The organism is Sphingomonas sp. P4_G2 (assembly GCF_056401155.1).
Window position 1 is genome coordinate 571,719 of sequence record NZ_JBFUJY010000001.1, and the last position, 224,835, is coordinate 796,553.

General features: G+C 65.0%; 208 protein-coding genes, 3 tRNA genes and 1 pseudogene (2 of these 212 running past the window's edge). 86 read left to right on the forward strand and 126 right to left on the reverse strand.

The window, feature by feature from the left end; genetic code table 11:
* The 5 genes from AC1DRD_RS02555 to AC1DRD_RS02575 all read left to right on the forward strand — a co-directional run.
* Positions 1-15: the 3' portion of a PhzF family phenazine biosynthesis protein gene (locus AC1DRD_RS02555; RefSeq protein WP_478040105.1), read on the forward strand. 852 nt of this gene lie to the left of the window's left edge; the window shows 15 of its 867 coding nt (coding positions 853-867); its start codon lies off the left edge, out of view; the stop codon is at positions 13-15.
* Between the two features lie 273 nt (positions 16-288).
* Entirely contained in the window at positions 289-1,437 is a 1,149-nt protein-coding gene (locus tag AC1DRD_RS02560; protein WP_478040107.1) for a fumarylacetoacetate hydrolase family protein, read from the forward strand.
* On the forward strand, positions 1,437-2,213 hold the full coding sequence (xylB, locus tag AC1DRD_RS02565) for a D-xylose 1-dehydrogenase (protein WP_478040109.1): 777 nt from the start codon (positions 1,437-1,439) through the stop codon (positions 2,211-2,213). The genes AC1DRD_RS02560 and xylB overlap by 1 nt, the downstream gene beginning before the upstream one ends.
* Complete coding sequence (locus tag AC1DRD_RS02570; RefSeq protein ID WP_478040111.1) at positions 2,210-3,073, forward strand: SMP-30/gluconolactonase/LRE family protein; 864 nt, start codon at positions 2,210-2,212, stop codon at positions 3,071-3,073. Before xylB ends, AC1DRD_RS02570 begins: the two co-directional genes overlap by 4 nt.
* A 25-nt stretch (positions 3,074-3,098) precedes the next feature.
* Entirely contained in the window at positions 3,099-4,502 is a 1,404-nt protein-coding gene (locus tag AC1DRD_RS02575; protein WP_478040113.1) for a sugar porter family MFS transporter, read from the forward strand.
* A 72-nt stretch (positions 4,503-4,574) separates the two neighbouring features.
* On the opposite strand, the gene AC1DRD_RS02580 is transcribed toward AC1DRD_RS02575, so the two are convergent.
* Genes AC1DRD_RS02580 through AC1DRD_RS02595 form a run of 4 tightly spaced genes read right to left on the reverse strand, consistent with a single transcriptional unit; the run spans position 4,575 to position 13,535 of the window.
* Positions 4,575-7,484, reverse strand: coding sequence for a glycoside hydrolase family 31 protein (locus tag AC1DRD_RS02580; RefSeq protein WP_478040115.1), 2,910 nt, complete (start codon positions 7,482-7,484; stop codon positions 4,575-4,577).
* Complete coding sequence (locus AC1DRD_RS02585) at positions 7,481-9,094, reverse strand: DUF5597 domain-containing protein (RefSeq protein WP_478040117.1); 1,614 nt, start codon at positions 9,092-9,094, stop codon at positions 7,481-7,483. The genes AC1DRD_RS02580 and AC1DRD_RS02585 overlap by 4 nt, the downstream gene beginning before the upstream one ends.
* Positions 9,091-11,535 carry a glycoside hydrolase family 3 protein gene (locus AC1DRD_RS02590; protein ID WP_478040118.1) on the reverse strand — a complete coding sequence of 815 codons (2,445 nt, stop codon included), beginning with the start codon at positions 11,533-11,535 and terminating at the stop codon, positions 9,091-9,093. Before AC1DRD_RS02590 ends, AC1DRD_RS02585 begins: the two co-directional genes overlap by 4 nt.
* A 35-nt stretch (positions 11,536-11,570) precedes the next feature.
* Positions 11,571-13,535 (reverse strand): hypothetical protein, encoded by a 1,965-nt coding sequence (locus AC1DRD_RS02595; protein WP_478040120.1) that lies wholly within the window; start codon positions 13,533-13,535, stop codon positions 11,571-11,573.
* 146 nt (positions 13,536-13,681) lie between these two features.
* On the opposite strand from AC1DRD_RS02595, the gene AC1DRD_RS02600 reads away from it, so the two are divergent.
* Positions 13,682-14,746 (forward strand): LacI family DNA-binding transcriptional regulator, encoded by a 1,065-nt coding sequence (locus AC1DRD_RS02600; RefSeq protein ID WP_478040603.1) that lies wholly within the window; start codon positions 13,682-13,684, stop codon positions 14,744-14,746.
* Positions 14,747-14,758: 12 nt separating this feature from the next.
* Here AC1DRD_RS02600 and AC1DRD_RS02605 read toward each other — a convergent pair whose 3' ends face one another.
* The gene (locus AC1DRD_RS02605; protein WP_478040122.1) at positions 14,759-16,648 is read right to left on the reverse strand and encodes a sialate O-acetylesterase; all 1,890 of its coding nucleotides are present in this window, start codon (positions 16,646-16,648) and stop codon (positions 14,759-14,761) included.
* 14 nt (positions 16,649-16,662) lie between these two features.
* Positions 16,663-17,679, reverse strand: a complete 1,017-nt coding sequence (locus AC1DRD_RS02610; protein WP_478040124.1) for a cupin-like domain-containing protein — start codon at positions 17,677-17,679, stop codon at positions 16,663-16,665.
* A gap of 317 nt (positions 17,680-17,996) precedes the next feature.
* Between AC1DRD_RS02610 and AC1DRD_RS02615 the strand changes: the two genes are divergently transcribed.
* The 6 genes from AC1DRD_RS02615 (at position 17,997) to AC1DRD_RS02640 (ending at position 27,917) form a co-directional block, all read left to right on the forward strand.
* Positions 17,997-21,077, forward strand: coding sequence for a TonB-dependent receptor (locus AC1DRD_RS02615; protein ID WP_478027834.1), 3,081 nt, complete (start codon positions 17,997-17,999; stop codon positions 21,075-21,077).
* A 93-nt stretch (positions 21,078-21,170) separates the two neighbouring features.
* Complete coding sequence (locus AC1DRD_RS02620) at positions 21,171-22,676, forward strand: tryptophan halogenase family protein (RefSeq protein WP_478040126.1); 1,506 nt, start codon at positions 21,171-21,173, stop codon at positions 22,674-22,676.
* A complete protein-coding gene (locus AC1DRD_RS02625; RefSeq protein ID WP_478040128.1) occupies positions 22,673-24,193 on the forward strand; it encodes a tryptophan halogenase family protein in 1,521 nt (506 codons plus the stop codon). The genes AC1DRD_RS02620 and AC1DRD_RS02625 overlap by 4 nt, the downstream gene beginning before the upstream one ends.
* A gap of 13 nt (positions 24,194-24,206) precedes the next feature.
* Positions 24,207-24,860 carry a hypothetical protein gene (locus tag AC1DRD_RS02630; protein ID WP_478040129.1) on the forward strand — a complete coding sequence of 218 codons (654 nt, stop codon included), beginning with the start codon at positions 24,207-24,209 and terminating at the stop codon, positions 24,858-24,860.
* Between the two features lie 21 nt (positions 24,861-24,881).
* Positions 24,882-25,724, forward strand: a complete 843-nt coding sequence (locus AC1DRD_RS02635) for an aldose 1-epimerase (RefSeq protein ID WP_478040131.1) — start codon at positions 24,882-24,884, stop codon at positions 25,722-25,724.
* 3 nt (positions 25,725-25,727) lie between these two features.
* The gene (locus tag AC1DRD_RS02640; protein WP_478040133.1) at positions 25,728-27,917 is read left to right on the forward strand and encodes a WD40/YVTN/BNR-like repeat-containing protein; all 2,190 of its coding nucleotides are present in this window, start codon (positions 25,728-25,730) and stop codon (positions 27,915-27,917) included.
* On the opposite strand, the gene AC1DRD_RS02645 is transcribed toward AC1DRD_RS02640, so the two are convergent.
* Positions 27,918-29,210 (reverse strand): L-fuconate dehydratase, encoded by a 1,293-nt coding sequence (locus AC1DRD_RS02645; protein ID WP_478040135.1) that lies wholly within the window; start codon positions 29,208-29,210, stop codon positions 27,918-27,920.
* Between the two features lie 137 nt (positions 29,211-29,347).
* Between AC1DRD_RS02645 and AC1DRD_RS02650 the strand changes: the two genes are divergently transcribed.
* Positions 29,348-29,716, forward strand: coding sequence for an L-rhamnose mutarotase (locus tag AC1DRD_RS02650; RefSeq protein WP_478040137.1), 369 nt, complete (start codon positions 29,348-29,350; stop codon positions 29,714-29,716).
* Positions 29,713-30,708 carry an aldo/keto reductase gene (locus tag AC1DRD_RS02655; RefSeq protein WP_478040139.1) on the forward strand — a complete coding sequence of 332 codons (996 nt, stop codon included), beginning with the start codon at positions 29,713-29,715 and terminating at the stop codon, positions 30,706-30,708. The genes AC1DRD_RS02650 and AC1DRD_RS02655 overlap by 4 nt, the downstream gene beginning before the upstream one ends.
* 34 nt (positions 30,709-30,742) lie before the next feature.
* On the opposite strand, the gene AC1DRD_RS02660 is transcribed toward AC1DRD_RS02655, so the two are convergent.
* Positions 30,743-31,528: an IclR family transcriptional regulator gene (locus AC1DRD_RS02660; protein WP_478040140.1), complete on the reverse strand. Its 786-nt coding sequence runs from the start codon at positions 31,526-31,528 to the stop codon at positions 30,743-30,745.
* Between the two features lie 173 nt (positions 31,529-31,701).
* Here AC1DRD_RS02660 and fucP point away from each other — a divergent pair, with 173 nt between their 5' ends.
* Both fucP and AC1DRD_RS02670 read left to right on the forward strand, forming a co-directional pair.
* On the forward strand, positions 31,702-32,967 hold the full coding sequence (gene fucP, locus AC1DRD_RS02665; RefSeq protein ID WP_478040142.1) for an L-fucose:H+ symporter permease: 1,266 nt from the start codon (positions 31,702-31,704) through the stop codon (positions 32,965-32,967).
* Entirely contained in the window at positions 32,964-33,773 is an 810-nt protein-coding gene (locus AC1DRD_RS02670; RefSeq protein WP_478040143.1) for an amidohydrolase family protein, read from the forward strand. Before fucP ends, AC1DRD_RS02670 begins: the two co-directional genes overlap by 4 nt.
* A 1-nt stretch (position 33,774) precedes the next feature.
* On the opposite strand, the gene AC1DRD_RS02675 is transcribed toward AC1DRD_RS02670, so the two are convergent.
* From AC1DRD_RS02675 to AC1DRD_RS02710, 8 genes are all read right to left on the reverse strand, one after another.
* Positions 33,775-34,710 carry a hypothetical protein gene (locus tag AC1DRD_RS02675; protein WP_478040145.1) on the reverse strand — a complete coding sequence of 312 codons (936 nt, stop codon included), beginning with the start codon at positions 34,708-34,710 and terminating at the stop codon, positions 33,775-33,777.
* 55 nt (positions 34,711-34,765) lie between these two features.
* Positions 34,766-36,265 (reverse strand): MBOAT family O-acyltransferase, encoded by a 1,500-nt coding sequence (locus AC1DRD_RS02680; protein WP_478040604.1) that lies wholly within the window; start codon positions 36,263-36,265, stop codon positions 34,766-34,768.
* Positions 36,266-36,310: 45 nt separating this feature from the next.
* On the reverse strand, positions 36,311-38,011 hold the full coding sequence (locus AC1DRD_RS02685) for a carbamoyltransferase family protein (protein WP_478040147.1): 1,701 nt from the start codon (positions 38,009-38,011) through the stop codon (positions 36,311-36,313).
* Complete coding sequence (locus AC1DRD_RS02690; protein WP_478027859.1) at positions 38,008-38,262, reverse strand: acyl carrier protein; 255 nt, start codon at positions 38,260-38,262, stop codon at positions 38,008-38,010. Before AC1DRD_RS02690 ends, AC1DRD_RS02685 begins: the two co-directional genes overlap by 4 nt.
* Positions 38,259-40,463 (reverse strand): cytochrome P450, encoded by a 2,205-nt coding sequence (locus AC1DRD_RS02695; protein ID WP_478040148.1) that lies wholly within the window; start codon positions 40,461-40,463, stop codon positions 38,259-38,261. The genes AC1DRD_RS02690 and AC1DRD_RS02695 overlap by 4 nt, the downstream gene beginning before the upstream one ends.
* The gene (locus AC1DRD_RS02700; RefSeq protein WP_478040150.1) at positions 40,463-42,112 is read right to left on the reverse strand and encodes an AMP-binding protein; all 1,650 of its coding nucleotides are present in this window, start codon (positions 42,110-42,112) and stop codon (positions 40,463-40,465) included. Before AC1DRD_RS02700 ends, AC1DRD_RS02695 begins: the two co-directional genes overlap by 1 nt.
* Positions 42,109-43,761, reverse strand: coding sequence for a B12-binding domain-containing radical SAM protein (locus AC1DRD_RS02705; RefSeq protein ID WP_478040151.1), 1,653 nt, complete (start codon positions 43,759-43,761; stop codon positions 42,109-42,111). The genes AC1DRD_RS02700 and AC1DRD_RS02705 overlap by 4 nt, the downstream gene beginning before the upstream one ends.
* 450 nt (positions 43,762-44,211) lie before the next feature.
* A tRNA-Glu gene (locus AC1DRD_RS02710) sits at positions 44,212-44,287 on the reverse strand.
* Between the two features lie 245 nt (positions 44,288-44,532).
* Here AC1DRD_RS02710 and AC1DRD_RS02715 point away from each other — a divergent pair.
* Complete coding sequence (locus AC1DRD_RS02715; protein WP_157082372.1) at positions 44,533-44,679, forward strand: lmo0937 family membrane protein; 147 nt, start codon at positions 44,533-44,535, stop codon at positions 44,677-44,679.
* 339 nt (positions 44,680-45,018) lie between these two features.
* Positions 45,019-45,300 carry a hypothetical protein gene (locus AC1DRD_RS02720; RefSeq protein WP_478027868.1) on the forward strand — a complete coding sequence of 94 codons (282 nt, stop codon included), beginning with the start codon at positions 45,019-45,021 and terminating at the stop codon, positions 45,298-45,300.
* 51 nt (positions 45,301-45,351) lie between these two features.
* On the opposite strand, the gene AC1DRD_RS02725 is transcribed toward AC1DRD_RS02720, so the two are convergent.
* The gene (locus AC1DRD_RS02725; RefSeq protein WP_478027870.1) at positions 45,352-45,768 is read right to left on the reverse strand and encodes a response regulator; all 417 of its coding nucleotides are present in this window, start codon (positions 45,766-45,768) and stop codon (positions 45,352-45,354) included.
* Between the two features lie 272 nt (positions 45,769-46,040).
* Positions 46,041-46,307 carry a hypothetical protein gene (locus AC1DRD_RS02730; RefSeq protein WP_478027872.1) on the reverse strand — a complete coding sequence of 89 codons (267 nt, stop codon included), beginning with the start codon at positions 46,305-46,307 and terminating at the stop codon, positions 46,041-46,043.
* A 14-nt stretch (positions 46,308-46,321) separates the two neighbouring features.
* On the opposite strand from AC1DRD_RS02730, the gene AC1DRD_RS02735 reads away from it, so the two are divergent.
* The 4 genes from AC1DRD_RS02735 (at position 46,322) to AC1DRD_RS02750 (ending at position 49,511) form a co-directional block, all read left to right on the forward strand.
* Positions 46,322-47,476 (forward strand): winged helix-turn-helix domain-containing protein, encoded by a 1,155-nt coding sequence (locus AC1DRD_RS02735; protein WP_478040153.1) that lies wholly within the window; start codon positions 46,322-46,324, stop codon positions 47,474-47,476.
* Between the two features lie 557 nt (positions 47,477-48,033).
* Positions 48,034-48,258 carry a hypothetical protein gene (locus AC1DRD_RS02740; RefSeq protein ID WP_478040155.1) on the forward strand — a complete coding sequence of 75 codons (225 nt, stop codon included), beginning with the start codon at positions 48,034-48,036 and terminating at the stop codon, positions 48,256-48,258.
* A 128-nt stretch (positions 48,259-48,386) separates the two neighbouring features.
* Positions 48,387-48,689, forward strand: coding sequence for a hypothetical protein (locus AC1DRD_RS02745; RefSeq protein WP_478040156.1), 303 nt, complete (start codon positions 48,387-48,389; stop codon positions 48,687-48,689).
* Positions 48,690-48,812: 123 nt separating this feature from the next.
* The gene (locus AC1DRD_RS02750) at positions 48,813-49,511 is read left to right on the forward strand and encodes a hypothetical protein (RefSeq protein WP_478027877.1); all 699 of its coding nucleotides are present in this window, start codon (positions 48,813-48,815) and stop codon (positions 49,509-49,511) included.
* Between the two features lie 24 nt (positions 49,512-49,535).
* Here the strand turns inward: AC1DRD_RS02750 and AC1DRD_RS02755 are convergent, their stop codons facing one another.
* Positions 49,536-50,186: a TetR/AcrR family transcriptional regulator gene (locus tag AC1DRD_RS02755; RefSeq protein ID WP_478027878.1), complete on the reverse strand. Its 651-nt coding sequence runs from the start codon at positions 50,184-50,186 to the stop codon at positions 49,536-49,538.
* 109 nt (positions 50,187-50,295) lie between these two features.
* On the opposite strand from AC1DRD_RS02755, the gene AC1DRD_RS02760 reads away from it, so the two are divergent.
* Positions 50,296-50,961, forward strand: a complete 666-nt coding sequence (locus tag AC1DRD_RS02760) for an O-methyltransferase (RefSeq protein ID WP_478040158.1) — start codon at positions 50,296-50,298, stop codon at positions 50,959-50,961.
* A 72-nt stretch (positions 50,962-51,033) separates the two neighbouring features.
* Here AC1DRD_RS02760 and AC1DRD_RS02765 read toward each other — a convergent pair whose 3' ends face one another.
* The 5 genes from AC1DRD_RS02765 to AC1DRD_RS02785 form a co-directional block, all read right to left on the reverse strand.
* Positions 51,034-51,876, reverse strand: a complete 843-nt coding sequence (locus AC1DRD_RS02765) for a DUF485 domain-containing protein (protein ID WP_478027880.1) — start codon at positions 51,874-51,876, stop codon at positions 51,034-51,036.
* A gap of 235 nt (positions 51,877-52,111) precedes the next feature.
* Complete coding sequence (locus tag AC1DRD_RS02770; RefSeq protein ID WP_478027881.1) at positions 52,112-53,437, reverse strand: c-type cytochrome; 1,326 nt, start codon at positions 53,435-53,437, stop codon at positions 52,112-52,114.
* Positions 53,438-53,439: 2 nt separating this feature from the next.
* Entirely contained in the window at positions 53,440-55,629 is a 2,190-nt protein-coding gene (locus tag AC1DRD_RS02775) for a xanthine dehydrogenase family protein molybdopterin-binding subunit (protein ID WP_478040159.1), read from the reverse strand.
* On the reverse strand, positions 55,613-56,065 hold the full coding sequence (locus tag AC1DRD_RS02780; protein WP_478027884.1) for a (2Fe-2S)-binding protein: 453 nt from the start codon (positions 56,063-56,065) through the stop codon (positions 55,613-55,615). Before AC1DRD_RS02780 ends, AC1DRD_RS02775 begins: the two co-directional genes overlap by 17 nt.
* A 384-nt stretch (positions 56,066-56,449) precedes the next feature.
* Entirely contained in the window at positions 56,450-57,823 is a 1,374-nt protein-coding gene (locus AC1DRD_RS02785) for a class II 3-deoxy-7-phosphoheptulonate synthase (protein WP_478027885.1), read from the reverse strand.
* Between the two features lie 250 nt (positions 57,824-58,073).
* On the opposite strand from AC1DRD_RS02785, the gene AC1DRD_RS02790 reads away from it, so the two are divergent.
* Complete coding sequence (locus AC1DRD_RS02790; RefSeq protein WP_478040161.1) at positions 58,074-58,658, forward strand: alpha-ketoglutarate-dependent dioxygenase AlkB; 585 nt, start codon at positions 58,074-58,076, stop codon at positions 58,656-58,658.
* A 76-nt stretch (positions 58,659-58,734) separates the two neighbouring features.
* Positions 58,735-59,373 carry a DUF2490 domain-containing protein gene (locus AC1DRD_RS02795; protein WP_478040163.1) on the forward strand — a complete coding sequence of 213 codons (639 nt, stop codon included), beginning with the start codon at positions 58,735-58,737 and terminating at the stop codon, positions 59,371-59,373.
* 27 nt (positions 59,374-59,400) lie between these two features.
* On the opposite strand, the gene AC1DRD_RS02800 is transcribed toward AC1DRD_RS02795, so the two are convergent.
* On the reverse strand, positions 59,401-59,781 hold the full coding sequence (locus tag AC1DRD_RS02800) for a winged helix-turn-helix transcriptional regulator (RefSeq protein WP_478040165.1): 381 nt from the start codon (positions 59,779-59,781) through the stop codon (positions 59,401-59,403).
* Between the two features lie 87 nt (positions 59,782-59,868).
* On the opposite strand from AC1DRD_RS02800, the gene AC1DRD_RS02805 reads away from it, so the two are divergent.
* Positions 59,869-60,603, forward strand: a complete 735-nt coding sequence (locus AC1DRD_RS02805) for an SDR family NAD(P)-dependent oxidoreductase (protein WP_478027891.1) — start codon at positions 59,869-59,871, stop codon at positions 60,601-60,603.
* Positions 60,604-60,699: 96 nt separating this feature from the next.
* Here the strand turns inward: AC1DRD_RS02805 and AC1DRD_RS02810 are convergent, their stop codons facing one another.
* Positions 60,700-62,208, reverse strand: coding sequence for an alpha/beta hydrolase (locus AC1DRD_RS02810; protein ID WP_478040167.1), 1,509 nt, complete (start codon positions 62,206-62,208; stop codon positions 60,700-60,702).
* 86 nt (positions 62,209-62,294) lie between these two features.
* Between AC1DRD_RS02810 and AC1DRD_RS02815 the strand changes: the two genes are divergently transcribed.
* Positions 62,295-62,807, forward strand: a complete 513-nt coding sequence (locus tag AC1DRD_RS02815) for a MarR family winged helix-turn-helix transcriptional regulator (protein ID WP_478040169.1) — start codon at positions 62,295-62,297, stop codon at positions 62,805-62,807.
* Between the two features lie 91 nt (positions 62,808-62,898).
* Here AC1DRD_RS02815 and AC1DRD_RS02820 read toward each other — a convergent pair whose 3' ends face one another.
* Positions 62,899-64,326 (reverse strand): 8'-apo-carotenoid 13,14-cleaving dioxygenase, encoded by a 1,428-nt coding sequence (locus AC1DRD_RS02820; RefSeq protein ID WP_478040171.1) that lies wholly within the window; start codon positions 64,324-64,326, stop codon positions 62,899-62,901.
* Between the two features lie 95 nt (positions 64,327-64,421).
* On the opposite strand from AC1DRD_RS02820, the gene AC1DRD_RS02825 reads away from it, so the two are divergent.
* Complete coding sequence (locus AC1DRD_RS02825; RefSeq protein WP_478027899.1) at positions 64,422-65,003, forward strand: TetR/AcrR family transcriptional regulator; 582 nt, start codon at positions 64,422-64,424, stop codon at positions 65,001-65,003.
* Positions 65,000-65,890, forward strand: coding sequence for an alpha/beta fold hydrolase (locus AC1DRD_RS02830; protein WP_478027901.1), 891 nt, complete (start codon positions 65,000-65,002; stop codon positions 65,888-65,890). Before AC1DRD_RS02825 ends, AC1DRD_RS02830 begins: the two co-directional genes overlap by 4 nt.
* A 15-nt stretch (positions 65,891-65,905) precedes the next feature.
* Here AC1DRD_RS02830 and rfbB read toward each other — a convergent pair whose 3' ends face one another.
* Both rfbB and rfbA read right to left on the reverse strand, forming a co-directional pair.
* Positions 65,906-66,964, reverse strand: a complete 1,059-nt coding sequence (rfbB, locus tag AC1DRD_RS02835) for a dTDP-glucose 4,6-dehydratase (protein ID WP_478040173.1) — start codon at positions 66,962-66,964, stop codon at positions 65,906-65,908.
* Positions 66,958-67,833, reverse strand: a complete 876-nt coding sequence (gene rfbA / locus AC1DRD_RS02840; protein WP_478040175.1) for a glucose-1-phosphate thymidylyltransferase RfbA — start codon at positions 67,831-67,833, stop codon at positions 66,958-66,960. The genes rfbB and rfbA overlap by 7 nt, the downstream gene beginning before the upstream one ends.
* A 320-nt stretch (positions 67,834-68,153) precedes the next feature.
* Between rfbA and AC1DRD_RS02845 the strand changes: the two genes are divergently transcribed.
* Genes AC1DRD_RS02845 through AC1DRD_RS02865 form a run of 5 tightly spaced genes read left to right on the forward strand, consistent with a single transcriptional unit; the run spans position 68,154 to position 73,150 of the window.
* Positions 68,154-68,564: a GtrA family protein gene (locus AC1DRD_RS02845; RefSeq protein ID WP_478040177.1), complete on the forward strand. Its 411-nt coding sequence runs from the start codon at positions 68,154-68,156 to the stop codon at positions 68,562-68,564.
* On the forward strand, positions 68,561-70,105 hold the full coding sequence (locus tag AC1DRD_RS02850; RefSeq protein ID WP_478040179.1) for a hypothetical protein: 1,545 nt from the start codon (positions 68,561-68,563) through the stop codon (positions 70,103-70,105). The genes AC1DRD_RS02845 and AC1DRD_RS02850 overlap by 4 nt, the downstream gene beginning before the upstream one ends.
* The gene (locus tag AC1DRD_RS02855) at positions 70,102-71,217 is read left to right on the forward strand and encodes a DegT/DnrJ/EryC1/StrS family aminotransferase (RefSeq protein WP_478040181.1); all 1,116 of its coding nucleotides are present in this window, start codon (positions 70,102-70,104) and stop codon (positions 71,215-71,217) included. The genes AC1DRD_RS02850 and AC1DRD_RS02855 overlap by 4 nt, the downstream gene beginning before the upstream one ends.
* A complete protein-coding gene (locus tag AC1DRD_RS02860) occupies positions 71,214-72,200 on the forward strand; it encodes a glycosyltransferase family 2 protein (protein ID WP_478027912.1) in 987 nt (328 codons plus the stop codon). Before AC1DRD_RS02855 ends, AC1DRD_RS02860 begins: the two co-directional genes overlap by 4 nt.
* Entirely contained in the window at positions 72,197-73,150 is a 954-nt protein-coding gene (locus tag AC1DRD_RS02865) for a WxcM-like domain-containing protein (protein WP_478040182.1), read from the forward strand. The genes AC1DRD_RS02860 and AC1DRD_RS02865 overlap by 4 nt, the downstream gene beginning before the upstream one ends.
* 4 nt (positions 73,151-73,154) lie before the next feature.
* On the opposite strand, the gene AC1DRD_RS02870 is transcribed toward AC1DRD_RS02865, so the two are convergent.
* From AC1DRD_RS02870 to AC1DRD_RS02890, 5 genes are all read right to left on the reverse strand, one after another.
* Positions 73,155-74,090, reverse strand: coding sequence for a D-2-hydroxyacid dehydrogenase (locus tag AC1DRD_RS02870; protein WP_478040183.1), 936 nt, complete (start codon positions 74,088-74,090; stop codon positions 73,155-73,157).
* Between the two features lie 4 nt (positions 74,091-74,094).
* A complete protein-coding gene (locus AC1DRD_RS02875; RefSeq protein ID WP_478040184.1) occupies positions 74,095-74,556 on the reverse strand; it encodes a TM2 domain-containing protein in 462 nt (153 codons plus the stop codon).
* 56 nt (positions 74,557-74,612) lie between these two features.
* Positions 74,613-76,049: a cysteine--tRNA ligase gene (cysS, locus tag AC1DRD_RS02880; protein ID WP_478040186.1), complete on the reverse strand. Its 1,437-nt coding sequence runs from the start codon at positions 76,047-76,049 to the stop codon at positions 74,613-74,615.
* Between the two features lie 173 nt (positions 76,050-76,222).
* Complete coding sequence (locus AC1DRD_RS02885; RefSeq protein ID WP_478040187.1) at positions 76,223-77,041, reverse strand: hypothetical protein; 819 nt, start codon at positions 77,039-77,041, stop codon at positions 76,223-76,225.
* 153 nt (positions 77,042-77,194) lie between these two features.
* The gene (locus AC1DRD_RS02890) at positions 77,195-77,857 is read right to left on the reverse strand and encodes a TetR/AcrR family transcriptional regulator (protein ID WP_478040189.1); all 663 of its coding nucleotides are present in this window, start codon (positions 77,855-77,857) and stop codon (positions 77,195-77,197) included.
* Positions 77,858-77,953: 96 nt separating this feature from the next.
* Between AC1DRD_RS02890 and AC1DRD_RS02895 the strand changes: the two genes are divergently transcribed.
* From AC1DRD_RS02895 to AC1DRD_RS02910, 4 genes are all read left to right on the forward strand, one after another.
* Positions 77,954-79,123 carry an efflux RND transporter periplasmic adaptor subunit gene (locus AC1DRD_RS02895; RefSeq protein ID WP_478040190.1) on the forward strand — a complete coding sequence of 390 codons (1,170 nt, stop codon included), beginning with the start codon at positions 77,954-77,956 and terminating at the stop codon, positions 79,121-79,123.
* Between the two features lie 6 nt (positions 79,124-79,129).
* A complete protein-coding gene (locus AC1DRD_RS02900; RefSeq protein WP_478040192.1) occupies positions 79,130-82,297 on the forward strand; it encodes an efflux RND transporter permease subunit in 3,168 nt (1,055 codons plus the stop codon).
* 3 nt (positions 82,298-82,300) lie between these two features.
* Positions 82,301-83,728 (forward strand): efflux transporter outer membrane subunit, encoded by a 1,428-nt coding sequence (locus AC1DRD_RS02905; RefSeq protein ID WP_478040194.1) that lies wholly within the window; start codon positions 82,301-82,303, stop codon positions 83,726-83,728.
* Positions 83,729-83,800: 72 nt separating this feature from the next.
* Entirely contained in the window at positions 83,801-84,067 is a 267-nt protein-coding gene (locus AC1DRD_RS02910; RefSeq protein WP_066807197.1) for a hypothetical protein, read from the forward strand.
* Positions 84,068-84,165: 98 nt separating this feature from the next.
* Here AC1DRD_RS02910 and AC1DRD_RS02915 read toward each other — a convergent pair whose 3' ends face one another.
* The 3 genes from AC1DRD_RS02915 to AC1DRD_RS02925 all read right to left on the reverse strand — a co-directional run bounded on the left by AC1DRD_RS02915 (position 84,166) and on the right by AC1DRD_RS02925 (position 87,196).
* Positions 84,166-85,086, reverse strand: a complete 921-nt coding sequence (locus AC1DRD_RS02915) for a peptidase associated/transthyretin-like domain-containing protein (RefSeq protein ID WP_478040195.1) — start codon at positions 85,084-85,086, stop codon at positions 84,166-84,168.
* 87 nt (positions 85,087-85,173) lie between these two features.
* Positions 85,174-86,475, reverse strand: a complete 1,302-nt coding sequence (locus AC1DRD_RS02920) for a sensor histidine kinase (RefSeq protein WP_478040197.1) — start codon at positions 86,473-86,475, stop codon at positions 85,174-85,176.
* The gene (locus AC1DRD_RS02925) at positions 86,459-87,196 is read right to left on the reverse strand and encodes a response regulator (RefSeq protein ID WP_478040199.1); all 738 of its coding nucleotides are present in this window, start codon (positions 87,194-87,196) and stop codon (positions 86,459-86,461) included. The genes AC1DRD_RS02920 and AC1DRD_RS02925 overlap by 17 nt, the downstream gene beginning before the upstream one ends.
* A 195-nt stretch (positions 87,197-87,391) precedes the next feature.
* Here AC1DRD_RS02925 and rpsU point away from each other — a divergent pair, with 195 nt between their 5' ends.
* The 4 genes from rpsU to AC1DRD_RS02945 all read left to right on the forward strand — a co-directional run bounded on the left by rpsU (position 87,392) and on the right by AC1DRD_RS02945 (position 89,598).
* Positions 87,392-87,598, forward strand: a complete 207-nt coding sequence (gene rpsU / locus AC1DRD_RS02930) for a 30S ribosomal protein S21 (RefSeq protein ID WP_056428702.1) — start codon at positions 87,392-87,394, stop codon at positions 87,596-87,598.
* Between the two features lie 112 nt (positions 87,599-87,710).
* Positions 87,711-88,355, forward strand: coding sequence for an FKBP-type peptidyl-prolyl cis-trans isomerase (locus AC1DRD_RS02935; RefSeq protein ID WP_478040201.1), 645 nt, complete (start codon positions 87,711-87,713; stop codon positions 88,353-88,355).
* Between the two features lie 11 nt (positions 88,356-88,366).
* A complete protein-coding gene (locus AC1DRD_RS02940) occupies positions 88,367-89,044 on the forward strand; it encodes an FKBP-type peptidyl-prolyl cis-trans isomerase (protein ID WP_478040203.1) in 678 nt (225 codons plus the stop codon).
* Positions 89,045-89,055: 11 nt separating this feature from the next.
* Entirely contained in the window at positions 89,056-89,598 is a 543-nt protein-coding gene (locus AC1DRD_RS02945) for an FKBP-type peptidyl-prolyl cis-trans isomerase (RefSeq protein WP_478040205.1), read from the forward strand.
* 73 nt (positions 89,599-89,671) lie between these two features.
* On the opposite strand, the gene AC1DRD_RS02950 is transcribed toward AC1DRD_RS02945, so the two are convergent.
* Positions 89,672-90,868 (reverse strand): MFS transporter, encoded by a 1,197-nt coding sequence (locus AC1DRD_RS02950; protein WP_478040207.1) that lies wholly within the window; start codon positions 90,866-90,868, stop codon positions 89,672-89,674.
* Positions 90,869-91,075: 207 nt separating this feature from the next.
* Here AC1DRD_RS02950 and AC1DRD_RS02955 point away from each other — a divergent pair, with 207 nt between their 5' ends.
* The 4 genes from AC1DRD_RS02955 to AC1DRD_RS02970 are packed head-to-tail and all read left to right on the forward strand — an operon-like array spanning position 91,076 to position 94,038.
* Positions 91,076-92,557: a cytochrome ubiquinol oxidase subunit I gene (locus AC1DRD_RS02955; RefSeq protein ID WP_478040209.1), complete on the forward strand. Its 1,482-nt coding sequence runs from the start codon at positions 91,076-91,078 to the stop codon at positions 92,555-92,557.
* Complete coding sequence (gene cydB, locus AC1DRD_RS02960) at positions 92,554-93,564, forward strand: cytochrome d ubiquinol oxidase subunit II (RefSeq protein WP_478040211.1); 1,011 nt, start codon at positions 92,554-92,556, stop codon at positions 93,562-93,564. Before AC1DRD_RS02955 ends, cydB begins: the two co-directional genes overlap by 4 nt.
* Complete coding sequence (locus AC1DRD_RS02965) at positions 93,564-93,683, forward strand: DUF2474 family protein (protein WP_478040213.1); 120 nt, start codon at positions 93,564-93,566, stop codon at positions 93,681-93,683. Before cydB ends, AC1DRD_RS02965 begins: the two co-directional genes overlap by 1 nt.
* Before the next feature lie 49 nt (positions 93,684-93,732).
* Positions 93,733-94,038 (forward strand): DUF6916 family protein, encoded by a 306-nt coding sequence (locus tag AC1DRD_RS02970; RefSeq protein ID WP_478027949.1) that lies wholly within the window; start codon positions 93,733-93,735, stop codon positions 94,036-94,038.
* On the opposite strand, the gene AC1DRD_RS02975 is transcribed toward AC1DRD_RS02970, so the two are convergent.
* The 4 genes from AC1DRD_RS02975 to AC1DRD_RS02990 are packed head-to-tail and all read right to left on the reverse strand — an operon-like array spanning position 94,031 to position 96,268.
* Positions 94,031-94,561 carry a GNAT family N-acetyltransferase gene (locus tag AC1DRD_RS02975; protein ID WP_478040215.1) on the reverse strand — a complete coding sequence of 177 codons (531 nt, stop codon included), beginning with the start codon at positions 94,559-94,561 and terminating at the stop codon, positions 94,031-94,033. The genes AC1DRD_RS02970 and AC1DRD_RS02975 overlap by 8 nt on opposite strands.
* 11 nt (positions 94,562-94,572) lie before the next feature.
* Complete coding sequence (locus AC1DRD_RS02980; protein ID WP_478040217.1) at positions 94,573-95,106, reverse strand: phage tail protein; 534 nt, start codon at positions 95,104-95,106, stop codon at positions 94,573-94,575.
* Between the two features lie 29 nt (positions 95,107-95,135).
* Positions 95,136-95,693, reverse strand: coding sequence for a phage tail protein (locus tag AC1DRD_RS02985; RefSeq protein ID WP_478040218.1), 558 nt, complete (start codon positions 95,691-95,693; stop codon positions 95,136-95,138).
* 35 nt (positions 95,694-95,728) lie between these two features.
* Positions 95,729-96,268 (reverse strand): phage tail protein, encoded by a 540-nt coding sequence (locus tag AC1DRD_RS02990; RefSeq protein ID WP_478040220.1) that lies wholly within the window; start codon positions 96,266-96,268, stop codon positions 95,729-95,731.
* Positions 96,269-96,552: 284 nt separating this feature from the next.
* Between AC1DRD_RS02990 and AC1DRD_RS02995 the strand changes: the two genes are divergently transcribed.
* Positions 96,553-96,720: a hypothetical protein gene (locus AC1DRD_RS02995; protein ID WP_478040221.1), complete on the forward strand. Its 168-nt coding sequence runs from the start codon at positions 96,553-96,555 to the stop codon at positions 96,718-96,720.
* 12 nt (positions 96,721-96,732) lie between these two features.
* On the opposite strand, the gene AC1DRD_RS03000 is transcribed toward AC1DRD_RS02995, so the two are convergent.
* The 5 genes from AC1DRD_RS03000 to AC1DRD_RS03020 all read right to left on the reverse strand — a co-directional run bounded on the left by AC1DRD_RS03000 (position 96,733) and on the right by AC1DRD_RS03020 (position 102,018).
* Positions 96,733-98,640, reverse strand: coding sequence for an asparagine synthase-related protein (locus tag AC1DRD_RS03000; RefSeq protein WP_478040223.1), 1,908 nt, complete (start codon positions 98,638-98,640; stop codon positions 96,733-96,735).
* Between the two features lie 48 nt (positions 98,641-98,688).
* A complete protein-coding gene (locus AC1DRD_RS03005) occupies positions 98,689-98,955 on the reverse strand; it encodes a PqqD family peptide modification chaperone (RefSeq protein ID WP_478040225.1) in 267 nt (88 codons plus the stop codon).
* Between the two features lie 5 nt (positions 98,956-98,960).
* A complete protein-coding gene (locus AC1DRD_RS03010) occupies positions 98,961-99,851 on the reverse strand; it encodes a sulfotransferase domain-containing protein (RefSeq protein ID WP_478040227.1) in 891 nt (296 codons plus the stop codon).
* Positions 99,848-100,771, reverse strand: a complete 924-nt coding sequence (locus tag AC1DRD_RS03015; RefSeq protein ID WP_478040229.1) for a hypothetical protein — start codon at positions 100,769-100,771, stop codon at positions 99,848-99,850. Before AC1DRD_RS03015 ends, AC1DRD_RS03010 begins: the two co-directional genes overlap by 4 nt.
* A 92-nt stretch (positions 100,772-100,863) precedes the next feature.
* Positions 100,864-102,018, reverse strand: coding sequence for a sulfotransferase (locus tag AC1DRD_RS03020; protein WP_478040230.1), 1,155 nt, complete (start codon positions 102,016-102,018; stop codon positions 100,864-100,866).
* Positions 102,019-102,162: 144 nt separating this feature from the next.
* Here AC1DRD_RS03020 and AC1DRD_RS03025 point away from each other — a divergent pair, with 144 nt between their 5' ends.
* Together AC1DRD_RS03025 and AC1DRD_RS03030 are read left to right on the forward strand one after the other, a co-directional pair.
* Complete coding sequence (locus tag AC1DRD_RS03025) at positions 102,163-102,729, forward strand: aspartyl/asparaginyl beta-hydroxylase domain-containing protein (protein ID WP_478040232.1); 567 nt, start codon at positions 102,163-102,165, stop codon at positions 102,727-102,729.
* Positions 102,726-103,529 (forward strand): FkbM family methyltransferase, encoded by an 804-nt coding sequence (locus AC1DRD_RS03030; protein WP_478040233.1) that lies wholly within the window; start codon positions 102,726-102,728, stop codon positions 103,527-103,529. Before AC1DRD_RS03025 ends, AC1DRD_RS03030 begins: the two co-directional genes overlap by 4 nt.
* A gap of 3 nt (positions 103,530-103,532) precedes the next feature.
* Here AC1DRD_RS03030 and AC1DRD_RS03035 read toward each other — a convergent pair whose 3' ends face one another.
* Positions 103,533-104,531 carry an NAD-dependent epimerase/dehydratase family protein gene (locus AC1DRD_RS03035; protein WP_478027968.1) on the reverse strand — a complete coding sequence of 333 codons (999 nt, stop codon included), beginning with the start codon at positions 104,529-104,531 and terminating at the stop codon, positions 103,533-103,535.
* Between the two features lie 10 nt (positions 104,532-104,541).
* Positions 104,542-105,789, reverse strand: a complete 1,248-nt coding sequence (locus AC1DRD_RS03040; protein WP_478027970.1) for a nucleotide sugar dehydrogenase — start codon at positions 105,787-105,789, stop codon at positions 104,542-104,544.
* Positions 105,790-105,921: 132 nt separating this feature from the next.
* Between AC1DRD_RS03040 and AC1DRD_RS03045 the strand changes: the two genes are divergently transcribed.
* Together AC1DRD_RS03045 and AC1DRD_RS03050 are read left to right on the forward strand one after the other, a co-directional pair.
* Positions 105,922-106,860: a M48 family metalloprotease gene (locus AC1DRD_RS03045; RefSeq protein ID WP_478040235.1), complete on the forward strand. Its 939-nt coding sequence runs from the start codon at positions 105,922-105,924 to the stop codon at positions 106,858-106,860.
* Between the two features lie 92 nt (positions 106,861-106,952).
* The gene (locus AC1DRD_RS03050) at positions 106,953-108,251 is read left to right on the forward strand and encodes a sugar transferase (RefSeq protein WP_478027972.1); all 1,299 of its coding nucleotides are present in this window, start codon (positions 106,953-106,955) and stop codon (positions 108,249-108,251) included.
* 22 nt (positions 108,252-108,273) lie between these two features.
* On the opposite strand, the gene wecC is transcribed toward AC1DRD_RS03050, so the two are convergent.
* Together wecC and wecB are read right to left on the reverse strand one after the other, a co-directional pair.
* On the reverse strand, positions 108,274-109,527 hold the full coding sequence (wecC, locus tag AC1DRD_RS03055; protein ID WP_478040605.1) for a UDP-N-acetyl-D-mannosamine dehydrogenase: 1,254 nt from the start codon (positions 109,525-109,527) through the stop codon (positions 108,274-108,276).
* A complete protein-coding gene (gene wecB, locus AC1DRD_RS03060) occupies positions 109,514-110,647 on the reverse strand; it encodes a non-hydrolyzing UDP-N-acetylglucosamine 2-epimerase (RefSeq protein WP_478027974.1) in 1,134 nt (377 codons plus the stop codon). Before wecB ends, wecC begins: the two co-directional genes overlap by 14 nt.
* A 365-nt stretch (positions 110,648-111,012) precedes the next feature.
* Between wecB and AC1DRD_RS03065 the strand changes: the two genes are divergently transcribed.
* Positions 111,013-111,264 (forward strand): hypothetical protein, encoded by a 252-nt coding sequence (locus AC1DRD_RS03065; protein WP_478027976.1) that lies wholly within the window; start codon positions 111,013-111,015, stop codon positions 111,262-111,264.
* A gap of 207 nt (positions 111,265-111,471) precedes the next feature.
* Positions 111,472-112,170 carry a class I SAM-dependent methyltransferase gene (locus tag AC1DRD_RS03070; protein WP_478040237.1) on the forward strand — a complete coding sequence of 233 codons (699 nt, stop codon included), beginning with the start codon at positions 111,472-111,474 and terminating at the stop codon, positions 112,168-112,170.
* Positions 112,171-112,203: 33 nt separating this feature from the next.
* Here AC1DRD_RS03070 and AC1DRD_RS03075 read toward each other — a convergent pair whose 3' ends face one another.
* The 4 genes from AC1DRD_RS03075 to AC1DRD_RS03090 all read right to left on the reverse strand — a co-directional run bounded on the left by AC1DRD_RS03075 (position 112,204) and on the right by AC1DRD_RS03090 (position 117,875).
* Positions 112,204-113,451, reverse strand: coding sequence for a hypothetical protein (locus tag AC1DRD_RS03075; protein WP_478027980.1), 1,248 nt, complete (start codon positions 113,449-113,451; stop codon positions 112,204-112,206).
* Positions 113,452-113,470: 19 nt separating this feature from the next.
* Positions 113,471-115,699 carry a GumC family protein gene (locus AC1DRD_RS03080; RefSeq protein WP_478027981.1) on the reverse strand — a complete coding sequence of 743 codons (2,229 nt, stop codon included), beginning with the start codon at positions 115,697-115,699 and terminating at the stop codon, positions 113,471-113,473.
* Positions 115,700-115,708: 9 nt separating this feature from the next.
* The gene (locus tag AC1DRD_RS03085; protein ID WP_478027983.1) at positions 115,709-116,335 is read right to left on the reverse strand and encodes a polysaccharide biosynthesis/export family protein; all 627 of its coding nucleotides are present in this window, start codon (positions 116,333-116,335) and stop codon (positions 115,709-115,711) included.
* 67 nt (positions 116,336-116,402) lie between these two features.
* The gene (locus tag AC1DRD_RS03090; RefSeq protein WP_478040239.1) at positions 116,403-117,875 is read right to left on the reverse strand and encodes an O-antigen ligase family protein; all 1,473 of its coding nucleotides are present in this window, start codon (positions 117,873-117,875) and stop codon (positions 116,403-116,405) included.
* Between the two features lie 187 nt (positions 117,876-118,062).
* On the opposite strand from AC1DRD_RS03090, the gene gmd reads away from it, so the two are divergent.
* From gmd to AC1DRD_RS03105, 3 genes are read left to right on the forward strand one after another with little or no spacing between them, the layout of a single operon-like run.
* Positions 118,063-119,127 carry a GDP-mannose 4,6-dehydratase gene (gene gmd, locus AC1DRD_RS03095; protein ID WP_478027986.1) on the forward strand — a complete coding sequence of 355 codons (1,065 nt, stop codon included), beginning with the start codon at positions 118,063-118,065 and terminating at the stop codon, positions 119,125-119,127.
* The gene (locus tag AC1DRD_RS03100) at positions 119,127-120,239 is read left to right on the forward strand and encodes a glycosyltransferase family 4 protein (RefSeq protein ID WP_478027987.1); all 1,113 of its coding nucleotides are present in this window, start codon (positions 119,127-119,129) and stop codon (positions 120,237-120,239) included. The genes gmd and AC1DRD_RS03100 overlap by 1 nt, the downstream gene beginning before the upstream one ends.
* On the forward strand, positions 120,236-121,195 hold the full coding sequence (locus AC1DRD_RS03105; RefSeq protein ID WP_478027989.1) for a GDP-mannose 4,6-dehydratase: 960 nt from the start codon (positions 120,236-120,238) through the stop codon (positions 121,193-121,195). The genes AC1DRD_RS03100 and AC1DRD_RS03105 overlap by 4 nt, the downstream gene beginning before the upstream one ends.
* Here the strand turns inward: AC1DRD_RS03105 and AC1DRD_RS03110 are convergent.
* The 16 genes from AC1DRD_RS03110 to AC1DRD_RS03185 all read right to left on the reverse strand — a co-directional run bounded on the left by AC1DRD_RS03110 (position 121,176) and on the right by AC1DRD_RS03185 (position 141,744).
* Complete coding sequence (locus AC1DRD_RS03110; protein ID WP_478027990.1) at positions 121,176-121,916, reverse strand: class I SAM-dependent methyltransferase; 741 nt, start codon at positions 121,914-121,916, stop codon at positions 121,176-121,178. The genes AC1DRD_RS03105 and AC1DRD_RS03110 overlap by 20 nt on opposite strands.
* Complete coding sequence (locus AC1DRD_RS03115) at positions 121,913-123,040, reverse strand: glycosyltransferase (RefSeq protein WP_478027991.1); 1,128 nt, start codon at positions 123,038-123,040, stop codon at positions 121,913-121,915. The genes AC1DRD_RS03110 and AC1DRD_RS03115 overlap by 4 nt, the downstream gene beginning before the upstream one ends.
* An 11-nt stretch (positions 123,041-123,051) precedes the next feature.
* Positions 123,052-124,968 (reverse strand): asparagine synthase (glutamine-hydrolyzing), encoded by a 1,917-nt coding sequence (gene asnB / locus AC1DRD_RS03120; RefSeq protein WP_478027993.1) that lies wholly within the window; start codon positions 124,966-124,968, stop codon positions 123,052-123,054.
* Positions 124,969-124,978: 10 nt separating this feature from the next.
* A complete protein-coding gene (locus AC1DRD_RS03125) occupies positions 124,979-125,950 on the reverse strand; it encodes an FkbM family methyltransferase (protein WP_478027994.1) in 972 nt (323 codons plus the stop codon).
* On the reverse strand, positions 125,947-127,293 hold the full coding sequence (locus tag AC1DRD_RS03130; protein WP_478027995.1) for an oligosaccharide flippase family protein: 1,347 nt from the start codon (positions 127,291-127,293) through the stop codon (positions 125,947-125,949). Before AC1DRD_RS03130 ends, AC1DRD_RS03125 begins: the two co-directional genes overlap by 4 nt.
* A complete protein-coding gene (locus AC1DRD_RS03135; RefSeq protein WP_478027996.1) occupies positions 127,290-128,489 on the reverse strand; it encodes a glycosyltransferase family 4 protein in 1,200 nt (399 codons plus the stop codon). Before AC1DRD_RS03135 ends, AC1DRD_RS03130 begins: the two co-directional genes overlap by 4 nt.
* Positions 128,490-128,497: 8 nt before the next feature.
* Complete coding sequence (locus AC1DRD_RS03140) at positions 128,498-129,265, reverse strand: FkbM family methyltransferase (RefSeq protein ID WP_478027998.1); 768 nt, start codon at positions 129,263-129,265, stop codon at positions 128,498-128,500.
* Complete coding sequence (locus AC1DRD_RS03145; RefSeq protein WP_478027999.1) at positions 129,262-130,434, reverse strand: glycosyltransferase; 1,173 nt, start codon at positions 130,432-130,434, stop codon at positions 129,262-129,264. The genes AC1DRD_RS03140 and AC1DRD_RS03145 overlap by 4 nt, the downstream gene beginning before the upstream one ends.
* Positions 130,422-131,345: a glycosyltransferase family 2 protein gene (locus AC1DRD_RS03150; RefSeq protein ID WP_478028000.1), complete on the reverse strand. Its 924-nt coding sequence runs from the start codon at positions 131,343-131,345 to the stop codon at positions 130,422-130,424. The genes AC1DRD_RS03145 and AC1DRD_RS03150 overlap by 13 nt, the downstream gene beginning before the upstream one ends.
* An 8-nt stretch (positions 131,346-131,353) precedes the next feature.
* Complete coding sequence (locus AC1DRD_RS03155; RefSeq protein ID WP_478028002.1) at positions 131,354-133,450, reverse strand: bi-domain-containing oxidoreductase; 2,097 nt, start codon at positions 133,448-133,450, stop codon at positions 131,354-131,356.
* Positions 133,447-135,102: a heparinase II/III domain-containing protein gene (locus AC1DRD_RS03160; protein ID WP_478028004.1), complete on the reverse strand. Its 1,656-nt coding sequence runs from the start codon at positions 135,100-135,102 to the stop codon at positions 133,447-133,449. The genes AC1DRD_RS03155 and AC1DRD_RS03160 overlap by 4 nt, the downstream gene beginning before the upstream one ends.
* On the reverse strand, positions 135,099-136,316 hold the full coding sequence (locus AC1DRD_RS03165; RefSeq protein WP_478040241.1) for a glycosyltransferase family 4 protein: 1,218 nt from the start codon (positions 136,314-136,316) through the stop codon (positions 135,099-135,101). The genes AC1DRD_RS03160 and AC1DRD_RS03165 overlap by 4 nt, the downstream gene beginning before the upstream one ends.
* A gap of 41 nt (positions 136,317-136,357) precedes the next feature.
* Positions 136,358-138,175, reverse strand: a complete 1,818-nt coding sequence (gene asnB / locus AC1DRD_RS03170) for an asparagine synthase (glutamine-hydrolyzing) (RefSeq protein WP_478028007.1) — start codon at positions 138,173-138,175, stop codon at positions 136,358-136,360.
* 9 nt (positions 138,176-138,184) lie between these two features.
* Positions 138,185-139,768 carry a hypothetical protein gene (locus AC1DRD_RS03175; RefSeq protein WP_478028008.1) on the reverse strand — a complete coding sequence of 528 codons (1,584 nt, stop codon included), beginning with the start codon at positions 139,766-139,768 and terminating at the stop codon, positions 138,185-138,187.
* Complete coding sequence (locus tag AC1DRD_RS03180; protein WP_478040243.1) at positions 139,720-140,520, reverse strand: FkbM family methyltransferase; 801 nt, start codon at positions 140,518-140,520, stop codon at positions 139,720-139,722. The genes AC1DRD_RS03175 and AC1DRD_RS03180 overlap by 49 nt, the downstream gene beginning before the upstream one ends.
* 150 nt (positions 140,521-140,670) lie before the next feature.
* Entirely contained in the window at positions 140,671-141,744 is a 1,074-nt protein-coding gene (locus tag AC1DRD_RS03185; RefSeq protein WP_478028011.1) for a CgeB family protein, read from the reverse strand.
* Between the two features lie 239 nt (positions 141,745-141,983).
* On the opposite strand from AC1DRD_RS03185, the gene AC1DRD_RS03190 reads away from it, so the two are divergent.
* Genes AC1DRD_RS03190 through galU form a run of 3 tightly spaced genes read left to right on the forward strand, consistent with a single transcriptional unit; the run spans position 141,984 to position 144,832 of the window.
* Positions 141,984-142,766, forward strand: coding sequence for a metallophosphoesterase family protein (locus tag AC1DRD_RS03190; RefSeq protein WP_478040245.1), 783 nt, complete (start codon positions 141,984-141,986; stop codon positions 142,764-142,766).
* The gene (locus tag AC1DRD_RS03195) at positions 142,763-143,968 is read left to right on the forward strand and encodes a nucleotidyltransferase domain-containing protein (protein WP_478040247.1); all 1,206 of its coding nucleotides are present in this window, start codon (positions 142,763-142,765) and stop codon (positions 143,966-143,968) included. The genes AC1DRD_RS03190 and AC1DRD_RS03195 overlap by 4 nt, the downstream gene beginning before the upstream one ends.
* Entirely contained in the window at positions 143,969-144,832 is an 864-nt protein-coding gene (gene galU, locus AC1DRD_RS03200; protein ID WP_478040249.1) for a UTP--glucose-1-phosphate uridylyltransferase GalU, read from the forward strand.
* A 1-nt stretch (position 144,833) separates the two neighbouring features.
* On the opposite strand, the gene AC1DRD_RS03205 is transcribed toward galU, so the two are convergent.
* Genes AC1DRD_RS03205 through dut form a run of 3 tightly spaced genes read right to left on the reverse strand, consistent with a single transcriptional unit; the run spans position 144,834 to position 146,459 of the window.
* Complete coding sequence (locus AC1DRD_RS03205) at positions 144,834-145,607, reverse strand: HesA/MoeB/ThiF family protein (protein ID WP_478040251.1); 774 nt, start codon at positions 145,605-145,607, stop codon at positions 144,834-144,836.
* Positions 145,604-146,002 (reverse strand): hypothetical protein, encoded by a 399-nt coding sequence (locus AC1DRD_RS03210; protein ID WP_478028019.1) that lies wholly within the window; start codon positions 146,000-146,002, stop codon positions 145,604-145,606. The genes AC1DRD_RS03205 and AC1DRD_RS03210 overlap by 4 nt, the downstream gene beginning before the upstream one ends.
* A gap of 10 nt (positions 146,003-146,012) precedes the next feature.
* A complete protein-coding gene (gene dut / locus AC1DRD_RS03215) occupies positions 146,013-146,459 on the reverse strand; it encodes a dUTP diphosphatase (protein WP_478040253.1) in 447 nt (148 codons plus the stop codon).
* A 135-nt stretch (positions 146,460-146,594) separates the two neighbouring features.
* Here dut and AC1DRD_RS03220 point away from each other — a divergent pair, with 135 nt between their 5' ends.
* Positions 146,595-147,071, forward strand: a complete 477-nt coding sequence (locus AC1DRD_RS03220) for a GNAT family N-acetyltransferase (RefSeq protein ID WP_478040255.1) — start codon at positions 146,595-146,597, stop codon at positions 147,069-147,071.
* Here AC1DRD_RS03220 and AC1DRD_RS03225 read toward each other — a convergent pair.
* The 4 genes and pseudogenes from AC1DRD_RS03225 to AC1DRD_RS03240 form a co-directional block, all read right to left on the reverse strand.
* Positions 147,068-148,350: pseudogene (locus AC1DRD_RS03225) on the reverse strand (bifunctional phosphopantothenoylcysteine decarboxylase/phosphopantothenate synthase). The gene AC1DRD_RS03220 and the pseudogene AC1DRD_RS03225 sit on opposite strands and share 4 nt — an antisense overlap.
* Positions 148,347-149,471: a hypothetical protein gene (locus tag AC1DRD_RS03230; RefSeq protein ID WP_478040257.1), complete on the reverse strand. Its 1,125-nt coding sequence runs from the start codon at positions 149,469-149,471 to the stop codon at positions 148,347-148,349. Before AC1DRD_RS03230 ends, AC1DRD_RS03225 begins: the two are co-directional and overlap by 4 nt.
* Positions 149,450-150,988 carry a 2-polyprenylphenol 6-hydroxylase gene (ubiB, locus tag AC1DRD_RS03235; RefSeq protein ID WP_478040259.1) on the reverse strand — a complete coding sequence of 513 codons (1,539 nt, stop codon included), beginning with the start codon at positions 150,986-150,988 and terminating at the stop codon, positions 149,450-149,452. Before ubiB ends, AC1DRD_RS03230 begins: the two co-directional genes overlap by 22 nt.
* Before the next feature lie 121 nt (positions 150,989-151,109).
* On the reverse strand, positions 151,110-151,841 hold the full coding sequence (locus AC1DRD_RS03240) for a class I SAM-dependent methyltransferase (RefSeq protein WP_478040261.1): 732 nt from the start codon (positions 151,839-151,841) through the stop codon (positions 151,110-151,112).
* 92 nt (positions 151,842-151,933) lie between these two features.
* Between AC1DRD_RS03240 and mutM the strand changes: the two genes are divergently transcribed.
* The 3 genes from mutM (at position 151,934) to dnaA (ending at position 154,971) form a co-directional block, all read left to right on the forward strand.
* Positions 151,934-152,746 carry a bifunctional DNA-formamidopyrimidine glycosylase/DNA-(apurinic or apyrimidinic site) lyase gene (gene mutM, locus AC1DRD_RS03245; protein WP_478040263.1) on the forward strand — a complete coding sequence of 271 codons (813 nt, stop codon included), beginning with the start codon at positions 151,934-151,936 and terminating at the stop codon, positions 152,744-152,746.
* 128 nt (positions 152,747-152,874) lie between these two features.
* Positions 152,875-153,135, forward strand: a complete 261-nt coding sequence (rpsT, locus tag AC1DRD_RS03250) for a 30S ribosomal protein S20 (RefSeq protein WP_066813132.1) — start codon at positions 152,875-152,877, stop codon at positions 153,133-153,135.
* Positions 153,136-153,618: 483 nt separating this feature from the next.
* Positions 153,619-154,971: a chromosomal replication initiator protein DnaA gene (gene dnaA / locus AC1DRD_RS03255; protein ID WP_478040265.1), complete on the forward strand. Its 1,353-nt coding sequence runs from the start codon at positions 153,619-153,621 to the stop codon at positions 154,969-154,971.
* Positions 154,972-155,143: 172 nt separating this feature from the next.
* Here dnaA and AC1DRD_RS03260 read toward each other — a convergent pair whose 3' ends face one another.
* From AC1DRD_RS03260 to ubiA, 3 genes are all read right to left on the reverse strand, one after another.
* Positions 155,144-155,926, reverse strand: coding sequence for a 3'(2'),5'-bisphosphate nucleotidase CysQ (locus tag AC1DRD_RS03260; protein ID WP_478040266.1), 783 nt, complete (start codon positions 155,924-155,926; stop codon positions 155,144-155,146).
* Positions 155,919-157,265, reverse strand: a complete 1,347-nt coding sequence (locus AC1DRD_RS03265; RefSeq protein ID WP_478040268.1) for a TldD/PmbA family protein — start codon at positions 157,263-157,265, stop codon at positions 155,919-155,921. The genes AC1DRD_RS03260 and AC1DRD_RS03265 overlap by 8 nt, the downstream gene beginning before the upstream one ends.
* Before the next feature lie 78 nt (positions 157,266-157,343).
* Entirely contained in the window at positions 157,344-158,267 is a 924-nt protein-coding gene (gene ubiA, locus AC1DRD_RS03270) for a 4-hydroxybenzoate octaprenyltransferase (protein ID WP_478040270.1), read from the reverse strand.
* A 114-nt stretch (positions 158,268-158,381) separates the two neighbouring features.
* Here ubiA and AC1DRD_RS03275 point away from each other — a divergent pair, with 114 nt between their 5' ends.
* The 5 genes from AC1DRD_RS03275 to AC1DRD_RS03295 all read left to right on the forward strand — a co-directional run bounded on the left by AC1DRD_RS03275 (position 158,382) and on the right by AC1DRD_RS03295 (position 161,517).
* Positions 158,382-158,819, forward strand: a complete 438-nt coding sequence (locus AC1DRD_RS03275; protein WP_478028036.1) for a DUF2147 domain-containing protein — start codon at positions 158,382-158,384, stop codon at positions 158,817-158,819.
* Between the two features lie 26 nt (positions 158,820-158,845).
* Positions 158,846-158,998, forward strand: coding sequence for a hypothetical protein (locus tag AC1DRD_RS03280; protein WP_478028038.1), 153 nt, complete (start codon positions 158,846-158,848; stop codon positions 158,996-158,998).
* A gap of 75 nt (positions 158,999-159,073) precedes the next feature.
* Positions 159,074-159,823, forward strand: coding sequence for a 16S rRNA (uracil(1498)-N(3))-methyltransferase (locus AC1DRD_RS03285; RefSeq protein WP_478040271.1), 750 nt, complete (start codon positions 159,074-159,076; stop codon positions 159,821-159,823).
* 57 nt (positions 159,824-159,880) lie between these two features.
* Entirely contained in the window at positions 159,881-161,254 is a 1,374-nt protein-coding gene (locus AC1DRD_RS03290) for a glutamate--cysteine ligase (protein WP_478040273.1), read from the forward strand.
* Positions 161,254-161,517 (forward strand): hypothetical protein, encoded by a 264-nt coding sequence (locus AC1DRD_RS03295; RefSeq protein WP_478028043.1) that lies wholly within the window; start codon positions 161,254-161,256, stop codon positions 161,515-161,517. Before AC1DRD_RS03290 ends, AC1DRD_RS03295 begins: the two co-directional genes overlap by 1 nt.
* Here AC1DRD_RS03295 and AC1DRD_RS03300 read toward each other — a convergent pair.
* Together AC1DRD_RS03300 and AC1DRD_RS03305 are read right to left on the reverse strand one after the other, a co-directional pair.
* Positions 161,498-162,814, reverse strand: coding sequence for a methyltransferase family protein (locus AC1DRD_RS03300; RefSeq protein WP_478028045.1), 1,317 nt, complete (start codon positions 162,812-162,814; stop codon positions 161,498-161,500). The two genes, AC1DRD_RS03295 and AC1DRD_RS03300, sit on opposite strands and share 20 nt — an antisense overlap.
* A 163-nt stretch (positions 162,815-162,977) precedes the next feature.
* On the reverse strand, positions 162,978-164,504 hold the full coding sequence (locus tag AC1DRD_RS03305; protein WP_478040275.1) for a hypothetical protein: 1,527 nt from the start codon (positions 164,502-164,504) through the stop codon (positions 162,978-162,980).
* Between the two features lie 212 nt (positions 164,505-164,716).
* On the opposite strand from AC1DRD_RS03305, the gene AC1DRD_RS03310 reads away from it, so the two are divergent.
* Positions 164,717-164,790 (forward strand) — tRNA-Gly (locus AC1DRD_RS03310).
* 59 nt (positions 164,791-164,849) lie between these two features.
* Here the strand turns inward: AC1DRD_RS03310 and AC1DRD_RS03315 are convergent.
* The 12 genes from AC1DRD_RS03315 to AC1DRD_RS03370 all read right to left on the reverse strand — a co-directional run bounded on the left by AC1DRD_RS03315 (position 164,850) and on the right by AC1DRD_RS03370 (position 177,502).
* The gene (locus AC1DRD_RS03315) at positions 164,850-166,508 is read right to left on the reverse strand and encodes a thiamine pyrophosphate-binding protein (RefSeq protein WP_478040277.1); all 1,659 of its coding nucleotides are present in this window, start codon (positions 166,506-166,508) and stop codon (positions 164,850-164,852) included.
* Positions 166,505-167,938 carry an NAD-dependent succinate-semialdehyde dehydrogenase gene (locus AC1DRD_RS03320; RefSeq protein ID WP_478040279.1) on the reverse strand — a complete coding sequence of 478 codons (1,434 nt, stop codon included), beginning with the start codon at positions 167,936-167,938 and terminating at the stop codon, positions 166,505-166,507. Before AC1DRD_RS03320 ends, AC1DRD_RS03315 begins: the two co-directional genes overlap by 4 nt.
* 88 nt (positions 167,939-168,026) lie before the next feature.
* Positions 168,027-169,034, reverse strand: a complete 1,008-nt coding sequence (locus AC1DRD_RS03325; protein ID WP_478040281.1) for an AI-2E family transporter — start codon at positions 169,032-169,034, stop codon at positions 168,027-168,029.
* 47 nt (positions 169,035-169,081) lie between these two features.
* Positions 169,082-169,444 carry an adenosylmethionine decarboxylase gene (gene speD, locus AC1DRD_RS03330; RefSeq protein ID WP_478040283.1) on the reverse strand — a complete coding sequence of 121 codons (363 nt, stop codon included), beginning with the start codon at positions 169,442-169,444 and terminating at the stop codon, positions 169,082-169,084.
* Positions 169,445-169,725: 281 nt separating this feature from the next.
* Positions 169,726-171,342: an FAD-dependent oxidoreductase gene (locus AC1DRD_RS03335; RefSeq protein WP_478040285.1), complete on the reverse strand. Its 1,617-nt coding sequence runs from the start codon at positions 171,340-171,342 to the stop codon at positions 169,726-169,728.
* Between the two features lies 1 nt (position 171,343).
* Positions 171,344-172,876, reverse strand: coding sequence for a polyamine aminopropyltransferase (locus AC1DRD_RS03340; protein WP_478040287.1), 1,533 nt, complete (start codon positions 172,874-172,876; stop codon positions 171,344-171,346).
* A gap of 140 nt (positions 172,877-173,016) precedes the next feature.
* Positions 173,017-173,226, reverse strand: coding sequence for a DUF350 domain-containing protein (locus AC1DRD_RS03345; RefSeq protein WP_478028056.1), 210 nt, complete (start codon positions 173,224-173,226; stop codon positions 173,017-173,019).
* A gap of 15 nt (positions 173,227-173,241) precedes the next feature.
* Positions 173,242-173,388: a hypothetical protein gene (locus AC1DRD_RS03350; RefSeq protein ID WP_478028058.1), complete on the reverse strand. Its 147-nt coding sequence runs from the start codon at positions 173,386-173,388 to the stop codon at positions 173,242-173,244.
* Positions 173,388-174,806, reverse strand: a complete 1,419-nt coding sequence (locus tag AC1DRD_RS03355) for a DUF4178 domain-containing protein (protein ID WP_478040289.1) — start codon at positions 174,804-174,806, stop codon at positions 173,388-173,390. Before AC1DRD_RS03355 ends, AC1DRD_RS03350 begins: the two co-directional genes overlap by 1 nt.
* Entirely contained in the window at positions 174,803-175,477 is a 675-nt protein-coding gene (locus tag AC1DRD_RS03360; protein ID WP_478040291.1) for a DUF4178 domain-containing protein, read from the reverse strand. The genes AC1DRD_RS03355 and AC1DRD_RS03360 overlap by 4 nt, the downstream gene beginning before the upstream one ends.
* Before the next feature lie 9 nt (positions 175,478-175,486).
* Positions 175,487-176,497, reverse strand: coding sequence for an SPFH domain-containing protein (locus AC1DRD_RS03365; protein ID WP_478028062.1), 1,011 nt, complete (start codon positions 176,495-176,497; stop codon positions 175,487-175,489).
* 177 nt (positions 176,498-176,674) lie between these two features.
* Positions 176,675-177,502 (reverse strand): hypothetical protein, encoded by an 828-nt coding sequence (locus tag AC1DRD_RS03370; protein WP_478028063.1) that lies wholly within the window; start codon positions 177,500-177,502, stop codon positions 176,675-176,677.
* 187 nt (positions 177,503-177,689) lie between these two features.
* On the opposite strand from AC1DRD_RS03370, the gene AC1DRD_RS03375 reads away from it, so the two are divergent.
* Complete coding sequence (locus AC1DRD_RS03375; protein ID WP_478040293.1) at positions 177,690-178,172, forward strand: DUF4136 domain-containing protein; 483 nt, start codon at positions 177,690-177,692, stop codon at positions 178,170-178,172.
* Positions 178,173-178,178: 6 nt separating this feature from the next.
* On the opposite strand, the gene AC1DRD_RS03380 is transcribed toward AC1DRD_RS03375, so the two are convergent.
* From AC1DRD_RS03380 to AC1DRD_RS03400, 5 genes are all read right to left on the reverse strand, one after another.
* Positions 178,179-180,350, reverse strand: a complete 2,172-nt coding sequence (locus AC1DRD_RS03380) for a CHASE2 domain-containing protein (RefSeq protein ID WP_478040295.1) — start codon at positions 180,348-180,350, stop codon at positions 178,179-178,181.
* 4 nt (positions 180,351-180,354) lie between these two features.
* Positions 180,355-181,665, reverse strand: a complete 1,311-nt coding sequence (locus AC1DRD_RS03385; protein ID WP_478040297.1) for a FecR family protein — start codon at positions 181,663-181,665, stop codon at positions 180,355-180,357.
* Entirely contained in the window at positions 181,662-182,450 is a 789-nt protein-coding gene (locus AC1DRD_RS03390; RefSeq protein ID WP_478028068.1) for a response regulator transcription factor, read from the reverse strand. The genes AC1DRD_RS03385 and AC1DRD_RS03390 overlap by 4 nt, the downstream gene beginning before the upstream one ends.
* A gap of 232 nt (positions 182,451-182,682) precedes the next feature.
* Entirely contained in the window at positions 182,683-183,123 is a 441-nt protein-coding gene (locus AC1DRD_RS03395; protein ID WP_478040298.1) for a response regulator, read from the reverse strand.
* Positions 183,124-183,458: 335 nt separating this feature from the next.
* Positions 183,459-183,544 (reverse strand) — tRNA-Tyr (locus AC1DRD_RS03400).
* A 206-nt stretch (positions 183,545-183,750) separates the two neighbouring features.
* On the opposite strand from AC1DRD_RS03400, the gene AC1DRD_RS03405 reads away from it, so the two are divergent.
* From AC1DRD_RS03405 to AC1DRD_RS03415, 3 genes are all read left to right on the forward strand, one after another.
* Entirely contained in the window at positions 183,751-185,352 is a 1,602-nt protein-coding gene (locus AC1DRD_RS03405; protein ID WP_478040300.1) for a M20/M25/M40 family metallo-hydrolase, read from the forward strand.
* Between the two features lie 90 nt (positions 185,353-185,442).
* Entirely contained in the window at positions 185,443-186,195 is a 753-nt protein-coding gene (gene rlmB / locus AC1DRD_RS03410) for a 23S rRNA (guanosine(2251)-2'-O)-methyltransferase RlmB (protein WP_478040302.1), read from the forward strand.
* Between the two features lie 14 nt (positions 186,196-186,209).
* A complete protein-coding gene (locus AC1DRD_RS03415) occupies positions 186,210-186,986 on the forward strand; it encodes a hypothetical protein (RefSeq protein WP_478040304.1) in 777 nt (258 codons plus the stop codon).
* A gap of 151 nt (positions 186,987-187,137) precedes the next feature.
* On the opposite strand, the gene AC1DRD_RS03420 is transcribed toward AC1DRD_RS03415, so the two are convergent.
* On the reverse strand, positions 187,138-187,455 hold the full coding sequence (locus AC1DRD_RS03420) for a 2Fe-2S iron-sulfur cluster-binding protein (RefSeq protein WP_066810432.1): 318 nt from the start codon (positions 187,453-187,455) through the stop codon (positions 187,138-187,140).
* 75 nt (positions 187,456-187,530) lie between these two features.
* Between AC1DRD_RS03420 and AC1DRD_RS03425 the strand changes: the two genes are divergently transcribed.
* A complete protein-coding gene (locus tag AC1DRD_RS03425; RefSeq protein WP_478040306.1) occupies positions 187,531-188,154 on the forward strand; it encodes a DNA-3-methyladenine glycosylase family protein in 624 nt (207 codons plus the stop codon).
* 52 nt (positions 188,155-188,206) lie between these two features.
* Positions 188,207-188,716: a hypothetical protein gene (locus AC1DRD_RS03430; RefSeq protein WP_478040308.1), complete on the forward strand. Its 510-nt coding sequence runs from the start codon at positions 188,207-188,209 to the stop codon at positions 188,714-188,716.
* A gap of 46 nt (positions 188,717-188,762) precedes the next feature.
* Here the strand turns inward: AC1DRD_RS03430 and AC1DRD_RS03435 are convergent, their stop codons facing one another.
* The gene (locus AC1DRD_RS03435) at positions 188,763-189,185 is read right to left on the reverse strand and encodes a DUF2147 domain-containing protein (protein ID WP_478040310.1); all 423 of its coding nucleotides are present in this window, start codon (positions 189,183-189,185) and stop codon (positions 188,763-188,765) included.
* Positions 189,186-189,332: 147 nt separating this feature from the next.
* Here AC1DRD_RS03435 and mtnP point away from each other — a divergent pair, with 147 nt between their 5' ends.
* Positions 189,333-190,205, forward strand: a complete 873-nt coding sequence (gene mtnP / locus AC1DRD_RS03440) for an S-methyl-5'-thioadenosine phosphorylase (RefSeq protein ID WP_478040312.1) — start codon at positions 189,333-189,335, stop codon at positions 190,203-190,205.
* Positions 190,206-190,258: 53 nt separating this feature from the next.
* A complete protein-coding gene (locus AC1DRD_RS03445) occupies positions 190,259-191,596 on the forward strand; it encodes an Nramp family divalent metal transporter (protein ID WP_478040314.1) in 1,338 nt (445 codons plus the stop codon).
* 28 nt (positions 191,597-191,624) lie between these two features.
* On the opposite strand, the gene AC1DRD_RS03450 is transcribed toward AC1DRD_RS03445, so the two are convergent.
* The 3 genes from AC1DRD_RS03450 to AC1DRD_RS03460 are packed head-to-tail and all read right to left on the reverse strand — an operon-like array spanning position 191,625 to position 193,895.
* Positions 191,625-192,131, reverse strand: coding sequence for a hypothetical protein (locus AC1DRD_RS03450; RefSeq protein WP_478028087.1), 507 nt, complete (start codon positions 192,129-192,131; stop codon positions 191,625-191,627).
* 59 nt (positions 192,132-192,190) lie between these two features.
* Complete coding sequence (locus AC1DRD_RS03455; protein ID WP_478040316.1) at positions 192,191-192,628, reverse strand: hypothetical protein; 438 nt, start codon at positions 192,626-192,628, stop codon at positions 192,191-192,193.
* Positions 192,629-192,674: 46 nt separating this feature from the next.
* Positions 192,675-193,895 (reverse strand): Yip1 family protein, encoded by a 1,221-nt coding sequence (locus tag AC1DRD_RS03460; protein ID WP_478040317.1) that lies wholly within the window; start codon positions 193,893-193,895, stop codon positions 192,675-192,677.
* 178 nt (positions 193,896-194,073) lie between these two features.
* Between AC1DRD_RS03460 and hslV the strand changes: the two genes are divergently transcribed.
* Both hslV and hslU read left to right on the forward strand, forming a co-directional pair.
* Positions 194,074-194,643, forward strand: coding sequence for an ATP-dependent protease subunit HslV (gene hslV, locus AC1DRD_RS03465; protein WP_478028092.1), 570 nt, complete (start codon positions 194,074-194,076; stop codon positions 194,641-194,643).
* Between the two features lie 120 nt (positions 194,644-194,763).
* Positions 194,764-196,062 (forward strand): ATP-dependent protease ATPase subunit HslU, encoded by a 1,299-nt coding sequence (gene hslU, locus AC1DRD_RS03470; protein WP_478040318.1) that lies wholly within the window; start codon positions 194,764-194,766, stop codon positions 196,060-196,062.
* 187 nt (positions 196,063-196,249) lie between these two features.
* On the opposite strand, the gene AC1DRD_RS03475 is transcribed toward hslU, so the two are convergent.
* The 10 genes from AC1DRD_RS03475 to AC1DRD_RS03520 form a co-directional block, all read right to left on the reverse strand.
* A complete protein-coding gene (locus AC1DRD_RS03475; protein WP_478040319.1) occupies positions 196,250-196,642 on the reverse strand; it encodes a DUF6491 family protein in 393 nt (130 codons plus the stop codon).
* 4 nt (positions 196,643-196,646) lie between these two features.
* Positions 196,647-197,069 carry a hypothetical protein gene (locus AC1DRD_RS03480; protein WP_478040320.1) on the reverse strand — a complete coding sequence of 141 codons (423 nt, stop codon included), beginning with the start codon at positions 197,067-197,069 and terminating at the stop codon, positions 196,647-196,649.
* Positions 197,070-197,111: 42 nt separating this feature from the next.
* On the reverse strand, positions 197,112-197,846 hold the full coding sequence (gene gloB / locus AC1DRD_RS03485; RefSeq protein WP_478040321.1) for a hydroxyacylglutathione hydrolase: 735 nt from the start codon (positions 197,844-197,846) through the stop codon (positions 197,112-197,114).
* Positions 197,843-198,895 (reverse strand): NAD(P)H-dependent flavin oxidoreductase, encoded by a 1,053-nt coding sequence (locus AC1DRD_RS03490; RefSeq protein WP_478040322.1) that lies wholly within the window; start codon positions 198,893-198,895, stop codon positions 197,843-197,845. The genes gloB and AC1DRD_RS03490 overlap by 4 nt, the downstream gene beginning before the upstream one ends.
* A gap of 4 nt (positions 198,896-198,899) precedes the next feature.
* The gene (locus AC1DRD_RS03495) at positions 198,900-199,349 is read right to left on the reverse strand and encodes a VOC family protein (RefSeq protein ID WP_478040323.1); all 450 of its coding nucleotides are present in this window, start codon (positions 199,347-199,349) and stop codon (positions 198,900-198,902) included.
* A 256-nt stretch (positions 199,350-199,605) separates the two neighbouring features.
* Complete coding sequence (locus tag AC1DRD_RS03500) at positions 199,606-200,400, reverse strand: tetratricopeptide repeat protein (protein WP_478040324.1); 795 nt, start codon at positions 200,398-200,400, stop codon at positions 199,606-199,608.
* Positions 200,397-201,119 (reverse strand): alpha/beta hydrolase, encoded by a 723-nt coding sequence (locus AC1DRD_RS03505; protein ID WP_478040325.1) that lies wholly within the window; start codon positions 201,117-201,119, stop codon positions 200,397-200,399. Before AC1DRD_RS03505 ends, AC1DRD_RS03500 begins: the two co-directional genes overlap by 4 nt.
* A 239-nt stretch (positions 201,120-201,358) precedes the next feature.
* Entirely contained in the window at positions 201,359-202,264 is a 906-nt protein-coding gene (locus AC1DRD_RS03510; protein ID WP_478040326.1) for an alpha/beta fold hydrolase, read from the reverse strand.
* Between the two features lie 3 nt (positions 202,265-202,267).
* Positions 202,268-202,471 (reverse strand): helix-turn-helix transcriptional regulator, encoded by a 204-nt coding sequence (locus AC1DRD_RS03515; protein ID WP_066592615.1) that lies wholly within the window; start codon positions 202,469-202,471, stop codon positions 202,268-202,270.
* Positions 202,468-202,872, reverse strand: coding sequence for a hypothetical protein (locus AC1DRD_RS03520; RefSeq protein ID WP_478040327.1), 405 nt, complete (start codon positions 202,870-202,872; stop codon positions 202,468-202,470). The genes AC1DRD_RS03515 and AC1DRD_RS03520 overlap by 4 nt, the downstream gene beginning before the upstream one ends.
* Positions 202,873-203,447: 575 nt before the next feature.
* On the opposite strand from AC1DRD_RS03520, the gene AC1DRD_RS03525 reads away from it, so the two are divergent.
* Positions 203,448-203,894, forward strand: a complete 447-nt coding sequence (locus AC1DRD_RS03525; RefSeq protein WP_478028110.1) for a hypothetical protein — start codon at positions 203,448-203,450, stop codon at positions 203,892-203,894.
* A 93-nt stretch (positions 203,895-203,987) separates the two neighbouring features.
* Here the strand turns inward: AC1DRD_RS03525 and AC1DRD_RS03530 are convergent, their stop codons facing one another.
* Positions 203,988-205,388: a UDP-N-acetylmuramate--L-alanine ligase gene (locus tag AC1DRD_RS03530; RefSeq protein ID WP_478040328.1), complete on the reverse strand. Its 1,401-nt coding sequence runs from the start codon at positions 205,386-205,388 to the stop codon at positions 203,988-203,990.
* 56 nt (positions 205,389-205,444) lie between these two features.
* On the opposite strand from AC1DRD_RS03530, the gene AC1DRD_RS03535 reads away from it, so the two are divergent.
* The gene (locus AC1DRD_RS03535; protein ID WP_478028114.1) at positions 205,445-206,281 is read left to right on the forward strand and encodes an LD-carboxypeptidase; all 837 of its coding nucleotides are present in this window, start codon (positions 205,445-205,447) and stop codon (positions 206,279-206,281) included.
* A gap of 96 nt (positions 206,282-206,377) precedes the next feature.
* Positions 206,378-206,842, forward strand: coding sequence for a hypothetical protein (locus tag AC1DRD_RS03540; RefSeq protein ID WP_478028116.1), 465 nt, complete (start codon positions 206,378-206,380; stop codon positions 206,840-206,842).
* Positions 206,843-207,144: 302 nt separating this feature from the next.
* On the opposite strand, the gene AC1DRD_RS03545 is transcribed toward AC1DRD_RS03540, so the two are convergent.
* Positions 207,145-207,489 (reverse strand): hypothetical protein, encoded by a 345-nt coding sequence (locus AC1DRD_RS03545; protein ID WP_478040329.1) that lies wholly within the window; start codon positions 207,487-207,489, stop codon positions 207,145-207,147.
* Between the two features lie 321 nt (positions 207,490-207,810).
* Between AC1DRD_RS03545 and thrS the strand changes: the two genes are divergently transcribed.
* A complete protein-coding gene (gene thrS, locus AC1DRD_RS03550) occupies positions 207,811-209,838 on the forward strand; it encodes a threonine--tRNA ligase (RefSeq protein ID WP_478040606.1) in 2,028 nt (675 codons plus the stop codon).
* Between the two features lie 39 nt (positions 209,839-209,877).
* On the opposite strand, the gene AC1DRD_RS03555 is transcribed toward thrS, so the two are convergent.
* A complete protein-coding gene (locus AC1DRD_RS03555) occupies positions 209,878-210,693 on the reverse strand; it encodes a TorF family putative porin (RefSeq protein WP_478040330.1) in 816 nt (271 codons plus the stop codon).
* 289 nt (positions 210,694-210,982) lie between these two features.
* Between AC1DRD_RS03555 and infC the strand changes: the two genes are divergently transcribed.
* Positions 210,983-211,513, forward strand: coding sequence for a translation initiation factor IF-3 (gene infC, locus AC1DRD_RS03560; protein ID WP_066808683.1), 531 nt, complete (start codon positions 210,983-210,985; stop codon positions 211,511-211,513).
* A 240-nt stretch (positions 211,514-211,753) separates the two neighbouring features.
* On the opposite strand, the gene AC1DRD_RS03565 is transcribed toward infC, so the two are convergent.
* The 6 genes from AC1DRD_RS03565 to AC1DRD_RS03590 all read right to left on the reverse strand — a co-directional run bounded on the left by AC1DRD_RS03565 (position 211,754) and on the right by AC1DRD_RS03590 (position 218,341).
* Positions 211,754-212,986: an adenosylmethionine--8-amino-7-oxononanoate transaminase gene (locus tag AC1DRD_RS03565; RefSeq protein WP_478040331.1), complete on the reverse strand. Its 1,233-nt coding sequence runs from the start codon at positions 212,984-212,986 to the stop codon at positions 211,754-211,756.
* Complete coding sequence (gene bioD, locus AC1DRD_RS03570; RefSeq protein ID WP_478040332.1) at positions 212,983-213,606, reverse strand: dethiobiotin synthase; 624 nt, start codon at positions 213,604-213,606, stop codon at positions 212,983-212,985. The genes AC1DRD_RS03565 and bioD overlap by 4 nt, the downstream gene beginning before the upstream one ends.
* Positions 213,603-214,754 carry an 8-amino-7-oxononanoate synthase gene (locus AC1DRD_RS03575; RefSeq protein WP_478040333.1) on the reverse strand — a complete coding sequence of 384 codons (1,152 nt, stop codon included), beginning with the start codon at positions 214,752-214,754 and terminating at the stop codon, positions 213,603-213,605. The genes bioD and AC1DRD_RS03575 overlap by 4 nt, the downstream gene beginning before the upstream one ends.
* A complete protein-coding gene (locus tag AC1DRD_RS03580; RefSeq protein WP_478040334.1) occupies positions 214,751-215,131 on the reverse strand; it encodes a VOC family protein in 381 nt (126 codons plus the stop codon). Before AC1DRD_RS03580 ends, AC1DRD_RS03575 begins: the two co-directional genes overlap by 4 nt.
* A 14-nt stretch (positions 215,132-215,145) precedes the next feature.
* The gene (locus AC1DRD_RS03585; RefSeq protein WP_478028128.1) at positions 215,146-217,893 is read right to left on the reverse strand and encodes a [protein-PII] uridylyltransferase; all 2,748 of its coding nucleotides are present in this window, start codon (positions 217,891-217,893) and stop codon (positions 215,146-215,148) included.
* 100 nt (positions 217,894-217,993) lie between these two features.
* Positions 217,994-218,341 carry a helix-turn-helix domain-containing protein gene (locus AC1DRD_RS03590; RefSeq protein ID WP_478028130.1) on the reverse strand — a complete coding sequence of 116 codons (348 nt, stop codon included), beginning with the start codon at positions 218,339-218,341 and terminating at the stop codon, positions 217,994-217,996.
* 183 nt (positions 218,342-218,524) lie between these two features.
* Between AC1DRD_RS03590 and AC1DRD_RS03595 the strand changes: the two genes are divergently transcribed.
* Positions 218,525-219,493 carry a hypothetical protein gene (locus AC1DRD_RS03595; protein ID WP_478040335.1) on the forward strand — a complete coding sequence of 323 codons (969 nt, stop codon included), beginning with the start codon at positions 218,525-218,527 and terminating at the stop codon, positions 219,491-219,493.
* Positions 219,494-219,505: 12 nt separating this feature from the next.
* On the opposite strand, the gene AC1DRD_RS03600 is transcribed toward AC1DRD_RS03595, so the two are convergent.
* Positions 219,506-219,841 (reverse strand): helix-turn-helix domain-containing protein, encoded by a 336-nt coding sequence (locus AC1DRD_RS03600; protein WP_478040336.1) that lies wholly within the window; start codon positions 219,839-219,841, stop codon positions 219,506-219,508.
* Positions 219,842-219,939: 98 nt separating this feature from the next.
* Positions 219,940-222,519 (reverse strand): DNA mismatch repair protein MutS, encoded by a 2,580-nt coding sequence (gene mutS, locus AC1DRD_RS03605; protein ID WP_478040607.1) that lies wholly within the window; start codon positions 222,517-222,519, stop codon positions 219,940-219,942.
* Between the two features lie 210 nt (positions 222,520-222,729).
* Between mutS and AC1DRD_RS03610 the strand changes: the two genes are divergently transcribed.
* A protein-coding gene (locus AC1DRD_RS03610; RefSeq protein ID WP_478040337.1) for an NADP-dependent malic enzyme crosses the window boundary here: on the forward strand, positions 222,730-224,835 show its 5' portion. Its footprint extends 153 nt past the window's final position; 2,106 of the gene's 2,259 nt are visible here — the first part of the coding sequence; the start codon lies at positions 222,730-222,732; its stop codon lies off the right edge, out of view.

The following is a 224,835-nucleotide window of genomic DNA, read 5'->3' on the forward strand; positions in this document are numbered from 1 at the left end:
GAAGTGCTGCCGTGATCGTGCGCCGCTGGAGCGGACGCGTGCCACGCGACAAAGCGGATGCCTTCCGCGACCATATCGGCACGCATCACGAGCTGAGTGGCAAGGCAAGCCAATAGCCGATGACCAATGGCGGCCATGGCCAAATCACTAAGTCAGCAACGCCAGCCGAACAATCTTGCGAGGCCGGCACTCCAACCACCATAATGTCGCAATGGCGATGCACAGGCTTGACATACCGCCCTTCCCGGTAAAGGTAGCGTTACCAAAGTAACGAGGGGATGGCTGGACATGGCCGGCTGGGAAACGTTTTCCGCCGAATTTTTGCCTGCGGACTGGCGGCAAGGTCGCTTTGTCGGCCGCGTGGCGCGTGCCGATGGGCCGAGTCCGGTGCTCGTCGTCGGCGGCATTGCGTATGACATGGCACGCGTGGCGCCGACCGTCTCCGACCTTTTGGCACGGCGTCTGTTCGATCCCGCGGGCGGCGAGCGGCTCGGCGCGATCGAGACGCTCGACTGGCTGAGCCCGATCGACTTGCAGTGCGTCAAGGCAGCCGGCGTGACCTTCGCGGTGTCGACGCTCGAGCGCGTGATCGAAGAGCGCGCGCGTGGCGATGCCGGGGCAGCGGCGGCGATCCGCGATCGTCTTTCCGCGCATGTCGGCGGCGATCTGCGCGCGGTAGTGCCGGGATCGCCCGAGGCCGCCACGCTCAAGGATAAATTGATTGCCGACGGCATGTGGTCGCAATATCTCGAAGTCGCGATCGGTCCCGATGCGGAGATCTTCACCAAGGCGCCGGTGCTGTCGGCGGTTGGCTTCGGCGCGATGATCGGCGTGCGCTCTGATTCGACCTGGAACAATCCCGAGCCTGAAATCGTGCTGGTGGTCGATGCCGGTGGCGAGGTAGTCGGCGCGACGTTGGGCAACGATGTCAATTTGCGCGATTTCGAAGGTCGCTCGGCGCTGCTGCTGGGCAAGGCCAAGGACAATAATGCAGCGTGCGCGATCGGCCCGCTGATCCGCCTGTTCGATGGTGATTTCACGCTCGACGACGTGCGCGCCGCGGCCGTCGACCTGACGATCGAGGGCATGGACGGCTATCGCCTGACCGGGTCGAGCAGCATGGCACAGATCAGCCGTGACCCCGCCGACTTGGTGCGCCAGGCTATGAGCGAGCACCATTATCCCGACGGTTTCGCCCTGTTTCTGGGCACGATGTTCGCGCCGACCCAGGATCGCGATGCGCCAGGCCGCGGCTTCACCCACAAGGAGGGCGATATCGTCACGATTTCGAGCGAAAGGCTGGGGACGTTGGTCAACAAGGTCACCAGCGCAAAGGCGGCGCCGGCATGGTCGTTCGGGATCGGCGATCTGATGCGCAACCTCGCCGCGCGCGGGCTATTGACGCCGCAACCGGTGCTCGCGGAGGCCGCGAACTGATGCTGCAGGCCGCCATCAATAGCGCCCGCGCGAGCTATCCCAGCCTCGCCGACAAGCGCGTGCTGATCACCGGCGGCGCGAGCGGGATCGGCGAAGGCCTGGTCGAAGCGTTTGCCGCCCAGGGTTCGCGGGTCGCCTTTGTCGACGTGCAGGACGATGCGGCGCGCGCGCTGGTCGAGCGGCTCGGCGGGTCCGATGCCGTGCTCTACAGCCGCTGCGACCTGACCGATGTCGATGGGCTCAAGGCGTGCTTCGCGGCGATCGAGGAACAGCTCGGCGGCGTCGACGTCCTGATCAACAACGCCGCCAATGACGACCGCCACAAGATCGACGAGATCACCCCGGCCTATTGGGACGACCGGATGGCGGTGAACCTGCGCCACCAATTCTTCGCCAGCCAGGCGGTCATCCCGGCGATGCGTCGTGCTGGCGGCGGGGCGATCGTCAATTTCGGGTCGATCAGCTGGCATCTCGCTCTGCCCGATCTGCTGCTCTACCAAACCGCCAAGGCGGCGATCGAAGGGCTGACGCGGTCGATGGCGCGGGACCTTGGCCGCGACGGCATCCGCGTCAACGCGGTCATTCCGGGCAATGTGCAGACGCCGCGCCAGGAACGCTGGTATACGCCCGAGGCCGAGGCCGAACTGGTCGCCGCGCAATGCCTCGACGGACGCATCCAGCCCGCCGATGTCGCGGCGCTGGTGCTGTTCCTCGCTTCCGACGATGCCCGGATGTGCACGGGCCACGAATATTTCGTCGACGCGGGCTGGCGGTGACCGGAACGCCCGAGGTCGTCGCCCCGGTCGGGGCAATGCTGGGCGAGGGGCCGGTATGGATCGGGGACGCGCTCTGGTTCGTCGATATCAAGGCGCCGTGCATCTACCGCCTCGGCGGTGATGGCGAAGTCACGCGCTGGGCCGCGCCGGTGCCGATCGGCTGGGTAATGCCGGCCGCCGGCGGCGGGCTGGTCGCGGGACTCAAGACCGGCATCCATCGCTTCGACCCGACCGATGGCAGCTTCTCGGCACGGATCGAAGTCGAACCCGGGCTGCCGGACAATCGGCTCAACGACGCGGTGGTCGGTCCCGACGGTTCCTTATGGTTCGGGTCGATGGACGATAGCGAGGCGCAAGCGTCGGGCCGCTTCTACCGCCTGTCGGGCGGACAGGTCTCGGATACCGGGCTGCGGGCCGCGATCGTGACCAATGGCCCGGCCATTTCGCCCGACGGCGCCACGCTCTACGTTACCGACACGTTCGCGGGAACAATCGCTCAGGCGGATATCAACGACGACGGTTCATTGGGCCCGTTGCGCCCGTTCGTCACCATCGACAAGAGCCACGGCTATCCCGACGGCCCGACCGTCGATGCGGACGGGTGCGTGTGGACCGGCTTGTTCGGCGGCTGGAGCGCGCGGCGTTACGACCCCGCAGGCGCGCTGATCGACACCGTGCGCTTTCCGGTCGCCAATGTGACCAAGATCGCGTTCGGCGGTGCCGACCTGCGGACTGCCTATGCGACCACCGCGAAGCTCGCGCTCGACGCCGCCGCGCTCGACGCGCAGCCGCTGGCGGGGCACCTCTTCGCGTTCGACGCCGGAGTCGCTGGCGTGCCGGTCAACGCCATATCATCATGACAAAAAACGATAACGGGAGAGCAGAATGAACGGGGGAGCGACACGGGCCAATAGCGGCCTCATCGCCATGATCGTCGCGGTGGCGACGATCGGCGGATTGTTGTTCGGCTATGACAGTGGCGCGGTGAACGGCACTCAGCCGGGGCTCAAGGCGGCATTCGGCCTGAGCGAGAGCGGGCTCGGCTTCACCGTCGGGTCGCTGCTGATCGGCTGCTTCATCGGCGCGTTCTTCGCCGGTACGCTCGCCGACCGGATGGGCCGCCGCAACGTGATGCGGATCGCGGCATTGCTGTTCCTGGGCGGAGCGCTGGTCCAGGGCTTTGCCCATCTCCAGCCGATCTTCGTGACCGCGCGGATCATCGGCGGCATGGCGGTGGGCGCGGCGAGCGTCCTCTCGCCCGCCTACATCTCCGAAGTCGCGCCGGCCAATATCCGCGGGCGGATGACGACGGTGCAGCAGATCATGATCATCTCGGGCCTGACCGCGGCGTTCGTGGTCAATTACTATCTCGCCGCCGCCGCCGGCGCGTCGACCGAAAAGCTCGGCGGGCTCGAGGCGTGGCGCTGGATGTACCTGATGCAGGCCATCCCGGCGGCGGTCTTTCTGGCCGCCTTGTTCCTGATCCCGGAGAGCCCGCGCTATCTGGTGTCGAAGGGCCGCGAGGGCGAGGCGGAAGTCGTTCTCACCAGGCTGTTCGGTGCCGATACCGCCGCGACCAAGCTCGCCGAGATCCGCGGCAGCTTCAGCGCCGATCACCGGCCGCAGCTGCGCGACATACTGGATCCTGTGAAGGGCGGCATTCGTCCGGTGGTCTGGGCCGGATTGCTGCTCGCGGTGTTCCAGCAACTCGTCGGGATCAACGTGATCTTCTATTACGGCTCGACCCTGTGGCAACTCGCCGGCTTCACCGAGAATGACTCGCTGCTGATCAATATCGTGTCGGGCGTGGTGTCGATCGGCGCGTGCCTGGTCACCGTCGCCTTGGTCGACCGGATCGGGCGCAAGCCGCTGTTGCTGATCGGCTCGGCGGGAATGGCGGTGACGTTGTTCGGCCTCGTCTATGCATTCAGCCAGGGCTCGCTCGACGCCGCCGGCAAACTCCAGCTGTCGCCGGAACTGGGCACCATCGCGGTCGTCGCCGCCAATCTCTATGTGATCTTCTTCAACCTGAGTTGGGGGCCGGTCATGTGGGTGATGCTGGGCGAGATGTTCCCCAACCAGATCCGCGGCTCCGCGCTGGCGGTGTGCGGCTTCGCGCAATGGTTCGCGAACTATCTCGTCGCGCAGAGCTTCCCGGTCATGGCCGCCAAGCTGGGGCTCGCGACCAGCTACACTTTCTACGCGGTGTGCGCGGTGATCAGCTTCTTCCTGGTCCAGAAGTTCATCCACGAGACCAAGGGCAAGGAACTCGAGGAAATGACCGGCTGACGATCGCGCCGTTCAAAGAAAAAGGGCGTGGGAGGCGATCGCTTCCCACGCCCTTTCTGTAATGGCGCGTGATCAGCGGCGGATCGTTACCGGCCGGCCGTCATAGGTTACGCTGCGCGCCGGGTTGGCACCGAAGTCGGGCGCCGCGGCTGCGCGCGGCCCATAGAAGCGCACCGAGATCGACCGCTTCGCCGCCATCCCGTCATAGCCGCCGGTCCGCGCGCCGATCGTCAGCGTGCCGCTCTTATCGTCCCAACGGATCGGGATGCGGGCATATTTGCCCTTGGCATAGCCATCACTCAGGCCGTCATCCTCGTAGAGCGAATAGCTTCCGTTCGCACCGGTGAAGACCTGGAGCACGATCGGCCCGCCGGGCTGTTCGCTGGTCGTCTGTACGTCGGGACCGGTCGGGACGATCGCGCCCGCCCGGACGAACAGCGGCATGCGCTCGTACGGCGCCGCCGCGGTGATCGACTGGCCGCCGGCATAATAAGTACCGCGGTTGAAGTCGTACCAGCCGGTCCCGGCGGGCAGGTAGACCTGGCGGCTGCGTGCCTTGAATTCGGAGACCGGGGCGACGAGGAACGACGGACCGAACATATATTCGTCGTTGATCCCCCAGGTGCGCCGGTCGGCGCCGAAATCCATCACCAGCCCGCGCATGATGCTGCCGTCGGCGAACCAGGTGTCCGCCGCGCTGGTGTAGATATACGGCATCAGGCGGTAGCGGAGCTTGTCGTACCAGATCATCGACGCCTGCATCGCCGGATCCTTGGCCGAGATCTCGTAGATCTCACGATACGGGAATTCGCCGTGACTGCGGAACAGCGGCGAAAAGGCGCCGAACTGGAACCAGCGCAGGTTGAGCTCGCGCCATTCGGGCTGATCGGCGGGACGCTGCTGCGTATAGCGGTCCTCGACCGCGAAGCCGCCGATATCCTGGCTCCAATTGGGCAGCCCCGACATCGACAGATTGACCCCGGCCGAGATCTGGTCGCGCAGATTGTCCCAGCGCGCCGCGACGTCGCCCGACCAGACCGCCGCACTCGCCCGCTGGATGCCGCCGAACGCCGAGCGCGTCAGGATGAACGGCCGCCGTCCCGGCTCGACGCGGCGCAGATTGTCGGCGACGCCCTCGACATGGACGAGCGGATAAGTGTTGAACTCCGCGGCGCCCGGCCCGCGCACGGTCGGGCCCATCTGGAAGGCGCGTTCCTCGATCGACAAATTGGAATGCCAGTCGGGCTCGTCCGAATCGAGCCACCAGCCGTCAAACCCCTTCGACACCAGTTTCTCGTTGACCTGGTTGAAGAACAGGTCGCGGGCACCCTTGGTGTAGGGATTGTAGAAGGTGTTGGCATAGCCCGGGCCGACCCAGTCCTTCTGCCCCGCCTCGAGCGGGCGGCGGTAGAGATAGCCCTTGGCGTCGAGCGCCTTGCCGTTGGCGGTGGTCGGATAGAATTTCCCCCACACCGAGATCATGATGTGCGCGTCGAGGCCGTGGACGTCATCGACCATTTTCTTGGCATCGGGGAAGCGGCTCGTATCGAAATCGTGGCTGCCCCATTGGTCGTCGACCCAATAGCGCCAGTCGAGCACGATATTGTCGAGCGGGATGCCGCGCTTGCGATATTCGCGCACCACGCCGACCAACTGGTCCTGTGTCTCGTAGCGTTGGCGGCTCTGCCAGAAGCCATAGGCCCATTTGGGCATCAGCGTGGCCTTGCCGGTGAGCGCGCGATAGCCCGCGATCGCGCCATCGACGCTGCCGCGGCCGCCGATGAAATAGTAATCCACGTCCTTGGCGACGTCCGACGTCATCCACAGCGAATGGCGATCGGCGGCGGGCAAGGGATCGTTGTGGACCAATCCGATATAGCCGGCGTTCGGATCCCACTCGACCCGGATCGCGACGGATTTGCCGGCGGTCATCGGCAGGTCGAAATTGTGGAACCACGGATTCCAGTTCTGCCGCCAGTGCGACATCACCAATTTCCCGTCGGCATAGACCTTCATGTAGCTCGACGCGTAGAGCCGGAACTTGTGCATGCCGCTCTTGTCGGCCGTGACGTTGCCGGTCCAGACGACCCGCTGCTCCTGGGTGTTGACCCCGGCGGTGTTCTGCCCACTCTCGCCCGAGGCCTTGGTCGCCGCCTTGGCCGCGGCCGGCCATTTCTTCTGGTCGCGGATAAATTGATAGTCGATCGTCGCTTCCTGGCGGCTGACCGCCAGCTTGCCGCCGAGATAATAATCGGCCTTCCAGCCCGGCTTGCCGGCGCTCGTCACCTTGAGGGCATCGTCGCCGACCAAAGCATAAGGCCGCGGATTGCCGAACCGGGTGATTCCGTCATTGTCCCAGAGCAGGCCGTAGCCGCGCGTCGAGACCACGAACGGGATGGCGATGTCCATATTGTGCTGGGCGAGTTCGACGTCCTCGCCATTGTAATTCATTTGCCGGTTCTGGTGCTGGCCGAGCCCGTAAAAGCCCTCATCGGTGCCGCGGTTGAATTGCTGGCTGGCCGAAAAATAGGGCTTGCCCTCGACCGATACCGGCCGGAACGCCGTACGCGGCGCCTCGGCGAGTAGCGGCTTACCCGTGGCGTCGAGAAAGCTGACCGAGCCATCGGCCAGGCGGATGCGCGCGCTGGCCTTGGGCAGCTTGAGCGAGACATAGCCGTTGGCCTTGGTGACGATCGGATCGCCGTCGGCCTTGGCGATCACCATCAAGCTGTCGGGTACGTCGTCGAAATCGGTTCCGGGCACCGCGGTCACCCGGAAGCTCGCGTCGCCATAAGCGAGCACGCGAACGCGCTTTGCCGGGCCGGACAGCGGCGTGACCACCACGCCGTGGTCGATCTTCGCTACCGATCCATCCGCCGCGGGTGCCTCCGCGGCCGTGTCAGCCGCTAGCGCCGCTACACCCCCGGCACCCGCCAGCGCGATCGCCGCAGAGCCCAGCATCAACCATCGCATCGCCGTCATTTCCACGTCCCCATTGTCACTTTGAGCCACACCGGTGTGGCGGTGAAGTTAAGCCCGTAATCGGTCTGATCGCCGTTCCAGACGCGCTCGAACACCCAATTGCCCTGCGCATCGAAATGACCTTCCTCGACCCGCAGCATCATGCCGTTGCCGCCGCTGGCATCATCGACGCGCAGTCGGACATCGGATCCGGTCAATAGGAATTGATCGGGGCCGAGCTGGGCAACCAGCGCGCCGCCCACCGGCTTGCCTTTGGTTGGCCTAGGGTCGATCTTGATCCAGGTCGCGTCGCGTTCGGCGAACTGCCACTGATCATATTGAACGGTGATTTTCCATCGGCCGAAGGTCATCGTCTGGTCGGCGGCGTCGTCCATCTTGGCCGCGCCCCAGACCGGATGCTCGAACGCGATGCGCGCCCAGCTGCGGGCCGCGGGCGCGAGCAGGCGATATTTGGCCGCAAAGGCATCGATCGTCGCGTCGTCGAGTTCCTTGGCGCCAAGCGGATAATTGACATAGCCGGTGTCGTCGAAGCCGAACGGCGAGAAGCCGATCGCGCCCTTGCCCAGCACCGGCCACAGGAAGCGTGCATATTCGGCGGCGTTGCCGGTTTCGGGCACCATCAGCGGATTGTCGGGCCGCGCATAAAGATCGAGATACTTGGCATAGGCCTTGGGGTCGCGATTGTAGATATCGGGCGCGACCAGGGCGATGTGCGGGGCGGCAGCGCGCCAAACGTCGATCACCGGCCAGTCCGGGCCGCCGCTGGCGCCGCCCGACACGGCCGGTCCGAACGGATCGCTCAGCGCAGCGTTGCAATACATCGGCAGGTTCTTGATCGCCTGGCCGGCGGCGGCGACTTCGTCAACATAGCGCGCGACGTACCAGGCGTTGAACGCGGTATCGGCGAGCTTGCCGAACGCCTGGGTCCAGGTCCCCGACTTGCCGGTCTTGGCGGCGAGCGGCTGCGGGATCGGCTGCGCGAACAGTTTCTGCGCCTCGGGCGAGAAATCGCGCGCCGAGCGATAACTGCCGCTCTCATTCTCGACCTGGACCATGATCACGCTGTTCTGCGGATCGTCCGCCTTCAGCCGCTGCATCAGCGCGGTGAACGCGCGTTTGTCGGCGTCGAGTGTGGTGCGGGCATGCGGGCTCAGCACATAATGCGCTTTGCCGTCGCTGGTCCGCATCCGGGGAAAGCGCGCATTGTCGCTCTTCACCCAAGCCGGAGCATAGCTCGGACCCGTGTTCTTCCACGCGCCGAACCATAGCAACACGACGCGGATATTGTGCTCGCGCGCGCCTTTCAGCAGCGCATCGAGATAGGAGAAGTCGAACTTGCCCTCGACCGGCTCGATCTGTTCCCAGGCGATCGGGATTTCGAGTGTATTGGCGTGCAGCCGCTCGAGCATCGGCCACACTTTGGGCAATTGGCTGGGGTAATTGCTCGAATTGTTCGCTTGCGCGCCCAGTATCAGATAGGGTGCGCCGTCGACGAACAGCGCCGAGCGCCCGTCCTTGGTAACGACGCGCGGCAATTCGCCCGCGGCGTGCGCCGGCAGCCCGAGCCCCGCCAGCAGCAATGGCAGGATGGAAATCAGGCGCCGGCTCATCGTGCCGCCGCCGGGCACACCGCGCCGCTGGGATCGGTCGCGAGGTGGATATCGGCGACCGACAGCGCGAACGGAGCGCTCGCGGTCAGCGACCACGGGGTCGTCACGCCGGTCATGTCGGCGCCCCGCTCGCGCAGGCATTTGAGGCCGATGCGCACCGTCCGCCATTGCGGCCCGGCGGCGAACAAAGTGGTCGCGTCGATCTTCGCGGCGCCGAAGCCGAGCGTTACCGGCCCCGACGGCGCAGCATCGACGCGATAGGTCATTTCGAGCACCAGCTCGGCATTGGTCTCGCGCGTTAGGTTAAGCGGCACGCCGTTTATCGCGATCGTCGCCTCACGTCCGGCCGGCCAGGTCAATCGCGCAGCACCTTCCTGGATATGCGGCCCGTCGACGGCCGCGCGCGTCACACCCGAGTCCGCCGCCCAGGCGTACGGCGCCGGGACCTTGCCCTTGGCGAAGAACAGGTTGGTATTGGCCAGTCCCGCATCGACGCCGGCCACTTCGCCGAGCACGCCGACCTTGCCCGGTTTGGCGTAGCTCAGCCCATAACCGAACGCGAACAGCGGGTCGTAGCCCGGTTGCCCGGTGTTGAGGGTGAACTGGCCCGCGGTCTTCGGCCAACTGTAGGACAGCCGGCCGGTGAAATCCTTGCGCGGCTTGCCGGCGCGCGTGCCGACGATGACGTCGGCGATCCCCGCGCCCTCGCTTCCGGGTAGCCAGGCGGCGACGAACGCGTCCGACTGGTTGAGTTCGGGATTCACCCAGAGCGGTCGGCCCGACAGGAACACCGACACGGTCGGGATGCCGGCCGCGCGGAGCTTCTTGAGCAAGGCCAGCGCCTCCTTGTCGCCCGGCTGGAACTCGAGCGTCCTGACGTCGCCGCGCATCTCGGCATAGGGCGTCTCGCCGAACACGACGATCGCGGCATCGGGCTTGTTGGCGAAGCTGCCGTCCGCCGACAGCGTCGCCGAGCCGCCGCCCGCCTTCATCGCCGCGGCGATGCCCGAATAGATTGACTGCGCATTGGGGAAATCGGCGTTGCTGTTGCCGTCGCCTTGCCAGCTCAAGGTCCAACCGCCCGACTGCATCGAGATCGAATCCGCGCCCGGGCCCGTAACGAGCACATTGGCGCTCGCCTTGAGCGGCAGCACGCCGTCATTCTTGAGCAGCACCAGGGTCTTGGCCACGGCTTCGCGGGCAAGCGCGCGATGCGCGGGCGAGCCAAGCACGTCGGCGCGCCCTTCCCATGGCCGCGCGGCGTCGAACAGGCCGAGCGCGAATTTGACGCGCAGGATACGGCGCACCGCATCGTCGATCCGGGTCATCGGGATCACGCCCGATTTCGCTTCCTTCAGCGTGTTGTCGAACAAGTCGCGCCAGCTGTCCGGCGCCATCGCCATGTCGAGCCCGGCGTTGAACGCGATCGCGCAGTCGGTGTTGCTGCAGCCGGGGACCTGGCCATGGCCGTTCCAGTCGCCAACGACGAATCCGGCAAAGCCCATCCGTCCTTTCAGGACATCGGTCAGCAACGATTTGTTGCCGTGCATCTTCTGCCCGTTCCAGCTCGAATAGGATGCCATCACGGTCATCGTGCCGGCGTTGATCGCGGGCGGATAGCCTTGCGCGTGGAGGCGGATCAGCGTCGCCTCGTCGATCTGGTCGTCGCCCTGGTCGACCCCGTCCTTGGTGCCGCCGTCGCCCAGGAAATGCTTGGCGCTCGCCGCGACATTGCCTAGCTGGATGCGGCCCTTGCCGGGGTTGCCCTGCAGTCCGCGGATCATCGCGCCGGCGTAACGCGCGGTGATCGAGGGGTTTTCCGAATAGCCTTCATAGGTGCGGCCCCAACGGTCGTCCTGCGGTACCGCCAGCGTCGGCCCGAACGCCCAGTCGATCCCCGTCGCGGCGGTCTCCTCGGCGGTCGCGCGACCGATCCGGGTCATCAGCGCGGGGTCGTTAGCAGCACCGAGACCGATATTGTGCGGAAACAGCGTCGCGCCGACGACGTTCGAATTGCCGTGAACCGCGTCGATGCCGAACATCAGCGGGATCGCGACATGGTCAGGCCGCGCTTCGTTCGCGACCGCGGCGAACGCCCTGGAGGTCGCGACCCACGGCGCCTGTGGCGAGCGATCGGGGCTGCCGAGGGGTGGCGAACTGCCGCCGGCGAGGATGCTGCCAAGCGGATATTTCCGGAGATCCTCGGGCTTGATCGAGCCGATATCGGCCTGGATCATCTGCCCGACCTTCTCCTCGATCGTCATCTTCGCCATCAGCGCGGTGATCTTCGCCTCGGTCGCGGGATTCACCAGGCCGCGGCTCTTCGCGGCCGGCCATAATGCCGGGTTGGCAATGCCTGGCGCGGCCGGCGTGCCAGCCACCGCGGTCGCGCCGATCATCGTCGCGGATAACAATGCCACCAACCCGATCCTTGCTCTCATCGTGATTTTCCCCACCGACTTTTCTTTCCTTGAAATCATCTGCTGGTCGCGATCGCCCGGAACGAATGCGGCGGCAGATCGAGTACGAAGCGCGTCCAGCCAGGCTGGACGTCCTTGCCGCCGGGCACCGGTGCGGCGGCGGCGATCGGCGTGTTGTCGGACAGCCCGACCGCTTTGACGCCCTCGCCCTTGACCACCAGCGCCGCCGTCGCCGGCTGGTCGCGGAAATTCTCCACGACATAGGATCCGTTGTCATAGGCAAAGAGTGCGACGTTAGCTGGCGCCGCGAGATGGGCGGGAAAGTCCTGCATCGTCATCGCGCGGATATGGTCGAGCGCCGCGGTCGGCAAATTGTAGAGGTCGCTGGGATTTTCGGGCGTCGCCAGCATCATCAGCGTGCCTTGCGAATATCTGTTCATCAGCAGGATCGGGAATCCCTTCTGCCCCGACACGCCGCGCACGACCGCCCAGCTGTCATTGGTGTAGAAGCGCAGATCGGGGAACAGGATCGGCCGTGCCGAACCGCCCGGATCGTCGAGCAGGCGGCCATTGCCCGCGCCGTATCCCTCGATGAAATGATCGACCGCGACGGTCCGTCCGGTCGGCGTCCATTCCGCGAGATCGGCGAAGCGCGTGCCGAGCGCGGACACGAAGCCCGAGGTGACGATCACCGTCGCGCCGCCTTTCAGGCTCGCTTGTACTTTCGCTACGATTCCCGGATCAGCCGCGGCAGCCTCGGTCAGCAGGATCGTCCGGGCGTCGGCGGGATAGGTCGGCGCCAGTTCGATCGGGATGCCGATATTGCCGAGATAATTATGCAGGAAGTCGTCGCCGCTCGACTGATATGGCTTGTAGCTCGCCACGCCGATCGGCTTGCCGAGCGACCCGAGCACCGAATCAACCGCGTCGAGCGACAGTCCCGCGGCGCGTGCCCAGCCGGCCGGCGCGCGCGATCCCGATTGTCGCCAGGCATGCATGGCGGCCGACCAGTTGAAGCTGGTCCCCATCGTGGCCCAGGGCCGCTCGCCCTCATCGGCGCCCGCGTCGGACGCCATCGGGCTCCAGTTGAACAACGTGATCTCCGGCGCCTTGGCGAGAACCGTGTCCCACAATTGCTCTGCATAGCGATCGAGATAACGCGTGCTGAACGTATCGACCCAGCCGCCGCCATTCGCGCCCGGACGGATGTTCGCGTAATAGCGATAGACCGAATAGCTCTCATATTGCTGGAGCAATTGGTCGGTGATCACCGGGTCGCGGGTCTCGGTTCCGGTATAGATGCCGTCGAACGCTTTGGCTTCCTGGTCGAGGTCGTAGCCCAACCCCTGAAAATGCTCGTACCAGTTCGGATATTTGATGATCATCCGGACCTTGGGATTCTCCGCCTTGGCCGGCCGCAGCACGAGATCGCGCGCGACGCCGCGCATCGTGTCGAGCCGATATTGCGTCCAGCTGCGCTTGCCCTTGGCGGCGATGTTGGCGTCGCTCTTCGAGGTGAAGAAGAAGAAGTCGTCCAGGATGACCTGATCGAAATGCCGCGCCGCGAGCCGCACCGCGCGCTCGCATTCGGCGCGGTCGTCACGATCCTCGTAATCGAACGTACCGAATTGTCCGTTCTTGCCGCCCGCCGCGAGCGTGATGCCGCCGGCCACCGCCACGCCCTTCTCGCGGAAATAGGACGACACCTTGGCCAGTTCGTCATCGGTCGCGAATTGGTGGTCGCGATAGGCCTCGATATAGACCTTGTCGAAATGGAGCTGGCCGGCGACGCGGGCATATTCGCGGTCGAACGTCGCGCGGTCGGCCAGCGCGCGAACATTGCCGACGACGACATAGATCGCGACCTTGAAGTTGCGATACGGGGCAGGGGAGGAGGCAGCGGCCGCCTGCAACAGCGGAGGTGCCGCGGCGGCCGGCGTCGTGGTCAGTCCTGCGATCGCGGCGAGCAAGACGGCACGCGCAATCGATCCAGAACGTCGCCGGCGGGCAATTTCAGGCACGCATGTCTCCCCTCGATGCCGGGTTGTTCCCGAGTTATTGTGAGCGCTACCATAAGAGTTGCGCCGATGGCAATCGGGTCGTGTCGGAATGTGGCGAAAGGATTTTGGCTGGGCTTGACGCGCAATGCTGCGCTACACGCACGCGGATGAACGGGGGAACACCACAGAAGCGCAAAGGCCGTGGCGGCGATGCACCGAGAATCGAAGACGTCGCCAAGCGGGCCGGCGTCTCACCGATGACGGTGTCGCGCGTGATCAACGGCGCGAGCCATGTCCGCCAGGCCGCACGCGACGCGGTCAACGAGGCGATCGCCGCCCTCAATTACGCCCCCAATCGCGCGGCGCGCAGCCTCGCCGGCGGCGGTCAGGTGCGTCTCGGGCTGCTCTACAGTAATCCCAGCGCTGCCTATCTCAGCGAGTTTCTGGTCGGCAGCCTCGATCAGGCGAGCCGCTCCGACGTCCAGTTGGTGGTCGAGAAATGTGACCGGGGAGAGGGCGAGGAGACCAGTGCGCGCCACCTGATCAGGAGCGGGATCGACGGCATCCTGCTGCCCCCGCCCCTGTGCGATTCGCAACCGCTGATCGATCTGCTCGCGGCGGAGAACGTGACCGCGGTCGCGGTCGCCACCGCCCGGCTGGCGGACGGGGTCTCGACTGTGTCGATCGACGATTTCGCCGCGGCCGAGGCGATGACGCGGCACATCGTCGCGCAGGGCCACCGGCGGATCGGGTTCATCATCGGCAATCCCGACCAGACCGCGAGCGCGCGGCGGCTCGACGGCTATAAATCGGCGCTGGCCGAGGCGGGGATCGCGATCGACGAAGCGCTGATCAAGCAGGGGCTGTTCACCTACCGCTCCGGGCTCGAGGCGAGCGAGGCGTTGCTCGATCTGCCCCAGCCGCCAACTGCCATCTTCGCCAGCAACGACGACATGGCGGCCGCCGCGGTCGCCGTCGCGCATCGCCGCGGGCTGGACGTGCCCGGAGACGTCAGCGTGTGCGGGTTTGACGACACTGCGCTTGCCACCGCGATCTGGCCCGAGTTGACCACCGTGCGCCAGCCGATCGCGGCGATGTCGCGCGCCGCGATCGAGATGCTCGTCGCCGAGGTCAATGCTCGTCGCCAGGGCAAGATGCCGGAACCGCGTCGGCTGGTGCTCGACTTCACGCTGGTCGAGCGGGAGTCGGATGGACACCTTGCAGTAAGTTAAGGCCAGTCGCCCCTACCGCCCGATTGGCAAGCGGAACCCCGTCGCCGGAAGTCCGTCCGGATTGTAGAGGTTCACGATCGGGCTCGCCTGCCATAGATAGCGGACTTCGCTCGACTTGCCGTCGTCCGGCACCAGTACGGTATCGCCGCTCGCGACCGCATCGGCATAACGGCATTGCCCGCCGGCGCCGCACAGTTCGAAGCCGATGACTTGGCCGCCACCGACCGTCACCAGCGGGCCATGCGCGAAGCGGATCGCGATCTTGCCATCGCGCCGCGCGACTGCGGTCGGAGCCGGTCCCCGCGCCTCGACCTTGTCCCCCAACGCGATGGCGCGCGCGCCGAGCGCTAGGCGATAGCCCACGTCCTGCTTGTTGGTCGGGTGGATGTCGGCGACCTGGCCGATATCGATCGCGCTGGCCATGCCGACCTTCGGGTCGGCATCGGCGACGCGGCGCTGGACGTCGCGCAATTGCGCCCAGACGTCATCGACCGGCCGCGAGGTCAGCGGTCCGAAGCCGGCAAGCTGGACCATCAGGAACGGCTGGGCGCCGAAGCGCTTGCGCCAGTCGGCGATCAGCAGCGGCATCAGCTCGGCATAGCCGGCGGCGTCGGCGACATTCGCCTCACCCTGATACCAGGCGAAACCCTTGACCGGATAACCATCCAATGGCGCGATCATGCCGTTGTAGAGTGTGGTCCGCCCGCTGCCGCCGAGCCAGGGCAATCCCGGTGGCATACCGATCGCCGCGAGCGCGTCGCCACGCGTGAACTGCCAGTCCTTGAGGGGAATGACCGTGCCGTCGTCGAGCGTCAGCGTGCGGGGCAGATCGCCCCACAATCCGCCGCCGCCACCGGTATCGATCGCCGCGACATCGATAACATTGTCACCGGCATGAAGCAGCCCGGACGCGACCGGATATCGGCGCTGCGTATCCCATCCCTGGAGCGCGCCGACCGTGGTTCCGTTGACGCGCGTCAGGTCGATATCGTCGACCGCGCCGATCGCCAGCTCGGCCTTGCCAGCCTGCGCGGCGGTGAGCGTCACATGGGCGCGATAATAACCAATGCCGTCGAAGCTCGCGAGCGCGGGGTCGCCCCAATTCTCCCAGGCCGCGGTCGAGGGTGCCGGACGCCATGCCGCATTGGCCGGTGCCGACACGCGCGCGCCGAGCCACTTTTCCACCGTGGCGCGCCATTGCAGCGATGCCGCCGCCGGGTCGCGCCCGTAGAGACCCAGCAAGTCGAGCGCCGGGCGATAGCGCGGCAGCGTCGCCAGTGATTCGCGGCTGATCCAGTCCTCGATCACCGACCCGCCCCAGGCCGAGGAGATCAGTCCGACCGCGATTCCCTGCCGCTGCTGGAGGTCGCGACCCATGAAATAGCAGGCCGCCGAGAAGTCAGCTGCGCTGGCCGGCGCCGAGACCTGCCAGCCGACCGGGGCGCCGAAGCCCGCTTGCGGCGTCGCGCTCGACTGGCGCGGCACGTTGAACAGGCGCAGCAAGGGATGTCCCGACTGCTGCACCTCGGTATCGGCATTGGTCACATGGCGCAGCGTGAATTCCATGTTCGACTGGCCCGAGCACAGCCAGACGTCGCCGACCATGACATCGCCGAGCGTCGCGTTTGCGCCGCCGCTCGCTGCGACGAGCGAATAGGGGCCGCCGGCGGGCCTGGCCGGCAGGATCGCGCGCCACGCGCCCTTGGCGTCGGCCGCCGCACGGACAGTCGCGCCTGCGAAGCTCAGCACGATTTCCGCCTTGGGCGCGGCATGGCCGTGCACCGCAATCGCACGATCACGCTGCAGCACCGCATGGTCGGTGAACGGCGCGTCGAACGTCACCTGTGCCGCGGCCGGCGCGGACGCCAACATGCCGAATGCCACGATCATCCACCGCATCATCTTCCCTCTCCTGATTATTTCGATTGCAGCACCGCGGCGATCACGCGGTGCAACTCACGCCGCATCTCGGGCGAGATCGGGCCCATTACCCCGCGTGCATGCTCGGGCAAGTGCGCCGCTTGTCCGGCATCGTCGGCGAAAATGAGATGGTCGAGCAGCGCGCGCCACGCCGCCCGCCGTGCCGGCGGCAGATCGCGGAACGCGAGCAAGGCATGCAGCATCGCCTGGACCGGCGCGGTCGGCACAGCGTGATCGCTCCACCAGTAATTGATCAGGATGCTGACCGGATCGAGCGACCGGACCGCATGCCACCACAGATAGGGAATGAAGATCGCGTCGCCCGGGCCGAGCTCGGCCGTCCGCGCCTGCTTTTCCGCTTCGGCGTAGAGCGGATAAAGATCGCGATCGGGCGCATCGACATCGACCATGCTGACCGGAGTGCCTGCCGGAGTCAGTTCGAATGGCCCGAGATAGAGATTCGCCGCCTGATCCGGCGGAAACAAGGTGAACCGCCGGCGGCCGGCGACGACGCAGGCGATATTGTCGTTCGAATCGTAATGCGTGGCGACCGAGATGGCGTTGCCGATCCAGATCCGCGCCGCCACCGACGGGTCGAGCAGCGCCATCGGATGCCGTTCGGCGAATCCGGGTAGCACCTCGCGTACCGGCGCCGATTGCATCGCGATCGCGAGCGGATGGGCTTGGTCCGCCTGGTGCACCAACTGGTCGAGCAGATCGGCGACGGTCGCGTCACGGCGCCCGAAGTTGAGGCCGGTCATGTCGCGCGTATAGAAGAAGCGGCCATTGATCGACGGGTGGCCGGCGATGCAGCTGGCAAGGCCGCCGCGATCGAACGCCTTCAGGAAAGCGACCAGCGCCGCCATACCGTCGCCGGCCGCCGCCACGACCGGCCAATCGCGCACCAGCCCGCGCAACACCACCGGCTCGGCCGTCGCGATCAGGTCGGCGAACCGTTCAGGCGCGCCGCTGTCGTCGCGGTCCAGCACGATCTCTCGAATGGCGGCCGTCACCCGTTCCGCCCGCCGCGACGCCGTTCGATGCTGCCGTCCATGGCCGACTCCTCCCCATCGCGTTGTTTAAAAAGGAAATGCCGATTCTGCTGTGCCGGCGCCAGAAACGCCTAGCAGCAAGGGTGGATAAAAAAAATTGGTAGCGCAAACATTTTTGGTTGAGGTAGCGTTATCACGGTGGTATTCACACAATCAGCCGAGGCACCAGACCACGGCGGCAGAAAGCACCCTGGGAGGTGCTCGTGGAGGGGAAACCGGATACTATCCGGCCTGTCGTTCACGCGCTTCCCTGGCCTGCGTTCAGGAAGGGAAGTTTAATGTTCCAGTCGAATATGCTCGAAGGCGCGACGCAGCCGACCGCCGATCGCCGCACCTTGCGCGGGGGCAGCTCGGTCCTCGCTTTGGCGTTCGCGGCGATGCTCGCCGTTCCGGCACACGCGCAAACTACTGCCAATGCCAGCGCGCCGGCGGATACGCCTGCGGCCGACAAGCCCGCCGACGGGCAGGCGACCAACGACCAATCGACGATCAACACCCAGAGCAAGGGCGATATCATCGTCACCGGCATTCGCGCGTCGGTGCAGAGCGCGACTCAGCGCAAGAAGAATTCGGAACAGATCATCGACTCGATCACCGCGACCGATATCGGCGCGCTGCCCGATCGCTCGGTGTCCGAGGCGCTGCAGCGTATCGCCGGCGTGACGCTTCAGCGCACCAACGAGAATCGCGACCCGGCGCGCCTGTCGTCCGAAGGCGGCGGCGTGTTCATTCGCGGACTTTCCTTCGTTCGTTCGGAACTCAACGGCCGTGACGTCTTCTCGGCGAATAACGGCCGCGGCCTGTCGTTCGAGGACGTCTCCTCCGACCTGCTCGCCGGCGTCGACGTCTACAAGAACCCCTCGGCCGAATTGGTCGAAGGCGGGATCGGCGGCATCATCAATCTGCGCACGCGCAAGCCGTTCGACGCGAAGGGCCTGGTCATCGCCTTTTCGGGCGACGCCAATTATGCCGATTTGCGCAAGAAGACCTTCTTCTCGGGCAATATCCTTGCCAGCGACCGCTGGCAGTCGCCGCTTGGCGAAATGGGCCTGCTGGTTTCCTACAGCCTCGGCAATGTCGGCAACCGCACCGACAGCATCAGCGGCGGGCGCTATGACCCCGAAAAGCTGACCTCTTCCCAAGGTGGGTTCGCCGCGGGCACCAATGTGTATGTTCCCGCCGGAATGGGGTTCCGCCGGGTCGACTGGCAGCAGCGCCGCACCGCCATCGACGCGGCGTTCCAGTGGAAACCGAGCGACACATTGCTCATCACTCTCGAGGGATTGATCGCCAAGGCGACGCCACAGGACATCGAAAATGCGGTCGGCGATTATGATACGCCTGACGTCAATAACACAGGCAACAACACCAACCTGAGCTATGGCCCGCAAGGCCAGTTGCAATCCGGTACGCTCGCCAACCGCAATCTCAACTTCGATACGCGCGCCGGCAAGCAGACCAAGAAGACGCAGGATTATTCGCTCAACCTGCGTTGGACTCCCAATGCCAATTGGGCGGTCAGCGCCGATGTCCAATATGTGAAGTCGACGGCCCAGGTTTACAGCATGACCGCCTTCACCCAGGTCGGCATCCCCTCGACGATCAAGTTCGACTTCAGCGGCGACGATCCCTCGATGACCATCGCGCCGACCGCGGGCGGCAGTTACAGCAACAAGAGCGCCTATTGGTGGGCGGCCGCAATGGATCACATCGAGGACAATGAGGCGCATGAATGGGCTGAGCGCGCCGACGTCGAATATACCTTTACCGACTCGCCGTTCCTCAAGTCATTTCGGCTTGGCGGCCGGGTCACCGACCGCAACGCGATCACGCGCCAGACCGGCTACAATTGGGCCTTGCTGTCGGCGCAATATTGGGGCGGCGGTACGCCGGTCACGCTGAACCAGACCGGCTTCGACGCGACGCATCAGAACGCTTTGCTGCCGCAGCAATCGAACCTCTTCAATTACAACAACTTCTTCCGTGGCAAGGTGCCGTCGGTCGGCGGATATTGGTTCCCCACCGCGGCGTTGGTCCAGAACGGCACCGCCAATGCCTATAATTATCTCAGCAATACCGAATCCGCCGGCTGGGGCTGGGTGCCGCTGACCGATAATTATGCGGCGGCGGCTCCCGGTGCCGACAATGTCAGCGGCGGCATCAACAACCAGACCGAGCGCACTTATGCCGGCTATGCTTTGCTGCGGTTCGGGCAGGACCAGGGCAGCGGCTTCCACTTCGACGGTAATGTCGGCGTGCGCATCGTCCGCACCGAAACCGGTGCGACGGGATCGGCGGTTCGCGTCGCCGGACCGACGCTCGCTTGCGATCCGAACGACCCTCAGGGCGTCAGCCCGGCGAATTGCGCCCTGATCAACCAGGCTCGGGCGTTTGCGGCGGGAAATATCGGAGGACTGACGCAAGCGTCGAGCGGGTCTTACACGGACGTGCTGCCCAGCCTCAACCTGCGCTTCTTCCTGACCGACCAGGTCCAGTTGCGCCTCGCCGCGGCCAAGGCGATTGTGCGGCCGACCTTCGCGCAACTCAATCCCTTCACGTCGCTCGGTTTCAGCTTCAATTCGGCCACCGGTGCTCCGAATGGCGTCGGAGTCGGCGGCAGGGTGACGCCGTTCACCGGCACGGCGGGCAACCCGGATCTCAAACCGACCCGGGCGAACCAGTTCGACGCCAGCCTCGAATGGTATTTTGGGAAATCGAACAGCCTGACCTTGGCGGCGTTCTACAAGGATATCAGTAACTACATCTTCGCCGGCGTCGCCTCGCAAACCTATACCAGCGGCGGTCAGACGCTCACCTTCGACGTGACGCGGCAGACCAACGGCGCGCATGGCAAGATCAAGGGTTTCGAGCTCGCTTACACGCAGTTCTTCGACGGACTGCCCGGCGCGCTCGGCGGCCTTGGCTTCCAGGGCAATTTGACCTTTGTCGACTCGAGCGGCGGCGCCAACACTGCCGTCAACGTGTTCGACGCCAACCAGACCACCAACGCCAAGATCTCCAACCTGCCGCTCGAAGGCCTGTCGAAATGGTCCTACAACGTCGCGGCGATCTACGAGAAATACGGCGTCTCGGCGCGACTCGCCTATAACTGGCGATCGCATTATCTGCTGACCACGTCGGCGGCGAATATCAATTATCCGGTCTGGTCGGAAGCCTACGGCCAGCTCGACGGATCGGTGCTCGTATCGTTGAACAAGCACATCAAGGTTGGTGTGCAGGGCACCAACCTGCTCAATTCGCGGACGTTCCTGGATGTCGGCGATACCAACCTCAGGCCGCGCTACAGCTGGACCGATACCGACCGGCGGTTCGCGTTCATCGTCCGCGGCTCGTTCTGAGCTTCCTTGCGAAGAAGCAACTAGAGGTCTCCGCATCCTTGCGGGGACCTCTTTCTTCGCCCATCAAGGGTAACCAGCCGGCGACAAGATGAAATGAACCAAGCGGCGCTCAGGAAGATCGTCATCGTCGGCGGGGGCTCCGCGGGATGGATGGCGGCCGCGACGTTCGCCCGGTTTCTTCCCCCGCCTGCCTGTGAGATCGTGCTGATCGAATCCGACGAGATCGGGATCATCGGCGTCGGCGAGGGCACGGTGCCCTTGATGACCCATTTCAACGGGCTGCTCGGGATCGACGAGCGCGATTTCGTCGCGGCCACCAACGGTTCGTTCAAGCTCGGCGTGGAGTTTCGCGACTGGGGCGATGTCGGCAATTCGCATTTCAACGGCTTCGGCGATTATGGCGACACGATCGAGGGGATCTCGCCGCACCATCACTGGCTCAAGCTCCATCGCCTGGGCGACCCGCGACCGATCGAGGATTGGTCAATGCCTTATGCCGCCGCCCGGCGGGGCCGCTTCGCTCCGGCCGAGACGCTGCCGGCCGAGGACGCGTTCTTCAAGCACGCCTATCATTTCGACGCCGGTCTCTATGCCCGCTTCCTGCGCACCCATTCGGAAGCGCGCGGCGTGCGCCGCCGTGAGGGCCGTATCACGGCAGTAAACCTCGATCCCGAGACCGGCTTCGTGCAAAGCGTAACGATGGCCGACGGCGAGGCGATCGACGGCGATTTCTTCATCGATTGCTCGGGTTTCGTCGGGCTGCTGATCGACAAGGCGCTCGGCATCGGCTTTCGCGACTGGTCGAGCTTGTTGCCCTGTGACCGCGCGGTCGCGGTGGGGTCCGAGCCGGTCGAGCACCTCACGCCGTTCACGCGCTCGACCGCCAAGACGGCGGGCTGGCAGTGGCGCATCCCGCTGCAGCATCGCACCGGCAACGGCCACGTCTATTGCAGCGATTTCATCTCCGATGACGAGGCGGTGGCGACGCTGCTCGACGGGCTCGACGCACCGGCTTTGGGCGAGCCGCGCCTGCTCAGGTTCAAGACCGGGCATCGCCAGCGTTTCTGGGAAAAGAACGTGGTCGCGGTCGGGCTCGCCGCCGGGTTCATGGAACCGCTCGAATCGACCAGTATCCAGCTGATCCAGACCGCGCTCGCGCGCGTGATCGAATTGCTTCCGGATCGTCGGTTCGATCCGGTGATGATCGAGGAATATAACCGCGTCACGCAAGCCGAATGGGAGCGGATCCGCGACTTCCTGATCCTGCATTACTGTCCGACCCGGCGGCCCGAGCCGTTCTGGCGGCATTGCGCGCAGCTGCCGATCCCCGACACGCTCGCTTACAAGATCGCAGTGTTCGAAAGTTGTGGTCGGGTCGCCTTGTTCTCCGAGGAATCATACCAGGAGCCCAGCTGGGTGGCGATCTTCCTGGGCAACAACATGCTCCCGCGTCGCTACGATCCGCTGGTCGACCGGCTGCCACTCGAGCACCTCCAGGGCGGCATGAACCAACGCGCGAACGCGATCGCACGCGCCGCCGAGCGTATGCCCGAGCAGCGGGCGTTCATCGCCAGCTGCTGCGCGGCGCAGGCAGCATGAGCGGCCCGCCCGGTCCGATCCGCTCGATCGTCATCGCCGGTGGCGGCACGGCGGGCTGGATGGCAGCCTCCGCTCTGTCGCTGGCGATGGGTGCGAGCGGCTGCACGATCACGCTGGTCGAATCCGAGGAGATCGGCACGGTCGGTGTCGGCGAGGCGACGATCCCACCGATCCGCCTGTTCAACGCCATGCTCGGGATCGACGAGAACGAGTTTGTCCGTGCGACCGGCGGCACGTTCAAGCTGGCGATCGAGTTCGTCGACTGGACGCGGCTGGGGCATCGGTATTTCCACCCGTTCGGGCGTTATGGCGACGATTTCGGCATGACCCCGTTCCACCAGCAGTGGCTGCGCTGCCGCGCCGCGGGGAACGAGATACCGCTCTCGGCTTTCTCGCTGACCGAGCAGGCGGCCTTGGCGGGCAAGTTCGACCGGCCGCCGGGATCACCCGGGGTCTTCTCGACCTTTTCGCACGCTTATCATTTCGACGCCTCGCTCTACGCGCGCTTCCTGCGGCGCTATGCGGAAGCGCGGGGAGTCACGCGGATCGAAGGCAAGATCGCCGACGTCGCGATCGGAGCCGAAAGCGGACTGATCGAGCGATTGACGCTCGACGACGGGCGTGAGGTCGCGGGCGAGCTGTTCATCGACTGCACCGGGTTCCGCGGGCTGCTGATCGGCCAGGCACTGGGCGAACCCTATGAGGATTGGAGCCGCTGGCTGCCGTGCAACCGCGCGCTGGCCTTGCCGAGCGAGCGGCTCGCCGATCTGCCACCCTTTACCCGGTCGACCGCGCGCAGCGCCGGCTGGCAATGGCGCATTCCGCTCCAGCACCGCACCGGCAACGGCCATGTCTATTGCAGCGATTTCATCTCCGACGACGAGGCCGCGCGCGTCCTGACCGAGGATATCGGCGCCGCCGCCACCGGCGATCCGCGTCCGTTGCGCTTCACCACTGGCCGCCGGCGCAACACCTGGGTCGGCAATTGCGTATCGCTCGGGCTCGCGTCGGGCTTTCTCGAGCCGCTCGAATCGACCAGCATTCACATGATCCAGACCGGCATCACCAAATTGCTCGCCTGGTTTCCCGATCGCGGGTTCGACCCCGTCAGTCGCGCCGAATATAACCGCCAGGTCGGCGCCGAATATGAGAGCGTGCGCGACTTCCTGGTGCTCCACTACAATCGCGTCGAGCGCGACGATTCGGAGTTCTGGCGGATGTGCCGCGCGATGGAGGTCCCCGACACGCTCGCCGCCAAGATCGACGCGTTCGAGCGGAACGGGCGGCTGCTCGAACGCGGCAAGGATTTGTTCGAGGCGCCGAGCTGGCTTGCCGTGCTGCTCGGGCAGGGCGTCACGCCGCGCGGTTATGATCCGATGACGCTCGCGGTGCCCGAGAACCAGGCGCGGCGCGTCCTTGAAGCGATGCGCAAGGTGATTGGCGACACCGTGACGCAAATGCCGACACATGCCGCGCATATCGATCGCCATTGCCGGATGCCGGCGGATCACGCGTGAAAGGAGACTGGAGATGAGGATCGCACTTCCACTTGCGGCGTTGCTCGCAATCGCTGCCCCCGCTCTTGCGCAGGATGCCGCGCCGGTCGACGGCAAGCCCGGCACCGACATCGTCTCCGCCGGCAAGATCGGCGACGTCCATGTGGTCGCCGAGACCACCTTGGCGAAAGGCCGCCTCGTGCTCCATGTCGTCGCGGTCAATCGCGGCAAGGCGGGCGCGCCGTTCGGGCCGGAAAACATCTCGCTCGCTACCGCCGACGGCAGCGCGATCGCGCTCCTTCCGCGCGAGAGACTACTCGCGGAGGCCGGCGCGCCCGGACCGGTGGCCGGCAGCAGCACCGCCTCGTCCGGCTATGCCGCGCCGACCCTGTCTACCAACGGCGCCGGTCAGCTCGACACAACCGGCTATACCGGCGGGATGGGTGGGATATCGTCGAGCGGCGTGCCCCAGGATACGCTCGATCGGACCCGGGCAGCGCCGTCCAAGGTCAACGTCGCCAAGCTCGATGAAGTATTGCTCAAGCCGGTCGAGGTGAAGCCGGGCGCGGTCGAGGGCGGACAGGTCGTCAGCGACAAGCTCAAACTGCGCGGCGACCGGGTCGTGGTGGTGACCGTGACTTTCGCCGGCGAAAATCACATCGTCCGCTTGCCCGCACCGAAGAATTAGGAAGAACTAGGAAGAATCGGCATGCGGGAACCGGCATTGCTTCGCGCGGGCCGTTGGGAAACGGGGCTGCTGCCCGAGCTGGGCGGCGCGATCGCCTATCTGACGCACAATGGCCGTGACGTGCTGCGGCGTGCGCCGGAGGGTGTCGATGATCCGCTCGCGACCGGGTGCTTCCCGCTCGTCCCCTATGCCAACCGCATCGCGCACGGGCGCTTCTTCTTCGCCGGCGAGGCGCATCGGCTGCCGCTCAATTTCGGCGACCACCCGCACAGCCTGCACGGCATCGGCTGGCAGTCGCCCTGGACGATGAGCATGGCTGGGGAGGCCGAGGCGGTGATGGAATTGCGGCATGCCGGCGGTGGCGGCTGGCCCTGGGCGTTCCGCGCCGAGCAGCGCCTGACACTGCACGATGACGGGCTGACCATCAGCTTGCTGCTCGCGAATGAGAGCGACCGGACGATGCCCGGCGGTCTTGGCCTTCATCCCTATTTCCCGCGCGACGCATCGACGCGGCTGACGATGGCCACGCAGCGGATGTGGGAGGGCGACGAGACGATGATCCCGACCCGGCCTGTCGCGGCCGACGCGTTCGGCGACTGGAGCGCGGGCGCGGGCTTTCCCGATCGCCTGATCGACAACAGTTTCGATGGCTGGACGGGTCAGGCGAGGATCGACGGCGCGGACGGCGTCACCCGGGTCAGCGCGATCGGCGCGCGGACCGTCCATCTCTACGCGCCGCCTGGTGAAACCTTCCTGTGCGTCGAACCGGTGTCGCATCTGCCCGATGCGCTCAACCAGGACTTCGCGATCGACACGCTGGATCCCGGCGAGACGCTCGCGCTGAAGATGCGTATCACGAGCTGAGCCATGGCGTTGCGACCGATCGTTCTCGGCGCCGCGCTGGCGCTTGCCTCGCTGGCGCCCGCTGCGGCGCGAGGGCCCGCTGCTCCCTATCGCTGGACCAACGTGACGGTGGGGGGAGGGGGCTTCGCGCCGGGGATCGTGTTCAGCCCGGTCGAGCGCGGGCTTGCCTATCTACGCACCGACATGGGCGGCGCGTATCGCTGGGAGGATCGCGCTGGCCACTGGTTGCCGCTGATGGACGGCTTCGCGCAAGGTAGCTTTTTCGGTGTCGAGAGCATCGCCCCGGACCCGGTCGACGCCAACCGCGTCTATGCCGCGGTCGGCATGTCCGCGCGTGACCCCGCGGCGATCCTGCGCTCTGACGATCGCGGCGGGCATTGGACGATCGTGCCGGTGCCGTTCCGCATGGGCGGCAATGAGCCGGGGCGCGGTCTCGGCGAGCGACTCGCGATCGATCCGCGTCACCCGAGCCGCCTGTTGTTCGGCTCGCGCCACGACGGATTGTGGCGGAGCGAGGATGCCGGCGCGCACTGGCGGCGAGACTCCGCCTTCCCCTATGCCGGTGCCGGCCCCGCCGCGCCCAGGGCGACGCATCCCGGCATCGCGTTCGTGCTGTTCGACCCCAAATCGCCGCGCATATTCGCCGGAATCGCCGATCCTGGTGAGGCCGGATTGCTCCAATCGGATGACGACGGCGCGCATTGGACGCGGCTCGCGGGTGGCCCCCCCGGACTGGCGCCGGTCAAGGCGGCACTCGACGGCGTCGGCCGGCTCTACGTCACCTGGGCCGACGGCATCGGCCCGAGCGGGGTGACGCGCGGCGAGATATGGGCCTTGGAGCGATCGGGCGCGTTCCACGACATCTCGCCCGATCGCGCCGCTGCCGCGCCGCCGGGCGGCTATATCGGCATCGCCGCCGATCGCGCGCGCGACGGTGTGGCCTATGCCTCGACCTTCAACCACTGGAAGCCGGGCGATACCTTATGGCGTACGGCCGATGGCGGCCGGCATTGGACCGATCTCGGTCCGCTCAGCCGTCGCGACACGCGCGCCACGCCGTTCCTCAACTGGGGCCGCCCGGAAGCCGCTCTCGGCCATTGGATGGCCGGGCTGGCGCTCGACCCGTTCGATCCCCGGCGGCTGGCCTATACGACGGGCGACACCGTCTATGTCACCAACGATGCCCCCAAGTCTGCCTTGCTCTGGGCGCCCTGGACCAAAGGCGTCGAGCAGACCGCGATCATTACGCTGACCAGCCCGACCGCCGGTGCATCGTTGGTCTCGGGCTTCGGCGATCTTGGCGGGTTCGTGCACCGCGATCTCGAGCGCTCGCCGCCGGGCATGTTCCTGTCGCCGCGCAACACCAATACCAATACGCTCGATTATGCCGGTCGCGCTGGGCTCGTGCTGGTGCGCAGCGGCAATGTCCACGAGGGACAGGAGATCGAGGCTGGCCTCGGCTGGAGCGACGATGGCGGCGCCAACTGGCATCCGCTGCGGACGCCATTGTGGAACGATGGGCATGGCCTGGAGGCGCAAGGCAAGGCGCCGATCACCGTCTCGGCCGACGGCCAGCGTTTCTTCGTCGCCGCCGAACGTCCGCTGCTGACGCGCGATCGCGGCAAGAGCTGGGTCGGGATCGCCGGGCTGCCCGGCAACCTCCGGATCGTTGCCGACAAGGTCGATGCCCGGCTCGCCTGGGCGGTCGACCCCGATACGCGCCGGATCTTCGCCAGCGTCGATGGCGGCGAGCATTTCGCGTCGATGGCGACACGGGGCCTGTGCACGGATTTGTCGCTGGCTCGTCCCCGCAACCGCGAAAGCCAGCCCGCCCTGGTCGCTTCGCCCTTTGCGCCGGGCGACCTGTTCCTGCTGTGCGGCACAGAGCTTTACCGCAGTCGCGACGGCGGCCCGACCTTCCAGCGGCTCGCGCCCGACCTCGACATCGCCTTGTTCGGCTTGGGGCTCGGCAGCTCGCCGGCGGATCCTGCTGTCTATGCCGTCGCCAGGCGAGCCGGAGAGACCGGCATCTGGCGATCGTCGGGTGGCGGCGCTCGCTGGGTTCGGATCGACGATGCCGGGCATCGCTGGGGCGGCCGCTTCCGCGTGATTTCGGGCGATCCCCGCCGCCGCGGCCGAGTCTATATCGGGACCGACGGACGGGGCATTCTTTATGGCGACCCCGCCGGCTGATCAGCCTGCTGCTTCAGCCTTGCGAAAGGTAAAGGCGGCGAGTGTCGCGGGCTGCATCTCGATCGAATAACCGGGCGCCTCGGGCACGCGATAGGCGCCGCCCGCCACCACGCACGGCTCCACGAAATGCTCGTGGAGGTGATCGACATATTCGGCGACGCGCCCCTCTTTCGTCCCCGAGAAGCAGAGATAATCGATCATCGCCAGATGCTGGACATATTCGCACAAGCCCACGCCGCCGGCATGCGGACAGACCGGCAGGTCGTATTTCGCCGCCATCAACAGCACTGCCAGCACTTCGTTGACGCCGCCCAGCCGGCACGCGTCGAGCTGTACCACATCGATCGCGCCGCGCATGATGAATTGCTTGAACAGGATACGGTTCTGGCACATCTCCCCGGTCGCGACCTTGACCGGCGCGATCCCTTCGCGAATGCGCCGGTGCCCCTCGATATCGTCGGGGCTGGTCGGTTCCTCGATGAACCAGGGGTTGGCGAAAGCAAGCTCGCGGACATGCGCGATCGCCTCCCCGACTTCCCACACCTGATTGGCGTCGATCATCAATTGGCGATCCGGTCCGATCGCCTCACGTGCCAGGGTCACGCGGCGGATGTCCTCCTCCAGCGAGCGCCCGACCTTGAGCTTGACGTGATTGAACCCCTCGGCGACCGCTTCGTGGCAGAGCCGGACCAATTTGTCGTCCGAATAGCCCAGCCAGCCTGCCGACGTCGTGTAGCAGGGATAGCCGTTCGCCTCGAGATCGGCGACGCGCATCGCCTTTCCCGCCGCGCGCTCGGTCAGCAGCGCCACCGCTTCCTCGGGCGTGATGCAGTCAGTGATATAGCGGAAATCGATCAGCCCGACGATCTCCTCGGCGCTCATCTCGCCGATCAGCCGCCACAGGGGCTTGCCGGCCTGCTTCGCCAGCAGATCCCATACCGCATTGACCACGGCGCCGGTCGCGAGATGGATCACGCCCTTTTCCGGTCCGATCCAGCGGAGCTGGCTGTCGCCCGTCACGTGCCGCCAGAAGCGCGCGCCGTCTGCCCGGATCCAGTCGAGGCCCAGTCCCTCGATCAGCGGCGCCAGTGCCTCGATCGCGGCGCAGCAGATATCGTTGCCGCGGCCGATCGTGAAGGTCAGGCCGTGCCCGGTGAGGCCGGGCTGGTCGGTCTCGAGGATGCAATAAGCGGCCGAATAATCGGGATCCGGGTTCATCGCATCCGAGCCGTCCAGCCGCGCCGAGGTCGGGAAGCGGATGTCGAGCACACGAAGCTTGACGATGCTGGTCATGGCGTTCGCGTTATGCCCCCGGTACCGGTCGAATGGTATTTCGCTGGTGTAGTGCATTTTCATATGTGCTGATTGCGGCCGGTGCAAGCGCGCTTTAGGGTGCAGGCCGTCGTCGGACCTGCCGACAGGAGGGAAATGTGGGAAATGCCGATCCATCCGAAGCGCCTGCGGCGGCTATCCGGCGCTTTTGCTACGCGCTCGACCTGATCGACGACGCGGCGCTGATCGCCGAATATGAGGCACGCCATGCGCCCGGATCGGCCTGGCCGGAAGTCGTCGCGCATATCCGCGCGCAAGGCGCCGAGCATATGGAGATCTGGCGTGCGGGCGACCGTCTGATGATGATCGTCGAAGCGGCGAACGACTATCCGCGGCCGGTTCCGGCTCCGCCCGAGATCGACCGCTGGGAAGAGTTGATGTGGCGTTTCCAGCGACCTTTGCCATTCGCGCCGGCCGGAGAAAAATGGGTGCAGATGACGCAGATTTTCGACCTCGACGCGCAATGATCGGCCTGAATTTGCCCCCGATCGGCTTCGGCACCGCTCCGCTCGGCAATCTCTATCGGGCGGTTGACGACGAGACTGCCGAGGCGACGATCACTGCCGCGCTCGAGGCTGGGCTGCTTTATGCCGATACCGCCCCTTATTACGGCTTCGGACTGGCGGAGACGCGATTGGGCCGGGCGATCGCCGGTAGTCGCGACGTCGTCGTCTCGACCAAGGTAGGTCGGGTGCTGGAACCGCTTGCGACCGCCGAGCGCGACCGCCACGGTTTTGTCGACGCGCCGGCCTTCGCGCCGGTCTATGACTATTCGCGCGACGGAATATTGCGATCGCACGAGGCCAGCCTGAAACGGCTGGGCCGTGATCGCGTCGATATCCTCTATGTCCATGACATCGGGCGCCGCGTCCATGAGGCGGCACATCACGCCCGGATGAGCGAATTGCTGGACAAGGGCGGTTTTGCCGCGCTCGAGGAGCTCCGCGACCAAGGAGCGGTGTCGGCGATCGGCGTCGGCGTCAACGAGACCGAAGTGTGCCTCGAGCTGATGGAGCGCGTGTCGCTCGACATCATCCTGCTCGCCGGCCGCTACACCTTGCTCGAGCAAAGCCCGGTCGACGACCTCTTTCCCCGCTGCGCCACCACGGGAACCGCGCTGGTTCTGGCCGGTGTCTACAATTCGGGAATCCTGGCGCTGGGGGCGGACGCGGCTGCCGCGCATTACGATTATGCCGACGTGCCCGAGGCGATCCGCCAGCGGACGCGTGCGATCGAACGGATATGCGCGGCGCACGATGTGGCCTTGCCGGTCGCCGCGTTGCAATTCGTCCTCGCGCACCCCCAGGCAGCGAGCGTGATCGTCGGTCTCGCCAGTCCCGACGAGGTGCGGGCGACGATGGCCAATATCGCCGCGCCCGTCCCGGACAGTCTGTGGAGTGATCTGAAGACGGCGGGTTTGCTGCGGGCCGATGTGCCCGTTCCGGCCAGGACGGAATAGGAGTGGGAGCGGGCAGGCACCGCCAAAACAAACTCTAGGCACGGCTGTCGCCCTCGACGAGTTGATCGGAAATCGCCTCCGCCGCCTTGCGTACCAACGCCGCTGTGTCGCGCGCGGACACCGATGGCTGGATCTTCTTCAGATAGGGGACGGTCAGCGCCGCGGCCGCGCTGCCGCCCCGCATCACCGGTGCGGAAATGTCGGTGATCCCGGCGACGAATTGGCTGGGCGTGTGTTCGACATGGCGTTCGGCAATCTCGTCGGCGCGTGCGCGCAGCGCCGCCATCTCGGCTTCGGGGATCGGCGGATCGAACATCTTTTCCCACCGGCGGCGAACCTCCTCGGGCTGATGCGCGTAGAGGATCACGCCCGACGCGGTCTGCATCAGCGGGCGGCGATAGCCGACCCGTACCGAGAAACCGAGTTGCTCGGCCGATTCCATCCGCGCCACCACCACCATTTGCCCGCGCGTATGCAGCGCGAGATGGCATGACTGGCCGAGGTCGAGCGCGAGCTGACGCATCACCGGCAAGGCGATTTCGATCAGATTGGCGGTGCGTGGCTGCTGCATGCCGAGCGAGAACAGCCGATCGGTCAGGCGATAGCCGTCATCGGACGGATCCTGTTCGATATAGCCGCGCTGTTCGAGTACCTGGACCATGCGGAACAGCTCGCCGTGCGACCGGCCGAGCGCGTGGACGATTTCCGTCAGCGTCATCGGCTCAGCCTGCGCCGCGAGCAATTCCAGCACGTCCAGCCCCTTTTCGAGCGCCGGTGCGCGATACCGCGAATCCCCGCCGCGATCCTCATCGTCAGCCATCGATAACGTCCTCGCCTTCATCCTGTCTTTGGCATGATGGCCCTCCCGCGTCGATCCATCTAACTTTGTTCACTGGTAAAAAACAGCTTTGCCAGGAGAAAAATTGCTCTAGGCTCGCCAGCATAATCGGAGAGAGGTCGTGCCGGTGCTCCGGATCGACGGGAGGGATTGATATGACCGAGGAACCGCCGGTGCCGAAGACGCGGCTGTTGCCGTTTGTGCTGATTGTCGCACTGTTCTTCCTGTGGGGAATCGCGAACAATCTCAACGATATCCTGATCGCACACTTCAAGAAGCTGTTCGTTCTCGGCGACCTGCAGGCCGGGCTCGTCCAATCGGCTTTCTATCTCGGCTATTTCTGCCTCGCCATTCCGGCCGCCTTGTTCATGCGTGCTTACGGCTATCGCGCCGCGGTATTGCTCGGCCTCTGCTTCTACGGCGCCGGTGCGTTGCTGTTCTGGCCGGCAGCGAGCCAGCAAAGCTATCCGTTCTTCCTCGCCGCCTTGTTCATCATCGCCAGCGGGCTTTCGTTCCTCGAGACGTCGGCCAACCCGCTCATCGCGCGGCTCGGACCGCCGGAGAGCGCGTCGCGGCGGCTCAATCTCGCTCAGGCGTTCAACCCGCTCGGCTCGATCACCGGGATCGTGATCGGCAGCCAGTTCATCCTGTCGGGCGTGGCGCACGGCCCCGCCGAGATCGCCGCAATGTCTCCGGAGGTATTGGCGCAATGGCGCGCGAGCGAAGCCGCCGCGGTGCAGTTACCCTATCTGCTGATCGGCCTCGGCGTGCTCGCTTGGGCGGTGCTGATCCGGTTGACCGCCTTTCCCGCGATCGCGACGCAGCGCGACGTCGAGGAAGATGTCGGCGCGCTCGACGATTTTCGCGCGCTGCTCCGCGATCGCCGGGTCCTGCTCGGCGTCCTGGCGCAATTCTTCTATGTCGGTGCGCAGGTCGGCGTGTGGAGTTTCCTCATCCGCTACGCCGAGGTCGCCGTGCCCGGCACGCCCGAGCGCGTCGCGGCGGGCTATCTCACCATCTCGCTCGTCACCTTCATGGCGGGGCGGTTCGTCGGCTCGGCGCTGATGGGCGTGGTGCGCGCGCCATCACTGCTCGCTATTTTCGCGGTCGCCGGCGCCTTGCTGTGCCTCGTCGCTACGATCGCGGGAGGCATGACCGGCATCATCGCGCTGATCGCCTCGAGCTTCTTCATGTCGATCATGTACCCGACGATCTTCGCCGAGACGGTCGATGGCCTCGGAGCGCGGACGAAGTCGGCCGCCGCCCTACTGGTGATGGCGATCGTCGGCGGCGCCGTCTTTCCAGCGGCGATGGGTCTGGTATCGGACCGCACCGGGTCGATGGTCAATGCGATGGCCGTACCCGCTTGCTGCTTCCTCGTCGTGCTCGTCTTTGCATTGACGGTGCGGAAGCCGGCGTGATCGATGCCCATGTCCATCTCTGGCGGATCGGCGAGCATGGCTGCACCTGGCCGCCTCCCGATCTCGATGCGATCCATCGCGATGTCGAACTGCCCGAGCTGCGCGCGCTGGCGGCGGCCAACGGGATTGACGGCGTGGTGCTGGTCCAGAGCCAGGACAATGCCGCCGATACCGACTGGCTGCTGTCGCTAGCCGACGATCCGCTGGTGCTGGGAATAGTCGGCTGGAGCGATCTGCGCGGCACGTTGCCGTTGCACCCGATCCTCAAAGGGCTGCGCCCGATGGTGGAGGATCGCCCCGCCGACTGGTATGACGATCCCGCGATCGACGCTGGCCTCGCCGCGATGGCCGACAGCGGGCTGGTGCTCGACGCGCTGATCCGCCCGCGACACCTGGCCGCATTGCATCGCCTCGCCGCACGGCATCCGGCGCTCTCGATCGTCATCGACCATGCCGCCAAACCCGATGCCGGCGACCTTCCCGGCTGGGAAGCGGAGATGCGCGCGATCGCCGATCGGCCCAATGTCGCGTGCAAGCTGTCGGGGCTGCTCACCGAACCCGGACTGACGCCGCGTATCGCCAAGGTCGCGGCGATACTGCTCGACGCATTCGGCACCGACCGCTTGATCTGGGGGAGCGATTGGCCCGTCCTCACCCTGGCCGGCGATTATGCGTCCTGGCTCGCGCAGGCGCAGGACCAGATCGCCCCCAGCGTGCGGGACGCGGTGTTCGGCGGGAATGCACGGCGCATCTACGCTCTTTCCGGCGGTGACGATTCTGCGGGACGTAGAGTCCGGCTCGTCTAAGTCACTCGGCGCCGGACCCCGCCAATAAAGCGGGCAATATCAGCTTTCCGAGCGTTGGCAACGGATGGCTGGTGTCCAACCACAACGAAGGGTCGGACCATTTTGCGCGGTCAGCCGCGGAACCGGGAGGACGCTCGACAAAGTCCGCAAAGCGGATCTTACAGGCGGCGCCGCGCCGTCGTGGCGTGATCACCGACTGAATATCAGCTGCCGACCGTCGATTCACCGCCAACATGTCAGCCGTCACGTACCAGGTCGGCGGCATACGATAGAATATGATCGAGTGCTGGATCCCGCTCCGTCTGCATTCTTCGTCCGCGCCCTCGACGGTTCGCCTTAAGCCGGCCAGGTTGCGCGCATAGGCGACCGGGTCGGGATGCGCGTAGGCCGACCGCTCGGTCGCAGGATCCGCGGAGGTCGGCGCGACCGGCCCAGCTATTTTGTCGGCGGCGCAGTTCGCCGCCACGCTAGTCCGAGACTGGCCGCGATACGGCAGGTTCGCGAGTACGGTCTCGATCGATGCCCGGGTGACGCGGGGGGCGAGCGCGGCGTATATCAGATCGTCGAGCCCGGCGCGCGGCTCTGCGAAGGCGGAGCTTTCGACCAGTGGCAACTCCAGCAGAATGGTGGCCTTGCGTTTGCGTCGCGTCAGCGCCTGACGGATCAGCGGGGAAAATTCGGCAAAGCCCCAACCCGCGCCGGTGACCCGAGCGACGGGATGGCCGCACGTATCCAGGCCGTGAGCGGCGCGTGAATTACCGAAGAGGAAGACGTCGGTCGCCTGATCGGCGACCGTATCATCATAAAAGGAGGGACGCGCAAATTCGCTGACGATACCGCTGGCGTAAAGCGGCGTGAAACGGTTGATGGCACGATGGCGAGGCGGGCCGAACAACCCGACCGGATTGACATAGTAATTGAGCGATACGACCGGCAAAATGCAGACGATCGCCAGCAGCAGTCCGGCCCAATGCCGTCGCCACTCCGCTCTATCAGATATCGGCATAGATGAACGTGCGCGGGACGACGGGAGCGGCGATGCCGGCCAAAGCCGCTACTAACAACATTCCACTTGCGAACCCCCAGCGCAGCGATGGGCGCCATCGTATCCAATGGGGGCATCCCGGAACGTCGCCAATTCCGAAGATCTGCATGGTGTTGGGCGATAGCAGCGCGACCAGGGTGGCGACCAGCAGTGCTCGGTTGCCGGCAGTTGCATGGCGCAATGCCCCCGGATCAAATCCGATCTGGGCCGCTTGCCGTAGGAGTGAGCCGAAATCGAGCATGCTGCCTATCACACGCATGGACGTTGCGCCGCCATTCGTGCGCAACAATAACGCGAAGATCGCCGCGGCGAATAGTATTCCGACCCGGGTGACCAGGTGCACCGCGATCTTGCCGGCGGGGCGCAGCGTCCGCGGTCGTGTCCGCCAACGCAGGCGAAGTGTTTGTATGACAACGAGCAGCAGGCCCAACACGACCGCCTCCAGAACATTCGTGAGTGCCAGCGTGTGCCAAAGCCCGACCGCGACGAACGCCGTCACCATCGCCAGCGACCAAGCGATCGCATAGCGGCGCGCGGTAGGCCGCACCGGCAACCGTCGTGCAAGCTTGAACACTGGCTCGAAGACATAAAAGCGTACGAACATCATCAGGCTGACATGCCAGCGCATGACATAGTCACCAGGCGAAGATGCCTTTAGCGGCGAATTGAAATTGATCGGCAGTTTAATGCCGACACACAGCGCCAGCCCGATCGCGATGTCCGAGTAAGCCGAAAAATCGAAATATAATTGCAGGAGGAAGCCCCAGCTCAACGTCCAGGCATCGGTCGCTTGAAAGTGTCCCGACTGGACCGCGTTCGATGCGGCTTCCACCGCATTCCCGAGCGGATCGGCGATCCATGCCTTCTTGACGAGGCCGGCCAGAAATAACGTCGCTCCGCGAAATACCATCTCGCGTGACGGCACCGAACGCCCCAGCCTGGCATATTGCTCTGCCATTGTCCGGTAGGGCGCGATTGGTCCGGCCGGGAGTTGGGCGAATAACGAACCCCAGGCCGCATACCGCGCGAAGCCAAGCGGCTGGCGTGCCCGATTTCCTGCGTCAATCAGAAAAGTGATCTGCTGCAAGGTGAAGAACGCCATTCCCAACGGAACGACCGCCGACTGAATGACCAAGAGTTGATCCGGCCCCACCGCTACCGATGCGCCAATTCGATCCGGGTGCGCCGCCAGCCATTTGTACGCGGCGAGCGGTGCCAGGTTCGTCACGATGCCGAGCGCAGTCAGCCAGCGGCGCTCCCGCTCGCTTGGTCTCGCCCGGATCAGCGTCATCAGCATGTAATTCGCTACCAGCGATATGCTCAACCAGACCAGCGTCCGGAGGTCGGTGATCCAGCAGTATAGCGCGGCGGCGATCAGCAGCGCCGCAACGGCGAGCGGAGGACACCGCCTGCACAGGAGCAGGAACGTGCCGATCGTAATCGGCACGAACAGCAAGACGAAAGCAGGCGCGACAAAAGCTATGGTGCGCCCCTATTGCAAGGGCGCGGCGGGAGAGGTGCTCTTTTCGATCAAGACGTCGTCCAGCAGCACGCCGTCCAAGCCGGTCGTCGCCAGGACCGCCATCGCATCCTGTACGGTGTGAACGATCGGCTTGCCCATGACGTTGAAGCTGGTGTTGAGCACGATCGGCACCCCGGTCTCGCGTTCAAACGCTGAAAGCAGCTCGGCCATCCACGGATTGCTTTCCTGGTCGACCGTCTGCAGGCGCCCGGTTCCGTCGTGATGCACGACCGCTGGCACCCGATCGCGCTTTTCCGCCTGCCAAGGGAGCGTAAAACCCATATAGGGCGACGGCTGTGCGCGATCGAACCATTCATGGGTCTGCGTGGCGGCGATCACGGGGGCAAACGGGCGATAGGTTTCGCGGCCCTTCACGCGATTATTGATGCGCTCCTTCATGTCCCGCGGGCGCGGATCGGCCAAGATCGAGCGGTGGCCCAGCGCACGTGGCCCGAATTCAGCGGCGCCTCGCATGACGCCGATGATCGATCCCGCGGCCAACCGCTTGGCAAGCAATGCCGCGGGCTGTGCGCTTTGCGTCACGCTCGCTAGACCTTGGGCCTGGGCCGCCAGATCGATTGCTCGCCGCGGGATCGCCGTGCCCAGGAAGGGCGACGTCCGAGCGACGGGTATTGCCGCAGCGGGATGGTCCTGCCGCCAAGCGAGCAAAGCGGCTCCGATAGCGTTGCCGTCGTCGGCGGGCGCGGGCGGCACGTGCACGCGCTCGAACCCGAAACGCCCTCTTATGGTGCCGTTATAGGATGAATTGAGCGCACATCCGCCGGTCAGGATCAAGTTTGTCTCGCCGAGCGGTACACACGCCGCAAGCATCTGATCGACCAACATCGCATAAGCCAACTGGCCGCTGGCGGCGAGGTCCGCGCCTTTCTCTGCGGGATCGCCGGCGTTGCGCCGATAAGCGCCGGCGGCGCGCACCGCGCGAGCAATCGCGTCCGCCGATCCGAGCTGCGGCCGGCCCTTGTCCATCGTCAGCATGGCTTGGAGCGCCTCGACCAGCATGGGGTCGGGCGTTCCGAAAGCAGCCAGGCCCATGACCTTCCATTCCTCGCCCGCGCGCCAGTCGAAGCCGCATTGTCCGGTGAGCCAGGCATAGAAAGTGCCGAGACTTCCCGGGCCCCAAGACCGCCAGAGGCGCTCCGCTCGCCCTGCCCGTACTCTGTACAGGCTTGCAGCGCCGACCTCTCCTTCCCCATCGATCACCAAGCACAATCCGTCGGCGAAAGGCGCGCTGTAGCATGCGGCGGCGGCATGACATTCGTGGTGGTCGAAACGCAGCACCTCGGGCTGCTCCGCAGCGAGGCCCAGTCGAAGCAATGAAGCACCGGCCGCCTCTACGGCATGCGCTTGCAACCCGCGCAGCCACAAGCCGTCGCTGGCGGGAAGCAGCGCATTGGATACGCGGACTGGCAAATTTGCCTTCACTCGCGCCCAACTCGACGCCACCACCAGTTCGTCCGCAGCCGGATCGAAGCCGATGGCCGCCAACGCACTCTCGAGGTGACCGACATGGTCCGGCGCAGCCCCCCAAGCGCGCTTGTCCTGGAGGTATCGCTCAGTCGCCTCGGCGAACGCGACTCGCCCGCTTTCGTCGACCAGGGCCAGGGCTGGATCGTGTCCCGAGGTGGACAGCCCCAAATACCACTTGCTCATACGGTGGCCAGAAGCTCCCCGACCGCCTGCAGGACTTCGCCAAAGGTGCGGTACTCGAACATCATCGTCGGTTCGACCTCGATCGCGTATTTGTCCTCGATCTCACCGCAGATCATGACTGCATCGAGCGATTGCAGCCCAATATCCACCAGGACGGTCGATGGGCCGAGCGCCGACTGAGGTACGCCGGTGCGGCGGCTGATTTCAGATGCCAGGAAGTCGCTGACCTCCGCAATGTCGACTTGGCTCATAATGCTTTCTGCAGTTGGACAGGAGTGGGTGCGGTCGTCAGGTTCGCCGCAAGGCCCCCGAGCACACGCGTTTGAGAATTGGGGATCCATGACGGCTTGCTGGTCAGCGTAAAATTGGGAAATCGGCCGACGAAAGCGGGCAGCGCACGCCGCATGAGCAACCGCGCGAGCGATGCACCCAAGCAGCGATGCAAGCCGTGCCCGAGCGCGAGATGGCCCGCTCCGCGGCCGGCGTTAACCTGATCGAGGTGAAGCTGCATCGTATCGCCGCTTGCGAACCTAACGCCGCCGATTTCGCCGTCGATGCGAGCGGTACGGTAGATGAAGCGGGGCGAAGCGGCGTTTGGAAGCACGTCGCGATCCAGCCAACCCGCGTTGCTCGGCTCAAGAAATTCGACGCGCCGATCCGGCGCAATGTCCGCCAGCCGCCACAACGCATTTCCCAGGGTGTAGGCGATATTGAAGCTCGCTCCGTAAAGTACGAGCGCCAAAGCATGGCAGTCGTCCTGGTCGAAACCTTCGGGCGCTTGCGCGATCAGCTTGGCCAGCAGTGAGGGTGGCAGGTCCGGACGCGGTTGGCCCTGTCCCACTGCCGTTAAATCAAGCAGTTCCGTGCACACGCCCTGTAGCCGAACGATGTTTCGCAGCGACAGCAACGGTTCGAGCAATTCCTGCAATTTTGGTGCGATGGCGTCGAACCGCGCCGGATCGGCGGGGTGAAGACCCAGCACCCTTTGCGTTACGGCGCGGAACAACGGCTCGCAAAAGTCTCGGATCAGATCCGCTTGTCCCCTCGACGGAAGCGCATCAAGCAGCTGCTCGACGGTTTCGTCGATGAACGGCGTCCATGCCGGCAATCGATTGTTGCCGAGGACGTCCAGGGTCAGCAGCCGAATGGCCTGGTGCCTTTCGCCGGATAGAAAGAACGGCGCATTGCGCGCGATTCGGATCGCAACCGACAAGTCCTTTCCACTTGCCGCCTGCAGTGACCGAAGATGCTCGGTCATGTCCGGTGGTCCGAACAACGTGTCGTCGGCGGCGATGCGACGCGCAAGATCGTGGTCGCCGATCTCCCACATCTTGGCACTGCGCCGACGCAACCCGGTGCCAGTACAGGGCAGTGCGACGGGAGACCGGACCATCGTAGTGCGTTCGACCCGGACTCCCGACTCATCGAGCCGTAATGCGGGAAATCGCCCGGCGAGCGTGGGCACGGCAATGTGGTAAATAAGCCGCGCAAGCTCCGCTCCGGGGCAGCGGTGGGCGCCTTCTCCGAATGACAATTGCCGCTGCGGCTGCAGCGCGGTGGCGGCGTTGATCGAGCGAACGTCGATCGCTGCGATATCGCCGCTGTGCACTGGACAGCCCATCACCCGAGCGTCGCGATCAGCAACACGATACAGCATGAGCGTGGAAGAATGCTCCCGAAAGAGGCTGTCGAGTTCCAGATCCGACCATCCCAAGTCGGCAGCCGCGCGCCACGCGGTCGAACCACGGCGCAAAATCCCGGCTAGGGCAAGCCCCAGGCTTTCCGCTGCGGTGTGCGCGGCGACAATGAGCGAAATTGTGAGTGCTTCCGCGGAGACGCCGTCGGGCAGGGCACTGCCGGCAAGAACGTCGCGCAACGGCGCCGGCCCGTCGTCGAAAGCGAACGCGCCCGCCGGCTGCAGCAAGTCCGACAGAAATTGGAAACCTGCCTGCGCGGCGCGCAGTCTGCGGATCGGCAATAAAGGCTCTGTCAATTCTCGGGTGGCCGCGATGCTGTCGAGCACACCGCGTTCGTCACCGGCCCGCAACCCCGTTATCCTGCCAATACAGGCGACGAACACCGGATCGACGAAATCGCGAACAAGGTCCGGCGCTCCGCTCGACGCCAACCGGTCCATAGCTCGGCGAACTTCTTCTTCGATAACGCCGCGCCATTGCTCGACACCGGAGATACCGAAGAATTTTGCGATGGCGCGCCGGGTGCGCAGATGATCCTTGCCGGATTGATAGATCAACGAGCTACGGGCGATCGCGATGAGCAAGGAGAAATCTTCTCCCGTTTCCGCCTGTAGCCGCGCGATGTGGCTGCCGAGGTCGATGACGGTCCACGAGCGGTCACGCAGCACTGCACTCGCCGCAGCGCCGTCGTCGATGCGCCACAGAGCAGGCGATCGGCCCGGTCGCGGGGCCGATTGTTCGTTGGTCTGCCTCATCAGGCGCACGCCGCGTTCGCCGCACCCTGGCGATACAGCGCAGCGGCTTCGCGGCGGCGGATCTTTCCGCTACTCGTCCGGGGCAGCGTCCCACGATCGACCAGTTCGACGTCGAGCAGTTTGATCCCAAAGGTGCCGGCAACAGCCTGCGCGATTTGCTGGCGGACCTTGTCCGGGTCGGGGAGCACGGTTCGCGCGGCACGCATCTCTATCAGCAATGCCGCTTCGCCGGACCGCATTTCGTCCGGCATGAACGCCGCCGCTGCCATCGGGTTGAGCGCGGGTTCCATTTGCGCTGCCAACCACTCGATTTCGGATGCCGCGACTTTGCGGCCATTTACTGTCAAGACGTCCTTCAGACGCCCGACGACGTAGAGATTGCGATCGCTGATTACGCCTATGTCGCCGGTGCGAAGCCAAGTCTCGTCCTGCCCCGGGATGACGTGGCGGAACGTCTCCTCGCTTTCTGCTGATTGGCCGACATAACCACCGGCGACCGATGGTCCGTGCAAGCAGATTTCGCCCATCTCGCCATCGCGCAGAACTGCGCCTTGGGCCGGGTCAATAATACGGATGGTGCGAGCCACGGCCTCGGTCAGGCGGCAGGGCGCCACGCCAGCGCAGATCGGTGGTGGCACCGGCTCGATCGCGGCCTCCAGGGCGTGCGCGCCAGCAGCCATCAGGCTGTACTCGGCGAGGCCGTAACAAGCGAAGACAGCTCTTGTCTGTAACCCAAAGCGCGCAAATCGAGAGCGAAATGCGGCGATCAGCGCTGCCGGCACCGGCTCGGCGCCGCAATATGCGGCCGACCACCGCGAAAGGTCGAGGCCCTCACACTCGTCGTCGCGTATGTTTTGCACGCACTGCGCAAAGGCAAAGGCGGGTCCGCCGCTGAATGTGCCGCCATGATCGGATATCGCCCTCAGCCAACGCGAGGGTCGCTGGATGACCCGAAAAGGATCAAGTTGAACGCTGCTGGCGCCGACCAGGATCGGATAGATGTTTCCACCGAGCAGTCCCATGTCATGGAAATGCGGCAGCCAATTCACCACAACTTGCTGCTCATCGAAGCCCCAGGCGGCAAAGCAATGCGCAGCGTTGGCGAGGATAGCGGCTCCGCCCACCTTCACGCCGCGCGGAAAACGGCTGGTGCCGGAGGTGTATTGAATTACGGCCGGACCGCCTGCGCAAGAGCGCGCCACCGCCAATGGCGCCATGGCGGGTAAGTCATCGACTTCCATGATGCCGAAGCGAGGAGCTGACGATTCCGCCAGGGCAGCGTCGATCGCCGCGCGGACCGAAGCTGTGCAGATTATTCCTTCCACCGCGCAGTCGGCGACGATAGCCGCGAAACGCTCCCGTTGGGTCGAGTTGCGGGGAATCGCGAGGGGAACGACCGTCAGACCGGCATAGACCGCGCCGAGCAAGGCAGTGGTGAATTCGCTGCCCTGCGGCATCGCCAGAACGACAGGCCCTGAACCGACCGGGAATATTTCACTAAAGACCGCAGCCCATCGAGCCGCGGCGTCATGCAAATCGCGACCGGTAAAGATTTGACTCTCGTCCGCTTCGCGCCGGCCGCAGACCGTCAACATTGTCTTGTCGTTGGTAGCTAGACGGCGCCAGATGGCGTCAGCGAGGTCGTTCATCGGGCCACGGCACCAGAATTGTTGCGCGCCACCAAGGTCCGGGCGTTCTGGAGCACGGGCTGTGGCAAGCCGACGGGGTTCGGCGTTCTCAGGGCGGTGTCAAACGGCGGTGACGGCAGTCGTGCCCACTCGTCATCATATGCTCGTTTCTGCACGAAACTATAATAGTTCAGGGCCCATGATCCGAGCGCGCGCCCGATACCGTCGGCGATGTCGGGGCGGAGCCGCATGAGCCCGGTGGCTTCGTCGATTACCCGCGCCGCGTCCGGCCCGCTCTTGGCGACCGCGATCATCAATCGCGCATACAGACGGTTACTTCGGTTCCGACCTGGCGGGTTGTGGAGCTTGCCTGATCCGCGATGCCGCAGCGGGTTAGGTGGGATTAAGCGCGCAATATGCCGCAGCCGGTGGCTGAAAGCGGCGGGGCTGTGGAGCCGGCTCACGAGCCAGCGTGCCCCGATCTGCAATTGCTCGCGCGACATCTGTGCCGGCAGGATGTTCGACATGCTGTCGGTCCCGGGGAACATGTCGAGCGGCGATCCCGCGGCCAGACGCCCGGTGGCGCGCATCTGCTCATAAAGTGGTGTTGCGACGGGGGCGACCAGCACCGAAACCTTCAGGGTTGCCACTGGCAATTGCATCGCAAATTCGAATTGCTGCTCGAAGATGCGAAGCGTGTCCGCATCGAAGCCGACCATCAAGCCGGGATCGACCTGGACGCCGTGCGACACGACGTGGCTGACCTGGGCGGCGAGATCAACGTTCAGATTCTGCCGCTTGTTGCTTGCCCGCAGGCTCTCCTGGTTGATCGTCTCCACGCCGATAAACACCGAGTTCAGCCCTGCTTCGGCGCAAAGCTGCAGCATCTCATCGTCCCGAGCGATGTCGATCGACACTTGCGTGCTGAACGAGACATGGTCGCGGCCGTCCCCACCGTTCCAATCCCGAATCGACGTCAACAGCGACGTCGCGCGCTTGCGGTATACAGTGAGATTATCGTCGGCGAGCTGGATCTGGTTGAAGCCAAGATCATAGAGGGTTTGCAACTCCGCCACGACTTGCGCATCGTTCTTATGACGCTGTCGGCGACCCAAATACTGGATCACGTCGCAAAAATTGCACTCGAAGGGGCAGCCGCGGCTGGTCTGGGCGATGCCGATCAGCGCGCGGTCGGGGTCGATCAACTGCCAGGCCGGAATCGGCGAGTTCGACATTTCGGCCCTGTCGCCTCGGTAGACGGGCTTGAGCGTCCCTTTCAGCATATCCCGATAGAATTCATCTGCGACAGGCTCGAACTCGCCGATCACCATCACATCGCATTCTTCCGCGAAGGCGCTTGGATCGAGCGACACGTGCGGTCCGCCAATCACAACGGTGCGGCCGCGCGCCCGAAAGCCACGCGCGATCGCGATTGCGCGCTCCGCCTGCGAGATATTGGCGGTGATGCCAACGAAGTCGGCCGCCAGGCCGAAGTCTACCGGTTCGACTGCTTCATCGACGATCTTGGGAACGATCCCCACCGGTGCGAGTGCGGCGACGGTTGCGGCCGCCAGTGACGGCACTCGTGTCATCCCCATCCCGGCACTGCCCAAACCGCGGAAGTCCACCTCCCATGGCGGTTTGGGAGCGATGAGGAGAAATCGTGTCATGTGCCCGCCAGCTTGGGGGGTGCGGGCAGATTTTGCAAAATATTTCCGTCAGTACCGACGCTCCCGATACTCGACTCGAACGGACCAAATTCTGGTTGGTCGAACAGTAGCTCGGCGATCAACAAAATGGCGTTCGATATTGAAGTAATTGTGGGCGCCGGCGTGTTGGCAGCTCCGGTCGGCGAGATTCAAATATGGCAATCGCGCTGGCGGTAACGGCAACTTTCCAACAATAACGGTCGTCTGACACATTCCGAACGGCAATAGCTGTCGGGATCGTACCGATCGCGTCCGAACGTCCGGAAGTTGGATGCGCGGTAGCCATACGGTCGAAAGGCTTGTCAGTGCTCGGAGGAGCCCATCAAGGCCGCCACAAAGTGTGGGCCGAATTGGGAGTATAATTGCGTAGACCTGCCGGAATTCGCGGGAAAACGGGCACGCCCGGCCTGCTGGTGACCCCTACGGGAATCGAACCCGTGTTTTCGCCGTGAGAGGGCGACGTCCTAGACCGCTAGACGAAGGGGCCGGCGGTAACGCGAAGCGGGGCCTCTAGGGGCGTTGTCCGGATGCGTCAAGGTGATTGAGCGGACTGGGCGAGGGCGGTTGCGGGTTCGATCAAATCCCGCCCGAGTCAGGCGCGATCGCGCCCCGATCTCGTTTGCCCGGCGCGGGTTCGACGGAACCCGAAGCCGTAACGAACGTCTTTCACCCTGCGGGGCAGGATGGTCGGGTACGAGCCTTTCCGCCCGGCCAAAACAGGAAGGATAAAAAATGCTCTGGACAATCGTCGTCATCCTGCTGGTGCTGTGGCTGCTCGGTTTCACCGTGCTCCACGTCGGCAGCCTCATTCACCTGTTGCTGGTGATCGCGCTGGTCGTGGTGGTGGTTCGCCTGATCCAGGGGCGTCGCGCCATCTAGGCTGAGGGCACCCTCACCTGGCGACGTCGATCTCGGACGTCGTGCGTGCACGACAGTGCCAAGATGAGAGTGCACGAAAAGCCCGGCGGACGAACGCCGCCGGGCAACATTGCGGGGTTCGCATCGCATGACAGGCGGTCGGCGCTCACCGGCAACGGGTTCTCGCGTGGATCGGCCCTCTCCAAGAGAGTTTCCGCAACGCGCTTCGTTTCCGAAAAATGATGTTCTCATGAAACAACCGGGCGACATGGGTGTTTCGACCCCGATCGGTGATGGTCATTGTTCCGACGGAACAGTGCGCCGGGCCGATACTCGAACCGTTCCTAGAAGGGGATGCGCATGATCAAGAAGTTCCTCGCCGCCGCTGCGGCCCTCACGCTGTTGCCGCTCGGCGCCTGCGGTCACAAGACTGACGCCGCCGACAACGTCCAGGCCGCCGCCGACAACACCGCCGATGCGATGGATGCCAATGCCTCCGCGATTCGCGACGAGGGCAGCAACATCGCCGCCGACGACAAGGCAGCCGCGGACAATGCGGCGGACGCGTTGAACAACAAGGCCGATGCCGTCCGCGACGCGGGGGAGAACAAGGCCGACGCGATCGACGCGAAGAAGAAGTAAGATCGGTTCGGGCGGTGGAGGGCGCTTCCTCCTTCGCCGCCCATCCCGACGTCAGGCGGCCGCGCGCTCGGTTCGAGCTAGCGCGGTCGTGCTGGCAAGGGCTTTCCGTACCAAAGCGGTGAACCGACTTCCCTGGCGCAACAGCAGCGCCTTGTCGAAGCAGGCAAAGGCGCCGCGTTCGACCGCTTCCGCCTCGCTCGCCGACCCCGCGACGGTATGCGACGACACGACCAGCACCGGTGCATGCGGATGGCCCGCAAGCTCGTCCAGAAAGGCGAACCCGTCGATCCCGGGCATCGCCAGATCGAGGATGATGACGCTGGGCACGAACTGGCCTATCAGGTCGCGCGCCGCTTGCACGCTCCCCGCCGAACCGACGATCTGCATATCCTTCTGCGTCGCCAGCAATTCCTCGATGATCGCCCTGACTGTCAGCGAATCATCGACGACCAGAATGTTGAACGCCATGGCGTCAGCTCCTCAGGTGGTCCGACAAGGAGTGGGCGGGACGAGAAGACACGGAAATCGATCACCTTTTCCTCCTTGCCGGTTCCCGTTCTATGCGGACGCCGTTATTGCATGGAGGTTCAGGACGCCCTCCGTAGATATACAACTTGGGGTGTTGGAGAGGCGAGCAGAGGGCGCTCGGGTCACCACGCGCGATAGCGGTTGCCCCGTGGGCAGGGACGGGCGATCAGGCGATTGATCATCGGGCTGGTTGTCGCGATTAAGACCCGGACTCAATATTGATCGTCAGGGGAGCGCAGAATCACGATGGGCGGCAGAACACGGGGACGGCGTCGGTCGCATTCGGCAAAGATCAGGCGGCGCAAGATCGTCATCGCGTCGGCCGCTTTGGTCGTCGTCATCAGCCTGGCCGTGTTCGCCGCGAACGGCGGGGTGACGGGATTGTTCACCGTCCAGGGATCGGACATCCCGCCGGTCGACACGCATTGACCCGAATGCCCATACGGGCGCTCCGGCTCGGCATTCAGCAGATCGGGCATCGATAGGCGCGCATATGTCCGACATCTCCCTTGCCCAGGCGCGACGTATCGTCCTCGCCGCTCAGGGCTTCGGTGCGCGCCGTGGGTCTTCGGTCGGCCGCGCGCAGCTGGGGCGCCTGATCGATCGGCTGAACCTCCACCAGATCGACAGCGTCAACGTGGTCGCCCGGGCGCATTATCTGCCCGCCTTCTCGCGGCTGGGATGCTATGATCGCGACCTGCTCGACAGAGCGGCGTGGGGTGGCAGGCGCGACCGCCGATTGTTCGAATATTGGGCGCACGAAGCCTCGCTGCTTCCGCTGGACCTGTTTCCGCTGATGCGCTGGCGCATGGCGCGCGCCGATCGCGGGGAGGTGGGTTATGGTGCGCTGCGCCGCTTCGCGACCGAACAGCGCCCACAAGCCGACGCCATCCTCGCCAGGATCGCGGCGGAGGGGCCGCTCGCCGCGTCCGACTTCCCGCACGGCAAAAGCCGGTCAGGATGGTGGGAATGGGGCGACACCAAGCGTGCGCTCGAATGGCTGTTCTATGCCGGCCACCTGACCACCGCGACCCGGCGGCGGAGCTTCGAGCGCGTCTATGATTTGACCGATCGGGTCATCCCTGCGGCGATCCTCGCACTGCTGGCGCCAGAGGAACGCGACGCCCGGCGCCAGCTGATCGATCGCGCGGCGCGCGCGCTGGGTGTCGCCACCGCGGCCGAACTGCGCGATTACTTCCGGCTCAAGCCGGTGGAGAAGGACAACGCGATCGCCGACCTGATCGATGCGGGCGTCTTGCAGCCGGTCCGGGTAGAGGGATGGAGCCAGCCCGCTTTCCTGCATCGCGATGCACGATCGCCGCGCCGCATCGCTGCCAGCGCGCTCCTGGCGCCGTTCGATCCGCTGATCTGGCACCGCGACCGCACCGAGCGATTGTTCGGCCTGCGCTATCGCATCGAGATTTACACCCCGGCGGCGAGCCGGGTGCATGGCTATTACGTGCTGCCGTTTTTGATGGACGAGCAATTGGTCGCGCGCGTCGATCTGAAGGCGGATCGACAGCACGGGACGTTGCTGGCGAAGGCGCATTTCGAACCGGACGCACTGCCGGATAGCAGGGAAAGATTGCGGGCCGCGCTCGACGAAATGGCAACATGGTTGCAGCTCGACCGAGTCACGATGCGCTGACGCCTCCGAGAGTCCCCGCACAAAAGGGATGGCCCATCACGAGCCATCCCCTCGTTACATTCAGCGCCGATGGCAGACGCGCACCCAACGATGGTGCCGTTTCACATTGTGGCAGTGGCGAGCCCCCCAACCCCTGTGCCGAACGCTACGGCTGGTCACGCGTCTCGTCTCGACATGGCGCTCGATGCGTCCGCCGTCGCGAACCCTTTCGGTCGTCGTGGTCGTACGCGTCACGCCCTCACGCCTGTCCTGCGCAGCGGCCGGGGCAGTCAAGCCGATCAGCGCCGTCGCCAAGCCGGCGGCAATCAATAGAGATTTCATGTGGAATCCTTTCGGCCCGGAATCGGACCTCGATCGATAGACGGTCGACAGAGGTTGAAAGTTCCAGGTCCGCAATGGAACGACGTCACGGCCGCGATGCCTCCTCATCGCCGCCGTGACGCCGAACGGATCAGGGGTGCATATCGCACTGCCTATGTCCTCGACCGGACGAATCGGGCCGCGTCGGCATTGCAGATGCCCAACCGCTGGCACGCACGCTGACCGCGTTTGCGCGCATGTACGAACCGCACGCGGCGCGCGAGGACACGATCTTGTTCCCCGCGTTCAAAAAGGCAGTCGGTCCCAAAGGCTATAATGAACTCGGTGACCAGTTCGAGGATATCGAGCGGCGCACCTTCGGCGGCGACGGTTTCGACATCGCGATCGACAAAATCGCCGATATCGAACGCCGGCTCGGTCTCGCCGATTTGAACGCCTTCACTGCGCCCGCCCTGACCTAACGAGGCGACATCACCCTAGCATTGTCCACTCATCCCGCCCGACGCACAGCCGGACAGAATCGGGATTGTTGGAGCCGCAATGCTCGGCTTGGGTCGATGGGCTCGTTAACCATTGGGAAGAGTGTGTGATGTCGGCGTCTGTAACAAAAATGGTCCCCGCGGCCGTGATTTTGCTTGGTGCGATGGGGTTGGGCGGCTGTGCCACCAAGAGCTATGTACGGGAGCAGATCGCTCCGGTGAGCCAGCGCGTCGATGCGCTCGAGGCGAAGTTGAACGAGACCGACGGCACCGCGAAATCGGCATTGTCGCAGGCGCAGGCCGCGTCCGGCCAGGCGCAGAACAACGGTCAGCGTCTCGACCAGCTCAATGCCCGGGTCGATGGCATCGAACAGCGGATGGCGGAGAGCCAGAAGAAGAAACCGCGCAATTGATGCCGCACGGCCGCATATGCCGATCGGCCCGGTGCTGATCGGCCGAATTCCGATCGGATCGCAATGTCGAGCGTCGCCCCTTTCTTCGGGGCGGCGCCCGTTTCGTGTTGAGCGCCTCCAGCGATGATCGGTATCCTGCTGGCGCTCGCTGGTCTTGCGCTCACCGTTCCCGCGTCCGCCCCGGCGGCGAAGCACGCTCGGCCGCCGGCAACCAAACCGGCGCCGCGGGCGGGCGATACGGCCAAAATCGAGGTGACCCAGTCGGCGGCGGCGACACGCGTTTTCGACTGGATCGCCGCGTCGGGAGACAATGGCGCGCTGCCCTATATCGTCATCGACAAGAACAATGCCGCCTTGTTCCTGTTCGACGCGAAGGGGCAACTGCTCGGCAAGGCGCCCGTGCTGATCGGGGTGGCCGTCGGCGACGAGGCGACGCCGGGCATCGGCAGCAAAAAGCTGGCCGAGATCGGCCCCGCTGAGAAGACCACACCGGCAGGGCGTTTCCTCGCCAGATACGGACTGGCCGCGGGCAGGCAAAAGGTGCTGTGGGTGGATTACGCCACGTCGGTCGCGCTCCATCCGATCCCGACAGGATACAATCCCAAGGAACGCCGTCGCCAGCGCATGGCGTCGCCGACGTCCGACGACAACCGCATTACGTTCGGGTGCATCAACGTGCCCTCGACCTTCTACACTAAGAGCGTGCAGCCCTTGTTCCGCAAGAAGGGCGGCTATGTTTATATCCTGCCCGACACCAAGTCGCTCGAGGCGGTCTTTCCGCTCTTGCTGGGGCAGGCGGTCGCGAGCGGCGGTTCGCACTGATCGTCGCTCTGGCGGGCGTCGTCGTTACGTCGGCCAGGAGGAAGGCTGGGCCGTCAGTCGCTCGAGATAGGCACATAGCATGTCGGCCAGCGCCTCCGACCAGTCGACAATCTCGGTCTCCGTCCGCTGCGTCTCGGAAAAGCTGCTGCCTACGCCGCTGAGTGTCATCTTGATGAGATCCCCGGCAAGCATCCGTTTATGGTCGGGCACGTCCGGCAGCGCCTCTTGCAAGAACGTGCGGAAGATCTTGGCGTTTTCCTTCTTCGCTTCGATTGCTTCCGGCGCATCGCGGTAGAGCGGTGCCGCGTCGCTCAAGGCGGTACGGATCGCCGCTTCCTCGCATTCGGACCGGATGAAGGCGTGGACCAGACGGCGAACGCGGACGTGCGGTGGGGTGGTCCGGTCTTCGAGGATGCCCCGCAGCAGCGCCGAGGTTCGCTGCCACTCGTCGCTCTGCAGGCGGAACAATATCGCGGCCTTGTTCGGGAAATATTGGTACAGCGAGCCGACGCTCACGCCGGCGCGCTCGGCGACTCGCGCGGTGGTGAAACGCCGGGCGCCTTCCCTCATCAAAACCTGAACAGCCGCATCGAGCACGGCCTCGACCAACTGGTTCGAGCGTGTCTGCTGGGGCTGTTTGCGCGAGGTAATGAAGGTGCTGCGAGCGGCGGTCATGCGGGCATCCTGCCAATGCGAATAGTCAAAGCTGACGAACTAGTCGTATTTTCCGTTCCGGCAGGCAAGTCCTGCTGCACAGCCAAGATCGCACCTGGAGAAAACCCAAATGACCACGCTTTCGAGCGCCCCTGTGGCGCCTCTTCTCGCGCGCCTGTTCGCCGACGCCGATGCCAATCCGCCGGCACGAAGCCCGGCCTTTGCCGGCGTGACCAGCGAAGACCGCGGCCGAATGATGCGCAGCAAGACCGATTATCGCGATTTCTACGCCCAGCTCAGCGACTTCGCGCTGCCGGTGTCGCGTGAAGTCGGCGGCCTGCTCTACATGCTGGCCCGCGCCACTAATGCCCGTTCGATCGTCGAGTTCGGTACCTCGTTCGGCCTGTCGACGCTCCATCTGGCGGCGGCGCTGCGCGACAATGGCGGCGGGCGGCTGATCACCAGCGAGTTCGAGCCCGGCAAGCTGGCGACGGCCAAGGCTAATCTGGCCGAGGGCGGGCTGGTCGACTTGGTCGAGTTTCGCGAAGGCGATGCGCTGGAGACGCTGGCGGTCGACCTGCCCGAGACGATCGACCTCGTGCTGCTGGACGGCGCCAAGGCGCTGTACTCGGATATTCTCGACCGGGTGGAGAGCCGGTTGCGGCCGGGCGCGATCCTGATCGCCGACAATGCCGATTATTGCCCCGAATATCTCGAGCGGGTCGGCAATATCGCCAATGGCTATATGTCGATGCCGTTCAGCGACGAGGTGGAGTTTACAATCCGGCTCGGCTGATCCGCGGCTACGTTATCGACGCGATTGGCGGCCCGGTTGCCGTGAGGAACCGGGCCGCCATGCGCTTCATGCTTATTTCGCGGTGCTGACCCCGCACTGCTTCTGTTCCATCGGAATCTGCTTGGTGATGCGGGTGGCGTTCTCGGCATAGGCCTCGGTCACCGAACCACTGTTGACGGTCTTGCCACGCAGCGGACTCACGCCTTGGCAGAGGTGGAAGACGTGCGGTGTCGAGGACTTCTTGGCGCCGTTCTCCGGAGCGATCCAATAGACGAGGTCCTGGCCGGCCGGGTGGGCGGCATCCTTGGTCGCCTCGGCCACCGCATTGGAGTCCCTGGCGATATCCTTCGCCTGATCGGCAACCTCGGGCGAACAGGCCGTGGTCGGCTCGCCGGCTTTGATCTGGGCCGCGCATTTGTTCATGTCCTGGGTATATTGCTCGGTCGACGGCGGCTTGAAGTCCACGCCGATCACGGTGGCGACCAGCGCCAGAACGACCCCGATGCCGCCGGCGATCTTCTTGTTCTTCGGATCCATGTCCTTGTCCAGGAAGATCAGGGCAATCAGCGGGAGGAAGGCGATCACCGTAATGATCGCGCCGAGCTGGTTCTGGACGAAGAACCGGAATGCGTCCGCTCTAGTGGCCGGATCCTGCCTGTTGGCCGCTTTCCACATCAGGCTGCCGGCAATCGCGAACACTGCGATCACCACCAGAAGGCCGATCAGCAACGCAAGGTTGCCATGGTCAAACTTGTGCTGCTTGAGCATGACGATACCGGCGATCTCGGTGCCGATGGCAACAACCCAGGCGAGCGCGGCGAACAGGCGAAGTCGCTTGGCGGCAGATTGCTGGCCCTGTGACGCTTGCCAGTCTTTGGTGACGTCGACGTCTGCGCCAGGATTGGTGTCAGGCATGTTCAGAACCCCCCTTATCGACCTTCGACACGGCGGGCAGCGGTCGGGAAACCTGGGCCACCTCGCGCAGCGTCTTCAAGACCTTGTTCGCGAACAGCCTAACCGACGTCGCCGGTTGGAACCAGCAATAATCGCCGGCAGCATTCACCGGTAACAATCGCTTGCCGACTCTGCCGGCGCCGCCATCGCGATTTCGCCAGTCACCGTAATTCTAAAGGCAACGTCCCGTCGTCGTTCAGTTTTGCTGCCGCAAACGAGCGACTTCCTTTGGCGTGATGTTCGACTTTGCGGCGCCGAAACGAGCCGTCACATAGTTGGCGGCGGACGCGATTTCCGTGTCGGAATAGGATGCGGCAAAGCTCGGCATATAGGGGCGGCCGGAACCGGGCTTCCCGGCGCCGTTGAGGATCATCGCCGCCACGTTCGCCGCCGTCGGATCGTTGACCGCGCGCACGCCGGTCAGCCGGGCCTCCTCGACGATGGCCCCGGCGCCCGTCCAGGCATGGCAACTGGCGCAACTGCCCTCGAACACCCGTTTGCCGACCGGGTTGTCGATCGATGCAAGCTTGGGCGAGGCCGGAGCCGGGCCGGCGGGTTGCGGCGAGCGATCGCTGCGAATGGCAGGCACCGTCTTCAGATAGGTGATGATCGCGGCGAGATCGGAAGGGGTCAGTTTCGACAGGCTCAACGCTACCGCTTCGCCCATCGGGCCGGATGCGCCTCCGCGTCCCTGTGCGTGACCGGTCGACAGATAGGATGCAAGCTCGGCATCGCTCCAGCCGCCAATGCCGCTGACGCGGTCGCCGGTGATGTTATAGGCATTCCAGCCTTCGGCCACGCCGCCCGCGAATTTGTTGCGCTGGTCGAGCGCCTGCATCAGGTTTCGCGGCGTATGGCATTCGCCGCAATGACCGGCGGCTTCGACGAGATAGGCGCCGCGATTCCACGCCGCGCTGCGCTCGCTGACCGGACGGAAGCGCCGGTCGCTGTTGAAGAAGGCCGACCAGATTCCCATCAGCCAGCGCTGATTGAACGGGAAGCCGAACGTGTTGGGTTTGTTCGCCTGCTTCACCGGCGGAAGCGAGAACAGATAGGCCTTGATCGCCAGCACGTCGGCGTCGGTCAGCATCGTGTAGGACGCGTAGGGAAAGGCTGGATAGAAACGTGATCCATCGGGCGCGACACCCTTGTGCACGGCATCGAGGAATTGCGCGTCGGTCCATTTGCCGATCCCGGTTTCCGGATCCGGCGTGATATTCGGGGTATAGATCGTCCCGAACGGGAGGACGAACGGCCGCCCGCCCGCGAACGGCCTCCCGCCTTTGGCCGTATGGCACGCCTCGCAATCGGCCATCCGGGTGACATAGTCCGCGCGCGTCCGTGGGTCGGCGGTCGCGAGCTCCGCCGGCAACCCGGTCAGCGTCTTGTCCGGATAGCTGGCCAGCTCCACCTGCGTGCCCCCCGCAAAGCTATAGGGACCGGGCTGAAAGACCATGCGGCCGATGATCGCCGCCACGAGCACGACGATCGCGCCCGCCAGAAGCAACAGGTTCCGCCGCATCCTCAAGCCCCCTTCGCGATGAGTGCGCGGTCGATCGGCATGCGCGTGAGCTGCACGCCGGTTGCCGCATAGACGGCGTTGGCGACGGCGGGTTGCGTGACCACGGTTCCCGGCTCGCCGATCCCGCCCGAATTCTCGCTGCTCGGCACGACATGCACTTCGATCGCCGGCATCTCGTCGATGCGGATGATGCGATAGTCGTTGAAATTGCCCTGCTCGACCGCGCCCCCCGTAAAACTGATCTTGCCGAACAGCACCGCCGACAAGCCAAAGGCTGCCCCGCCCTGGATCTGCGCTTCGAGGATATTGGGGTTGATGACCTTGCCGACATCGGCGGCGATCACCAGGCGCGTGACGCTCACATCTCCTTCGTCGCTCACCGCCACGTCCGCGATCGCGGCGAGAAAGCTGCCAAAGGCGTTCATCAGCGCGATCCCGCGTCCGCGCCGCCCCCCGGATGGCAGGGATGGCGCCGGCGTACCCCAACCGGCCTTGTCCGCCGCCAGGTTCAACACGCCCAGCGCGCGCGCGTTCTTTTCGAGCAGATTTCGTCGAAAGGCGAGCGGATCGACGCCGGTCTTGCGCGCGATCAGATCCATGAAGCATTCGATCGCGAAGATGCTGCCATTCGGTCCGACGCCGCGCCAGAAAGCGACCGGCACCGCGCTTTCGTGGCGGATAAATTCGACCAGTCGGTCCCCGACCGCATAGGGCACCTCGGCCGCCCCATCGACCGCATCGACATCGATGCCGTCCTTGAACGCCGGCGGCAGCCAGTGCGCCATGACCGATCCGCCAGTGACGCGGTGATGCCAGGCCGTGATCCGCCCGTTTTCCAGCCGGGCCTTCAGATGTTCGTGATAGAGCGGGCGATAGAGTTGCTGGCGGATATCCTCTTCACGCGACCAGATCACCTTGACCGGTCCGTCGACCTTGGCGGCGATCCGCACTGCCTTGACAACGCCGTCGACCTCGAGCCGACGGCCGAAGCCGCCGCCGATCAGGTGGTTGTTGACCGTCACCTTGTCGGGCGTGATGCCCAATGCCGTGGCGGCACCGGCCTGAGCGAAACCGGGCACTTGCGTCCCGGTCCACAATTCGCAGGCGCCGCCCTGCACGTGCACGGTGCAATTGGTCATCTCCATCGGCGCATGAGCGAGATAGGGGAGCTCGTAGCTCGCATCGAACAAGGTACCGTCCTTGAGCTTGGCGAGCGCGTCGCCTTCCTTCTTGGCGACGGCCCCGGAGCCCTGCGATGCCTTTTCCAGGTCGGACCACAATTTCGCCTGGTCGAGCCCGGCATTGGCTCCAGGCGCCCAGTCGATCGCGAGCGCGTCCAGCCCCTGCATCGCCGACCAGGTGCTGTCCGCGACGACCGCGACGAGATCGTCGAGCACGACCACCTGCCTGACGCCGGGGACGGCGAGCGCCGGCGCCTGATCGACCTTGCCGACCTTGCCGCCGAGCACGGGCGGCGATCGCAACGTCGCGAATTTCATGCCCGGCAGCATCACGTCGATGCCGTAGACCGTCTTGCCGATCGCCTTGTCCGGCGTATCGATGCGATGCACTGGCTTGCCGATCAGACGGAACCGGGCCGGATCCTTGAGCGCGACCTCGGCCGGCGGCTTCAATCGCGAGGCGGCGTCGGCCACCTCGCCATAGCGCAACGAGCGGCTGCTCGCGGTATGCGTGATCACGCCGTTTTCGGTGGTGAGGCTGGCGGCGTCGACCCGTAACCGCGCCGCGGCGGCCGCCACCAGGAGCGCACGCGCGGTCGCGCCTGCCTTACGCAGTGGTCCGCTCCACGCCATGGTCGTGGTCGATCCGCCGGTGGCCTGCACGACGAACACCGGGCTGCCGTAATTGGCCTGATCGGGCGATGCGTGCGCGGCGACCACCTTGTCGAGCGCGACGTCGAGTTCCTCGGCGATGCACTGGCTCTGCGAGGTATAGACTCCCTGGCCCATTTCCACTGCCGGCAGCGTGAAGGTCACCCGGTCGTCGGGCGCGATGTGAATGAAGGCGTTGAAGCGCTGGCCGGTCGGCACCGGCTCGGGCGCACTCGTCATGGCGGCGCGCGCGGCGCTCCACGGCAGCTCGATCGCGACAAGCAGCCCGGCGGCAAGCGCTCCACCTTGCAGTACCGCGCGGCGCGACAGGCCGATGGCGGCGTCAGGAGCGGGCGGCATGCTTGATCCCCTCACGGATGCGCACATAGGTACCGCAGCGGCAGAGATTGCCGGCCATCGCCGCATCGATATCGGCATCGTCGGGCGCGGGATTGCCGGCCAGCAGCGCGGCGGCCGACATGATCTGTCCCGGCTGGCAATAACCGCACTGGATGACCTCCAGATCGATCCATGCTTTCTGTATCTTCGCGCCTGCGGGGGTGTTGCCGACGCCTTCGATCGTCGTGATCGCACGGTTGCCGACGCGTCCCACCGGGAGCTGGCAGGATCGGACGGCGACGCCGTCGAGATGAACTGTGCACGCGCCGCATTGGGCGATCCCGCAGCCGAACTTGGTGCCGGTCATTCCCAGCAGGTCACGCAACATCCACAATAATGGCATATCTGGCGGAGCATCGACGTCGCGCTTTTCGCCGTTGATCGTGAACTCGGGCATCGACCTGCCTTTCGCCTATCCTGGTGGATGCGAAACGCCCGGATCAGGAGTCGCCCTGGTTCCGGGCACGCACACAACTCCAGCACGAATACTGCGGCAGAGACTTATCATCCCGGCCGGGTGTAGCGATAGGTTATTCCGCCGTTCGACGCACGAGAAGATTCGCCATGTCGACCTCCAGACCTGCATGGCACGCCGCTCGACTGCCTGGTGAGCGGCGGTCGATCCTTGTCTGACTTCGGCCAGGGGCGACGTCCAATATGCCTGTTTCGACAGAATCCCGTGGGAGCTCTGGCGGCCCGGTCCAGCCAGTCAGAATGCCCGATCCCGATGACGGTTTTCCCAATAGCCGCCATGCGGAATCGGTCTCATAGCGGCCCTTTTTTAAGCCGCCTCCGCCCGCCGCTGCCTGAGTTCGTCATTCAGCATCTCGGCCAGCAGGAACGCCAGCTCCAGGCTCTGCCCCGCGTTCAATCGCGGATCGCAATGCGTGTGGTAGCGGTCGGCCAGGCTCTGCTCAGTGACGTCGACCGCGCCGCCGGTGCATTCGGTGACGTTCTGCCCGGTCATCTCGGCATGGATGCCGCCGGCGAAGGTGCCCTCGGCGCGGTGCACGGCGAAGAAGCCGCGGACCTCGGCCAGGATGCGCTCGAACGGGCGGGTCTTGTAGCCATTGGCGGCCTTGATGACGTTGCCGTGCATCGGGTCGCAGCTCCAGATCACCGGATGGCCTTCGCGCTTCACCGCGCGGACCAATTTGGGCAGGCCGGCCTCGATCTTGTCATGGCCATAGCGCGTGATCAGCGTCATGCGGCCGGGCACGCGGCCCGGGTTGAGCGTGTCGAGCAGGCGCAGCAGCACGTCGGGCTCCAGGCTCGGCCCGCACTTCAGGCCGATCGGGTTGCCGATCCCGCGGAGGTACTCGACATGCGCCGATCCGTCGAACCGCGTGCGGTCGCCGATCCACAGGAAGTGTGCGCTGGTGTCGTACCAGTCGCCGGTCAGGCTGTCCTGCCGCGTCATCGCCTGCTCGTATTGGAGCAGCAACGCCTCGTGGCTGGTGTAGAATTGGGTCTGGCCGAGCTGCGGCACGGTGTCGGGGTTGATCCCGCACGCTTCCATGAACTCCAGCGCCTCGCCGATCCGGTCGGCGGTCTCGGCGTACTTCTTGGCCCAGGGGCTCGAGCCGAGGAAATCGTGCGTCCAGCGATGTACCTGGTGCAGGTTCGCGTACCCGCCCTGCGCGAAAGCACGCAACAGGTTGAGCGTCGCCGCCGATTGCGAATAGCCCTGGATCATCCGCTGCGGATCGGGGATCCGGCTTTCGGGCGTGAAGGCGATGTCGTTGACATTGTCGCCGCGATAGCTTGGCAGCTCGACGCCATCGATGATCTCGGTATCGGCCGAACGCGGCTTGGCGAATTGGCCCGCCATGCGGCCGAGCTTCACCACCGGCAGCTTCGACGCGAAGGTCAGCACCACCGCCATCTGCAGGATCACGCGGAACGTGTCGCGGATGTTGTTGGGATGGAATTCGGCGAAGCTCTCGGCGCAATCGCCGCCCTGAAGCAGGAACGCCTTGCCCTCGACCACGCGCGCGAGATCGGTCGTCAGGTTGCGCGCCTCTCCGGCAAAGACCAACGGCGGATAGCTGGTCAATTGCTTCGTCGCGGCGGCGAGCGCCGCGGCGTCGGGATAATTGGGCAACTGGCGTGCCTCATGCGAGGTCCAGCTATCGGGGGCCCATTTGGCGGCCATGATCGTCACTTTGCTTGTCGGTAAAGGGGCAAGTCCCATGCGCCGAATCAACTTTTGTCGCAACAAAGGAAAAGTCGATCACGCTGATCGCACGGCTTTGCGTCCGCGGCGTTTCCTTCGTGGGAGCGTCGGCGAAATAGTGTCCGGTGCTATTCAGGTGATCGGTAAAGGCGCGGAAGGTTGGGGGGAGAGCCACGAGCCTTGACGCAACCCGCCTTGCATGTTCCCTGATTGTTCACATATCGCACCCGTGACCCGAGATCTGTTCGACATGCCGCCGGTCCCCGGCCTCCACAGCCGCTCCGACTTCCTCACCCGGGCGGAGGAAGGCGCGCTGATTGCCGCGATCGACGCTGTCGAGCTCGCCCCGTTCCGCTTCCAGCAATGGACCGGCAAGCGCCTCACCCACAGTTTCGGTTGGCAATATGATTTCCAGTCGGGCGAGCTCGGCCGGGGCGAACCGATGCCCGACTGGCTTCTGCCGATCCGCGATCGCGCCGCTACTGCCGCCGGACTGGCACCCGACGCGCTCGTCCAGGCGCTGCTGCTGCGCTACGATCCCGGCGCGGGGATCGGCTGGCACCGCGACCGTCCGATCTACGACCAGGTCGTCGGCCTCTCGCTCGGCGCGCCGGCGACGATGCGCTTCCGCCGCAAGCAAGACGAGCGTTGGCGTCGCGTCAACGTGCCCCTCGAGCCGCGCGGACTCTACCATTTGTCGGGAGAGGTTCGGCATGATTGGGAGCACAGCATCGCTCCGATCGACCAGTCTCGTTGGTCGATCACGTTCCGATCCTTCTCGGCTCAAGGCTTGAGGGTAGCCGCAGCGGCCTGATTTCGCTGACTCGAATACGAGGGATGCACGCGGCTTCCACTTCTGCCATGACACAAAAATGTCATGGAAATGTCATGTGACGATCGGCGCCTTCTTGCTCGCGGTGCTTCCCTCATCCGCCGAGGCCGATGACGGCCAGGTCTGGCTGAGCGCCAATGCCCGTGGTCCGGTTGCCGGCCGAGTTGAACTAGGCGTCGAGACGAACGAGCGGTTCGGCCGCGACGGGGAAGGCGGCCTGTACGAAAGCGAGAACATCGCCATGCTCGGGCTTCGTTTCGACGGGGCGACCCTGGCCGCGGGGTATGTTCGCGACATTGTCTATCATGGCGGTAGTGCGACGATCGAACAGCGCGCGCGTCAGGATTTCAGCGTCGATCATCTCGCCAGGATCGGGCCGCTGGTCATTGGGGCGCGGTTGCGCGCCGAAGAGCGCTGGCGCGAGGGATCGAGCGGCACGGGCGTTCGGATCAGGCCGTTCGTCCGGCTGACCTTGCCGGTCACCGGCAAATTGAACCTGCTCGCCAGCCATGAGAGTTTCGTCAATCTGGGCGCCGGCGCCGGCCAGCGTGGCGGTTACGACCGCACGCGCAACTTCCTCGGCATCGGCGTGCCGCTGGCCAAGCGAGTCGGCGTCGAGATCGGCTATCTCAATCAATGGACCCGGGGCGCGCGTACCGTCGGCGCTGCGGCGTTCACCCTGGGGTGGCGCTGGTAGGGCGAATTCGTCGTCGGAACTGGCGCATCACGCGCGCTGCTGCTCGTCCCACGTTGCGCGCTCGGCAAAAATCTGCGCGACCGTGTCCATGTTTTCGCTGCCCCAGTTGCAGAGCGGCGTCAGTGCTTCGGCCAGGCTGTGGCCAAGCGGGGTAAGCGTATAGTCGACCCGCGGCGGCACTTCCCGGTAATCGTTGCGCGTGACGATGCTGTCGGCTTCCAACTCCTTCAGTTGCTGGATCAGCATCTTGTCGCTGACGCCGCGGACTGCGCGCTTGAGCTCGCCATAGCGGTTTGGGCCCTGGATCAGGAAATAGATGATCAGCGGCTTCCACTTGCCCGCGATCACACGAAGCGTGGCGTCGAGACCGCAGGAGAAGCCGGGGACGCAGGATGGAATGGTAGACATAATCGATACTTACCAAAAGGTGCATACTTGTCGATAGGTGGGTGCTTCGCCAGCTACGTGCCAGCGCTAAGATGAAAGGCACGAGACATGAAAAGACTGAATGGCAAGACGGCAGTCGTGACGGGTGGCGGCACGGGTATCGGTCTGGGCAGCGCACGACGCTTCATCGAGGAAGGCGCCTTCGTCTATATCTTTGGACGCCGGCAGGAGGCACTCGACAAGGCTGCTGCGGAACTGGGTCCGAATGCCCGCGCGGTGCAGGGGTCGGTCACCGATCAGGCCGATCTCGACGGGTTGTTCGAGACGGTGAAGGCCGAGCGCGGCGGCCTCGACATCCTGATGGCCAATGCCGGCTTCGGCGAACTGGTACCGCTCGGGCAGATCACCCGAGACCAATATGATGCGGCGTTCGACATCAACGTCAAAGGCGTGCTGTTCACGGTTCAGACCGGGCTACCCCTGATGGGTCCGGGCGGTTCGATCATTCTGACCGGTTCGACCGCCGGTGTAATGGGCACGCCGGCGTTCAGCGTTTACAGTGCGACTAAGGCAGCCGTGCGCAACTTCGCCCGCGGCTGGGCGCAGGATCTGCGCGGCACCGGCATTCGCGTGAACGTATTGTCGCCCGGACCGACCCTGACCGAGCTTGCCGAAGAGGCGGTCGGTCGCGACGCGATGATCGAGATGGGATCGGGCACGCCGATCGGCCATGTCGGCGATCCATCGGAGATCGGTGCGGTAGCGGCCTTCCTGGCGTCCTCGGACAGCAGCTTCATGACCGGCGGCGAAGTGTTCGCCGATGGTGGATTCGCGCAGATCTGACGCACCCTGGCGGTGGCTACTCGGCCGGCGCCCCGGAAAAGGGGCGCCGGCCTTCGGTATGTGTGTGCGGCAGTGGGATGGGAATGCACGCAAGTTTCAGCGCGACGACCGGCTAGGCGGCGCGAAGGCGGGAACTTCGAACCTGGGCGCAGCCAGCGACACCTCTGTCGGCAACTCCCGCGTGTTTCCGGTGCGCAGGAAATCGTAGATCGCCTGCTTGGCGCCGGGGCTCTCGCGCAATTGGTAAAAGGCGCCGTCATGCCCGGCGCGGTGCACGAGGATGGCATGGCCATTGGGGAAATAGGGCAACAGACCGAGCGTGTTCTCGACCGGCGTCGAAGTGTCCCAGTCGCCATGTACGAAGACGACCGGGATCGGCGTCACGCGCGGACACCGCACCGCGTCGCCCATGTCGGGCGTCGGCCAGTCGGGCGCTGACACCAGGTTTGCCTCGAAATTCCAGCTGCCCAGCAGGTCCAGCGCGGGATCGGTGCGCATCTGATGCTCGCGATCCGCCGTGACGCCCAGGCTGCTGTCGGCGAGCGGGCCGATCAATTTGACCGGGCCCGCCCGCCGGTCCTCCATCGTCTGGCGCGCCCATGCGTCGTAATGGCCATAATAGAGCGACAGGATGAAGGCAGGCCAATGCTCAGCCTCATCGGTGCGCGCCAACAGGGCGAGCTGCAAATCTTCCGCGCCGAGCACGACCGTCTGCGCCTTGCCGGCATCGTCGCGGATAGTCACCCGGATCGGCGCCGTGGCGAAGCGCTGGTGCAGGGCGCGTACCGCCGCCATCATCCCGCCATCGGGCAGATAAGGCGCCAGGCCAGGATCGCGATCGGCGTCATAGGCGATGCGCTGGAGCGCGGCGAAGACGTGCGATGGCATGTCGAATCCGTTGTTCAGCGGCTCGACCGACGAGAGCACGGCGCGGGCGACGATCTCGGGATGGAAGCGCATCACCGCGAGCGACCATTGCGAGCCGAAACTGCCGCCGAACAGGTTGATCTTGTCATAGCCGAGCGCTCGCCGCAGATCGTCGACATCCGCCGCGAACGCGTCGATCGTGTAGCCGGACAGGTCCTTGTCGGGATTATACGCGACCGCCCGCCGGGCGAGCGCCTGCATCGCGCGGCTGTCGGCCTGGACCGAGGCCGGCTGGTCGAGCGGGGAGGCGGCGGCGGTTTCGACGAGCATCTCGCCGCGGCTGGTATAGCCGCGCTGCTCGATCACGACGAGGTCGCCCGCCGCGCCGAAGGTCAACCACGACCGCAAGCGGCTTTGCGCGCCTTCGCTCTTGTCCGTGAAGGCGCCGAGCACGCTCAGGCCGGGGCCGCCGGGAAGCCAGAAAATAGGCGGCGCGCCAGTCGGATGGGGTGCCTTGATCCGCGCGAAGCCGATGCCGATGCGGCGGCTCGTCGGCTTGCCGCGATTCTCGGGCACATAGAGCGTGCCGATCTCATAGCGGACGGTCTCGCCGGTCGGGAGCGTCACATGTCCCTGTTCGATCACGATCCGATCGCTCGTCGCCTGCTGCGCCGAAGCGGGCATCACCTGAAAGAACGGCGCCAACGCTAACAAGGCGAGCATTCGAATCGATCGCATGACAGTTCCCCGCAGGACGGCTTGCGGTCGATTGCACTCCAATATATATCTTCATGTCAAGATACTTGATATGAAGATTGTTGTGTATGGCTGAGCAAGCATCCGTTCTCGCGGAGGAGGATATCGTCGACCAATTGCTCCGCGACTGGGCGCGCGAGCGGCCCGACCTGGACGTATCGGCGATGGCGGTGGTCGGCCGCCTGCTGCATCTGGGCGGACTGCTTCAGGCGCGGGCGGGCGAACGGCTTCGCGAGCATGGAATCGGCTATACTGAACTCGACGTACTGGCCACGCTGCGGCGGTCGGGTGCGCCTTATCGCTTGAGCCCAACGGCGCTCAGGAAATCCGTGCTGCTGACGTCCGGCGCGATGACGGCTTGTCTCAACAGATTGGAACAGCGCGGATTGATTTCCCGAACCCCGGACGAGACCGACCGCCGATCGCTTGTGGCGATGCTCACGGACCGGGGCGTGCAGCTGATCGACGAAGCGATCGCCTCTCACTTCAAGGCGGCCGAGCGGACGGTGAACGGGCTCGATCAAAGCGAACGCGCGGAGCTCGCGCGGTTGCTGCGAAAATTCAGACTTCAGCTTGAGTGATCGCCTGCGGGACCCGTGTCGTTCTTTGAAGGGGGCGGATCAGTAGACCCGCCCCACTTCCAAACGGGTCGGAAACAGCGCCTAAGCTACCTCACCCGTTCGCCACCCAATTGCCGTGGAAGCCCGGCGGTACGCGGTGAGGGATGCGGATGCTGGCGACCGGCGGTTCCGCGAAGCGCGTCGCGTCGATGATCACGAGATCAGTGGTCTCGTGCGGCAGGTCGATCACCAGCCCGACCATCCAGCCGTCGCCTTCAGGCGCATCCTCGCTGCGCGGCACGAACACGAATTCGCCCGGATAGCGGCCCTCGCCGAACTCGTGGACTTCACGCGTCCCGGCTTCCAGGTCTTGCTTGTAGAGCTTGGTCGCACCGACCGCCCATTCGCCTTCGGGTAGCGCCATCGTATAGGCGTAGCGATAGGGCTGGCCGAAGAAGCGCTCGTCGGGGCGGGGGAATTCCTGCGGGCTAGCATCGATCGTGCGGCGGTCGATCGTCTTCGCGACCGGGTCGATCGTCCAGCGCTCCAGCCCCAGCGAGGTGCCCGACGGCCCGCCGGTCGCCTCGGCGAACATCGTGTCATAGACGCACGCGTCGAGCACGACCTTTCCGTCGGAGGTGTCATAGGCATTGGCGACGTGGAAGATATAGGTCTGCGGGCAATCGACCCAGACGATCTCGTCCTCGCCGCCATTGCGCGGTAACAGGCCGACCCGCGCCTGGTGTTCGGGGTTCCAGCGATAGGGGAAACCGTGCCCGCCGATCAGCGCCTTCATCGAGAAGGTGACCGGCAGATCGAGGATCAGCGCATAGCGGTCGGTGATCGCGCAATCGTGGATCGATGGGCCATGCTGGACCTTGATCGGCAGTTCGCGGACGACCCTGCCGTCGCGATCGATCACGACGTGGCGGACGATGTCGGGCTGGGTCGCTTCATAGCAGATGGCATGGTTCTCGCCCGTCCTGGGATCGAGATGCGGGTGCGCGGTGAAGCTACCCAGCAGCGTGTCATCGAACGGATTGTAGGTTTGCTCCTCCAGCGTGTCGGACAGTTCGACCGGATAGCTGCCCGCCTCGACCAGCGCCCAGGTGCGCCCGGCGATGCCGAGGACGTTGGTGTTGACGGTGTCGAAGCTCGCGTGGCGCGGGCCGGGTGCCGACGGCATGCCGGTTTCCGCCGCGACCTGCTTCGACCGGATCCAGCGATTGCGATACCACAAGGCCTTGCCCTGTTTGAGCGCGATGCCGTGGACCATGCCGTCGCCGACGAACCAGTGATAGCCCTTGGCCTCGGGCTTGGCGGGGTTCGGACCGATCCGCAGATAGCGGCCATCGAGCTCCGTCGGGATCGTGCCGGTGACCGGCAGATCCTCCAGCGTGACTTCGCGATCCATCGGCTTGTGGATACCGGTCAGGAACGGATGGTCCTGCTCGGGCATGCGCTTGCGGTTGAATTCGGCGACCACGCCGATGCCCTTGGTGACGGTGCCCCGGATTGCATTTTCGATCACGCTCGCCATGACTGGTCTCCGACTCGATGTTTATGGCGTCAACATATCGATCATGGTAACAGTGTCAACATGGATTTGGTCTTGAACAGAAGAAGCACGGGTTAGTGGCGAAAACCTCCTATCATCATGGCGACCTGCGCGCGGCGCTGATCGCCGAGGGGTTGCGCCTGCTTGCGGCGCGCGATGCCGAGGATCTGTCGCTGCGCGAGGTCGCGCGCGGTGTCGGGGTCAGCGCGACCGCGGTTTACCGCCATTTCCCCGACAAGGCGGCGTTGATGGCCGCGCTCGCCGCCCAGGGGCTCGACATGCTGAGTCAAGTGCAGCACGCCGCCTATGACGCGGCGGGCGGCGGGGTCGCGGGATTCAATGCGACCGGCGCGGCCTATGTCCGTTTTGCGCTGCTCCACACCGCCTTGTTCCGTCTGATCTTCGCCAACCCGCCGACCGGCAAAAGGGTGGAGCTCGCGGACTCCCCCGACAATGCGATGCGCTTCCTGATGGAGAATGCAGCGAGACTCGCCCCGCCGGGGATGGAGGCGCGTATCTTCGCGCTGCAATCCTGGTCGGTGGCACACGGTCTCGCCATGCTGATCATCGATGGGCAATTGCATGTCGACGACAAGACCATCGACGCGGTGATCGATGCGCATATGATGGCGGTGAGCGACGAGAGGAAATCCGGATGAAGGCCCAGGCGAACGGCATCGAGATCGAATACGAGACCTTCGGGGAACCGACTGATCCGGCGGTGCTGCTGATCATGGGCCTGGGCGCGCAGCTGACCCGCTGGCCGTTACCGTTCGTCGAGGACCTGGTCGCGCGCGGCTATTTCGCGATCCGCTATGATAATCGCGATATCGGCCTGTCGACCAAGTTCGACGGCGCCCCGGTGCCCGAACTGCCGGCGCTGATCGGCGCGATGATCGCCGGACGAAAGCCCGACGTGCCCTATTCGCTCAACGACATGGCCGCCGATGCGGTCGGCCTGCTCGACGCGCTCGACATCCGGCGCGCGCACATCATGGGCGCGTCGATGGGCGGGATGATCGCGCAATTGGTTGCGGCGGAATATCCCGACCGGGTGTTGTCGCTGACCTCGATCATGTCGTCGACCGGCAATCCCGGCCTGCCGCCGTCCAAGCCCGAGGCGATGGCGGTGCTGACCTCACGCCCGACCGGCAACGACCGCGAGACGATGATCGCGCACGGCCTGCGCGCCGAAAAGATCATTGGCAGCCCGGGCTATCCGGTCTCGGAGGACGTGATGCGGGCACGCGTCGAACGCGACTTCGATCGCATGCATTATCCCGCCGGGCCCGGTCGGCAACTCGCCGCGGTGGTCGCAAATGGCGACCGCCGTGCGGCGATCGCGACGATCAAGGTGCCGACGATGGTGATCCACGGCGCCGACGACCCGCTCGTACCGGTCGAGGCCGGGCGCGACACCGCCACGACGATCGCGGGCGCGCAGATCACCGAAGTGCCGGGGATGGGCCACAATCTGCCCGAGGCGCTGATCCCGACCGTGCTCGACGCGTTCGAGAAGGTAGCCAAGCAGACCGCTCCGGCCTGAGCCGGGGAAGCGGAGTCAGGCGCGCCCGAGCCGCTCGCCGGCATAGCGGCCGCTGCGGATCGGCTCCCACCACCAGCGATTGGCGAGGTACCAGTCGATCGTCTGCGCCAGCCCGTCCTTGAAGTCGTGCTGGACGCGCCAGCCTAGCTCGCGTTCCGCCTTGTCGGGGTCGATCGCGTAGCGGCGGTCGTGTCCGGGACGGTCGGTGACAAAGCTGATCAGCGAGCGCCGCGGCGACTGTCCGTCGGTGCCCAGGCGCTCGTCGACCAGGTCGCAGATCGCCTCGACCACTTGCAGGTTGGTGCGCTCCTCACGCCCGCCGATATTGTAGCTTTCGCCGATGCACCCCTTGGTCAGCACCAGGTCGAGCGCGCGGGCGTGATCCTCGACATGCAACCAGTCGCGGACATTCTCGCCCCGGCCATAGACCGGCAACGGCTTGCGATCGATCGCGTTGAGGATCGTCAACGGGATCAATTTCTCGGGAAAATGGAATGGTCCGTAATTGTTCGAACAGTTCGATAGCACGACCGGCAGCCCATAGGTTTCGTGCCAGGCGCGAACGAAATGGTCCGACGCGGCCTTCGACGCCGAATAAGGCGAGGAGGGCGCATAGGGTGTGGTCTCGGTGAACACGCCGCTGTCGAACGGAAGGTCGCCGAACACTTCGTCGGTAGAAATATGATGGAACCGGAAGTGGGCGCGGCGATCGGCGGGCAGAACTTGCCAATAGTCCGTCACCGTCGCCAACAGCCGGACCGTGCCAAGCACGTTGGTAGTGACGAATATCTCGGGTCCGTCGATCGAGCGGTCGACGTGACTCTCGGCAGCGAGATGCATGACGCTGTCGACATTCTCCTCGCGCAGCAGCACGCCAACCAGCTCGCGATCGGCGATATCGCCGTGGACGAAGCGGTAATTGGGCGCCTGCTCGACCGAGGACAGCGAAGCGAGGTTGCCGGCATAGGTCAGCTTGTCGAGATTGACCACGCGTGTGCCTCCGCCCACCAGCAGGCGAACCACGGCGGAACCGATGAAGCCGGCCCCGCCGGTGACGAGGACGGTTCTCACCAATCGGTGCTCGCGCGGCGGCGAAGATAGGTCGCGTAATCGGTCTTGCCGAGCAGGTCGGCGCGCTTCAGCATCGCATCGGCATCGATCCAGCCCATGTCGAACGCAATCTCCTCGGGGCAGGCGATCTTGATTCCCTGGCGATGCTCGATCGTCCTGACGAACGACCCGGCGTCGTGCAGGCTGTCATGCGTCCCGGTGTCGAGCCAGGCGTAGCCACGGCCCAGTTGGACAACCGACAGGTCGCCACGCTCGAGATAGATTGTGTTCACATCGGTGATCTCGAGTTCGCCGCGGGGCGACGGGCGGATCGACCGCGCGATCTCGGTAATGTCGCTGTCGTAATAATAGAGCCCGGTCACTGCCCAGCGCGATTGCGGCTTGGCCGGCTTTTCCTCGATGCTGGTGGCGCGCCTGGTCCCCGGATCGAAGGTGACCACGCCATAGCGTTCGGGATCCTCGACCTGATAGGCGAACACGGTCGCGCCGCGCTCGCGCTCGCTGGCGGACTTGCACAAGGCGCCGAGGCCCGAGCCATGGAAGATATTGTCGCCCAGGATCAACGCCGCCGGGCCACCGCCGACGAAATCGGCCCCGATGATGAAGGCTTCGGCCAGGCCGTTCGGCTCAGGCTGTTCGGCATAATCGAGATTGATGCCGAACGCCGAACCGTCGCCGAGCAACTGCCGGAACAACGGCAGATCTCGCGGTGTCGAGATGATCAGGATGTCGCGGATGCCACCGATCATCAGCGTCGAGATCGGATGATAGATCATCGGCTTGTCGAACACCGGCAGCATCTGTTTCGAGACGGCCAATGTGGCGGGATACAGCCGGGAGCCCGAACCCCCCGCGAGAATGATTCCCTTCATATGCCGGGCGATATCGGGCGGGGGAGGGAGATACAAGCTGATCGGCGGTTCGGCTCGAGGAGCTGCGCAAAGCCGCCGCGCCACGCGGCCACGCGACCGTTGCGCGGCGCTCGGATTGGCTTTACCCGCCGTCGCAAGTACCATCGGTGCCGAGCAGGCCCGCGAGACGAGGGGACGAAAATCATCATGCTATTTTCGGGCTCGCCGTTCGCGCTGTTCGTCCGGCACGGCGCCACCTAGGTGGCGCCGTGAAGATCGATTTTTAGCCTACCACCTTTCGTGGGCCCGTCCACGCTGCACCATTCCTAGAGCCGGATAGCATGTCACAGGATAAAGGCGATGTCGGCGCGCCCGGCCTGCAGTTGCGAAAGGCCGATATCTGGCAGATCGTCCGCTTCCTGGCGGTCGGCGTGCTCAATACGGCGTTCGGATACATAGTCTTCGCGGCCGGAATCCTCGCGGGCCTGTCGAGCGGGATCGCGCTGGCGATCGCGATGGTGATCGGCGTGATCTTCAATTTTTTCACGTTGGGCCGCCTGGTATTCGATAGCCGCGATCCGACGCGCTTGCCGCGTTTCGTGGGGGTATATGCGCTGACCTATATCGTGAACCTGATGCTGCTGAGGCTGTGGGAAGGGGCAGGCGTCGGCCCGTTGGTGGCGCAGCTCGCATGCTTGCCGGTGACGGTCAGCCTGACCTTCGTGCTGATGCGTTTCCTGGTGTTCCGGTGAGCGGGGTTATCCGCGACACCGCGCCGGCGTCCACGCGGCAGACGTGGCTTGCGGGCGGCTGGCTGATGGTGGCGCTGCTCGCGTTGCGCGCGGCTATCCTGCTACTCGGTCCCGGCGTCCTGAACGGTGACGGTTTCCTGTATGTAAGCGCTGCCCAGCACCTCCTGCAACACGGCCAGATGCCACCGGCCACCGCGCAGTCGCGATCCTTTTCCGTCGTCCTGGCGCCGGTGATCGCGTTCCTGGGGCACGACGCGATCTGGAATCCGGTGCCGTTCAGACGGTTGGGACAGCCCATCGCCGACGCGATGCACGTCGTGCAAATTGCGTTTGACGTGGCGCTCGTGGCATTGCTGATGCACTTCTATCGCCAGGTCGGCCCGCGCAATCGCTGGGCCTATCTCATCGGTATGGGGGTGATCGCGCTTCAGCCGATTACCGCATCCTGGACCAATTTCGTCGTTCCCGACTCGCTGGCGACGTTCGGACTGTTCGTCGGGTTGTATCTGCTGGCGGCGGCGGCGATCGACGGGGCGGTGTGGCGTCCTGCCCTTGGCGGGCTGCTGGCGGGAGTAGCCGCTTTCTTGCGGATCGACCTTCTGCCGTTACTCGTCCTGTTGCTCGTGCCGTGGTGCTTGCTGCTGGTGCGCCGTGGAGGGCGCAAGGTGATCGCCGGGACCGCGCTCGCGCTCGCGTTATTTGCCGCTCCAATCCTGGGCATGATGGCGCTGCAATATGCCAGCCAAGGCGAACCCCGGTATGTGAATTCGGGCGCCAAGGATAATCCGAATAACGCCCGGCCCGGCTATTTTACCTGGACCCGCGCCTGGCTGCTTACACCAGGTGAATTTCACGATTTCGCCTTTGCCGAGGGCAATGCGGGCTGGCATGGGTTCGCCGTGGAGAATTATCCAGCGCGCGCCTTTGCCGACACTGCCGGTCGCGCCGACATCGCTGCGGCGCTCCAGGCATGGCAGACGGGCGGCTACACGCCGGCGGTGGACGCACGTTTTGCGGCGGCTGCCGAGCAGCTGCGTGCGGCGCGGCCGCTCCAGGCGTTCGTCACCGCACCGGCCGCGCGGACGGTGCAATTGTGGGGCAGTGCGGATGGCGGCGCCGCGCTCACTACTATCTTCGGCCTGTCACCCCCGCCTCTCGTGTCGCGATTGGTGGCGGCCACCGTCGTGCTTCTCAAGATCGTCTTGATCCTTTTTACGCTGATCGGGTCGTGGGCACTGGCGCGGCAGGTCGTCGCGTCGCGCTTCGCCCTCAGCGCCGTTCTCGATTGGCCGCAGGCCCTTGGCATTCTGTCGCTGGCGGCGTTGCTCGGCCGGGCGGCCGAAATGTTGGTCCTTAACCTAATCTATGCCAGCGCGGTGATGGAATCGCGCTATGTGATCGAGACATGGCCGTGCCTGATCGTGCTGGCTGCGCTGGGCTATCGCGCGACAATCGCGCGGTTCTCGCGCGACGCCGCGACGCCCGCCGTCGTGGTGCCGCCGAGTAGCGAAGCGAACGGTTCCTTCGGAGTTGCCCGATGACGTCGATTCCGATGAACGATCTGCGCCGGCGCTATGCGCGTCACGAGGCGGAGCTGTCGTCGGTCGCGCTCGACGTGCTGGCGTCGGGCTATTGGATCAACGGGCCCCGCACCGCCGCCTTCTGCCGCGACTTCGCCGCAGCGACCGGTGTCGCGCATTGCGTCGGCGTGGCGAATGGCAGCGATGCGTTGGAGATCGCGTTGCGCTGCCTGGTCACCAATCCGGCGCGGCGCGAGGTAGTGACCGTTGCCAATGCCGGTGGTTACACGACAACGGCCTGCCGGCTGATCGGGTTGACGCCGGTCTATGTCGATATCGAGGAGCGGTCCCAGCTGATCGATATCGACCATGCCGTGGCAGGGGTCGGGCCGGCGACGGGCGCGGTCGTCGTCACACATCTTTACGGCGGCCTGGTCGATGTCCCCGCCTTGCGCGCCGCGTTGGATACCGCCGGGCATGCCGATGTGCCGGTCATCGAGGATTGCGCCCAAGCGCACGGCCTGCGCGGCTGCGGGGCTGGAGCGGGCGCATTCGGCGAGCTGGCGACGTTCAGCTTCTACCCGACCAAGAATCTCGGCGCGCTTGGCGATGGCGGGGCGATCGTAACCGGCGATGCCGAGCTGGCCGCCCGGGTCGCGCAATTGCGCATGTACGGCTGGGGCGGCAAATACGACGTGGTGACCGCCGGCGGTCGCAACTCGCGGCTCGACGAGCTGCAGGCGGCGTTGCTGTCGGCGCTGCTCCCTCATGTCGACGCCGACAATGAGCGGCGGCGGGAGATCATCGCTCGCTACGCGGCGGCGGTCGTCGCCGGCACCGCGATCGTGTCGAGCCAGCACGGAACCGTCGGTCACCTTGCCGTAATGCTCACCGACGATCGCGATCGCCTGGAAACGCATCTCAGGGAACGGGGCGTGTCGACCGACATCCATTTCCCAATTCTCGACTGCGACCAAGCCGGTTGGGCGACCGGCGACCAGCGGATCGGTCCAGGAGGGCTCGATATCAGCCGTAGGTCCGTCAAGCGCATCCTGAGCGTGCCGTGCTTCCCGGAAATGACCGACGACGAAGTCGCACAGGTGTGCGACGCCCTAAGGTCCTATTCGGCATGAGCTCGGTTCGCGCTGCTGACGACGCCTCGGGGATCGCGGCACCGTCGCGCTCGCTGATTATCCCCGTCTATCTCAATGAGCTCAACATCCCGCCGCTGCTGGTGGCGCTGACCGAATTGCATCGCACGCTCGACGGCGATCTCGAGGTTGTCTTCGTCATCGACGGTTCGCCCGACGCTTCGGGCGAGGTGCTGGCCCGCGCTCAAGCGGGCCTGTCTTTCCCCTCGCGCATCGTCTTCCACAGCCGCAATTTTGGGTCGTTCACCGCGATCCGGACTGGGCTCGAACACGCGTCGGGACGGCTGTTCGCCGTGATGGCGGCCGATCTTCAGGAACCCCCCGAACTGATCGCGCGATTCTTCGCGACGCTGGAAGCCGACGAATGCGATATCGTGTTCGGCCAGCGCGTCAAACGCAACGATGCGCCGCTGCGCGACGCATTGTCGCGCACCTTCTGGTGGCTGTATCGCAAGCTGGTGATCTCGGGCGTGCCGCGCGGCGGCGTAGACATTTTCGCGTGCAACCTTGCCGCACGCGAAGAACTGCTCGCCATCGAGGAGCCTAACAGTTCGCTGATCGCGCAATTGTTCTGGATCGGCTTTCGTCGGTCATTCGTCACCTATGAGCGCCGCCCGCGCGAGATCGGCACTAGCGCGTGGGGGGTTGGTCGCCGGCTGCGCTACATGATGGACAGCATCTTCTCGTTTACCGACTTGCCGCTCATCCTGGTCCTGTGGGTCGGCGTTGTCGGAGTGCTGATCAGTCTGGTATTCGGCATCGGCGTGGCGATCGCGCGATTGACGGGAGAAATCACCGAACCGGGCTACACGACGCTGGCCCTGCTGATAACATTCTTCGGATCGGCGATCCTGGCCGTGCAGGGGATCATCGGATCCTATCTGTGGCGGACGTTCGAGAACACCAAGCGCCGGCCGCTGCGCATCGTTGCGCGAATCGTCGATGGCGGCGGGAAAGAACTATGACCAGCGATACGCCTCTTTTCGTCCATTCTGCCGGCCTGTGCGAGAGCAGGAATGTGGGCAGCGGCACGCGCGTCTGGGCGTTCGCGCATATATTGCCCGGGGCCAAGATCGGCCGTGACTGTAACGTCTGCGACCATGTTTTCATCGAGAATGACGTCGTCGTCGGCGATGCCGTGACGATAAAGTGCGGCGTTCAACTGTGGGACGGGCTGAGGGTCGGCGACAATGTTTTCATCGGCCCCAACGCGACTTTCAGCAACGACCTTCACCCAAGATCGAAGCAATATCCCGAGGCATTCGTGGAGACGGTAATCGAGGACGGCGCGTCAATCGGTGCCAATGCGACGATCCTTCCCGGTATCCGAATCGGCCGCGGCGCGATGGTCGGGGCAGGGGCCGTGGTGACGCGGGACGTTCCGGCGCATGCGACGGTGGTCGGCAATCCCGCGAGAGTGGTCAAACGGGACGAGGTACAGCCCGCTTCCGATACGATAGTGCCCGGCGACGCGGTGGGTCAGGCGATCGGGTCGCGGCTCAACCTTCCGGTGAAGGGGTGCTTCATCGAACGGCTGCCGCATTTCGTCGATCCGCGCGGTAGTCTGGTGCCGTTCGAGGCGGGCAAAGGCGTGCCGTTCGCTCCGCAGCGGATATTCCTGGTCCACAACGTCCCCGGGGACGGCGTGCGCGGCGAGCATGCGCACCGCGCCTGCGAGCAATTCCTGATCGCCGCGCATGGCGCGCTGTCGGTGTCGATCGACGATGGCGCGACCCGTGCCCAGATCCGTCTCGAGGACCCGACCATCGGCCTGTACCTCGCGCCGATGACGTGGGGGACGCAATACGATTTCAGCGCTGACGGCGTGCTGCTGGTCGCGGCGTCACACGGCTATGACGCCGAAGATTACATCCGCGACCACGACCTTTTCAGGAGCGATGTGGCGGAACGCTGAACGCTCAATACCCCAGCACCAGATCGACCACGTTCTCCATCGGCCGACCGTTCACGAACGCGTCGAGGTTACGCAGGAACAAAGCGGCGGCGCGCGGGAACATCTTGGTCTGGCTGCGGCCCGACAGATGCATCGTAACCATGCAATTGGGCGCCGACCACAAGGGATGATCGGCGGGCAGCGGCTCGGGATGCGTGGGATCAAGGAACGCGCCGGCGATTTTGCGTCCGTGAAGTGCGGCGAGCAGTGCCTCCTCGTCGATCATGTCGCCGCGCGCGATATTGATCAGCCAGGCCGACGGCTTCATTCGCGCGAGTTCGGGGGGGGCGACCATCGCCTTGGTCTCGTCGGTCGATGGCGCGGCGAGGATCACCCAGTCGAAGTCGCCGAGCCTCTCCTGCCATTGGTCGGGCGTCAGCGTGCCGTCGCGGCCGGATCGGGTGACGCCGGTGACCTCGACGCCGAACGCCTCCAGCCGCGTCGCGATCAATTTGCCGATCGCGCCCATGCCGACGATCAGCGCGCGGGTATCAAACAACTCGACCTTGCCCGGGGCGTCCTTCGGCCATTCGTGGCGATCATGTGCACGGACCACCTCGTCGAAGCGCTTGGCGGCGATGAGCACGCCCATTACGGCATATTCGGCGACCGTGATGGCGTTGATCCCGACGCCGTTGGTCAGCATCGTGCCGCGCTCTCGCATCAGGTCGAGCGGGAAAGCGTCGAGCCCGGCATAGATGGTCGATACCCATTTGAGCCGCTCGCCATGGCGGATCGCTTCCGCGGTCAGGCTGGTCGGCTGCATGTCGGCCCAGGCGATGTCAGCATCGGCGATCATCGCATTGGCCTCGGCCGGTGATGCGAACCACGCAACGTCCAGCCCGGCCGGCAAGTGCGGCTCGAGCAGCGGGCGCGCCAGCGCGGGCAAAAGGGCCTTCACGCCATCAGAACCAAGACTGATTGCCCTGGACGTACTTGCGTTGAAACTCGGCATCGTCAGTCACGAGATAGATGATGAATTCGATGAACGCGATCAGCCCCATGATCATCGGCGGGATGAACAGCAAGATGCAGCCGACGGTCGACAGCAGGAGCATCGTCACCCCGGCGCCGGTCTTGTTGAGATAGAATTTGTGCGCGCCGAACATGCCGAGGAAGAAAGCGAGCAAGGCGGCGGCGATCTTGTCCTTGTGCCCTGGCGTACCGGCCGCGCCGGCCGCGGCGCCCTGCAGCACATAGATATTCCCAGCATTGCCCATATTGGCTTCGAAATCGACCAATTGCCCGCGCGCGGGCCAATAGGTTTCGCGCCAATCTGGCCGGGTAAAGGTGTAGCGCTGACCGTCGTCGCCGGAGATCTGTCCCTGGCTGGCCGTATTATCCCATCCCAATACGCGTCCGTGCATTTCACTCCCCCTATTCTATCCTTCGGCGCCAGAGCTTAGCCACCTGGCGCGGGCTTTCAAGCGAGCGTCGGTCGCCAGTCCCAGCCGAGCGGGTCGCCGTCCATCACCTCGACCCCGCGAGCGGCGAGCTCGTCGCGAATCGCGTCGGAGCGGGCGAAGTCCTTGGCCGCGCGCGCGTCGCGGCGTTCGGCGAGCCGCGCGGCGATGTCGGCCTCGGTCACGGTTGCGGTGGCTGGTCGCACGCGCAGGTCTTCGCGCCTGAGGCCGGCAAGATCGAGCCCCAGTACCGCATCGAAATCGGCGAGCGCGGCGAGGCGATCGACGGGCGCAACTTTCTTGTCGCCGAGCAATTCGTCGAGCACGACCAGCGCCTTGGGCGTGTTGAGGTCGTCCGACACTGCCTCGTCGAGCCGCTCGCGATAGGCTAGCGCCGACCCCGCCGAGGGCGCGGGCGGGCGGTCGCGGAGCTGGCCGACGGTGATCGCCAGCCGCTTGAGCCGGGTGAGTGCCGCGGCGAGATTCTCCTCGCTGAACTCGAGTTCGGAGCGGTAATGCGCCGACAGGCACATCAGGCGATAGGCGAGCGGATGGACGCCGGCGTCGATCAGCTTTTGCAGCGTGCGGAAGTCGCCCGACGACTTGGACATCTTGCCGGCGCGCTCGACCAGGAAATTGTTGTGCATCCACCAGCGCGCGCCGGTGTCGTCACAATCGCAATAGGCCTGGTTCTGCGCAATCTCGTTGGGATGGTGGATCTCGCGATGGTCGATCCCGCCGGTGTGGATGTCGAATGGCGAGCCGAGATATTTCTCGCTCATCACCGAACATTCGAGATGCCAGCCCGGTGCGCCGCGGCCCCAGGGCGAATCCCATTCCATCTGGCGGTTCTCGCCCGGCGCCGACGCGCGCCAGATCGCGAAGTCCTGCGGGTGGCGCTTGCCCTCGACCGTTTCGATCCGACCCTCTCGGACATCGTCCTGCGCGCCGGCAAGTCGGCCATAATCGGGCACCGTCGAGACGTCGAAATAGAGGCCGCTATCGAGCTGATAGCAATGTTTGGGGGCGATCTTCTCGCCGTACGCGATCATCTCCTGGATGTGGTCGGTGGCGACCGACCAGCGCGACGGCTCGCGGATGTTGAGGTCCTTGAGGTTCTGCTTGAACGCCGCGGTGTAATGCGCGGCGATATCCCAGATGCTCGTCGCGTTCTTGCGTGCCGCGGCTTCCATCTTGTCGTCGCCGGCATCGGCATCACTGGTCAGATGCCCGACATCGGTGATGTTGATGACGTGCGTCAGGGGGAAACCCTTCCACGTCAGCACGCGGCTTAGCGTGTCGGTGAACACATAAGCGCGCAGATTGCCGATATGGGCGTAATTATAGACCGTCGGCCCGCACGAATAGACGCGCACGTTCGCGGGATCGATCGGCTCGAAACGCTCGAGCGAGCGCGACAGGCTGTTGTAGAGCGTGAGCGGGGCGCCATGCGACATGCGCGGGGCTTAGCGGCGCGGGCAGAGGGCCGCAACCGGAGGGGCGTGGCACTGAGGGAAGTCCAACGGCCGCCGAGACCTCCCTCTCCAGAAACCGGTTGGCCATGGGGTGCTCAAACCGCGCGCCATGGCCAACCGACTGCCTAGCATGCCAACAGCGTCCGTCGAGGCGCCTACATCGGGTGCGTCGGCGCTGGCGTGCCATCGGACCAGGTGCAGGCTCCCAGCAGGAGGACCGACAAAGGCGGGAGAGCATCGGTTTCGGCCGCGTGATCCGGCGTCGCGAACCAATAATTGCCGCCGAAGATCGGCGATCCAGCCGCGTTGGCGCCCCAATTGTTGCCATCCTTGAACGGGATGAAGAACATGACGTGCGGCATGTCGTGATCTCCCTCATCGGACAGGTAAGAGGATTTCGACATCATGTACGACATCGCGCCCGGCGCCAGCGGCGGAATCTCCTTGGTGCGTAGCGCGGTCTTGATGCGCTCCATGATCTCCGCATCGGTCCGGCCGGCAAGCGTCATGGCGGTGCGCAGTTTGGCGAGCGGCGCCATCGACTGCGCCGCCTGCGGGTTCTGGCATTCGGCGGCGCGGATCTTCGGGTTCCACCGTTCGGGCCAATCCGGCGCGCCGCTGAAACCGCGGGACACCATGCAGACAAAGCCGTTGCTGCCCGCGACGGCGGTTTCATAACCGGTGCGGGTCAGGACCAGAATGGTCGCATCCTTGGAAATCGGCTCAGGCGCGGCGCTTCTCGCCAGCGCGATTTCCTGGCCGCGGTCCATCAGATAGGCGCCGACAGGGGCCATGCGCGGATAGGATGCGGTCTGGTCCGCGGCGGTGCCGGCCGATACGGCGAACAAGGCCGGCGCGGTGACTATCAGCCTGGCCGCGAGCCTGGCCAGCGATCTCGTCGTCCTTTTCCAGGCCGCACTGAAGGAGCCGCTTGCATTGTCGCCGGCGCTTTTCGGGAACCTCATTGCACGCATCGTCCTGCCTCCTCGTTGACGCCGTCTCTTGAGGAGCGGCATTCGAACGACGAGCGAAGGAGTCGAAAATCGACATCTGCGTTGAAATTTTTTTCGCGGACGAAGCGTGCACAGGAATCTTGATATTACTCCGCCGACCGGACGGGGAGGTTGCTAAACCGACGGGTGCGGCCAGCTTTCCGATTCGCGGATCAGCTCGAGTTCGCGGCTGACGATCGATTGCAGCCGTTCGCACAGCGGAAGATAGTCGCGCCCGCGCAGCGCCTCCATTACGATCGACTGGCACAGCCCGCCGCCCAACGTCAGGATCAGATCGGCCAGTTCCGCGCGCGCGGCCTCACGGTCGGCGCCCGGTGCCCATGCCGTCAACGCCGCCACCAGCGCGCTCTTCACGCTCGCGCTGATGTCTTCCTGCAGCCGCGCGACGCGGGGATTGCGCGACGATTCGGCCATGATTTCGGGCATCAGCCGATAGCCTTCGACGTCCTCGTCATAAGTCACGAAGGCCAGAATCCACTGGCGGATCGCCGCCATGTCGCCGGCATCGATCGCGCGTTGCAGCGTGGCTTCGTCGAGGAATTGCGAGAGGTCGCGAAAGGCGATCGCGGCGATGATATCCTCTTTCGAGGAGAAATCGCGATAGATCTGGCCGACCTTGATTCCCGAGGCGACGGCGATCTGGGCCACGCCCGTTCCGTGGAATCCATTCTGGATGAAGAGGCGGCGCGACGTGTCGAGAATGTGCTGTCGGCGCTCCGCCGCCCGTCCGGCGGGGAGGGTTGGCAACAGCCCCCAACAGTCTAACATCGTCGACATTCCTCAATCCTTGGCTTGACTTGTATCAGTTGTTCGCAGTAGCAGCATTTCTGTGAGTGAGCGTTCACTCACATATCATAGCCCGGCGAGATTAGCATGTCATTTCTTCGTAACGCGCTTCCCGCGCTTGCTCTCGTGTCGCTTGCCGCCTGCGGGCAGGGCGGGCAACAGCCGCCGGGCCCAGGCGCGCCGCCGGTCGGATATGTGATCGTGAAAGAGCAGCCGGTGACGCTGACCACCGAGCTCCCCGGCCGTACCACGGCCTATGAAACCTCGGACGTACGGCCGCAGGTCAACGGAATCATCCTCGCCCGGTTGTTCCAGGAAGGCGACATGGTCGCCAAGGGCCAGGCGCTCTACCGGATCGATCCCGCGCCCTATCAGGCGCAAGTGGCGAATGCGCGGGCAGCGCTGGCCAAGGCGCAGGCGGCGATCGCGTCGAGCGCGGCGCTCGCGCGTCGTTATGGCGAGCTCGTCAAGATCAATGCGATTTCACGCCAGGATTACGAGAATGCGCTGACCAGTGCCGAACAGGCGCGCGCCGATGTCGCCGCCCAGCAGGCCGCGCTGCGCAGCGCCACGATCGATCTTGGCCGCACCACCATTCGCGCGCCGATCAGCGGGCGGATCGGCCGATCGGTCTACACCATTGGTGCGCTGGTCACCGCGTCGCAGGCGAATGCGCTGACCACGATCCAGCGGCTCGATCCAATGTATGTCGACATCCAGCAATCGAGCTCCGACCTGCTCAAGCTCAGGCAGCAGATCCTGTCGGGCCAGGTGGCGAGCGAAGGACTGGCGCGCGTCAAATTGAAGCTGGAGGACGGGTCGACCTACGGACCCGAAGGCACGCTGCGGTTCGCCGACGTGACGGTCGATCCCAATACGGGGTCGCAGACGATCCGCGCGCAATTCGCCAATCCCAACGGGCTGTTGCAGCCGGGCATGTATGCCCGCGCGCAACTGGCGCAGGGAACGCAGCTTCAGGGCATGCTGGTGCCGCAGCGCGGGGTCGGCCGTGACGAGCGCGGCAACGCGACCGCGCTGGTCGTTGGTCAGGGCAACAAGGTCGAGCCGCGCGTGATCAAGACTGAACGCGTCGTCGGCGATGCCTGGCTGGTCACCAGCGGACTCAAACCCGGCGACAAGGTGATCGTCGAAGGCGCGATGATGCTGCGCCCCGGCATGCCGGTCACGCCGCAGCCATGGAATCCAAACGCCAAGCCCGCTGCGCCGCAGCAGCCGGGCCAGGCTCAGGCGAAGTAACCGTCCATGTCACGTTTCTTCATCGACCGGCCGATCTTCGCCTGGGTGATCGCGATCGTCCTGATGCTGGCCGGCGTCATCGCGATCCGCTCATTGCCGATCGCGCAATTTCCGAGCATCGCGCCGCCCTCGATCTCGATCACCGCGACCTATCCGGGTGCGGACGCGCAGACGCTCGAGAATACGACGACCCAGATCATCGAGCAGCAGATGAAGGGGTTGGACCACCTTCGCTACTTCTCGTCCTCGTCCTCGTCGGCCGGCACCGTGACCATCACGCTGACCTTCGAACAGGGTACCAACCCGGACATCGCGCAGGTCCAGGTCCAGAACAAGCTGCAGGCGGCAACGCCGCTCCTTCCGCAGGAAGTTCAGCAGCAGGGCATCCAGGTCGCTAAGGCGACCCAGAATTTCCTGATGTTCATCGGTCTCTATTCGGAAAATGGCGCGCATGACGGCAAGGACCTTGCCGATATCGTCGCCTCGAAGGTGCAGGATCCGCTCAGCCGGGTTAACGGCGTCGGCGATACGCAATTGTTCGGCTCGCAATATGCGATGCGCATCTGGGTCGATCCGCTCAAGCTCAACAATTACGCGCTGACGATGACCGACGTGATGACCGCGGTCCGCGCGCAGAACGCGCAGGTCTCGGCCGGTCAGGTCGGCGGGTTGCCGGCGCCCAAGGAGCAGATGCTCAACGCGACCGTTTCGGTGCAGTCGCGCCTGAACACGCCCGAGCAATTCGCGCAGATCCGGCTGAAGAGCGGCGCCGATGGCTCGGTGGTGCGGCTGGGCGACGTCGCGCGGGTCGAACTGGGCGCGGAGAATTACGGCTTCAACGCGGAATATAACGGCAAGCCGGCGACCGGTATCGGCATCAAGCTGGCGCCGGGCGCCAATGCGCTGAGCACGGTGACCGCCGTCAAAGAGCAGGTCGATGCCGTCGCCAAGCAATTCCCGTCCGACGTAAAGGTCATCTACCCCTATGACACCACGCCGTTCGTGCGTCTGTCGGTGGAGCATGTCGTCGAGACGCTGATCGAGGCGGTCGTCCTCGTCTTCCTGGTGATGTTCCTGTTCCTCCAGAACTTCCGTGCCACATTGATCCCGACGATCGCCGTTCCGGTGGTGCTGCTGGGTACGTTCGGGGTGATGGCGCTGACCGGGTTCAGCATCAACACGCTGACCCTGTTTGGCATGGTGCTGGCGATCGGCCTGTTGGTCGACGACGCGATCGTCGTGGTCGAGAATGTCGAACGCCTGATCACCACCGAGGGATTGAGTCCCAAGGACGCCGCGCGCAAGTCGATGGATGAGATCAGCAGCGCGCTGGTCGGGATCGGCCTGGTCCTGTCGGCGGTGTTCCTGCCGATGGCGTTCTTTGGCGGATCGACCGGCGTGATCTATCGCCAATTCTCGCTCACGATCGTGTCGGCGATGGCGCTGTCAGTGATGGTCGCGTTGATCCTGACGCCCGCTTTGTGCGCCACCATTTTGAAGCCGCATGATCCGAACAAGGAAAAGGGCAATGGCCTGCTGGCGCGCTTCTTCCGTTGGTTCAACGACAAGTTCGAACGTGGCCAGGTCCGATACGAAAAAGGTGTGCGGTCGACCGCGCGCAGCTGGAAGCGCTCGATCCTGATCTACGCCTTGGTCGTAATCGGCATGGGGCTGCTGTTCTGGCGCTTGCCGACCGGCTTCCTGCCCGATGAAGATCAGGGTTATGTCATTGCCATTGTCCAGGGGCCGTCGGGTGCCACCGCCAGCCGCACCGCCAAGGGGCTGGATCTTGTCCGGGATCATTTCCTGCAGGAGGAGAAGGCGAACGTCGACGGCGTCTTCACTGTCAATGGATTCAGCTTCGCGGGCGCCGGCCAGAATAGCGGCATCGCCTGGATTCCGCTCAAGCCCTGGTCGGAACGCAAGGGCGGTCAGAACAGCGCGGCGGCTATCTCCGGCCGGGCGATGGGGACCTTTTCTCAGTATAACGACGGTCTGATCTTCGCGGTCGTGCCGCCCGCGGTCTCCGAACTCGGCAATGCGACCGGCTTTGATCTGCAATTGGTCGATACCGGCGCGATTGGACATGATCGGCTGATCCAGGCCCGCAACATGATGCTGGGCATGGCGTCTCAGGACAAAAGTCTGGTCGGCGTGCGGCCAAACTCGCTGGAGGACGCACCGCAGCTCAAGGTCGATATCGATCAGGACAAGGCGCGCGCGCTCGGGCTCGATCTCGGCGACGTGAACTCCACCATGGCCGCGGCGTGGGGCGGCTCTTATATCAACGACTTCATCGACCGCGGCCGCGTCAAGCGCGTCTACATTCAGGCCGACGAACCGTATCGGCTCAAACCCGATGATATCGGCAGCTTCTACGTGCGCTCGAGCAATGGTCAGATGGCGCCCTATACCGCTTTCTCGACGCTGAGCTGGGCGCAGGCCCCGGTGCAGCTGACTCGCTATAACGGCCAGCCGGCGATCGAAATCCAGGGGGCGCCCGCGCCAGGCGTGGCGTCCGGAGCCGCGATGAAGGCGATGGAGGATATCCACGCCAAACTCCCACCCGGCACCGCGCTCGAATGGACAGGCCTGTCCTATGAGGAGCGGTTGTCCGGCGGACAGGCGCCCGCGCTCTATGGGCTGTCGCTGCTGATCGTGTTCCTGTGCCTCGCCGCGCTCTACGAAAGCTGGTCGGTGCCGATCTCGGTCCTGCTGGTCGTCCCGCTCGGCGTTGTCGGCGCCTTGCTTGCTGCGACCATCACCGGGCTCAACAACGACATCTATCTTCAGGTCGGGCTGATCACGACGATCGGCGTGTCGGCGAAGAACGCGATCCTGATCGTCGAGTTCGCCGAGGAGAAGATGCGCGACGGGCTCAATGCGTTCGAGGCAGCGGTCGCGGCGGCCAAGCTGCGCCTGCGTCCGATCCTGATGACCAGCTTCGCCTTCATCTTCGGCGTGTTCCCGCTGGCGATCGCGGCGGGCGCGGGGGCGGGCGGGCAGCACGCCATCGGCCGCGCGGTCGTGGGCGGCATGCTGTCGGCCACCATCCTCGCCATCTTCTTCGTGCCGATGTTCTTCGTCGTGGTGCTGCGCCTGTTCGGCCGGCACGGCGAGCGCGATGCATCGACCGACCGTGATACCGATGCGGCCGCGCCGCAGGGAGCCTGATCCGTGACCGTTCGTCCCATCCTCGTCCTCCTGCTTGCCGGCAGTGCGCTGTCGGCCTGCAACCTCGCTCCTAAATATGTCCGGCCTTCGGGAGCTGTCCCGACCGCGCTGCCCGAAGGCGGTGTCTATCCGCGGGCCGCGACCGACGCGCCGGATGTGACCGCGATCGGCTGGCGCGACTTCTTCACCGACGACCGCCTGCGCCAGGTGATCCAGCTCGGCCTCGACAACAATCGTGACTTGCGGGTGGCCGCGGCCAACGTGCTCCAGGCGCGCGCGCAATATCGCGTCCAGCGTGCCGACATCCTGCCGAGCATCAGCGCCAACGGCTCGGCCACTTATACCAACAGCCTGGGCGCCGGGGCTGGCGGAGCAGGCGCGGGCGGCGGCGGTTCGTCGACCGACATCCAGTATTTCCAGGCCAATGTCGGCTTCTCCTCGTTCGAACTCGACCTGTTTGGGCGGCTGCGCAATCTGTCCAAGGCCGCGCTCGAACAATATTTCGCGACCGAGGAAGCGCAGCGCACGACGCGGATCAGCCTGATCTCGGAAATCGCCACGGCATGGCTGACGCTGGCGTCCGATCAGGAGCAATTGCGGCTGTCGCAGAGCACGCTCAAGACTTTCGAACAGACGCTCGAGCTGACGCGCGCGCAATTCCGCATCGGCGTCGCGTCCGAACTCGAATCGCGGCAGGCCGAGACCAATTACCAGGCGGCGCGCAATGATATCGCCACGCTCCAGACCAGGATCGCGCAGGATCAGAACGCGCTCAACCTGCTCGCCGGGACGACCGTCTCGGCCGATCTGTTGCCGGTGGCGCTCGGCGAAGGCCGCGTGACTCGCGACGCCTTGCCCGCCAACCTGTCGTCGGAGGTGCTGCTGCGGCGTCCGGACGTGCTCCAGGCCGAGCATCAGTTGATCGCGCAGAATGCCAATATCGGTGCGGCACGGGCGGCCTTTTTCCCGCGCATTTCGCTGACCGCGGCGCTGGGCACGATCAGCAGCGGGTTGACCGGACTGTTCGGGGCGGGGACCGGCACCTATAATGTTGCTCCATCGGTCGCGCTGCCGCTGTTCGACGCCGGCCGCAACAAGGGCAATCTCGATTATGCCAAGGCGTCGCAAAAGGCGGCCGTGGCGACGTACGAAAAGACCATTCAGACCGCTTTCCGCGAAGTCGCCGACGCGCTGGCGCAGCGTGGCACGATCGACGAGCAGGTTTCTGCCCAGACCGCGCGCGCCAATGCCGCGCAAGTGGCCGCCAAATTGTCCGACGCACGCTATCGCGCCGGCGTCGACAGCTTCCTGGTCGCGCTCGACGCGCAACGCACCGCTTACGCCGCGGAACAGCAATTGGTTACCACTCGCACGACCCGGTCGAGCAACCTGATCGAGTTATATCGGGCACTCGGCGGCGGCCTTCAGTGATCGATTAGATCGTCCGCTTGCCTTTTGACGCAATAAGCATAACCTCTTTCCAAAGATAAGGAGAGAGTGACGATGAAAGACGTCGAGTTTGTTGCTGGCGACAGCAGCGACAAGACCATGCTGATTCTGCAGAGTCTGCTGTGCGTATTGCGTGAAAAGAACCTGCTGACGCGCGCGGATATCGAGAATTTGTGCGACAAGGTGCAGGCAAGTGCCGCGGATCACGCGCAAAATCCGCTGCCATGCTGCGACGCGAGCGCGCTGGCAGCCGCGAACGAGATGGGCAAGATCGGCGATTATATCGGCCGGCGCTATGGCGGGAAGCACCGCCGGAATTGATTCGCGCCCCTAGCGCGCAATCACGGTAGCGGGGCACAGCGCCCTCCCGCGCCGTGCCCCGCCTCGCGCGGTGCGCCCCGGAGGCGTTGGGCGGTCTTCTACCGCGCGAGTCCGATGAGCGCCGTCGCGACATAGCCTGAGCTGGGCCCGCCGGTCAGCGCCGGAGTCTGCTGCGCGATCTGGCTGCTGCTATTGTCGCCGAAAACATTGTCCGACGACAGGCTGATACTGGCGAAGTTAGTCGCGCTCGACGGATAGGTCGTGGTGTCGGCATAGACCGAAGTGCACGCCGCCGTCGGCATCGCGAGCTGCGAGACGAGCGAGGCGTAATTGCCGCCGATCGCATTCGACAGCGACGAGAAGATCTCGAAATGGATGTGCGGCCAGCGCCCCGAATAACAGCCGGGGAAGATCAGCGTGAAGGTGACCTGACCGCTGCTGTCGGTAACCTGGACGCCGCGCTGATAGCTCTCCGCCGGTGCTGTGTAGAGCGAGTAATTGCCCTGGCGGTCGCAACACCAGATGTAGACGGCATAGCCGGCGAGCGCCGCGCACGCCGCGTTGACGTTGACCACGGTGAGCGCGAGCGTCAGCTGGACGCCGGTCGCGGTGGTGGTGCTCGAGCCGAGGAAGCTCGAGCGGATGTCGCTCCTGACGATGCCGCTCGAGGTCAGGACGTTGCTGGTCGACCCTGACGAAGTGTTGGTGCCGTCGGCCGGGTAGGGGCCGTTGGTTTCGGTCGGGTCGACGATGCAGCTGCCGCTGGCGGTCGCCGTCGCGGTCGGCGTCGGCGTGGGTGTCGCAGTGGCGGTCGCGGTCGGCGTCGGTGTGGGAGTGGACGTCGTGGTCGTCGTACTCGACGATCCGCTGCCTTCTCCGCAGGCGGCGACGATCCCCGCCATGCTGGCACCGGCGAACCATTTGAGCGCGCGGCGGCGCGCGACCAGTGCCTCCATCGCCTTCAGGTCTTCGGCCAGGCTGTGGCCATGATCGTGGTAATGGTCGTCGTGAGCGGGCATCGGTGAACTCCCCATAAGATTGGGCCCGGATGCGCTGCCCGCCTCGCCGCGATATGTCGCCGCGTCGCGGAATTGTTTCGGCGTGTTTCAGCGGTCGACGGGAAGCGTCACCGTGGCACGCGCGCCACCGTCGGCGCGATTGGCGAGCGTTGCATCGCCGCCATGCCGCCGTGCGATCGACCGTACGATGGCGAGGCCGAGCCCGCTGCCTCCGGTGGCGCGGTTGCGCGACGGGTCGCCGCGGACGAACGGCTCGAACAGCCATTCGGCCTGGCTCGGGTCGACGCCCGGCCCGCGATCGTCGATATGGATGATCGCCATATCGCCGATAATGCTCCAGTCGAGCGCAGCGCTGGTACCGTAGCGGGCGGCGTTGTCGATCAGATTGGCGAACAACCGCCGTAACGCGCTTGGGTCCCCGCGCACGACCGCGCGCGGGCCGGAAGCGACCGTCACCGGAACGCCGGCGACTGCCATGTCCTCGACCAGGCTGTCGAGCAGGCTGCCAAGATCGACCCGCGCATCGGCGCGCATATGCATCTCGTCGCGGGCATAGCCGATCGCGGCGGCGATCATCGCGCGCATTTCGTCGACGTCGCTTTCGGCGCGCGCGCGCGCATCGTCGGGCAATTGCTCGACCCAGAAAGCGAGTCGCGACAAGGGCGTGCCGAGGTCGTGGGCGATCGCCGCGAGCATCGCGGTGCGCCCTTCGGCGTGGCCGGCAAGCCGTGCGTGCATCGCCGTCAGCGCCTCGCCAAGCTGGGCCACTTCGCGTGGCGCCCGAGCGGGAAGTGCCGCCAGCGGAGCACCGGCGTGCGCTCGGGATGCCGCGGTGGCGAGCTCGCGCAGGGGCCGCGAGATGGCGCGCGCGATCAGCCAGCCCAACACCGACAGGCCGGCGAGCAGCCCCGCCATCGTCGCCAGCGTGACCCAATGCCAGCGGCTGAGGAATGACGGCGGCGGGGTGAGCGCAATCCGCCAGACGCCGTTCAGCCGCGCGCCCGCGACGAAGGGAGCGGATATGCCGTCGGGTGGGGCGTCGTGACCGGGATCACGATAGATCACTGCGTCGCTCTCCGGCACGCCGAGTTCCCGTGCGAGCTGATGCGAGAAGATCGGATCGCGCTGCTCGCGCGCATGCGGGCGCGGCGGTTCCTGGCTGGTCACGACGTTGAGCCGCCATTCGGCCATTGCGGCGGGCGCATTGCCGCCGCGCAGCAAGGCGGCGATCGAGGCAACGGGCTGAGGCGCCGGCCTGGCGGGCGGGCCGGAAAAAGTGACCGCGAACAGCGCGATCGTCGCGACCGCAACCGACGCCACGACCAGAGCGAGGATGGGGACGACGATCGATTGGCGCCTGGCGGACTCGAGGCTAACGGCGGTCGACATCGGCGCCGAACAGATAGCCTTCGTTGCGGACGGTGCGGATCAACTCGTCCTCGTTCGTGCGCGACAGCTTGCGGCGCAGACGGCTGATCTGGACGTCGATCGCCCGGTCGAAATGCTCGGCATTCACTCCGCGCGACAGATCGAGCAGCTGATCGCGGGTCAGCACGCGACGCGGGCGCTCGACAAAGGTCAGTAGCAGGCGGAACTCGCCATCGGACAGGTTGATCAACACATTCTCGGGATCGACCAGTTCGCGCGCCACTGGATCGAGCCGCCATCCCGCGAATCGGTAAAGCGTGCGCCCGTCGCGCGGCCGTATTTCGCCTCCTTGCGCCTTCCGCCGGAGCACCGAGCGCACGCGCGCCAGCAATTCACGCGGATTGGCTGGCTTGGCGAGATAGTCGTCCGCGCCCATTTCGAGACCGACGACGCGGTCGATGTCGGTGCCGACCACCGAGACGATGATCACCGGCGGCGCGGTCGCGGGGTCGAGGCTGCGCAGGATGGTAAGCCCGTCCTCTCCCGGCATCATCACGTCGAGCACGACCAGGCCATAATCGCCGGCGGCCATCGCCGCGCGCATTTCCGCGCCATTGCCCGCAGTGTCGACGACATAGCCGTGCCCCGACAGGAACGCGGCGGTCAGCTCGCGAATGCCGGGATCGTCGTCGACGATGAGAAGGCGGGTCTGCAAATCCACTCTGGGCGCGGTCAAAAGCATTCGTCTCGGGTGCCGGTGAAGCGTATCCGCCACATTGCATCGCTGCAACATTGGCGGATTGGCGGCGACCTGTGACGCAGAAGCAACAGCGCGATTGGCTTGCGTTTTGCCCGACCCACTGTTAGGAGCCGCGCCTTCACGCCCGGACTTTGTCTGCGGCGGCCATAATCATTTGATCTGGAGTTGACGGGTTTTATGCAAATCATCGTGCGCGATAACAATGTCGATCAGGCGCTTCGGGCTCTCAAGAAGAAGCTCCAGCGCGAAGGCGTGTATCGCGAGATGAAGCTGCGCCGCCATTACGAGAAGCCCAGCGAGAAGCGTGCGCGCGAGCGTGCCGCCGCCGTCCGCCGCGCGCGTAAGCTCGAGCGTAAGCGGATGGAGCGCGACGGGGCCAAGTAAGGCCTTTATCGTCGTGTTGCATGGGGGCTTGCGAGCCGCGGCCCCCGGACCTACCGAGAACAGCGTGTCCCGGCCGCGGTCGTACGCGGCCTTCCCGTCGAGGCTTGCTCCCATGTCCGTGACCGCCGTTCCCCTGCAGCCCGTCAAGCGCAGCTATATCTGGCTGCTGTGGATCGGCATTGCCGTCGCCGTAATCGGCGCGTTCCTGCTCGCGCGGCAGGGTGATGACCTGTTCACCAGATCGCAGCGCGGTTGGGGCGTCAAGACGACGTCGTCTGGCCTTAAATACGAAGTGCTCAAGGCCGGCACAGGCGCGTCTCCGACGGATACTGACGTCGCGCTGGTCCAGTATGAAGGCCGCCTGCGCAACGGCAAGGTCTTCGACAAGTCGCAACAGCCGATGCCGATGCCGGTCAAGGGCGTCGTTCCGGGTTTCAGCGAAGCGCTGAAGCTGATGCACAAGAATGAGAAGATCCGGGTGTGGATCCCCGCGAGCCTTGCTTATGGCGCGCAGGACCAGAAGGATCAGCAGGGCAATGTCGTGCTGCCGGCGAATTCGCCGTTGATGTTCGATATCGAACTCAAGGATTTCCTGCCGCAAGCGGTTGTCGAACAATATCAGCGGCAGATGCAGATGATGAACGGCGGCGGTGCCGGCGGCATGGGCGGTCCCGGTGGACCCGGCGGTGCGCCGGGTGGTGCCGGTGGTCCGCCCCCGGGCGGCGGCGAGAGCCTCGTCCCTCCTCCAGGACAGTGAAAAGATAAAACATGGCTGACACGATTGCTCCCAAGGCGCCCGCAAAGGCGCCGCTCGATCCGCGTGCGAAGCGCGTCCTATGGCTGGGCATCGTGCTCGCCGTGCTGGGCGCCGGCGCGTTGCTGTTCAGCATGTTCATGTGGTGGGGCGGCAGCGCGCGCGACTCGCTGTCGATGACGTTCAATTCCTGGGCGCCGGGGGTGAAGACCACCGCGTCGGGGCTGCAGTACAAGGTGCTGACCCCGGGCAAGGGCAAGAACCCGACCGACACGGACGTCGCGCTGGTCAATTACGAAGGCAAATTGCTCGACGGCACGACCTTCGACAAGTCGCAGCAGCCGACCCCGATGCCGATCAAGGGCGTCGTCCCGGGCTTCAGCGAAGCGCTCAAGCTGATGAGCAAGGGCGCGAAGTTCCGCGTCTGGATCCCGGCCAAGCTCGGTTATGGCGACAAGGGCGCGGGGCCGATCCCGGCCAATGCGACTTTGGTGTTCGACATCGAACTGATCGATTTCATCCCGCTTGCACAATATCAGCAGATCATGATGCAGCAGCAGCAGATGATGCAGAGCATGGGCGGTGCTGGCGGCGCGGGCGGTCCTTCGGGAGCCGGTGGTCCTCCGGGAGCTGGTGGCACGGTTCCGGGCGGCGAGCCCGCCCCGGCGCCTGCCGCGCCGACGGGCAAGTAGGCGACAGCGCCATGGGCCTGAAGGTTGCGGCGGCTTGCCTGATCGGCGCGACGGCGATCACTATCGGCGCCATGCCCGTGCTCGCAAAGAAGGTGCCGGTTGCCAAACGGGCGACAGCCGCCAAGCGGGCTGCTGCCGCCAAGGCGCCGGTGGCCCCGCTCTCGCCCGAGGACGCCTTTCTCGCCAAGAACCGCAAGCTGCGTGGCGTGATCCAGACCGCGTCGGGCATACAATATCGCGTGATCAAGCCGGCGACCGGCGCGCATCCGGCCGATACGGATGTCGCGTTGGTCAATTACGAGGGCAAGCTGGTCGACGGCACGAGTTTCGACAAATCGACCCAGCCGACGCCGATGCCGGTTTCGGGGGTGGTGCCGGGCTTCAGCGAAGCGCTGAAGCTGATGGCCAAGGGCGAGACGCTGCGCGTGTGGATCCCGTCGCGCCTGGCTTATGGCCCTGAGGATCAGCGCGACGAGCAGGGGAAGGTGGTAATTCCCGGCAAGTCGACCCTGGTGTTCGACATCGAACTGATCGACTTCCAGCCGCAATCCTGATCGCGGCAGCAGCCCGAGCCAAGGCTCGGTGAGTGCGCGTTGTTTCCCGGTTTCTTTCCGCAAGACGTGGCGGTCAAGCCTCCACAGGCGCGATGCGCCGAGCCAACACTCGCTGGCCGACAAGCGCGATCGACAAAGCGGCAGTCGCTGCGCCTGCCGACACCAGAAAGCCGCTGCGGGCGCCGAACGCATCGACCACCCAGCCCGACAGGAAAGCGCCGAGCGCCATCCCGATGCCGATGCCCGTCGTCACCCAGGTCACGCCTTCGGTCAGAACTCCCGGTGGAACGCGCCGCTCGACCAGACCGAACGCCGTGATGAAGGTCGGCGAAACCGCAACACCACTCAATAGGATCGCCGCGGCCAGCGTCGGTACGGAATTCGCCAGCAGCAACGGCAATGTCGTGACCAATAGTGCGACCAGCACCACGAGCAGCTGCCTGTGCAGCGGCAGCGTGCGCTTCAATGCGCCGATGACGACCCCGACGACGAATGACCCCGCCGCATACAGGCCGATGACCAGGCTGGCGGCGCCGGGTTGGCCGAGGTCGCGGGTAAGCGCGACGGTGCTAACCTCCGCGGTCGCGAAGATCGCGCCGACGAAGACCAGGATCAGGGTGATGATCTGTACGGGCGGCAAGAAGATCGCGGAAACGTTTCGACCGGAATCGGCGGAGCGCGCCGGCGGTTCGGTGCGCCGTTGCAGGACGAATGCCGTCGTCCCGGCAGCGAGAAGCAGGGTCGAGACCAGGATGCCGGCTTCGGGAAACAGTGCGACGCTCAACCCCACCGACAGCGACGCTCCGGCGATGTAAACCAGCTCGTCGGCCGCCGACTCGAACGCGAAGGCGGTGTTGAGCTCAGGGCGGTCGCGGAACAATTCGGTCCATCGGGCGCGGACCATCGCCGACATGCTGGGCATGACGGCGGCCGGCAATGCAGCGGCGAACAGGGTCCAGGCCGGCCAATTCCGATGCGCGGCGATCATCAGCACGACGAAGGCCAGGACCGATATCGTCGTGGTCGGAACGATCAGGCGGAATTGCCCCAGCCGGTCCACCAGTCGCGAAATCTGCGGTGCGACGGCGGCGTTGGTGAGCGTTGCCGTCGCCGCGACTGCGCCGGCCAGCCAATATTCGCCGCGCAATTCGGACAGCATCGTGACGATGCCGATCGGAACCATGGCCACCGGGAGCCGGGCGATGAACGCGGCCGCGGCGAAGCCCTTCGTTCCGCGAACGCGAAAGATTGCTCCGTAGGGATTGGTCATGGTTGAAATATTCCCATCGGCGGCATCGCTTCCCGAGTCGTTCGAAACCTTCAAGGAGCAGGGAAGAGGCTCGCGTCGTGCGGCGCGAGCCTCCTTTTTCCCCTTCGACTTGATCGGGTTCTTACTATCCCGCGCAGTCGCACCTGCATATCGCGCACTTGCATTGCGATCGATCCGGGAGCATCGGCGGCGGGCAAGGAGGTGGCGATGACTGCCGCTGAGACTGCCTTGCTGCTAGCCCGGATCCAGTTCGGGTTCACCGTCAGCTTTCATTTCATTTTTCCCAGCTTTTCGATCGGTCTGGCGAGTTACCTGATGGTGCTCGAAGGGCTGTGGCTGCGCACGGGAAAGCCGGTCTATCTCGACCTGTTCCGGTTCTGGGTGAAGATCTTCGCGGTCGCGTTCGCCATGGGCGTCGTGTCGGGAATCGTCATGTCCTACCAGTTCGGGACCAACTGGTCGGTGTTTTCCGACAGGGCCGGGCCGGTGATCGGACCGCTGATGGCGTACGAGGTGCTGACCGCCTTCTTCCTCGAAGCCGGCTTCCTGGGTGTGATGCTGTTTGGGATGAAGCGCGTGGGCAAGACGCTGCACTTCGCCGCGACCTGCATGGTCGCGCTCGGCACCTTCATCTCCGCCTTCTGGATCCTCAGCGTCAACAGCTGGATGCAGACGCCGACCGGGTTCGCGATGAATGCGCAAGGGCAGTTCGTCGTTGCCGGATCCTGGGCGGCGGTGATCTTCAACCCGAGCTTTCCATATCGGTTGGTGCATACGGTGATCGCGGCGTATCTGACGACATCGTTGGTAGTGGGAGCGTGCGGGGCCTGGCATTTGCTCAGGGACGCTGCCGGACGCCGCGGCAAAGCCGCGCCGTCGGACGAGCCTGGCGGCTCGCCGGCCGCCGCAGCGAGTCCTGGAGCGACTTCGTCGCTCCAGGCTGCTCGCACCATGTTTAGTATGGCGATGTGGATGGCCGCCTTGGTCGCGCCGGTGCAGATCCTGGCCGGCGACCAGCAGGGTCTCAACACGCTCGAGCACCAGCCGGCCAAGGTGCTGGCGATGGAAGGCGATTTCGATCCGAGCCCGAACGGCGCGCCATTGGTGCTGTTCGGCCTGCCGTCCAACGCCGATGGCAAGGTCCATTACAAGGTCGAGATCCCCTATGCGGGCTCGCTGATCCTGAGGCATGATCCCCATGCGCCGCTGCAGGGGCTGAAGGATTTCCCGCGCGATCAATGGGCGCCGGTGGCGGTGGTGTTCTGGTCGTTCCGGGTGATGGTCGGGCTGGGCCTCGCCATGCTCGGGTTGGGGCTGTGGAGCCTGGTCGCGCGGATGCGGCGCAAGCTGTACGATTGGACGTGGCTCCACCGGGCGGCGCTGGTGATGGGGCCTTCCGGCTTCGTCGCGGTGATAGCGGGCTGGATCACGACCGAGGTCGGGCGCCAGCCCTGGACGATCTATGGCCTGCTCAGGACCAGCCAATCGGCATCGCCATTGGCGACGCCTGCCGTCGCAACCTCGCTGGCGGCGTTCGTCATCGTCTATTTCGCGGTGTTCGGAATCGGCGTCTGGTACATCCTCAAGTTGATGCAGAACGGACCGCAGCCGCACGAACCCGAGATGGCGGAAGCGCCGATCCGGAGCGCCGGGATCACGCCCGCCACTCAGATGGGAGGCGAATCATGACCGTCGATCCCACGCTCGCTTATATCTGGGCGTTCGTCATCGCCTTCGCGGTGTTCATGTACGTTGTAATGGACGGGTTCGACCTCGGCATCGGCATCCTGTTCCCGGCGTTCGGCGTCGGCGAGGAGCGCGATCAGGCAATGAACGCGATCGCGCCGGTATGGGACGGTAACGAGACCTGGCTGGTGCTGGGCGGCGGCGGGCTGATGGCGGCGTTCCCGCTCGCCTTCGCGATCCTGATGCCGGCAATGTACCCGCCGATCATCGCGATGCTGCTCGGCCTGGTGTTTCGCGGTGTCGCGTTCGAGTTCCGCTGGCGCGATCCCCGGCACCGTGCCTTCTGGGATTTCGCGTTCACCGCGGGATCGGTCACCGCGGCGATGGCGCAGGGGATCGTGCTTGGTGCGCTGCTCCAGGGCGTGCAGGTAACTGGCCGCGCTTATGGCGGCAGCTGGCTCGACTGGCTGTCGCCCTTCTCGCTGCTGACCGGCGTCGGGACGGTCGCGGCTTATGCACTGCTCGGCAGTTGTTGGCTGATCTTCAAGACCGAGGGCGGGACGCAGGCGCATGCCTATCGCCTGGCGAAAATCGCCGGAGTCGCGGCGGCGCTGGCGGTGATCGCGGTGAGCGCGGCCACGCCGTTCCTGGAGCATCGCTATTACCAGCGCTGGTTCACCTTTCCGAACGTGCTGGTCGCAGCACAAGTGCCGTTGGTGGTAGCCGTCCTGTCGCTTGCTTTCTGGTGGGCATTGCTCAGGAAGAAGGAATTGCTGCCGTTCCTGCTGACACTCGGTCTCTATCTGCTCTGCTTCATCGGGTTGGGGATCAGCATGTTTCCCGACATCGTGCCCGGATCGGTGTCGATCGTGCAGGCGGCGTCGCCAGCGATCAGCCAGGCCTTCATGCTGATCGGCACCGCGATCATGGTGCCGCTGATCCTGACTTACACCGCCTGGTCCTATTGGGTGTTCCGCGGCAAGGTCGGCGACTCGGCGGGTTATCATTGATGCCTGACGAAGCCGGTCCATTATGGAAACGTCTCGGCTGGATGGCGGCGATCTGGGCGGCTAGCGTCGCGGTACTGGCGGTGGTGGCGATGGCGATTCGTAGTGTTCTGCACGCTTGATCGCCAGTCGCGCTTGGGCCAGTGAAAGCCGGGTAGCGGAGGGGTGACAATGCCGGACGGAATACTGGTTCTCGAGGATTTCGCGCCGCATGTCGGCACAGCCTTCACGCTCCCGGGGAGCGAGGAATCGGCACCGATCGACTTCACGCTGACCGGGGCGACGGCGCTCAGCAACCGCGCTTATCCGGGACAAGTCCGCGCACCGTTCCAGCTGTTTTTCCGGGTCGCGGCGCAGGACGTCTATCCGCAAGGCACGTATCGCCTGACCCATCCAACGATGGGTGAGCACGACATTTTCCTGGTGCCTGCAGCCAGCACCGATGCGGGGGTCGATTATTGCGCGACCTTCAACTGACGCCGTCGGGCGCCCAGTCCATTTCCAGATAGACATCCTCTTCGCGGACCACCGTGAAGCCCAGCCGGTCGTAGAGCGATTTGGCCGGGTTCATCCGTTCGACGAAGATGTCGACGCCCTTGCCCCGCGCGCGGGCATAATCCTGGATCGCGGTGAGCAACGCGGTGCCGATACCGCCGTCGCGGCTGCCAGGCATCAACGCGATGTCGATGACGTGAACGCGCGTCTCGCGTTCGTCGAGATAGAGGCGGCCGATCGGCTTGCCATCGAGCTCGATGATGTCGAACGCGGTGTGCGGGAAATAGGCGTAATAATGTTTACGTTGCGCGCCGAACTGATGAATCAGGAAGCCGCGCTTCTGATCCTCGGTCCATGGTACCAGGGCGAGCTCATCGGCGCGGCTGGCGGCAAAGACCTGCATCAGGAAGGGCAAGTCGGCATCGGTTTCCGGACGCAGCGCGAGGCCCCGGGACAGCAAAGCCTCCGGCAGCACGAATGCCGGAGGCCCTTGGATATCGGTCATGGAAGGCTCGGTCAGTTGCGTGCCGGGAAAACGCCCTGCAGCGCGATGATGAAGCTTACCGCGAGATAGGGCTGCATGTTGTTGTGCGGCAGCGACCCGCCGGCCATCGTGATCGTTTGCGGCGCGAGGTTGAGCCCGCCGGTACCCAGCGCGGCGGCATAAAGCTTGTTGGGCCCCGAATTAGTGAACAATGTGTTGCTCGCCGGCGTTTCGCCGGGGTTCGAGTTGAGGATTACTGCCCCCGAAATAGGATGGGTATGAGCCGGCAAGTTGCCCGTGGTCAGCGTGACGTTGGGCTCGCCCGCCATCTCCCCCAGGGAGACCGGGTCGATACCGGCTCCATTGCCCTGATGCACCGGCGCGCGCCCTTGCATGTTGGGAAGCGCGAAAGTCGTTGTACCATTGCCGCCATAGGTCGTGCCGAGCAGCGAGAACAACGCCGTGTTCTGCGAGATCGCCACGATCTGGCCGTTGCACAGGGCGTAGCCCTTGGGGGCGAAGTTGCCGCCGAACATCTTGATTTCGGCGATGTAGGGTGACGCCATCTCTCATCCTTCCTGAATCAAATTGAGCATCAATTCCGGGAGGGGAAGATCCCCTGCAGCGAGATGATGAACGTTATAACCAGATAGGGCATCATATTGTCGTGCGGCAGGTTGTTGCCCACGTTGCCGATGATACCCGCGAGCATCGGCTTCAGATCGCCTGCGACCGGAGTCTTGGTCGGATCGGTATAAAGCTGTGCCGAATTGCCGCCAACGGCCTGTTTCGGCCGGCACGGCATCAAGTTCGCCGCCGGCGCATCGTTGGTCGGATCGACATTGTTGGCGACCGGCAGGTGCTGGTGCTGCGGCATCGTGTTGGTCGTCAGCGTCACGCTGTTGGTGCCCGACGACTCTCCGATCACGCGGTTGGTCAATCCCGGCCCCTGGCCCTGATTGATCGGAACGCGTCCCTGCAGATTGGGGAGGGCGAACGTGTTGACGCCGTCGCCGCCATAAGTGGTGCCAAGCAGCGAGAACAGCGCGCTGTTCTGCGCGATTGACACGAGCTGGCCGTTGCACATCGCAAAGTTAAGTGGCGCGAAGTTGCCGCCGAACATCTTGATTTCGCCGAGGAAGGGAGTCGACATAATAGCCTCTCAATAGCGACGGTCCGTGGAGCCGATCAGTTGCGCGACGGGTAGATACCGGACATGGCAATGCAGATATTGAGCGCCAGATAGGGCTGCATATTGTTGTGCGGCTGCGAGCCGCCCGCCGGCGGCATGCTGAGCGGGTTGAGATTGACGTAGGACGAATTGGGCGCGTTGAACGCCGCGAAATAATCGACCGCCTGCGCATCGACGTCGTCCGCGAAGACGCCGAGATTGACCGGTATCTTGGTCGCGGCGGCCGTGGTTGCAGCGAACGTGTGATTGTGGGTAGGCATTTCAGTCTGGAGCAGGAGGTGGTTTTCCTCGCCGCCAGACTGTCCCTGGCTCACGGGAGGAAGACCTGCACCCGTTCCCCAATGAATCGGCGTGCGTCCCCGCAAGTCGGGGAGGGCGAAGGTCGTCTGCCCGTTGCCGCCATAAGTTGTGCCGAGGAGCGAGAACAGCGCGGTGTTCTGCGCAATCGACACGATCTGACCGCTACACGTCGCCCAGCCCTTCGGCGCGAAGTTGAATCCGAAGATCCGGATTTCCGCAAGGTATTGGTCCGACATGTTCCGGCCTCTCGCTTTTATTCGGTACGCGGGGGGCAAGCGAGTCGATGCTCTTTCCCCCCGGCGGCATCTGTTACGATCATTAGGGGGCTTTTTCGGGGATTTCTAGCTGACCAAGCAAAAAAATTAGCTCAGGAACGGCAGCGACCTATAAAATTGGTTCAAAATGGTGTGTAATTTCTTTGCCGAAATGTCGTCCGACTTGACCGAACGTCCAGACTCAGCGAAATAAGGATCGATTGATTGCGGCGCGGCCGCATACTGTCATTCGGGGGATTTTCGCGATGTCATCTGTCCACCAAATCTCGTTCCAGCCCGGCGAGGCAACCGAGCGCAAGCGTTGGGAAACGCCGACCGTGATCGTTGGATCGGCCCGGCGCGAGACGCTTTCGAATGCGAATACCGGTGTTCCCGACGGCACCTATGGGGGAACGTCGAGCTACGGCTCGTAACGCCATTCGCCATCATCGATTGCTGCGGTCGAGCCAGGCGAGAAACCGCGCAGTCGTCAGCGCCTTCATTGCGAAGACCAGCCGGATGCGGTCGCTCATCCTTTCTTCGGATGCTCCACGGCGAATCATGGCGGCGACCGCCGGCACGTCGACATATCGCGTTACCGTCTCGTCATCCCGCAATTCGTCCAACGCAGCGAGCATCGCCGGCGTGGCTTGAATGTCCATCGCGATCAGATCGGGCTGCTCTCGGTCGTTGCCCGGCATTCGTGCGATCAGCGCTTTGGGCAGGACATCGGCGAATGCCCTACGCGCGAGCCAACGCTCGCGGCCCTCGCGGAACAACAGCCGGTCTGGCAGTGCGCATCCCAGTTCGACTACGCGCATGTCGTGAAAAGGGCGCGAAAGATCGAGGTCCGCCGTCATCGCGCCATAATTGCTGCCCGCACCATTAACCGATGCGCGACGGCAGGCCTCTAGCCAACGTTCCCGTCCAGTCGGCCCGGGGCGAAAGCCATCGCGCAGCTGGCGAGAATCGACCGCGCCATCGGCAAAGGCGCGCAACGCGAAATCACGCCGCACCCCGCGGCGGCGCCAGGCCGGCACGAAACCGTTGATCCCGCGACGCCACAACATGCGGACCGATTGCGGAACCAGCGCGCCCAATACGTCGCGCCCGATCACCCGGATCGGCGACCAGCCGGTGAAGCGCATCCGCGCGCGGAACTCGCGGGCGAATCGGCCAAGCTCGCCGCCGCGCAGAATAGCGCCGAGCATCGCTTGGTCATAAGCGTTGACCGTATAGTCGCCGCCATGGCCGTCGAGGATGAGCCGCGATCCTGCGCTACGCGCCATTTCGCCGATACGGCGACGGACGATGCTGGGCGGGTGCAAGCGAAAGGTGCGGTCGAAACTGGCCTCGAGATCGTCATAGGCTGTTTCGTTCCCGCGCACGTAGAAATGCAGGTCGAGTCCGGGTCGGCCGCGAAACGCCTCTACCGCCGGGCGAGCGCTGCGCCGCGGGTCGCCTTCCGGCAATACCGAGGCAAGGCAGGTGAGCGTCCAGCCGCGCGCCGCGACTAGAGGGCCCGCGATTGCCGCAATGGTGCCGCTGTCGAAGCCGCCGCTGAACAGCAGCGAGGGCGAGTCGATCAGCCGGCGTAGCCGGCATGCCACGGCTTCTTCGATCGTCGCGCGATAGGCAGCGAGATAGTAAGCGTCGTCACGATCGAGATGTTGGGGCGCTGCCTGGGGCTGCCAATAACGGTTGACCTGCACCGCACCGTCGGGCGCGAGACGCAGTGTGGTGCCGCCGGGCAAAACGTGAATACCGGTGAAGATCAGGTCGCCCTCTATCCGTTCGGTCGACTTCAACAGACGGCGGGCGAGTTCGTCCTCATTGAGTTGACGCGGCACGCCGTCGGCGGCGAACAGCCCAACGAGTTCGGTCGCGAACGCCAGGAAGCCGTCACCGAGGTGATAATGGATGACCCGTTGGCCCATATGATCGCGGCCGAGCAGCAAGGTACGGTTGATCCGGTCCCAGATCGCGAAGGCGAAGTCGCCGAGCAGATGCGCCGCGCAATCATTGCCCCAGCGCCGCCAGGCGGCGAGCAGCATCTCGCTGTCGGGCAAGGCCGAGAGATCACCATCGGCGATGCCCAACTTGGCGGCGAGTTCCTCGCGATTATCGAGCCGGAGGTCGGCTACCAGTATCGCGTCGCGCGCGACGATCGGTTGCGCTTCATGCACGTCCTCACGATTGACGCGCATCAGGCAGTGACCGAGCGCGAGGCGGCCGAACTCGACCGTCTCGACGCCATCGGCGCCACGGTGTCGCATCGCGTTCGCCATGCGTTCGATGCTGCGCGGCGCGACGTCGGCGCCGTCGAACCGGATGATGCCGCAGATTGCGCTCATATGTTGGCCGCCGTCATCGCGACTTCGGTGCGGTCGAAGACGGCGGGCTCATGCGCTTTCGTCGATGCGGACCGCATTGTGTTGGCCGAGCGTGGCGAGGAAGGAGTCAACCTCCGCGCGGCACGTAGCGGCGTCGACGTCATATTCACCGACCAGCGCGTCGCACAGCGATTCGATTGTCTGGGGGGTCTCGATCAATTCCCAGATACGCGCGCCGACCGCCGACAGGCCGATATAATTGCCCTTGGCCGCGCTCATCATCACCAGTTCGTCGCCTACTTTCGCGGCCAGCCAGTCGCCGTCCCGATGGATCATCATTGTCACTCTTTCTCCGCGGTCGACCGGCTATAACCCAGTCGGTTCATCATGATGCCATGATCGCGTTCGATTCGGGCGATTTGATCGTGCGTCAGGTCGTCGCGCCACCCGCCGGCGATGCCGCGGCGGAAGAAACTCTGCGCCTTGCGCGGAGCCTCGCGAAAGCCGCTTTCGGCCTCTTGGCGCTGCAATTCGTCGATCGAGGCAAACGCGATCGCGCGCTCGAGTCGTACCGGATCGGGTTCGACACCGGCGAAACGCAATGCGGCGAGCGCGGTCGCCGCGGTATCGGCGAGCATGTCTTCGTACCGGACCAGGTGGACCGGGATGTCGTGCTGGTCGAGCCAGCTTTCGGCGAACCCGCTCCAGCCGAGCAGGCGCTGGCGGAACTGGCGGTCGAGCCGGTCGGTGGCCGAGGCGAAGCAGAAATCGCGGTCGCCCATGCGGTCGATAGCGACGTCCACCGAACAATGCATGTGATTGGCGAACGACGTCGCGACGTCGCGCGGATCACGGACGAACAGGATCGTGCCGGCCGCGCCGCGCGCACCGGCCATGATCGGCTCGCCCCGATCGGTCAGCGTATAGGCGTCATGCGTCTTGACGAAGCGGACCGGGAAACACGGACTATCGGGATCCGCCAGCGTTTCGCCCGCGGCGGCATAGGCATAAGCGGTGGGGCGCAGCCGGTCGATCTCCTCGCTGGTCAGCAGCGCCGAATCGATCAGCGTCTGCTGGTCGAATGGGTTGCGCCCGCTGGCGATCGAATCGGTGCTGTCGATCACGTTGATGTCGACCGGCGTGTCGCGTTTCGACCACAAATTCGCGACCAGAATGCGGAACCAGGTGTTGCCCGACTTCGGATAGGAAGCCAGCCAGATCGTCGGGATCACGGTGCCGCATCCCCCAGTCCGATATCGGCCCAGTGCGTCCGCAGCATCGCGATCGTCGCCGGCATCTCATCGAACCCGAATTGCCGCTTCAGCCGGAAAATGCCCGAGGTCGCGGCGAGGGCGGCGGCGGCACGGAAATAGATTTCCCGCTGATCCAGCCGATGGACGAGCAACGGCCGATAGGCGTTGGCGACGAGCAACCTGGTCGCATCGACGATGTTGGGCCGTTCGATATCCGGCTCTTGCTGCCCGCGTATCTCCAGCAGCGCATAGACCGCGCCGATCGGCACCGCGGCATCGCTGGCGGTCACGGGTTCGACATAGAATTTGCGCAGTCGATTGCGCATCGGATCGCCGCGCCGATCGCCGAGGCCAAGCTCGTTGATGCTCTTTTCCCAAAGCCGAAGTTGACGGCCATCGGCCTGGATTCGGGGAATGCCGTCATTGCCGATCTCGATCGCGCATTGGTCGTCGGCGACGAGTGAATAGCCCTGTTCGCCGAGCGCCGCAGCCAAGGTCGACTTGCCCGCGCCGGACTGTCCGCAAAACAGCACTGCCTTGCCGCCGACCAGCACCGCACTGGCATGGAGCACGATATGATTGCGCTGGTGGAGGAGTACGCCGAACACGCTGCCCGAAAGGAATACCGCGACGTCTTGCAGTTCGGCGTCACCCTCCACTTCGAAGGCGATCGAATGCCCCCCTTCGAGTAGAAAACGCGCGACATGCGGGATATGCATCAGGAACTGCTCGTCGGCACGCTGCCAGGTCGGACCGATCGCGCTCGCGCCATCGAGTGACTTGGGTACGGCTGCGCGGCGAATCGTCACGTCAGGGGTGCCGTCCGGGTCGCCCGGAATCAGACCGGGAAGGTCTACTTCACTGGCGACTTCGAGCCCCGATACGCGATACGAATACATCGCATCCCCCCCGCGATTGCGGACCGGGCATACGAAGGACCGGGAAGCCGTTCAAGGCGTTAAAGTCGTCCTCAGCTTTGCTGCAAGCGAGTCTAGCGGCGGGCCGCCAATGCCGTCAGTTCCCGATGCACGCCGTCGAGATGGGCCGTGACTGCGGCGCGAACTACGTCACCGGCGCTACGGCGTTTGTCATCGGCATCGGGCTCGAAAGCGAAACTCGGCGTCTTGGCATCCCACGTCGCCGCCGCGCGTATGGCGGCGAGAGCATCAGCGTCGGGCGCGATCCCGAAATGAGGCAGGATCCGCCGTTCGACGGCGTCGGGCAGGTCGGCATAATCGACGAACAGCCCCCCACCGATTTCGGCATGGTCGACCGCCGCCTGTGTCACCCGATTGAGCACGCGGGCAATATAATCCTCAGTCGACAGGCCGAGTGGCTCGGGGATCGCAAAGACCGGGTCGAGCTCGGTGCCAGGCACCGTCTGCGATCCGCGGATGCGCATTTGCGATACCATCACCTCGGTGGGATCGCGGAACAGGAATACCCACGGCGTGTCGGGAAAGGCGGCGCGGAACAGCGGCAGCGCCAGGCTGTGCCAGCTGTCGGTCTTGATGACGTAGTGACGGCGATTGCCGAAGCGATCGCGGCCGAGCGCGGCGGCCATGCCGCGCAACAGCGCGACGCGTTGTTCGAGCGGAGCCTCGGGATGGCTGTGCGTCATTTGCACGATCGCATCCAGCGGCGGGGCCTCCGACACCACGATGCCGTCCGCCATCGCCGCGAGCATCTGCGACACCAGGGTGGAGCCACAACGCGACATGTGGAAGATCAGGCCATCGGGTGCCGTCGCAGCGTCCGCCGGAGCCAGTTTGCCGAGAATGCCAAGGGGGGGGCAGACTTTGAGCAGCGCGTTGATCGGCCGGCGCTTGGCACGACGCAGCGAGTCCTCGAAGAATGACTCGTGGAGCGGGGCGTCCCCGAAATGGACCCAGTCGATTGCGAGCTGACCGGGTGCGGGGACGAGTGCGGCGGGTAGCCAGTTGCGGCCGGGCCAATCAGCCGTCGTTATTTGCTGCCCGGTAAAGCGCTCGATTCCCAACGGATCGCGCTTGCTGCCGGCAAGGATCGCCTCGGGCGTGATCGTGATGCCTCTGCCTGCCGCGACGCTGGCAGCCGCCACCGCAAAGGCATCGGCGCCGAGGATCAATGCCAGTCGGTCGGCGAGCGCTTCGTCGGCCAGAATCATCGCTCGGAGGCGGGCTAGGGCGTCGGGATCGGACATCGGGCGCTTGGCAATCGGATGGGAGGAGGAATAGGGTCGATACCGGCCGCCCGGGAACACGCGGCCGAGGGGAGCCTTATCCTGACCGAATGGACGCAACAACCGGCCTTGACGCTGCCCGACCGCGCCCAGTTGGCACTGGCGTTCGATCCGGCGCGGTTGCAGGCCGATCTGGCGGCGGTCGAGGCGATGACCTGGACCGACCATTTCGTCCGGCAGAATTACGAGGGCCAATGGGACGTCCTGCCGCTCAGGCATCAGGCAGGGGCAACGCATCCCATCATGCAGGCTTATACCCCGCCCGAGGCGACCGACTTCGTCGATGCCGCCATCCTGGACCGGACGCCCTATTTCCGTAACGTACTGACAGCGATTCCCTGCCCGCTGAAAGCGGTCCGGCTGATGCGCCTCACACCGGGATCGAGGATCAAGGAGCATGCGGACCACGACCTTGCCGCCGATTGGGGCCAGGCACGGTTGCATATCCCGGTCACGACCAACCCCGGCGTTACGTTCCTGCTCAACCGCGTGCACGTTGCGATGGCGCCCGGCGAGGCCTGGTATCTGCGTTTGTCCGATCCGCACGCGGTGACCAATGACGGCGAAACCGACCGCGTCCATCTGGTGATCGACTGCGCGACGAACGATTGGCTGATCGAGCAGATCGCGGCGTGACGCGGCACCGCTTCGACCGGCTGCGGCTGATCCAGATACAGATCAACGAGCGGCCGCGGCTGCGCGAATGGCTGACGCGGTTGCGCCACGGTGCGCGCGACGTGGATGTCGTGCTGTTCAAGCGCAAGCTCAGGATCAACGCGTTGCGCGAGAATGGCTATTACCGCGCCGCGCGGCTGGCGCATGCCAACAGCCTGTTACGCGATGAGACATTGGTGATGCAGCGGGTCAGCATGATGCTGGGCGACGGTGTCACCTTTGTCGATGTCGGCGCCAATATCGGCATTTTCTCTGCGGTCATTGCCGATGCGCAGCGACTGTTCCGCGATTTTCGCGTGGTCGCCTTCGAGGCCGACCCTGCGACGTTCGCGCGGCTCGCGGTCAATGCCGAACGCTTCGGGTTCGACGCGATCAACGTTGCCCTGGCCGCCGAAGCGGGCGAACTCGACTTCGCGACCGGCGCGGTGTCGGGGATCGCGACGCGCCGCGACCGTGCGGGCCGCGCGCATATCGCCGGGCGCGGCTTCGCCGTTGCGGCACGGCGGCTGGACAGTTTCGACCTGCCAGGCAAGTTGGTGATCAAGATCGACGTCGAGCAAATGGAGCTGGAGGTGCTCGAAGGCGCCCGCGGACTGTTCGAGGCGGGGCGAGTCGCGGCCGTCTATCTCGACGAGTTCGACGACAAGGCGGCGGTGCTCGATTTCCTCTCCGGATATGGATTCGACCTGATGGCACCATCGCGCCTTAACGCGTTCGCCCCCCGCTGCCGCGCGCTGTTCGCCATCCGCCGCGAGGGCTGATCGTCAGACCCCGTGATATTCGCGGTACCATGACACGAAATTGGGTACGCCAACCTCGATCGGCGTCGCCGGGCTGAACCCCAAATCGCGTTCGATCGCGCTGATATCGGCATAGGTGGCGGGGACGTCGCCGGGCTGCATCGGCTGATAGTCGCGGATCGCCTTCACCCCGCAGGCATTCTCGATCAGGTCGATCATCTTGCCGAGCTCTTCGGAGCGATGGTTGCCGATATTGTAGATGGCGTGCGGGGTGCGGCTGCCACCGGCCTTTTCCTCGCCATCGTCCTTGGGCGCCGAATCGAGGCACGACACCACGCCGGTGACGATGTCGTCGATATAGGTGAAGTCGCGGCGCATATCGCCATTGTTGAACACCGGAATCGGGCGGCCTTCGAGGATCGCCTTGGTGAAGATCCACATCGCCATGTCGGGGCGGCCCCAGGGGCCATAGACGGTGAAGAAGCGCAGGCCGGTCTGCGGCAACCGGTAGAGGCTGGCATAGGTCTCGCTCATCAGCTCGTCGGCCTTCTTGGTCGCGGCATAGAGCGACAGCGGATGGTCGACGCGGTCCTCGACCCGGAAGGGGAGTTGGTCGTTGCCGCCATAGACTGACGAGGACGAGGCGTAGACGAGGTGCTGGAGCTTTCGATGCCGCGCGATCTCCATCACGTTGAGATGCCCGACCAGGTTCGACTGGACATAGGCGCGGGGGTTGTCGATTGAATAACGGACGCCCGCTTGTGCGCCCAGGTGGACGATGCGGTCGAACTCCTTGCTCGCCAGCGACGCCTCGAGCGCTTCGTGATCGGCGAAGTCCACCTGGATGAACTCGAACCGGTTGGTATTGAGCCCGTGGATCAGCGCGATGCGGTCACGCTTGAGGTCGACCGAATAATAATCGTTGAGGTTGTCGATGCCGATCACGATGTCGCCGCGGTCGAGCAATCGCCGGATCACCCAACTGCCGATGAATCCGGCCGCGCCGGTCACGAGTACGCGCATCAAATTACTCCTAAAGCGTCCAGCGCGCTGTGCCGGTCATTTCGGGAACGCCATTCTTGATATCGGCGAACAGACCGCCTGGGGCGACCAGTCGAGCCAATCCGCCGTCCATGTCGAGATAGGCCTGGTGCGGCACCGCGAGCACGACGAGGTCATAGCTGCGACTCAGCGCGTCGCCGTCGAGCGTGATGCCATATTCGTGCGTCGCCTCGGCGGGGTCGGCCATCGGGTCGTGGACGGTGACGTCATGACCGTGCGCATCGAGCGCAGTCACCAGTTCGGCGACCTTGGAGTTGCGCAGATCGGGGACATTTTCCTTGAAGGTCAGGCCAAGCACCAAGGCCGAACCCGTCTTGCCGGCGCGAGCGTGAATTTGCCCGGCGATCCAGCTCGACATGCCGTCATTGGTGCCGCGCCCCGCCAGGATGACGCGCGGATCGTGGCCGACCTCTTCCGCCAGGTGGCTGAGATAATAGGGGTCGACGCCGATACAGTGACCGCCGACCAGCCCGGGCTGAAAGGGCAGGAAATTCCACTTGGTTTGTGCTGCGGCCAGCACGTCCCATACCGACAGATCGATCGCGCCGAAGATTCGCGCGATCTCGTTCATGAAGGCGATGTTGATGTCGCGCTGCGCGTTCTCGATCGCCTTGGCGGCCTCGGCGGCCTTGATCGACGCGGCGCGGAACACGCCGGCCGAGGTGACCTTGCCGTAGATCGCCTCAAGCCGGTCGGTAGTCGCCTCGTCCTCGCCGGCGATGACCTTGACGATACGGTCGACGGTATGTTCGCGGTCGCCGGGATTGATCCGCTCGGGCGAATAACCGAGCGTGAAGTCGCGGCCGCGCGCGAGGCCGGAGACCTTTTCAATCTCCGGTCCGCAAATCTGTTCGGTGACGCCGGGATAAACAGTGCTCTCGTAAATGATCGTCGGGCGTTCGGCGGCGTCGATCATCCTGGCGACCATCCGCGTCGCGCCCATCACCGCGCCGAGATCGGGACGTTTGTTGGCGTCGATCGGGGTGGGGACGGTGACGATATAGGCGCTCGCCGCGGGGCAGGCCGATGGGTCGGACGTGTAATTGAGGGTTGAGGCGCCGAGCGTGGCCTGGTCGATTTCGCCGGTCCGGTCATGGCCTTGAGTCAGCTCGGCGATGCGGCCGGCGTCGATGTCGACGCCCCAGACTTCGAAATGGCGGGCGAGCGCGATGGCCAAAGGCAGGCCGACATACCCCAGGCCGACGACGACAAGCTTCACACGCGCTCCTTCGTAACGCCGGATCGGATGGGCGCGCCCGGCACCCGCCTCCCCCGGACCACCGGCCCTTAGCGGCGAAGCCGACAACGGCCAAGCTGGCTTGACTCCCGCGTCTCGGCTAGCGACCCGAGGATGATCAAGTCGTTAAGGCCATTGCTTGCTTTTGCCCTGATCGCCGCCGGGCCGTCCGCCGACGACCAGGCGACCCTGGTCGTCCGTGCCTTACTGCAGCAGGACGTAGCGGTGGCGACGATCGGCTATCGGTTGGCGACCGCCAATGTCGATCTGTGCGTCGAGCACATGGTCGAGAGCGGCATGCTGATCGAGACTTTGGGTCAGTATGGCGCGACGTTCCGGCCCGCCGCACGACAGGTGCTGGGGCTGAGCGATGGCCCGACCGTCGCGCTGGTCGTGGCGGGATCACCCGCCGAGCGCGCTGGGCTCAAGCCGGGAGACGTGCTCGTCGATGCCGACGGCGTGCCGTTCGCGGCGGCACCGCCTAGCTCGGCCGACGGGCGATTCGCTGGCGTCGAGGCGGCGATGACCGCGCTCGATACGGCGCTGGCCGACGGCAAAGCGCGGCTGACGATCGTGCGCAATGGGCAGCGGATGACGGTCGACCTGATCGGCGTCGCGGCCTGCAAGGCACGGTTTCAATTGGTGCCGGGCGACTATGCCGATGCCGTGGCGAACGGCACATGGGTGCAATTGTCGACGCGGATGGCGGGGTTCGCAAAGACACCCGACGAACTGGCTGCGATCCTCGCGCATGAACTCGCACACAACGCCCTCGGACATCGCAAGGCCAGGGCGAAAGTCCAGCGTTTGCAAGAGCTTCAGGCCGACCGGCTGATGCCCTATCTAATGGCGCGGGCGGGGTTCGATCCCGGTGCGGCTGTCGTGCTGTGGCGACGATTTCAGGCGCAGCGGCTGGGCGGCTTGTTTCCGAGTGTGACGCACCCTTCATGGTCGGACCGCGTGCGCGCAGTCGAAATCGAACGCGCGCGGATCACCGGCCTGGTGTCCCGAGGCGATACGATCGTTCCACCGGACGATTTGAAGTCGCGATGAATGTTGCGCCAGATCAATAGACTCGGGCCGCTGTCTGGGTGTAACGCGCTGTAACAACCGTGCCGCAGCGACTTTAAGGGGAATTTGGTCACATGCTGATGAGCCGGGCCAAGGCAGCGACGCGCCCGCGATCGAGCATCTTCGAGTCCTTCCGCGTCGAAGCTTTCGCGGTGCTGGTGCTCGCCGTGCTCGTGCCCAGCATGCTGATCAGCCGTCCGATCCTGCTCGACAATCCCAATGCGGCAACGCTGGTGGGGGGAGTCGACAATGTCATTCTCGGCGCGGCGATCGGCGCCATCCTCGGGCTGTTCCTGTTGCGTCGGGTGACCGCGTTCCCCGGGTCACGCGTGTTCAGCTATATCATTCCGACTTATGCGACGTCGTATGGGCTGGTGTTCGCGGCCTTCTTCTTTCTCCGACTCGACTATAGCCGCGCCTACCTAGGTACTTCCGCCGCGCTGGCGGCGGTAACCTCCTACACGATCCATTTCTATCTGCTGCGCGCCACGACCAAACCCTTTTACATCGTCCCGTTCGGCAAGACCTCGGCGCTGACCGAATTGCCCAATGTCGAATGGATTCCGCTGACCGAGCCGGTCATGCCGCCGGGGCGCGAGACGGTGATCGTCGCCGATCTGCGGTACGACCATGACGACGATTGGGAACGCATGCTCGCCGAGGCCGCGGTCAACGGCCATCCTGTCTATCACGTCAAGCAGATCCGCGAATCACTGACCGGGCGCGTATCGATCGAGCATCTGTCGGAAAACAGCTTCGGGTCGCTGCTCCCCAATCTCGCCTATCGCAAGATGAAGCGGGGTTTCGATCTGTTGCTGACGCTCGTCGCCCTCCCGGTCCTGATCGTGCCGATGCTGTTGATCGCGTTGCTGGTGAAGATCGACTCGAAGGGGCCGGTGCTCTTCAAACAGGAACGAATGGGCTATCGTGGCCGGCCGTTCATGGTGTGGAAGTTCCGCACGATGCGTGAATGCACGCCCGAGGAAGCGGCGCGCGACGGCTTCATCACCACCGATGACGATCAGCGCGTGACCCGCCTGGGTCGCTTCCTGCGCCGGACGCGGATCGACGAGCTGCCGCAGATGTGGAACATCATCAAGGGCGAGATGAGCTGGATCGGCCCGCGCCCCGAAGCCGTAGCGCTATCGACCTGGTACGAGCAGGAAATCCCGTTCTATTCATATCGCCACATCGTGCGGCCGGGGATCAGCGGCTGGGCGCAGGTCAACCAGGGGCATGTCGCCGACCTTGCCTCGGTCCATTACAAGCTCAATTACGACTTCTTCTACATCAAGCATTTTTCGGGCTGGCTCGACCTGCTGATCCTGTTGAAGACCGTCGGGACCGTGGTCAGCGGGTTCGGGGCGAAATAGCCGCCGCTAGCGAGTACAGACCCTAGGCCGGCCAGAGCCCGCGCGTGTCGTAGATCGCCTTGCCTGCCCGCCGGCTGGCGGCGACCCCACGGAATTCATGATGATCGACCAGCACGACGAGCACCTCGCAGTCGTCGAGTGCCTGGTCGAGCGTCACCTTGGTCGCACCGGTGCCGTCGAACGCCGGCGGCAGTGCGTCGACATGCGGCTCGACGACGCGGACGCGGTCGCCATATTTCTTTGCCAGTTCGATCGCGATTTCGAGCGCGGGGCTTTCGCGCAGATCGTCGATATTGGCTTTGAACGACAGGCCTAGACACGCGATCGCGGCGTCCGGATGCGCGTCCGCGAGTGCCGCCGTGCGCGCGAAGACGTAATGCGCCTTGCCGTCATTGACCTCGCGCGCGGTGCGGATCAGCCGAGCATTCTCAGGGTCGCTATCGACGATGAACCAGGGATCGACCGCGATGCAATGCCCGCCGACACCGGGGCCGGGCTGGAGGATGTTGACGCGGGGATGGCGATTGGCCAGCCGGATGACTTCCCAGACGTCGAGGTCGAGCGTGTCGCAGACGATCGACAATTCGTTGGCGAACGCGATGTTGACGTCGCGGAACGAGTTTTCGACCAATTTGCACATTTCCGCGGCGCGCGCGGTGGTCGCGATACACTCGCCGGCGACGAAGCCCTTGTAGAAGTCCACCGCGCGTTCGGCACAAATGGCGCTGAGGCCGCCGATCGACCGGTCGTTGCTGACCAGTTCCTCGAGGATCTTTCCGGGCAGCACGCGTTCGGGGCAATAAGCGACGCAGACGTCGGTCGCTGCATCGCCACCGTCGGGGAAGCTGAGATCGGGGCGCGCTTCCTTGAGCACGTCGCGCACCGCCTCAGTGGTGCCGACCGGGCACGTCGATTCGACGATCACCAGGCTGCCCTTGCGCACTGCCGGGGCGATCGAACGGGTCGCCGCGAGGACATATTTGATGTCGGGTGCATGATTGTCGGTGAACGGCGTCGGCACCGCGATCACGAACACGTCGCTGGGTTCTGGCGCGAGCGCCGCGCGCAGCGAGCCGCTGGCGACCATCTCGTGCACCAAAGATTCTAGATTGGCTTCCTCGATATGGATGCGGCCGGCATTGATCGTCTCGACGACATGCGGGCTGATATCGATGCCGAGCACCGACGCGCCGCTGCGCGCGATCACCGCGGCAGTGGGCAGGCCGATATAGCCGAGACCGACGACGCAGACTGTCGCCACGTCAGGCGGCCGAATCGAGGATGATGCGGGCGATCCGCTCGCTGCTTTTGCCATCCCCGAACGGGTTGTGGGCGCGGGCCATTGCTTCATAGGCGGCCTTATCGTCCAAAAGGCGTGAAGCTTCGGTAACGATGACTTCCTCATCATTGCCGACCAATTTGGCGGTGCCGGCGGCGACACCTTCCGGCCGCTCGGTCGTCTCGCGCATCACCAGCACCGGCTTCGCGAGCGCCGGCGCTTCTTCCTGTACGCCCCCGCTGTCGGTCATCACGAAATGGCACAGCGACAGCAGGCGGACGAAATTGGGATAATCGAGCGGGTCGATCATCGCCACGTTGTCGATGCCTCCAAGCACCTCGGCCATCGGTGCGCGGACATTGGGATTGGGATGGACCGGGAAGATCACCGCGACGTCCGGGCGATCGGCGATTCGGCGGACCGCCTGGGCCACCGATTTCAGCCCATCGCCGAAATTTTCCCGTCGGTGTGTCGTTACGGCAACTATGCGTTTGCCGGCAAAGCGCGCGGCGATCGGCGCGATCGTCGAAGCAAGCGCGGGATCCGAATCGACTCGCGCGCGCGTCTCGATCAATGCGTCGATCACGGTGTTGCCGGTGACATGGATCCGCTCGGCCGGAACATTTTCGGCGAGCAAGGCGTCGCGTGAGGTTTCGGTGGGCGCAAAATGCAGGTCGGCGATCGCGCCTACGACCTTGCGATTCACCTCTTCGGGCCAGGGGTGATAGATGTTGCCGCTGCGCAAGCCGGCCTCGACATGGCCGACCGGGATCTTGCGATAATAAGCGGTCAGCGCGCCGATCATTGCTGTCGCGGTGTCGCCCTGGACGATGACGCGGTCGGGCCGGTCGGCGTCCATGACCTTGCCCAGCTCGGTCAGCAGTCGCGCGCTGAGCGTGTCGAGCGACTGGTTGGGCAGCATCAGGTCGAGATCGTGTTCGGGCGTAATGCGCGCTATCTCAAGGACCTGGTCGAGCATCTCGCGGTGCTGTCCGGTGACGCACACGCGCACCTCGGCATCGGTGCGGCGAAGCGCATGGACCAAGGGAAAGAGCTTGATCGCTTCGGGGCGCGTCCCGAAGACCACGAGGATACGGGGACGAGCGGCAGAAGGCATGAACGCCCTTTCCCGGATTGGGTGACGCCAGACAAGCCCCATTCGTTTGGTGTGCCTATGGCGCCACAGTGATACGGATCATCAAGAGGAAGCGGCGATCCGTCCCGATTGCGCCAAAAAATCCTGGCCTATCGTCATCAAAATTTAACCGTTCGGGGTGAAGGCGGTGCATAGAAGCCACAGTCGGATAAAAAGGCTTTCGCAACGCAACGAATCCCGCCTATCGACGTTTGCGGAGTGTTGGCGGTGAGGCCGAATTGGGGCTGGGAACGATCCCGGAACGATCGGCACTATGGTTGACAGTTGGCGCGTTTGTGTGGCAAGCGCGTTGAGAAATTGGAACAGATAACCAAGGGAGTTTGCTAATGGTGCTGTTTAAGTCCGCTGTTGCGGCGCTCGCGTCGGTGGCGCTCGCGGCGACCCCGGCGCTGGCTCAGGCTGCGCCCGCCAAGGGTACGGTCATGGCCAAGGTCAGCACCGTGCGCGCTGGCGCCGATGCCAAGGATGCCAATCACCTCAATGGCAGCGGCACCATCGTTGCGGTCCTCGCGGTGATTGCCATCATCGGCGGCATCGTTGCCGCCACCTCGGGTAGCTCGAAGCCGAAGAGCCCGTGATCGGTTTCTAACCGGATATTGCGGGGCGCGGAGTTTTTCGGACTTCGCGCCCTTCTTATTTGTGCTGAACTTCCCGGACGGCGGTGCGCCGAGCCGGGTTTTTTAGTGCGCTGAGCCGACCATCGCGTGGTGCATCCAGGGTCCTGCCACGCTAGGCCCATACCGACACGTGCCCGAAGGACCCGGGCGATTGCCAAGGAAGCGACAGTGGCCGACGGATCCGAAACCGCCATCAGCTGGCACGATTCGATCGCGCCTGCATTTCGCGACGGGTATGTCCGGTCGCGCGGCTTTCGCGATCGCCTGCGCGCCTGGGGCACGCTCATTGAACGTTATGCCCGGCCAGGCGACCAAGTGGTCGATGCGGGGTGCGGGGCCGGCACCTTGTCGTTCGAGGCGGCTAGGATCGCCGCTTATGTCGACGGCATCGATGGCGCGGAACGGATGATCGACCTGGCGCGCGCTGGTGCCGACGAGCGGGGGATCACGAATGTGTCGTTCCAGGTGGCGTTGTTCGAAACATTGTCCGATCGCGCGGGGCGATATGATTTGGCATTGTGTTCCAGCGTGCTCGAATATCTCCCCGACCTCGCGACCGAGATAGCTCGACTGGCGGCCTTGCTCCGCCCGGGCGGTCGACTGATCTTGTCGCTGCCCAACGGACGGTCGCACTATCGCCGATTCGAAGCGCTTGCCTGGCGACTGACCGGGCGGCCGCGTTACTATCGGCATGTCTGCCATGTTCCGGCCTCGACCGAGGTCCGCGAGATCCTGCGAGGCCTCGGCCTTAATGTGCTGGAGACGGTCTATTACGCCGATCCGCCATTGCCGCGTTTCGTCAACCGTCTGGCCGGCGGTCCACGCTATCGCAAGACCATGTTCGCGATGGTCGCAGCGCGCGATTGATCGACCGGGTTAAACCTCGGGACGAACGGATATTCAGCGCAGCCGCGTGATGTCGAGCCCGTCGATATAAAGCGCGAGCGTGTCGAACGTCGTGTCGCGTGCGGTCCCCGTCAACGCCAGCTGTTGCTGGTCGCATTTCGACGGCACATCGAATTCGACCGCATAACGGCCGAGTTGGCCGGGCACTGGATTGACCGGCGCGGTAGCGAGCACCCCTGTTGCGCCCTTGGTCATGCAGACGATCGACCAGCGAAAGACCCCCGCGTCGATCGCGTCCTCGGCATAGGCACGCCCCACGAATCGATAGCGACCGGCCGGGAGCACCAGTTCCTGGTTGGCGAAGACCGTCTCGCGCTCGCCCGAATAGGAGACATACAGCGCGCTGCCCATACCCGCCGGGCCGGTGCTCCGCTCCGCGTAGACGCCGTCGGCGGGGTAAAGCCGCCATCCGAACGGCGGCGACGCATCGAGCCCGGTAAAGTCCCCTTCGCGCAGCAAGCCCTTACCCGCCGATTGCGCGCTGGGTGGCAGCAAAGCGACCCATTGCGCGAACAGCTGGGTCGGCGACAGGCGATCGGCCATCTTGATGAAATAGGGATCGAGCTCTTCCTTGGCGGCCGGCGAGCCGATCGCCTTCAGTCGGGTCAACAGCGCCAAGGTCGCATCGGGATAGGGATTGTCGCTGCCGAGCCGGGTGAGGAACGTACTCCTCCAATAGGGCCGCGTGGCGAGCACCCTTGCCAGCGGATCGATGATCCTGGGGTCGCGGGTCAGCGCGATCAGCGCGGGAAGGATGACCGGCCAGTTCTGGTCGTCCTGGCGGAGCAGGATGTCCGCTTCGGTCACGGCCGGCGCGACCTGGTTCGTGCGGAACCGATAGTCAAGCAGCCAGGCATGAGTCAGGTAATCGCGCAACGACAGCCGCGCGGCGATGTCGAGCAGCTTGGCCGCGCCTTTCTCATCGTCGTTCGACGCGGCGATGATGCCGATGTTGCGGAGTGCCACGACCTCATAGGGCGAATGTTCGAGGAGCCTCTTGCTGTCGGCGGCGAGCTTTGCTGCCGGCGCACCGAGTTCGACCGTCTTCAGCCGTTCATTGGCATCCGTGCTGAGCGCGTTGGTATTGGTCGGATCGATGCGGAGCGCGAGTCGGGCGGTAGTCGGCGTGGCGAGCAGGAACGCCAGCCCCGACCGCAGCGTGAAGACGCCGGCGACGAGCGCGAGCGTCAGCACGACGACCCGAACGGTCACCGTGCCACGGCGCAGGGCGATCATTGCCATTACGCGCCCGCCTCGGGGCTCAGCCCGTCACGCGTTTCATGAAGCCGATCCGCTTGTCGCCATAATCGTAATTATAGCCGTAATCGTAGCCGATCTTCTTGGCGTCGAACTTGGTCAGCACCGCGCCGAGGATATTGGCATGGACGTCGGCAAGGCGGCGCAGCGACACGCGTGCGGTCCGAGTATGGGTGTTGCGCGCGGCGATCACGAACATTGTCGCTTCGGCATAGCTCGCGATCAGCGGCGCGTCGGCGAGGCCGAGCACCGGCGGGCCGTCGACGACGATATGGTCATAGCCCTCTTTGAGCAGTCGATCGAAGGTCTGCGACAGGTTGGAGCCCGCCAGCAATTCGGCCGGGTTGGGCGGGATCGGCCCCGAGCTCATGATCCACAGGCGATCGACTGGGCCCTTGCGGATATAAGTGTCGATGTCGGTCGCACCGGCAAGGATGTTGGTGAGCCCGCCCGTATTGGCGAAGCCCATCATCTTGTGCACCGACGGGTTGCGCAAATCGGCGTCGATCAGGATCGTCTTCTTGCCGAGCGACGCGAAGTTGCGCGCCACCGCCATCGCCGTGGTCGACTTGCCTTCGGACGGCCGCGAACTCGTCACGAACAGGACGCGCGGCGCACCCTTGCTGGTGGTGAGCCGGAGCGCTGTCTGGAGTGAAAGATAGGCTTCGGCGAGTGGCGTCTTGCTATCCTCGAGCAGGTCGATCGAGACGTCGGAATCGGGCACGCGTGGTACGCTGCCCAACAGCGGCACGCCCAGCTTCCGTTCGAGATCGTGCGGCGCGATGATCGACTCGTCGAGCTGTTCGAGGATGAACGCGACCGCGCCACCGACCAGCGTGCCGAGCAACAGCCCGAGCAGGAGATTCATCGAGGTGCGCGGCGTTACCGGGCTGCCCGACGGGAGCGCGGTGTCGACCACCGAAACGTTGTTGGTCCCGACGCCGCCGGCGATGCCGATCTCCTTGTAGCGCTGGAGCAGCGCGTCATAGAGCGCGCGGTTGGTGTCGGCGTCGCGCTGCAGCGTGTTGTACTGGACGGTACGGCCGCGCAGGTCGATCACATTGGTCTTGAGCTTGTCGACTTGTCCTTGAAGTTCGCCCTGGCGCTGGGCCGCCGCCTGATAAGCGGCGCGGAGTGAATCGAGCACCACCGCACCCTGCTTGCCGAGCTGCCTGTCGAGTTCGCTGATCTGCTGGCGAAGCGCGACCATCTGCGGATAGTCCGAGCGGAATTGCGCCGACAGGCGCTGATATTCGGCCTGCAACTGCGAGCGCTGGCTGCGCAGTGCGGCGACGGTGCCGTCTTGCAAGCTCTCGGGCGCGTTCAACCCCTGGCTGCGCGCGGCTTGCTGATAGTGCGATTCGGCTTGAGCGCGATCGATCTTGGCGGCGTTGAGCGCGTCGTTAAGCGCGCGCAGGTCGGTCGATTCGACCGATGCACCGTTCGATGCGTCCTGATCCTTGCCCGACGTGCCGTTCTCGTAGTTGATGATCCGCTGCTGGCCGGCATAAGCAACCAGCGCGCGTTCGGACGCCTCGAGCTTCTGGCGGGTGTTTTCGATCTGCTGCTGCAGGAACTGGCGCGCATAAGCGGTCGCCTGGAACCGGCGATTGAGATTGGATGCGATGAAGTTCTTGGCGATCGAATTGACGATCGTGGCCGACAACGCCGGATCCGGACTATCGAAGCTAAGCTGGACCAGGCTCGAGCCGCGGACCGGTTCGACCGTCAAATGTCCCATCAGCAGCCGCGCGGCAGTCAATTCGCGACGTTTGCGATCGCCACCAAGTGCATCGGCCGGCGCTTTCTTGCCGGTATAGCCGTAGAGGAAGGTCGGGTTGTCGGCGAGGCGCAGCGACGCAACCGTCTGTTCGGCCAGAGCGCGGCTGCGCAGCAGGCCATATTGCGTCTGGTAGAATTCCTGGGCAGCCGCCGCTTGGCGAGGTTGGGCATCGTCGGTATTGACTACCCGTGCCGCCTCGCGCGCAATCTCCATCGACCCAGTCGAGCGATACAGTTTTACCGTCGTCGCGTTGACGAACACCGCCGCCAGCACGCCTGCGGCGATGATCGCCAGGACGATCCAGCGCTGCCGAATCAGTATCTGAAGATACTGGGTCAGCGGGCTTTCCGCGTCCTGCTGCTGCAGGAAATGTTCGAGCGCCAGCCGCGAATCGGGGCCGCGGTCCGCCGCGGGGCCGCCGAGATCGAGCGGAAGGGTATTGGTTGCCAAGGGAAAGCCTTATCTTGTGATCTGATAGAAGATGCCGAGGACCGGCGCGACGGAGATGATGTCCTTGAACAGCGCACGCCCAGCGTTGTTGCCGATCACGATCACGTCGTTGCCGTAGATTTCGGGATCGACCGTGCGTGCGCCACGGATATCCTTGATATTGAACCGGGCGACCATCTTCTGCCCGTTGATTGTGCGGAATACTACCGCCTCGCTCAGCCGCGCATAGTCGGACGGGCCACCAGCGGCTGCGAGCATGCGCAGCAGGGTGGTGCGGCCGACGACCGCATATTGGCCGGGCTTCATCACGCTGCCTTCGACCGTGACCATCGCGCTCACCGCTTCGGTCACGCTGACCGATACCTGCGGATTGCGGACGTAGCGCTGGTCGAGCGCGGCCGCGATCTTGGACGACAGTGAATTGGGCGTCTCGCCAATCGCCTTGACCTGGCCGATCAGCGGCATGGCGAGATTGCCCGCGCCGTCGACCTGGCCGTTCGTCGTCAAATCTGGCACGCCGAACACCGTGACGGTCAGCTTGTCGAGCGGGCCGATGCGGTAATCGGCCTGGTCGCGCGTCATATCCTCGACCGACGGGACGGGCAGCGTCGTCTGGGGAGTAGCCGCGGTTGCCACGTCGGGCTTGTAATTGGGGCCTGCGCATGCGCCCAGGCCAGCCGCGAGCGCGCACGCTACGATAAGCTTACGAGTAATGTTCGCCTCCCTGCGCCGCGAGTCCGCGGTCGATTGCCCTGACGGGTACCACATCCTGATTTTGCCCATATACCCCAAAAGCGTCCTCGCCCAAATCGCTGCGCGATCTTGAGCGGCTCGCACCGGCTTCCTCCGGGACGGTCAGGAACGCGGCGAGAAAACCGAATATGCAGGCGATCGTTCCCGTCCGCATCGGATAATCGCCCATGCCGTGCGCCATAATCATCGTCATGAACAGCGCCGCCGTCGCTTGTTGCCGCCGCATGCGCGAGGAATCGTCGCCACGATACCAGATGCGCACGACGCGGATCACGAACCAGACGAGGAACGCCAGGATCAACAGCATGCCGACCAGGCCGCCTTCGATCGCGACCTGCAAGTAATCCTGATGCGCCTGGTTCCAATAGCCGAAGCTCAGCTCGCTGGCCCGTTCATAGCTCTTGTACACCGGCTCGAAGCTGCCCAGGCCGGAACCGAATGGAAAGAAATCGTGCGCGACATGGGCAAACTTCGGCAAAAGCCCGATCCGTTCGTGCGTGCCGTCGTCGATCTGAAAACGATCCGACAAGACGCGGCCGCTGAGCACCAGGCCCAGGCCGCCGGCGAGCGCCAACGTCACGACGGCGGAGCCACCCAGCACGTAGCTGCGCTTCAGGCCGATCCGTTCGAGCGGGAGCATCGCCAGCCCGCCGAGCAGGCCGGCTACGGAAAAGATCGCTCCCGCGCGCGAACTGGTTCCGGCGATGCCGAACAGCAATACGCCGATCGCCAGTCCGCAGACGACCGCCGCCGGGGCCGGGATGCGACCGCTTACCGTCATCGCGTCGGCCAGCCAGGCAAGCGCGATGACGATAGCGCCCGCCAGAAACAGCGCCAGATGGTTGGCGTTGGAAAAGAAGCCGACGCTCGAATCGTCGTTGGTCACATGATAGAAATAGGCCGGGCTGCCGGCCCCCATCGTCAGCTGGATGAGCCCGAGGGTCGCGCTGGCGAGCGCCAGCAGCAGCATCGCTCGCAACACCACGACACGGCCCGCATAATCGAGATGCTTGCCGAGCAGCCAGGCGGCCAGCGGCACGACCAGTGCGAGCAGGAAGTCGAGCGTCCGGCTGGGCGACAGGCTGATCGGTAGCCACGGTTTGTCGCCCAGCGCGGTATAGACCTGCTGCGCAAGGCCGCGGCCGGGCAGTGCGGTCCAGACCGACCAAGGGAGCGGGATGAGCTGGACCAGCGGCAATGCGAACAGCGCCGCCCAGAAGAACAACGCGCCGCGTTCGACGCGAAGCGGCGAGCGGTTGCGCGGCCAGAACAGATAGACGATCGCTGCCAGTGCCGCGAGGCGGGGCAGGATCGTCGTCCCGACTTCGTAGCGCGTCGCTCCGCCAAACAGGACAGCGACGCCAAGCAGCGCGAGTGCCGCGTAGAGCGTCTGCGGCCGGTTGGTGCTGAACGGATTGGGCAAACTTCCTCCGGCTCGGTCGGTCTGTCGTTGCCGCGGCGATGCCCGCGAAGCCGAGGCCCTAGCGACTGCTATGCGCGCTGCCAAGCTTGATGCCGCGCCTGGCTGGGGGTTGCTTTTGATCGTGCGCCGGTTACCCGGGCTCCCGACCCGTCGATCGGCGGCGTCGACGTAGAAGAGGAACTAGGAGTTGAACGGCAAAAAGGCGGTCATCACCGGGATCACCGGCCAGGACGGCGCGTATCTGGCGGAGCTCCTGCTCGCCAAGGGATATGAGGTGCACGGCCTGCGCCGCCGCGCCTCGTCGTTCAACACGTCGCGGATCGACCATCTTTATGACGACCCGCATGTCGAGGGTGTGCGGCTGTTCCTGCATTATTCGGACATGACCGACGCGACCAATATCGGCCGCGTCATTGCCGAGATCCAGCCCGACGAGGTCTACAACCTGGCCGCGCAAAGCCATGTCGCGGTGAGCTTCGAGACACCCGAATATACCGCCAATGCCGATGGCGTCGGCGTGGCGCGCGTGCTCGAGGCGATCAGGGTGGCCGGGCTGACCGACAAGACGCGCTTCTACCAGGCGTCCACCTCGGAACTGTTCGGCAAGGTGGGCGAAGTGCCGCAGACCGAAAACACGCCTTTCTATCCGCGCAGTCCATATGCGGTGGCCAAGCTCTACGGCTATTGGATCACGGTCAATTATCGCGAGGCGTACGGGATGCACGCCTCGAACGGCATTCTGTTCAACCATGAGAGTCCGCTGCGCGGCGAGACCTTCGTCACGCGCAAGATCACGCGAGCGGTCGCGGCGATCCGTCACGGGCACCAGGACACGCTGTATTTGGGCAACCTCGATGCCCAGCGCGATTGGGGCCATGCCCGAGACTATGTCGAGGGGATGTGGCGCATCCTACAGCAACCCCAAGGCGATGACTATGTGCTCGCCACCGGGGAAACCCACAGCGTGCGCAGCTTTGTCGAACGCTCCTTCGCGGTGGCCGGCATCACTATCGCCTGGGAAGGCGAAGGGATCGACGAGATCGGCCGTTGTACCGAAAGTGGCCGTATATTGGTGCGGATCGACCCGCGCTATTTCAGGCCGACGGAGGTGGATCTGTTGATCGGCGATGCATCGAAGGCCAAGCGCGTGCTCGGCTGGACGCCGACTACCTCGATCGATGCGCTGATCACCGAAATGGTCGAGGCGGACCTGCGTCAGGCCGCGGGGCAGAGCAACCGAGGCGGCGCCTGATGACGGCCACGCCGCGCGGGCGGCGGGTGCTGATGCTCCTGACCGACGCGTGGGGCGGGCATGGCGGCATTGCGCTCTACAATCGCGATGTGATCGAGGCGATGTGTCTCGACCCGACGATCGATCAGGTGGTGGCGTTGCCGCGCGTCGCGACATTGCCGCTGGCTGGCGATCTGCCCGCCAAGCTCGATTTCGACCTGTCCGCGCTGGGCGGGTTCGGGGCCTATGTTCGGGCAGTGATGCGGGCAATGCGGCGCGGGCGCTATGACCTAGTCTATTGCGCGCACCTCAACCTGTTGCCGCTGGCGCGCGCGGTCGCGACGTTGCTCGGAAAGCCGCTCGTTCTCGCGATCTACGGCATCGACGCCTGGGAACCGAGTACGCGCGCCTTGTCGCGGCGGCTGGCGCGATCGGCCGATCACGTCATGTCGATCAGCCAGGTGACGCTCGACCGGTTCCACTCCTGGGCGCCGTATCCCGACGCAACGACCACGTTGATGCCCAACGCGATTCACCTCGACGAGTTCGCGCTGGGACCGAAGAACCCCGATCTTGAGGCGCGCTATGGCCTCCAGGGCCGCAAGGTGCTGATGACCTTCGGGCGGTTGGCGGGCAGCGAGCGTTACAAGGGGTTCGACGCCGTGCTCGACGCGCTTCCCGCGATCATCGAACAACGGCCGGACGTCAGCTATGTGATCGCCGGCGACGGCAACGATCGTGCGCGGCTGGAGGACAGGGTGCGCGACATGGGTCTGACCGACCATGTCGTCTTCACCGGCATGGTGCCCGAAGCGGAGAAGGCCGATCATTACCGGCTTGCCGACGTCTATGTCATGCCGAGCCGCGGCGAAGGGTTTGGCTTCGTCCTGCTCGAAGCCATGGCGTGCGGAATCCCGTCGATCGGCAGCACGCGCGACGGCACGCGCGAGGCGATGCGCGAGGGACTGCTCGGGCCGATCGTCGACCCGCTCGACCAGCAGGCGGTGGTCGATGCGGTGATCGCCAGCCTGGAGCGGCCGCGCGCCATTCCCGAAGGGCTCGATTATTTCGCCTTCCCGGCCTTCGCGCGGCGGCTCGCGGCGATGACCGGCACGCTGATGGCGCGAGCATGACGGCGCGGTCGGCGCTGATCTGGGGCGTCGGGGGGCAGGACGGCGCCTATCTGGCGCGGTTGCTGCTCGACAAGGATTATCGCGTGCACGGGACCAGTCGCGGCGGCGCGATACCGGACAATCTTGCGCGGCTGGGAATCGCCGACAAGATCAGGCTTCATCGGGCCGATCCGTCCGACAGCGCCACGGTCACCGAGGTCATCGCCGCGGCGGCGCCTGACGAGATCTATTATCTTGCTGGACAAAGCTCGGTCGGACGGTCGTTCGCCGAGCCGGAGGCGACGTTCGCGGGGGCGGCGTCCGGATTGCTCAATGTCCTGGAAGCGGCGCGGCGCGAGGCGCCGGATGCCGCGTTGCTCAACGCCGCGTCGGGCGATTGCTTCGGCGAAACCGTCGAGCCGGCGACCGAGGGATCGCGCTTTCGCCCGCGCAGCCCCTATGCCGTTGCCAAGTGCAGCGCGCATCTGCTGATCGGGGCCAATCGCATCGCCTATCGGCAGCGCGCCTGCTCGGCTTTCCTTTTCTCGCACGAATCGCCGCTCCGGCCCGACAGCTTCGTCATCGGCAAGTTGATGGCGGCGATCCGCCGCTTCGCCGCGGGCAATCGCACGCCGCTCGAATTGGGCGATCTCAGCGTGGTGCGCGACTGGGGCTGGGCGCCCGACTATGCCGCGGCGATGTGGGCGATGCTCCAGCGCGAAACGCCCGAGGATCTTATCATCGCCACCGGTAGCAGCATGCGGTTGGAGGATTTCGTTGCCGCCGCCTTCACCGCGATCGGCCTCGATTGGCGCGACCATGTGACGAGCGTACCCGGTCTGCGTCGTCCCGCCGACATCGCCGAGCAGTACGCCGACCCGTCACGCGCCGCCGAACTGATCGGCTGGCGCGCGAGCGTTGTCGGCGAGGAGCTGGTGAAGCGCCTGGTAGCCGAAGCTATTTCGCCATCCGCGTGAGCATGTCGGCGGTGTAGATACCGCCCTTGGTCGAGGCCATTTCGACCAGCAGCCGGAATTTGATGCTCAGCCGGATCATCTGCCACAGGACAAAGCGGATCATGCTGACGACGCCGTGTGGGCGGGGTCCGCATTCGCGGAAATCGAAGCGCTTGAACCCGCACAATAAGCCGATCTGGCGGAAAGCCGAGGGGGTGTAGGCGATCTCGTGGGTGATATCCCAATAGCGCGTCATCGACCCGAACGGCGATCCGGCATTGGGCGTCATCGCGACGAGATAGCCGCTCGGCTTGAGCACCCGCGCCGCTTCTTCAAGCACGGTGGCCAGCGTCTGCTTGTCGATATGTTCGAGGATATTGAGCGCCATGATGCGGTCGACGCTATTGTCGGCCAGCCCCTTGAGGCCCGAGACGAGATCGGTGTCGAGAAAGGTCGCATCCGGCACGCGCTCGCGCGCCAGCGCATTCTCGCTGCCCGACAGATTGATGCCGGTCGCGCTCGCCGCCCCGCGGGACAGCGCGAAAAGACAACCTTCGCCCATACCTGAGCCGAGATCGACCATCACCTCGCCCGGTTGCGCGCCCCAATCGCCCAGCAGGCGGCCGAGCGTCGCCACGGCATTGGCCTTCATTTCCTCGGTGAAGGCAGTGCGCGACGAAGTCGTCTCGAAATATTGGTCGATCACGCGTTCCTGCGTGGTCGGCACGGCGGCGTCGGTCATCCAATCAATCTCCTCATCGCGGCCTCGACCATGGCAGCCTGTTCGGGCCAGGTGAAGAAGCGTTCGGGCATCCGGGGGTCGGGGGTGAAGCGTTCGGCCGCGGTCAGCGCCGCGACGAGCGCGGCAGGATCGGTCGGCACGGCAAGCGGGGCGTGAAGCCGTTCCGCCTCGGCGACGCTTTCCGGCAACTCGCCGCCATAAGCGATCACCGGGCGGCGGCAGGCGAGCAGTTCGAAGAGCTTGTGATGAAAGGTGCGGCCGAGGAACACATAGATATTGGCGAGCGCGTGCTGGCATAGCCGGGCCATCTCGTCGGGCGAGACGTAGCCGGGAATCTCGATCGGCACGCCGCGGTCGTTCGCCAGCCAGTCGCCCTGCTTGCCGAGATGGACGATGCTGACCGGTGGTCGCCCGCTCGCGGCGTTGAAATCCCCGACCGCCCTGACGATCGCGTCGACCAGGTCGCGATGATAAAGGCTGCCGACCAGGGTCACATATCGCCGTGCGGGCTCGGGTGAGGGATGGGGCTCGAAGAAGCAGCTATCGACGCCGCTATAGATCACTTCGGCGGTGTCCCCGAGCCAGCGCCGCGCGGCATCGGCATGGAGCATCGAATTGGCCTGGAGCGCAGCATAGCCGCGCAGCCGCCAGGCGAGCGGCAAGCGCACGGCGCCGGGCACATAGATTTCGGGATTGTCCTTGTCGTCGAAAATCCACGGGAAATGCTGCTCGCGCGCCAGCGTCCGCAGCGCGGTCACCGTTTCGAGCGAGCCGAACGTCGCCCAACCGACCTGCGGCTGGAACTTGGCGACAAGCGCGCGACCACGGGCGACAAGGTTGCGCTGGAAACCGGTGCGGCGGCCGCCATAGCGCAGTAAATTGGCGAACGTGGCGATCGCGTTGCCGCCCGCAGGCGGCGGATCGTCCGCCTCGACGATCAGCGGACGCGACCAGTCATGCGAGGCGATCGGGGCAGGGTCTTTCGCCGCCAGGCCCGGCAGCGGCGGGCAGATCAGGACGCAGCGATGCCCCTTCCGCGCCAACTCGGCGGCGAACCGTCCTGCACGCACGCCCGAAATGTGCGGCGCCGCGGGGTGCGTCCCGTTGATCAGCAGGATGTCCATCGCGCGCGTCGTCAGGCGGCGAGGCGCTTCGGCTCGATGCCCTGCGTCGCGGGTTTGAGGAAATGCTGTTTCCACATTTCGTGGATGAACGGCTGCCACAAATTCCAGCCGAGCCCGAGGTCACCGGCGCGGATGCGGTCGAGCACCTTGAGCCACCATTTTTGGTCCCAGATCTCGGACTGGCGGAACGAGGTCGAGGTCAGCGTATCCTGCATCAGCTCGAGGAAGCCGGGCGAGGTGAACCACAGATCCTGCGGCGGACGGAAACCCTGCTTGTTCCAGCGCGTCGCGATCGCCTCGGGCAGAAACTCGCGCAGGCCCTCGCGGATCGGGCGCTTGGTCTGGACATCGCCCATGATCAGCTCGGGCGGCAGGGACAGGACGAATTCGGACAGGCGATGGTCGCAGAACGGCAGGCGCACCTCGCGCGAATGCGCCATCGAGTTGCGATCGCCGTAGCGCAGCAAAGTAGTCAGGAAACGCTCGAAACTGTCCTCGTAGAGCGCGTCGCGCAGCGGATCGCCGCTGCCATGGTCGTTACGCCCTCTTTGTTCGGACACCGCCTCGCTATAGCCGGGCTTCAACCCGAAGCGGATGTCCGAGCCGCGATTGAGCATGTGTGCGAGCGCGTGGCGCAGTCGCTGCGGCACCGCGGACTTCATCCGCATCGCGCGGTCCATCTGCGCGGCAGGATAGCGGCGTTCGATCTCGGGCAGTTCGCGCGCCAGCCGCGCGGTCTCGCCGCGCGCCTTGAGCGAGCGGATGTAAAAGGCGAAATATTGCTCATAGCCGCCCATCAGCTCGTCGGCGCCCTGGCCGTCGAGCAGCACGGTGATGTTATGCTCCTTGGCGAGGTGAAACACGCACCATTGCGCGAACTGGCTCGACGATCCGACCGGCAGCTCGTTGTGCCACATGAAGTTGGGCAGATCGGCGATGAAGCGGTCGACGGTCGGCTCGACGATATGGCTGACCACGCCCGAGGCATTCACCACCTGCTCGGCGAAATGCCATTCGTCGGCGGGCGTGCCGGGGAAGCGGCCGGTGAAGGTATGATAGACCGCGTCCGGCCCAAGCAGATGCCGTACCGCGCCGACGATCGCAGACGAATCGAGCCCGCCTGAGAGGCACGACCCGACTTCGACGTCCGAGCGCATGCGGATGCGCACCGAATCGACGAACAGGTCACGGAATTCGGCCATCGCGTCCTTCGGGTCCGCGAATTTGCGCTCGCGTGTCAGGTCGATGTCGAAATAGCGCCAGGTCTTGCTCTCCAGCGTGGCGCAATTGACCACCATCGCCTCGCCCGGGAGCAATTGTTCGATCGCGGTGAAGACGGTCTGGCGCTGGCGATCGGCGCTCGATCCCGGCTGGCAGGTCTCGGTGACGACGCGCAATTCGTCATGGTCGTGCGGCACGCCCGGCAAGGCGAGCAGCGCCTTATACTCCGACCCGAAGGCGAAGAAGCGGTCGCGCATCGTATAGAGGAACGGCTTTTCGCCATAGCGGTCGCGCGCGCACAGCATCATCCGCTGGCCACGGTCATAGAGCGCGAGCGCGAACATGCCGTTGAGCTTCGACAGCACGCCGACGCCCCAGGCGCGATACCCCTCGATGATGACTTCGCTGTCGCTTGCCGATTGGAAGGTCGCGCCAGCGGCGATCAGCTCATTGCGCAACTCGACATAATTGTAGATCTCGCCATTGAAGATCAGCACGAAGCGGCCATCGGCCGAGTGCATCGGCTGGTCGCCGGCGTGGCTGAGGTCGATGATCGACAAGCGGCGATGGCCGAACCAGACGTGGTCGGCCGAATCGTGCCAGCTATTGTCGCCGTCGGGGCCGCGATGGGCGATCAGGTCGAGCGCGGCGTGCGCGCGCCCGCGGTCGATCGGGTCCTTCGACACCAGCCCCAGGATACCGCACATGCTTTGTCTCCTATCGCGCCGGCAGCCCGCCGAGCAGCGAGCGGCCGAGCGGCACGAGGTCGCGCAGATTGGCGCGGATCGCCTCGGCAGGCGCGGCGCCGCCAAGCGATCCCGACAATGACCTGAGATCAGCCGTCAGGTCCAGCCCCAGCGCGGCGATCGCCGCCTGGTGATGGCGCAGGATGGTTGCGGCGAAATCGACATAGCCGAGCGCGGCAGTGAGGATCACCAGCTTGGCGGCTTGGGTCGCATCGCTCACCCGGCGGAAGTCGCGCACCGCGATCAGGTCGCCCTGCGCCAGCACCGGCTTGGAATAAGGAAGGTCCGCCTTGGTCCGATAGGGATGGCCGGCAAGTCGCTTGGCGCGCCAGCGCTGCACCGCGATCAGGTCGAGGATGAGGAAACCGCTATCGGTCAGCAGCTTGGCGACGTCCCAGCCGAGCGGCTGCCCCACGCGCTGTTCGAGGAACGACACCTCGACACGTAGCGCCAAGGTGGTTTCGAGATAGCGCGTGGCATGTTCGAGGATCGCGCCTTCGGCACCCTCGACGTCGATCTTGATATAGTCGGCGGTCGGCAGCGTGCCTTCAGCGAGCAGGCCGTCAAGCGTGCGCGTCTCGACCGAAATCGAGCGGTCGATGCTGTGCTGTTCGGACACGCCGAACCATTCGACCATTTCCTCATTGTGCGGCAGCAGCGAGGCGCTTTCGGGCGAGGGCGGGATGTGCAGCGTCGCGGTGCCGTCGACCCCGCCGACCGCGGCGGCGATCACGCGCCGGACTTTCCACGGCTTGGGATCGCCGCCCTGCAGCGCGGCAGCCTCGGCCGGCTCGGGCTCGAAGCCGATCATCTCGGTCGCCCAGGCGAGCGGCAGCATCGCCGCGTCGAGTCCGCCGCGCGCGCCGATATCGACCGCGGCGAAGCCTGTGCTTTCGCAAAAGCGCGCGGCGTTCAACGATCGGAACTGGTCCTGGGCACTCATGACTGGGTCGATTCCTGGCTCTTGCGATCGGCCGCCGCCTGGATCGAGACGACGACGGTGATGAGGATCGCCGTTACCACCCAGGCGAGTAGCTGAATATAGCCCAGAGCAACCCCACGCAGTCCAGGCGCGAACCACATCGTCCCGCCGACGATGATCAACGTATAGGGCACGAACAGCAGGAACTGCGCCCACATCCGCCCGGTCGCGACGAGATATTGCTGGTGGACGTTGCAATAGACGGTCGGCACCAGCACGATCAGGAACAGCCCGAACAGGAACGTCTGGCCGTGAAAGTCGCGGCCGTACAGCTTCAGGATGAAGCTCGAAAACAGGATGACCAGGATCGAGAAGATCAAAGCGATGCCGACGTTCAGGATCATGTTGTAGCGTTGCAGCCGCTGCGTCTGGCTATGGTCGTCCTGACCGATATAGCGGCCGAGCATCGGCAGCAGCGCGCTGGCCAGCGACGCCATCACCACTAGGATCGGCGAGCGCCATTGCAGCCCGGTATTGATCACCGCCAGGTCGCGCAGACCATAGGGGCTGCGGGTGAGATAATAATTGCCGATCCACATGGCGATGCCTTGCGCGAACGCGAGCATACCGCTCGGCAGCGAGAATTGCAGGATCACCGACCCCTGGCGAATGGCTTCGCGGAAATTGCTGTGCGCGACGAGCCGGTTGCTGACCGATCGCGCGGGGATCGCCACCGCCAGCCAGCGCAGCACGGCACTGCCGGCGAGCACGATCATCACCGGCGTGAGACCGGGTGTCAGCTTCGCGACGACGACCAATATCAGCACGCCGACGATGGCGGTCGAGAGCCGCGCGATCGCCAAGGTGCGGAAGCGCTCGCTCGCCTGGAGCAGGGTGTCGTTGAGCCCCGCCTGGATCGAGGCCAACAACAGGATCGCGCCCAGGATCAGCGGCCAGGCATAGCCAGGCGCGGCAAACAGCCAGGCGGCAAGCGGGCTCGCGAACAGCAGGGCGATCGCCAGCATCAGGCCGGTCGTCGCCGCGGTCAGCCGGCGGCCCAGCAAGACGACGGCGCCTGCTCGTTCGGGCTCGCGCAACTGGTAGCGCGAGACGAAATAGATGATCGCATAGGGCAATTGCAGGCTGATCAGCGGGGTCAGCAGGCTGATCGTCGAGAACAGCAGCGCGTAGCGTCCGTAATTGTCGATCCCAATCGCGCGCGCGATCATCACCGTCTGGACGAGCGCGGCGCCGCGTTCGATCAGCGACGAGGTGAACAGCCAGCCAGCGCCGCGCAGCCAGGCCGCGATCGGGCTGTCGCTCAGCCAATAGCTCGGACTGAGCAGCTTGCGAACGGCGTTCATCGCGGTCGCGCCAACGCGGTATCGATCCCGCGATGGACGCCGGCGACACTCGCCTTGATGTCGAGTTCGTCGAAAATCTCGACCGAGCGCGCACCCATCGCCGCGCGGCGGGCGTCGTCGCTGGCCAATTCGTCGATCAGGCCGGCCAAGGCAGCAGTGTCGGCGCAGGGAAAGATCAACGCATTCTCACCCGGCCGCGCGACGTCGGTCGGGCCGGCGGCACCTACCCGATCGCTGAGCAGCATCGGCAACCCGATGCACGCGCTTTCCGAACAGATCAGCGGATGCGGGTCGGCTTGCGACGGGTGCACCAGCATGTCGGCGGCGGCGTAGAGCGCGGGGAGTTTGTCGACATTGACGAACCCGGCGAAACGGGCGTCGACCCCGGCTTCGGCGGCACGCGCTTTGGCCGGCTCCATCTGCTCGCCATTGCCGGCGAACAGAGCCGTGACCTTGCGACCCTTGGTCTGCGCCAGTGCCTCGATCAGGTCGATCGGGCGTTTGCGGCCGGAGAGCTTGCCGACGAACAGGGCGACGATCGCATCGTCGGCGATGTCGTAGGTGCGGCGCGCCTCGGCCCGTAGCATTGCGCGGTTGGCTTTCGCCGCGCGATAGGTCGTCTCGTCGATGGTGAACGGGCAGCGGAAGATGCGATCGCGCGGGGCGCCATAATAGGCATAGAAGTCGGCGTTGCGGTCGCCGACCGACAGGAACGCCGAATAACGACGGAAGATCTGGCGGACGACGATTTCCTTGGCCATCCGCGTGGTGGTGGTGCGCTCGCGCAGCAATTCGCTGTCGCCGATCGTCATCAACGGCACCTTGTTGCGACGGCACCACCAGATCGCGCGATAGACGTTAGCCTGGGCATGGCCATAGACTAATACCACATCCGGCCCGAACGCCTCCAATCGCTTGCCGATTTCAGGCGAGCTGGGTTCGCGGACGCTCGACTGGCCGTTGGCCGGGACTTCGCCCAGGAACTCGTGGCCGTAGCCGCCGAGCATGTCCATGTTCCAGCTGATCTCGGACTGCATCTCCTTGTCGAAATACGACTTTACCCCGATCGGCGCACCGTAGAGGACGTGGAGATCGATCCCCGGATCGGCGGCAAGGGCGCGATAGAAGGGGACGAAATGCTGGATCGGGTGGGTGACGACGATGGCGAGCCGTACGGGCGCGGGGCGCGTGGGCATGAGCGGGCTCAGGCCGCTTTGGGCTTGAGCACCACGACGGGGCCGTGGCGGTCGATCAGATCGAAGCGGCCGGTCGCCTGGAGCGCGGCGATCAGATCCTCGTAGCTGCCGTTGCCCGGACTGTCGTGCGTCTCCATGACGATCATTCGCGCGCTTGCCAGCGCCTCCAGATCGTTCTTGAGGATACGCCATTCGACGCCCTCGATATCGCTGACCAGCGCGAAGTCGGTGAGGTTATGGCGCGCGATCAGCTGGCTGAGCGTGCAGGCGGGGACCTCGATCGTCGGCAGCGACCCGGCGTCGGTGGCGACGCGGCCGCTGACCGAGCTTTCCCCCAACGCGAACGACACGGTATCGCCCGGATCGTAGCTGATCGCCGCCTCGATCACCTCGACATTGGCGTCGCACTGGTTGATCGCCAGGTTGCGACGAAGCGCCTTGGCAAGGCGCGGATCGGCCTCGACGATGAATTGGCGGCGGGCGGGATCGATGCGGCGGCGGATCGTGCAGCTGATCACGCCGAGGCTGCCGCCAAGTTCGATCACGTCGCAATCGGTCGGCACGTAGCGGCGGACGAAGCGATATTCGCCGGACTCATAACCCTGGAGCAGCAAGGCAGCCTTGATCTTGGGCGTGACCACCGGGCTCGACGTGTCGATGATCAGTCCGCGATGCGGGATGCGGTTGCCGAGTACGCGCGCAGCGACGATCCCGGTCCAGCGATTGGCCAGCAAAGGCCCGATAAAGCGCTTGGCGTGGGTGGCGAGGCTGGTCATGCGTGCTCGGCCATGGGTGAAGCACCCTTACCGGTCAAGTTGAGGAACAGCCGCGTCATATCGGCGCGCGCGGTCGAGCCGACGACGAAGCGCTCGGCCATTGCCCGCGCGCCCGCGCGCCATTGGGCGTATTCGGCCGGGGTCATCGCCGCGAGGCGGTCGATCGCGGCGGCGAGCGCGGCGGGGTTGGGCAGGGGTATATCGAATCCGGCTTTGACGGTTTTGAGGTCCTGCCACGGCGTGCGGTCGCCGATCAGGACGGGAGTGCCGGCGCACAAAGCCTCGAAGATCGCGTGCCCGAAATTCTCCGAGCGCGAGGGCATGAACATCAGGTCCTGCCTGGCCATCGCGGCGGGGACGGCGTCGTTGGTCAACTCGCCGTCGCGATGCGCGGTGACGTTGGCGGGGAGAGCCGCGATCAATTCCTCGCAGCGGGCCCAATGCGCGGGGTCGCTGACGGGGCCGAAGATGGTGAAATCGACGCGCTCGGTAACCAGCGCCAGTGCCTCGAGCGCGACGTCGAGGCCCTTGACGGGCGAGATGCGGCCGAGAAAGGCGAGGCGGAAGAGGTTGCCGGGCTGATAGGGCGGCAGCGGGAAGAGCGGGCGGACGTTGGTGATCCGCTCGATCCGGTTGCTCGGAAAGATTTTCCGGGTGTCCGCTTCTTCTTCCCCGCTGGTGACGTGGAAGGTGACTTGTTTCGCCAGCCCGAGCAGACGAACCAGCGCCATGTAGAGACCCTTGCGTGCATTCTTGAGGCCGAGCGCCCCCGACGAGAACTCACCGCGCGGCGAGATCACCACCGGCGTGCGCGGCGCCCTGCCGAAGCGGCGCGCGAGCATCGCGGGAATGGTGAATTCGCGGTCGAAGAAGCCGTTGACGAACAATAGGTCGTGCGGCGTCTCGCGGAGCAATTCGGCCAGGCCCTCGGCGCCCTTCGATCCGACGGTCAGATAGTGGATCTTCGCCCAGCCAAGGTCGCGCCATTCTCCGTTGGCCACCATCGGCTCGGCCGCACCAAACGGGCGGTCGCGGGCGACCAGAAAGAACTCGACCTTGTCCGAGAGGCTCTCGCACATCGCCTTGACGCTGAGGTTGGGGCCGGCGGATTCGTGTCCCGGCCAGAACGCTCCGATCAGGATGATGACCTTCGGCCTTACCGCCGCCATGCGATCCCCGTCTCGGCGATGCGATAGCGTTCGGCGAGGTAGCGCGGGAATTCCTCGATCGAATTGGCTGCGATCCAGGTCCGCGCCTCGTCGATCTTGGCGTCCATCAGTACGAAAAACCAGAAGCCGTGGAGGAAATGCCAGACGAAGCCGAGCCGGCCGTCGAGAAAGCCGAGCAGCAGGAAATAGCGCCGGATGAAATAGAGCACCGCGCGGAGATAGAGCGGGGCACCGCCATAGAATTTGCGCAAGCCCCGGCGTTTCTTCGCCGAAGCAGTGAGCTGGCCGTCTTCCTCGTCGATCAGCCCGTGCTCGCGCGCGATGAAGTCGATCATCTGGCGCGTGGCGTAGCCGTTATGCTTGTCGGTCCACCAGCCGATGTCCTTGAGACTGGCATCGACCAGATCGCCGCCGGTCAGCCGCTCGGCATCGCCACGCGTGATCAGCAGCCGCTCGTCCATCCAGCGCTGTTCCATCCGCCCGGCATCGGGGCGCCACAGCCGCGTCAGCCAGGTGCGGTAATAGCCGCCCCAGCGGATGAACTTGCCCTTGAACAGCACCTTCAGTTTGACGTCGAGCGCGGTGACGTCGCCGGGGAGGGAAGGGAGCTTGGTCCGAATCTCGTCGATCAGCGCGGGTTCGAGATATTCGTCGCAATCGACGCGGATGATCCAGTCGCTGGCGATCGGAATCGTGTCGAGCGCCCATTGCAGCTGCGCCGCCTGGTTGGAGAAGGCGTGCTGGTGGACTTCGGCGCCCTTTTCGCGCGCGATCTCCACTGTGCGGTCGGTCGAGAAGCTGTCGATCACGATCATCCGCTCGACCAGCGGCGCGATGCGGTCGAGGCAGCGGCCGATATGGATCTCTTCATTATACGAGAGGATCACTGCGGTGAGCGAGGGCGCGGTCACGCGGGGTCTCAGTCCGACCCGGCCATGTCCAGCGTGGCGGCGCTGACCGCGATCAGCTCGTCGAGCGGGATCGGCGGCGGGGCGCCATCGCGGGCGGCGGCATAGAAGGCCTTGACCAGCCCGGTCTGGCCCTTGTCCTGCGCCGATGCCGACTTGGTAACGGTCTTGCCGCCGCGGGTGATGTGGACCTTGCGAAAATCGTCGAGCCGGATGACGAGCCCGCTGGCGAACACTTCGAGATATTCCTTGGGCAGCGAAGAGTCGCCGAGCGAGGAATAGAGGATCGTGCCGGTCGAACCGTCGGCGAAGCGCAGCACCGCGGAGACGGTGTCGCCGACGCCGTCAGGGCTGAACGACTCGATTGCGACCGGCGGGCCGCCAGCGAGGAAAGTGAGCGCGTCGACGAAATGGCAAGCCTCGCCGGCGATGCGGCCGCCACCTTCGCTGCCGTGCAGCCAGCTATCGCCCGGCACGTGCCCGGCGTTGATGCGGTAATGCATCGCGATCGGGCCGCCGCGATTGGCGAGCGCGGCCTTGGCCTCGACCATCATCGGCGCGAAGCGGCGGTTGAAGCCGACCGTCAGCACGCCGGGCGCCGCGATCGCCGCGGTTTGGACCGCGGCAAGTTGGTCGAGAGTCAACGCGAGCGGCTTTTCGACGAACACGTGCTTGCCTGCCTTGAGCGCCTCGACCGTCAGGCGCGCGTGGCTGTCGTGGCGCGTGGCGATGAACACGCAATCGGTGTCGGCGTCACCCAGCACCGCCTGCGGGTCGGTCGCAGCGTGGGCGAAGCCCTGGCGTTCGGCGGCATCGTGCGCGGACAGGCCGGTCGAGGTGACGACGGTGGTCAGCCGCTCGTTGCCTGCTTTCTTGAGCGCGGGGAGCAGCACCGCCTTGGCGTAATTGCCGAAGCCGATGAAGCCGGTGCCGCGGCCCGTCGTGGTCGACGCCTTCTTGCTCGCCACGGGGATCGATCGTTCGATCGGGGTAGGCGTGTCCGAATAGGTCAGCAGGATGGCGAGATACGGCTCGTCGCCATCCATCAATTTGTAGGCTGCCTCGGCCTGCTCGATCGGGAAGCGGTGGGTGACGAGCTTGAGCGGCGTGACGCGGCCTTCGGCGACCAGTTCGAGGAACGCCTGCATGTTGCGCTGCTCGGTCCAGCGGACATAGGCGAGCGGGTAATCATGCCCCTCCAGCTCATAGGCCGGGTCGTGACGCCCGGGGCCGTAGGACATCGACAGCCTGAGATCGAGTTCGCGCTTGTAATAAGGCTCGCGGTCGATCTCCATGCCGGTCAGCCCGACCATCACGACGCGGCCCTTCATCCGGCTGATCTCCGCGGCCTGGTTGGGCGGCGCCGACGACTTGCTGGACGCCGTCACGATCACCGCGTCGGCGCCATAGCCATCGGTGAATCCGCGCACAGCGTCCTCGAGCGCGTCGCTGACCGCGACATCGGCGCCCATCTCAAGCGCGAGCTTGGCGCGCGCCGGATTGGGATCGAAGCCCAGCACGCGGCAGCCATTGGCCTTGAGCAATTGCACGGTGAGCTGGCCGATCAGCCCGAGCCCCATGACGACGACACGCTCGCCCAAGGTTGGGTTGGCCACCCGCACACCCTGCAGCGCGATCGCGCCGATCGTGACGAAGCTCGCCGCTTCGTCATCGACGCCCGCCGGGATGCGTACCGACAGGTTCTTGGGCACGGCGTTATATTCGGCGTGGTTGGCGACGGCCGCGCCCGCACAGGCGATGCGATCACCGACGGCATAACCGCCGGCATCGCTACCCGCCTCGGCGACAATGCCGGCGAGCGAATAGCCGAGCGGGATTGGCGTATCGAGCTTGGCGAACACCTTCTGCACCGTCGGCAACAGACCTTCGTTGCGGACCTTCTGCAGCGTCTTGCGGACGAGGTCGGGGCGCGCCATCGCTTTGCCCGCCAGGCTCGACCGCGCTAGATCGATGATCTGCTTCTCGGTGCCTGCGCTGATCAGCGAGACGCGCGTCGCGACCAGGTTGCGCCCGCCGCCCGCGCGCGGCACGGGCGCGTCGATCAGGCGGAGCACGCCGCTGCGGTAATTTTGTTCGACCTGTTTCACGCAAACTCCGATCCGGCCGGCACCACAGCGCCGAATTCTAATGTGGCTTCAAAGCAACCGGGCGGGAGTGTCAAGCAGAGGCGCCGTGTCGCAACCTCTACCCCCATGTCGGGCCACCAGACCGCGGGCTCGACATAGAGCGGGGCGGAGCCACGGACCGCGATCGACACTTCGCCGCGATGCAGGATGGCGAGATCGCCATGCAGTTCGGCGCGGCACTCGGGGTGAAGCAACAATCGCGACGTCGCCTCGTGCCAAGTCTTGCCGTCGATCCGGTCGTGGATCGTGATACCATCGGCGCTGGCCTCGATACGGCGAACGACGATCGGCTTGCCCTTGAGGCGACGATAGCCGTCATGATGGCCGCGAAGCAGCATGCCGCCATCGCCGCCGACGAACTGCGCGACGCCGACCTGCGGGCGGCGGCCGCAGCGGAACGCGCCGTAGAAGTCGGCGGGCTCGGCGCCAAGGATCGCCAGGCAATTGTGGTGATGCGCGCTCCGCGAGGCCTGGCGGCGATCACCGGCGACATATTCGTAGACGCCCTGGTCGACCACCAGCCGTTCGCCGCCGATCGACAGTTCGATCGAGCCGATATCGCCATGTGCATGCGCTGGCAGGCTGTCGGGACCGATCCGCCCCATGTCCGCGATCAGCGCGAAGCCTGGCGCGTGGAGCCCGAAATAGCCGGCATCGCGAAAGCCGAACGCGCCGTCGCGCTGCGGAATGGTTCGGCCGGTGACGCGCGAGAACGCGGCGAGGCAATCGTCGGGGGCATAGGCCATATTCAGCCCTGCATCGTTGAACACCGCCGGGCCGGCATCGGGATGGGTGAGCGTCGCGACGACCTGCGCCATGCGATCCAGCACCGGGTCGAGCGCCTGGTCACCGAGCGCCACGCGCGTCTCGATCAAATCGGCGAAGACCTGGGCGTGATAGGAGGAGGACCGCTCGTAATGCATCCCGTCTGGCAGGATCTGGCGCGGGATTTCGCGCGCCAGCAGCCGGAGCGCGCGATCACGCAGCCTTTGGCCGAACGGACCGGCGAAGAACGCCCCGCCCCAGGCGAGCGCCTTGATATTCTTGACCAGGTGGTTGCCGCCAAGATCGCGCTCGAGATTTTTCAGCAGGAAGTCGAGTTGCGCAGCCAGGCTGGCGACGATGCGGCGGATATCGGGATCGGCGAGATCGACCTCCCAGGCAGTCAGCCGCTGCATCCACACCACGACGCGCGACGACAGTGCATAGCTGTTCCAGCTGTCGCGCCAATAGCCCGGGCGCCAGGGGGGATTTGCCGCGATCCACTGACGGATCAGCGCGATGCCGGTGTCGCGGTCGAGCTCCTCCAGATACTCCATGTAATGGAGGTTCATGCACCACAATTGGTCGGGATCGGCTTGCCAGTCGATCGCCTCGCCGGTGTCGACGGAGCGGCCGACAAAGGTGAAGCACCAGCCAGCGGGGAGGCGCTCGATCATGCCGGTGCGTGGGGGGAAGATCGGCTGTGGCGCGTCGGCGGCGGGATAAGCGAGCGTTTGGAGGCGTGGCGGCGCCCGCAGCGACCAGCGACGCTTCGCCTCGAGCCACAAGCGCGCGGCGATCTGGCGCGGCGGAATGTGGCGGGCAAAGGCAAGACTGCGGGCGATCTTCATCGCCGGAGCGCTTCGAATTCGGCGAGATAGGCGTGCGCGAGGCTCTCGCGGTCGAACTGCGCGCGGACGAAGGCCCGGGCCGAAGCGCCGATCTGGCGGCCGAGCGCGCGGTCGTCGGCGAGGCGCAGGATCGCCGTGGCGAGTTCGGCATCGTCCTCGGGCGTGATCGCGATGCCGGCACCGCCCGCTTCCATCAGCGCCTTCGCCTCGCCCTCGACGCCGAGGATCATCGGCACGCCGAGCGCCATCGCCTCGAACATCTTGGACGGGATCACGGTCTTGAACGTGTCGACGCGCTTGAGCAGCACGAGCGCTGCATCACTCGCTCCCCACACCGCGGGCATCGCCGCCTTGGGCAGTTGGTCGAGCATGACGATGTTGGTCAGGCCCTTCGCGTCTCGTATCGCCTTGATCGTGTCGCGCTGGGCGCCGCCGCCGACCATCAGGAACGCTATGTCGTCGCGATCGCGAAGTCGTTCGGCGGCCGCGATCACCGCCTGTAGCCCATGCGCCAGGCCGTGCGTGCCGACATAAGAAGCGACGAACTTGCCGGTCAGGCCGTGCTCGGCGCGGAACGCGTCGGCGGCGGCGGGATCGCTGGCGAAGCGCGACAGGTCGACACCGTTCTTGATCACCGCGATTGGGCCCTTGGCGCGGTGCGCGCGGATGTGCGGGACGAAGCCGTCGGTCACCGACACGACGAGGTCGGCCTTGCGATAGGCGAACGCCTCCACCTTCTCGATCGCGCGGATCACGGCGCCGCGCTTCATCGCGCCGACGGTGACGATGCTCTCGGGCCACAGGTCGCGGATCTCGAGCACCCAGGGTCGCTTGTCGCGCTTGAGGAACCAGCCGGCGAGGCCGCAGAAGAATTGCGGGCTGGTCGACATCACTATGTCGGCGCGCGGCAGGCGCCACATCCAGACCAGCACCGAAAACAGATAAGTGAGGTAATTGGCGATCCGCGGTAGGAAACCTTCGTTCGCGGCAAGGTAGGTCCACAGCCGGATGACGCGGATGCCATCGACCGTCTCTTCCTGCCACAACCGGTTGCGGTAGCCCGGATAGAGTTGCCCGGCGGGGTGGTTGGGCGCGCAGGTGACGACAGTCACCTCATGCCCCGCCTCGCGCCAGATGCGCGCATGTTCGGACAGGCGCGACGCGGGCGCGTTCACCTCGGGCGGGTAATAATGGGAGAGCGCGAGTATCCTCACAGACTGATCGCCTAGCCGTTCGCGGACGTCAGCGCCACCGTTCAGGCCGTCGGCAGCGCGTCGACCGATCCCGCGTAGCGCGCTTCGACCACGTGCGCCCAGCGGCGCGAGGTGCGGCGGTCCTCGCGATGCTCGACATCGCCGCGCAGCCAGTCGCCCACCGGAATGCCGAAGCCGGTCTTCGGACGCGCGACGACCTCGGCCGGGACCGGAATGACGGGTGCATTGGCGAGCAGGATCTTGCCTTCGCCCGGCCTGAGCGAAGCGATGCGCGGGGCGATCGTCTCGAGCAGCGTGAAATCTACCAGCGGCACGCGGATTTCGACCGAATGCGCCATGCTCGCCCAATCGCTGTCGCGCAGCAATTGGTTGCGCATGTAATTGCACGTTTCGAGCGCACCGACCCGGCCATTGTCGGAGCCAGGATCGGGCTGGAGGCTGTCGGCGAACAGACCGAGCAGATCGAGTTCGGCCAGACCCTCGCGCGCCATGTCCGGGTCCATCGCGTCGTCGAGTTCGAAGGGAAGTAGCACCGCGCGGCGTAACAGATAGGCGCCGGCCCAGGTCCCTGCATGATCGAGCACACCCAGCGCCTTCGGGTTGCGGCGAGCAAGCCGCGGCGCGAAGGTTCGGATCAGCATTCTGGCGGCCTTTGCCGCTCCGGGTATCCTGGTTAGCGGCCCGGCGCGGTGGAACATTCGAGGGACCGACCGGAACGTCGAGTAGCCCGCCAGCAACTCGTCGCCGCCCAGTCCTGACAACGCGACTTTCAACCCCATTTCGCGGCAGGCCTTGCTGACGAACCAGGTGTTGATGCCGTCGATGCTCGGCTGGTCCATCGCATTGAAGATCGTATCCAGATCCTCGGCGAATTCGGCGGCGGTGACGGATCGGACATGGTGGTCGACGCCATAACGTCGCGCCATATCGACCGCGCCGGGCATTTCGTCGTCGGCAGTCCCGGCGAACTCGCGATAAGTGAGCGTGCAGGCACGGATCCGTTGCTGGCCGCAATCGCGCATCAGCCCGATCAACGCGCCTGAATCGACCCCGCCGGACAGGAAGGCGCCGACTTCCACATCGGCGACGAGATGATGGCGAACGCTGTCGCGCAACGCCGCGCGAATATCGTTATCGCTGATCACTCGCCCACGCGCGTCGGCGAGGGTGGCAGCGACATTGGCGTAACGCGCTGGGGCGCCCGGTCCCTCCTCGGTGCAGGTCAGCCAGTGTCCGGCAGGCAGTGCGCGGATCGCGCGATAGGACGTGAACGGTTCAGGCACCGACCCGGTAAGGTGGAAACCCGCCAGGCCTGCGGGGGAAGGATCGCGGGAGATGGCGGGATCGACCAGCAGTCCTTTGACTTGCGATGCGAATCGCAACGTCCCGGCGCTGTCGGCGTAATAAAGCGGTTTGATGCCGAGCGGATCGCGCGCCAGAAACATCGTCCGGGCATGGGCATCCCAGATTGCCAGCGCGAACATCCCGCGCAGCTTTTCCAGCATGCCCGCACCATATCGGGCGTAGAGGTGGAGCACGACCTCGGTGTCGGAGTCGCCGGCAAAAGTGGCGCCCTGCTCGATCAACTCGGCGCGGAGCGCGCGGTAATTATAGATCTCGCCATTATAGGCGATCGTATACCGGCCATCCGGAGTCGGCATTGGTTGCGCGCCGGTTTCGCTGAGATCGATGATCGACAGCCGACGATGACCGAAGCCGGCGCGGCCATCGGGCGCGATCCAAAGGCCGACACCATCGGGGCCGCGGGCCGCCATCCTGTCGCGCATCGCGATCAGCGTAGCGCGACCGATGGGCGCGCCGTGTGCGGCATGTGCAAAGAAACCGGCCAAGCCGCACATGATGGAAGCTTAGGGCTGTGCGGAAGGTCGACGCATCACGCCAGCCAGCGCCTGCGGAAGGAATCGGTTCATCAACTCCAGGGCGATGTGCGCCAGGATCACCAGCGCTATGGGGCCCAAAATGTCGGATACGAAAGCGCCATCGACGCGGAGGGCCATTCTCATCCCGATCAAAACGATAAAGAACAGGTGCCAGGCTTTGCGTTGGATGACCTCATAAGAATAGATCGTCCAAAGACCAAAGACCAGCGCCAAGAATATCGCGATGCCCATCGACAATACCCAGCCACCATTCCAATATGCCTCCGCCGCAATGCCCGCGCTGGAGGACGAATTATAGTTGCCGTTGGCGGCATAGGATAATTCTCTGCCGACATCGGTGATGATTGGTTTTGTCGGATAGATTATTCGCGGGATCCAGACGATAGACCAGTAGCGGTAAGAGTTTCCGGGCATGCCGTGATCGTACTGATTGATCACGAAAGTGCCGGCATTGACGAAACTCAGTCGCATCCAGCCCGTTTCGACCTCGGCAAATTGATCGCTCTCACGACCCGTAGTGAAATAGGAGAGATATAGACCCGGAATATCTTTAGCCTGGACGGCGCTATCGTAATATTTACCGTTCATATCTCTTACGTGAGTGATGATCGGAGAAAGAAACATGAACAAAGTCACAAAGGATCCGGCTAGAAGTGAGATACGGAGCAGGCTGCGACGATGATAGATGAACGCAATGCTGACCATGACCAGCGGCATGAGCATGACTGACTTGCTCATCGCGAAGAATCCGATCACGCACTCTCCGAGTGCAAGAGCGATCGGCCAGATGATGAATTCGCGCCGCTTATTCTCAAGCCCCCAGAAAATCACCATGAAATATCCGAGCCACGAAAGGACAGATAAGTTCGCTAGGGTACTGAAAAGACTAAGATTAATCCATCCAACGATCTGCGGGAAAATGATCAGATAGTTAACAGCGGAACCAACAATCAGGCACATCGACCCGAATGCAATCATACTGAAATTGGATGTGCTAATAAACTTTCTGTTGTGGAAGATATTAGTTATAGATCTATTGTTAATAGCTATGAATAATATCTTGGTCGCGGCGATAAATACGAAATTGAATAACGTAATGACTAAGTTTAGTTTAACAATTTCGTAGGAAAAGTAGCTGTAGAACCCCTTCATCAACTCCTGTGTATCGGCGTTGGTCCAGATCGGCACTAGCGAGCCGATGCCGTAATAGCTCAATAGCGCCACTCTGTACCACAGCAAAGGCGTCCAGAGCGAGGCGACGTTGAGCTTCATTTGGCGATAGCCGGCCCAGGCTAGCATGATCGAAAAGCCGATCAGCCCGATCGTATTGATCCAATCTTCCGAACCGGCGAGCGCGCCTGAGCCGATCGCGAACCACAAAGCGATAAGCGCGGAAAACAGAACTTCGCGATAGGTCGGCTCCAGATCGGCGATCATCGACGACCTGGGTTGGCGCCGCTCGGCCTTGGGCGCATATCGTGAGATGGCGAGGGTCGCCATGATCAGGCTGCCATTCGCAGTGACGCCGCGCGCGCGGCGCGTGCGATGCATTCGCGGCCATACCAATCGACCTGCAGGTCGGCAAAGCCTTTTGCCTTGAGCGTGTCGAGGAAATGCTGCGGATCGCCGCCGAAATCGTGAAGCTCAATGGCGACGCGATCGGTGATGTCGAGCAAGCGGCTGCCGCGTTCTGTCATGAAGAACTCGCTGCCTTCGATATCGCATTTGAGGAAGTCGATATGAGCGATCGCGTATCGCCGCAGGAATTCGTCTTCGTTGATCGTCGGCGCATCGCCATAAGCGGGGTCGTTCTCGAAGTCGCGACGCTGCTTGTCGGTGAAGATGCCGATGAACGCCCGGCACAATTGCGCGCGATCCTGGAAGCCGTTGGCCGCCATCGTCGCCGCCCATTTGGCGCCGAGCGGCGCGCTGGGTTCGATCGCGATCAACCGCGCGGTCGGATTGGCGGCAAGCGCCTGGGCGGAGAAATTGCCCATATTGGCGCCAAGATCAACGACGGTGCCGTGGTCAGGCACACGCAGGAAGTCGCCGCCGGCATAAACGTCGCGAACCCATATTTCGCGCAACCCGCTGAACGCGCTGTCGCCGGTCAGGAGCGCGTCGCCGATGGCGTGGTGCACGCGAAATGGCCCGGTGCCCATCAAGCGATCGGCCGCCAGCAGGTTGCGAGTCTTCAGCGCGCTCGGCAGCGTCACGACGACGCAGGCCAGCCAGCGCAGCGCGGTGCCAATGCCGGCAACGCGGGCGATGCCCCTGAAATCTCCGAACAGCTTTGCCAACATGAATAGAGTCGTTTCCGCCAATGCGTTTGTCCACGCCGTCCTAGGCGGGTCGATCCGAGGGGGTCAATGCGGTAACGCCGGCGCGCAATCGCCCGAAGGTGCCGTCGATTTGAAGTCCTGTAGAATTAGGTCGAATGCGGGCGGTATCGCTCAGCGAACTTCGTCGAGCAATCCCCGTTCCCTCAGCAGCGCTGCAATCTCTTCCGCCCGTGTTTCCAGCGAATAAGCGGGTACGCAACGGGCATGACCGGCTTCCGCAATGGTCGCGCGCTCGGCTTCGTTCGCGAGGTAGTGCCCAATCCGCTCGATCAACTGCTCCTCGCCGGTGAACACATCGATCTCCCGTCCGGGTTCGTAGAGCGCCCGCACCTCGTCGTTATCGACATGGAGCATGAACCCGCCGGCGGCGGGGATCTCGAATGTCCTGGTTGACGTGAGGTCCTGCCATTTGTCCGGCCCGACCTCGCCATGGTGGATCGCGAGGTTGATCCGCGTTTCCTCGATCGCGCGGGCGAAATAATCGCCGGTGAGCGGAGCGCCCATGACAAAGCGAGCCAGCGGCGTTCCCTTGGCAAGATCGGTCCAGCCGTTGCCGACGACGACGAAACGCTGATCAGGGAAGGCGTGCGCGACCGCGGACAGATGTGCGGCCTTGTGCGGCGAGGCATTGCCGATGAAGCCGATATCCCAGCGATAGGGAATCGCGCCCGGCGCGTGGCGGCGCGAATGCGCGCTGGGGCAATAGCCGTGATGGACGAACGCATGCCGTGCCGGCCCGACCAGTTGATCGAGATACGGCGCATGGTAACTCTTGGAGGTGACGATGAGGTCGGTCGCGGCCAGCACCGCCTCGTCGACGCCGGCATGATCGAACAGCACATCGGGATAGAAGACGACGACGCGCGTGCCGTTCGCGCGCAAGCGCTCGACCGTCGATCGCGCGATGTTGACGCCCTTGATGGTCAGCAGGAGCTCGACCTTGTTGAGCTCGGCGACCCGCAGGATCTCGGCGTTATATTCGGCGATCGAGTTCTTCCACAACAGCCGCGCGGCGCCGCGTGCCAGCCGGCCACGGCCGCGCACCACGAAATGGAGCAGGTCGACCTCGGCAACGTCCCAGCCCAGCGCACGGAACCCCCCGACCAGGCCGCGTGCGGTCGAGCCGTGAATGAACTCGCTGGCGATCATCATCCGGACGGGCCGGACGGCAGCGGGCAGGGTCATTCGCGAGCCTGTTGCGGGCCGCCAAGGCATAACCTGTAGAATTGCCGCACTATCGCCCCTTCGATGATTTGGCCGTCTCGCCCGGTCGCACCGCTATAGGGGGATAAGCGCGCGGTAAACAGCCGACATGCCCGCTTGGCGATGCTGCCTCGCCAATGCTTGCTTGATCGCAGGCGAGCGCGGTGCCTATCTGCAAGAATGGATATCCGGGTTATCTGTTTTGCCGGGCGATACGCGTCATGATCGCCCGGCGGTTGAAGTCTTTGTTCGGCGGCGGGGGTGCTGGTGGCGAGGCGGCCTCGTCCAACGGCGCGCACGTGCCACCGGGCGAGCGGCTCTATGCAATCGGCGACGTGCACGGTCGACTCGATTTGTTGACGCACTTGCTCGACGCGATCGATCGCGACGATGCGGCACGCGGCGCGGCGGAGACGCGGATCATCCTGCTCGGCGACCTGGTCGATCGCGGACCGCAATCGAAACAAGTGATCGACCATGTGTTGACGCGCGACTGGGGCACGCGGCGGCCGGTGTTCCTGAAGGGCAATCATGAGGAAGTGTTCCTGCTGACGCTCGGCGGCAATCTGGAGGCGGCGCGGTTCTGGACGCGGATCGGCGGTGCCGAGACGATGGCGAGCTATGGGGTTTCCCAGTCGCTGATCGACTCGGGCGATACATTGTCCTTGTGTGAGGACTTCGCCAGGCGCGTGCCGGACGCGCATGCCATGTTCCTCAACCGCATGACTGATACTTTGGTGGTCGGCGGCTATTGCTTCGTCCATGCCGGCCTCCGCCCGGGCGTGCCGCTCGATCGCCAGAAGGTCGAGGATCTGCGCTGGATCCGCGAACGCTTCCTCGATTTCGAGGGCAGTCATGGGACAATCGTCGTCCACGGCCATTCGATCAGCCCGGCGGTCGAGGAAAGGCACAACCGCATCGGCATCGATACCGGCGCCTATGCCAGCGGAACGCTGACCGCGATCGGGATCGAAGCGGGGCACCGCTGGTTCCTCGCGACGTGAGCGGCGGCGGGGCCTCCGCCGAATTCCTGCTGCTTGCGGCATGCTGCCGCTGGCCGACTGACACGATTGCTATCCGCAAGGCTGCCCAGATCGCGATCGATTGGCCCCGTTTCGCGGCGCTGGCGCGGCGCCATCGCGTGCGGGGGTTCGCGCGGATCGGGCTGGAGGCGGCGGCGATCGATGTTCCGTCCGGGCTTGTCGCGGCGCACCGCCGCCAGACCGCGCGCAACCTGTTGCTGCTCGACGAGGCCGCGCGGATCGCCGCGATGCTGGCGGAGGCCGACATCCCCGCAGCGTTTCTCAAAGGCGCGACGCTCGCCCAACTGGCCTATGGCGACCAGACGGTGAAGCAGACGCTGGATAACGATTTACTGGTCGACCCAGGTCAGGTCGCGGCGACGATCAAGCTGCTCGAGCCTATGGGCTATCGCGTTACCGATCCGGCAGTGCCGCTCGATGGGAAGCGGCTGTCGGTGCTGATCGACCTGGTCAAGGAATGCACCCTGGTCCGGTCGGGCAACAAGGCGATGATCGACCTTCATTGGCGCATGACCTCGGTCGAGGGGCTGCTGGCCGAGCCCGATCTGATACGAGACTTGCGGATCGTTACGGTCGGCAACCATCGGCTGCCAACGCTCGGCGATGAGCCGTTAATGGTCTATCTCGCGGTCCACGGTGCGCGGCACGGCTGGTCGCGACTCAAATGGCTCGCGGATTTCAACGCGCTGCTGGCGGCAAGGGATGAAGCGGCGGTAGCGGCCTTGCGTGCCCGGGCGAAGCGCGACGGCGTGATGAGGGCGATGGATCTTGCGCTATTACAGGCGAACCGCCTGTTCGGGACGGCCGTGCCCGACGATGTCGGCCGATCGCGCCGCGTCCGCTGGCTCGCCGCTTTATCCGACGCGCTGATGCGCGGTGCCGACGAGTTAGCCGAACAGCATAGGGTGCCGCGGCGCTATATGGCGGTCGGGCATGTATCGGCATTATTGCTCAAATCGAGCCCCGCCTACCTCGCCAACGCTGCCTGGAGCAGCTGGGTGTCGACGGCCGACGCCTTGGCGCTACCGCTGCCGCGTGCCGCGCGGCCGCTTTATCTGTTGATCAGCCCAGCCGCCCGGATTGGCCGAGTCGCGCGCCGGATGGTCGAACGGGGCTTTCCGCGGACGGCGCGGAGCCCTATGCGCGCCCGCCAGGAGAATTGAATGTCGATCAAGCCGCTGCGCAAGGCCGTGTTCCCCGTCGGGGGGCTCGGTACCCGATTCCTGCCCGCGACCAAGGCGCTGCCCAAGGAGATGCTGCCGATCGTCGACCGCCCGCTGATCCAATATGCGGTCGACGAAGCGCTGGAGGCGGGGATCGAGCAGATGATCTTCGTCACTGGCCGCGGCAAATCGGCGATCGAGGACCATTTCGACATCGCCTACGAACTCGAAACGACGATGTCGAACCGCGGCAAGTCGCTGGAAATACTGCATCAAACGCGTCTTAAGCCCGGCGCCGTCGCCTATGTCCGCCAGCAGGAGCCAATGGGCCTCGGCCATGCCGTGTGGTGCGCGCGCGACATCGTCGGTGACGAGCCGTTCGCGATCTTCCTCGCCGACGAGCTGATGGTCGGCCAGCCCGGCTGCATGAAGCAGATGGTCGACGCCTATAATCGGGTCGGCGGCAATCTGGTCTGCGGCTTTGAAGTCCCGCCGGAAGAGACCGATCGCTACGGCATCATCTCGCCGGGGCGGCACGACGGCAATCTGGTCGAAGTGACCGCATTGGTCGAAAAGCCCACGCTCGGGACCGCGCCATCGAACCTTATGATCCCGGGCCGTTATATCCTGCAGCCCGAAGTGATGCGGGTGCTGGAGACGCAGGGGAAAGGCGCGGGCGGCGAGATCCAGCTGACCGACGCGATGGCACAGATGATCGGCGGCCAGCCCTTTCATGCCTATAAGTTCGGCGGGCGCCGCTTCGATTGCGGCGACAAGGCCGGCTATATCCAGGCGAATATCGCGTTGGCGCTCGATCGCCCGGAAATCGGTCCGGCGGTGCGGAAGTTTATCGATACGCTTTAGGTTACGCCGCCCCGACGCACCCCGGGCAACCCGGGTCTTTGGGCAAGCGGATCGTGCGGAAGCGCAGCGACAGGCCATCGGCGAGCAGCAAGGTACCGGCGGTGTCCTCGCCGAACGGCACGATCGCGCGGATGACCTCGAGCGCGGCCAGGCTGCCCATCACGCCCGCCATTGCGCCGAGCACGCCGACATCGGCGCAGCTGACGCCCTCGCGCTCGGGGTCATGCCCGACGAAACAGCGATAACAGGGCTTGTCGCTTTCCCAGCCGCGATAGACGCCGAGCTGGCCCTCGAACTGGCTGACCGCCGCCGAGACGAGCGGAATCCGCAGCGCCAGTGCGGCGTCTGCGACCGTCAGGCGCGTCGCGAAATTGTCGGTGCCGTCGAGCACGACATCGGCCCCGGCCAGGATCTCGCGCACATTGGCCGAATCGATCCGCACGCGGTGGCGGTCGATCGTCACATCGGAATCCAGCCTGGCGAGCGCGGCGGCTGCGGCATCCGCCTTGGCCGCGTCGATATCGGCGGTGCCGAACAGCGTCTGGCGCTGGAGATTGGAGAGGTCGACCGCATCGTCATCGACGATCGTGATCCGCCCGATCCCGGCCCCGACGAGATATTGCAGCGCTGGGGACCCGATCCCGCCCGCACCGACCACTACGGCATGGGCGCGGCGCAAGGCCAGCTGTCCGCCGCCGCCGATTTCCTTCAAGACGATATGCCGGGCGAACCGTGAGAGGTCGGTATCGGAAAGGGTGGTCGTGGAGAGGCTCACGGCCCCCATGTAAGGGTGACGCCGGTATGGTACCAGCTGTCGGCAGCGGGCGGCGGGCCGGCGATGTTGCCGCGCGCTGCCTTTTGGATGACGCCCGCGGCGAATTGCTCGACGGTCGGGCAATTGATCGCCCTGGGCACGATCTTCACCGCCTCGCCACTGACCGACGAGACGAGCACGACCATATCGACCTTGATGCTGGTCTTGCCATCGATCGGGGCGGGCGCGGCACAGCGGCCCGCTGCGATCTCGTCATGGACGAACTTGGTCATGATCGCCGCATAATCGGGCGTGGTCGTCAGCCGGAGGTCGGGCAGTTTCGACCAGTCGCTGGGGACAGCCGTCGGGACGACCGTGGCAACGGCCGCCTGGAAGAGCAGAAAGAATCCGAACATCATTCGCCGATTATCGACCAGTAGAGCCGAAACCGCCACTACCTCGATCAGTGTCGTCGAGATCGGCCACTTCGTCGAGCGTCGCGCGCTGAACCGGGGCGGGGACGAGCTGGGCAATCCGGTCGCCGCGGCCAATATCGAACGGCTGATCGCCCAGGTTGGCGAGGATGACTTTCACTTCGCCGCGATAGTCATGATCGATCGTACCAGGGGTGTTGAGGCAAGTGACACCGTGTTTGAGGGCGAGACCCGACCGCGGGCGGACCTGAACCTCATAGCCTTCCGGGATGGCGATCGCGAAGCCGGTCGCGACCGCGTGGCGGGCGCCGGGTGCGAGCGTCAGGGATTCGGCCGCGACCACGTCCATCCCGGCGGCACCGGCTGTGGCATAAGCGGGAAGGGGCAGATCGCCGCCATGGGGCAGGCGCTTGACGGCGATACGAATGGGGGCGGTCATCTGGTCTTGGTCACCTTTGCGACGGGTCTCGATCCGGTGCGGCCGAATCAAGATCATGGTCGCGTTGTAGGAGCCTCGACCGCGATGGGGAAAGGGGAGTTGCAAGCATTGCGCAGGTGACGCCACAATGAGCCCATGACCGAACGCTTCCAGATAGATGTCGCCATTACCGCGGCGGACGTGCAGTCCGTTTCGGCCTTGTTTCAAGGCTATGCCGCCTCGCTACCGGTCGATCTCGGCTATCAGGATTTCGCCACCGAGCTGGCGGGGTTGCCGGGCAAATATGCTGAGCCACGAGGCGCGCTGCTGCTCGCGCGCGACCAGGCCGGGGCATCGCTCGGCTGTATTGCTTTGCGCCCGCACGACGAGCGCGTTTGCGAGATGAAGCGGCTGTTTCTGGTCCCCGCAGCGCGCGGCATGGGGCTGGGCCGGGCTCTGGCCGAGGCGATCATCGCGGCGGCGCGCGATCGCGGCTATCGCGAACTCAGGCTCGATACATTGCCGTCGATGATGAGTGCGATCGCCTTGTACGAAGGGCTCGGCTTCGAACGGATCGAGCCCTATTACGCACCGACGCCGCCGGGCACGGTGTTCATGGCGCTGACGCTTTAATCGAGCGCGGCCGCGATCCGATCCGCGAGGCGCGCGGCTACATCGCCCTTGGGCAGCTTGTCCCAGCTCTCGACGCCGTCGGTCGAGACGATGTGCACGGTGTTGGCGTCGCCGCCCATCACGTCGCCCGACACGTCGTTGGCGACGATCCAATCAGCGCCTTTCCTGGCCAGCTTGGCGCGGGCGTGCTCGACCACATGCTCGGTCTCGGCGGCAAAGCCGATGACCAAGCGAGGGCGGCGTGGGCTGCGGGCAAGCGTCGCGAGGATGTCGGGGTTTTCGACCAAGTGGAGGACGGGCGGGCCGCTCGCGCCTTTCTTGATCTTCTGGGGCGAGGCCACGACTCGCCAATCGGCGACCGCCGCGACCATCACCGCGGCATCGGCGGGGAGGGCGGCATCGACCGCTTCACTCATCTCGAGCGCGGTTTTGACGTCGATACGGTCGACGTCCGGAGGTGTGGGCAACGTCACTGGCCCGGCAACCAACGTCACTCGGGCGCCGAGCGCCGCCAGCGCGCCGGCGATCGCGAAGCCCTGTTTCCCCGACGAGCGATTGGCGATGTAGCGCACCGGGTCGATCGGCTCGTGGGTCGGGCCGGCGGTGACGATGATGTGCTTGCCATTCAGCACCTAACTGCCCCCACCCTTCCGCGCCTTCGGCGCTCCCTCCCTCTCCCGACGGGAGAGGGAAGGGGCCCGCCCGGCGCAGCCGGGTGGGAAGGGTGAGGGCAGGGCAGGACTCACCGCCCCAATTTGTCTTGAATCGCCGCCAAAATAGCCGGCGGTTCGGGCAGGCGGCCGGGGCCGAATTCGCCGCACGCCATCGGGCCCTCGTCGGGCTCCATCACCGTCACCCCGTCGCCGCGCAGGGTCGCAACGTTGCGTTTCGTCGCCGGGTGCGTCCACATCCGCCAGTTCATCGCCGGCGCGGCGAGCACCGGCTTGTCGGTTGCCAGCAGCAAGGTAGTGGCGAGATCGTCGGCAATCCCCGCGGCCATCTTGGCCATCAGATCGGCAGTAGCGGGCGCGACGACGATCAGATCGGCCTCGCGGCTGAGCTGGATATGCCCCATCTCGGTCTCGTCCTTGAGGTCCCACAGGGTGGTATAGACCTGTTCCTCGGACAAAGCGGCGAGTGTCATCGGGGTGACGAAATGCGCGCCGCCCGCGGTCAGCACGCATTTGACGCCGATCCCGGCCTTCTTGGCTAGCCGGATCAGCTCGCAAGCCTTGTAGGCCGCGATGCCGCCGCCGACGATCAACAGGATGCGCTTCATGGAGTGAGCCTCGTGACCGTGATCTTGCGACGCTTGGGGAAGGCAGCGACGACCAAGTCCTTCAGCCCGTCAGGCGCGAAGGCCAGGCCGATCAGGATCGCGGGCGCCACCATCAGTCCCCAATAGAAGGTGTCGACCCGCCCGAACAGGCCGATCAGCGCGGCATAGGCAGTGAAGGTCGCCAAAGCGCGAATCCCGGCGAGGTCGCGCCATGCTGCCCAGCCGAACAAGGTGAACCCCATCAGCAATGCCGCCAGCCACATCGGCGCGAGGCGAAGCGCGGTCGACAAGGTCAGTGCCTCGACGAAGAAACCGAACCCGAGCATGCCCGCCCAGCCGGGCGAGGCGGGGTCGATCGGCGTCACCACTTGCGCGACGGCATGAGCGTGCGCGGCGACTGCGATCGCCAGCAATCCGAGCCCACCGGCCCATCCCAACGCCTCGCGCCGGTCACCTTCGAGCCAGGCGAGCACGACCATGATCCCGACATAGAGCGCGCTGGTTTCGCGGATCAGCAGCGCGATCGCGCCGATCCCGACCGCCGCGACCCAATGGCCAGGTCGGCGCAGCGCAAGACTGAGCGCAATCAGCAGGCCGGCCCAGACCTCATGGAACGCGGCAAGGTCGGCCTGGATGAATGCACCCATCCCGCCCGCGAGCAGCACCATCGCAATGAACAAGGGTGGTGGCCGTGCGAAGGCGGGCCGCAGGCGGTTGAACCACGCCACCATGACGCCCGCGGCGAGCGCCCAAAGCAGACCGACCACCGCCCAATGCGGCATCTGCGCCTGAACCATCGCCAGCGTTGGCAGGCGAAAGGTGATGAACGGGCGCAAGGGATAATCGCCGCGCCGCAGCTCCTGCGCCGCGACCGCGTAATAATTGCCGCCATGGCGGACGCCGTCGACGATCGCTTCGTAGAGGACGATGTCGGCCTGATCGTCGCCGCGCTTGGCTGAATCGCCGCTGACTGGCGGCGGGCCGGGCACGGTGAGCGCGGTCAGCGTCGCGAGCAGCAGCAGGACGAGCCCGGCGAGCGCGAGCCGGGCCTTGCCTTTCGACAGGCCGGCGAAGCGCGACGGTTCGGCCAGCCAGAGCGTCATCCGTGGAGGAACCACCACGTCGCCGCTACCGAGACTGCGGCGCTCAGCACCGCGACCGCGACATAGCGCCAGCCGCCGCCGAGCCGGACGACCTCGATCTCGCGCAACGGCGGGGCAGGCGGCGCGCCGCCGGGCGAGGGGAAGCGCGCCTCGATATTGCGGATCAACTCGGGCAGCCGCATCAGCGTGCGCAGATCGGTGATCAGCCGGTCGCCGATCGCTGCTTCGGGGCCCAATTCGGTCCGGATCCATTCGCGGATGAACGGTGCGGCGGTGTCCCACATGTTGATCTCGGGATCGAGGCTGGTGGCGACGCCCTCGACCATCACCATCGTCTTCTGCAGCAGCAGCAGATGCGGCTGGGTCTGCATGTCGAAATCGCGGGTGATGCGGAACAGGCCGTCGAGCATCATCCCGACCGACATGTCCTTGACCGGCAGTCCGCGCATCGGTTCGCCGACCGCGCGCAGGGCAGTGGCGAATTCGCCGACATTGTGATGCGGCGGGACGTATCCGGCTTCGAAATGGATTTCCGCGACGCGTTGATAATTGCCGGTGATCAGTCCGTAGAGGATTTCCGCCAGCCAGACCCGCGCGCGCCGGTCGATCCGCCCCATGATGCCGAAATCGATCGCGGCGATATGGCCCTGGGGAGTCGCGAACAGATTTCCCTGGTGCATGTCGGCGTGGAAGAATCCTTCCGAAATCGCCTGGCGCAGAAAGGCATTGACCAGGATGCCGGCGAGTTTGCTCGGATCGTGCCCGGCGGCGATCAGCGCCTCGCGGTTGGTCAGCTTGATCCCGTCGATCCATTCGAGCGTCAGCACGCTGCCCGTCGTGCGCTGCCAGTCGATCGCCGGGACCTGATAATCGGGCTCGGCGCGCATCGACTCGGCGAGTTCGGATGCGGAGGCGGCTTCGCGCCGCAAGTCGAGTTCGCGCAAGGTCCAGCGCTTGAATGTTTCGATGACGAGGCGCGGGCGCAGGCGAGCGAGTTCACCGCCCAACCCCTCGGCCTGCGCGGCTGCCCATTGATAGGTGTCGATCGCCCGCGCGAACTCGTCCTCGACGCCCGGACGCAGCACCTTGACCGCGACCTGGCGACCATCGGGCGTGACCGCGCGATGCACCTGCGCGATTGAGGCGGCACCGACCGGAGTCTCGTCGATCGAGGCGAACACCTCGTCGACCGGACGGCCCAGCCCGCGTTCGATCGCCGCCTTGATCGTCGCATAAGGGAGCGGCGGCAGCGCGTCCTGCAAGCGCATCAGGTCGTGCGCGGCTTCCTCGCCGACCAGATCGGGGCGAGTCGCCAGCGTCTGGCCGAGCTTGATCGCGGCGGGGCCGATCGCCTGGAAAGCATCGGCATAGCGCGGCACCGCGGGCACCCGCGCGCCAAACCGCGCGACGCGAACCAACCGGCGGACGCTGGCGGGCGTTTTGGGGTCGCGTTCGATGCCCTTGAGCGCTCCGTGGCGCGCGAGGATCCGGCCCCATTTGAGCAGGCGCCAGAGATGGATAGCGGGGGCGGTCACCTACTTCCCCTCCCGTTTACGGGAGGGGCTAGGGGAGGGCGTGTTTCGATAATATCGAGTAGGCGACATGCCCTCCCCCGACCCCTCCCGCTTGCGGGAGGGGAGTTTATCTTCCGCCCCATCAAATCTTCCAGCCGCTATGGATCGCGACCAGTCCGCCGAGCATCGGTTCGACCTTGGTCTGGACGAAACCGGCCTCGCCGATCATTTCCTTGAACCGCTCCATGGTGGGAAAGCGGCGGATCGACTCGACCAGATAGCGATAGCTTTCGGCGTCGCCGGCGATCGCCTGGCCGACCTTGGGCACGACATGGTGCGAGTAAGCGTCATAGATATCGCCGAAACCCGGCCACAAGGTGGTCGAGAATTCGAGGCAGAAGAAGCGGCCGCCGCGCTTGAGCACGCGATGCGCCTCGCGCAGCGCCTTCGGAATGTCGGTGACGTTGCGGATGCCGAACGCGATCGTATAGGCGTCGAAGAAGCGGTCCGGCCATTGCAGCGTCTCGGCATTGGCCTCGCTCCACACCAGGCCGTCGATGCCGCGTTTGGCCGCGCGCTCGATCCCGACCTCGAGCATCGCCGGATTGATATCGGCGACGGTGATCGCGGCGCCCGATTTCTCCATGCGGAAGGCGATGTCGCCGGTGCCGCCGGCCATATCGAGGATCGCTTCGCCCGCCCGGGGTTTCACGCGGCGGACGAACACGTCTTTCCAGACGCGGTGCAGCCCGCCCGACATGGCGTCGTTCATCACGTCATATTTGCTGGCGACGCTGGCGAAGACGCCGCCGACGCGGCGGGTCTTTTCCTCGGGGCTGACATCTTCGTAGCCGAAGGAGACTTTATCGGTCATGCGCGGGGCTGTAGCGAGGCAATCAGGCGCCGTCATCCCCGCCCTTATCTTCGTCATTCCCGCTTTCATTGGAATGACGATATGAGGATCCGATGCCTGAACTTCCCGAAGTCGAAACCACCGTCCGCGGGCTGGAGCCCGTGCTCAAGGACCAGCGGCTGACACATGTCGTCACGCGGCGCGGCGATCTGCGCCGGCCGTTCCCGCCCGATCTTGCCCAGCGGATGACCGGGGCGACGGTGACGGGGCTGGAGCGCCGCGCCAAATATGGGCTGATCGAGACCGATCGCGGTGACACGATGATCTTCCATCTCGGCATGTCGGGGCGCTGGCGAGTCGATCCCAACGAATTGCTGCTGCACGATCATCTGGTGATCGATACCCAAGCGGGACGCCGCGTCGTGCTCAACGACCCGCGGCGATTCGGATCGGTCGACCTGGTGCCGACCGAGGGGATTGCGGACTTCCCTGCGTTCAAGGCGCTGGGCCCCGAGCCGCTCGGCCCGGACTTCACCGCGCTCTATCTCAAGGCCGCGCTCAAGACCCGGTTTGCCTCGATCAAGCAGATGCTGCTCGACCAGCGGATCGTGGCGGGCCTCGGCAATATCTATGTCTGCGAGGCGCTCTACGCCGCACGCATTTCTCCCAAGCGCGAAGCGGGACGGATCAGCCTCGCGCGGCTCGATCGGCTGGTGCACGAAATCCATGCGGTGCTGGAGTCGGCGATCGCGGCGGGTGGGTCGAGCCTGCGCGATTTCGCCCGGCCGGACGGCGAGCTCGGCTATTTCTCCAAGCAGTTCGCGGTTTATGGCCGCGAGGGCGAGCCATGCGGCTGCGGCGGGACGGTGCATCGTTATGTCGAGGGCGGGCGATCGACCTTCTGGTGTCCGGCCTGCCAGACTTAGGTCTGGGCGGCAGCGTGAACCACATCAACCCGGTTGACCGAATCTCGATCGATCGCTAAGGGCCACCGCTTCCGGGCACGGCTATACGTCTTGCCTGTCCCATTTTTTGCGAAATTCAGAGGACTTTCATGGCGAACACGCCGCAAGCGAAAAAGCGTATCCGTCGCAACGACCGTCGCGCGGAAATCAACGGCAACCGCGTCGGTCGCATCCGTACGTTCGTCAAGAAGGTCGAATCGGCGCTGGCCGCCGGCGACAAGGAAGCCGCCACCGTCGCGCTTGCCGCCGTGCAGCCCGAGCTGCAGCGTGGCGTCGCCAAGGGCGTGCTCCACAAGAACACCGCGAGCCGCAAATTCTCGCGCCTGACCAAGCGACTCGCTTCGCTGTAAGATACCCGATTTGGTAGCAGGGATGGCGCCCGCCGGTGTGAAATTCACCGGCGGGCTTTTTGCTGTCTGGTGCTCCCGCCATGCTGCTCCGCAGCGATAACCATACCCGATCTTCTAACGAATTCCCTAACCATGGGAAAACCTAGCGATTCGCAAATAGTTCACAGAAGCGTAATGTGAAATCTACCTAAATTCAGAGGCTTATTTAGAGAAGCCCGGATTTCTGCGGGTCAGAGCGAGTCAACTTTTTTATTTTAATATTTCTGTCATCGACGGGGTTGATCGATGGGCTTCGAGCTTCATAATCAGCCCTCGCAGCGCCCATCAGGTGCTCGCCGAATCATAGCAGTACTCGCGTTCAGGCGGATGGCAATTCCGGCTGGGGGGAGGCGTCTGCCTAAAGAATCGGGCCCGTCGCGGGGGCGTGGGCAGGCTTGGAAGGGGTTGTTGCGGGTGGCGGTTTCGTTAGCAAAGGACGGTGTTGTGCCCGGGGAAGTTCTCAATGCCTGGGCGAGAATCCGCAAGAATCTGAGGGAGTCGGCTGGCGCGCGGTTGTTCGAGCAATGGCTCAAGCCAATCGAGCTCGACGATAGCGACGACGAGACCACCGTGCGCCTGACGCTGCCGTCGGCGTTCACCGCCAATTGGGTCCGCAACCATTATCAGGACCGGCTGGTCCAGGAGTTCCGCGCCGCGATCCCGGCGATTCGCACCGTGTCGATCGAAGTACGCCAGGCGTCCGCGCCGGCAGTGTTGCGCATCGCCACCGACCAGCCGGCCGAATCGCCCGCCGCGCCCGTCGAAGCCGCCGAGCGTCCCACGCTCGATCCGCGCCTGACGTTCGACCGCTTCGTGGTCGACCCGTCGAACCGCGTCGCCTTCAACGCTGCCAGGGCATTGGCCGAACCGGGCGTGCCGCGGTTCAGCCCGTTATTCCTCCATTCGGGCACCGGGCTCGGCAAGACCCATCTGATGCACGCGATCGGCCATGCCTATCTGGCGGCGGTTCCCGAGGCGCGCGTGTTCCTGATGTCGGCCGAGCGGTTCATGTTCGAATTCGTCGCGGCGATCCGCGCCAATGATACGCATGCCTTCAAGACCCGGCTGCGCGGCGCCGATCTGCTGATGATCGACGATCTGCACTTCATCTCCGGCAAGAAGCCGACCCAGGACGAATTCTTCCACACGATCAACGAGCTGACCGCGGCGGGCAAGCGCCTGGTCATCACCGCCGACCGCCATCCGCAGGGACTCGACGATGTCGAGGCGCGGATCGTCTCGCGGCTGGCGATGGGCTTGGTTGCCGACATCAAGATGCCCGACGCGATTCTGCGCCGCGCATTGCTCGATCATCGCCTCGGCGAGCTGCCCGAGGTCAAGGTACCTGAGGACGTGCTCGAACTGCTCGCGCACAAGGTCACCGGCAGCCTGCGCGAAGTCGAAGGCGCGCTCAACCGGCTGGTCGCTTATGCCCAGTTGACCGGCGAGGAAATCAACCTGGAGTTCGCCCAGGCGACGCTCGGCGACGTGCTGCGCGGCGGCACCAAGCGGATCACGATCGACGAGATCCAGCGCGCAGTGTCGGCGCATTACGACCTCAAGCCGGTCGACCTCGTCTCAGCGCGGCGCGCCGTGGTCGTCGCCCGCCCGCGCCAGATCGCCATGTACCTCGCCAAGCGCCTGACCACGCGCTCGCTGCCCGAGATCGGGCGCAAGTTTGGCGGGCGCGACCATTCGACCGTGATCCATGCGGTGCGCCGCATCGAGGAACTGCGCGGCAGCGATCACGAGATCGACGGCGCGGTGCGCAGCCTGATCCGCCAGCTTGAGGGCTGAAGTCTAACTGCGATTCGATGCAGCCGTAATTAGTTGCGCCTCCCCGGCGAAGGCCGGGGTCCAGTCGCCATGAACCAGCAGCGACGGGACGCCGTCTCAACGACGCCGAAGCTGGGCCCCGGCCTTCGCCGGGGAGGCGTTTTTTGATGGCGTTGGATGAATTTCTAAAGCTTCAGCGCGGCTTGCCCAACCCCGCCACCGCGCGCTCGTGCAGCCGCGCGATCGCCGCGAGGTGAATGCCCGGCGCGGTCGCGAGCACGCCGAATGCCTCGGCGCGCGGGGTGTTGAAGCGCAGCTTGCGCCCGACTGCATCGCTGACCGCACAGCCCGCTTCGCGCGCGATCAGCACGGCGGCGGCGATGTCCCATTCATTGCCCCAGCGGATCGTCGCGAGCAGATCGGCCTGACCCGACGCAACCATCGCGATTCGCAGCGCAATCGAATTGGGTTTGGTGACCGCGACCAGATCGGCGTCGACGTCGGGCAGCGTGTCGGTTGGCGTGCGCGCGCCGATGAAGACCGCGCGTCCGCTATGCGTGATCGGTTCGCCGTTGAGCGTCGCGCCCTTGCCCGTTTCGGCACGCCAGACCTCGGCCAGGGCAGGGGCATCGAGCACCGCCGCCACCGGCTGCTCGCCGTCGACCAGCGCGATCGATACCGCCCACCCCTCGCGCCCGCGGATATAGTCGCGGGTGCCGTCGATCGGATCGACCACCCAGCAGCGGCGATGGTTGAGCCGCACCGCGTCGTCGACCGTCTCCTCCGACAGCCAGCCGGCATCGGGGGCGAGCGCGGTCAACCGCTCGCGGAGCAGATTGTTGACGTCGATATCGACCTGGCAGACCGGGTTGCCCGGCGCCTTTTCCCAGCGCGCGAAATCGGTCCGCCAGCGCGCCAGCGCATAGGCGCTCGCCTCTGCTGCGACCTCCGCGATGTCGTCGATCAGCTCAGCCACCCGCGACCGTCATTCCATCGATCCGGAGCGTGGGGACATTGGTCGCGTAGCGGAATTCGAGATCGTCGGCAGCAGTCAGCTGGAGGAACATGTCCTTCAGATTGCCGGCAATGGTGAATTCGTCGACCGGTGTGGTGAGCACCCCATCCTCGATCAGGAAACCCGCCGCGCCGCGGCTGTAATCGCCGGTGACGCCGTTGACGCCCTGGCCGATCAACTCGGTGACATAGACGCCGCGCTTCACTCCGGCGATCATATCGTCGCGGCTGGTCTTGCCCGCGGCGAGATAGGTGTTGGTGGTGCTGACGCCAGGCGCCCCGGCGCCGCCGCGCGCGGCATGACCGGTGGGCTCGAGCCCGAGCTGTCGTGCCGAGGCAGACTCGAGCAGCCAGGTGGTGAGGACGCCGTCGCGGATCAGGCTGGTCGCCGATACCGCGAGTCCCTCGCCATCGAACGGTCGCGAGCGCAGGCCATGCGGGCGGAGCGGATCGTCGACAATTTCGATCCCGCTCGCGAAGATTTGCTCGCCCAATTTGCCGAGCAGGAAGCTGGTGCCGCGCGCGATCGCCGCGCCGGAAATGGCGCCGGTCAGATGCCCGATCAGCGACGCGCCGACCCGCGGATCGAACAGTACCGGCATCGGGCCGCTCGTGACCTTGCCGGGGTTGAGCCGGGCGACCGCGCGTTCGCCCGCCTCACGGCCGATCGCCTCTGGCGAGGGGAGGTGCGCGCGGTGGCGCGCCGTGCGGTGTCCGTAATCGCGCTGCATCGCGCCACCGCTGCCCGCCAGCACGCTGGCCGAGACCGAGTGGCTGGTCGTGGCATAGGCGCCGGAGAAACCGTGGCTGGTGGCGAGCGCCCAGGCGACGCGCGCGGCCGAAGCCCCGCCGCCTTCGCTGTTGGTGACGCCGGGCACCGCGCGTGCCGCATCCTCGGCGGCGAGCGCGGTTTGCTTGAGCGTGGCGGGGGCGGGGTCGTCCGCATCCTGCAGGTCGAGATCGGGGATCGGCCCGGTCATCAGCCGATCCTCGGGCGCGAGACCGGCCCATTTGTCCTCGGGCGCCTCCCGCGCCATCGCCACCGCGCGCTCGACCAGCGCGTCCATCGCGGCCGACGACAGATCGGAGGTCGAGACCGAGGCTGAACGCTGGCCGACGAATACGCGCAGACCCAATTGCTCCTCTTCGGAACGGCCGACATCTTCGAGCTCGCCCAGCCGCACCGACACCTCGACACTGGCCGAGGCGCCGAGCATTGCGTCAGCGGCATCGGCGCCGGCTTTGCGCGCGCGTGTAACGATATCGAGAGCGCGGTCGCGCGCGGCGTCGGGAGTCAACATGACCGGCACTTAGGAAGCGCAGGCGCGCCGGTCAAAGGGCGTCGGCAAAACTGACCGAGATCGGGTGGCGGTAGTCGCTCAAAAACTCGTTTGTCCGACGACGAAGCAGGCGAGGAACACCAGCAGTCCGGCGAATCGGTTCGAGCGGAAGCGGCGGAGCGCGTTGGCGCCATCGGCGGGCTTGAGCGTCGCGACCTGCCAGGCGAAATGCAGCGCGGCCGGGGCGAGCGCGACGAGCACCAGCGGGTCGGGCCGCAATTCCCACAAGGCCAGCGCCCAGCAGGCGACCGCGAGGGCATAGAAAGTCCCGACGCCCGATCTGACCCGGCTACCCAGCGCGCGCGCCGAGGAGCGGACGCCTACAAGCGTATCGTCCTCGATATCCTGGAGCGCGTAGATCGTGTCATAGCCGATCACCCAGAAGATCGACCCCAGATAGAGCAAGGGTCCCGGCATCATCAGCGACCCGGCGATCTCGCTCCACCCGACCAACGCCGCCCAGGAAAAGACGATGCCCAGCCACGCCTGCGGCCACCAGGTGATCCGCTTCATGAACGGATAGGCCGCGACGGGCGCCAGGCTGACCAGCGCCACGATCGCGGCATAACGGTGCAGCTGGAGCAGCACGACCAGCCCGATCAGGCACAGGAACACCAGCCAGATCCACGCCGCCTTCAGCGACACCGCGCCCGAGGCGAGCGGGCGGCTCCGCGTGCGTTCGACCTGGCAATCGAGGTCGCGGTCGACAATATCGTTATAGACGCAGCCGGCGCCGCGCATGGCGATGGCGCCGAGCGCGATCCACAGAATCAGATCCCAGCGGTCGATCGCGCCATGCGCCAGCGCGATCGCCCAGGCGCCGGGCCAGAACAGCAATTGCCAGCCGATCGGCCGATCGAATCGCGCCAGCAAGGCGAATGCGCGCGGATAAGGTGGCAATCGCCCGACCAACCCGCGATATTGGGTGTCTGGGACGATCTCGGACTCGGGTTCGACAGTCATCACCTATTCACTAGCCGCGTGCGAATTGCCGCACCAGCGCCACGCCTTGCCCCAAGACGGACAATTTCTATTTCTAGGCGGAAGGGGTGGGGGAGTGTGTTTTTGGAGTTTGCGATGTCGACGATCATGCCCCGACTTCTGGCCTGCGCCGCGCTGACGCTGACCGTCGTTGCGGCGTCTGCCCAGGCTGGTCCCGAACCCGATCCGGCGCGTGCCGGCGCGGCCTGGGTGGGCACCTGGACTAATATGAACAACACGATGCACGTCCGCGCCGGCCGCTGCGGCGATGCGATGTGCGGCACCGTGATCTGGGCGGACGACAAGACCAAGGCGGACATCGCCTCGCGCGGCCGGACCTTGATCGGAACGCAAGTGTTCCGCGAATTTCGTCAGACCGGTCCCAATGAATGGAAGGGCAAGGTCTATGTGCCGGCGCTCGACCAGACGATTTCGGGGCGAATCGAACTGACCGATTCCGACAGCATCACCGCCAGCGGTTGTACCTTATTCGGTTTCGGCTGCCAGGTCCGGCACTGGAAACGGATACGCTAGGCGGGTTGGCGTGTTAGGGCCAGTTCATGGTCCATCTCTCCGTCGCCATTGCCCGGTTCGCAGAGACGCTGTTCTGGGGCATCGCCCAGGCGGCGGGGCTGGCGCTAGTCGGCGGCGCGTTCGGGATCGCGGCGCTGGTGGTCGGCTGGCGGATGATGCGGCGCAAGCCGAAGCCGTGACCGACGTTCCCCTCCCGCAAGCGGGAGGGGAGGTGACGCTGGCCCGACCGAGACGAACTCGCTAAGTCGCCAGCCATGGCAGCAACTCCCGCCTGGCCGCCGCGATCGACGCCGCGTCTGTTCATCGACGTCCCGCTGGCCGAAGGCGCCGATGTCCGCGTCGAGGGCGGGCAGGCGCATTATCTGCTGTCGGTGCTGCGGCTGAAGGCGGGCGATCCGGTAAAGTTGTTCGATGACGCTACCGGCGAATGGCTCGGCATCGCCAGCGCGATCGGCAAGCGCGACCTGATTCTGACCGTCTCGGCGCATCTGCGCGGCCGCGAGCCGGTCCCGGACCTGTGGCTGTGCGCGGCGCCGATCAAGAAAGGCCGGATCGACTGGGTCGCGGAAAAAGCCTGCGAGCTGGGCGTCGCGCGGCTGATGCCGGTGCTGACTCGCCGCACGATAATCGACCGACTCAACCTCGACCGCCTGCGCAGCCACATGATCGAGGCGGCGGAGCAATGCGACCGCACCGCGTTGCCGGAACTGTCCGAGGCGGTGAAGCTGGACGCCTTGCTCCGCGACTGGCCCGAGGATCGCGCGCTCTTCTTCGCCGACGAGATGGGCGGCGCGCCCGCCGCCGAGGCGATGGCGGCGCATCGCGGGCCGGCGGCGATCCTGATCGGACCCGAAGGCGGGTTCGACGACGCCGAACGCGAGGCGATCCGTGCGTTGCCCCAAGCGGTAGGAATCGGCCTCGGTCCGCGTATTCTTCGTGCCGAGACTGCGGCGGCAGCAGCGGTGACAATCTGGATGTCAGCGGCGGGCGATTGGCGGGGTTAACCGGGGCCTTTCGAACGACGGCTAGCGCAACCGTTTCGTCGTCGCTACATGCGCGCCATGACGACGAAGACCGTTACGGACACGAACGCAGCGGTCATCGAAGACCGTCAGCAGCTGATCGATTTTTTCGCCGGTGGGGAAAAGCCCGCCGAGCGTTGGCGGATCGGCACCGAGCATGAGAAATTTGTCTATCGCACCGTCGATCATCGCGCGCCGTCGTGGGACGAGCCCGGCGGCATCCGCGACCTACTCAATGGCCTGACCGAGTTCGGCTGGCGGCCGGTCGAGGAGAATGGCAAGATCATCGCGCTGACCGGCGCCGATGGATCGGTCAGCCTCGAGCCCGCCGGGCAATTCGAGCTGTCGGGCGCGCCGCTCGAAAATCTGCACGAGACTTGCGCCGAAACCGGCCGTCACTTGCAACAGGTCAAGACGATCGGCGACCGGCTCGGGCTCGGCTTCCTCGGCATGGGGATGTGGCCCGACAAGGCGCGGCAGGATCTGCCGATCATGCCCAAGGGCCGCTATGCGATCATGCTGCGCCACATGCCGCGGGTCGGCAGCCTGGGGCTCGACATGATGCTCCGGACCTGCACGATCCAGGTCAATCTGGACTATGCGTCCGAAGCCGACATGGTGAAGAAGTTCCGTGTCGGACTCGCGCTGCAGCCGCTGGCGACCGCTCTGTTCGCCAATTCGCCGTTCACCGAGAGCAAGCCGAACGGCATGCTGTCGTTCCGCAGCCATATCTGGTCGGACACCGATCCCGCGCGCACCGGCATGCTGCCGTTCGTGTTCGAGGACGGGTTCGGCTACGAGCGCTATGCCGATTACGCGCTCGATGTGCCGATGTACTTCGTCTATCGCGACGGCCAGTATCTCGACGCCGCGGGGCTAAGCTTCCGCGACTTCCTCGACGGCAAGCTCGACATCCTGCCGGGTGAGAAGCCGACGATCGAGGATTGGTCGGATCACCTCTCGACCGCTTTCCCCGAAGTGCGGCTCAAGACGTTCCTCGAAATGCGCGGCGCCGATGGCGGGCCTTGGGGGCGGATCTGCGCCTTGCCGGCATTCTGGGTCGGACTGCTCTACGATCAGGGCGCGCTCGACGCGGCATGGGATCTGGTGCGGCACTGGACCATGGCTGAGCGCGAGGAATTGCGGAATTCGGTGCCCGCGCTGGCGCTCGACGCGCCGTTGCCGGGTGGCGGCAAGCTTCGTGACATCGCTGGGGAAGTGCTCGACATCGCGCATGCCGGATTGACCGCGCGCGCGCGGACCGATGCCGGCGGGACCAACGAGACCGGGTTCCTCGATCCGCTGCGCGAAGTGGTGCGGTCGGGCAAGGTGCCCGCACAGGTCCTGCTCGACCGCTATAACGGTGAGTGGAACGGCGACATTTCGAAAATCTATGACGAGATGAGCTTCTGATGGCCGGACCGCGGTCGGTCGCCGCGGTCATCTGTCTTGTCGCGGTGATCACCGGGCTGGTGGTTGCGACCCTGGAAAACGGGCGGATGGCGATCACCGTCCGGGCGACCGAGCAACGCTCGCGATCGCTCTGGCGTCCGGCGATCCTGGTCTGGCGCGATTATGCCCGGCTTTGTCCGGACGGTCCCCATCTGCACCGTGCGCTGGCCGCGAGTGCGGTGGCGATGGCCGGCGCGATCGGGTTCATGCTGTGTCTGGCGTGACCGCTGCCGACTTGCCGCTGATCCATCGGAAAAAGCGCGGCACCAGGCCGTTGCGCTCCATCCACTGATAATATTCCTCGTACGCCGGATCGGCTCGCAGATGGCGCTCCTCGGTCCGCGCGCGCCAATAATAGATCCCGGCGACGATGGCCATGATCGCGGTCGATCGCACCGCGTCGAGCCAGCTGCCGGTGGTCAGCAGCGGTACGGTGGCGATCAGCCAGAACAGGTTCTTGGAGAGGTAGGCGGGGTGCCGCGAAAAGGCATAGGGCCCGTTGGTCAGGATGCCGCGATGCGTGAGGTTGGAGAAACGGATGCCGAACGTGACCGTAGCCCAGGCGTAGATCGCGGTCAGCAGCACCAGCAAGGTGCCGATGCCGACCAGCAGCACCGGATAATCCGCGAACCAGGTCGACCAGCCGGCCTCGCCATAGGTGCCGGGATGGTAATCGAGCGGGCCGTTATCGCCCATCAGGACGAAGGGAGGGTAGCAGATCAGCGCCGCCATCCAGCCTGCCGCATAGGGATTAGCGGTGCGGATGTGCGAATCGAGCGGGCGCAAGGCGAGCAGATAGCCCGCGGTGGCGAACGCCACGTCGACCAGGAACATGAAAGTGATCAGCCAATTGGCCAGCGCCACGGGACTGGCGAGCACCCGGCTGAAATCGCCGCGGACGAAATCGCCGAACCCCGGCGGGACGATTGCCAGCATGAAGGCGGTGAAGAACATCTTCACGCCCCAGCTCTTCAGGTGGTTCCAGATCGCTTCCTTGTCGATCGGTTCCTTGAGTCCCATCATCCAGGCGCCCAAGGCCCAGCAGCCGTCCTTGGGCTCGACCATGCGGCGGTCGAGCCACAATGTGTAGGGGATCGACAGCACGAACAGCGCCGGCGCCGCCCACATGAAGCACCACATCGAGAACTGGAAATTGCCTTCCCAATAGAAGCGTCCGACCGCGTAGAGGCAGGCGATCCCGGCCCAGGTCAGCCATAGCCCGGCGAGCTTGGTGATCGAGATGTCGAGCGTCTCGCGCCACGGTTTCGGATTGGCCCAGTCGATCCCGGTCGAGGGGTTACGGTGGACCTTGTCGACGAACACCGACCACAGCACCATCGGCAGTGCGGTCGCGGCGACGTTGATCAGGGCGGCATAGGGACCGTCCATCCCGAGCCAGCGCGCGATTGCTATCCAGGTGAATAGCCCAGCTAGCCCGGATATGCCGGTCCCGGTCGACACGGCGGACTTGGGGCGCGGATCGGCCTTGGCGGCCGTGCCCAATGCAGGGTCGTGATACATGCGCGCGGGGATACGCGCGGAATGGTAAGCAAGCCGTGAAGGATGTCGGACGCGAGCGCCGCTAAGGCGCACACATCATTTGTAAAGCAGGGCGCTTTCTCGGGCTTAGAGCATCGCGCGGAAGAGCGGGTACCGGTTTTCCGCAAAAAGCGATGCGACAGCTCTAAGTGACAGGTTTTGGCCAGGGTCCGTCCCAGCATTGCTCGGGATCGCGAGGCCGAACCATTGCCGGCTCGCTCGGCCTAATCCAGGCGGGTAGTCTCGAGAGAGACGCTACATAGTCGGTAGCGCCACCGGGTACGACGCCGAGATAGCTGCAAAGCGGGGCAGGCGACCCAGGAAAGAGGAGTGCGCGGCCAATCTCCGTGGCCGGCGTTGCCAGGCCAATCAGGAAAGCACCAAGCACGATCTGGCGGCCACGCCGCGCGGAAGGCTCCGCCGGCGTGCTGAACAGGTCGGCGATCAGCATCGAAAGGATCGCCAGCGCCGGTATGGAAACGCGCATCACGAAGTCGATCCCTCTGCCCACCTTCCCGAGCGGCGCGAACAACAGGATGAGCGCGACGATTACGAACGTCGTCCGGCCAAATCGATCGCTTCTCGTCGCGAGTTTGAGTCCGACCAGGAAGGGCACGATCTCGAGAAGTTCGATAAGGAGATATTGGAGAATCCTGGGCGCCTCGAAATGTCCGCCGACCGTATCGGCGGCGGACGTGAGGTACACTAGCGACGGCAGCGAGATCAGCACGCCGAGCACCGGTAGAACGAGTTGGCGGACACGCACTTCGTGCCGAACGACGACGGTGACCGCAGCGTGCGCGGCAAACGGCAACAGGCCCATAAAGGCTAGCGGCGACATCAATGCCGACAGAGGGACGACGCAGAACAGCAATGCCGCGGGTGCCTTGTCGTCGCGCCACAACAGATAACACAAGGCCCCGATCCAGCCCGCCAAAGCATGCTGCGGAACCCAGAATGCCTGGGTAATGTGGGACGAGAATTGGTAGACATTCCATTGCTCGATATGGCCGTGGGGCGGCTGGCCGGTGAGTAGCGCGCCGATAACGTCCATGCCGCTAAAGCCGAGGAAGACGCCCAGCGCGATCAGGCGCGCGCGCGTACCGGTGAATAGGGTCGAACCGAGCGCCAGCACGGCCGTCAGCAGCAAGCTGTTTTGCAGCAGCTCCGTCAGTTCGGCAGCCGCGAAGCCATAGGATTTGCCGATCCAGGCCGGGATCAAATACATGCCCAACGGCAGACGCAATATCTTCGGATCGGTGCCGTCATAGATAACCGGCCAGGGATAGTTGACGAGATCGCGCAGCACCGCGCCGCGCACCTGCCAATCCCTATTGGCGTAAAACAGTCGCCCTTCGCCGCCCAGGATATAGACGACCAGCGAAACGGCGAAGCAGATGCCCAAAAGCTTCCATGGCAATCTCGCGCTTCCCGCGTCCGTGTGCCGCGTCAGCGGCCAGAACGCGACGGGCAACAGGACCAACGCCGATACGACAGCTATCGGTGGTACAAGGCCGAGGAAATGCCAGAGCAGGACTTGGTCGACCAACAGGAACGAGACCAGCACACCTGCCAGCGTGGCAGGCCGGATTCCGCGCCCGATGGTCGCGAGATCATCGCGCGCATGAAGCGCCGCCCTGGTGGCAAAGGCCGAACGTCCTTCGTAATCCATACCGCTTAGTGCGAGGGTTTGGTGAATGATCGGTTAAGCTTGAACGCGGGTACTCGCCCAGCCCGATCAAAGCGCCTGACCCTTGCGCCTTGCCGATCGGCGCGCTAACCGGTGCGCCGCGCCGCCGATCGGACCTTCGTTGGATTTCCAGCGGGACGCCGGTTGGATCGTCAAGCGCCGGAAATCACTTTAGCGAGTGAATTCAACCGGATGCGGGTATAGCACAATGGTAGTGCAGCAGCCTTCCAAGCTGAATACACGGGTTCGATTCCCGTTACCCGCTCCAACTTTTCGCAGCGATGGCGCAGAAACTGGATCACGGATCAAGCGGAGGGTCGGCCGGCTTCAGCTCTTCTCCGCCGCTGCCCTAAGCCCATCCAGCGTCGCGGTCGGGGTGATCGCCTGGCTGTCGAGATGGCAATGCAGGATCGCCGGCTTGCCTGAAGCTAGCGCGCGCTCGAAGGCGGGCGCGAATTCCGCCGTGGTGGTGACCGTCTCGCCATGGCCGCCATAGGCACGCGCAAGTGCGGCGAAATCGGGATTGGTGAGGTTGGTCGCCGAGACGCGCCCGGGGAAGGTCTTTTCCTGGTGCATGCGGATCGTGCCGTAAATGCCGTTGTCGATCAGCACGACGATCAGCGGAATGCCATGATGCACCGCGGTGGCAAATTCCTGGCCGTTCATCAGGAAGTCGCCGTCGCCGGCGATGGTCAGCGCGATGCTGTCGGGCTTTTGCCGCTTGGCCATCACGCCCGCGGGCAGGCCGTATCCCATCGACCCGCTGGTCGGCGCGAGTTGGGTGCCGAAATCGCGGAAGCGGTAATAACGATGGATCCAGCTCGCGAAATTGCCCGCGCCGTTGCAGATCGTCGCGTCGGGCGGCAGCCGGTCGCGCAGCCACGCCATGACGTCGCCATATTGGAAATCGCCCGGCACCGGCGGCGGCGTGTCGGACCAGGCGAGGTAATCGGCGCGTGCCGCCTCACGGTTGGCGGACCAGGTCGGGCTCGCCTCGATACCGTCGAGCGCGGCGAAGAAGGCCGGCGGCGTGGCGTTGATCGCCAGCACCGGCTGGTAAACGCGGCCGAGTTCAAGCGGGTCGGGATGGATATGGACGAGCTGCTGCGCCGAGGCAGGGATCCCGAGCAATGTATAGGATTGCGAAGCGATTTCCGACATCCGTCCGCCGATCAGCAGGACCAGGTCGGCGGTCTTGATGCGCTCGATCAGCTTGGGATTGGGCGCGAGCCCGAGATCGCCGATGAAATGGTCGTCGGTCGCGGGGAAGAGCGGGGCGCGGCGGAATTGCGCGGCGACGGGCAAATCAAAGCGGTGTGCGAAGTCGATCATCGCGTCGCGCGCTTGCGGCGTCCAGCGCGAGCCGCCGACGATCGCGACGGGGTTTTTGGCTGTCGCGAGCAATTCGCCGAGCCGGTCGACATCGGCCGGCGCGGGCGCGGTTTCGACCGGATCGACGCGCGGGGCGTCGGCAACCTCGGCGACCTCATCGAGCATGTCTTCGGGCAACGCGATCACCACCGGACCCGGCCGTCCCTGCATCGAAACGCGGAAAGCGCGAGCGATGATTTCCGGAATGCGATCGGCGTCGTCGATCTCGACCACCCATTTCGCCAACGCGCCGAACGTGGCGCGATAATCGAGCTCCTGGAACGCCTCGCGATCCCGCATGCCGCGTTCGATCTGGCCGACGAACAGGATCATCGGAGTCGAATCCTGCATCGCGATGTGCAGGCCGGGCGACGCGTTGGTCGCGCCGGGGCCGCGCGTCACGAAGCAGATACCGGGGCGGCCGGTCAGCTTGCCATAAGCCTCGGCCATCATCGCCGCGCCACCCTCTGCGCGACAGGTGAGCAGGTCGATCCCACTCCCGATCAGCGCGTCGAGCACCGACAGATAGCTTTCGCCGGGTACGCAGGTGGCGCGATCGACGCCTTGCGCGATCAGCTGGTCGACGAGGATGCGCGCGGCGGTGCGTTTCGTCATGCGATGTGTACCGCCTTGGTGGTCAGATGCGCCATGATCCCCTCGGGACCATCCTCGGAGCCGAAGCCCGATTCCTTCATCCCGCCGAACGGCGCGTCGGGCCAGGTCATGCGAACCTGATTGGTCGCGACCATCCCCGCCTCCACCGTTTCGGCGAGCAGATTCTGGCGGCGACCGCTCTCGGTGAAGCAATAGGCTGCAAGGCCGAAGGGCAGGCGGTTGGCTTCGGCGATCGCGTCCTCGACCGTGCCGAACGGGCGGATCAAGGCAAGCGGCCCGAACGGCTCGTCGTTCATCGCCTTGGCTCCCAGCGGCACATCGGCGATCACCGTCGGCTGGAAGAAGAAGCCGCCGTCCTTTTCCTCGCGCTCGCCGCCGGCCAGCACACGCGCGCCGATCGAGCGCGCATCCTCGACCAGCGCTGAGATCGTGTCCGGGCGGCGCGGATTGGCGAGCGGACCCATCTGGTTGGCGGCGTCGAGGCCGCTGCCGATCTGCAGCTTCTTCGTGCGCTCGGCGAACCCCTGGACAAACTTCTCGTAGATGCCGTCCTGGACGTGGAAGCGGGTCGGCGCGACGCAAACCTGGCCGGCATTCCTGAACTTGTGCGTGACCAAGATATCGAGCGTCTTTTCGAGATCGCAATCGTCGAACACCAGCACCGGCGCGTGGCCGCCCAATTCCATCGTCATCCGCATGACGCTATCCGACGCCAGCTTCATCAGATGCTTACCGACCGGCACCGATCCGGTGAAACTCAGTTTGCGCGTGACCGGCGAAGCGAGCAGGTGGCGCGAGATCATGTCGGGCACGCCGAACACGATCTGCGCGACATTGCCGGGGAGCCCGGCATCCTGGAAGCAGCGCATGATCTCAACCGCCGAGCCTGGGGTTTCCTCGCTCGGCTTGAGGATGATCGAGCAGCCGGCCGCGACCGCGGGCGCGATTTTGCGGACGACGTTCAAGGCCGGGAAGTTCCAGGCGCAGAACGCCGCGACCGGACCGACCGGATGATGCAGCACCATCGAGCGCATGCCCGGCGTGCGCATCAGCACGCGGCCATAAACGCGCACCGCTTCGCCGGCGTGGAATTCGAGCATCGCAGCAGCGGCCATGACCTCGCCCTTGGCCTCGGCGACCGGCTTGCCTTCCTCCATCGTCGCGATGCGGGCGATCGCGTCGGCGCGTTCGCGGACCAAAGCGGCGGTCTTGTTAAGCACAGCGGCGCGTTGCTCGGGCGCAACCGCGCGCCACGCCTCGAACCCCTTCTGCGCCGCGGCAAGTGCGCGATCGAGGTCGGCGGTGGTGGCCAGCGGCAAGTCGGCCTGGCCCGCGCCGGTCGCCGGGTTGAGCACCGAATGCACGTCCCGGCCATCGCCGGTCAGCCACTCGCCGTCGATATAGAGGCCGAGCTTGGCGGAATAGGTCATAGGGACTCCTGAGGGCGGGGGATTTGCCGCCCATCTAAGGTTCCGATCCGTTCGGGGCAATCGTAACGCCGACGGTCAGCTATAGACGTCAGGCAACGGGGGTCGCATCGCCCTCGACGAGTTCGCGCCACAGCATCACCAATACCGCCATCGTCGCCGGCCCGACAAAAAGCCCGAGTAACCCCAGCGTCTCGACGCCGCCGAGGATACCGACCAACGCCCAGAAGAACGGCAGTTTGGTCGCGCTGCCGATCAAGACGGGGCGGACGAAATGGCCCGCGACGAATTCGGCGGCAAAGCCGATCACGACGACCGCGATCGCGGCACCGGGTGATCCTTGTCCGAGCAGCAGCAAGGCGGCGAGCCCGAACGCGACCGGCGCGCCAAACGGGATCATCGCGGCGATCGCGGTGACGGCGCCGAGCAGAATAGGATGCGGCACGCCGAGGAAGAAATAGACGACGGTCATGACCGCGCCGAAGCCAAGTCCGACCAGCACCAGCCCGTCGATCGTCCCGCGGACCGAGGCGAGAGCTTGTTGCCCGATCCGTTCGCCCTGCGGCCCGAGCAGCTTCGCGCTGGCGGTGCGGAACTGCACCGCCAAGGCATCACGGTCGCGGATCAGGAAAAAGAGCGCGATCAAGGTGAAGCCGAACACCACCGCGCGATGGACCAGCCCGAAGCCGAGCAACCGTGCTTGCGCGCCGAGCAGGCTGTGGCTCAGCACCTCGAAATGATGATGGGCCGCCGCCGGATCGGACAGATTGGTGCGCCACCAATCAGTCGCCTCGGCGCTGTACGGCAAATTGGCGAGCCAGCCGGGCGGCGGCACCCCGTATTGCTGCGCCTCCTTCACCCAGGTCGCGACATCGTGCGCCTCGCGTGCGGCCTGAGCGATGCCGATCGCGATCGGCGCCAGCACGATCAGGGCGAAACCCACGGTGAAAGCCGCGGCAACGAGATTGGGGCGCGGAAACTGGCGCTCGGCGCGCTGGACGAGCGGATCGACCGCGACGGCGATGACTACCGCCCAGATGAGAACGGGCAGGAATGCGTGGATGACCCACAGGCCGAGCAGCCCGAGCAGGAGGATCAAGACAAGGCGTGCCGTCGATTGGCGCTTCGGGGGTAATTGCGTGCCGGTCATTGGTCGGTGGCCTCCAGGCTGAAGCCGCGGGCGAAGCGGCGTTGCTCGACCCGCCCGGCGTCGAGCATCCCGGCCAGCGCCGCCAGCGCGGCGTCGAGATCGTGGCGCCGTCCGCACAGGAACATGTCGACCGCGGCGTAACCACGCTCCGGCCAGGAATGGATCGAGATGTGCGATTCGGCGAGCAACGCGACGCCGGTCACGCCCTGACCGGCGCCGAAGCCATGGACCTTGAGCTCGATCAGCGTCGCATCGGCGGCGGCGACGGCCGCGAGCAACGCCGCCTCGATCCGCGCTTCATCGTCGAGATGATCGCAGTCGAACAGGTCGGCAAGAAGGTGGGTCCCACTGAAGTCCACGCCGCTAGGGTCCGTACTCAATTATCGCGAGGTCGTGACGGAGCCGATTTTGGTGTCCGGCTAGGAGCAAGGAGGGAGCGATGCTGGTAGCATCGTGACCGACGCGCGACGACGTCCGGACGCCAAAATCGGCCCGCCGCTTCGCGGTTGCCCGGAGGAGCCCGCCGAGCATCGTCGCTTGCTTGCGCGTAGCTTCGGCTACGCGACTGCGCTGCGCTCCTTGTCGGCGGGCTCCTCTGGGCAATCACGATCCTCGCGATAATTGAGTACGGACCCTAATCCTACGCCAGCACCGAGCGATAGGAAATGGCGAGATGCGTCATCGCATCCTCCGCCGCGCGGATGCCGCGATATTGCGCTTCCTCGAACAGCGAGAGCCCGCTCAGGTCGGAATGCGCGAAGAACAACGGCGGGCGCGGCGCGGCGGCGGCCTCGCGGCGGCCGTCCCAGAAATAGCCCGGCACCGGGCGGATCATGGCATGGCCCCAGCGCCACACATCGATCCGCCGGATCGCGCCCTTGAGGTCGGGATTGGTGCGGAGCAGATCGTCGCGGACCATGTCCTGCCAATAGGTGAGTGGGCGTTCGAGCAAGTCGCGCCGCGCGTCGGCGGGTGCCATGTCGGACAGCGGCAGATACCAGCTCAGCACCGTCGCGCGCGGCACGCGGTCGAGCGATTGATGCGTGTCGACGACATAGCCGAGCGAGCGGCTGGTCCACGACACATTGTCCCAGGCGACCTCGAACCCCGGTCCGGCGGGCAGGCGGTCGACGGTGACCGCGGCGACCACCCAGGGCGCATAGTCGAACCCGCTGGCCGACGGCGCATCGGCGGTCAGGCGTGCGCTCACGAAGTGCGGAGTAGCGAGCACCACCGCATCGGCATCGACGCGGACGCCACGACCGCTCGCGACTTCGAGGGCATCGATTTGCGCGCCCTTGTCGGTGCGGGTGACGCGATGGATGATCCTGCCGCAATCGAGGTGATCCTTGAGCCGCGCCGCCATCCGCCCGACCAGATGGCCATTGCCCTCGGGCCAGGTCAGCATCGTGTCGGGATCGGCATTGGCGGCGAGCCCGCGGCGGCTGGCGAAATAATGGATCCCGGCCCAGGCCGAGACCTGGTCGGGCTCGGTGCCGTAATCGTCTCGGCAGGCATAGCGGACGTACACGCGCAGCACCGATGAGTGCCAGCCCTGCTGGTCGAGCCATTGGGCGAAGCTCAATTTGTCCAGCGCGAGCAGATCGGGATCGCGCGAACTCAGCTCCATCGGGATCGCGAAAGCGGGGCGTCCTTGGGCGTCGCGGCGCTCTTGATAGGCCTTCATCGCGGCGAAGAAGGCCTTGAGGTCATGGACGTCGGCCTCGCTCAGCCCCTTTTGCGGGACCAGTCCTTCCTGCCATTTGCCGAGATAGAGCAGGCGCTCCTCGGGGTCGGAGACGAGCTGATAGGGATCGTAGACCGGCTTGCCATCCTGCCAGCCGGTGATGATGCCGAGCTGTTCGAGCAAATGGATGACGCCCTTCGCCTCGGCATTGGGCAGCGGCAGATAGTGCGCGCCTAGCGGGTAAGCGGAGACAGTGTTGCGTCCGCTGCGCGCATTGCCGCCGGTACGATCCTCGAGTTCGAGCAGGCGAAAATCCTGCACGCCGGCGTCTGCCAGCGTCCATGCCGCCGCGAGCCCAGCGACGCCGCCGCCGACGATCGCGATCCTGGTCCGCACCGTCTCACTCGGCTCGGGGAATTTGCCGCTGCGTAAGCGATGCCCGCGGCGGAAATCGGCGCCGCTCAGCGTACCGGGGATCGTCTCGTCATGTGGGGCGAGCGCGATCGCACCCGCACCGAGCGCCGCGGCCCCGGCGATCGATCCTGCGATGACGGTGCGGCGTGTTGGCACCCTAGCCCTCGAACACCGACCATTCGGCGTCGAACTCGCGAACCAGCGCCTGGTTGTCGAGTCGATTCACCGGGGTCGGGCGTCGCGCCATGTCGGGCGGGAAGAAGAAAGCGAGCGTGTCGACCCGCGGCGTCAGGAACCGCAGCCCCGACGGCAAGGCGCCAAGTGCGCCAATCGGCCGGTTCGAGGCGAGGACGAAGCCCCATTCGCCGAAGCTTGGCACATAGACGTGATAGCCGCGCGTGGTCAGCCCGGCCGCCTCAAGCGTGGTCGCGACAGTCCAATAGGCCTTGGGCGCGACCAGCGGCGAGGTGCTCTGGACGCTGATCATCGCACCGGGATTGAGCGCTCGGGCGAGCTCGCGATAGAAACTGATCGTGTAGAGCTTGCCGATCGCGAAATTGGTCGGGTCGGGAAAGTCGACCAGCACCGCGTCGAACTTGCGCTGGTTGGCGCGCAGCCAGCTGAACGCATCGGCGGTGATGACATGGACCTTGGGCGACAGCAAAGACCCATGGTTGAGCGCGACGAGCATCGAGCTTTTGCGGAAGAGCGTTGTCATCGCCGGATCGAGATCGACCAGGGTGACCGACTGAACGCCGGGATATTTGAGGATCTCGCGCACCGCGAGCCCGTCGCCGCCGCCCAGCACGAGCACGTCGCGCGGGTTCGCCACCCGGCTCAGCACCGGATGCACCAGCGCCTCGTGATAGCGATATTCGTCGCGCGACGAGAATTGCAGATTGCCGTTGAGGAACAGCCGCAAGTCGTTGGCTCGCTTGGTGATGACGATGCGCTGGTAGGGTGTGGCGTCGGCATAGATGATCGGGTCGCCATAGGCCGCGACCTCGGCGGTGCGCTCGATCTTCTCCGACGCGACGAAGCCGGCGGCCAGCACGATCGCGACCAGGATCGCGACGAGCAATTCGATCGTCATCCGGCGCCGCTGCGGCAGCATCAGGATCACCGCGATCGCGACGCCGACATTGAACAGGCCGAACAGGAAACCGGTGCGGATCAGTCCGAGATGCGGGACGAGCAGCAGCGGGAACAGCAGCGAGGCGGCAAGCGCGCCGACATAATCGAAGGTCAGCACTTTCGAGACCAGGTCGCTGAACTCGAGCCGGTCCTTGAGGATGCGCATGAGGAGCGGGATTTCGAGCCCTACCAGGAAGCCGATCGCAAGCACCAGTCCATAGAGCGGCAAGCGGAAATCCTGGACGCGATCGAACAGCAGGAACAGCAATGCCGCCGAACAACCGCCGATCGCGGCGATCAGCACCTCGACCCGGACGAAGATCACGAGCTCGTTCTTGCGCACGTAACGCGAGCACCATGAGCCCATGCCCATGGCGAACAGATAGATGCCGATGATGATCGAGAACTGGGTGACGCTGTCGCCGAGCAGATAGCTCGCCAAGGTGCCGGCGAGCAGTTCGTAGATCAGCCCGCACGTCGCGACGACGAATGCCGACGCCAGCAGCAACGCGCCGGAGCGGGAAGGAATGGCGCGACCGCCCTGCTGCTCAGTCATGCAGCTCAGCCGTCATGCCGGACTTGTTCCGGCATCCAACGTGCAACAACGGCTGGATTCCCTTGTGGAGGCTTGGACCCCGGAACAAGTCCGGGTGACGACGAGCTTGGCACAATCGATTTCGACTCAAACTTGGCCGTTCACCCATGGATGGCGGCGGCGATGATCATCGCGACGGCGATCGCGATCGATCCGGTGAAGATCGCCAGCGCGACATTCTTCTCGCGGCAGATCTCGCCCCACATGTCGACCGGACTGATCTTGTCCCACAGCCAGAAGCCGCCGATGAAGATGACGAGGCCGATGCCGGTATAGAGCAGCGTCGAGACGAGAACGGGGATGGAGATCATGGTCCGATCCTTTCGTTATTTGTGGGTGGGGCCGTAGGAGCCGAACATCATCGGCCCGCGCGCGCCGCCAGTGGCAAAGGGCGAATAACCGTCGCGGACGGCGAACATCGACAGGAAGACGATGCCGAGACAGTAGAGCCCGTAGATCACGATGTGCCTCATCAGTCGTCGTCTCCCCCGCTGTCGTCGTCATCGCTGCCGCCGCTGCCGCTGACCGGCGCCATGCGGCGCTTTTCGAACCCGAAATGCTTGAACAATACGATCAACGGCCAGGCCCCGATCAACAGGAAGGCAAGCAGGAGATTGCCACCGAACACGCCGCCGCGCTTGATCGTGACCGTGACCGGGATGGTCTGGCCGCTATCCTGTCCGAACATGCTGCCGCCGGCGAAACCGGTCGGCATGGAGTAACTGCTGCTGCTCGAACCGCCGTTCCAGCGATGCGCGGAAAGCGTGACGACCAGATCGTATTTGCCGCCGGGGATGCTCGACAGGCTGACTTCGGGGCGCGGATCGCCCTCGGTCCACGATCCGTCGCTGTCGCTGCCCGAATAATGTTCGGCCAGGCCATAAGTATCGACGCTGTCCTGGGTCTTTTCGTCGGTCAGCGAATAATCCAGGTCGACCCAGGCATTGTCGATCGCGCCGGCATCGGCATCGACCACCACGCGCGACCGCGCCGAGGGGAGGTCGAGCCCGCGGATGACGACGGTCTTTTCGGGCCCGTCGAGCACCGCATCGGTGGTCGTCTGCCCGATCTGTTGCTCGCCGCCGGCGAAGGTCGAGATGACCATCAGGGTGAACAAGGCGACGATGCCGATGATCATCGCCTCGCCCAGCTGGCGCTTGTAGGGCGACGGCTCGTGCGGCGCGGGATGGCTGTATTCGCGGCGGCGCGCCGGAATGCCGAACGCCGTTTCCGCGACTCCCCAGTCGAGCAGATCGAGCCGGGTCCAGGTGCGCTCGGTCTGGTAGACTTCGCATGACAGCATCGTGCCGGGGCGGACGAAATCGGTTTCGTCGACCGTTTCCCCGACCGCGACTCGCCAATAGAATTCGCCGACGACGAAAGTGACGCGCACCGGATAGGTGTCGCCGAACCGCGAATAGCTCTGGTGATCGAGCTGCATCGAATTGCCCCAGCCCATCGTCGGCAGGCGGTCGAGCATGATGCCCAGGCTGAAGCGGCGGCCGTCATCGACCAGGAAGGCATAGCCTTCATAAGGGTTGAACAGCAGATATTCGGCCCAACCGATCTCCTCGTCGGTGCGCTCCATATAGCCGACGACTTCCCAGACCCGGCCATTGAGCGTGCCGCGCGTGCCGAGCGGGATTTGCGGCGTCTTGAGCGCCTCGTTGGCGCGCGCGATGACCTGGAGGTCGGGCCTGGTCGCGTCGAGCGTCGAGCCGCAATGTTCGCACAACACGCTGACCGTCAGACCCTGGGCGCGGACGTTGACGATGCCGCCGCAATTGGGACAGCTCAGCGGGCGGACGGTAGATGCCGGCGTGACCGGCGCTGTCGGCGGTGGCGCGGGTGCCGGCGGCGCGGCGTCGACCGGGAGCGCGTCGTCGCTCATGCGGCAGATGCCGGCATCGGCCAGCCCTCGAACGATCGCAAGCCGGTCGCGTTGAGGTCGGCGAGCGACATGTAGCGGCCGACATAGGCCTCCACCTCACCGCCCTGATCCTTCTGGATGCTCGCGCACTCGCCGTCGGGAGTCATCAGATCGATGCTGGTGGCGGTGAGCCCGAGCGGCGCGTTGAACGGTAGCTCGCCCTCGCTCGCGACGCAGGTGACCTGCTTGTTGTCGGTGACGGCATAATCGACCCCGCCGATCGTGATCAACGTATCGATTGCGATCGGCTGACCCGATTTGATGTGATCGACGACGACCGGCGCAAGCGCGTCGTCGTCGACCTGACGCAGCATCATATAGCGCCCCGAGGATTCGCCGACCCAGCCGGTTGAACCGTCGTCGAACAAAGCCAACCATTCGTTCCACGCGCCGTCGGCATAGCGCCAGCGAACGCGGCCGATCAGCTCGAACGTGTGCGTCCCATCGCGCCCGCGCACGCCCAATTGCAGCGGACTGACATCGTCGGGCACCTCGGCGATCTTGCCGATCGCCTGGAGATTGCCGCCGGTCCGCAGTACCGATGTGCGGCAATAGTCGCACACCTTCACCGGCAGGTCGTTCGACCTGAACCGGATCGGGGCGCCGCAATTGGGGCAATTGGCGTCGAGCACTGGCGCGCGTCAGATCTTGGCGAGCAAAGCGGTCTTCTTGGCGTCGAACTCCTCTTGCGTGATCGCGCCGGCGACCATCAATTTGTGCAGCTTCTCGATTTGTTCATAGGGATCGACCTCGGGCTGTGGTGCGGCCGCGGGGATGCTGGTCGCGCCGCCACTGCCGACGCCGCCGAGCCCCGCTGCCATTTGCTGCCCGATCGCCATCCCTGCCGCGGCACTCGCGCCGATCCCGGCGAGGCCGCCCGGATTGGCCGCCGCGGTCTGGATCGAGTCGGCCGCCTGGAACTTGGCATATTGGTCGAGATTGCCGAGCACCCGCATCGAGCTGCCCTTGTCGAGATATTCCTGGACATTCTCGGGCAACGACACGCTCTCGACGAAGAAGGTGCGGCACGACAGGCCCCATTCCTTGAACCCGGCTTCGACCGCGCCCTTCAGCTTTTCCGACATCGCCTGCTGGTTGGCGGCAAGGTCGATGAACGCGATCTCGCCGCCGCCCAAAGCCGTTGCGATCGCAGTGTTGATCACCGCGCGCAATTGCTGGTCGAGATCGGTGACGGTCAGGCGATCCAGCGACCCCATCATCTTGACCGCGAAGGTCGCGACATCGTCGATGCGGAACGAATAGCTGCCGAACGCGCGGATGCGCAACGGACCGAATTCCTTGTCGCGCACCGTGATCGGCTGCGGCGTGCCCCATTTGAGCCCGGTCTGCTCGCGCTGGGTGAAGAAATAGACATCGGCCTTGAACGGGGACTTGAAGCCCTTGTCCCAATTCATGATCGCCGTCAGCAGCGGCAGGTTCTGCGTGACCAGCGTGTGCTGGCCCGGCCCGAACGCGTCGGCCAATCTGCCCTCGTTATGGAACATCGCGACCTGGCCCTCGCGCACGGTCAGCTGGCCGCCATTCTGGATCTCGCGATCCTGCATCGGATAGCGGATCGCCAGCACGCCCGGCTCGTCGACCCAGTCGATGACATCGACCAGCTGCTTCTTCAGGAAATCACCCAGACCCATCACGCATCCTCCAAAGATGCCCCCAATCTATCAGGCTTTGGCGGCTTCGCGAGAGCCGAATTTTTTGGCGAACCCGGAGCGGCGGGCACGGAGCGCCGCCTCCGCCGGCGTCAACCGGCAGAGCGCGGCACCGATCGTCGAGTAGCCGGCGGCCGAATACTCGGCCGCGCGCCGCGATCAGAGCTTGGCGAGCTTGGCGGCCAGATCGTTGCGCTCGCCCTGGAGCTTGGTCGCCTCGGCGGTGGCGGTCTTGTCGTCGACCATAGTCTCGTCGATCAACATCGTCCCGTCGGCGCCGGCCGCGTTGATCAGCGTCAAATCGAGGTGGAGATCGGCGCGGTGGGCGAAGCTGTCCTGCGGCTTCCAGTCGCCGAACATGTTCGGCTCCAGGGTCAGCGATTGCGATTCGCCCGGTTCCAGGCCGCCCGGGAACTCGTAATTGAAGTCCGAAGAAATCCACGGCACGGCACGGCCGGGTGAGGTCAATATGCCCTTCACATAGATCGTCTTGATCGGGCGTTTCGATCCGTTGGTGATATGCAGCATGATCTGCGGCCGATCGATGTCGATAGCGCCCTTGTCGACGCGATATTGCGCATTGTCGATCTTCACGCCCTGGAACACGTCGGCGACCTTGGCACGCGCCGCCTGATAGCGTTGCGCGCTCGCCGCGTCGTCGGCGATCTTCTGATCGAGCAGCTTGATCCGGGTCTGATAGCCGAGCTTGATGATCTGGTCCGCGGTCAGTCCGTTGATCTTGTCCTTGGCGCCGAGAAAGACCGGCGCGGTCGGCTCGGCCTGCGACCAGATGCCTGTCTCGGGCTCGGGGGTGTTGAAAGTGATCGCGATCAGCGAATCCTTGAGCGCGGCCTGCTTGTCGGCGGACATGTCCTTGACCATCGCTTCGATGCTCTTGCTGTACGCATCCGGGCTCGACGTATTCACTCGCTGTCCGCAGCCAGCAACCAGCATCGTCGCGAGCAGCATCAATCCAACCTTCTTCATCCGATTTTCCCCCATATATCAGTATAGATGAGGACCTCGTCGAGCGTTGGCCAGAACACAACCCGATCCATCCGAAATGGAGCAAGTAGTCCAACCGGCCTCGGATCTGAGCCCTTCGAGGCCCCGCCGAGTTGAGGCTAAGCCGTTGTTTCGTCTATGGGCCGGACGCGGGGTCACGGAGAAGGTAATGCGTACAGCACGGTTGATCGCAGCGGCCGCGCTGTCCCTCGTCGGCGCGTGCACTTCCCCGCTGAGCCGGCAAGGTGCGCTACCGCCCGCGGGAGCGCGGCTGACAGATGCCAGCTATACATTCGCGCCAGCGCCGGGGGATGCCGGCAGCACTGTGATGGAGGCGTCCGAGCTGGTGCGCGCGGCTCTGGCCGGCAAAGGATACCGCGAAAGTCCGAACGGTCGTTATCGGCTCGAGATCGGTCTCGCGAGCGCGCCGCCCGATGTCGAGGTCCAGCGGCCAGAAAGTAGCGCGGAAAGCGTGAAGGGCACGATGCACCCCATCGTCTTCTGCCGGCCGCAACGCTATGTCTTGACGGTCGGAATGATCGACCGGACCAATGGCGCGTTATTGTTCCGAAACGCCGCGGCGGCGCGTCACTGCGGCGGCTCGCCGGCGAAGATATTACCCGAACTCGTGCGGACCGCCGTCAACGGATGAGGGACATCACGCTCTAAGCGCCGGGATCGTGAAAATGAAGCGCGATCCATGGGGTGACACCGCCTCGTATCGCACGCTGCCGCCATGGCGTTCGGCAACGGTCCGGACATAAGCGAGGCCGAGACCGACGCTGAGACCCGGCCCGGTCGCCGCCAGCGGGCCGAACCGGCTGGTCAGATCCGTCAACCGCTCCTCCGATATGCCCGGACCCTGGTCCTCGATCCAAAGCTCGAACAGCGATGCGCCTGTGGTTTCCACGAGGTCGATCCCGCATCTGATCTTCGCGCCGGGAGGGCTGAACCTGACGGCGTTGTCGAGCAGGTTCAGCAAGGCGCGGGTGAGGGCGTGGCGCTCTCCTGCCACGTAGCAGGGATCGGCTGGTGGCGCGACGATCCAGACGCTTTTCTTCGACGCCAGCGGCCATAATGCGTCGCTTGCCTCCGCGAGGCAGTCATGAAGGTCGGTTTCTTCCGGGGTGAAGGGCGTCTCGCGCAGCCGGGCAAGCTGCACGAAATTCTCGGCAAGGTTGAGAGTACGCCTGGCATGATAAGCGATCTTGTCTGCCGCATCCGCGCCGATGCCCTTTTTTTCCGATCCCTCCAGCAATGTGAGGATCGACGCTTGCGGCGAGCGCATATCGTGGCTCAGGAATTCGAGTGCTTGCTCGCGATCCCGCTCGACCGCCCTGATACCCGTGATTTCCGCCAGCAAGTGAATCCAGCCGCGTCGTGCGCCGTCGGCACCGGTAAGCGGCGTGCGGCGGTGCGAGAAATGTCGTCCATCCGCCGATATCAGATCGTTGGTAGCGGGCAGGCCGTACAGCGCATCGCGAACGCTGGCATTCTGCGAGAGAAGCGCCTCCGCGTGCCGATTGGCGACCAGGACATCGCCCTCCATCGTGGTGACGATCAGAGGATCGGCAACTCCCTCCACAGTGTCCGCAACGAGCCTTTTCAGGTCGCGAAGCGCAGTGATCGAGCCGCTCAACGCGAGTGCGTTGCGTCCCGGATGGTCCAGCCGGTCTATCGTCGGCGCCACCCAGCCGCCGAGGTCGTCCGACAATTGGGACAATTCGCGAGCGACCGCCTTGTCGATCGTGTGCAATCGCCGCCACCCCCATAACGGATACACGAACAGCACGCCGACCAGGCCCGTCGCGGGCGGGATCCACAGGCCCGCGATGGCGACCAGCAGGACCGGCACGGCAGCGACGAGCCCGAACATCACGAGCGATGCCACCAATGCTGCAGAGGGTCGCAGGCGCCAGAACAGGAGCAATAGGATGAAAGCGGGCAACGCTCCGATCGCGAGACGCAGTGGAAGCGGCGCCTCCCGCACGAACCGGTCGGCCAGCATCGCGTTCAGCAGGTTCGCCTGGATCTCGATCCCTGCCAGCGTACCGGCCCCGGCGACGTCATGACGGTCCCCAAGGCCCCCAGCGGTCGCGCCGACGAGCACGATGCGATCGCGGATAAAGGCTGGCGGAAGCCGACCCGCGAGTACATCGCTGAAGGACACGGTGCGGTAGGCGCCCGCTTCGCGGTACGGCACCAGCACCGACATGTCGCCTCGCCGGACGCTGCGCCGCCATGCCGGTGACGACCGTCCGTACGCCAGCCGGAACGTCTGTTCGGCCAGATGCGGCCAGGCGCGCGATCCGTCGTTCACCTGGAGCAATGCAGCTCGCGCCTTGCCGTCCGCCTCATGAGGGAGCGCCACATGCCCGAGCGCCGCCGCCGCATGAGCGATCGGCGGGATGGGAAGCACCGTGTCGAACGGACGACCATTCGCACCCGGCGCCTCGAAAAGAATGGGCAGCGTGACCTTCTTCGCATCGCTGAAGGCCGCGGCAAGCGCCGCATCTTCTTTTGGCGCGCGTGCGGGCTCGGTGAAGAGCACGTCATAAGCGATTGCCGCCGGTCGAGCCGCCGAGATGGCCTGGATCGCCTTTGCATGAACGGTTCTCGGCCAAGGCCAATGCCCGAGCGCCGCGAGGCTCGCATCGTCGATCGTGACCAGAAGAATCCGCTCCGAGGCGGGCGGCGCGCGCAATTGCACGATCTGATCATAGATCGCGTCATCCGCCTTGGACGTGGCTCCGATCAGGGTAAGGCCGAGCGTGAGGCCCAGCACCAGCAAGGCGACGGCGCACCATTCGACTAACAGCCGCCGGAACACCTCGTCAGCCTCGCGGCGATCGAGAAGGATCGGTGACCGTGAGCTTTTCCGGTTCCGTCCAGGACTCGGTGAGTTCGCCGTCTTCGAGCTGGGCGAGGCCAACCCGCCAGTAATAGACGCCCGCCTTCAGCCGCCGCAGCGTGAGCGCATCGCGTGCGAGCGCCACCTCGTCGACGACGAGTGCGCCCTGCGGCGTATCCCGCCTGAGCTGAAAGCGGTATCGGCGCACGCCGGCGCCGGCCCCGGCCCAGCGGAACCGATAGCCGTCGTCCTGGGGTTCCACGCTGCCGCGTATCGAGGCGAGCCGACGCTGGAAGCTGTAGGATTGCGCCATTCCTTCGAGGCCGCTCGGGGCGATCGCGGAAACGCGGACGAAGAGGTTGCCGTTGGGTATGTCCGCCAGCGCGAACGCGCCATCGTTGGAGAATTGCTCGGCAATGTTGTCGATGAAGCCCGCGTCGGAGGCGATCACGGCCCTGTAGCGTAGTGATCCTTCCAGCTTGCGCACCCGGAACTCGACTGCGTCCTTCGTCTGCAATGCCGGCGGCGCCGCGAGGTCGGGAGCGGCGAGCAATTTTTCAACGCGAGATCCGCCCTCGCGATCGAGTGTGGCGCCGAAACTGCGTTCCAGCCTCAGTCCCGTCTCGCTCTCCGGAGGGGAAAACGTCACCGTCCCCGCCAAGACTTCGGTAGCTGCCGCGCGGCGTTCGTCCTCGAAGGAGACGCGAAACTCCGTTCCCCGGACCGCGGTCATACTGATCGGCGTATGAATTTGGTATCTGCCGGACGGTTGCTCCAGCGGCGTGACCTTGGTCTCGAGCCGGCCCTGTTGGACGTCGATGCGATAGTCGATCGCCCCGGTCAGCAGGATTCGTCGCAGTTCCCGAACAAGCACGCGGCTTTGCGACGGGATCACCACTTTTGAGCGGTCCGCCAGCATGAGCGTCGCGAAGCTGTTGCCCGCGGTGATGATTTCGGCACCTTCGCCGATGGCAATGCCAACGGAGGGCGCTATCGTCCGGCCGCTCATCGACAGACTCACGGTGCCACGGTAGCCGGCCAGCCGTGCCGGCTCGACTTTGAAGCGCAGCCAGGTTCGTGGGATACGCAGCTTGCGGCCCACGGGCAGTCGCTTCGGATCGCGGATCGCCGCCAGCCGGAGCAGCGCCTCCCAGCGGCGCTCCGGCACGAGAAAGCTCTGGCTCAGCCCGTAGAGCGTGTCACCTCGCCGGATGACATACCAGATATCGTCATTCTGCGGTTGGGCGGGCGCGATGGCGGCGGCGTGCGCGGCGACCGCGAGTAAGATGCTCAATTTTCTGCCCCGAAACGCTCCAAGCGATAACCATAGCCAGATATGGCCACGATTCGGTAGCCGTTCTCTGGGGTTAGCTTGAGCTTCGTTCGTATCCGGGAGACGTGCATGTCGAGCGTTCGCGTCGAGAGGTCGGCGGCGCTCTGCCAGATCGTCTCCAGCAGATAGCTCCTCGACAGTGCGCGGTGCATGTTCTCGAAAAGGACCAGCGCGAGCTGGAACTCCTTCGCGCTCAGCGCGACTTCCTCGTCGCCGATGCTCACCCGTTCTGTCAGGCGGTCGAAGGCATAGATTCCGAATTGCAGAACGCGGTTTTGCGCGGCCGCGGGCATCGCGCGGCGAAGCACCGCCTGTACCCGCGCCACGATGACCGTGCCGGTTTCCGGTTTCACGACATAGTCGTCTGCTCCGGCATGAAGCGCCGCGGCGACATCGTCCTTGTCCGACCGGCTCGTGAGCATGATGATCGCCGTTGCGCGCGAAACCGCATCGCGGATCGATCGCAGCAGTTCGATCCCGGAGCTGTCGGGCAGATTCCAGTCGAGCAGGATCAGGTCGAAAGTCTGCCTTCGCAATGCGGCGAGAAGAGAGGCGCCGTTGCGAAACCCCGTGCACGAATGCCCCGCGCCGGCGAGTGCTGCCGAAGCATATTCGATCACGCTTTCATCGTCGTCGACTACCGCGATTCGCATGCCAGGCCCTTGCGCGAACTCAATAGGGCTCAGCCATAAGCGCCCCTGCCATCCGCCTGAAATCGGACAAGCCATTGTCGTATTGCCCTGCACGGAACGCTCCGAGCGATGGCGTCACGCTTGGCGGCCGGTGGTTCACTCTCCTGGAAGGGGTGCTGTTCCGCGACATGCGCCGCTGCTAGCAACGGGGCCGAAGTGCGACAATCGCGGGCTTGTAAACAGTTGTAACGCCCAGGCGAGTTTCCGCTACGTCTTGGGGGCTTTGATCCATTCGCAAAGCTGCCGTGGCGAGATTCACTGGCATCGTGATTTGCGCCCCAACGCGTCAACAGTATTTGGTCAAGTCCGACTGGCCCGAAGGGGCAGGCATCGATCCATGTCGCGGCCCCTCGAACAAGGCGTGTATGCACGCCTTCAATCGCGCCGCTCCAAATGGCTTGGCAAGAAAGAGCGCCCCAGGAGGCAGCCGCTCCGCTGCGAAAGACCTGTTACCGGAAACGACCAGAATGCGCGTTAGCGGCCACCGTTCGTGAATTTCCCAGGCGAGACCCACGCCATGGCGTTCGCCCGGCATCTCGACGTCGGTGACCAATAACGAAAGGGGTCGGGTCATCGCCTCGATGATCGAGAGGGCTTCGGTCACGCTGGCCGCGTCTCTCGCCTCGAATCCCAACTCCTCGACCGCCTCACGCGTCTGAATCCGGAGAAGCGGCATGTCCTCGACGATCGCGGCGATCGGAGTGTCGGGCGAACGGCTCGTGAGCATCGGCGGCCTTTCCAACCGTACATCGCCGCGCAACGAAGGTCCGAACCCGGAGGAGCGCACCGCCACCCCGATAGTTCGATCCGTGCCAGGCAAGTACTTATCAACAGAGCTGGAAAGCGGCCTACAACGACGCGGTCGTCATGTTACCCCCGCGTTACAACTGTTTACTGGGCGCGGGAGTGTTCGTGTCTGGCGGCGTTGCTCGATCGCGTATCGTTACTTTGGGTCTGCTTGCCCGCGAGACCGGTCGGACCGGCAATGGGTCCATCGACAAACCCGTGGCAGCGATCCCTACACTCCAAGACGACGCTGCCGGATGTGGTTGAATTGGGAAATGGTGGACAGGGCTGGATTCGAACCAGCGTACGCTTGCACGGGCAGATTTACAGTCTGCTGCCTTTAACCACTCGGCCACCTGTCCCCAGGTCTTCGCCCTTCGAGGAAGGGCGGTCGCTTCGAAAAGCGAGGGCGCCCCATGCCCAAGGCGGGCGGTCATGTCAACGCGGTTGGGGCACGTTTTCGGCGTTGCCCAAACCAGGCGTACGATATGTGTGGCACACCCTTGCGCGGGTCGCGCGGCGGCAATAGCGTGCGCGCCATAACAATCCCCGGGGAGCATAATCGTTCATGCGCAAGATGATCGCCGCCTTTGCCGCGGCTGCCGCCGTCGCCATTCCCGCGTCGCTGCATTCCAACGACCTGTCGATGGTCAACCGGATCATGGATGAGGGCTTCAACCGCTCTCAGGTGATGACCACCGCCGAATATCTCTCCGACCAGATCGGCCCGCGGCTGACCAATTCGCCCAATATGCGCAAAGCGGAAGCGTGGACCTCGTCCAAGTTCAGCGAATGGGGGTTGACCAACGTCCATAAGGAAGGGTTCGAGTTCGGCCGCGGCTGGTGGATCGAAAGCTCGTCGGTGCGGATGACCAGCCCGCGCCCGATCCAACTGACCGCGATCCCGATCGCCTGGACGCCCTCGACCAATGGTGTGGTGTCGGGCGAGGTGATCGTCGCGCCGATCGCGACCCCGGCCGACTTCGCCAAGTGGAAAGGCAAGCTCAAGGGCAAGATCGTGCTGGTGACCAAGCCCGATGACGGCTCGGAACCGGGCGATGCGCCGTTCAAGCGCTACACCGCGGACGATCTCGCCAAGCTCGATCAGTTCGTCCAGCCCAAATACGATCCTGCCGCCGCCGATCGTGGCATGAAGCGGCTGGAATTCGCCAAGAAGCTTGACGCCTTTCTGCAAGAGGAAGGCGCGGTCGCTTATGCCACCAAGTCACGGCTCGACGGCAAATTGGTCCATGGCGAAGGCTATCTGTTCGGCGCCGGCGATACCGTAAAGACTCCGGGCGTCGAGATCGCGGCGGAGGATTATCGCCGCCTCGTTCGGCTCTCGATCGTCGGCGCGGCGCCGACTGTGTCGATCAACAACGACGTCCGCTTCGACGACAGCGACGTCAATGCCTATGACATCATCGCCGACATCCCCGGCAGCGCCAAGGACGGCAGCTATGTGATGGCCGGCGCGCATCTCGATTCCTGGGTGGCGGGCGACGGCGCCGCCGATAACGGCGCTGGCAGCGCGATGATCATGGAAGCCGCGCGCATCCTGTCGACCTTGAAGGTCAAGCCGAAGCGGACGATCCGCTTCGCGCTCTGGGCAGGTGAGGAGCAGGGGCTGCTCGGCAGCCTGGCCTATGTCGAGAACCATTTCGCGACCCGCGGCAGCGGCAGCGATCCCAAGCTGACCGGCCTGGCGCGTTATCAGGGCTGGGCCAATCGCTGGCCGATCGCGACCAAGGCCGACTGGTCGAAAATGGCCGCCTATTTCAATATCGACAACGGTTCAGGCAAATTGCGCGGCATCTACGCCGAGAACAATCCGGCGGTAGTGCCGATCTTCAAGCAATGGCTGGAGCCGTTCAATGCGATGGGTGCATCATCGGTGGTGATCCGCAAGACCGGCGGCACCGACCATGTCTTCATGCAAGCGGTTGGGTTGCCCGGTTTCCAGTTCATCCAGGATCCGCTCGATTATGGCAGCCGCATCCACCACACCTCGATCGACACTTATGATCACCTGAAGGGTGACGACATGCGTCAGGCGGCGGTTGTGCTGGCGGCGTTCCTGTGGAATGCGGCGAACGGCGACGCGCTACCGCGTCCGCCGCTGCCGACCCAACCGACGAAAAGCGATCCATTTGCTTATCCTGACGAATAATTCTCGACCGTCATCCCAGCGAAAGCTGGGATCTCTAGCGATGGCGCAACGGCCTGAGACCCCAGCTTTCGCTGGGGTGACGGCGTAGTCGTGGCGCGTAGAGGTCACCGTCCGAGCCAGGCGCCCGCGTCGCGGCCCCGTTTCTGGGGACGCCATGCGGTGCTGGCGGCGCTCGCCAATCCCGAGCGGACGGTCAGGAAGATGTGGGCGACGCGCGAGGCGCTGGCCGGGCTCGACATCCCGCCTGTGATCCCGATTACCTATGCCGATGTCGCCGATCTCGGCCGGCTGGTACCGGGCGACGCGCCGCATCAGGGGCTGGTGATCGAGGTCGAGCCGCTCGAGGATATCTGGCTTGGCGACCTGCTCGAGCAGGGCCAGGGAGAGGATGATCGCCGCCCGCTGGTGGTGCTCGATCAGGTCACCGATCCGCACAATGTCGGCGCGATCCTGCGCTCGGCCGCGGCGTTCGACGCGCTCGGCATCGTCACCCAGGATCGCCATTCTCCGCCCGAATCGGGCGCCGTGGCGCGGACCGCGTCGGGCGCGCTCGAGATCGTACCCTGGGTCCGCGTGGTGAATCTGTCGCGCGCGCTGGGAGAGATCGCCGAGGCCGGTTTCTGGCGCGTCGGCCTGGCGGGGGAAGCGACCGAAACGCTTGGCAACGTGATCGGCGCGGCGCGGATCGCTTTGGTGCTGGGGGCGGAAGGCGAGGGCATGCGGCACAACACAATGCAGCATTGCGATCAGCTTGCGCGCCTGCCGATATCTCCTAGAATTGAAAGCTTGAACGTATCCAATGCCGCCGCGATCGCGCTCTACGCGGTGGCCGCGCGCGACTGATGGGGGAATCGGAAATGACGGCACGGATGACGCGTCTCGCGCTGGTGTTGCTTGTTCCTCTGATGTTGGTCGGCTGCCTGCTTGCACCGGGCAAGTTCACCTCGACGCTGACGATCAATGCCGACCGCACCTTCACCTATAGCTACCAGGGCGAGGTCTATGCCTTCGACCTCAACGAGGCGATGAAGGACATGCCGTCGGGCGGTGACGACGACACCAAGAAGACCGACGGCGTCTCGTTGCAGCAGATCGGCTTCGACAAAAGCGGCCAGAAGAGCGGCAAGGGCGACAAGAATGGCAAGAGCGGCGCGAAGGACGATGTCAAGTCCCAGGCCGCGGCGGACGCCAAGAACCGCGAAATGGCCGCGACCTTGTCCAAGGAAGCCGGGTTCCGCAAGGTCACCTATGTCGGCGATAACAAGTTTGTGATCGACTATCAGATCAGCGGGAAGCTCGATCACACCTATCTGTTCCCCTACAACATCGATGCCGGGATCATCATCCCGTTCGTCGCGGTCGAAATCCGCGCCAACGGCACCGCGCGCGTCAAGGCACCGGGCTTCGCCAACGATTCGAAGGATTCGGCGGGCATGCCCGGATCGGATACGAGCAAGGCCTCGGCCAAGCTCGACGGCACCTTCATCCTCGACACCGACGCCGAGATCGTCAGCCAGAATAACGAGGAGGGTGCGAAGACCGTCAACGGCCGCAAGACCGTGACGTGGAAAGCGACCCCGCTATCGACCACTGCGCCGATGGCGGTGGTGCGGTTTGCAGGGGCCGCGAAGTAGGCGGCTGGCCGCGCTACCCATATTTCGTCATCCCGGCCTTGTGCCGGGATCCACTGGGAGGCGAGCGCGGAACTCGAGGTTCCACTTCCTCAGTCTGGGGCGCGGTGGATGCCGGGACGAGCCCGGCATGACGATCGAGAGCAAGGAGAACCTAGTCCTCCTCGGCGATCCGCACCTTCAACCCGTCGAGGTGATCGCCAAACTCGATCTGGCACGACAGGCGGCTATTCTCGTCGCGGTCGGCGGAGGAATCGAGCAGGTCGTTCTCGTCCTCGCTCATCGGTTTCAGTTTGGCCGCAAATTCCGGGTCGACATGGACGTGGCAGGTAGCGCAGCTGCAGCAGCCGCCGCACAGCGCCAAAACCTCGTCGATCCCGGCGTCGCGGATCACTTCCATCACCGAAAGCCCGGACTCGCCCGTGATTTCCTGTTCTTCCCCGTCGCGCGTCACGACGATAAGCTTGGGCATGTCTTTCCTCCGTCCGGTTGCAGGGGCCCATGCCGTGCCCGGGCGCATCGATCAAGGTTTCGTACAAGGTTTCATATGGTCCAGACTGCCCAGTCGTTAAAGGCCGCGCTCGACACGCTCGCCGCGATCGAACCCGCTTTCGCCGTCGCGCTGCAGCGGGCGGGCTATCCCCCGCCGCGCGTGCGCGACCGCGGCTATGCCACCTTGCTGCGCACGATCATCGGGCAACAGGTGTCGGTGGCGGCGGCGCAATCGATCTGGAACAAGCTGGAGGCGCAAGTCGGTGACCTGACCGACCCCGCCACCGTCGCCGCGGCGAGCGATGAGCAACTCCGCGCTGCCGGCCTGTCGCGGCAAAAGGTGAGCTATGCGCGCAGCCTGGCCGAGGAAGTGACGAGCGGGCGGCTCGATTTCGCGCAATTGCCCGAGGATGACGAGGACGCGATCGCGCAGCTGGTCAAGATCAAGGGCATCGGCCGCTGGTCGGCGGAAATCTATCTGCTGTTCGCGGAAGGACGCCCGGATATCTGGCCGGCCGGCGATTTGGCGGTGCAGATCGAGATCGGCCGTATCCTGGGGCATGACGAGCGTCCGGCGGAAAAGCTGATGCGGGACCTGGCGGAAGCCTGGCGTCCGCACCGCGGCGCGGCGGCGATCCTGGCTTGGCATCATTACAAGGTCGATATGGACGTGATTTAGCGTGTGCTAGCGACCCATAGCGGACAAGGTTTCGCTCATGTAAGCTGGAGGTATGGCCAATCTACTTAGCGCTAAATCGGCATGTTTTATTCTGATGGTACCCGTTGTGGTGGCCGCCTACTTCTTTCTGGCGCCCGGTTTTGTTCGCCGCATTGAACCCGTCGCGGAGCCAATTACCGTCGGCAGCGTAACCCTTCAGCTAGTAATGGCGGACTTCGAGGAAACCCATGGGCTGTGGCCGATTTCATCGACCATTGTCTACCGGCCTTCCGGGCGCATCAATGGCCTAATTCTCAACGATTCGACCTCCCTTCGCAACGTTCGCTACAGAATTACTATCACTTCTAGCGACGGAGTAACGCGCGTGTCGCGCTGCTATGTTGGATCTACGGTCGCCTGTGACTTCCAGGCCGATCTCGCACGTGCAGATCTCAACAAGGGCATACAATTGACAGTCGTAGACGATCGAGATGGTCGGGTCGTCATCCCGCCGCGCTTGGTGATTTTCACGCACACGGTATCCTATTCATTGCATCGGTGGGATGCGATGATGACCGTCTAGCGTTCTGGGACCGCTGCGACCGCTTCCCGCGAATAACAGCCGTCGCCTATCCCGCTCGCGTCCAGATCATCGTCTGGCAGAAGATCGCGATACAGCCCTGGACCTTCAGATTGGCGCCGTCGCGCGCAACCACGGCGCGGTAGGTCTTGCCGCTCTTGGGATCGTAGATCTTGCCTTTCCAGCCGTCGCCCGACGAAGCCATCTCGGTCAGGATCGGCAGTCCGACCAATGGGCGGGTCTTGAGCTTAGGGTCGGGGTTGAGCGAGTCGACCCAGGGTTTGCCGGCAGGCGGCCCCTTGATCACCTTGGCCACGCGACCGCAGATCGTGCCGCCGCAATCGCCGATCGCGACCACCGCGCCGCCATCGGCAGTCAGCCAGCGGCCGGCGATCGGCGCCGCGGCGAACAGCGGGGCAGGGAGTGCAGCGGCGGTGACGGCGGCGAGGGCGAGAAGGAGCGGGCGAATCATCGGCGATGGCATAAACGGGGGCATAGCAGGCCTTTGTGCCGCCGGACGAACCAACCGTTCATCGCGGCGGATGGATGCCGATCGGGCGCTGCGCCCTGCGTCCTGATCGCCTAAGGAGGCAGCGAATCGGCACCCACAGGAGACGATATGAGCGACGGCTGGACGATCGGGATCATCGGCGGATCGGGACTCTATGCGATCGACGGGCTGGAGGATGCCGAGTGGCGCCGGGTCGATACGCCCTGGGGTCCGCCGTCGGACGAATTACTGTTCGGGCGGATCGGCCAGGTCAACCTGGTATTCCTGCCGCGCCATGGCCGCGGGCATGCCATCCCGCCGTCCGAGCTCAATTTCCGCGCCAATATTGACGCGCTCAAGCGGTCGGGCGTGACCGACATCCTGGCGATCTCGTCGATCGGCTCGCTTGAGGAGGATCTGCCACCGGGGCATTTCGTCGTCGTCGACCAGTTCATCGACCGCACCGTGCATCGCGCGTCGAGCTTCTTCGGCACCGGCATGGTCGCCCATGTCAGCATGGCCTATCCGGTGTGCGAGCGCCTGTCGGGCTTCGCCGCGGCGGCGGTCGAGGCGGCCGGCGGCAAGGTCGCGACCGGCGCCACCTATCTGGCGATGGAGGGACCGCAATTCTCGACCCGCGCCGAAAGCCTGCTCTATCGCGATTGGGGCGCCGACGTGATCGGCATGACCGCGATGCCCGAGGCCAAGCTCGCTCGCGAAGCCGAGCTGCCCTACGCGCTGATCGGCATGGTCACCGATTACGATTGCTGGCGGGAGAGCGAAGCGCCCGTCGAGGTCGCCGAAGTGATCGCGCAGATGCACAAGAACGGCGAGGTCGCGCGTCGCACGGTCGAGGCGTTTGTCAGCGCGCTGCCCGTCGAACGCACGCCGTCGCCGATCGACACCTGCCTGGACGTCGCGTTGATCACCGATCCGGCCAAGCGCGACCCGGCGTTGCTGGCGAAGCTGGACGCGGTGGCGGGCCGGGCATTGCGGCGCTAGGAACGATCGATGCCCGTGCGGCTTTGACTGCGCGGACGCGAACAGGGACCCGAATGACGCCACCGCCGAACAGCGACGCGATCAGCACTACCACGCCTTTCGCGCGGGGGCGGCCGTCGCTTGCCGAAAGCCATGCCAGCATCGCGGTGCCGGCGACGGGTGCCTGGCGCCGGTTCTTCGCCTTCATCGGGCCAGGCTATCTGGTCGCGGTCGGCTATATGGATCCGGGCAATTGGGCGACCGACCTCGCCGGTGGATCGGCGTTCGGCTACACCTTGCTCGCGGTCGTTCTGCTGTCGAGCCTGATGGCGATCCTCCTCCAGACCTTGTCGGCGCGGCTCGGCATCGCGGCGAAGCTCGACCTCGCCCAGGCGTGCCGCGCGCGATACGGGCGCAAGACCACGATCGTGCTGTGGTTGCTGTGCGAGGTGGCGATCATCGCCTGCGATCTGGCGGAAGTACTGGGCACCGCGGTCGCGCTCAAATTGCTGTTCGGGCTGCCGCTGCTGGCGGGCGTGGCGATCACTTCGTTCGACGTGCTGTTGTTGCTCTCGCTGCAACGGTTTGGTTTCCGCAAGCTGGAGGCGTTCATCGCCACGCTGCTGGTGGTGATCGCGGGGTGCTTTGCCTACGAATTGTGGCTGGCGCGGCCCGATTGGGGGGCGGTCGCCGGCGGGCTGGTGCCGCGGCCCGAGATCGTCACCAACCCGGCGATGCTCTACATTGCGATCGGCATCCTGGGCGCGACGGTAATGCCGCACAATCTCTATCTCCATTCCTCGGTGGTGCAGACGCGCCGGGTCGCGGCGGGCGACGAGCGCGGGGCGATCCGGCTGGCCACGGTCGACACGATTGTCTCGCTCGGGCTGGCGTTCCTGATCAACGCGGCGATCCTGATCCTGGCGGCTTCGGTGTTTCACGCGGCGGGCCGCGCCGACGTCGCGGATATCGAGCAGGCGCACCGCTTGCTGTCGCCGATGCTGGGCGCGGGGGCGGCGAGCGTTGTGTTCGCGCTAGCACTGCTCGCCTCGGGGCAGAATTCGACCATCACCGGCACGCTGGCGGGGCAGATCGTGATGGAGGGGTTCCTCGATTTGCGGCTACCGGTCTGGTTGCGCCGCATCGTCACGCGCCTGCTGGCGATCGTACCGGCGGCATTGGTGATCGGGATCGCTGGCGAAGGCTCGACCACCAGCCTGCTAGTGCTGAGCCAGGTCGTGCTCAGCCTGCAGCTGCCATTCGCGGTGGTTCCGCTGGTGATGTTTACCGGCGACCGACGGATGATGGGCGAGTTCGCCAGCCCTTGGGCGCTGCGCGTCGCGGCTTGGGCGGTCACGGCGGCGATCGTCGTGCTGAACGTGAAGCTGTTGGTCGGGGTTCTGGCGGGCTGATACATAAAAAGCCCTCCCCTTCACGGGCCTATATATCTGTGTGACTCACAGTCGGCGGATGCCGAAACCACGCCCAGATGACCAACGGCACTCCAACGGCAGTGGGGATAATCCAAAAGGCGAATTGGGGAAGCTCCTTCCACAGCGGCAACGCCTTGCCGTTGTCGACGTAGAAGGCGGTCAACATCAAGATGTATGACGCGCTCATCGCAGTGAGATGTAGTCGCGGATGGAGGCGCAATCGGCGTCCCGAGTAAGCGCTCGCAAGCGCCATCGCACCTAAAATGAACAAAGGATAATCCTCTGCCCATCGGATGGCCGAAAGGGCGGTCATCGTGACAGACAGGCCCGCGAGGCACCAGAAATAGACCTTCCCCCAACTAGCGTGTCTGCCAAGGCCCTTTCTACTCATCATTGCTAAAAAGCCCGCGACAACCGCGCCGACCCCGAACCCGATGTGGATGACGACGACCGATAGAAACGCCGGGTCAGTGGAGGGCACCGGAATGCCGAGAATGGCGGCTGTGCCCGTCATGGGTGGGGACCTTACACGAAAAAGCCCGGCTTGCCCTGAAGGGGAGGAGCCAGGAAATTTCAGGTATCCCGCCCCCAATTGAGCGTGACCTTGGTCGCGTCGCGGACGGTCTCGACCATCGCCATCATCGACCGTTTGCCGCCGTCACGTGCGGAGAACAGGGTGGGGGTCGCCAGAGCAGGGACGAGGCCGTCGAGCACGGCCTTGTCCTTGTACCAGGCGATGATCGCGTCGGGCGTGGCGCCGGTCGTATAGACCACCGTTCCGCTCTCGCGACGCGGTTCGCCGGCGAGGCCCGAAACGCAGGTTTCGACGCGGGCATCGGCATAGAGCGGGACGAAATCGGGCAGCTTGCTGCAATCGGCCGGGGCGCTGCCTGCCCCCGCAACCGCGGTGGTGGTGGTCGGCCCGCGATCGTCGGCGGATTGATTATCGTTGCCGGCTTCGCAGCCACCGATGGAGAGCATGGCGCCGGCCAGAATGATGCGGAGCCTCATCGGGCTCGCCTGCAGGATCGAGTGATGCGGACGCGCGCCCGGCTGCTCACTTCGCCATCGACTGCAATTGGCCGAGATTGACCGAGGCAACCGCGGATTTCAGCGTGTCGATGCTGGGGGCCGAGCCGCTCGCCTCGACGGCGAAGCGGCTGGCGACGAGCACCGAATAGCTGCCCGACTTCGATTGGTTGTCCCACTTCTCTTCGACCCTGTTGCCGCCCTGCATTTCTGACTTCTCATAGCCGGTTGTAGTCTGTTTGTTGGACGTCGCGCTGATCGCGCCGCCCAGGGTTGCGATATTGCCGAGCACGCCGGTGTCGGTGACCGAGAGGCTGAAATTCTGGTCACCCGACTGGAATTCGGCGCGCGCGTTGCTGCCGCCGATCCCGCCGGCGGCGCCGCCCTGATTCTCGACGCTGGTGCGGTTCCAGCCCGAGATCGAGGCCGGCAACAGGTTCTGCAGCGCGCCCGGATCGACCGTCTTGACCGCGCCATCGCCGCCCTTGAGCGACGCCTCCATCGACTTGCTGGCGGCCTCCATCTTGGTCGCGGCATCGGTCAGCTTGCCGGTATCGAGAGTCGTTCCGCCGACGGTGATTGAGCCACCGCCTGGTGCGCCGAAGCCGCCAGCCGCCGGCGACATCGCGAACATCGCGCCGGCGATCGCGACCGCGACGAGGCCGGCTACAACCATGGCGACCGCGCCGACGATGATCGAGACGACGACGAAGCCTACAGCCTTATCCTGTGGCACCTTCATCAGCATCGGCCCGCCGACCCAGAACAGATAGATGTTGTAGAGCCCGATCAGGCTGCCAATGATACCGAGCGCCGGCAGGATGCCGAGAACAGCCGCGATCCAACCAGCCGTCGCCGAAAAAGCCGCGACCTTGAGTGCCGAGACCGGGTTCTTGGTACCGCCGAAGCTGGGCGCGAGCGCGTCGATGATCAGTGCCCACACATAGGTCAGGCCGATAGTCAGCGCCCAGGTCAGAACCGCGGTCACGATCGCGCCGATCAGCGACGGGCGCCAGGCCACGCCGAAAAAGCTCATGGGGAAAACCATGACCTGGATGAGATGCGCGATCGGCCCGATCGCCGCGAGCGGCGCTACCCAGCCCATCAGGATTCCCTGGACGGTCATCGGTTCGGCATCGATCGCCGCCCATTCGTCCTTGGGTTTCAATATCAGCCGCTGAATGCGCCCGATCATGCCGCCTCCGCCGACCGGAGGCTGTCCGATATCCTTGGGAAATTCGCTCGCCATGATGCTGAAACCCCTTTCTTTTCCGCGCCAAAGCGCGCCGCTACCGTCACCTTCTGCCGCGTTGGGCGGCCTATTTATTGGATCGACCCGACATCGCCTGCCGTAACGGCAGCACGTCCCGGCGATGATACCATCGTTTTGCCGCCGCTGGGAGCGTGATGTTGCGCGCGCGCAACCGATGACTACATCCGCAGGCATGAGCGACAAGATGACGTGGCACGGCACGACAATTCTCTCCGTGCGCAAGAACGGCAAAGTGATCGTCATTGGCGACGGCCAGGTGAGCGCCGGCCAGACGGTGATGAAACCCAATGCCAAGAAAGTGCGCCGCCTGGGCGACGGCAGCGTGATCGGCGGGTTCGCCGGCGCGACCGCCGACGCCTTCACCCTGTTCGAGCGGCTCGAAGCCAAGCTCGAACGCGCCAACGGCCAGCTGATGCGGGCCGCGGTCGAGCTCGCCAAGGACTGGCGAACCGACAAATATCTGCGCAACCTGGAAGCGATGATGATCGTCGCCGACAAGGACGTGACCTTGATCCTGACCGGGAATGGCGACGTGCTCGAACCCGAAGCGGGGATCGCCGCGATCGGATCGGGCGGCAATTACGCGCTCGCCGCCGCGCGCGCGCTGGTCGAATATGAGGACGATGCCGAGACGATCTGCCGCAAGGCGATGAAGATCGCCGCGGAAGTCTGCGTTTACACCAACGACCGGCTGACGCTGGAGAGCCTCGACAGCGCTACCTGACCTAAGCCCCTCCCCTTCAGGGGAGGGGTTGGGGTGGGGCAGTCGCAAGCGACCCACTCTACGAGATATCCCCCACCCCCTTATCCCTCCCCTGGAGGGGAGGGGCTGAAGAGGAAGAACATGAACGACAAACTGACTCCCAAGGCGATCGTCGCCGCGCTCGACGCACATATCATCGGCCAGACAGACGCCAAGAAAGCGGTCGCCGTCGCGTTGCGCAATCGCTGGCGCCGCCAGCGGCTATCGGCCGATCTGCGCGATGAGGTGACGCCGAAGAACATTCTGATGATCGGCCCGACCGGGTGCGGCAAGACCGAGATCTCACGCCGCCTGGCCAAGCTGGCCGATGCCCCCTTCGTCAAGGTGGAGGCGACCAAGTTCACCGAAGTCGGCTATGTCGGCCGCGACGTCGAACAGATTGCCCGCGACCTGGTCGAAGAAGCGATCCGGCTCGAGAAGGAGCGCCGCCGTGTCGCGGTCAAGGACAAGGCCGAGGAGGCGGCGATGAACCGCCTGCTCGACGCGCTGACCGGGCGCGACAGCTCGACCGCGACGCGGGAGGCGTTCCGCCAGCGCTTCAAGGACGGCCATCTGAACGAGACCGAGATCGAGATCGAGCTGGAGGCAGCACCCCAGATGCCGTTCGAGATTCCCGGTGGCGGCCAGGTCGGGATGATCAATCTGGGCGAGATGATGGGCAAGGCATTCGGCCAGGGCCAGATGAAGCGCCGCAAGCTGACCGTGCCCTCGGCTTGGGACAAGCTCGTCGAGGAGGAAGCCGATAAGCGTCTCGATCAGGAAGACGTTGCGCGGGTCGCGCTGATGGATGCCGAATCAAACGGCATCGTGTTCCTCGACGAGATCGACAAGATCGCGGTCAGCGACGTGCGCGGCGGCTCGGTCAGCCGCGAAGGCGTGCAGCGCGACTTGCTGCCATTGATCGAGGGCACCACGGTCGCGACCAAATACGGCCCGATGAAGACCGACCACATCCTGTTCATCGCGAGCGGGGCGTTCCACGTCGCCAAGCCGTCCGATCTGCTGCCCGAGCTTCAGGGTCGCTTGCCGATCCGGGTCGAGCTGAAGGGCCTGACCGAGGACGATTTCGTCGCCATCCTCAACGATACCAAGGCGTCGCTGCCCGAGCAGTATAAGGCGCTGATCGCGACCGAAGGCGTGACGATCGACTTTACCGACGACGGCATCCGCGCGGTGGCGAAGATCGCCGCCGAAGTGAACGCCGCGGTCGAGAATATCGGCGCACGGCGGCTGCAGACGGTGATGGAAAAGCTTATCGAAGAAGTGAGCTTCGACGCCGAGGACCGGTCGGGCACCAGCCTGACGATCGACGCCGCCTATGTCGACAAGCAACTCGCCTCGATCGCGCGCGACACCGACCTCAGCCGCTTCGTGCTTTGACGAGGGGCGGGGTGCGGGGCAAGGTTGCAACACCAGAACGGATCGACATTCAACGCCAATTCGTCATCCCGGCCTATTCGTCATCCCAGCGAAAGCTGGGATCTCGAGCAGCATCGCGCGACCGCCTGAGACCAACGTCGGGTTGACGAGGGTGTCCGCCGGGATGACGGCTGGGAGGGAATCGACTCTACTTCGCCTTGGCCGGCTTGTCGTAGGGCGTGAACTTGCCCAACCGGCAGATCGCGCCGGGGATCGTCGTGCCGGGCGTCAGCGCGCGGAAATGGTCGTTGCGGCACAGTTGGGTGCCGAAGACGTCGACGATCAACGTGTCCATCGGCTTGAGGCCACGGCACTCCCCGATCAGGTCGTTACGCCAGATACGACGGCCCGATTCATGATAGATCAGCGTCTTCTCGTCGATGACTTGTGGGCCGTCGAGCCGCGAATGGTCGACGCAATCGACGGGCTTGCCCGCAATCCGTCCGGCAAGCGCGCTCTCTATGGTTTCCTGGCGCGGGGCGGCGGGTGCGGCGGCGCCGAGCAGGCCAAGCGCCGCGAGGGGGATCAACAAGATACGCATGGCGTCACTTCGCGCGATACGTGGTGAACGAACTGAGCGCGCAGCTGCCCGACGGCATGCGCGATCCCGGCATCACCGTGCGCGCGATATCGCCGCGACATAGCCGCCCGCTCGGCGACTTGGTGACCAGGATGTCGCCGCGTTCGACCGCTTCGCAACCGCCGCCGGTGTCGTTGACGTACTTGAGCTTCTTGCTGACGCTATAGACCAGGGTCCCGCCATAGGCCTTGAGCGACGAGGACTGGTAATTGTCCATACACTCCCGGGTCTCGGTCGGCGTCAGCCCGGCGAGTTCCTTGCCCAGTGCCGCCTGGGTCGCGGCCTTGGCATCGGCGGCGCGCGCGGTCTCGGCGGGCGTCATCGCGCAGGACGACAGCGCGATTGCCGCTACGGCCAGCGGCGCGAGCGGAAAGATACGGTTACGCATAAGCGGCTCCTTCGCATCCCCTCGGCCCGATCCTACACCGGTTCAGCCGCGGAATACATCCTTAGAGGCTCGCCTTTCGGCAAATTGTTCAATCGATTGTGCGCGCATGAAGGGATTGGTGGCGCGTTCCAGCGCGATCGTCGTCGGTACCGTCGCCTCGCCACGCTCGCGCATCTTTTCCACCTCGCGCAGACGGTCGGCGATCGCGTCATTGTCAGGCTCGGCGACCTGCGCATAGCGGGCGTTCGACAGCGTATATTCGTGCGCGCAATAGACCGATGTTTCGGGCGGCAGATCGGCCAGCCGTCGCATATTGGCGTACATTTGCGCCGCGGTGCCTTCGAACAGGCGGCCGCATCCCATTGCGAACAGAGTGTCGCCGGTAAACGCGACGGCGTCGTCGGCGAAATGATAGGTGATGTGGCCGGCGGTATGCGCTGGCGTCTCAAGCACGGTCGCAATGTGCTTGCCGAGTTGCACGATATCGCCTTCGACCACCAGCAGGTCGGCGGTGGGGATCTTCGCGGCCTCGGCGGCGGGGGCGATCACCGGAGCGCCGGTCGCCTGTTTGATCGCCGCATTGCCGCCGGTGTGGTCGGGATGCCAATGCGTGTTCCAGATCGCGCTGATTGTCCAGCCGCGGCGGTCGGCCTCGGCCAGCACCGGATCGGCCTCGGCGGGATCGACCACCATCGTCTCGCCGCTGTCGGGATCGTGGACCAGCCAGATGTAATTGTCGTTGAGCGCGGCGATGCGGACGATGTCGAGCTTGCTCATCTGTTTCCTTCCAGCGCCGCGGCGCCGAGCCGGGCGGTCAGTTCTTCGGCGGGACCGTCGCCGGCGAGCCGTACGCCTTGCCCCGCCCATAACGGCGAATAGTCCCCGCGACCGTCGGCTTCCGCCTTGGCGCGCAATTGCGCCAGCGCCGCGCTGGCATAGGGAAAGGGCGGCGCGACGTCGCTGACGGGGCCCAGCGCCTCGATCAGCCGATTGCGCAAGCCGCGGGCGAGCCCGCCGGAGAACAGGTTGGTGAAGACGCTATCCTCGGGCCCCGCCTCGGCCAGCCGCCGGCGGTGCACCGCGCTGGTGGTCGCTTCGGGCGTGCGGAGATAGGCAGTACCGACCTGTACCGCCGCCGCACCCGCCGCGATGGCGCCACGGACGGCGCCAGTATCGGCGATCCCGCCCGCCGCGATCACCGGCAGGTCGACGTCCTTCAGGATTTGTCGCACCAAGGCGAGCACGCCGATCGGACGATGGCCGATCAGGAAATGGCCGGCATGGCCACCGGCCTCGAACCCCTGGGCGACGATCGCGTCGACCCTGGCGCCGGCGAGAAACTGCGCCTCCATCACGTTGGTCGCATTGCCGAAGATCCTGGCGCCGGTCGCCCGGACGCGATCGAGCAAGTCGCGCTCGGGCAGGCCGAAATGGAAGCTGACGATCTCCGGCCGGACGGTCTCGATCACCTCGGCCATCGCCGCGTCGAACGGCTTGCGCAACACCGGCGGCTGGGCGGGCGGGGCGACTCCTTCCGCCTGATAGAAGGGGGCGAGCGCGGCGTGCCAGGCACTCTCGTCCGGTTGCGGGCCGAGCGTGTGGCAGAAGAAATTGACGTTGAGCGGCCCCGTTGCCGCCGCCCGGATCGCTGCAACCTCGGCCGCGACCTGCTCGGGCGACAGCATCGCGCAGGCGAGCGATCCGACCGCGCCGGCCTTGAGCGCCGCGATCGCCAGTGCGCTGCCGGCGAAATTGGCCATCGGCGCCTGGACCAGCGGCAGCCGCGCGCCAGTCAGTGCCACGAAGCGATCGGTTGCCGCACTCACCGCGTCACCATTCCCCCGTATTCGGCATCGACGCCCAGGGCTCGGCCGGCTCGAGCACGCCGTTCTGGAGCAACTCGATCGAGATATTATCGGGAGTGCGGACGAACGCCATGTGGCCGTCGCGCGGCGGGCGGTTGATCGTCACGCCGCCGTCCATCAGCCGCTGGCACGTCTCGTAGATGTTGTCGACGCGATAGGCGAGGTGGCCGAAATTGCGCCCGCCCGAATAATGCTCGGCCTCGCCGTCTTCGGGCGGCCAGTTATAGGTCAGCTCGACCTCCGCCTCGGCGCGCTTGCCCGGTTCGTTGAGATTCTCGGGCGCGGCGAGGAAGATCAAGGTGAAGCGGCCCATTTCGTTGTCGAACCGGCGCACTTCCTTCAGCCCCAGCAATTCGAAGAACCGCACCGTCGCGTCCGGATCGCTGACCCGGATCATGGTGTGGAGATATTTCATCGCGGTCTCCCTGCTGGTGGTGCAGGCGGGAGATAGGGGCGCGGGCGTGGCGGCGCCAGTCAGAGATGAGTAGTAGGCCGATCGACCTTTAGATCTCCCCTCCCTGCAAGGGAGGGGGCGGGGGTGGGTTGAGTGACGGGCGAGGCTCGATGCCTCGTTCGTCACTGTTTTGGCGGTCGGCATAAGAGTCTTTTTGGGCGCGCAGACGCGCGCACCCACCCCCCAGCACCTCCCTAGAAGGGAGGGGAGACAGTGGTCAGGGTTTCTTGGCCGGCGCCGGGCCTGGAGCTACCGGCGCTGTCGGTGCCGCGGCAGGCGTATCGAACTGGGCGAGCGCGGCGCGGGCATTGTCCGCGGTCGCGGTACCCGGCGCGAGCTTGGCCGCGGCCTGCCACGCCGTCCTCGCCGCATCGGCATCGCCCGACAAAGCGGCGATATTGCCGGCCTCGAGCTGGACCGAGGCATCGTCCGACGACAATTTCAGCGCCTCGGTGATATCGGTCTGGGCGCGCGGCAAGTCGTTCATCCGGCGCGCCAGCGTCGCCGACAACAGCCAGGCGAGCGGATCCTTGGGCGTCGCTTCCTGCGCGGCATCGATGTCGCCGCGCGCCGAGGCGAGGCGCCCGGCCGCGACCTGGGCGCGGGCGCGGTCGAGCAAAGCCTCACCGCGGCCGAAATTGTCCAGCGTCCCGGCAGTGATCGCGGTGGTCAGCGCGGTCTGCGCCTTGACCGCATCACCCGCCGCCAGCCAGGCATTGCCGGCCTGCGCCCAATAACGCGCCGCCTGACGATCGCGGGCCGCATCGGCATCGCGCGCCGCACCCTCGAACGCGGTCGCGGCATCGCTCCAGCGCGATTCCTGCGCATAGGCCATGCCCTGGCATTGCCGCGCCTTGGCGCCGCCGCCGGCGATGCGGAAGCGATCGGCCTCGGCTTCGGCCGCCTTGGGATCGCTCGTCGCCAGGGAGACGCAGGCAGCGTAACGCTGGTCGTTCGGCGACAGCGGCGACGGGGTCGACCCGACCTGGAACATCAGCGGGAGCAGGATCATGAGTGCGGTGACAGTCCTTCGATCGTCCGGATCAGCAGCGCGATATCCTGATCGCGCGACAGCCGGTGGTCGCCGTCCTTGATCAAGGTCAGCTGCACATCGGCTGAACGGATCATTCGCGCCAGATGGACGGTGCGCTCATGCGGCACGTCGCGATCGCCCCAGCCGTGGAGGATGCGCACCGGGCAGTCGATCGCCAGCATCGACGCGGTCAGCCGCGACGCCTCGCCCGATTGCCAGAAGCGGCTGGTATAGACGGTCGGTTGGTCCGAATAAGGCGATGGCCGCTCGAATTTGCCGTCCTGGAGCAGCTTCATCTTCTCATCCATCGAGAAGCCCCAGTCGGTGAAGTCGGGCGCCGGCGCGATGCCGACCAACGCCGCGACCAACTCGGGATGGTCGCGCGCGATCATCAACATGATCCAGCCGCCCATCGACGATCCGATCAGGATCGCCGGTTCAGCCAGCATGTCGAGCATCGCCAGCACGTCGTCGCGCCAGCCGGTCAGCGTCTGATCGGCGAAGTCCCCCTCGCTCGCGCCGCAGCCGCCATAATCGAAGCGCAGATAGGTCCGGCCGACCGCCTTCGCCCAGTCCTCCAGCGCAACTGCCTTCGATCCGCTCATGTCGCTGGCATAACCGGGCAGGAAGACCACCGGCGGCCCCTTGCCGACGGTCAGGTGATAAGCGAGCGCGGGGCGGGCAGGGGTGTCGGTCATGGGGAGGGCTGTAGGGGGAGGGCGGGCAAACAAAAAGCCCCTCCCACGAAGTAGGAGGGGTGAATTAGGGCTCCCCTCCCTGCTCGCAGGGAGGGGATTAAGGGGTGGGTTTAGCGTCGGGCGAGGCTCGATGCCTCGTCCGACGCTGTTTTGGTGGTCGATCAATGCGTCTTTTTAGGCGCGCAGACGCGCGCACCCACCCCCAGCCCCTCCCTGCAAGCAGGGAGGGGAGATAGAGGTCACCCAACAAACGCCATCAGCGTCTTCAGAAACACCGCCGGCTGGTCGAGCATGATGAAATGCGCGCTGTCGGGTACCTCAACCAACGTCGCGTGCGGCGCATCCTTATAAGCGGCGGTGTAGAGCGGCTCGGCCACCGCCTTGGGCAATGCCGCCGAAGTCGGATAGAGCATCGTGATCGGGGTCGCGATCTTGCCCATGTCGCCGCGCAGGTCGGTGATCATGTCCTCGTACATCGCCTCGGCCGAGACGCGCGCATCGGTCTGGCCCATCCAGCCGGCGACCTTGGCCTGGGCATCGGGGCGAAGCGCGAACCGCGCCGCCATCGCCTGGTTCGCCGCCGGGCTGGGCTTGCCATAGCTCGCGGTAAAGCGGTCGCGCATCGCTGCCGCCTGCGGCTTGACCGTATCGACCGTCGCGCCGGGGCCGAACAGCATGCCGTACCAGGGCAGCGAGTCGACGATCATCAGCTTGCCGACATCGCCGGGCTGCGCCTTGGCCAGCATTAGCCCGACCAGCCCGCCCATCGAATGGCCGACCACCGCCGCGCCCTGCAGCTTGTGCTTGCCGATATAGGTGTGGAGATCGCCGACGATCCCGTCGAGCACGCCGGGCTTCAGATTGGCGCCGGCATCGTCGCCGGCAAAGCCGTTGACCTGAACCAGGATGACGCGGTGCGCCTTGGCGAGATCGGGCACCACGCCGTCCCACACCGCGCGCGGCGAGGACAGGCCGGGGATCAGGATGACCGGCGACCCCTTGCCGGTCTCGGTCACCGAGATGTGGTCCATCCGAACCTCGACGGCGCCCGTCGTGGCGGCGGGGGCGCAATGGCCGATATTGGGCTGGAGGATGGCCAGCGGCGCGAGCACGGCAACCGCGAAACGGAGGGCGAAGTGGTTCATGGTTCAGGCTTCCTTTGACGGAGAAACGAAAATGTCTTCGATGGCGAGCTCGAACAGCTCGGCGATCTTGAAGGCGAGGGGGAGCGAAGGGTCGTAGCGCCCAGTCTCGATCGCGTTGACGCTCTGCCGGCTGACCTCGAGCTTGTCGGCGAGGTCGCCCTGGCTCCAGTTGCGCTCGGCGCGCAGCACCTTGAGGCGGTTGTTCATCGACCTCTTCCTACCGTCAGCCGGTTGGCAAAGTTGCCGAGGCCGAGCCCGCCGAACCACAGGACCGAGACCCAATAGACTTCGACATGGCTGACCAGGTCGAAGCTTTCGAGAAAGCCCCACACGGTTGCGATCGAGAGCGAGAAGCCCGACGCCCAGAGCGTCTGACGGACCATCAGCATGCGGACATATTCGTCCTGTTCCTCGACCAGATAGAGGCCGATCGCGGCGAAGATGCCGATGATCGGCAGCGCGGGAAGGATCGCCACGATCCAGGCGAAGGCGCCGCTCACCAGATGATGTTTGAACCCATAAACCGCGCCGATCAGGAACGCGGAATAGATCAGGCTGAGGATGATCACCCGTTTGTTGTAGCGCCAACCGGCGGGGCTCATGATCATGTAAAGTCTCCTTTCGAATCGGTAAAGGGAGCTTTACAGTAAAGCGTACTTGTCAGTCAAGGGTGCTTTACAAAACAGGCGACCGCTGTGGTGGCTAGGGTGTCCCGCTCTGCGACGGCATGACGGTGGAGTGGCTATATCGAAAGTGATATGAAGCCGATTGGATCGCCTTGGGGGGAGAACGGGCGTGGAGTCGGTATTGCTGTTCATATTGGCGATCGGCGCAATAGCGGGGGCGGCGATCTTGGTTATGCGGGCTATCCAGCAACCGCAGCGCCGCAAACGCCGCCGCGAACGCGCCGCGCGTCATGCCGCCAATGTGCGGCTGTGGAACAGATTGTTCGCGCGTCACGATCGGCGCTTGCTGACGGACCAACGCGACGCCGGGAACGGGTAGAAACTGCAGCCCGGGCGCCGGCGGCTCAAGGGGGCTTTACAAAAAAGCATGTGCCTTGGTGGCTCGCCATGTGGGTGAGCGGTAGATTGACGTGAGCGGCTTGAGATGGTTTCATTTTGCCGTCGTTAGTGCACGATTCGGCGTGCAGGGCAGGGGGAAAGAAATGAAGTTATATGCGATGGGCGCACTGATGGGTGCGCTGTTATTTGCCGTGCCCGCTCAGGCGGAAACGGTGTTGCCTGCGGACACGACCGTGACCGTGGCTCCGGTTGCCGACATCACGTCGAAGAAGATGAAGGAAGGCGACGAGGCGTCGTTCCAAGTCGTCAACGACGTGGTCGAAAAAGGGGTGGTCGTCATTCCGCGCGGCGCGGCTGTGAAAGGCAAGATCACTTGGCGGACCGGCAAGGGAATCGGCGGCAAGTCGGCGAAGTTCGAAGTCGCGTTCCAGACCGTTACCGTCGGCGGGCGTACCTATGCGCTGAAAGGCAAGCACCGTCAGGAAGGCAAGGGTAACACCGTCGCCGCCCTGCTGGGATCGATGCTGATCAGCGGCCACTCCGCCGTGATGTTGCAGGGTCAGGCCGTGCCGGCGCTGACGGCTGAGCCGATCACCGTTCAGTAATTTCGACTGAGCGAGATACCGGGCGGCGCGTGGGGACACCCGCGCGCCGCTCTTTCTTTGCGGCCTATCGAGCGGTGCGCCGCTTACGCAACCTCAGCTACCCGCGATCTTCGCCAATATATCGCCCGCGAGCAGGCTCAGCGTGTCGTCACGCGCGCCCATCACCACCACGCGGTCGCCGGGTCGGGCGATCCCCGCGATCCTGTCCGCCGCTTCGGCGCGATCGGCGATGTGGCTGGCGTTGCGGCCGGCCGCCTGGATATCGGCGACGATGTCGGCGCTGGTCACTTCGCGCGTGACGGTGCCGCCATAATAAGCCGGATCGGGCAGGATCAGGACGTCGTCCTGCTTCAACCCATCGGCAAAGGCGGCGACGAGTTCGCGGCGCATCGTCTTGAGCGGACCGTAACCGTGCGGTTGGAACAGCACGATCAGCCGGCCGGGAAAGGCATGGAGCGTCGTCAGCGTCGCGGCGATCTTGTCGGGATTGTGCCCGAAATCGTCGAGCACAGCGATGCCGTTGGTTTCGCCGACCAGTTCGAAGCGGCGGCGCAGCCCGGTGAATCCGCCGATCGCGACCGCCGCATCCTCGAACGAGATGCCGGCCGCGTGGCATGCGGCGATCGCGGCGAGCGCGTTGGCGATGTTGTGGCGCCCCGGCACCTGGAGTTCGACCGCGACCGGATCTTGCCCGCGCGCGACGAGCTGGAAATTGGCGCCATAGGGCTCTTCGACAATGTCGGTCGCCATGATCTCGGCGTCGGCCTTGAGCGCGACCCCGACCACGCGATTGGCGGGCAAGGTTCCGGCCAGCCGCGCCCCATCCTCGTTATCGAGATTGACGATTGCGATCTCGGACTTGGCGATGAAGTCGCCGAACAATTGGTTGAGCTCGTCGAGGCTCTTGTGATCGAGGCTGACATTGTTGAGCACCGCGATGCGCGGCGCGAACAAGGCGATCGAGCCGTCGCTTTCGTCGACTTCGCTGACGAAGGCGTCGCCGCCGCCGACCAGCGCGCTGGCGAAGGCCGCGTTGGGCGTGGCGAAATTCTTCATCACCGCGCCGTTCATCACCGACGGATCGCGGCGCAGCGCATGGAGGATCCAGCCGATCATCCCGGTCACGGTGGACTTGCCGCTGGTGCCGGCGACGCCGATCGGCATCGTGCTGGCGTTGAACAGATCGGCAAGCATTTCCGCGCGCGTACGGCGCGGGCAATCGAGCCGTTCCGCGGCGATCATATCGGGCACGGTCGGCTCGATCGCCGCCGAGGCGATGACGATCTGATCGGGCGAGGTGATGCCGCTGCCGTCCTGCGGGAACAGGGTGACGCCCAGGTCGCGCAGATAGTCGAACTTGGCGGGCAGCCGCGCCTGGTCGAGGCTGCGGTCCGATCCCGCGACGGTCGCGCCGCGCGCCGCCAGGATCATCGCCAGCGGCATCATGCCCGATCCGCCGATCCCGACGAAGAAACAGGGTTTGCTCATATCCATCGCGCCGGGCTATCCCCGCTTTCACGGACGACGGCAAGAACGGGACGGCAGGGCACATGAAAATTGCGGTGATGGCGCCCGCCAACCGGGTCGACGAACATTCGCTCGACGCGCTGCCGGCAATCGCCGCCGAATACGATGTCGAATTGGTGATCGATCCGCAAAGCTGGGCCTCGGGTGGCGGCCATACCTGGGCGGGCCCGGATCAGCTGCGCGCCGACACTTTCCTCAAATATGCCAACGATCCCAGTGTCCATGCGGTCTGGTTCGCGCGCGGCGGCTATGGGTCGAACCGGCTGTTCCCGCTGATCTTCCCGCACCTCGAAGACGCCGCCAAGCGCAAATCCTATATCGGTTATTCGGACATGGGGTTCATGCTCGGCGCGCTCTACGCGCACAAGATCGGCAAGCCGATCCACGGCCCGATGCCGATCGACGTCACGCGCAACGACAATGGCGCCTCGGTCCGGCGGACATTGGGCTGGCTGGTCCATGGCGACAAAGCGGGACTCGATCCCGGGATCATCGGTTCGGGGCGCCCGGCGGCGGCGTTCAACCTGTCGATCCTGGACGCAATGATCGGCACGCCGTGGCTGCCCGATCTGACCGATCACGATCTGCTGGTCGAGGAAGTCAGCGAGCATCTCTATCGCGTCGACCGGATGATGTTCCACGTCGCCAATTCGACCCAGTTGGCGGGGATCGCCTCATTGCGCGTCGGCTCGATCACCTTGCCGCCCGCCGACGGTCAGGCCGATTTCGGGCACAATCCCGACCAGATCGCCTGGGACTGGAGCAAGATCATGAAGGTCCCGTATGAGGGTCGCGCGCTGATCGGGCATGACAGCAACAACCATGTCGTGCCGTTCGGCCAGGTCATATCCCGGGGATAATCGTACCCATATTGGCCACATCCGTTGAACTACGTAGTTCTCCAAAGCCTTTGCTAACCAATTCCGGTTAGCGATCGGGTGATCGAGAGGTCCCCGATGCCGCAGACGCTGGAAGAATATCACGCCAAGATCGAACGCATGATGGCCGAAGGCGAGGCCTGGCTGATCGCGCGCGACGCGGGGAGCGAAGAGCTGATCAAGCGGCGCATCGCCGATTCCGCTTTGGTCCTCGCCTCCTACCAATTGTTCGTCCACCGCGAGGTGTTCGCACCGATGCTGGAGCGTGCCGACGCCAGCACGCGTGCGCGGGTCAACGAGCTCAAGGTCGAGTGTATCGCACTGACCGAGGATCTGCGCTTCAACGTCCGCGAACTCATGGCGCGCGCCGCCGACGCGCCGCTCGACTGGGACGGGGTTGCCGCCGGGGTTGCCTGGTTCAACGGCCGCGTCCGCGCGCATATCGCCCAGGTGCGCCAAATGATGGCACCCGATTTGAGCGACGATGACCATGCGCGGTTGCGCGCACATCGCAACGACATTGTCGGTGCTCAGGCCGCCTGATCGGCCTAGGGTCCGTATTCAATTACCACGAGGATCGTGATTGCCCGCAGGAGCCCGCCGACTAGGAGCGCAGCGCAGACGCGTAGCTTAAAGCTACGCGCAAGCAAGCGACGACGCTCCGCGGGCTCCTGCGGGCAACCGCACAGCGGCGGGCCGATTTTGGCGTCCGGACGTCGTCGCGCGTCGGTCACGATGCTACCAGCATCGCTCCCTCCTTGCTCCTAGCCGGACACCAAAATCGGCTCCGTCACGACCTCGTGGTAATTGAATACGGACCCTAACGGCTCAGCCAGCCGCCATGGTCACGCGCTAGCGCCGGGACGTATTTCGGCACCGCCGACCACGCGGTGATGCTCGACATATTCGGGTCGGGTGAGCAGGAAGCGGTCGTCCTCCGGATAGTAGCGCGCGCGGTCGATATCCTCGCCGGCAAACGCCGCGATCGCATCGATCGACTCCCACCAACTGAGCGTGGTGACCTCGCTTTCGCCGTTGCCGAGCGTGCGGACCAGCATCTGCGCGCCGAGATTGCCCGGCGTCGCGCGGTAATCGTCGAGCCCAGTGCCGGCGATATAGGCGACATAGTCCGCCTCATCGGCGGTACGGATGCGCGCCGACCAGCGGCGCAGGATGACGGTCTTGTCCATTGGGCGATCCTCCTGCGCATGCTTTAGCGGCGATCCACCGTCCGCATGAATCGAAGCTCGGAAGGCGATGATAAGGGGTGATTATCGAGGGGGTGGCGATGTTTACGAACTCGCCCTATATCGCCGGCCATGAACCGCGCGTTCCCCACGACTACCACCACTACCCCGGGTTTCCGGGGGGTGTTCGGCGCGCGCGACTGACGTTCACGCCGATTACCTCGCCCGGGAACGGGTGAGGTTGGCGTCCGCTCCCCGTTCCAGTCTTTCCCTCGGACGCTGCCCGGTGCATAGGCGCGCCAACTGACAGGAACGACCATGGAAATGCTCTCGATCACGCTCCCCGACGGCTCGGTTCGCGAGGTCGCGCCCGGCACGACCCCGGCCGATATCGCCGCCGCGATCGGCCCCGGTTTGGCCAAGGCGGCGATCGCCGCGCGCGTCGACGGCGAATTGCGCGACATTATGCGGCCCTTCGAGGGCAATGCCCAACTCGCGCTTGTGACATCCAGGGACGAGAAGGACGCGCTCGAACTCGCGCGCCACGATTTCGCGCATGTCCTGGCCGAGGCGGTGCAGAATCTGTTCCCGGGCACGCAGATCACCTTCGGCCCGGCGACCGATGACGGCTTCTATTACGACTTCGCGCCGACCCCCGAGCATGGACCGTTCACCGAGGAAGAGCTTCCCGCGATCGAGGCCGAAATGCGCGCCATTATCGCGCGCGACGAGCCGCTGATCCGCGAAGTGTGGAGCCGCGCCGATCTGATCGCGCGCTGGAAGGCGCAGGGCGAGACGTTCAAGGCCGAATGGGCCGCCGAACTGCCCGGGGGCGAGGAACTGACGGTCTACAAGGCCGGCAATCGCCCCGATGCGTGGCTCGACATGTGCCGCGGTCCGCATCTCGCCTCGACCGGCAAGCTCGATCCCCAGGCATTCAAGTTGACCCGCGTGTCGGGCGCCTATTGGCGCGGCGATCAGAATAACGCCCAGCTCAGCCGCATCTACGGCACCGGCTGGCTCAACAAGAAGCAGCTCGACGAACATCTCGTCCGGCTCGAGGAAGCGGCCAAGCGTGACCATCGCCGCATCGGGCAGGACATGGATCTGTTCCACCTTCAGTCCGAAGCTCAGGGGTCGGTGTTCTGGCATCCCAAGGGTTTCATCCTGTGGCGCCAGCTGGAGGCCTATATGCGCCGCCGTCTCGACGCGGCTGGTTATGCCGAGGTCAAGACGCCGCAATTGATGGACGCGCGCCAGTGGGAGCAGTCCGGCCATTGGGGCAAATATCGCGAGAACATGTTCGTCGTCCCCGACGAGATTCCCTCGATCGAGGAAGACGGGCCGATCTTTACCGGCACCGCCGACCTGATGGCGCTCAAGCCGATGAATTGTCCGGCGCACGTCCTGATCTTCCGCCAGGGGATCAAGTCGTACCGCGACCTGCCGATCCGCATGGCCGAGTTCGGTTGCTGCCACCGCAACGAGCCGCATGGCGCGCTGCACGGCATCATGCGCGTGCGCCAGTTCACGCAGGACGACGCGCATATCTTCGTGCGTGCCGACCAGCTGATCGACGAGGTTCAGGCGTTCTGCGACCTGCTCGACTCGGTCTACAAGGACCTCGGGTTCGACAAATACGCGATCAAGCTCGCGCTGCGCCCGGACAAAAGGTTCGGCAGCGAGGAGATGTGGGACTGGTCCGAACAATCACTGCGCGACGCGGTCAAGGCCACCGGCCGCGACACCGAGGAATTCGGCTGGGAGGAATTGCCGGGTGAGGGGGCTTTCTATGCGCCCAAGCTCGAATTCCACCTGACCGACGCGATCGGCCGGACGTGGCAGGTCGGCACGATTCAGACCGACACGGTGCTGCCCGAGCGGCTCGACGCTTCCTATGTCGGCGACGATGGCGAGCGGCATCGCCCGATCATGCTGCATCGCGCGATCCTTGGCACGTTCGAGCGCTTCATCGGCATCCTGATCGAGCATCACGCCGGGCGCTTCCCACTGTGGCTGTCGCCAGTGCAAGCGGTGGTAGCGACGATCGTGTCCGACGCCGACGATTATGCCGAACAGGTCGCGGCCGAGCTGCGCAAGGCGGGGCTGCGAGTCGAAACCGATCTGCGCAACGAGAAGATCAACTACAAGGTGCGCGAGCACAGCCTTGCCAAGGTCCCCAATTTGCTGGTCGTCGGCAAGCGCGAGGCGGACGAAGGCACAGTGGCGCTGCGCCAGCTGGGCAGCGATCGCCAGCAAGTGCTGACCCTGGCGGCGGTGGTCGAACAATTGCAGCGTGCCGCGATGCCGCCCGACCTCGCCGTCGCGGCGGAGGCCGAAGCGCAGGCGTGATACCAACAACGGGCGGCGGTCCTTCGCCGCCCGTTTGCCTCAGAAAGCGGCGCTGACCGAGAACAGCGCGGTCGCGTCCGCGATCGACGATCCGTTCTTGGTCGAGGCGAAATTGGGCAGCAGATAGGCCGACCTCGCCTTGCTGATGTCGGTGTCGACATAGGACACGCCCAGCGTCACCGGGCCGATCACGTAATCGACGCCGAGCGACCAGTCGAAATATTCGCCGGTCGGCGCCACGCTGGTGCCGTTGGGCCCGAGTCCGGGATTGCCGTTGGAATGGCCGAGATGCGCCTTGGCGGTCAGCGGGGTCTTGGGAATGCCGACACTGGCATCGCCCCAAAGGTAGAGATTGTCCTGCGCCTGGCCGCGACTTTGCGGCGTGTTGGAGAAATTGCCCAGCGCCTTCTGCTTCGGGGCATAAGCGATGCCCGCGAGCAGATTGGCCGGTCCGATCGTGGTGCTAAGCTTGACATAGGGCTCGGCGAAGTCGGTCGTGTCGGCGCCGCCGGGGTACATGTACCAGGTCAGCCCGACGTCGATCGTCGTGCCGCTGGCGATCGGCTTCTTGATCCCGGCAAACAGGTCGAGTTCCAGGTTGGCACCGCCGAACGTGCCCCAGCCGGAAAGGTTCGAGGCCCAGGCACCGGCATAGACGCCGCTTTCGTGCGTGACGGTCACGCCGCCCTGCAGCGCCGCTTCCTTGTCGGTCTGCGACACGCCGCGGAAGCGATAATCGGACACCAGGGCGACATTGCCCGACACGGTGACCGACTTGGGCGGCTCTTCCTGCGCGAAGGCAGGCATTGCGGCCAGCAACGACGCCGCCGCGATGGCGGCGAGGCGATAGATCATGGAACATTCCCCTGTGCGATGAGGTGAACGTTCCTCCTGCGGCCGCCCGGCACGGTCTTCTATAGCGAGACCGAGTCCCGGCGGCGGCTCCTGACTATCGCTGCCGCATTGCCGTAATCGTGCCCAATCGTGAGGAAATGTTGCCGCCGGGGCGCACGGTGCCGGTCGCTAACCGCTATTCCGAATCATAAATGCCTACTTTTGCTGTCCCGGCTTTTAAATCCTCCGGCAAAATTCTATATCACGCACCTTACAACCCAAAGGAGCAGTACCTATCCGTCCTCCCACGATGCGCCGACCAAACCAGGCGCCGCCGATGAACGGCCCCCGATTCAACGAATGGATCCAGTCGCCCAAGGTTCGAGTGATCGACCATGAAGGCGAGAATCTGGGTGTTATGTACACCAAAGAGGCGATGGAGCAGGCCCAAGGGCTTGGTCTCGACCTCGTCGAAGTGTCGCCTAACGCAGATCCGCCCGTGGCCAAGTTCCTCGATGTCGGCAAGTTCAAGTACGAGGCGCAGAAGAAGGCCAACCTCGCTCGCAAGAGCCAGAAGACGCAGGAGATCAAGGAGATCAAGATGCGTCCGAACATCGACGATCATGATTATGAGACGAAGATGAAGGCCATCCACAAGTTCATCGGTGAGGGCGACAAGGTCAAGGTCACGCTCCGCTTCCGCGGCCGCGAGCTGAGCCACGGCCAGCTGGGCATGAACCTGTTGAAGCGCGTGCAGGATGACACCGCCGAGGACGCGAAGGTCGAAAGCTATCCGCGCATGGAAGGCCGTCAGATGCTGATGGTGCTTTCGCCGAAGTAAGGCTCGCCGACGCGGAATAGCGGAACGCTATTCCGCGAAAGCTCGGCGAGCTCGGCCGGCGGCGCATAAGCGCCGACCGACGGCGCGGACTTACTCCGCGCCGGCTCCGTTGCCCCAAAATAGCATCGTCACCCCGGCCTTGTGCCGGGGTCCACCGGGCGGCAAGCGTGAAATTAGTGCCTCTAGCCTTGGCCAAGCTGCATGGTGGATGCCGGGACAAGCCCGGCATGACGACGATGGCTAGAGCGCGGTAGCAATCGCCTCGTACACCGCATCCAATTCCGCATCCTCGATGCAATAAGGCGGCATCACGTACACCGTGTTCCCCAACGGTCGCAGCAGCACGTCGCGCTCGCGAAAATGCTTCAGCAAGCGCGGCCCGATCGCGGCGAGATACCCGCCATCGCCCACCGCCACCTCCATCGCCGCGATCGTCCCGATCCGCCGCTTATCCGTCACGCCCGATAAAGCATCGAGTCGCGCCTGCTGCCGCGCGCTCAGATCGGCGATCCGCTGCAGCACCGGCTCGTCGCGCCAGATTTCCAGATTGGCGACCGCCGCCGCGCAGGCGACGGGGTTTGCCGTATAGCTCGACGAGTGGAAGAACATCTTGGCGCGATCGTCGGACAGATGCGCGTCGAAGATCGCTTGCGTCGCCATCGTCACCGCAAGCGGGACCGCGCCGCCGGTCAGCCCCTTCGACAGGCACAAAATGTCGGGCACGACCGCGGCTTGTTCGCACGCCAGCAAAGTCCCGGTACGTCCCCAGGCGGTCATCACCTCGTCGGCGATGAACAGCACGTCGTGCCGCGCACAGATCGCGCGCATCTCGGCCAGGACGTGCGCCGGATAGACCAGCATCCCGCCGGCGCCGAGGACCAGCGGTTCGACGATGAACGCGGCCGGCTGCTCGCGGCATGCCGCCTCCAGCGCGTCAAGCGTCACCTGTTCATGACCTTCGGCAGGGAAGGGGATCGTGCCGACATCGAACAGCAATGGCGCATAGGCCCGGTTGAATACCCCGCGCGCGCCGACCGACATCGCGCCGATCGTGTCGCCGTGATAGCTATGCTCCAACACCAGGATGCGGTGCCGCGCCTCGCCGCGATTGGTCCAGAACCCCAGCGCCATCTTGAGCGCGACCTCGACGCTGGTCGATCCGCTGTCCGAATAGAAGACGTGGGTGAGGGCGGGGGGCATGATCGTGGTCAGGCCGCGCGCCAGCGTCTCGGCGGGCTCGTGCGTCCAACCGGCATAGATGATCTGGTCGAGCTTCTGGGTCTGCGCGGCGATCGCGGCCATGATGCGCGGATGGCAATGGCCGTGCGTCGTCACCCACCAGGACGAGATGGCATCGATCACGCGCCGGCCATCGGCGGTGTGGAGCAATGCTCCCTCGGCATGCGTCACCAACGGGATCGGTTCGCCGAGCCCATGCTGGGTGAAGGGATGCCAGACCGGTGAACCGCTCATCGGAAATCGGCCAGATCGAAATGGGCGGCGAAGGCGGCGGCCAGCGCACCGGGGTCGAGCGGGTCGAGCATCGGCAGGCGGCCAAGGCGTTTGACCCCGCCCATATCCGCGATCGTCGCCTCGCTATCCTCGACAGCATCGCCGACAAAGGCCACCCCGAGAATATCGACCTTGCGTGTGCGCAATGCTTCGATCGCGGCCAGGCTGTGGCTGATCGTGCCGAGCGATGTCGCGGCAACGAGCACCACCGGCAACTGCCAGCGCGCCATCACGTCCGCGAATGTCGCCTGTCGCGTGAAAGGCACCAGCACGCCGCCGGCGCCTTCGATCACTAAGGGCCGGTCGCAACGTGGTGGTTCGAGCGCGTCCACATCGATCGTCACGCCATCGATCTCCGCCGCGCGGTGTGGCGAGCAGGGGGTGGTCAGACGATAGGCTTCGGGCAGCAGACGCGCGGCCGGCAGGCCCGACAATCGTCCGATTCGCTCCAGGTCGCCGCCGTCATCCAGCCCGGCCTGGACCGGCTTCCAGTAACAGCCGTCGAGGGCGGCAGTCAGCGCGGCGGCAAACACCGTCTTTCCGATATCGGTGCCGGTGGCGGTGACGACGATCGCGGTCACAACACCTCTTTCAGCGCCTCGGCGAGCGCATCGATCGTCGCGGCGTCGACATTGAGCGTGACCGACAGCCGCAACCGCGCGGTGCCGACAGGGACGGTCGGCGGGCGGATGCCGCGCACGTCGAAACCCTGTGCCTGGAGGCGCGCGGCAATTTCCATCGTCCGCGCATCATCGCCGATGATCACCGGCATGATCGGCGACCCGCTGGCAAGCGCGCCAAGCGGGACGAGGCAGTCGTGCGCGTGGCGCACAAGGTCATCCAACTTGGCGATCCGTTCCGGCGCGCGCGCTAGCAAAGCGAGGCCGCCGCGCACCGCCGCCGCCATCAGTGGGGAGGGCGCGGTCGAGAAGATGAAGCCGCGCGCGCGGTTGATCAGGATATCGCACACTGCGCGAGAGGCGCAGACCAACGCGCCCTCCGCGCCAAGCGCCTTGCCGCACGTGCGCAAGGTGATGAGGTTGTCGCGGCCTTCCCATTCGGCAGCGAGCCCGCGTCCGCCCGGTCCGAACACGCCGGTCGCATGCGCCTCGTCGACGATCAGCACGGCATCCTCGCGGTCGGCGATCGCCACCAGATCGCCGAGCGGGGCGCGGTCGCCATCCATCGAATAGAGGCTCTCGACCGCGATCCATGGCCGGCCGCGGCCGCCCTCGCGCCGCCATTGCGCGATTGCATCGGCGACGGCGTCAGCATCGTTGTGCCTGGCTGACACGCGCGCGGCGCGGCCGAGCCGCATGCCGTCATGCGCGCTGGCATGGATCAATTCGTCATGGACGACGAGGTCGTCGGCGCCGGGCAAAGCCGCGAACAATCCGCCATTGGCGGCGAAGCCGGTGCTGAAATAGAGCGCGGCCTCGCTACCGAACCAGCGCGCTGCCTCCGCTTCGAGCGCTTCATGCTCTTCGTGATTGCCGCGCAACAGACGCGATCCGCCCGCGCCGATCGGTACGCCCCGCGCCAGCGCGTGGGCGACGATCGCTCGCATGTCGGGCGACCCGGCGAGGCCGAGATAGTCGTTCGAGGCGAAATCGTGGCCGGTCCGGGCGGCCAGCGCACGCCGGCGATGGCGGCGGGTCAGCGCATCGAGATCGTCTTGGAGCTTCGCTTTGAACGCCGCGCCCGGCAGCTGGGGATCGGATAGACTCAAGCCGGCGCTTCCCACAATTCGATCGGATTGCCCTCGGGATCATGGATACGCGCGAAACGCCCGGTTTCGGGCGAGTCCCATTCCGGTTTCACGATCACGTCGATCCCACTGGCGTTCAATTGCTCGAGCAGGCCGTCGAGGTCGTTGACGCGGAAATTGAGCATGACCTGATGGTCGGCCGCCCAATAATCGGTATCCGCCTTGAATGGCGCGAATACCATCGGACCACCCTGTACTTTCCAGGTCCATTCTTCCGGCGGCCCGGTATCCTCGGCCGCGCAACCCGCGCCGATGCCGAGATGCTCGCGATACCATGCGTTGAGCGCGTCGGGATCCTTTGCGCGGAAGAATATTCCACCAACTCCGAGTACCGGCATTGCGTCCTCCTCTGTCAGGCCGCCTCGGCGGCCATCTCTCCCATCGCGGCATCGACCAGCCGGCGTTCGAGTGTCTTGACCCGTGCCGGCGCCTCGATCTTGTCGCCGGTCAGGTCGGTTACATAGAAAGTATCGACCGCGCGCTCGCCATAGGTCGCGACATGCGCCGAGTGGATTGTCACTTTCGACTGGAACAGCGCCTGGGCGAGTTGGTGCAGCAAGGCAGGGCGATCGCGCGCATTGACCTCGATCACGGTGAAGCGGTTCGAGGCATGGTTGTCGACGAAGGCCGCGGGATTGATGTCGAACGCCTCGGCGCGCGGACGCGGTAGTGGCTTCGCCTTGAGGCGGTCGCTGAGCTTGTTGCGATTGGCCAGCGCATCCTCGATCGCGCGTCGCAATCGGGTCAGCTGGGCGGAATCATCGAACGGGCGGCCGAGCGGATCCTGGACCAGGAAATTATCGATCGCCATGCCGTCGCGGGTCGTATGGATCCGCGCGTCGATGATGTTGCCGCCCGCCACGCTGATCGCACCGGCGATGCGGTAGAATAACCCCGGATGGTCAGCGGCGTAGATGGTGACCAGCGTCGCGCCGCGATCCGCATCGACCTGGCTGGCGATCGATAACGGCTCGTCGCCGGCCTCGGCCATCAGCTTCAGATTGGCGATCAGCGCATGGTCGGGTTCCGCCACCCAATAGGATTCGGGCAGGCGCTTGACGACCGACGCGAAGGTCTTGTCGTCCCAGCCGAGCGCGGCGGCGACCGCGTACTGCTTGGCCGCGACGCGTTCGCTCCGTCCCTTCTGCTTGTGGCCCAGCCTGAGCACTTCTTCCGCCGCTTCATAGAGGTCAGTGAGGAGCTGGCGTTTCCAGCCATTCCAAACGCCGGGACCGACCGCGCGGATATCGACCACCGTCAGCGTCAACAGCAAGCGCAGCCGCTCCGGGCTCTGCACTGCCTCGCAGAAATCGAGGATCGTCTTGAAGTCGGACAGGTCGCGCTTGAACGCGGTCGCCGACATCAGCAGATGATAGCGGACCAGCCAGGCGACCGTCTCGGTCTCGGCCGCGGTCATCCCGAAGCGCGGGCACAGCCGCTGCGCGACTTCGGCGCCGAGCACCGAATGATCGCCGCCGCGCCCTTTGGCGATATCGTGCAGCAGCACCGCGACATAGAGGACGCGGCGCGACGCGATCTGCTTCATGATCGCGTGGCTGAGTGGATGATCTTCGGTCAGGTCGCCGCGTTCGATCCGGCTCAACAGCCCGATCGCGTGGATGGTATGCTCGTCGACCGTATAATGATGGTACATGTCGAACTGCATTTGCGCGACGACGCGGCCGAAATCGGGTACGAAACGGCCGAACACCCCGGCCTCGTTCATCCAGCGCAACGTGGTCTCGGGATTGTGGCGGCTGGTCAGCACCTCGAGGAACAAGGCGTTCGCTTCGGGGTCGCGGCGAATGTCGTCGGCCAGCTTCGCGTCGCGCGCGGCGGCGCGCATCGCCAGCGGATGGATTTCGAGACCGTGACGGTCGGCCAGCACGAACATCTCGATCAATCGGCTGGGTTTCTGGGCGAGGAAATCCTCGTCGGGTAGCGCCAGCCGACCACGGTCGAGCACGAAGCCGTTGAGTTTGCTCGGGCGGCGGCGCAGCACCGGCAGGCCGAAGCGTCGCCCGCGCGCCGCGAATTTATCGTCGAGATGCGCCAGAAAGACCCCGGTCAGGTCGCCGACCGCCTTCGCCTGCAGGAAATAATAATGCATGAAGCGCTCGACCTTGGACTTGCCCGGCCGGTCGGCGAAGCGCATCCGCTCGGCGATCTCGCGCTGCATGTCGAAGGTCAGACGGTCTTCGGCCCGCCGCGACAGCGAATGGAGGTGGCAGCGCACCGCCCATAGGAAATTGTCGGCGCGGTGGAACTGGGCATATTCGGCGCGGGTGAACAGCCCGACATCGACCAGTTGCGCGGCGTTCTGGACGTTATAGGCATATTTGCCGATCCAGAAGAGCGCGTGCAGATCGCGCAATCCGCCTTTGCCTTCTTTGACATTGGGTTCGACCACGTACCGCGTGTCGCCCATGCGTTTATGGCGCAAGTCGCGCTCGGCGAGCTTCTCGGTGATGAACACGCGCGCGGTATCCGACTGGACCTCCGCCTTGAAGCGGCGCGCGGCCTCGTCGTAAAGGTCCTGGTCGCCCCAGACATAGCGCGCCTCGAGCAAAGCGGTGCGGACCGTGACGTCGCCCTTTGCCTGGCGGACCATATCGTCGAGGCTGCGGGTCGACTGGCCGACCTTCAGCCCCAGATCCCACAAGGCATAGAGCATCGATTCGACGACTTGCTCGTGCCAGGGCGTTTCCTTCCACGGCGTCAGGAAACCGATATCGACGTCCGAATGCGGCGCCATCTCGCCGCGGCCATAGCCGCCGACCGCTATCAGGGTCAGGCGCTCGGCGGCGGTCGGGTTGCTCAGCCGATAGAGCCGCTCGACGGTGAAATCGTAGAGCAGGCGCAGAATCTGGTCGATCAGGAACGCCTGGCTGGCCGCGATCTCCAGCCCGCGCGACGGGTGTTCGAGCAGCCGGCGCTCGATCTCGGCGCGGCCCGATTGCAGCGCCTGTTTGAGCAGAGCGGTCGCCGCGTGGCGGAGCTTGGTACGGTCGTCGCCCTCCAGCGCCTTGAGCGCATCGGCCAATATGCGGCGATCGATGATCGCGCGGCGGTGGGGCAGGCTGTCGAAGCGTGCGGGCATGACCCGGCGATAGTCGCGAACGCACGCGGCGTCACGCGTGGTTATGGCCTAGAATTTGTTTCAGCAAAGCTGAAACGGTAACGGTGCCGGGCCACTCCCTCTAGCGGCCGTGCTGCAGCCCCTCGGCGGTCCAGCCGAGATCGAAGCGTTCGCGATCGGCGAAGAACGCGGAGATCTCGCCGCGCAGGCAATCGGTGATCCAAGGCAGTGGCAGGCCGACGGCACGAGCGTAGTTGCGGGCGAATCCAAGCGCATAGACCGGGGCGGAGAAACCGTCGAAGCGCGCCTGCTCGATCGCTTCGAGATGGCGCACCGCCATCCGGGTCACGTCGGCGACCTCGGCCAACGACAATCCCAATTGCTCACGCGCCGACCGCAACGCCCGACCGACCGCATCCGCGGACAGGACCGGCATGTTGCGGTCGAGTTCCTCTCCAAACAAATCCATCAGAAGCCCCCCGACTCGATTGGAGGATCGCACCATTGTGCCGCTACCGCAACGACGCTGATTGGCCAGGACTGCTTTGCGGCTGACAAAGCGTCCGAATTTGGGTCGCTCAGATAGTTTGCGGCGCGGTAATCTTACTGTAATGGCTTGGCAGGGCGCCTCTTTTGGTGCGGGGTGGGAATTATGAACCTTGAGCCGCCGGTAACGCCGGAACGGACACAATCGCGGCTGGCTTCGCGCCTGCTGGTGGAAACGCAGCTAACCAGCCTGGTCAGGGCGATCGCTATCGTACGCAAACTTGCCGGCGGGTCGTTCGTGTTCGATCGCGGCATCTTCTTCCTGGCGATATTGCGTGCCAGCGGCGACGTGCTGGCCGATTGGCCCAATGCGCCGCGTAGCCAGGCCGATAGTGGCGGCATCAGCATCAACGCGCTGTCGCAGTCGCTGCACCGCCCGTTCGAAACCGTCCGCCGCCATGTCAACGCGCTAATCGAAGCTGGATTGTGCGCGCGCACGAATAATGGCGTGGTGATCCCGATTGCATTGCGCGACGATCCCGATGTCGCGGCATTGCTGGTCCATCTGCACGATTCGCTGGTCTGGCTGGCCGACGAATTCCACGCCTTCGACATGCCGCTCCCGCGTACCGCGACAGTCGATCAGCCCTATCGCGCCGACATCACGCTGGCGGCGTCGATCGACCTGGCACTGGGCGCGTTCGACAATGTCGGCTTGTTCGTGTCGGACTGGCTGGAACTCGCCATCGTCGGAGCGGTGCTGGTCGCGAGCGTGCGGCGGATCACGCTCGATAGCGAATTGGCGCGTCGTTATTCGGAAACCGCTACCTTCGTGCCGATCGAGCAGCGCGATCCGGTTTCCGCGGCGGCGATCTCGCGCGCGCTGACGATCCCCTATTCGACGGTACGACGCCAGATCCTGGCGACGGTCGCGGCTGGCAAGCTGATCGAGCGCGGACGAGGCGTGCTGCTGTCCGACGATTTGCTGGCCGGGCCTGGCGCCGCGATCATGGGGGCCACGGCGACGATGCGGACCGCGGCGCTGTTCGGACGACTGGTGCCCGGCGGCTTCCCGTTCAACGACCCCAAAAACGCTTATGTTGCGGGACGGCCGGCGCTGGTCGATTTCAGCTGAGGCGCATCGGGATCAAGTGATCGGCAACGAGGAGATGGCGATCCGTGCCAACTCCGCGGCAAGGGTCAACGCCACCCATTTTTCGGGCAGTTTCACGACTCGGGCATAAGCACGTGCCGCCGCGATCGTCGCGCCGGCGCCGGGCAGTCGGCCGAAATCCGAATTCTCGATCGCACTGACGATCTGCAGGTCGGTGCCGGCCCGGCGCGCCACGTCATCCAGCGACAAACCCATCCTCAACCGGCCGCGCCACAAGGCTTCGCCGATCTGGCTGGGCGCGGAAATGGCCCTTCCCTCCATTTTCGCGGCCAGATGATCTGGTGCCGGACCGCGTTTATCGCGATCCATCGAATCCCCTCCTGTCCCCGAGGCGATCTCTGCCACAGTTCGGAAATGGCCGCAACGGACCGAACGCCCGACTTGACAGCTATTGTGCCAATCTGACCCTAAGCGTCGTGCGCTAGCCGTTTCAGGCGATACAGCACGTCCAGCGCCTCACGCGGACTGAGTGCGTCGACGTCCAGGCTGTCGAGCTCGGCACGGACGGCATCGCATTCCTCTTCCTCCGCCTCGATCGCGGCGGCGAACAGCGGCAAGTCGTCGAGTCCCGCAGCAAGCCCCCCAGTCTTGGCGCGGCCCGCCTCGAGCTTGGCCAGCACCGCCTTGGCACGCGCGATCGTGGCCGGCGGCAGCCCGGCGAGGCGCGCAACCGCGAGGCCGTAGGAACGGTCGGCGGGTCCCTCGGAGACTTCGTGGAGCAGGACCAGATCGCCTTTCCATTCGCGCGCGCGGACGTGGTGAAGGCTCAGTGCATCGCAGCGTTCGGCAAGCCGCGTCAGCTCGTGATAATGCGTCGCGAACAGGCAGCGGCAGCGATTGTCCTCATGGATTGCCTCGACCACTGCCCAGGCAATGGCGAGGCCGTCATAGGTCGAGGTACCACGTCCGACTTCGTCGAGGATGACGAAGCTGCGCGGCGTGGCTTGCGCCAGGATCGCCGCGGTCTCGACCATTTCGACCATGAAGGTCGACCGCCCGCGCGCTAGATTGTCCGACGCGCCGACGCGGCTGAACAATTTGTCGACCAGCCCGAGTTCGGCGCGTGCGGCGGGGACATAGCTGCCCGCCTGGGCGAGTACCGCGATCAGCGCGTTCTGGCGGAGGAAAGTCGACTTGCCGCCCATGTTCGGGCCGGTGACCAGCCACAGCCGCGAGGTTTCGGAAAGCACGCAATCATTGGCGACGAAGCGTTCGCCGCTGCGCTGGACGGCGGCCTCGACCACCGGGTGGCGCCCGCCTTCGACGTCGAAACAGGCATGATCGACCAAGCTGGGCCGAGCCCAGCCGTCCTCGGCGGCGCGCTCGGCCAGCCCGGCGGCGACGTCGAGCCGGGCCAGCGCGTCGGCGGTCGCGGCGATCGCCTCGCGACCGGCGAGCGCGGTCTGGGTCAATTCCTCGAGATGCGCCGCCTCGGCGGCAAGCGCATGGCTGCCGGCCTGGGTGACCTTCATCGCCAGTTCGTGGAGTTCGGGCGCGTTGAAGCGGACGACGCCGGCCAGCGTCTGGCGATGGGTGAACCCACTGTCGGGCGCCATCAGTGGATCGGCGGCCCTGGCCGGAACCTCGACATGATAGCCGAGCACGCCGTTATGACGGATCTTGAGCGCGCTCGTGCCGGTGCGGTTGCGATATTCCGCCTCGAGCGCGGCGATCGCGCGGCGGCCGCCGGCGCCGATATCGCGCAGATCGTCGAGCTCGGCGTCATACCCTTCGGCGATATAGCCGCCGTCGGACGCGTCGATCGGCGGTGAGGGGACGAGCGCGCGCTTGAGCAGGTCGATCAACGACCCATGGCCGCGCAGCCGAGGCACGATGTCCTGGAGCAATGGCGGCGGCGCATCGAGCGCGTCGATCCGCTCGCCGAGCAGCCAGGCGCCATCGAGGCCGTCGCGCAACTGACCCAGATCGCGCGGGCCGCCGCGGCCGGCGACCAGACGTCCCAGCGCGCGGCCGATATCGGGTAGGCTGCGCAAGGTCGCGCGCAGGCTTTCGCGCAAGGCGCCGTCGTCATGCAGCCGCTGGACGAGGTCGAGCCGTGCTTCGATCGCCGCGCGGTCCATCAGCGGCGCGCCGATATCCCCGGCAAGCAACCGCGCACCGGCGCCGGTCACGGTGCGATCGACCGCGTCGAGCAGGCTGCCCTTGCGCTGGCCGGTCTGGGTCTGGGTGAGCTCCAGGCTGTCGCGTGTCGCGGCGTCGATCGCCATCGCTTCGCCGGCATTGCCGATCCGGGGCGGCCGCAGGAATGGCAGCGAGCCTTTCGCCGTATGGTCGAGATAGGCGACCAATCCGCCGGCCGCGGCCATGCCGGCGCGGCTCAATTGTCCGAAGCTGTCGAGCGTCGCGACCCCATAGACCCGCTTCAATCGCGCTTCGGCGGCGGTCGAATCGAACTCGCCGCGCGGGCGCAGCACGGTTGCATAATGTTCAAACGCGCTGCCTTCGCTCGCCAGCACTTCGGCCGCGTTCAGGCGCGCAAGTTCGGCGGACAAGCCGCCTGCATCGGTCTCGACCAATTCGAACCGCCCGGTCGAGACGTCGGCGGCGGCGACAGCGATGCCGCCCGCCGCTTCGCCGATCGCGACGCACCAATTGGCGGTGCGGGAATCGAGCAGGGCTTCCTCGGTCAAGGTACCGGCAGTCACCACGCGGATGATCGCCCGCGCGACCAAGGCCTTGGACCCGCCGCGCTTCTTGGCCTCGGCCGGGGTCTCGGTCTGGTCGGCGATGGCGACGCGATGGCCGGCCTTGATCAGTCGTTGCAGATATCCGACCGCGGCATGCGCCGGCACGCCGCACATCGGGATCTTCTCCCCGTCATGCTCGCCGCGCGCGGTCAGCGCGATGTCGAGCACGGCGCTGGCGATTTTCGCGTCTTCGAAGAACAATTCGAAGAAATCGCCCATCCGGTAGAAGAGCAGGCAATCTCCAGCCTCCGCCTTCAAGGCGAGATACTGGGCCATCATCGGGGTCGGGGCGGCGTCAGCCATTGGCGTCGGTTAGCCCAGCCGATCTGCGGCGCAAATCCCGCTTTCGCCCTTTGCTGTGGGTAAAGTGTGCGGATTCCCGCCTGGCGGGCAGCGCATCCCTGTCGGCAAAAGTACATCAAGGGCCCGGAAGCCGGTTTCCTTCTCCCCAAGGCGCACCTAAAGACGGGCGCAACAGAGAGGACCAGGATGGCCGACGAATCTTCCGTGCAGTTTTCCGACCGCGAAGCATTGCTGTTCCATTCGGAGGGGCGGCCCGGCAAGATCGAGATCATCGCGTCGAAACCGCTGACGACGCAGCGCGACCTGGCGCTGGCCTACTCGCCCGGTGTCGCCATTCCGGTGCAAGCGATCGCCGACGATCCCGCGACCGCCTATGATTATACTGCCAAGGGCAATCTCGTCGCGGTCATCTCGAACGGGACCGCGATCCTGGGCATGGGCAATCTCGGCGCCTTGGCGTCCAAGCCGGTGATGGAAGGCAAGGCGGTCCTCTTCAAGCGGTTCGCCGATGTCGATGCGATCGATATCGAACTCAAGACCGAGGATGTGGACCGCATCATCGACGCGATCGAGCTGATGGAGCCGAGCTTCGGCGGCATCAACCTCGAGGACATCAAGGCGCCCGAATGCTTCATCATCGAGCAGACACTGCGCGAGCGGATGAACATCCCGGTCTTCCATGACGACCAGCATGGCACCGCGATCATCACCGCGGCCGGCCTGATCAACGCCTGCCTGCTGACCGGCCGGCATCTTTCGGACATCAAGGTCGCGGTCAACGGCGCGGGCGCGGCGGCGATCGCCTGCACCGAGCTGATCAAGGCGATGGGCGTGCGGCATGAAAACGTCATCATGTGCGACCGTTCGGGCGTGATCTATCAGGGGCGTGACAAGATCAATCAATGGCAGTCGGCGCATGCCGTCGTGACCGAAAAGCGAACGCTCAAGGAAGCGATGCACGGTGCCGACGTCTTTCTTGGCCTGTCGGCGGCGGGCGCGGTCACCGCCGACATGGTGCGCGACATGGCCAAAGCGCCGATCATCTTCGCGATGGCCAATCCCGAGCCTGAAATCCGCCCCGAACTGGCCAAGGAAGCGCGTCCCGACGCGATTATCGCGACCGGGCGCTCGGACTATCCCAACCAGGTCAACAACGTCATTGGCTTCCCGTTCATCTTCCGCGGCGCGCTCGACGTCCGCGCGACCGGGATCAACGAGGAAATGAAGATCGCCGCCGCGCATGCGATCGCCGAACTGGCGCGCGAGGCGGTGCCCGAGGAAGTCGCCGTCGCTTATGGCGTGCGCCATACGTTCGGTCCCGAATATATCATCCCCGCGCCGTTCGATCCGCGGTTGATGGAGCTCGTCCCGTCCGCGGTCGCCAAGGCGGCGATGGATTCGGGAGTCGCGACCAAGCCGATCCTCGACATGGCGGCCTATCGCCAGCAGCTGCGTGGCCGGCTCAACCCGACCACCGGTGTGCTCGCCCAGGCCTATGAAGGCGCGCGCGCGCAGCCCAAGCGCGTACTGTTCGCGGAAGGCGAGGAGGAAGTCGTGTTGCGCGCCGCGGCGGCATTCCGCGAGGGCGGTTATGGCACGCCTGTGCTGGTCGGACGCGACGACGTCCACGACCGGCTGCGTGCGCTCGGCGTCAAGGACGTCGAGAGTTACGAGGTCCACAACAGCCGCACTTCGGCTCTGGTGCCGCGGATGGTCGATTTCCTCTACCAGCGGCTCCAGCGCCGTGGCTATTTGCGCCGCGACTGCGAGCGGATGATCAACCAGGACCGCAACATCTTCGGCGCCGTCCTGCTCCAGCTCGGCGAGGCCGATGCGATGATCACCGGGGTCACGCGGACCTATGCCCAGACGATGCGCGAAGTACGTAAGGTGATCGACATCGAGGCCGGGCGGACCGCGTTCGGCATCCATGTCATGGTCGGCCAGACGCACACCGTGTTCATGGCCGATACCACGATCAACGAGCGCCCCAGCGCCGAAGAACTCGCCGACATCGCCGAACAGACCGCGGCCGTCGCACGCCGCATGGGCCACGAACCGCGCGTCGCGTTCCTGAGCTATTCGACGTTCGGCAACCCCGAGGGACGCTGGCTCGAGAATCTGCGTGCCGCGGTGGGCGTGCTCGACCAGCGCCAGGTCAGCTTCGAATATGAAGGCGAAATGGCGCCCGACGTCGCGCTCAATCCGCGCCAGCTCGCCAATTATCCGTTCGCTCGGCTGTCAGGGCCGGCCAATGTGCTGATCATGCCCGGGCTGCAGTCGGCCAACATT

Excerpts from the sequence above, each read along its gene's own strand:
- AC1DRD_RS02560 (WP_478040107.1), top strand. The coding sequence starts at position 289 with ATGGCCGGCTGGGAAACGTTTTCCGCCGAATTTTTGCCTGCGGACTGG.
- xylB (WP_478040109.1), top strand. The coding sequence starts at position 1,437 with ATGCTGCAGGCCGCCATCAATAGCGCCCGCGCGAGCTATCCCAGCCTC.
- AC1DRD_RS02575 (WP_478040113.1), top strand. The coding sequence starts at position 3,099 with ATGAACGGGGGAGCGACACGGGCCAATAGCGGCCTCATCGCCATGATC.
- AC1DRD_RS02580 (WP_478040115.1), bottom strand. The coding sequence starts at position 7,484 with ATGACGGCGATGCGATGGTTGATGCTGGGCTCTGCGGCGATCGCGCTG.
- AC1DRD_RS02585 (WP_478040117.1), bottom strand. The coding sequence starts at position 9,094 with ATGAGCCGGCGCCTGATTTCCATCCTGCCATTGCTGCTGGCGGGGCTC.
- AC1DRD_RS02590 (WP_478040118.1), bottom strand. The coding sequence starts at position 11,535 with ATGAGAGCAAGGATCGGGTTGGTGGCATTGTTATCCGCGACGATGATC.
- AC1DRD_RS02600 (WP_478040603.1), top strand. The coding sequence starts at position 13,682 with ATGAACGGGGGAACACCACAGAAGCGCAAAGGCCGTGGCGGCGATGCA.
- AC1DRD_RS02605 (WP_478040122.1), bottom strand. The coding sequence starts at position 16,648 with ATGATGCGGTGGATGATCGTGGCATTCGGCATGTTGGCGTCCGCGCCG.
- AC1DRD_RS02615 (WP_478027834.1), top strand. The coding sequence starts at position 17,997 with ATGTTCCAGTCGAATATGCTCGAAGGCGCGACGCAGCCGACCGCCGAT.
- AC1DRD_RS02620 (WP_478040126.1), top strand. The coding sequence starts at position 21,171 with ATGAACCAAGCGGCGCTCAGGAAGATCGTCATCGTCGGCGGGGGCTCC.
- AC1DRD_RS02625 (WP_478040128.1), top strand. The coding sequence starts at position 22,673 with ATGAGCGGCCCGCCCGGTCCGATCCGCTCGATCGTCATCGCCGGTGGC.
- AC1DRD_RS02630 (WP_478040129.1), top strand. The coding sequence starts at position 24,207 with ATGAGGATCGCACTTCCACTTGCGGCGTTGCTCGCAATCGCTGCCCCC.
- AC1DRD_RS02635 (WP_478040131.1), top strand. The coding sequence starts at position 24,882 with ATGCGGGAACCGGCATTGCTTCGCGCGGGCCGTTGGGAAACGGGGCTG.
- AC1DRD_RS02640 (WP_478040133.1), top strand. The coding sequence starts at position 25,728 with ATGGCGTTGCGACCGATCGTTCTCGGCGCCGCGCTGGCGCTTGCCTCG.
- AC1DRD_RS02645 (WP_478040135.1), bottom strand. The coding sequence starts at position 29,210 with ATGACCAGCATCGTCAAGCTTCGTGTGCTCGACATCCGCTTCCCGACC.
- AC1DRD_RS02655 (WP_478040139.1), top strand. The coding sequence starts at position 29,713 with ATGATCGGCCTGAATTTGCCCCCGATCGGCTTCGGCACCGCTCCGCTC.
- AC1DRD_RS02660 (WP_478040140.1), bottom strand. The coding sequence starts at position 31,528 with ATGGCTGACGATGAGGATCGCGGCGGGGATTCGCGGTATCGCGCACCG.
- fucP (WP_478040142.1), top strand. The coding sequence starts at position 31,702 with ATGACCGAGGAACCGCCGGTGCCGAAGACGCGGCTGTTGCCGTTTGTG.
- AC1DRD_RS02685 (WP_478040147.1), bottom strand. The coding sequence starts at position 38,011 with ATGAGCAAGTGGTATTTGGGGCTGTCCACCTCGGGACACGATCCAGCC.
- AC1DRD_RS02690 (WP_478027859.1), bottom strand. The coding sequence starts at position 38,262 with ATGAGCCAAGTCGACATTGCGGAGGTCAGCGACTTCCTGGCATCTGAA.
- AC1DRD_RS02695 (WP_478040148.1), bottom strand. The coding sequence starts at position 40,463 with ATGAGGCAGACCAACGAACAATCGGCCCCGCGACCGGGCCGATCGCCT.
- AC1DRD_RS02700 (WP_478040150.1), bottom strand. The coding sequence starts at position 42,112 with ATGAACGACCTCGCTGACGCCATCTGGCGCCGTCTAGCTACCAACGAC.
- AC1DRD_RS02705 (WP_478040151.1), bottom strand. The coding sequence starts at position 43,761 with ATGACACGATTTCTCCTCATCGCTCCCAAACCGCCATGGGAGGTGGAC.
- AC1DRD_RS02715 (WP_157082372.1), top strand. The coding sequence starts at position 44,533 with ATGCTCTGGACAATCGTCGTCATCCTGCTGGTGCTGTGGCTGCTCGGT.
- AC1DRD_RS02720 (WP_478027868.1), top strand. The coding sequence starts at position 45,019 with ATGATCAAGAAGTTCCTCGCCGCCGCTGCGGCCCTCACGCTGTTGCCG.
- AC1DRD_RS02725 (WP_478027870.1), bottom strand. The coding sequence starts at position 45,768 with ATGGCGTTCAACATTCTGGTCGTCGATGATTCGCTGACAGTCAGGGCG.
- AC1DRD_RS02730 (WP_478027872.1), bottom strand. The coding sequence starts at position 46,307 with ATGCCCGATCTGCTGAATGCCGAGCCGGAGCGCCCGTATGGGCATTCG.
- AC1DRD_RS02735 (WP_478040153.1), top strand. The coding sequence starts at position 46,322 with ATGTCCGACATCTCCCTTGCCCAGGCGCGACGTATCGTCCTCGCCGCT.
- AC1DRD_RS02740 (WP_478040155.1), top strand. The coding sequence starts at position 48,034 with ATGTACGAACCGCACGCGGCGCGCGAGGACACGATCTTGTTCCCCGCG.
- AC1DRD_RS02745 (WP_478040156.1), top strand. The coding sequence starts at position 48,387 with ATGTCGGCGTCTGTAACAAAAATGGTCCCCGCGGCCGTGATTTTGCTT.
- AC1DRD_RS02750 (WP_478027877.1), top strand. The coding sequence starts at position 48,813 with ATGATCGGTATCCTGCTGGCGCTCGCTGGTCTTGCGCTCACCGTTCCC.
- AC1DRD_RS02755 (WP_478027878.1), bottom strand. The coding sequence starts at position 50,186 with ATGACCGCCGCTCGCAGCACCTTCATTACCTCGCGCAAACAGCCCCAG.
- AC1DRD_RS02760 (WP_478040158.1), top strand. The coding sequence starts at position 50,296 with ATGACCACGCTTTCGAGCGCCCCTGTGGCGCCTCTTCTCGCGCGCCTG.
- AC1DRD_RS02765 (WP_478027880.1), bottom strand. The coding sequence starts at position 51,876 with ATGCCTGACACCAATCCTGGCGCAGACGTCGACGTCACCAAAGACTGG.
- AC1DRD_RS02770 (WP_478027881.1), bottom strand. The coding sequence starts at position 53,437 with ATGCGGCGGAACCTGTTGCTTCTGGCGGGCGCGATCGTCGTGCTCGTG.
- AC1DRD_RS02775 (WP_478040159.1), bottom strand. The coding sequence starts at position 55,629 with ATGCCGCCCGCTCCTGACGCCGCCATCGGCCTGTCGCGCCGCGCGGTA.
- AC1DRD_RS02780 (WP_478027884.1), bottom strand. The coding sequence starts at position 56,065 with ATGCCCGAGTTCACGATCAACGGCGAAAAGCGCGACGTCGATGCTCCG.
- AC1DRD_RS02785 (WP_478027885.1), bottom strand. The coding sequence starts at position 57,823 with ATGGCCGCCAAATGGGCCCCCGATAGCTGGACCTCGCATGAGGCACGC.
- AC1DRD_RS02800 (WP_478040165.1), bottom strand. The coding sequence starts at position 59,781 with ATGTCTACCATTCCATCCTGCGTCCCCGGCTTCTCCTGCGGTCTCGAC.
- AC1DRD_RS02805 (WP_478027891.1), top strand. The coding sequence starts at position 59,869 with ATGAAAAGACTGAATGGCAAGACGGCAGTCGTGACGGGTGGCGGCACG.
- AC1DRD_RS02810 (WP_478040167.1), bottom strand. The coding sequence starts at position 62,208 with ATGCGATCGATTCGAATGCTCGCCTTGTTAGCGTTGGCGCCGTTCTTT.
- AC1DRD_RS02815 (WP_478040169.1), top strand. The coding sequence starts at position 62,295 with ATGGCTGAGCAAGCATCCGTTCTCGCGGAGGAGGATATCGTCGACCAA.
- AC1DRD_RS02820 (WP_478040171.1), bottom strand. The coding sequence starts at position 64,326 with ATGGCGAGCGTGATCGAAAATGCAATCCGGGGCACCGTCACCAAGGGC.
- AC1DRD_RS02830 (WP_478027901.1), top strand. The coding sequence starts at position 65,000 with ATGAAGGCCCAGGCGAACGGCATCGAGATCGAATACGAGACCTTCGGG.
- rfbA (WP_478040175.1), bottom strand. The coding sequence starts at position 67,833 with ATGAAGGGAATCATTCTCGCGGGGGGTTCGGGCTCCCGGCTGTATCCC.
- AC1DRD_RS02845 (WP_478040177.1), top strand. The coding sequence starts at position 68,154 with ATGTCACAGGATAAAGGCGATGTCGGCGCGCCCGGCCTGCAGTTGCGA.
- AC1DRD_RS02855 (WP_478040181.1), top strand. The coding sequence starts at position 70,102 with ATGACGTCGATTCCGATGAACGATCTGCGCCGGCGCTATGCGCGTCAC.
- AC1DRD_RS02860 (WP_478027912.1), top strand. The coding sequence starts at position 71,214 with ATGAGCTCGGTTCGCGCTGCTGACGACGCCTCGGGGATCGCGGCACCG.
- AC1DRD_RS02865 (WP_478040182.1), top strand. The coding sequence starts at position 72,197 with ATGACCAGCGATACGCCTCTTTTCGTCCATTCTGCCGGCCTGTGCGAG.
- AC1DRD_RS02875 (WP_478040184.1), bottom strand. The coding sequence starts at position 74,556 with ATGCACGGACGCGTATTGGGATGGGATAATACGGCCAGCCAGGGACAG.
- cysS (WP_478040186.1), bottom strand. The coding sequence starts at position 76,049 with ATGTCGCATGGCGCCCCGCTCACGCTCTACAACAGCCTGTCGCGCTCG.
- AC1DRD_RS02885 (WP_478040187.1), bottom strand. The coding sequence starts at position 77,041 with ATGCGTGCAATGAGGTTCCCGAAAAGCGCCGGCGACAATGCAAGCGGC.
- AC1DRD_RS02890 (WP_478040189.1), bottom strand. The coding sequence starts at position 77,857 with ATGTCGACGATGTTAGACTGTTGGGGGCTGTTGCCAACCCTCCCCGCC.
- AC1DRD_RS02895 (WP_478040190.1), top strand. The coding sequence starts at position 77,954 with ATGTCATTTCTTCGTAACGCGCTTCCCGCGCTTGCTCTCGTGTCGCTT.
- AC1DRD_RS02900 (WP_478040192.1), top strand. The coding sequence starts at position 79,130 with ATGTCACGTTTCTTCATCGACCGGCCGATCTTCGCCTGGGTGATCGCG.
- AC1DRD_RS02910 (WP_066807197.1), top strand. The coding sequence starts at position 83,801 with ATGAAAGACGTCGAGTTTGTTGCTGGCGACAGCAGCGACAAGACCATG.
- AC1DRD_RS02915 (WP_478040195.1), bottom strand. The coding sequence starts at position 85,086 with ATGCCCGCTCACGACGACCATTACCACGATCATGGCCACAGCCTGGCC.
- AC1DRD_RS02920 (WP_478040197.1), bottom strand. The coding sequence starts at position 86,475 with ATGTCGACCGCCGTTAGCCTCGAGTCCGCCAGGCGCCAATCGATCGTC.
- AC1DRD_RS02925 (WP_478040199.1), bottom strand. The coding sequence starts at position 87,196 with ATGCTTTTGACCGCGCCCAGAGTGGATTTGCAGACCCGCCTTCTCATC.
- rpsU (WP_056428702.1), top strand. The coding sequence starts at position 87,392 with ATGCAAATCATCGTGCGCGATAACAATGTCGATCAGGCGCTTCGGGCT.
- AC1DRD_RS02935 (WP_478040201.1), top strand. The coding sequence starts at position 87,711 with ATGTCCGTGACCGCCGTTCCCCTGCAGCCCGTCAAGCGCAGCTATATC.
- AC1DRD_RS02940 (WP_478040203.1), top strand. The coding sequence starts at position 88,367 with ATGGCTGACACGATTGCTCCCAAGGCGCCCGCAAAGGCGCCGCTCGAT.
- AC1DRD_RS02945 (WP_478040205.1), top strand. The coding sequence starts at position 89,056 with ATGGGCCTGAAGGTTGCGGCGGCTTGCCTGATCGGCGCGACGGCGATC.
- AC1DRD_RS02950 (WP_478040207.1), bottom strand. The coding sequence starts at position 90,868 with ATGACCAATCCCTACGGAGCAATCTTTCGCGTTCGCGGAACGAAGGGC.
- AC1DRD_RS02955 (WP_478040209.1), top strand. The coding sequence starts at position 91,076 with ATGACTGCCGCTGAGACTGCCTTGCTGCTAGCCCGGATCCAGTTCGGG.
- cydB (WP_478040211.1), top strand. The coding sequence starts at position 92,554 with ATGACCGTCGATCCCACGCTCGCTTATATCTGGGCGTTCGTCATCGCC.
- AC1DRD_RS02965 (WP_478040213.1), top strand. The coding sequence starts at position 93,564 with ATGCCTGACGAAGCCGGTCCATTATGGAAACGTCTCGGCTGGATGGCG.
- AC1DRD_RS02970 (WP_478027949.1), top strand. The coding sequence starts at position 93,733 with ATGCCGGACGGAATACTGGTTCTCGAGGATTTCGCGCCGCATGTCGGC.
- AC1DRD_RS02975 (WP_478040215.1), bottom strand. The coding sequence starts at position 94,561 with ATGACCGATATCCAAGGGCCTCCGGCATTCGTGCTGCCGGAGGCTTTG.
- AC1DRD_RS02980 (WP_478040217.1), bottom strand. The coding sequence starts at position 95,106 with ATGGCGTCACCCTACATCGCCGAAATCAAGATGTTCGGCGGCAACTTC.
- AC1DRD_RS02985 (WP_478040218.1), bottom strand. The coding sequence starts at position 95,693 with ATGTCGACTCCCTTCCTCGGCGAAATCAAGATGTTCGGCGGCAACTTC.
- AC1DRD_RS02990 (WP_478040220.1), bottom strand. The coding sequence starts at position 96,268 with ATGTCGGACCAATACCTTGCGGAAATCCGGATCTTCGGATTCAACTTC.
- AC1DRD_RS02995 (WP_478040221.1), top strand. The coding sequence starts at position 96,553 with ATGTCATCTGTCCACCAAATCTCGTTCCAGCCCGGCGAGGCAACCGAG.
- AC1DRD_RS03000 (WP_478040223.1), bottom strand. The coding sequence starts at position 98,640 with ATGAGCGCAATCTGCGGCATCATCCGGTTCGACGGCGCCGACGTCGCG.
- AC1DRD_RS03005 (WP_478040225.1), bottom strand. The coding sequence starts at position 98,955 with ATGATCCATCGGGACGGCGACTGGCTGGCCGCGAAAGTAGGCGACGAA.
- AC1DRD_RS03015 (WP_478040229.1), bottom strand. The coding sequence starts at position 100,771 with ATGTATTCGTATCGCGTATCGGGGCTCGAAGTCGCCAGTGAAGTAGAC.
- AC1DRD_RS03020 (WP_478040230.1), bottom strand. The coding sequence starts at position 102,018 with ATGATTCTGGCCGACGAAGCGCTCGCCGACCGACTGGCATTGATCCTC.
- AC1DRD_RS03035 (WP_478027968.1), bottom strand. The coding sequence starts at position 104,531 with ATGCGCGTACTCGTGACCGGCGCGGCCGGATTCATCGGCAGTTGGGTG.
- AC1DRD_RS03045 (WP_478040235.1), top strand. The coding sequence starts at position 105,922 with ATGATCAAGTCGTTAAGGCCATTGCTTGCTTTTGCCCTGATCGCCGCC.
- AC1DRD_RS03050 (WP_478027972.1), top strand. The coding sequence starts at position 106,953 with ATGCTGATGAGCCGGGCCAAGGCAGCGACGCGCCCGCGATCGAGCATC.
- wecB (WP_478027974.1), bottom strand. The coding sequence starts at position 110,647 with ATGCCTTCTGCCGCTCGTCCCCGTATCCTCGTGGTCTTCGGGACGCGC.
- AC1DRD_RS03065 (WP_478027976.1), top strand. The coding sequence starts at position 111,013 with ATGGTGCTGTTTAAGTCCGCTGTTGCGGCGCTCGCGTCGGTGGCGCTC.
- AC1DRD_RS03075 (WP_478027980.1), bottom strand. The coding sequence starts at position 113,451 with ATGGCAATGATCGCCCTGCGCCGTGGCACGGTGACCGTTCGGGTCGTC.
- AC1DRD_RS03100 (WP_478027987.1), top strand. The coding sequence starts at position 119,127 with ATGACGGCCACGCCGCGCGGGCGGCGGGTGCTGATGCTCCTGACCGAC.
- AC1DRD_RS03105 (WP_478027989.1), top strand. The coding sequence starts at position 120,236 with ATGACGGCGCGGTCGGCGCTGATCTGGGGCGTCGGGGGGCAGGACGGC.
- AC1DRD_RS03110 (WP_478027990.1), bottom strand. The coding sequence starts at position 121,916 with ATGACCGACGCCGCCGTGCCGACCACGCAGGAACGCGTGATCGACCAA.
- AC1DRD_RS03115 (WP_478027991.1), bottom strand. The coding sequence starts at position 123,040 with ATGGACATCCTGCTGATCAACGGGACGCACCCCGCGGCGCCGCACATT.
- asnB (WP_478027993.1), bottom strand. The coding sequence starts at position 124,968 with ATGTGCGGTATCCTGGGGCTGGTGTCGAAGGACCCGATCGACCGCGGG.
- AC1DRD_RS03125 (WP_478027994.1), bottom strand. The coding sequence starts at position 125,950 with ATGAGTGCCCAGGACCAGTTCCGATCGTTGAACGCCGCGCGCTTTTGC.
- AC1DRD_RS03130 (WP_478027995.1), bottom strand. The coding sequence starts at position 127,293 with ATGAACGCCGTTCGCAAGCTGCTCAGTCCGAGCTATTGGCTGAGCGAC.
- AC1DRD_RS03135 (WP_478027996.1), bottom strand. The coding sequence starts at position 128,489 with ATGCCCACGCGCCCCGCGCCCGTACGGCTCGCCATCGTCGTCACCCAC.
- AC1DRD_RS03140 (WP_478027998.1), bottom strand. The coding sequence starts at position 129,265 with ATGACCAGCCTCGCCACCCACGCCAAGCGCTTTATCGGGCCTTTGCTG.
- AC1DRD_RS03145 (WP_478027999.1), bottom strand. The coding sequence starts at position 130,434 with ATGGCGGCGGTAAGGCCGAAGGTCATCATCCTGATCGGAGCGTTCTGG.
- AC1DRD_RS03160 (WP_478028004.1), bottom strand. The coding sequence starts at position 135,102 with ATGAAGATCGCCCGCAGTCTTGCCTTTGCCCGCCACATTCCGCCGCGC.
- asnB (WP_478028007.1), bottom strand. The coding sequence starts at position 138,175 with ATGTGCGGCTTGGCCGGTTTCTTTGCACATGCCGCACACGGCGCGCCC.
- AC1DRD_RS03175 (WP_478028008.1), bottom strand. The coding sequence starts at position 139,768 with ATGCATCGCACGCGCCGCGCGCGCGGCGTCACTGCGAATGGCAGCCTG.
- AC1DRD_RS03180 (WP_478040243.1), bottom strand. The coding sequence starts at position 140,520 with ATGTTGGCAAAGCTGTTCGGAGATTTCAGGGGCATCGCCCGCGTTGCC.
- AC1DRD_RS03185 (WP_478028011.1), bottom strand. The coding sequence starts at position 141,744 with ATGACCCTGCCCGCTGCCGTCCGGCCCGTCCGGATGATGATCGCCAGC.
- AC1DRD_RS03190 (WP_478040245.1), top strand. The coding sequence starts at position 141,984 with ATGATCGCCCGGCGGTTGAAGTCTTTGTTCGGCGGCGGGGGTGCTGGT.
- galU (WP_478040249.1), top strand. The coding sequence starts at position 143,969 with ATGTCGATCAAGCCGCTGCGCAAGGCCGTGTTCCCCGTCGGGGGGCTC.
- AC1DRD_RS03210 (WP_478028019.1), bottom strand. The coding sequence starts at position 146,002 with ATGTTCGGATTCTTTCTGCTCTTCCAGGCGGCCGTTGCCACGGTCGTC.
- dut (WP_478040253.1), bottom strand. The coding sequence starts at position 146,459 with ATGACCGCCCCCATTCGTATCGCCGTCAAGCGCCTGCCCCATGGCGGC.
- AC1DRD_RS03220 (WP_478040255.1), top strand. The coding sequence starts at position 146,595 with ATGACCGAACGCTTCCAGATAGATGTCGCCATTACCGCGGCGGACGTG.
- AC1DRD_RS03240 (WP_478040261.1), bottom strand. The coding sequence starts at position 151,841 with ATGACCGATAAAGTCTCCTTCGGCTACGAAGATGTCAGCCCCGAGGAA.
- mutM (WP_478040263.1), top strand. The coding sequence starts at position 151,934 with ATGCCTGAACTTCCCGAAGTCGAAACCACCGTCCGCGGGCTGGAGCCC.
- rpsT (WP_066813132.1), top strand. The coding sequence starts at position 152,875 with ATGGCGAACACGCCGCAAGCGAAAAAGCGTATCCGTCGCAACGACCGT.
- AC1DRD_RS03265 (WP_478040268.1), bottom strand. The coding sequence starts at position 157,265 with ATGTTGACTCCCGACGCCGCGCGCGACCGCGCTCTCGATATCGTTACA.
- ubiA (WP_478040270.1), bottom strand. The coding sequence starts at position 158,267 with ATGACTGTCGAACCCGAGTCCGAGATCGTCCCAGACACCCAATATCGC.
- AC1DRD_RS03275 (WP_478028036.1), top strand. The coding sequence starts at position 158,382 with ATGTCGACGATCATGCCCCGACTTCTGGCCTGCGCCGCGCTGACGCTG.
- AC1DRD_RS03280 (WP_478028038.1), top strand. The coding sequence starts at position 158,846 with ATGGTCCATCTCTCCGTCGCCATTGCCCGGTTCGCAGAGACGCTGTTC.
- AC1DRD_RS03285 (WP_478040271.1), top strand. The coding sequence starts at position 159,074 with ATGGCAGCAACTCCCGCCTGGCCGCCGCGATCGACGCCGCGTCTGTTC.
- AC1DRD_RS03290 (WP_478040273.1), top strand. The coding sequence starts at position 159,881 with ATGACGACGAAGACCGTTACGGACACGAACGCAGCGGTCATCGAAGAC.
- AC1DRD_RS03295 (WP_478028043.1), top strand. The coding sequence starts at position 161,254 with ATGGCCGGACCGCGGTCGGTCGCCGCGGTCATCTGTCTTGTCGCGGTG.
- AC1DRD_RS03300 (WP_478028045.1), bottom strand. The coding sequence starts at position 162,814 with ATGTATCACGACCCTGCATTGGGCACGGCCGCCAAGGCCGATCCGCGC.
- AC1DRD_RS03305 (WP_478040275.1), bottom strand. The coding sequence starts at position 164,504 with ATGGATTACGAAGGACGTTCGGCCTTTGCCACCAGGGCGGCGCTTCAT.
- AC1DRD_RS03315 (WP_478040277.1), bottom strand. The coding sequence starts at position 166,508 with ATGACGAAACGCACCGCCGCGCGCATCCTCGTCGACCAGCTGATCGCG.
- AC1DRD_RS03320 (WP_478040279.1), bottom strand. The coding sequence starts at position 167,938 with ATGACCTATTCCGCCAAGCTCGGCCTCTATATCGACGGCGAGTGGCTG.
- AC1DRD_RS03340 (WP_478040287.1), bottom strand. The coding sequence starts at position 172,876 with ATGACTGAGCAGCAGGGCGGTCGCGCCATTCCTTCCCGCTCCGGCGCG.
- AC1DRD_RS03345 (WP_478028056.1), bottom strand. The coding sequence starts at position 173,226 with ATGATCTCCATCCCCGTTCTCGTCTCGACGCTGCTCTATACCGGCATC.
- AC1DRD_RS03350 (WP_478028058.1), bottom strand. The coding sequence starts at position 173,388 with ATGAGGCACATCGTGATCTACGGGCTCTACTGTCTCGGCATCGTCTTC.
- AC1DRD_RS03355 (WP_478040289.1), bottom strand. The coding sequence starts at position 174,806 with ATGAGCGACGACGCGCTCCCGGTCGACGCCGCGCCGCCGGCACCCGCG.
- AC1DRD_RS03365 (WP_478028062.1), bottom strand. The coding sequence starts at position 176,497 with ATGGGTCTGGGTGATTTCCTGAAGAAGCAGCTGGTCGATGTCATCGAC.
- AC1DRD_RS03370 (WP_478028063.1), bottom strand. The coding sequence starts at position 177,502 with ATGAAGAAGGTTGGATTGATGCTGCTCGCGACGATGCTGGTTGCTGGC.
- AC1DRD_RS03375 (WP_478040293.1), top strand. The coding sequence starts at position 177,690 with ATGCGTACAGCACGGTTGATCGCAGCGGCCGCGCTGTCCCTCGTCGGC.
- AC1DRD_RS03395 (WP_478040298.1), bottom strand. The coding sequence starts at position 183,123 with ATGCTCACGAGCCGTTCGCCCGACACTCCGATCGCCGCGATCGTCGAG.
- AC1DRD_RS03405 (WP_478040300.1), top strand. The coding sequence starts at position 183,751 with ATGCGCAAGATGATCGCCGCCTTTGCCGCGGCTGCCGCCGTCGCCATT.
- AC1DRD_RS03415 (WP_478040304.1), top strand. The coding sequence starts at position 186,210 with ATGACGGCACGGATGACGCGTCTCGCGCTGGTGTTGCTTGTTCCTCTG.
- AC1DRD_RS03420 (WP_066810432.1), bottom strand. The coding sequence starts at position 187,455 with ATGCCCAAGCTTATCGTCGTGACGCGCGACGGGGAAGAACAGGAAATC.
- AC1DRD_RS03425 (WP_478040306.1), top strand. The coding sequence starts at position 187,531 with ATGGTCCAGACTGCCCAGTCGTTAAAGGCCGCGCTCGACACGCTCGCC.
- AC1DRD_RS03430 (WP_478040308.1), top strand. The coding sequence starts at position 188,207 with ATGGCCAATCTACTTAGCGCTAAATCGGCATGTTTTATTCTGATGGTA.
- AC1DRD_RS03435 (WP_478040310.1), bottom strand. The coding sequence starts at position 189,185 with ATGATTCGCCCGCTCCTTCTCGCCCTCGCCGCCGTCACCGCCGCTGCA.
- mtnP (WP_478040312.1), top strand. The coding sequence starts at position 189,333 with ATGAGCGACGGCTGGACGATCGGGATCATCGGCGGATCGGGACTCTAT.
- AC1DRD_RS03445 (WP_478040314.1), top strand. The coding sequence starts at position 190,259 with ATGACGCCACCGCCGAACAGCGACGCGATCAGCACTACCACGCCTTTC.
- AC1DRD_RS03450 (WP_478028087.1), bottom strand. The coding sequence starts at position 192,131 with ATGACGGGCACAGCCGCCATTCTCGGCATTCCGGTGCCCTCCACTGAC.
- AC1DRD_RS03455 (WP_478040316.1), bottom strand. The coding sequence starts at position 192,628 with ATGAGGCTCCGCATCATTCTGGCCGGCGCCATGCTCTCCATCGGTGGC.
- AC1DRD_RS03460 (WP_478040317.1), bottom strand. The coding sequence starts at position 193,895 with ATGGCGAGCGAATTTCCCAAGGATATCGGACAGCCTCCGGTCGGCGGA.
- hslV (WP_478028092.1), top strand. The coding sequence starts at position 194,074 with ATGACTACATCCGCAGGCATGAGCGACAAGATGACGTGGCACGGCACG.
- hslU (WP_478040318.1), top strand. The coding sequence starts at position 194,764 with ATGAACGACAAACTGACTCCCAAGGCGATCGTCGCCGCGCTCGACGCA.
- AC1DRD_RS03475 (WP_478040319.1), bottom strand. The coding sequence starts at position 196,642 with ATGCGTATCTTGTTGATCCCCCTCGCGGCGCTTGGCCTGCTCGGCGCC.
- AC1DRD_RS03480 (WP_478040320.1), bottom strand. The coding sequence starts at position 197,069 with ATGCGTAACCGTATCTTTCCGCTCGCGCCGCTGGCCGTAGCGGCAATC.
- gloB (WP_478040321.1), bottom strand. The coding sequence starts at position 197,846 with ATGAGCAAGCTCGACATCGTCCGCATCGCCGCGCTCAACGACAATTAC.
- AC1DRD_RS03495 (WP_478040323.1), bottom strand. The coding sequence starts at position 199,349 with ATGAAATATCTCCACACCATGATCCGGGTCAGCGATCCGGACGCGACG.
- AC1DRD_RS03500 (WP_478040324.1), bottom strand. The coding sequence starts at position 200,400 with ATGATCCTGCTCCCGCTGATGTTCCAGGTCGGGTCGACCCCGTCGCCG.
- AC1DRD_RS03505 (WP_478040325.1), bottom strand. The coding sequence starts at position 201,119 with ATGACCGACACCCCTGCCCGCCCCGCGCTCGCTTATCACCTGACCGTC.
- AC1DRD_RS03510 (WP_478040326.1), bottom strand. The coding sequence starts at position 202,264 with ATGAACCACTTCGCCCTCCGTTTCGCGGTTGCCGTGCTCGCGCCGCTG.
- AC1DRD_RS03515 (WP_066592615.1), bottom strand. The coding sequence starts at position 202,471 with ATGAACAACCGCCTCAAGGTGCTGCGCGCCGAGCGCAACTGGAGCCAG.
- AC1DRD_RS03520 (WP_478040327.1), bottom strand. The coding sequence starts at position 202,872 with ATGATCATGAGCCCCGCCGGTTGGCGCTACAACAAACGGGTGATCATC.
- AC1DRD_RS03525 (WP_478028110.1), top strand. The coding sequence starts at position 203,448 with ATGGGCGCACTGATGGGTGCGCTGTTATTTGCCGTGCCCGCTCAGGCG.
- AC1DRD_RS03530 (WP_478040328.1), bottom strand. The coding sequence starts at position 205,388 with ATGGATATGAGCAAACCCTGTTTCTTCGTCGGGATCGGCGGATCGGGC.
- AC1DRD_RS03535 (WP_478028114.1), top strand. The coding sequence starts at position 205,445 with ATGAAAATTGCGGTGATGGCGCCCGCCAACCGGGTCGACGAACATTCG.
- AC1DRD_RS03540 (WP_478028116.1), top strand. The coding sequence starts at position 206,378 with ATGCCGCAGACGCTGGAAGAATATCACGCCAAGATCGAACGCATGATG.
- AC1DRD_RS03545 (WP_478040329.1), bottom strand. The coding sequence starts at position 207,489 with ATGGACAAGACCGTCATCCTGCGCCGCTGGTCGGCGCGCATCCGTACC.
- thrS (WP_478040606.1), top strand. The coding sequence starts at position 207,811 with ATGCTCTCGATCACGCTCCCCGACGGCTCGGTTCGCGAGGTCGCGCCC.
- AC1DRD_RS03555 (WP_478040330.1), bottom strand. The coding sequence starts at position 210,693 with ATGATCTATCGCCTCGCCGCCATCGCGGCGGCGTCGTTGCTGGCCGCA.
- infC (WP_066808683.1), top strand. The coding sequence starts at position 210,983 with ATGCGCCGACCAAACCAGGCGCCGCCGATGAACGGCCCCCGATTCAAC.
- AC1DRD_RS03565 (WP_478040331.1), bottom strand. The coding sequence starts at position 212,986 with ATGAGCGGTTCACCGGTCTGGCATCCCTTCACCCAGCATGGGCTCGGC.
- AC1DRD_RS03580 (WP_478040334.1), bottom strand. The coding sequence starts at position 215,131 with ATGCCGGTACTCGGAGTTGGTGGAATATTCTTCCGCGCAAAGGATCCC.
- AC1DRD_RS03585 (WP_478028128.1), bottom strand. The coding sequence starts at position 217,893 with ATGCCCGCACGCTTCGACAGCCTGCCCCACCGCCGCGCGATCATCGAT.
- AC1DRD_RS03590 (WP_478028130.1), bottom strand. The coding sequence starts at position 218,341 with ATGGATTTGTTTGGAGAGGAACTCGACCGCAACATGCCGGTCCTGTCC.
- AC1DRD_RS03595 (WP_478040335.1), top strand. The coding sequence starts at position 218,525 with ATGAACCTTGAGCCGCCGGTAACGCCGGAACGGACACAATCGCGGCTG.
- AC1DRD_RS03600 (WP_478040336.1), bottom strand. The coding sequence starts at position 219,841 with ATGGATCGCGATAAACGCGGTCCGGCACCAGATCATCTGGCCGCGAAA.
- mutS (WP_478040607.1), bottom strand. The coding sequence starts at position 222,519 with ATGATGGCCCAGTATCTCGCCTTGAAGGCGGAGGCTGGAGATTGCCTG.